This is a genomic window from Halobacillus campisalis, assembly GCF_030345335.1.
Taxonomy (GTDB): Bacteria; Bacillota; Bacilli; order Bacillales; family Halobacillaceae; genus Halobacillus_A; species Halobacillus_A campisalis.
Genome location: NZ_JAPVRC010000002.1, coordinates 461373 through 683366, shown reverse-complemented (window position 1 = coordinate 683366; position 221994 = coordinate 461373). Strand labels below are relative to the sequence as shown.

Annotated in this window: 230 protein-coding genes, 1 tRNA gene, 1 pseudogene, 2 riboswitches and 1 other annotated feature (1 of these 235 cut by a window edge); of the genes and pseudogenes, 73 read left to right on the top strand and 159 right to left on the bottom strand. The window is 40.2% G+C overall.

Features of this window, described 5'->3' with window-relative positions:
• Nucleotides 1-533 precede the first annotated feature (533 nt).
• Entirely contained in the window at nucleotides 534-1433 is a 900-nt protein-coding gene (locus tag O2Q26_RS07500; protein ID WP_289215301.1) for an NAD(P)/FAD-dependent oxidoreductase, read from the bottom strand.
• 166 nt (nucleotides 1434-1599) lie between these two features.
• Nucleotides 1600-2127, bottom strand: a complete 528-nt coding sequence (locus O2Q26_RS07495) for a hypothetical protein (protein WP_289215300.1) — start codon at nucleotides 2125-2127, stop codon at nucleotides 1600-1602.
• A gap of 479 nt (nucleotides 2128-2606) precedes the next feature.
• On the opposite strand from O2Q26_RS07495, the gene O2Q26_RS07490 reads away from it, so the two are divergent.
• Together O2Q26_RS07490 and O2Q26_RS07485 are read left to right on the top strand one after the other, a co-directional pair.
• Nucleotides 2607-2912 (top strand): response regulator, encoded by a 306-nt coding sequence (locus O2Q26_RS07490; RefSeq protein WP_289215299.1) that lies wholly within the window; start codon nucleotides 2607-2609, stop codon nucleotides 2910-2912.
• A gap of 211 nt (nucleotides 2913-3123) precedes the next feature.
• Nucleotides 3124-3276: pseudogene (locus O2Q26_RS07485) on the top strand (M4 family metallopeptidase); the annotation flags it as partial.
• A 46-nt stretch (nucleotides 3277-3322) separates the two neighbouring features.
• Here the strand turns inward: O2Q26_RS07485 and O2Q26_RS07480 are convergent.
• The 6 genes from O2Q26_RS07480 to O2Q26_RS07455 all read right to left on the bottom strand — a co-directional run bounded on the left by O2Q26_RS07480 (nucleotide 3323) and on the right by O2Q26_RS07455 (nucleotide 7021).
• Entirely contained in the window at nucleotides 3323-3964 is a 642-nt protein-coding gene (locus tag O2Q26_RS07480) for a FusB/FusC family EF-G-binding protein (protein ID WP_289215298.1), read from the bottom strand.
• A gap of 16 nt (nucleotides 3965-3980) precedes the next feature.
• Nucleotides 3981-4352, bottom strand: a complete 372-nt coding sequence (locus O2Q26_RS07475) for a VOC family protein (RefSeq protein WP_289215297.1) — start codon at nucleotides 4350-4352, stop codon at nucleotides 3981-3983.
• A gap of 171 nt (nucleotides 4353-4523) precedes the next feature.
• Nucleotides 4524-4943: a DUF1801 domain-containing protein gene (locus O2Q26_RS07470; protein WP_289215296.1), complete on the bottom strand. Its 420-nt coding sequence runs from the start codon at nucleotides 4941-4943 to the stop codon at nucleotides 4524-4526.
• A gap of 88 nt (nucleotides 4944-5031) precedes the next feature.
• Nucleotides 5032-6108, bottom strand: coding sequence for an NAD(P)H-dependent flavin oxidoreductase (locus tag O2Q26_RS07465; protein WP_289215295.1), 1077 nt, complete (start codon nucleotides 6106-6108; stop codon nucleotides 5032-5034).
• A gap of 38 nt (nucleotides 6109-6146) precedes the next feature.
• Nucleotides 6147-6683: a DUF2812 domain-containing protein gene (locus O2Q26_RS07460; protein ID WP_289215294.1), complete on the bottom strand. Its 537-nt coding sequence runs from the start codon at nucleotides 6681-6683 to the stop codon at nucleotides 6147-6149.
• Nucleotides 6680-7021 (bottom strand): PadR family transcriptional regulator, encoded by a 342-nt coding sequence (locus O2Q26_RS07455; RefSeq protein WP_253936035.1) that lies wholly within the window; start codon nucleotides 7019-7021, stop codon nucleotides 6680-6682. Before O2Q26_RS07455 ends, O2Q26_RS07460 begins: the two co-directional genes overlap by 4 nt.
• Nucleotides 7022-7409: 388 nt before the next feature.
• On the opposite strand from O2Q26_RS07455, the gene O2Q26_RS07450 reads away from it, so the two are divergent.
• Nucleotides 7410-8951 carry an AbgT family transporter gene (locus O2Q26_RS07450; protein WP_289215293.1) on the top strand — a complete coding sequence of 514 codons (1542 nt, stop codon included), beginning with the start codon at nucleotides 7410-7412 and terminating at the stop codon, nucleotides 8949-8951.
• Nucleotides 8952-9912: 961 nt separating this feature from the next.
• On the opposite strand, the gene O2Q26_RS07445 is transcribed toward O2Q26_RS07450, so the two are convergent.
• The 4 genes from O2Q26_RS07445 to O2Q26_RS07430 form a co-directional block, all read right to left on the bottom strand.
• A complete protein-coding gene (locus O2Q26_RS07445) occupies nucleotides 9913-11001 on the bottom strand; it encodes an ABC transporter substrate-binding protein (protein WP_289215292.1) in 1089 nt (362 codons plus the stop codon).
• 21 nt (nucleotides 11002-11022) lie between these two features.
• Complete coding sequence (locus tag O2Q26_RS07440) at nucleotides 11023-11736, bottom strand: ABC transporter ATP-binding protein (RefSeq protein ID WP_289215332.1); 714 nt, start codon at nucleotides 11734-11736, stop codon at nucleotides 11023-11025.
• 64 nt (nucleotides 11737-11800) lie between these two features.
• Nucleotides 11801-12622, bottom strand: a complete 822-nt coding sequence (locus O2Q26_RS07435; RefSeq protein ID WP_289215291.1) for an ABC transporter permease — start codon at nucleotides 12620-12622, stop codon at nucleotides 11801-11803.
• 141 nt (nucleotides 12623-12763) lie between these two features.
• Nucleotides 12764-13972, bottom strand: coding sequence for a CHAD domain-containing protein (locus O2Q26_RS07430; RefSeq protein WP_289215290.1), 1209 nt, complete (start codon nucleotides 13970-13972; stop codon nucleotides 12764-12766).
• A 255-nt stretch (nucleotides 13973-14227) separates the two neighbouring features.
• Here O2Q26_RS07430 and O2Q26_RS07425 point away from each other — a divergent pair, with 255 nt between their 5' ends.
• Nucleotides 14228-15478 (top strand): PucR family transcriptional regulator, encoded by a 1251-nt coding sequence (locus O2Q26_RS07425; protein ID WP_289215289.1) that lies wholly within the window; start codon nucleotides 14228-14230, stop codon nucleotides 15476-15478.
• A gap of 106 nt (nucleotides 15479-15584) precedes the next feature.
• Nucleotides 15585-16715, top strand: a complete 1131-nt coding sequence (gene ald / locus O2Q26_RS07420) for an alanine dehydrogenase (protein WP_289215288.1) — start codon at nucleotides 15585-15587, stop codon at nucleotides 16713-16715.
• Between the two features lie 38 nt (nucleotides 16716-16753).
• On the opposite strand, the gene O2Q26_RS07415 is transcribed toward ald, so the two are convergent.
• The 3 genes from O2Q26_RS07415 to cidR form a co-directional block, all read right to left on the bottom strand.
• Complete coding sequence (locus O2Q26_RS07415; RefSeq protein ID WP_289215287.1) at nucleotides 16754-17128, bottom strand: hypothetical protein; 375 nt, start codon at nucleotides 17126-17128, stop codon at nucleotides 16754-16756.
• The gene (locus O2Q26_RS07410; RefSeq protein WP_289215286.1) at nucleotides 17100-17660 is read right to left on the bottom strand and encodes an acyl-CoA thioesterase; all 561 of its coding nucleotides are present in this window, start codon (nucleotides 17658-17660) and stop codon (nucleotides 17100-17102) included. The genes O2Q26_RS07415 and O2Q26_RS07410 overlap by 29 nt, the downstream gene beginning before the upstream one ends.
• Nucleotides 17661-17833: 173 nt before the next feature.
• Nucleotides 17834-18727 (bottom strand): cidABC operon transcriptional activator CidR, encoded by an 894-nt coding sequence (cidR, locus tag O2Q26_RS07405; RefSeq protein WP_289215285.1) that lies wholly within the window; start codon nucleotides 18725-18727, stop codon nucleotides 17834-17836.
• 156 nt (nucleotides 18728-18883) lie between these two features.
• Here cidR and O2Q26_RS07400 point away from each other — a divergent pair, with 156 nt between their 5' ends.
• Nucleotides 18884-20077 (top strand): cytochrome P450 family protein, encoded by a 1194-nt coding sequence (locus tag O2Q26_RS07400; RefSeq protein ID WP_289215284.1) that lies wholly within the window; start codon nucleotides 18884-18886, stop codon nucleotides 20075-20077.
• Nucleotides 20078-20172: 95 nt separating this feature from the next.
• Here O2Q26_RS07400 and O2Q26_RS07395 read toward each other — a convergent pair whose 3' ends face one another.
• The 10 genes from O2Q26_RS07395 to O2Q26_RS07350 all read right to left on the bottom strand — a co-directional run bounded on the left by O2Q26_RS07395 (nucleotide 20173) and on the right by O2Q26_RS07350 (nucleotide 31882).
• Nucleotides 20173-20784: a metallophosphoesterase family protein gene (locus tag O2Q26_RS07395; RefSeq protein WP_289215283.1), complete on the bottom strand. Its 612-nt coding sequence runs from the start codon at nucleotides 20782-20784 to the stop codon at nucleotides 20173-20175.
• 164 nt (nucleotides 20785-20948) lie between these two features.
• Nucleotides 20949-21728: an ABC transporter permease gene (locus tag O2Q26_RS07390; protein WP_289215282.1), complete on the bottom strand. Its 780-nt coding sequence runs from the start codon at nucleotides 21726-21728 to the stop codon at nucleotides 20949-20951.
• Complete coding sequence (locus O2Q26_RS07385) at nucleotides 21718-22689, bottom strand: ATP-binding cassette domain-containing protein (protein ID WP_289215281.1); 972 nt, start codon at nucleotides 22687-22689, stop codon at nucleotides 21718-21720. The genes O2Q26_RS07390 and O2Q26_RS07385 overlap by 11 nt, the downstream gene beginning before the upstream one ends.
• 204 nt (nucleotides 22690-22893) lie before the next feature.
• Nucleotides 22894-24003 (bottom strand): threonine synthase, encoded by a 1110-nt coding sequence (gene thrC, locus O2Q26_RS07380; RefSeq protein ID WP_289215280.1) that lies wholly within the window; start codon nucleotides 24001-24003, stop codon nucleotides 22894-22896.
• 30 nt (nucleotides 24004-24033) lie between these two features.
• Nucleotides 24034-25113 (bottom strand): FUSC family protein, encoded by a 1080-nt coding sequence (locus tag O2Q26_RS07375; RefSeq protein ID WP_289215279.1) that lies wholly within the window; start codon nucleotides 25111-25113, stop codon nucleotides 24034-24036.
• A 1046-nt stretch (nucleotides 25114-26159) separates the two neighbouring features.
• Nucleotides 26160-27380, bottom strand: coding sequence for a hemolysin family protein (locus tag O2Q26_RS07370; RefSeq protein WP_289215278.1), 1221 nt, complete (start codon nucleotides 27378-27380; stop codon nucleotides 26160-26162).
• 157 nt (nucleotides 27381-27537) lie between these two features.
• Nucleotides 27538-28398, bottom strand: a complete 861-nt coding sequence (locus O2Q26_RS07365; protein ID WP_289215277.1) for an AraC family transcriptional regulator — start codon at nucleotides 28396-28398, stop codon at nucleotides 27538-27540.
• Nucleotides 28399-28562: 164 nt separating this feature from the next.
• Nucleotides 28563-29153: a GNAT family N-acetyltransferase gene (locus O2Q26_RS07360; RefSeq protein WP_289215276.1), complete on the bottom strand. Its 591-nt coding sequence runs from the start codon at nucleotides 29151-29153 to the stop codon at nucleotides 28563-28565.
• A 1180-nt stretch (nucleotides 29154-30333) separates the two neighbouring features.
• Nucleotides 30334-31287, bottom strand: coding sequence for an LPXTG cell wall anchor domain-containing protein (locus tag O2Q26_RS07355; RefSeq protein ID WP_289215275.1), 954 nt, complete (start codon nucleotides 31285-31287; stop codon nucleotides 30334-30336).
• A 199-nt stretch (nucleotides 31288-31486) separates the two neighbouring features.
• Nucleotides 31487-31882 (bottom strand): DUF4870 domain-containing protein, encoded by a 396-nt coding sequence (locus O2Q26_RS07350; protein WP_352232220.1) that lies wholly within the window; start codon nucleotides 31880-31882, stop codon nucleotides 31487-31489.
• Nucleotides 31883-32064: 182 nt separating this feature from the next.
• Nucleotides 32065-32109, top strand: a riboswitch (PreQ1 riboswitch).
• Between the two features lie 85 nt (nucleotides 32110-32194).
• Here O2Q26_RS07350 and queC point away from each other — a divergent pair.
• Genes queC through queE form a run of 3 tightly spaced genes read left to right on the top strand, consistent with a single transcriptional unit; the run spans nucleotide 32195 to nucleotide 34048 of the window.
• The gene (gene queC, locus O2Q26_RS07345) at nucleotides 32195-32860 is read left to right on the top strand and encodes a 7-cyano-7-deazaguanine synthase QueC (protein WP_289215274.1); all 666 of its coding nucleotides are present in this window, start codon (nucleotides 32195-32197) and stop codon (nucleotides 32858-32860) included.
• The gene (gene queD / locus O2Q26_RS07340) at nucleotides 32860-33327 is read left to right on the top strand and encodes a 6-carboxytetrahydropterin synthase QueD (RefSeq protein ID WP_289215273.1); all 468 of its coding nucleotides are present in this window, start codon (nucleotides 32860-32862) and stop codon (nucleotides 33325-33327) included. The genes queC and queD overlap by 1 nt, the downstream gene beginning before the upstream one ends.
• Nucleotides 33320-34048: a 7-carboxy-7-deazaguanine synthase QueE gene (queE, locus tag O2Q26_RS07335; protein ID WP_289215272.1), complete on the top strand. Its 729-nt coding sequence runs from the start codon at nucleotides 33320-33322 to the stop codon at nucleotides 34046-34048. The genes queD and queE overlap by 8 nt, the downstream gene beginning before the upstream one ends.
• Nucleotides 34049-34074: 26 nt before the next feature.
• Here the strand turns inward: queE and O2Q26_RS07330 are convergent, their stop codons facing one another.
• Both O2Q26_RS07330 and O2Q26_RS07325 read right to left on the bottom strand, forming a co-directional pair.
• Nucleotides 34075-34242: a YqaE/Pmp3 family membrane protein gene (locus tag O2Q26_RS07330; protein ID WP_253934251.1), complete on the bottom strand. Its 168-nt coding sequence runs from the start codon at nucleotides 34240-34242 to the stop codon at nucleotides 34075-34077.
• Nucleotides 34243-34266: 24 nt separating this feature from the next.
• The gene (locus tag O2Q26_RS07325) at nucleotides 34267-34959 is read right to left on the bottom strand and encodes a phosphatase PAP2 family protein (protein ID WP_289215271.1); all 693 of its coding nucleotides are present in this window, start codon (nucleotides 34957-34959) and stop codon (nucleotides 34267-34269) included.
• 347 nt (nucleotides 34960-35306) lie between these two features.
• Here O2Q26_RS07325 and dppA point away from each other — a divergent pair, with 347 nt between their 5' ends.
• The 9 genes from dppA to O2Q26_RS07280 all read left to right on the top strand — a co-directional run bounded on the left by dppA (nucleotide 35307) and on the right by O2Q26_RS07280 (nucleotide 44981).
• A complete protein-coding gene (dppA, locus tag O2Q26_RS07320) occupies nucleotides 35307-36131 on the top strand; it encodes a D-aminopeptidase DppA (protein WP_289215270.1) in 825 nt (274 codons plus the stop codon).
• 11 nt (nucleotides 36132-36142) lie between these two features.
• The gene (locus O2Q26_RS07315; protein WP_289215269.1) at nucleotides 36143-37075 is read left to right on the top strand and encodes an ABC transporter permease; all 933 of its coding nucleotides are present in this window, start codon (nucleotides 36143-36145) and stop codon (nucleotides 37073-37075) included.
• Between the two features lie 2 nt (nucleotides 37076-37077).
• On the top strand, nucleotides 37078-38031 hold the full coding sequence (locus O2Q26_RS07310; RefSeq protein WP_289215268.1) for an ABC transporter permease: 954 nt from the start codon (nucleotides 37078-37080) through the stop codon (nucleotides 38029-38031).
• A 4-nt stretch (nucleotides 38032-38035) separates the two neighbouring features.
• Nucleotides 38036-39031 (top strand): ABC transporter ATP-binding protein, encoded by a 996-nt coding sequence (locus tag O2Q26_RS07305; protein WP_289215267.1) that lies wholly within the window; start codon nucleotides 38036-38038, stop codon nucleotides 39029-39031.
• Nucleotides 39032-39071: 40 nt separating this feature from the next.
• The gene (locus tag O2Q26_RS07300) at nucleotides 39072-40703 is read left to right on the top strand and encodes a peptide ABC transporter substrate-binding protein (protein WP_289215266.1); all 1632 of its coding nucleotides are present in this window, start codon (nucleotides 39072-39074) and stop codon (nucleotides 40701-40703) included.
• Nucleotides 40704-40960: 257 nt separating this feature from the next.
• Entirely contained in the window at nucleotides 40961-41881 is a 921-nt protein-coding gene (locus O2Q26_RS07295; protein ID WP_289215265.1) for a S66 peptidase family protein, read from the top strand.
• Nucleotides 41882-41902: 21 nt separating this feature from the next.
• Nucleotides 41903-42997: a dipeptide epimerase gene (locus O2Q26_RS07290; protein ID WP_289215264.1), complete on the top strand. Its 1095-nt coding sequence runs from the start codon at nucleotides 41903-41905 to the stop codon at nucleotides 42995-42997.
• A gap of 23 nt (nucleotides 42998-43020) precedes the next feature.
• On the top strand, nucleotides 43021-43962 hold the full coding sequence (locus tag O2Q26_RS07285; protein ID WP_289215263.1) for a C40 family peptidase: 942 nt from the start codon (nucleotides 43021-43023) through the stop codon (nucleotides 43960-43962).
• A 2-nt stretch (nucleotides 43963-43964) separates the two neighbouring features.
• On the top strand, nucleotides 43965-44981 hold the full coding sequence (locus O2Q26_RS07280; protein WP_289215262.1) for an ABC transporter ATP-binding protein: 1017 nt from the start codon (nucleotides 43965-43967) through the stop codon (nucleotides 44979-44981).
• A 71-nt stretch (nucleotides 44982-45052) separates the two neighbouring features.
• On the opposite strand, the gene O2Q26_RS07275 is transcribed toward O2Q26_RS07280, so the two are convergent.
• Together O2Q26_RS07275 and O2Q26_RS07270 are read right to left on the bottom strand one after the other, a co-directional pair.
• On the bottom strand, nucleotides 45053-45673 hold the full coding sequence (locus O2Q26_RS07275) for a YpjP family protein (protein ID WP_289215261.1): 621 nt from the start codon (nucleotides 45671-45673) through the stop codon (nucleotides 45053-45055).
• A gap of 108 nt (nucleotides 45674-45781) precedes the next feature.
• Complete coding sequence (locus O2Q26_RS07270; RefSeq protein ID WP_289215260.1) at nucleotides 45782-46543, bottom strand: ion transporter; 762 nt, start codon at nucleotides 46541-46543, stop codon at nucleotides 45782-45784.
• A gap of 1009 nt (nucleotides 46544-47552) precedes the next feature.
• Here O2Q26_RS07270 and O2Q26_RS07265 point away from each other — a divergent pair.
• Nucleotides 47553-48059, top strand: coding sequence for a peroxiredoxin family protein (locus O2Q26_RS07265; RefSeq protein WP_289215259.1), 507 nt, complete (start codon nucleotides 47553-47555; stop codon nucleotides 48057-48059).
• Between the two features lie 53 nt (nucleotides 48060-48112).
• On the opposite strand, the gene O2Q26_RS07260 is transcribed toward O2Q26_RS07265, so the two are convergent.
• From O2Q26_RS07260 to trpE, 10 genes are all read right to left on the bottom strand, one after another.
• A complete protein-coding gene (locus O2Q26_RS07260; protein ID WP_289215258.1) occupies nucleotides 48113-49369 on the bottom strand; it encodes a YeeE/YedE family protein in 1257 nt (418 codons plus the stop codon).
• A gap of 420 nt (nucleotides 49370-49789) precedes the next feature.
• Nucleotides 49790-50146, bottom strand: coding sequence for a hypothetical protein (locus tag O2Q26_RS07255; RefSeq protein ID WP_289215257.1), 357 nt, complete (start codon nucleotides 50144-50146; stop codon nucleotides 49790-49792).
• A 116-nt stretch (nucleotides 50147-50262) separates the two neighbouring features.
• Nucleotides 50263-50335, bottom strand: a tRNA-Ala gene (locus O2Q26_RS07250).
• Nucleotides 50336-50541: 206 nt separating this feature from the next.
• Nucleotides 50542-51138, bottom strand: a complete 597-nt coding sequence (locus O2Q26_RS07245) for an anthranilate synthase component II (protein ID WP_289215256.1) — start codon at nucleotides 51136-51138, stop codon at nucleotides 50542-50544.
• A gap of 26 nt (nucleotides 51139-51164) precedes the next feature.
• On the bottom strand, nucleotides 51165-51965 hold the full coding sequence (trpA, locus tag O2Q26_RS07240; RefSeq protein ID WP_289215255.1) for a tryptophan synthase subunit alpha: 801 nt from the start codon (nucleotides 51963-51965) through the stop codon (nucleotides 51165-51167).
• A gap of 1 nt (nucleotide 51966) precedes the next feature.
• Nucleotides 51967-53160, bottom strand: coding sequence for a tryptophan synthase subunit beta (gene trpB, locus O2Q26_RS07235; RefSeq protein ID WP_289215254.1), 1194 nt, complete (start codon nucleotides 53158-53160; stop codon nucleotides 51967-51969).
• Entirely contained in the window at nucleotides 53141-53800 is a 660-nt protein-coding gene (locus O2Q26_RS07230) for a phosphoribosylanthranilate isomerase (protein ID WP_289215253.1), read from the bottom strand. The genes trpB and O2Q26_RS07230 overlap by 20 nt, the downstream gene beginning before the upstream one ends.
• Nucleotides 53797-54558 (bottom strand): indole-3-glycerol phosphate synthase TrpC, encoded by a 762-nt coding sequence (trpC, locus tag O2Q26_RS07225; protein ID WP_289215252.1) that lies wholly within the window; start codon nucleotides 54556-54558, stop codon nucleotides 53797-53799. The genes O2Q26_RS07230 and trpC overlap by 4 nt, the downstream gene beginning before the upstream one ends.
• Nucleotides 54551-55573 carry an anthranilate phosphoribosyltransferase gene (gene trpD, locus O2Q26_RS07220; RefSeq protein ID WP_289215251.1) on the bottom strand — a complete coding sequence of 341 codons (1023 nt, stop codon included), beginning with the start codon at nucleotides 55571-55573 and terminating at the stop codon, nucleotides 54551-54553. The genes trpC and trpD overlap by 8 nt, the downstream gene beginning before the upstream one ends.
• Nucleotides 55570-57075 carry an anthranilate synthase component I gene (trpE, locus tag O2Q26_RS07215; RefSeq protein ID WP_289215330.1) on the bottom strand — a complete coding sequence of 502 codons (1506 nt, stop codon included), beginning with the start codon at nucleotides 57073-57075 and terminating at the stop codon, nucleotides 55570-55572. Before trpE ends, trpD begins: the two co-directional genes overlap by 4 nt.
• A 301-nt stretch (nucleotides 57076-57376) precedes the next feature.
• Between trpE and O2Q26_RS07210 the strand changes: the two genes are divergently transcribed.
• The 4 genes from O2Q26_RS07210 (at nucleotide 57377) to O2Q26_RS07195 (ending at nucleotide 60117) form a co-directional block, all read left to right on the top strand.
• The gene (locus O2Q26_RS07210) at nucleotides 57377-57595 is read left to right on the top strand and encodes a PLD nuclease N-terminal domain-containing protein (RefSeq protein ID WP_289215250.1); all 219 of its coding nucleotides are present in this window, start codon (nucleotides 57377-57379) and stop codon (nucleotides 57593-57595) included.
• Nucleotides 57596-57597: 2 nt separating this feature from the next.
• Complete coding sequence (locus tag O2Q26_RS07205) at nucleotides 57598-58518, top strand: ABC transporter ATP-binding protein (protein ID WP_289215249.1); 921 nt, start codon at nucleotides 57598-57600, stop codon at nucleotides 58516-58518.
• Nucleotides 58496-59269, top strand: coding sequence for an ABC transporter permease (locus O2Q26_RS07200; RefSeq protein ID WP_289215248.1), 774 nt, complete (start codon nucleotides 58496-58498; stop codon nucleotides 59267-59269). Before O2Q26_RS07205 ends, O2Q26_RS07200 begins: the two co-directional genes overlap by 23 nt.
• A 77-nt stretch (nucleotides 59270-59346) precedes the next feature.
• Nucleotides 59347-60117 carry an SDR family NAD(P)-dependent oxidoreductase gene (locus O2Q26_RS07195; protein WP_289215247.1) on the top strand — a complete coding sequence of 257 codons (771 nt, stop codon included), beginning with the start codon at nucleotides 59347-59349 and terminating at the stop codon, nucleotides 60115-60117.
• Between the two features lie 851 nt (nucleotides 60118-60968).
• Here the strand turns inward: O2Q26_RS07195 and O2Q26_RS07190 are convergent.
• A complete protein-coding gene (locus O2Q26_RS07190; protein ID WP_289215246.1) occupies nucleotides 60969-61370 on the bottom strand; it encodes a GNAT family N-acetyltransferase in 402 nt (133 codons plus the stop codon).
• Nucleotides 61371-61538: 168 nt separating this feature from the next.
• On the opposite strand from O2Q26_RS07190, the gene O2Q26_RS07185 reads away from it, so the two are divergent.
• Nucleotides 61539-62021 (top strand): hypothetical protein, encoded by a 483-nt coding sequence (locus O2Q26_RS07185; RefSeq protein WP_289215245.1) that lies wholly within the window; start codon nucleotides 61539-61541, stop codon nucleotides 62019-62021.
• Nucleotides 62022-62057: 36 nt separating this feature from the next.
• Here the strand turns inward: O2Q26_RS07185 and O2Q26_RS07180 are convergent, their stop codons facing one another.
• Both O2Q26_RS07180 and O2Q26_RS07175 read right to left on the bottom strand, forming a co-directional pair.
• Complete coding sequence (locus tag O2Q26_RS07180) at nucleotides 62058-62801, bottom strand: PAS domain S-box protein (RefSeq protein ID WP_289215244.1); 744 nt, start codon at nucleotides 62799-62801, stop codon at nucleotides 62058-62060.
• Nucleotides 62802-62901: 100 nt separating this feature from the next.
• The gene (locus O2Q26_RS07175; RefSeq protein ID WP_289215243.1) at nucleotides 62902-63123 is read right to left on the bottom strand and encodes a hypothetical protein; all 222 of its coding nucleotides are present in this window, start codon (nucleotides 63121-63123) and stop codon (nucleotides 62902-62904) included.
• A gap of 180 nt (nucleotides 63124-63303) precedes the next feature.
• Here O2Q26_RS07175 and O2Q26_RS07170 point away from each other — a divergent pair, with 180 nt between their 5' ends.
• Genes O2Q26_RS07170 through O2Q26_RS07160 form a run of 3 tightly spaced genes read left to right on the top strand, consistent with a single transcriptional unit; the run spans nucleotide 63304 to nucleotide 64565 of the window.
• Nucleotides 63304-63894, top strand: coding sequence for a TetR/AcrR family transcriptional regulator (locus tag O2Q26_RS07170; RefSeq protein ID WP_289215242.1), 591 nt, complete (start codon nucleotides 63304-63306; stop codon nucleotides 63892-63894).
• A gap of 3 nt (nucleotides 63895-63897) precedes the next feature.
• Complete coding sequence (locus O2Q26_RS07165) at nucleotides 63898-64248, top strand: DMT family transporter (protein WP_289215241.1); 351 nt, start codon at nucleotides 63898-63900, stop codon at nucleotides 64246-64248.
• A 2-nt stretch (nucleotides 64249-64250) separates the two neighbouring features.
• Entirely contained in the window at nucleotides 64251-64565 is a 315-nt protein-coding gene (locus O2Q26_RS07160; protein WP_253934189.1) for a DMT family transporter, read from the top strand.
• A 152-nt stretch (nucleotides 64566-64717) separates the two neighbouring features.
• On the opposite strand, the gene msrA (O2Q26_RS07155) is transcribed toward O2Q26_RS07160, so the two are convergent.
• From msrA (O2Q26_RS07155) to nadE, 3 genes are all read right to left on the bottom strand, one after another.
• Nucleotides 64718-65392 carry a peptide-methionine (S)-S-oxide reductase MsrA gene (gene msrA, locus O2Q26_RS07155; protein ID WP_289215240.1) on the bottom strand — a complete coding sequence of 225 codons (675 nt, stop codon included), beginning with the start codon at nucleotides 65390-65392 and terminating at the stop codon, nucleotides 64718-64720.
• A gap of 90 nt (nucleotides 65393-65482) precedes the next feature.
• Entirely contained in the window at nucleotides 65483-66043 is a 561-nt protein-coding gene (locus O2Q26_RS07150; protein WP_289215239.1) for a cysteine hydrolase family protein, read from the bottom strand.
• Between the two features lie 6 nt (nucleotides 66044-66049).
• Nucleotides 66050-66799, bottom strand: a complete 750-nt coding sequence (nadE, locus tag O2Q26_RS07145) for an NAD(+) synthase (protein WP_289215329.1) — start codon at nucleotides 66797-66799, stop codon at nucleotides 66050-66052.
• A gap of 405 nt (nucleotides 66800-67204) precedes the next feature.
• Between nadE and bshB2 the strand changes: the two genes are divergently transcribed.
• Complete coding sequence (gene bshB2, locus O2Q26_RS07140; RefSeq protein ID WP_289215238.1) at nucleotides 67205-67882, top strand: bacillithiol biosynthesis deacetylase BshB2; 678 nt, start codon at nucleotides 67205-67207, stop codon at nucleotides 67880-67882.
• 189 nt (nucleotides 67883-68071) lie between these two features.
• Nucleotides 68072-68839, top strand: a complete 768-nt coding sequence (locus O2Q26_RS07135; RefSeq protein ID WP_289215237.1) for a FixH family protein — start codon at nucleotides 68072-68074, stop codon at nucleotides 68837-68839.
• A 118-nt stretch (nucleotides 68840-68957) separates the two neighbouring features.
• On the opposite strand, the gene typA is transcribed toward O2Q26_RS07135, so the two are convergent.
• Entirely contained in the window at nucleotides 68958-70799 is a 1842-nt protein-coding gene (gene typA / locus O2Q26_RS07130; RefSeq protein WP_289215236.1) for a translational GTPase TypA, read from the bottom strand.
• A gap of 209 nt (nucleotides 70800-71008) precedes the next feature.
• Between typA and O2Q26_RS07125 the strand changes: the two genes are divergently transcribed.
• From O2Q26_RS07125 to O2Q26_RS07115, 3 genes are read left to right on the top strand one after another with little or no spacing between them, the layout of a single operon-like run.
• Nucleotides 71009-71809 (top strand): sensor histidine kinase, encoded by an 801-nt coding sequence (locus tag O2Q26_RS07125; protein WP_289215235.1) that lies wholly within the window; start codon nucleotides 71009-71011, stop codon nucleotides 71807-71809.
• Nucleotides 71806-72432, top strand: coding sequence for a response regulator (locus tag O2Q26_RS07120; protein ID WP_289215234.1), 627 nt, complete (start codon nucleotides 71806-71808; stop codon nucleotides 72430-72432). The genes O2Q26_RS07125 and O2Q26_RS07120 overlap by 4 nt, the downstream gene beginning before the upstream one ends.
• Before the next feature lie 15 nt (nucleotides 72433-72447).
• Entirely contained in the window at nucleotides 72448-73389 is a 942-nt protein-coding gene (locus tag O2Q26_RS07115) for an RluA family pseudouridine synthase (protein WP_289215233.1), read from the top strand.
• A 1043-nt stretch (nucleotides 73390-74432) separates the two neighbouring features.
• Here O2Q26_RS07115 and O2Q26_RS07110 read toward each other — a convergent pair.
• A complete protein-coding gene (locus tag O2Q26_RS07110) occupies nucleotides 74433-74732 on the bottom strand; it encodes a 4a-hydroxytetrahydrobiopterin dehydratase (RefSeq protein ID WP_289215232.1) in 300 nt (99 codons plus the stop codon).
• Between the two features lies 1 nt (nucleotide 74733).
• Nucleotides 74734-76530, bottom strand: coding sequence for a M3 family oligoendopeptidase (locus O2Q26_RS07105; RefSeq protein ID WP_289215231.1), 1797 nt, complete (start codon nucleotides 76528-76530; stop codon nucleotides 74734-74736).
• A gap of 495 nt (nucleotides 76531-77025) precedes the next feature.
• On the opposite strand from O2Q26_RS07105, the gene O2Q26_RS07100 reads away from it, so the two are divergent.
• The 3 genes from O2Q26_RS07100 to O2Q26_RS07090 all read left to right on the top strand — a co-directional run bounded on the left by O2Q26_RS07100 (nucleotide 77026) and on the right by O2Q26_RS07090 (nucleotide 79569).
• Nucleotides 77026-77385, top strand: a complete 360-nt coding sequence (locus O2Q26_RS07100) for a PilZ domain-containing protein (RefSeq protein ID WP_289215230.1) — start codon at nucleotides 77026-77028, stop codon at nucleotides 77383-77385.
• 525 nt (nucleotides 77386-77910) lie between these two features.
• The gene (locus tag O2Q26_RS07095) at nucleotides 77911-78852 is read left to right on the top strand and encodes a TIGR03571 family LLM class oxidoreductase (RefSeq protein ID WP_289215229.1); all 942 of its coding nucleotides are present in this window, start codon (nucleotides 77911-77913) and stop codon (nucleotides 78850-78852) included.
• A 15-nt stretch (nucleotides 78853-78867) separates the two neighbouring features.
• Nucleotides 78868-79569, top strand: a complete 702-nt coding sequence (locus tag O2Q26_RS07090) for a DUF5694 domain-containing protein (protein ID WP_289215228.1) — start codon at nucleotides 78868-78870, stop codon at nucleotides 79567-79569.
• A 44-nt stretch (nucleotides 79570-79613) separates the two neighbouring features.
• On the opposite strand, the gene O2Q26_RS07085 is transcribed toward O2Q26_RS07090, so the two are convergent.
• Nucleotides 79614-81242: a BCCT family transporter gene (locus O2Q26_RS07085; protein WP_289215227.1), complete on the bottom strand. Its 1629-nt coding sequence runs from the start codon at nucleotides 81240-81242 to the stop codon at nucleotides 79614-79616.
• A gap of 1078 nt (nucleotides 81243-82320) precedes the next feature.
• Between O2Q26_RS07085 and O2Q26_RS07080 the strand changes: the two genes are divergently transcribed.
• Nucleotides 82321-82593, top strand: a complete 273-nt coding sequence (locus O2Q26_RS07080; protein ID WP_289215226.1) for a hypothetical protein — start codon at nucleotides 82321-82323, stop codon at nucleotides 82591-82593.
• Nucleotides 82594-83031: 438 nt separating this feature from the next.
• On the opposite strand, the gene O2Q26_RS07075 is transcribed toward O2Q26_RS07080, so the two are convergent.
• From O2Q26_RS07075 to O2Q26_RS07015, 13 genes are all read right to left on the bottom strand, one after another.
• Complete coding sequence (locus tag O2Q26_RS07075) at nucleotides 83032-83286, bottom strand: hypothetical protein (RefSeq protein WP_253934174.1); 255 nt, start codon at nucleotides 83284-83286, stop codon at nucleotides 83032-83034.
• Nucleotides 83287-83391: 105 nt separating this feature from the next.
• Nucleotides 83392-83820 (bottom strand): hypothetical protein, encoded by a 429-nt coding sequence (locus O2Q26_RS07070; RefSeq protein ID WP_289215225.1) that lies wholly within the window; start codon nucleotides 83818-83820, stop codon nucleotides 83392-83394.
• Nucleotides 83821-83972: 152 nt separating this feature from the next.
• Nucleotides 83973-84398 carry a GNAT family N-acetyltransferase gene (locus tag O2Q26_RS07065; protein WP_289215224.1) on the bottom strand — a complete coding sequence of 142 codons (426 nt, stop codon included), beginning with the start codon at nucleotides 84396-84398 and terminating at the stop codon, nucleotides 83973-83975.
• 1 nt (nucleotide 84399) lies between these two features.
• Nucleotides 84400-85974: an acyl-CoA synthetase MbcS gene (gene mbcS, locus O2Q26_RS07060; protein WP_289215223.1), complete on the bottom strand. Its 1575-nt coding sequence runs from the start codon at nucleotides 85972-85974 to the stop codon at nucleotides 84400-84402.
• Between the two features lie 390 nt (nucleotides 85975-86364).
• Complete coding sequence (locus tag O2Q26_RS07055; RefSeq protein WP_289215222.1) at nucleotides 86365-87213, bottom strand: YitT family protein; 849 nt, start codon at nucleotides 87211-87213, stop codon at nucleotides 86365-86367.
• 495 nt (nucleotides 87214-87708) lie between these two features.
• Nucleotides 87709-89571, bottom strand: a complete 1863-nt coding sequence (locus O2Q26_RS07050; RefSeq protein ID WP_289215328.1) for an ATP-binding protein — start codon at nucleotides 89569-89571, stop codon at nucleotides 87709-87711.
• Nucleotides 89572-89739: 168 nt separating this feature from the next.
• Nucleotides 89740-90612 carry a DNA-3-methyladenine glycosylase family protein gene (locus tag O2Q26_RS07045; RefSeq protein WP_289215221.1) on the bottom strand — a complete coding sequence of 291 codons (873 nt, stop codon included), beginning with the start codon at nucleotides 90610-90612 and terminating at the stop codon, nucleotides 89740-89742.
• Between the two features lie 73 nt (nucleotides 90613-90685).
• Entirely contained in the window at nucleotides 90686-91459 is a 774-nt protein-coding gene (gene pdaA / locus O2Q26_RS07040; RefSeq protein ID WP_289215220.1) for a delta-lactam-biosynthetic de-N-acetylase, read from the bottom strand.
• A gap of 1091 nt (nucleotides 91460-92550) precedes the next feature.
• Nucleotides 92551-93867, bottom strand: coding sequence for a Na+/H+ antiporter family protein (locus O2Q26_RS07035; protein ID WP_289215219.1), 1317 nt, complete (start codon nucleotides 93865-93867; stop codon nucleotides 92551-92553).
• A 113-nt stretch (nucleotides 93868-93980) separates the two neighbouring features.
• The gene (locus O2Q26_RS07030) at nucleotides 93981-94127 is read right to left on the bottom strand and encodes an SE1561 family protein (protein ID WP_289215218.1); all 147 of its coding nucleotides are present in this window, start codon (nucleotides 94125-94127) and stop codon (nucleotides 93981-93983) included.
• Between the two features lie 136 nt (nucleotides 94128-94263).
• Nucleotides 94264-95058 (bottom strand): YfkD famly protein, encoded by a 795-nt coding sequence (locus tag O2Q26_RS07025; protein ID WP_289215217.1) that lies wholly within the window; start codon nucleotides 95056-95058, stop codon nucleotides 94264-94266.
• A 55-nt stretch (nucleotides 95059-95113) separates the two neighbouring features.
• Complete coding sequence (locus tag O2Q26_RS07020; protein ID WP_289215216.1) at nucleotides 95114-95728, bottom strand: YczE/YyaS/YitT family protein; 615 nt, start codon at nucleotides 95726-95728, stop codon at nucleotides 95114-95116.
• Between the two features lie 95 nt (nucleotides 95729-95823).
• The gene (locus O2Q26_RS07015) at nucleotides 95824-96216 is read right to left on the bottom strand and encodes an OsmC family protein (RefSeq protein ID WP_289215215.1); all 393 of its coding nucleotides are present in this window, start codon (nucleotides 96214-96216) and stop codon (nucleotides 95824-95826) included.
• 149 nt (nucleotides 96217-96365) lie between these two features.
• On the opposite strand from O2Q26_RS07015, the gene O2Q26_RS07010 reads away from it, so the two are divergent.
• The gene (locus O2Q26_RS07010; protein WP_289215214.1) at nucleotides 96366-97535 is read left to right on the top strand and encodes an MFS transporter; all 1170 of its coding nucleotides are present in this window, start codon (nucleotides 96366-96368) and stop codon (nucleotides 97533-97535) included.
• A gap of 49 nt (nucleotides 97536-97584) precedes the next feature.
• Here the strand turns inward: O2Q26_RS07010 and O2Q26_RS07005 are convergent, their stop codons facing one another.
• From O2Q26_RS07005 to O2Q26_RS06990, 4 genes are all read right to left on the bottom strand, one after another.
• The gene (locus tag O2Q26_RS07005) at nucleotides 97585-98664 is read right to left on the bottom strand and encodes a metal ABC transporter solute-binding protein, Zn/Mn family (RefSeq protein WP_289215213.1); all 1080 of its coding nucleotides are present in this window, start codon (nucleotides 98662-98664) and stop codon (nucleotides 97585-97587) included.
• Between the two features lie 128 nt (nucleotides 98665-98792).
• Nucleotides 98793-99203, bottom strand: coding sequence for a Fur family transcriptional regulator (locus O2Q26_RS07000; protein ID WP_289215212.1), 411 nt, complete (start codon nucleotides 99201-99203; stop codon nucleotides 98793-98795).
• The gene (locus O2Q26_RS06995) at nucleotides 99200-100057 is read right to left on the bottom strand and encodes a metal ABC transporter permease (protein WP_289215211.1); all 858 of its coding nucleotides are present in this window, start codon (nucleotides 100055-100057) and stop codon (nucleotides 99200-99202) included. The genes O2Q26_RS07000 and O2Q26_RS06995 overlap by 4 nt, the downstream gene beginning before the upstream one ends.
• Nucleotides 100054-100833: a metal ABC transporter ATP-binding protein gene (locus tag O2Q26_RS06990; RefSeq protein ID WP_289215210.1), complete on the bottom strand. Its 780-nt coding sequence runs from the start codon at nucleotides 100831-100833 to the stop codon at nucleotides 100054-100056. The genes O2Q26_RS06995 and O2Q26_RS06990 overlap by 4 nt, the downstream gene beginning before the upstream one ends.
• 187 nt (nucleotides 100834-101020) lie before the next feature.
• On the opposite strand from O2Q26_RS06990, the gene O2Q26_RS06985 reads away from it, so the two are divergent.
• The gene (locus O2Q26_RS06985; RefSeq protein ID WP_289215209.1) at nucleotides 101021-102013 is read left to right on the top strand and encodes a permease; all 993 of its coding nucleotides are present in this window, start codon (nucleotides 101021-101023) and stop codon (nucleotides 102011-102013) included.
• Nucleotides 102014-102025: 12 nt separating this feature from the next.
• Nucleotides 102026-102919, top strand: a complete 894-nt coding sequence (locus tag O2Q26_RS06980; protein WP_289215208.1) for a TIGR03943 family putative permease subunit — start codon at nucleotides 102026-102028, stop codon at nucleotides 102917-102919.
• A 111-nt stretch (nucleotides 102920-103030) separates the two neighbouring features.
• On the opposite strand, the gene O2Q26_RS06975 is transcribed toward O2Q26_RS06980, so the two are convergent.
• The 6 genes from O2Q26_RS06975 to O2Q26_RS06950 all read right to left on the bottom strand — a co-directional run bounded on the left by O2Q26_RS06975 (nucleotide 103031) and on the right by O2Q26_RS06950 (nucleotide 108494).
• Nucleotides 103031-104224, bottom strand: a complete 1194-nt coding sequence (locus tag O2Q26_RS06975) for an FAD/NAD(P)-binding protein (RefSeq protein ID WP_289215207.1) — start codon at nucleotides 104222-104224, stop codon at nucleotides 103031-103033.
• 133 nt (nucleotides 104225-104357) lie between these two features.
• Nucleotides 104358-105050 (bottom strand): amino acid ABC transporter permease, encoded by a 693-nt coding sequence (locus O2Q26_RS06970; protein ID WP_289215206.1) that lies wholly within the window; start codon nucleotides 105048-105050, stop codon nucleotides 104358-104360.
• 12 nt (nucleotides 105051-105062) lie between these two features.
• Nucleotides 105063-105941, bottom strand: coding sequence for a transporter substrate-binding domain-containing protein (locus O2Q26_RS06965; protein ID WP_289215205.1), 879 nt, complete (start codon nucleotides 105939-105941; stop codon nucleotides 105063-105065).
• Nucleotides 105942-106827: 886 nt separating this feature from the next.
• Nucleotides 106828-107658 carry a YihY/virulence factor BrkB family protein gene (locus O2Q26_RS06960; RefSeq protein ID WP_352232218.1) on the bottom strand — a complete coding sequence of 277 codons (831 nt, stop codon included), beginning with the start codon at nucleotides 107656-107658 and terminating at the stop codon, nucleotides 106828-106830.
• 30 nt (nucleotides 107659-107688) lie between these two features.
• Nucleotides 107689-108018 carry a YtxH domain-containing protein gene (locus tag O2Q26_RS06955; protein ID WP_289215204.1) on the bottom strand — a complete coding sequence of 110 codons (330 nt, stop codon included), beginning with the start codon at nucleotides 108016-108018 and terminating at the stop codon, nucleotides 107689-107691.
• Nucleotides 108018-108494, bottom strand: a complete 477-nt coding sequence (locus O2Q26_RS06950) for a low molecular weight protein-tyrosine-phosphatase (protein ID WP_289215203.1) — start codon at nucleotides 108492-108494, stop codon at nucleotides 108018-108020. The genes O2Q26_RS06955 and O2Q26_RS06950 overlap by 1 nt, the downstream gene beginning before the upstream one ends.
• A gap of 629 nt (nucleotides 108495-109123) precedes the next feature.
• Between O2Q26_RS06950 and O2Q26_RS06945 the strand changes: the two genes are divergently transcribed.
• On the top strand, nucleotides 109124-110503 hold the full coding sequence (locus O2Q26_RS06945; RefSeq protein WP_289215202.1) for an alanine/glycine:cation symporter family protein: 1380 nt from the start codon (nucleotides 109124-109126) through the stop codon (nucleotides 110501-110503).
• 21 nt (nucleotides 110504-110524) lie between these two features.
• On the opposite strand, the gene O2Q26_RS06940 is transcribed toward O2Q26_RS06945, so the two are convergent.
• The 5 genes from O2Q26_RS06940 to O2Q26_RS06920 form a co-directional block, all read right to left on the bottom strand.
• Nucleotides 110525-112360, bottom strand: coding sequence for a putative bifunctional diguanylate cyclase/phosphodiesterase (locus tag O2Q26_RS06940; protein ID WP_289215201.1), 1836 nt, complete (start codon nucleotides 112358-112360; stop codon nucleotides 110525-110527).
• Between the two features lie 263 nt (nucleotides 112361-112623).
• On the bottom strand, nucleotides 112624-113289 hold the full coding sequence (locus O2Q26_RS06935) for an SOS response-associated peptidase (protein ID WP_289215200.1): 666 nt from the start codon (nucleotides 113287-113289) through the stop codon (nucleotides 112624-112626).
• 25 nt (nucleotides 113290-113314) lie between these two features.
• Complete coding sequence (locus O2Q26_RS06930) at nucleotides 113315-113686, bottom strand: DnaJ family domain-containing protein (RefSeq protein WP_289215199.1); 372 nt, start codon at nucleotides 113684-113686, stop codon at nucleotides 113315-113317.
• 18 nt (nucleotides 113687-113704) lie between these two features.
• A complete protein-coding gene (locus O2Q26_RS06925) occupies nucleotides 113705-114343 on the bottom strand; it encodes an MOSC domain-containing protein (protein WP_289215198.1) in 639 nt (212 codons plus the stop codon).
• Nucleotides 114333-115079, bottom strand: coding sequence for a YkgJ family cysteine cluster protein (locus O2Q26_RS06920; protein WP_289215197.1), 747 nt, complete (start codon nucleotides 115077-115079; stop codon nucleotides 114333-114335). Before O2Q26_RS06920 ends, O2Q26_RS06925 begins: the two co-directional genes overlap by 11 nt.
• Nucleotides 115080-115244: 165 nt before the next feature.
• On the opposite strand from O2Q26_RS06920, the gene mreBH reads away from it, so the two are divergent.
• The 5 genes from mreBH (at nucleotide 115245) to O2Q26_RS06895 (ending at nucleotide 118441) form a co-directional block, all read left to right on the top strand.
• Nucleotides 115245-116252 carry a rod-share determining protein MreBH gene (gene mreBH / locus O2Q26_RS06915; protein ID WP_289215196.1) on the top strand — a complete coding sequence of 336 codons (1008 nt, stop codon included), beginning with the start codon at nucleotides 115245-115247 and terminating at the stop codon, nucleotides 116250-116252.
• Between the two features lie 170 nt (nucleotides 116253-116422).
• Nucleotides 116423-116716: a hypothetical protein gene (locus O2Q26_RS06910; RefSeq protein ID WP_289215195.1), complete on the top strand. Its 294-nt coding sequence runs from the start codon at nucleotides 116423-116425 to the stop codon at nucleotides 116714-116716.
• A 17-nt stretch (nucleotides 116717-116733) separates the two neighbouring features.
• Nucleotides 116734-117102, top strand: coding sequence for a DUF1428 family protein (locus O2Q26_RS06905; RefSeq protein ID WP_289215194.1), 369 nt, complete (start codon nucleotides 116734-116736; stop codon nucleotides 117100-117102).
• A gap of 104 nt (nucleotides 117103-117206) precedes the next feature.
• Nucleotides 117207-117497 carry a DUF1428 domain-containing protein gene (locus tag O2Q26_RS06900; protein ID WP_253934140.1) on the top strand — a complete coding sequence of 97 codons (291 nt, stop codon included), beginning with the start codon at nucleotides 117207-117209 and terminating at the stop codon, nucleotides 117495-117497.
• 23 nt (nucleotides 117498-117520) lie between these two features.
• The gene (locus O2Q26_RS06895) at nucleotides 117521-118441 is read left to right on the top strand and encodes a ketopantoate reductase family protein (protein ID WP_289215192.1); all 921 of its coding nucleotides are present in this window, start codon (nucleotides 117521-117523) and stop codon (nucleotides 118439-118441) included.
• Nucleotides 118442-118474: 33 nt separating this feature from the next.
• Here O2Q26_RS06895 and O2Q26_RS06890 read toward each other — a convergent pair whose 3' ends face one another.
• Nucleotides 118475-119050, bottom strand: coding sequence for a M15 family metallopeptidase (locus tag O2Q26_RS06890; RefSeq protein ID WP_390216833.1), 576 nt, complete (start codon nucleotides 119048-119050; stop codon nucleotides 118475-118477).
• 126 nt (nucleotides 119051-119176) lie between these two features.
• Here O2Q26_RS06890 and O2Q26_RS06885 point away from each other — a divergent pair, with 126 nt between their 5' ends.
• From O2Q26_RS06885 to O2Q26_RS06870, 4 genes are all read left to right on the top strand, one after another.
• Nucleotides 119177-119848, top strand: a complete 672-nt coding sequence (locus tag O2Q26_RS06885) for a hypothetical protein (protein WP_289215191.1) — start codon at nucleotides 119177-119179, stop codon at nucleotides 119846-119848.
• Between the two features lie 119 nt (nucleotides 119849-119967).
• Nucleotides 119968-120177 (top strand): hypothetical protein, encoded by a 210-nt coding sequence (locus tag O2Q26_RS06880; RefSeq protein WP_289215190.1) that lies wholly within the window; start codon nucleotides 119968-119970, stop codon nucleotides 120175-120177.
• Nucleotides 120178-120191: 14 nt separating this feature from the next.
• Entirely contained in the window at nucleotides 120192-121184 is a 993-nt protein-coding gene (locus O2Q26_RS06875; RefSeq protein ID WP_289215189.1) for an acrylyl-CoA reductase family protein, read from the top strand.
• Between the two features lie 430 nt (nucleotides 121185-121614).
• Entirely contained in the window at nucleotides 121615-122001 is a 387-nt protein-coding gene (locus O2Q26_RS06870; protein ID WP_289215188.1) for a hypothetical protein, read from the top strand.
• Between the two features lie 498 nt (nucleotides 122002-122499).
• On the opposite strand, the gene O2Q26_RS06865 is transcribed toward O2Q26_RS06870, so the two are convergent.
• Nucleotides 122500-122694, bottom strand: a complete 195-nt coding sequence (locus O2Q26_RS06865; RefSeq protein ID WP_289215187.1) for a YwbE family protein — start codon at nucleotides 122692-122694, stop codon at nucleotides 122500-122502.
• A gap of 207 nt (nucleotides 122695-122901) precedes the next feature.
• Nucleotides 122902-123354, bottom strand: a complete 453-nt coding sequence (locus O2Q26_RS06860; RefSeq protein WP_289215186.1) for a DUF2188 domain-containing protein — start codon at nucleotides 123352-123354, stop codon at nucleotides 122902-122904.
• 256 nt (nucleotides 123355-123610) lie between these two features.
• Between O2Q26_RS06860 and glnA the strand changes: the two genes are divergently transcribed.
• Nucleotides 123611-124921, top strand: coding sequence for a type I glutamate--ammonia ligase (gene glnA, locus O2Q26_RS06855; protein ID WP_289215185.1), 1311 nt, complete (start codon nucleotides 123611-123613; stop codon nucleotides 124919-124921).
• 51 nt (nucleotides 124922-124972) lie between these two features.
• Here glnA and O2Q26_RS06850 read toward each other — a convergent pair whose 3' ends face one another.
• Entirely contained in the window at nucleotides 124973-125251 is a 279-nt protein-coding gene (locus O2Q26_RS06850) for a hypothetical protein (protein WP_289215184.1), read from the bottom strand.
• A gap of 93 nt (nucleotides 125252-125344) precedes the next feature.
• On the opposite strand from O2Q26_RS06850, the gene O2Q26_RS06845 reads away from it, so the two are divergent.
• A complete protein-coding gene (locus O2Q26_RS06845) occupies nucleotides 125345-125497 on the top strand; it encodes a hypothetical protein (RefSeq protein WP_289215183.1) in 153 nt (50 codons plus the stop codon).
• A 34-nt stretch (nucleotides 125498-125531) separates the two neighbouring features.
• Here O2Q26_RS06845 and O2Q26_RS06840 read toward each other — a convergent pair whose 3' ends face one another.
• The 12 genes from O2Q26_RS06840 to O2Q26_RS06785 form a co-directional block, all read right to left on the bottom strand.
• Complete coding sequence (locus tag O2Q26_RS06840) at nucleotides 125532-126107, bottom strand: GNAT family N-acetyltransferase (RefSeq protein WP_289215182.1); 576 nt, start codon at nucleotides 126105-126107, stop codon at nucleotides 125532-125534.
• Between the two features lie 624 nt (nucleotides 126108-126731).
• A complete protein-coding gene (locus O2Q26_RS06835) occupies nucleotides 126732-127706 on the bottom strand; it encodes a quinone oxidoreductase family protein (protein WP_289215181.1) in 975 nt (324 codons plus the stop codon).
• A gap of 16 nt (nucleotides 127707-127722) precedes the next feature.
• Complete coding sequence (locus O2Q26_RS06830; protein ID WP_289215325.1) at nucleotides 127723-128502, bottom strand: enoyl-CoA hydratase/isomerase family protein; 780 nt, start codon at nucleotides 128500-128502, stop codon at nucleotides 127723-127725.
• 29 nt (nucleotides 128503-128531) lie between these two features.
• Nucleotides 128532-130304: an acyl-CoA dehydrogenase FadE gene (locus tag O2Q26_RS06825; RefSeq protein ID WP_289215180.1), complete on the bottom strand. Its 1773-nt coding sequence runs from the start codon at nucleotides 130302-130304 to the stop codon at nucleotides 128532-128534.
• Nucleotides 130305-131039, bottom strand: coding sequence for a 2-phosphosulfolactate phosphatase (locus tag O2Q26_RS06820; protein ID WP_289215179.1), 735 nt, complete (start codon nucleotides 131037-131039; stop codon nucleotides 130305-130307).
• Complete coding sequence (locus O2Q26_RS06815; RefSeq protein WP_289215178.1) at nucleotides 131039-132094, bottom strand: phosphotransferase family protein; 1056 nt, start codon at nucleotides 132092-132094, stop codon at nucleotides 131039-131041. Before O2Q26_RS06815 ends, O2Q26_RS06820 begins: the two co-directional genes overlap by 1 nt.
• Nucleotides 132095-132106: 12 nt before the next feature.
• Nucleotides 132107-132505, bottom strand: a complete 399-nt coding sequence (locus O2Q26_RS06810; protein WP_289215177.1) for an acyl-CoA thioesterase — start codon at nucleotides 132503-132505, stop codon at nucleotides 132107-132109.
• Between the two features lie 11 nt (nucleotides 132506-132516).
• Nucleotides 132517-133389: a 3-hydroxyacyl-CoA dehydrogenase family protein gene (locus O2Q26_RS06805; protein ID WP_289215176.1), complete on the bottom strand. Its 873-nt coding sequence runs from the start codon at nucleotides 133387-133389 to the stop codon at nucleotides 132517-132519.
• Nucleotides 133389-133958, bottom strand: coding sequence for a TetR/AcrR family transcriptional regulator (locus tag O2Q26_RS06800; protein ID WP_289215175.1), 570 nt, complete (start codon nucleotides 133956-133958; stop codon nucleotides 133389-133391). Before O2Q26_RS06800 ends, O2Q26_RS06805 begins: the two co-directional genes overlap by 1 nt.
• A 38-nt stretch (nucleotides 133959-133996) precedes the next feature.
• On the bottom strand, nucleotides 133997-134776 hold the full coding sequence (locus O2Q26_RS06795) for an SDR family oxidoreductase (RefSeq protein WP_289215174.1): 780 nt from the start codon (nucleotides 134774-134776) through the stop codon (nucleotides 133997-133999).
• Nucleotides 134777-134780: 4 nt separating this feature from the next.
• Complete coding sequence (locus tag O2Q26_RS06790) at nucleotides 134781-135995, bottom strand: acyl-CoA dehydrogenase (protein ID WP_289215173.1); 1215 nt, start codon at nucleotides 135993-135995, stop codon at nucleotides 134781-134783.
• Nucleotides 135996-136365: 370 nt separating this feature from the next.
• Nucleotides 136366-137841 carry a catalase gene (locus O2Q26_RS06785; protein ID WP_289215172.1) on the bottom strand — a complete coding sequence of 492 codons (1476 nt, stop codon included), beginning with the start codon at nucleotides 137839-137841 and terminating at the stop codon, nucleotides 136366-136368.
• 278 nt (nucleotides 137842-138119) lie between these two features.
• On the opposite strand from O2Q26_RS06785, the gene O2Q26_RS06780 reads away from it, so the two are divergent.
• Entirely contained in the window at nucleotides 138120-139220 is a 1101-nt protein-coding gene (locus O2Q26_RS06780) for an NADH-dependent flavin oxidoreductase (RefSeq protein WP_289215171.1), read from the top strand.
• A 45-nt stretch (nucleotides 139221-139265) separates the two neighbouring features.
• On the opposite strand, the gene O2Q26_RS06775 is transcribed toward O2Q26_RS06780, so the two are convergent.
• From O2Q26_RS06775 to O2Q26_RS06750, 6 genes are all read right to left on the bottom strand, one after another.
• Nucleotides 139266-139562 (bottom strand): DUF3817 domain-containing protein, encoded by a 297-nt coding sequence (locus O2Q26_RS06775; RefSeq protein ID WP_289215170.1) that lies wholly within the window; start codon nucleotides 139560-139562, stop codon nucleotides 139266-139268.
• A 157-nt stretch (nucleotides 139563-139719) separates the two neighbouring features.
• Nucleotides 139720-140472 (bottom strand): nucleotidyltransferase domain-containing protein, encoded by a 753-nt coding sequence (locus tag O2Q26_RS06770; protein ID WP_289215169.1) that lies wholly within the window; start codon nucleotides 140470-140472, stop codon nucleotides 139720-139722.
• Nucleotides 140473-140975: 503 nt separating this feature from the next.
• Nucleotides 140976-142238, bottom strand: coding sequence for a glutamate-5-semialdehyde dehydrogenase (locus tag O2Q26_RS06765; RefSeq protein ID WP_289215168.1), 1263 nt, complete (start codon nucleotides 142236-142238; stop codon nucleotides 140976-140978).
• A gap of 99 nt (nucleotides 142239-142337) precedes the next feature.
• Nucleotides 142338-143471, bottom strand: a complete 1134-nt coding sequence (gene proB / locus O2Q26_RS06760; protein WP_289215167.1) for a glutamate 5-kinase — start codon at nucleotides 143469-143471, stop codon at nucleotides 142338-142340.
• Nucleotides 143472-143529: 58 nt separating this feature from the next.
• Nucleotides 143530-144372: a pyrroline-5-carboxylate reductase gene (gene proC / locus O2Q26_RS06755; RefSeq protein WP_289215166.1), complete on the bottom strand. Its 843-nt coding sequence runs from the start codon at nucleotides 144370-144372 to the stop codon at nucleotides 143530-143532.
• A gap of 311 nt (nucleotides 144373-144683) precedes the next feature.
• On the bottom strand, nucleotides 144684-145007 hold the full coding sequence (locus O2Q26_RS06750; RefSeq protein WP_289215165.1) for a thioredoxin family protein: 324 nt from the start codon (nucleotides 145005-145007) through the stop codon (nucleotides 144684-144686).
• A gap of 84 nt (nucleotides 145008-145091) precedes the next feature.
• Here O2Q26_RS06750 and O2Q26_RS06745 point away from each other — a divergent pair, with 84 nt between their 5' ends.
• The 5 genes from O2Q26_RS06745 (at nucleotide 145092) to O2Q26_RS06725 (ending at nucleotide 151305) form a co-directional block, all read left to right on the top strand.
• The gene (locus tag O2Q26_RS06745) at nucleotides 145092-145643 is read left to right on the top strand and encodes a hypothetical protein (RefSeq protein ID WP_289215164.1); all 552 of its coding nucleotides are present in this window, start codon (nucleotides 145092-145094) and stop codon (nucleotides 145641-145643) included.
• A gap of 72 nt (nucleotides 145644-145715) precedes the next feature.
• Nucleotides 145716-145929, top strand: a binding site (T-box leader).
• Nucleotides 145930-145966: 37 nt separating this feature from the next.
• Complete coding sequence (argS, locus tag O2Q26_RS06740) at nucleotides 145967-147649, top strand: arginine--tRNA ligase (protein WP_289215163.1); 1683 nt, start codon at nucleotides 145967-145969, stop codon at nucleotides 147647-147649.
• 250 nt (nucleotides 147650-147899) lie between these two features.
• Nucleotides 147900-149375 carry an MDR family MFS transporter gene (locus tag O2Q26_RS06735; RefSeq protein ID WP_289215162.1) on the top strand — a complete coding sequence of 492 codons (1476 nt, stop codon included), beginning with the start codon at nucleotides 147900-147902 and terminating at the stop codon, nucleotides 149373-149375.
• A gap of 74 nt (nucleotides 149376-149449) precedes the next feature.
• Nucleotides 149450-149686: a hypothetical protein gene (locus O2Q26_RS06730; RefSeq protein ID WP_289215161.1), complete on the top strand. Its 237-nt coding sequence runs from the start codon at nucleotides 149450-149452 to the stop codon at nucleotides 149684-149686.
• Nucleotides 149687-150783: 1097 nt separating this feature from the next.
• The gene (locus O2Q26_RS06725; protein WP_390216829.1) at nucleotides 150784-151305 is read left to right on the top strand and encodes a ribonuclease H-like YkuK family protein; all 522 of its coding nucleotides are present in this window, start codon (nucleotides 150784-150786) and stop codon (nucleotides 151303-151305) included.
• Nucleotides 151306-151311: 6 nt separating this feature from the next.
• On the opposite strand, the gene O2Q26_RS06720 is transcribed toward O2Q26_RS06725, so the two are convergent.
• The 4 genes from O2Q26_RS06720 to O2Q26_RS06705 form a co-directional block, all read right to left on the bottom strand.
• Nucleotides 151312-152199, bottom strand: coding sequence for a DMT family transporter (locus O2Q26_RS06720; RefSeq protein WP_289215159.1), 888 nt, complete (start codon nucleotides 152197-152199; stop codon nucleotides 151312-151314).
• A 61-nt stretch (nucleotides 152200-152260) separates the two neighbouring features.
• Nucleotides 152261-152911, bottom strand: coding sequence for a peroxiredoxin-like family protein (locus O2Q26_RS06715; RefSeq protein ID WP_289215158.1), 651 nt, complete (start codon nucleotides 152909-152911; stop codon nucleotides 152261-152263).
• A gap of 68 nt (nucleotides 152912-152979) precedes the next feature.
• A complete protein-coding gene (gene eutH / locus O2Q26_RS06710) occupies nucleotides 152980-154071 on the bottom strand; it encodes an ethanolamine utilization protein EutH (protein WP_289215157.1) in 1092 nt (363 codons plus the stop codon).
• 46 nt (nucleotides 154072-154117) lie between these two features.
• On the bottom strand, nucleotides 154118-154423 hold the full coding sequence (locus tag O2Q26_RS06705) for a hypothetical protein (protein ID WP_289215156.1): 306 nt from the start codon (nucleotides 154421-154423) through the stop codon (nucleotides 154118-154120).
• Nucleotides 154424-154671: 248 nt separating this feature from the next.
• Between O2Q26_RS06705 and O2Q26_RS06700 the strand changes: the two genes are divergently transcribed.
• The 3 genes from O2Q26_RS06700 (at nucleotide 154672) to O2Q26_RS06690 (ending at nucleotide 156892) form a co-directional block, all read left to right on the top strand.
• Entirely contained in the window at nucleotides 154672-155202 is a 531-nt protein-coding gene (locus O2Q26_RS06700; protein WP_289215155.1) for a GNAT family N-acetyltransferase, read from the top strand.
• Nucleotides 155203-155348: 146 nt separating this feature from the next.
• Complete coding sequence (gene sppA / locus O2Q26_RS06695; protein WP_289215154.1) at nucleotides 155349-156341, top strand: signal peptide peptidase SppA; 993 nt, start codon at nucleotides 155349-155351, stop codon at nucleotides 156339-156341.
• A 14-nt stretch (nucleotides 156342-156355) separates the two neighbouring features.
• The gene (locus O2Q26_RS06690; protein WP_289215153.1) at nucleotides 156356-156892 is read left to right on the top strand and encodes an RDD family protein; all 537 of its coding nucleotides are present in this window, start codon (nucleotides 156356-156358) and stop codon (nucleotides 156890-156892) included.
• Nucleotides 156893-156937: 45 nt separating this feature from the next.
• Here the strand turns inward: O2Q26_RS06690 and msrA (O2Q26_RS06685) are convergent, their stop codons facing one another.
• The 5 genes from msrA (O2Q26_RS06685) to O2Q26_RS06665 form a co-directional block, all read right to left on the bottom strand.
• On the bottom strand, nucleotides 156938-157417 hold the full coding sequence (gene msrA / locus O2Q26_RS06685; RefSeq protein ID WP_289215152.1) for a peptide-methionine (S)-S-oxide reductase MsrA: 480 nt from the start codon (nucleotides 157415-157417) through the stop codon (nucleotides 156938-156940).
• A 119-nt stretch (nucleotides 157418-157536) separates the two neighbouring features.
• Nucleotides 157537-157658, bottom strand: a riboswitch (SAM riboswitch).
• An 88-nt stretch (nucleotides 157659-157746) separates the two neighbouring features.
• On the bottom strand, nucleotides 157747-158445 hold the full coding sequence (locus O2Q26_RS06680; protein ID WP_289215151.1) for an AIM24 family protein: 699 nt from the start codon (nucleotides 158443-158445) through the stop codon (nucleotides 157747-157749).
• Nucleotides 158446-158511: 66 nt separating this feature from the next.
• Nucleotides 158512-159045: a chromate transporter gene (locus O2Q26_RS06675; protein ID WP_289215150.1), complete on the bottom strand. Its 534-nt coding sequence runs from the start codon at nucleotides 159043-159045 to the stop codon at nucleotides 158512-158514.
• The gene (locus tag O2Q26_RS06670) at nucleotides 159045-159620 is read right to left on the bottom strand and encodes a chromate transporter (RefSeq protein ID WP_289215149.1); all 576 of its coding nucleotides are present in this window, start codon (nucleotides 159618-159620) and stop codon (nucleotides 159045-159047) included. The genes O2Q26_RS06675 and O2Q26_RS06670 overlap by 1 nt, the downstream gene beginning before the upstream one ends.
• A gap of 24 nt (nucleotides 159621-159644) precedes the next feature.
• On the bottom strand, nucleotides 159645-161255 hold the full coding sequence (locus O2Q26_RS06665) for a gamma-glutamyltransferase family protein (protein ID WP_289215148.1): 1611 nt from the start codon (nucleotides 161253-161255) through the stop codon (nucleotides 159645-159647).
• Between the two features lie 453 nt (nucleotides 161256-161708).
• Between O2Q26_RS06665 and O2Q26_RS06660 the strand changes: the two genes are divergently transcribed.
• Nucleotides 161709-162176 carry an Lrp/AsnC family transcriptional regulator gene (locus O2Q26_RS06660; RefSeq protein ID WP_289215147.1) on the top strand — a complete coding sequence of 156 codons (468 nt, stop codon included), beginning with the start codon at nucleotides 161709-161711 and terminating at the stop codon, nucleotides 162174-162176.
• A gap of 62 nt (nucleotides 162177-162238) precedes the next feature.
• Here O2Q26_RS06660 and O2Q26_RS06655 read toward each other — a convergent pair whose 3' ends face one another.
• The 7 genes from O2Q26_RS06655 to O2Q26_RS06625 all read right to left on the bottom strand — a co-directional run bounded on the left by O2Q26_RS06655 (nucleotide 162239) and on the right by O2Q26_RS06625 (nucleotide 165629).
• Nucleotides 162239-162700 carry an NUDIX hydrolase gene (locus O2Q26_RS06655; RefSeq protein WP_289215146.1) on the bottom strand — a complete coding sequence of 154 codons (462 nt, stop codon included), beginning with the start codon at nucleotides 162698-162700 and terminating at the stop codon, nucleotides 162239-162241.
• A gap of 22 nt (nucleotides 162701-162722) precedes the next feature.
• A complete protein-coding gene (locus tag O2Q26_RS06650) occupies nucleotides 162723-163157 on the bottom strand; it encodes a GNAT family N-acetyltransferase (protein ID WP_289215145.1) in 435 nt (144 codons plus the stop codon).
• 179 nt (nucleotides 163158-163336) lie between these two features.
• Complete coding sequence (locus tag O2Q26_RS06645) at nucleotides 163337-163747, bottom strand: HIT family protein (RefSeq protein ID WP_289215144.1); 411 nt, start codon at nucleotides 163745-163747, stop codon at nucleotides 163337-163339.
• A 15-nt stretch (nucleotides 163748-163762) separates the two neighbouring features.
• Nucleotides 163763-164134: a GNAT family N-acetyltransferase gene (locus O2Q26_RS06640; protein ID WP_289215324.1), complete on the bottom strand. Its 372-nt coding sequence runs from the start codon at nucleotides 164132-164134 to the stop codon at nucleotides 163763-163765.
• Between the two features lie 95 nt (nucleotides 164135-164229).
• On the bottom strand, nucleotides 164230-164793 hold the full coding sequence (locus tag O2Q26_RS06635) for a hypothetical protein (RefSeq protein WP_289215143.1): 564 nt from the start codon (nucleotides 164791-164793) through the stop codon (nucleotides 164230-164232).
• 101 nt (nucleotides 164794-164894) lie between these two features.
• Nucleotides 164895-165176, bottom strand: coding sequence for a hypothetical protein (locus O2Q26_RS06630; protein WP_289215142.1), 282 nt, complete (start codon nucleotides 165174-165176; stop codon nucleotides 164895-164897).
• 183 nt (nucleotides 165177-165359) lie between these two features.
• Nucleotides 165360-165629 carry a hypothetical protein gene (locus O2Q26_RS06625; RefSeq protein ID WP_289215141.1) on the bottom strand — a complete coding sequence of 90 codons (270 nt, stop codon included), beginning with the start codon at nucleotides 165627-165629 and terminating at the stop codon, nucleotides 165360-165362.
• A 164-nt stretch (nucleotides 165630-165793) separates the two neighbouring features.
• On the opposite strand from O2Q26_RS06625, the gene O2Q26_RS06620 reads away from it, so the two are divergent.
• A complete protein-coding gene (locus O2Q26_RS06620; RefSeq protein WP_289215140.1) occupies nucleotides 165794-166756 on the top strand; it encodes a bile acid:sodium symporter family protein in 963 nt (320 codons plus the stop codon).
• Nucleotides 166757-166776: 20 nt separating this feature from the next.
• Here O2Q26_RS06620 and O2Q26_RS06615 read toward each other — a convergent pair whose 3' ends face one another.
• From O2Q26_RS06615 to O2Q26_RS06585, 7 genes are all read right to left on the bottom strand, one after another.
• Entirely contained in the window at nucleotides 166777-167472 is a 696-nt protein-coding gene (locus O2Q26_RS06615) for a YqcI/YcgG family protein (protein ID WP_289215323.1), read from the bottom strand.
• A 132-nt stretch (nucleotides 167473-167604) separates the two neighbouring features.
• Nucleotides 167605-168846, bottom strand: coding sequence for a dicarboxylate/amino acid:cation symporter (locus O2Q26_RS06610; protein WP_289215139.1), 1242 nt, complete (start codon nucleotides 168844-168846; stop codon nucleotides 167605-167607).
• A gap of 263 nt (nucleotides 168847-169109) precedes the next feature.
• Entirely contained in the window at nucleotides 169110-170195 is a 1086-nt protein-coding gene (locus O2Q26_RS06605; RefSeq protein WP_289215138.1) for a sensor histidine kinase, read from the bottom strand.
• On the bottom strand, nucleotides 170185-170868 hold the full coding sequence (locus O2Q26_RS06600) for a response regulator transcription factor (protein WP_289215322.1): 684 nt from the start codon (nucleotides 170866-170868) through the stop codon (nucleotides 170185-170187). The genes O2Q26_RS06605 and O2Q26_RS06600 overlap by 11 nt, the downstream gene beginning before the upstream one ends.
• Nucleotides 170869-170885: 17 nt before the next feature.
• Nucleotides 170886-171452, bottom strand: a complete 567-nt coding sequence (locus O2Q26_RS06595; RefSeq protein WP_289215137.1) for a redoxin domain-containing protein — start codon at nucleotides 171450-171452, stop codon at nucleotides 170886-170888.
• 18 nt (nucleotides 171453-171470) lie between these two features.
• Nucleotides 171471-172217 carry a cytochrome c biogenesis CcdA family protein gene (locus tag O2Q26_RS06590; protein WP_289215136.1) on the bottom strand — a complete coding sequence of 249 codons (747 nt, stop codon included), beginning with the start codon at nucleotides 172215-172217 and terminating at the stop codon, nucleotides 171471-171473.
• Nucleotides 172214-172813, bottom strand: coding sequence for a hypothetical protein (locus tag O2Q26_RS06585; RefSeq protein WP_289215135.1), 600 nt, complete (start codon nucleotides 172811-172813; stop codon nucleotides 172214-172216). The genes O2Q26_RS06590 and O2Q26_RS06585 overlap by 4 nt, the downstream gene beginning before the upstream one ends.
• A 151-nt stretch (nucleotides 172814-172964) precedes the next feature.
• On the opposite strand from O2Q26_RS06585, the gene O2Q26_RS06580 reads away from it, so the two are divergent.
• Complete coding sequence (locus O2Q26_RS06580; RefSeq protein ID WP_289215134.1) at nucleotides 172965-173450, top strand: DinB family protein; 486 nt, start codon at nucleotides 172965-172967, stop codon at nucleotides 173448-173450.
• A gap of 78 nt (nucleotides 173451-173528) precedes the next feature.
• On the opposite strand, the gene hepT is transcribed toward O2Q26_RS06580, so the two are convergent.
• The 8 genes from hepT to O2Q26_RS06540 all read right to left on the bottom strand — a co-directional run bounded on the left by hepT (nucleotide 173529) and on the right by O2Q26_RS06540 (nucleotide 181904).
• Nucleotides 173529-173897, bottom strand: coding sequence for a type VII toxin-antitoxin system HepT family RNase toxin (gene hepT / locus O2Q26_RS06575; protein WP_289215133.1), 369 nt, complete (start codon nucleotides 173895-173897; stop codon nucleotides 173529-173531).
• Nucleotides 173898-173934: 37 nt separating this feature from the next.
• Complete coding sequence (gene mntA, locus O2Q26_RS06570) at nucleotides 173935-174327, bottom strand: type VII toxin-antitoxin system MntA family adenylyltransferase antitoxin (protein WP_289215132.1); 393 nt, start codon at nucleotides 174325-174327, stop codon at nucleotides 173935-173937.
• Nucleotides 174328-174712: 385 nt separating this feature from the next.
• On the bottom strand, nucleotides 174713-175843 hold the full coding sequence (locus tag O2Q26_RS06565) for a glycerate kinase (RefSeq protein ID WP_289215131.1): 1131 nt from the start codon (nucleotides 175841-175843) through the stop codon (nucleotides 174713-174715).
• A 309-nt stretch (nucleotides 175844-176152) separates the two neighbouring features.
• The gene (locus O2Q26_RS06560) at nucleotides 176153-177220 is read right to left on the bottom strand and encodes a C45 family autoproteolytic acyltransferase/hydrolase (RefSeq protein ID WP_289215130.1); all 1068 of its coding nucleotides are present in this window, start codon (nucleotides 177218-177220) and stop codon (nucleotides 176153-176155) included.
• 897 nt (nucleotides 177221-178117) lie between these two features.
• Nucleotides 178118-178855 carry an amino acid ABC transporter ATP-binding protein gene (locus tag O2Q26_RS06555; protein ID WP_289215129.1) on the bottom strand — a complete coding sequence of 246 codons (738 nt, stop codon included), beginning with the start codon at nucleotides 178853-178855 and terminating at the stop codon, nucleotides 178118-178120.
• A 12-nt stretch (nucleotides 178856-178867) separates the two neighbouring features.
• Complete coding sequence (locus O2Q26_RS06550) at nucleotides 178868-179572, bottom strand: amino acid ABC transporter permease (RefSeq protein ID WP_289215321.1); 705 nt, start codon at nucleotides 179570-179572, stop codon at nucleotides 178868-178870.
• Nucleotides 179550-180368 carry an amino acid ABC transporter substrate-binding protein gene (locus O2Q26_RS06545; RefSeq protein ID WP_289215128.1) on the bottom strand — a complete coding sequence of 273 codons (819 nt, stop codon included), beginning with the start codon at nucleotides 180366-180368 and terminating at the stop codon, nucleotides 179550-179552. Before O2Q26_RS06545 ends, O2Q26_RS06550 begins: the two co-directional genes overlap by 23 nt.
• A gap of 159 nt (nucleotides 180369-180527) precedes the next feature.
• The gene (locus O2Q26_RS06540; protein WP_289215127.1) at nucleotides 180528-181904 is read right to left on the bottom strand and encodes a Glu/Leu/Phe/Val family dehydrogenase; all 1377 of its coding nucleotides are present in this window, start codon (nucleotides 181902-181904) and stop codon (nucleotides 180528-180530) included.
• A 268-nt stretch (nucleotides 181905-182172) separates the two neighbouring features.
• Here O2Q26_RS06540 and O2Q26_RS06535 point away from each other — a divergent pair, with 268 nt between their 5' ends.
• Complete coding sequence (locus O2Q26_RS06535; RefSeq protein ID WP_289215126.1) at nucleotides 182173-183234, top strand: NAD(P)/FAD-dependent oxidoreductase; 1062 nt, start codon at nucleotides 182173-182175, stop codon at nucleotides 183232-183234.
• A 351-nt stretch (nucleotides 183235-183585) separates the two neighbouring features.
• Here O2Q26_RS06535 and O2Q26_RS06530 read toward each other — a convergent pair whose 3' ends face one another.
• Entirely contained in the window at nucleotides 183586-184548 is a 963-nt protein-coding gene (locus tag O2Q26_RS06530) for an ATP-grasp domain-containing protein (RefSeq protein ID WP_289215125.1), read from the bottom strand.
• 143 nt (nucleotides 184549-184691) lie between these two features.
• On the opposite strand from O2Q26_RS06530, the gene O2Q26_RS06525 reads away from it, so the two are divergent.
• Nucleotides 184692-185462, top strand: a complete 771-nt coding sequence (locus O2Q26_RS06525; RefSeq protein ID WP_289215124.1) for a TatD family hydrolase — start codon at nucleotides 184692-184694, stop codon at nucleotides 185460-185462.
• A 28-nt stretch (nucleotides 185463-185490) separates the two neighbouring features.
• On the opposite strand, the gene O2Q26_RS06520 is transcribed toward O2Q26_RS06525, so the two are convergent.
• A complete protein-coding gene (locus O2Q26_RS06520; protein WP_289215123.1) occupies nucleotides 185491-185847 on the bottom strand; it encodes a DUF2512 family protein in 357 nt (118 codons plus the stop codon).
• A gap of 81 nt (nucleotides 185848-185928) precedes the next feature.
• Nucleotides 185929-187176, bottom strand: a complete 1248-nt coding sequence (gene cypC, locus O2Q26_RS06515; RefSeq protein ID WP_289215122.1) for a CYP152 family fatty-acid peroxygenase CypC — start codon at nucleotides 187174-187176, stop codon at nucleotides 185929-185931.
• A gap of 185 nt (nucleotides 187177-187361) precedes the next feature.
• On the opposite strand from cypC, the gene O2Q26_RS06510 reads away from it, so the two are divergent.
• Entirely contained in the window at nucleotides 187362-188735 is a 1374-nt protein-coding gene (locus O2Q26_RS06510; protein ID WP_289215121.1) for a DUF2254 domain-containing protein, read from the top strand.
• A 42-nt stretch (nucleotides 188736-188777) separates the two neighbouring features.
• Here O2Q26_RS06510 and O2Q26_RS06505 read toward each other — a convergent pair whose 3' ends face one another.
• On the bottom strand, nucleotides 188778-189407 hold the full coding sequence (locus O2Q26_RS06505) for a flavodoxin family protein (protein WP_289215120.1): 630 nt from the start codon (nucleotides 189405-189407) through the stop codon (nucleotides 188778-188780).
• 165 nt (nucleotides 189408-189572) lie between these two features.
• Between O2Q26_RS06505 and O2Q26_RS06500 the strand changes: the two genes are divergently transcribed.
• Entirely contained in the window at nucleotides 189573-190682 is a 1110-nt protein-coding gene (locus O2Q26_RS06500) for an NADH:flavin oxidoreductase (RefSeq protein ID WP_289215119.1), read from the top strand.
• 1018 nt (nucleotides 190683-191700) lie between these two features.
• Here the strand turns inward: O2Q26_RS06500 and O2Q26_RS06495 are convergent.
• Complete coding sequence (locus O2Q26_RS06495) at nucleotides 191701-192360, bottom strand: VC0807 family protein (protein ID WP_289215118.1); 660 nt, start codon at nucleotides 192358-192360, stop codon at nucleotides 191701-191703.
• A gap of 87 nt (nucleotides 192361-192447) precedes the next feature.
• Here O2Q26_RS06495 and O2Q26_RS06490 point away from each other — a divergent pair, with 87 nt between their 5' ends.
• The 4 genes from O2Q26_RS06490 (at nucleotide 192448) to O2Q26_RS06475 (ending at nucleotide 193637) form a co-directional block, all read left to right on the top strand.
• Nucleotides 192448-192633 carry a hypothetical protein gene (locus O2Q26_RS06490; protein ID WP_289215117.1) on the top strand — a complete coding sequence of 62 codons (186 nt, stop codon included), beginning with the start codon at nucleotides 192448-192450 and terminating at the stop codon, nucleotides 192631-192633.
• Nucleotides 192634-192755: 122 nt separating this feature from the next.
• Nucleotides 192756-193256 carry a sigma-70 family RNA polymerase sigma factor gene (locus O2Q26_RS06485; protein WP_289215116.1) on the top strand — a complete coding sequence of 167 codons (501 nt, stop codon included), beginning with the start codon at nucleotides 192756-192758 and terminating at the stop codon, nucleotides 193254-193256.
• 2 nt (nucleotides 193257-193258) lie between these two features.
• Nucleotides 193259-193411 (top strand): YvrJ family protein, encoded by a 153-nt coding sequence (locus O2Q26_RS06480; protein WP_289215115.1) that lies wholly within the window; start codon nucleotides 193259-193261, stop codon nucleotides 193409-193411.
• Nucleotides 193401-193637 (top strand): helix-turn-helix domain-containing protein, encoded by a 237-nt coding sequence (locus O2Q26_RS06475; RefSeq protein WP_289215114.1) that lies wholly within the window; start codon nucleotides 193401-193403, stop codon nucleotides 193635-193637. Before O2Q26_RS06480 ends, O2Q26_RS06475 begins: the two co-directional genes overlap by 11 nt.
• Before the next feature lie 161 nt (nucleotides 193638-193798).
• Here O2Q26_RS06475 and O2Q26_RS06470 read toward each other — a convergent pair whose 3' ends face one another.
• Complete coding sequence (locus O2Q26_RS06470; RefSeq protein ID WP_289215113.1) at nucleotides 193799-195247, bottom strand: carbon starvation CstA family protein; 1449 nt, start codon at nucleotides 195245-195247, stop codon at nucleotides 193799-193801.
• Nucleotides 195248-195926: 679 nt separating this feature from the next.
• Between O2Q26_RS06470 and O2Q26_RS06465 the strand changes: the two genes are divergently transcribed.
• Nucleotides 195927-196730 carry an alpha/beta fold hydrolase gene (locus tag O2Q26_RS06465; protein ID WP_289215112.1) on the top strand — a complete coding sequence of 268 codons (804 nt, stop codon included), beginning with the start codon at nucleotides 195927-195929 and terminating at the stop codon, nucleotides 196728-196730.
• 25 nt (nucleotides 196731-196755) lie between these two features.
• Nucleotides 196756-197811 (top strand): SDR family oxidoreductase, encoded by a 1056-nt coding sequence (locus tag O2Q26_RS06460; protein WP_289215111.1) that lies wholly within the window; start codon nucleotides 196756-196758, stop codon nucleotides 197809-197811.
• A 41-nt stretch (nucleotides 197812-197852) separates the two neighbouring features.
• Here O2Q26_RS06460 and O2Q26_RS06455 read toward each other — a convergent pair whose 3' ends face one another.
• From O2Q26_RS06455 to O2Q26_RS06345, 23 genes are all read right to left on the bottom strand, one after another.
• Nucleotides 197853-199037: an MFS transporter gene (locus O2Q26_RS06455; protein WP_289215110.1), complete on the bottom strand. Its 1185-nt coding sequence runs from the start codon at nucleotides 199035-199037 to the stop codon at nucleotides 197853-197855.
• 162 nt (nucleotides 199038-199199) lie between these two features.
• A complete protein-coding gene (locus tag O2Q26_RS06450) occupies nucleotides 199200-200189 on the bottom strand; it encodes a metallophosphoesterase (protein ID WP_289215109.1) in 990 nt (329 codons plus the stop codon).
• A gap of 13 nt (nucleotides 200190-200202) precedes the next feature.
• Nucleotides 200203-201993 carry an ABC transporter ATP-binding protein gene (locus tag O2Q26_RS06445; RefSeq protein ID WP_289215108.1) on the bottom strand — a complete coding sequence of 597 codons (1791 nt, stop codon included), beginning with the start codon at nucleotides 201991-201993 and terminating at the stop codon, nucleotides 200203-200205.
• Nucleotides 201994-202014: 21 nt separating this feature from the next.
• The gene (locus O2Q26_RS06440; protein ID WP_289215107.1) at nucleotides 202015-203187 is read right to left on the bottom strand and encodes a nucleotidyltransferase domain-containing protein; all 1173 of its coding nucleotides are present in this window, start codon (nucleotides 203185-203187) and stop codon (nucleotides 202015-202017) included.
• Entirely contained in the window at nucleotides 203156-203590 is a 435-nt protein-coding gene (locus tag O2Q26_RS06435; protein ID WP_289215106.1) for a lasso peptide biosynthesis B2 protein, read from the bottom strand. The genes O2Q26_RS06440 and O2Q26_RS06435 overlap by 32 nt, the downstream gene beginning before the upstream one ends.
• Nucleotides 203591-203664: 74 nt before the next feature.
• Entirely contained in the window at nucleotides 203665-203958 is a 294-nt protein-coding gene (locus O2Q26_RS06430) for a lasso peptide biosynthesis PqqD family chaperone (protein ID WP_289215105.1), read from the bottom strand.
• Complete coding sequence (locus O2Q26_RS06425; RefSeq protein ID WP_289215104.1) at nucleotides 203918-204883, bottom strand: phosphoenolpyruvate carboxykinase (ATP); 966 nt, start codon at nucleotides 204881-204883, stop codon at nucleotides 203918-203920. The genes O2Q26_RS06430 and O2Q26_RS06425 overlap by 41 nt, the downstream gene beginning before the upstream one ends.
• A 62-nt stretch (nucleotides 204884-204945) precedes the next feature.
• Nucleotides 204946-205107, bottom strand: coding sequence for a paeninodin family lasso peptide (locus tag O2Q26_RS06420; RefSeq protein WP_289215103.1), 162 nt, complete (start codon nucleotides 205105-205107; stop codon nucleotides 204946-204948).
• The gene (locus tag O2Q26_RS06415; RefSeq protein ID WP_289215102.1) at nucleotides 205104-207065 is read right to left on the bottom strand and encodes an asparagine synthase-related protein; all 1962 of its coding nucleotides are present in this window, start codon (nucleotides 207063-207065) and stop codon (nucleotides 205104-205106) included. The genes O2Q26_RS06420 and O2Q26_RS06415 overlap by 4 nt, the downstream gene beginning before the upstream one ends.
• Before the next feature lie 169 nt (nucleotides 207066-207234).
• The gene (locus O2Q26_RS06410) at nucleotides 207235-207366 is read right to left on the bottom strand and encodes a paeninodin family lasso peptide (RefSeq protein ID WP_289215101.1); all 132 of its coding nucleotides are present in this window, start codon (nucleotides 207364-207366) and stop codon (nucleotides 207235-207237) included.
• 14 nt (nucleotides 207367-207380) lie between these two features.
• Nucleotides 207381-209321 carry an asparagine synthase-related protein gene (locus tag O2Q26_RS06405; RefSeq protein ID WP_289215100.1) on the bottom strand — a complete coding sequence of 647 codons (1941 nt, stop codon included), beginning with the start codon at nucleotides 209319-209321 and terminating at the stop codon, nucleotides 207381-207383.
• Nucleotides 209322-209603: 282 nt separating this feature from the next.
• Nucleotides 209604-210323: a metallophosphoesterase family protein gene (locus O2Q26_RS06400; protein WP_289215099.1), complete on the bottom strand. Its 720-nt coding sequence runs from the start codon at nucleotides 210321-210323 to the stop codon at nucleotides 209604-209606.
• A gap of 157 nt (nucleotides 210324-210480) precedes the next feature.
• Nucleotides 210481-211461 carry a UDP-glucuronic acid decarboxylase family protein gene (locus O2Q26_RS06395; RefSeq protein WP_289215098.1) on the bottom strand — a complete coding sequence of 327 codons (981 nt, stop codon included), beginning with the start codon at nucleotides 211459-211461 and terminating at the stop codon, nucleotides 210481-210483.
• 223 nt (nucleotides 211462-211684) lie between these two features.
• Entirely contained in the window at nucleotides 211685-212743 is a 1059-nt protein-coding gene (locus O2Q26_RS06390) for a glycosyltransferase (protein WP_289215097.1), read from the bottom strand.
• 66 nt (nucleotides 212744-212809) lie between these two features.
• On the bottom strand, nucleotides 212810-214585 hold the full coding sequence (locus tag O2Q26_RS06385; RefSeq protein ID WP_289215096.1) for an ABC transporter ATP-binding protein: 1776 nt from the start codon (nucleotides 214583-214585) through the stop codon (nucleotides 212810-212812).
• Nucleotides 214586-214609: 24 nt separating this feature from the next.
• Nucleotides 214610-215635, bottom strand: a complete 1026-nt coding sequence (locus O2Q26_RS06380; RefSeq protein ID WP_289215095.1) for a glycosyltransferase — start codon at nucleotides 215633-215635, stop codon at nucleotides 214610-214612.
• Nucleotides 215636-215661: 26 nt separating this feature from the next.
• Entirely contained in the window at nucleotides 215662-216843 is a 1182-nt protein-coding gene (locus tag O2Q26_RS06375) for a glycosyltransferase (RefSeq protein ID WP_289215094.1), read from the bottom strand.
• Between the two features lie 17 nt (nucleotides 216844-216860).
• Nucleotides 216861-218051, bottom strand: coding sequence for a glycosyltransferase (locus O2Q26_RS06370; RefSeq protein WP_289215093.1), 1191 nt, complete (start codon nucleotides 218049-218051; stop codon nucleotides 216861-216863).
• Nucleotides 218052-218214: 163 nt separating this feature from the next.
• Nucleotides 218215-219231: a glycosyltransferase family 2 protein gene (locus O2Q26_RS06365; protein ID WP_289215092.1), complete on the bottom strand. Its 1017-nt coding sequence runs from the start codon at nucleotides 219229-219231 to the stop codon at nucleotides 218215-218217.
• A gap of 14 nt (nucleotides 219232-219245) precedes the next feature.
• The gene (locus O2Q26_RS06360; protein ID WP_289215091.1) at nucleotides 219246-219662 is read right to left on the bottom strand and encodes an FAD synthase family protein; all 417 of its coding nucleotides are present in this window, start codon (nucleotides 219660-219662) and stop codon (nucleotides 219246-219248) included.
• A complete protein-coding gene (locus O2Q26_RS06355) occupies nucleotides 219649-220815 on the bottom strand; it encodes a CDP-glycerol glycerophosphotransferase family protein (RefSeq protein WP_289215090.1) in 1167 nt (388 codons plus the stop codon). Before O2Q26_RS06355 ends, O2Q26_RS06360 begins: the two co-directional genes overlap by 14 nt.
• Nucleotides 220812-221858: a glycosyltransferase family 2 protein gene (locus tag O2Q26_RS06350; protein ID WP_289215089.1), complete on the bottom strand. Its 1047-nt coding sequence runs from the start codon at nucleotides 221856-221858 to the stop codon at nucleotides 220812-220814. Before O2Q26_RS06350 ends, O2Q26_RS06355 begins: the two co-directional genes overlap by 4 nt.
• 12 nt (nucleotides 221859-221870) lie before the next feature.
• Nucleotides 221871-221994, bottom strand: the 3' portion of a protein-coding gene (locus O2Q26_RS06345) for a glycosyltransferase (protein WP_289215088.1). It continues 1055 nt past the right edge of the window; only the last 124 of its 1179 coding nucleotides appear in the window; the start codon falls outside the window, past its right edge — the gene reads right to left on this strand; the stop codon is at nucleotides 221871-221873.

Below are 221994 nucleotides of genomic sequence, written 5' to 3'. Positions count from 1 at the left end.
GAAGCACTTCGTTCAGCGGCGTATGGACTGGACTGAGATGGCGGAGATAAAAATAATTCAAAGAACAGTATAAGGGGGTTCGTTCATCTCATATCGATTGGTGTGGTTGGGAAGCTGCGAGACTCCCTTTGTAAAAGCGGAAGCGCTTCGTTCAGCGGCGTATGGACTGGACTGAGATGGTGGAGATAAAGGAAACACGAAGAACGAAGAGATTCGATGTTGACTTATCGTACAGAAGTAAAGGAAGTCTCAGTAGCCGCTAAGCGCTGGAGCTGGATAGTCCCCCATAAGGTTTATGATTGGAACCACGCCCTAGACTAATATAAGTGTAAGAAGTGGGAGAAGGATGTAGGCGACGATCCCGCAGGGCTTGAAAGCCCGAGGAAGCTCGCCACTTCCCCCACAGGAAAGAGAGTAGCTTCCCAACTACCCCTGACGCTTCATACGGCAACGAACCCAGATTATCTCAAAATAAAGTCTTCCACTATCCTGCTATATTGTTGAAAAAGACTCTTATGAACTGCTTATAATATTTATCTCTGCTTCTTCAATTCCTTTTGAATCCATATCGCAGCTATTGAACCCTCTCCCATAGCTGCAGTAACTAATTCTGAATGAGCAGAGGCGTCTCCGGCTGCCCAGAGATTCTTGACGCTTGTCATTTTAGTTTGAGGATCTACAATTATATGCTTGTTCTTACGAAGTTTCGCCCCTGCCTGGACGGCTAAATCAGTTTTTACTTTATTACCTCCAAAAGCGATAAAGCCTTTTTCAGCATAGATCGTCGACCCGTCTGCTGCTTCTACACCTTTAAAAATACCATCATTCGTTATAATCCTTTTGATTGTTCCATTCTTCACTTTCACTGCTTCCTCTTCCAGATGTTGAAATAATACATGCGATATTTCCCCACCACCGTGATTGAAATAAGTAAGATCATCAGACCAATACAAAAGCGTAGAAGTCATAGAAGCTCCAGCGTCACCCGCCCCAATAATTAACGTAGTTTTTCCTGTTATTTCATACCCGTCGCAATCCGGGCAAACATATATGGAGGATCCCAGGCACTGTTGGATACCGTCGATATCCGGAATATGATCTTTAACTCCTGTAGCAAGTAAAACAGTCGCAGCTGCATACTCTAGTCCACATGCTGTTTTTAAAGAAAAGAAAGCCTTATTTCTCTTAAGTCCGGTCACTTCGCCAAAAAGGAATTCCACACCCGACTCTTTTGCTTGCAAGCGGCCATTATTGCGGAGGGTTGGTCCGCTCACCCCTCCTGGAAACCCGAGAATATTATTATATTTCAAGCATCGGTTCGATCGACCATCGTCTGAATCAATGACTAGAACGGATCGGTTATAGCGGCCAAGCTGAATCGAAGCCTGCAACCCTGCAATTCCACCGCCAATTATAATACAATCATACTTCATGTATACAAACTCCCATTTAATTGTTTCTTTTATTTTTCCAACCTTTTAGGAGTTATATACGATAATGACACAAAACGAAAAACCTCATTACTCCATGCAATGAGGTTTTTCGTTTTGTTATTAATCAACTTCAAACAGAAACTTTTAAAAGGTTACCGTCAGTAACTTATTCCAAAGTTTCTGTGACGTTCCAAATTTTGTCTGATCCATTATATGAATTTAAAGCGATATCAAGATCATGGAACATCCGATGAAGATCTCTTACATCATCAAGCTCTTCTCCATCCATGACGTTATTAGCAAGTCCCTTGATTTTACTTAAATCATTTTGCAGCGGGTCAGACTCTACGTCTGGGGAAAGGTTCTCGATTTCAGATAAAACCTCTTCCGCTTTTGACCGCTGCTCGTCCCAATCTATGCTTGCCGTTCTCCCGTAGCCGGTCGTTTCGTTATAAAAATCATGGGTATCACTGACAAAATCACCAACTTCCACATGATCCTCTCCAACGGTCTCTTGAGTTTCTTCTATTTGATCTGTGGAAGTTTCTTCTTCGTTTGTTTCAGCCGTAGCCGTTTCATTGTCGGATTGTTGTGCAGTGATGTCAGTGACAACAAAATAAATTAATAAACCGACACCTATTAATGCGACGAGAAAAAGTCCCGCCATAATTTTTTTGAAAGATGAATTTAACATTTCATGCTCCTTTTCAATTACATTTGCTAACATTTCATAGAGACTAAATTAGTGCATAGATCTCCTTTATAAGGATAAATTCATACAAAGGTACACTAAAACAGTGATACAAACGTAACACTTAGTAATTTTTTTGTAAAATATCCCTATTATTATAGTTCATAAACACTGAAAAATCACTAGATCACACTTACTTTATTAAGATCATTGTTTTGTATTATAGTGGAAAGAAACCGCTCCAAACGGTAATATATGTATCATACATAAAGATTAGAGGACATGTTCTCTGAAGAACATGTGGGATTATACAGCTTCAAAACAATATTTAACTATTCAATACTATGTTATCAGTCTTAGAATAGCTTTTTGTAGATTACCGTCACTAACTCGTTCGTTATGAAGAATAAAATTGTTGGAATTTGATGATTTTCGTCTAGGTATTTTTTCTTGCGTAATTAAAACAGGAGGCAGAAAATTCTATGATAAGTGTTATGGTAGTTGATGATCATACTGTTTTAAGAGATGAAATTTCCCACGTAATCAATTTGGAAAAAATGGAAGACATCGCAGAAGCGAGTCGTCCTATAGAAGTGAAAGAAAAGCTGACGGAAATTCAACCGGATATTATCATATTGGATATCCATCTCCACGGAGAAAGCGGAATCGAATTAACATCATATATTACACAGTACCACTCAACAAGTAAAGTACTCATCCTCACTGTAGCTGATGACAAACAATATTTACAAAGTGCTCATGATGCGGGGCCTCAGGTTACTTATTAAAAGAAACAACGAGTAAAGAATTGATTTATTGAATTATGAACGTGTATAAAGGGGATTGTGTGCTTCCCCCATCTATGACTAAGGATTTGTTAATACATTATCGCAGCCAAAAACATTCACTATCACCTGAGTCAACTCTTACTCAACGAGAACAAAGAAGTATTAAGAGAATTATCTAAAGGTTTAACTAATAAAGAGATTGCCCGCATCCTACTACCGTGCGCTTACCAAATATTTGACGGCTACCTCTGACTTCAGCATGATGAGGCAGGCTGCGGTTCAATCAGCCATAGACCTGTACGGAATTGATTCGCAGGAAGTGTTTTCCGTACACCAGGCTTATGATGCCATTGGTGTAAAGTAAGATTCCCAATTAGACAGGCTGCTTTCGTATGAATCAGCCTGTCTGTTTATTGGTTAACCATTAAACGATCTACAAACTCATTAAACGGATCGATTTTCGTAAGATGCTGGTTACAAGCCATACTGTCCTGGCAGATATAATTTCCTCTCTTTACAGTATGCTGATCGGATTCTTTAATAGTTGTTGTGAACATCCCCACACGTTCGTACTGACTGCAAATCGAACAAATTCCATTTTGGCCGGATTTAGTAAATGACCCAGCGATACCTTGAAGACCTTCTTCTCCTTGGAACACAATATACTTCCGGTGCGCCCCATGGTCGTCCCATCCTAAATAGGATAACTCTCTACGGTCGACATCAAGCAATAAAGGAAATTTCATCTTTTTAACTTTTGGGAATAATTTTTTTAATGTATTTTCTTTTATTTCCGGAAATGGAAGTACATAATGCTTAAGTCGTGAAAGTACGAGAACAGCATCGGCCTGGTCTTCTATTTTTGTCACTTGTTTTACCATGGTTTCTTGTTCCACTGAAAGCTCTTGAAACGATTGAAGAACCTTTTCTTCAGATAGAGACTTTAACGCTTGGAGCACTGCATTATCTTTGACGGTGGAGTGACCATTGATCAGTTGGTGTGTCTGGCTTTTTATTAAGTTGAACTGGTCATTGCGAATAAATGATTCCAAACTTACCCCTCCCTCTTTATTTATTGAATTCGATCAGGTTCCCATCGGGATCGCTTATGAAAACCTGATGCCACTCTGTTTTATTATCAGGTTTATCGACAAATTCCACGTTATGCTTCTTCAAGTTATCAATAACTGCTTCTATATCCTCCGCCCTTACAGCAAAATGACCATCACGGCTATCAATTTCTGTAGTACCTCTTAGTGTGTTTCCACCTTCATGTACAATCAAATGAATTTGGGTGGAACCTACTTGATACCATGCGCCCGGAAATCCGAAATCTGGTCGTTCCTCACTTTCTTGAAACCCTAAGACATCTCCGTAAAATGTTTTGGCTCTCTTTATATCGCTGACTAATAACGAAACATGATGAATCCCCTCGTACATAAGGCTGTCCCCTTCCATCTATTCAAAAATTTATTACCTCTATTATCCTTGTTGCTTACGTGTTCATCAAGCTATGTGCCTTTTATATTGTTGAAAGAAAAATTTAGTTCCATAAAATAGAAATGCCTGATCAGCCATGCTCATTCGCAAGGCAACCAGGCATCAAACCAATCATTGCGGGTACTCTTCTCTCAAAAAACACATCGACCGGTTGATCAATTTTTTTAGCACTTTAATATCAATATCATCCAATTTATTAATATACACACACGCTTTCCCAGTTGTATGCTTCCCAAAATTGCTCAGCAGCTCGTCTCTTTTGTTATCTCCTGTGGCAAAATAGAGGCTGATCTTAGCTTTTCTCGGTGAAAAACCTGTGAGGGGTGCATCGCCCTCATGACCTGAGTCGTAAATATAATGGTAAGAACCGAAACCAATGATGGTTGGCCCCCACATCTTAGCCTTGTACCCTGTTGTTTCATTGAAAATATCTAATAAAGCATAAGCATCTTCTCGTTTTTTCGGATTTTCAACGCTTTCAATGAATTCTAAGACACTACGATCGTTTTCTTTCGTTTTCAATTCATACACGCTGCCACCTCTTCTCAGAAGATTTAATACTTATTATTGGTACTTCGATTATTCACTTGTAAAGCCTTGCATTACGCTTCTATAAACTCTATAGCTGTTTTATATTATGAAGGGAATGATTCACATGAGTTACGATAGATTCAATCAACTCTTCTGCAGATATATCCCTACTGAGCCTGGGACTCTGCCCCGACCATAAAGACATGTATTCACTTCTATTCTGTTTCGCCGCTTCACTTCTAATTACCTTCGTTAAAGAATTTTGAATAGGATAAGCCGGAAGTTCATTTTCGTATTTTCTCATTTTTCTTATGAATTGATTGTTTATCCCTCTAGCGGGCTTACCACTGAATGACGAGGTCATTACAGTCTCAGCTTCATTCGTTTGCATAATAGCGTCTTTGTGTTGTTTCTTTGCCCCACTTTCTTTAGTAGTGACAAAAGCCGTGCCCATTTGCACGCCTTGAGCACCTAACGACAAAGAAGCTAGAACACCCCTGCCATCCATAATCCCTCCTGCGGCTATCACAGGTATTCTTACATGATCGACAATTTGGGGGACTAGTGACATAGTTCCAATCATCGCTTTATCAAATTCATTTACAAAGGTTCCTCTATGACCGCCCGCTTCGCTTCCTTGAGCCACCACAATATCAACACCTTGTTCTTCATTAATGCAAGCCTCTTCTACCGTTGTCGCGGTCCCGATCACTAGCGTGTTATTCTTTTTCAATTCATGAATGAGTTGTTTTGAAGGAACTCCAAATGTGAAACTGCACACTTTTATGCCATGCTGCAAGACTAGTTCAACCTGTTTTTCAAAATTTCCCCTTGTAGGTGGTTTTACTTCTGCAGCCTCTACACCAAGTTCTTCATGAAATGGTTTTAATATTATATTGGCTTTCTCTACCTCTTCTGCCATGATGGGTGGAGTTTCAGGAATAAATAAATTCACACCGAAAGACTGATCCGTTCGGTCTTTTACTTGAATAACAGCCTTTTCCAGAACTTCAGGTGTCATATATCCTGCACCAATCGTACCTAGTGCTCCACTATTTGATACGGTTGCGGCTAATTCTGGAGTGGTGACACCACCGGCCATACCGGCTTGAATAATCGGATACCTAGTCTCCATCAACTGTGAAGCATTGTTAGTATTCCACAATACGATCTCCTCCTAAAGGAATAATAAACCTTTTGATTCTACTTTCTTAACTTATAAAGTTTATATTGATAACCAAAATAAGGTAATCCAGTGAAAACTAGGACGATGAGAGTCAGGCAAGCTAACACTAAGCTTATAGTTCCAACGACGTCAGCTACCCAGCTTAAATTACTGAGAGATTCAAGGATGAATAATATCGCCATGAATATGAGGGATGGAAAAGCAATATCAGCCATTTTGCGTTTTTCTTTCTCATATTTATCGAAGATGCTTGCTTTATCAGTGTATATAGGCGTCGTGTTCTTCGGCGCACTAAAAATGTGTATGTAATTTCCTGTTGAACAAACATGCTTCCATCCAGCAGCTTCAAAATAAGCGAAGTAATCTTCATCTGGATCGCTTTCATAAGCAACCGAAAAATCAACTGATTCACTTTTCCCTTTTCTAAGCTTGAACCCAAGAAAAGCGAATTTTTCTAAGATCCACCCTTCACTTGCATATTTACTTAATCTTTCCATATCCTTTTCTTCATCGAATGCCAAACCCCCGCTGCCTATATACTTAGTCTTTCTCATGAGCCCATCTCCTTTAATTGAAGTAAAATTTCTTCCCCATGTCTTACCATCTCTCTTTTTCTTTCTATTTCGCTTTCAAGCATTTTCCTGCCTTTTTCAGTAATGACATAGGTTTTTTTCTTTTTTTCTCCTTCTCCATAAAGCTTGATTAAACTTGCAGCGGATAACTTTTTAATCGTCGTATACATGGAAGCCGGTCCGATTTGAATTCGTTTATCAGTCATTTGCTCGACTGTATTCATGATGAGGTATCCATGTTTGGGTTCAACTAACGACAATAAAATATAGTAGGAAGTATCGGTCAACTCCCCATTTTCTAAAGCATCATTTCTTGGCATGTTTTCACCTCTTTATATCATTAAATGATATATCGTTAAATGAATTGTATCGTTTAATGATATATAAGTCAATCGAGTTTATTACTTCAATCTGGCCCCATTCATTTACAGAAGAAAGCATTGATTACCAATCTTCTATAAAAAAATTACTAAGCCCTAGAAACGAATGGAAAGAGAAAGAACTGTAGTGTTAAAACTTTTTGTTTCATTTTTTAAAATTTATTAAATATTTTAATTTTTAGCGCTTTTTCTAAATGTATTTAATTTTCAGCATGATCCGATATAATGTTACACGGGTCAAAGGTCTAAAGGTCATTTTCACGGATGAATTATCAGAAAATTTTTTCATTATATCTTTATATTGTTATTTGAAAGGAGCACGACTAGTATGGATAAAAAACGCAGAGGGCTGTTTCAGCGTTTTCTCGATGGGGTTGAATTTCTAGGGAATAAGCTCCCTCACCCTGTTACATTGTTTGCCGTTTTGGCGCTTGCTGTCATCGCCCTCTCAGCCATCATTTCTGCAACGGGTGTAAGCGTAGAACACCCTGGTGAAGAAGGAGAAATGGTTGAAGTCACTAACTTGTTAAATGCTGAAGGCATTCAGTATATTTTTGAAAGCATGGTCGACAACTTCATAGGATTCGCTCCACTCGGTGTGGTATTGGCTACTATGCTAGGTATCGGGCTTGCCGAGAGAACAGGACTGATCAGCGCCTGCTTAAGAGGATTTGTTCTATCCGTACCTAAGCAATTGGTTACACTTGGATTAGTGTTTGCCGGTATTATGTCCAGCGTGGCTTCTGATGCTGGTTACGTAGTTCTTCCTCCACTTGGCGCCGTGATTTTCGCCGCTCTTGGAAGACATCCGCTGGCTGGTTTAGCGGCTGCGTTCGCCGGGGTTTCAGCAGGGTTCAGTGCGAACCTTTTCCTATCAGCCACCGACCCGATGCTTGGAGAACTGACGATCAACGCAGCCTCTGTCATTGACCCTCAATATGCAGAAGGCATGAATATTGCAATGAACTACTACTTCATTTTTGCATCTGTATTCTTACTTACTTTTGTAGGAGCATGGGTCACGGAAAAAATCGTGGAGCCCCGTTTAGGGAAATACACTGGAGATTACACAGAAGACCTTAAAGGATTGGATTCACTTGAGAAAAAAGGTTTGAAGGCTGCAGGAATTGCTTTACTGATCGGTTTAATTGCTACTGCATTGCTGATCGTTCCTTCTAATGGAATCATGCGTGGAGAAGATGGTTCGATTGTACAATCTCCGTTCATGAGTTCTTTAGTACCAATTATTGCTTTGTTGTTCTTCATTCCCGGCCTTGTTTACGGAAAAGTTACGAAGGTCATTCGCAACGATAAGGACGTTGCAGATCAATTGTCCGATACGATGGCATCCATGGGCATGTTTATTGTCCTAGCTTTCACTGCTGGTCAATTCGTCGCTTACTTTACAGAATCGAACATGGGACTTGTTCTCGGAGTGTTTGGCGCTCAATTTCTTGAGTCGATTAATCTTTCCGGTATTCCTTTGATTATCATGTTTATTTTGGTAGCTGGTTTCATTAATCTCTTCATCGGAAGTGCGTCTGCTAAATGGGCAATGATGGCCCCGGTTTTCGTACCGATCATGATGCAGCTCGGGTACTCTCCTGAGTTGACGCAAATGGCGTATCGAATTGCCGATTCATCTACCAATATCATTACACCTTTGATGACCTATTTTGCAATTATTATTGCATTTGCACAGAAGTATGATAAGAAAATGGGAATCGGAACGTTGATTTCCGTCATGTTCCCTTATTCCATTATTTTCTTAGTGACGTGGACCTTATTCTTGATCGTATGGATGTCAATTGGTTATCTTCCTTTTGATATTCCTAACAACCTAGGCCCTGGATCGCCTATCAGATATTAAATAGTAAAACCAGCTACCCATTTAAGGGGAGCTGGTTTTTTTAATCTGGGACAATTTGCTTTACTTAGTCCTTCTGTATTACTTCGTCGGCATATTAGCATCATGCTGCTTTTTATCGCCTTTTTCTCTCTTTAAAGCATTCAAATCTTCTTTACTTTTGTTTTTAGCTTTTTTACCCATTCTTGCTTCACCTCTCTCGTTGAGAATGGTCTTACTTTATATAGCTTGTCTATTTTCCAAAATGATATGTTAAACGATGCAGTTGATTTTATAAGAGAGATATTCAATGATATGACAGTATTATGGGAGTCGTTTTCGAGATATTAGTTAGAGTTAGGGGCTCCGGGAAACGGTTCGCTTGCGTTATAAACTGTCTCGAAATTGAACATATTCTATTTTCCTTCCTCAAAGTATCTTGCCTAGGTCCAATTCCCACGGCTTACATCACTTCTGTACGATAAGTCTCATCGAATCACGTTCGTTCTTCGGTTTCTTCTTTATCTCAGACAGTCCATACGCCGCTGAACGAAGTACTTCCGCTTTCAAATATGTCGTCTCAGCGTTTCACCTATTTATTGAATTATAGAAATTAAACATAGTCAATCCTTTTTATGAAGGGGGAAAGCGCTCAAAACCTGAGACATAGCAACAATAAATCCTATATGTGTGAAACTATGGTTTCGTTCCTCAAACGATAGTAATGGGGTCTTGGAAATGGTGAGACTCCTGCGGGAATGGATGGACTGGCTAGACCCTCGAGAGCGTTAGCTCGAGGAGGCTGGCCGTCACCCCCGCGGAAAGCGATCTATTCCCAAGACCCCATTTTTTTAAATCAAAATACGAAACCGACCTTCTTTTTAAAGAAGCTTATCTTAAGAATCTTTAGGATTACACAAAAAACAAACAGTAGGAAAAATTCTGTTTGTTTTATGAAGTTAGGAAGCTTTCGCCCTTCTTCAAATTATTCGGTTAGTTCATACTCCCCGATGATTTCCACTGCTTTTTCAGTAACGGACGTATCAATTGATTCATCGAAATCGAATTCCCCGCGGGTTGCTCCATTCTTTTTATACATATCATACTGCTTTTTAATGTCATCAATAAACATTCTTCCATTCGGATCCAGCCCCGTGATTGAAACCTTTTCCCATATAGCAGAATCCTTTAATGCTGTATGTTTTGTCATAATATCAATGATCTCATCTCTTCCTTTATCGTTAAGGAACGCTTCATTATAATCACGTACCCCTTTTAAATAGGCAGCCATAAAACGCAAGGACACATCCTGGTCTTTCTCAATGAACTGCGGAGACCCGAGAACCATGGCGATTTGCGCATTCGGAGCGAAATCCGTAGCGTCGCCTAACCTGGCGTGAATGCCTTGCTCGATCCCTTGAGTAATCAAAGGTTCAATTTGCAGAGCAGCATCAATGGATCCGTTCCCCATAGAAGCAAGCATATTGCCAAAGTCAGACATGAGGACGAACTCCACATCATCTTCGGTCAGTCCTGCATGCTTGAGCATTTCTTGAAAAATATAATCATCTACTGCGTTTCTAGAGGATACGGCGACACGTTTTCCTTTTAAATCCTCATAGTCTTTGATTTCATCTTGCAAATCTTCCCTCACTACAAAAGAGAAATAAGAGCTGCCTTCTATATAATGTCCTTTATCCGCGATGATTTTGACATCGATCCCCTGGGCAATGGCATTAAAAAATGATGAGGTCGAAACACCACCCGCGATATCTACCTCGCCTGCAGCTAATGCGGGAAGCATATCATCACTGTTCGCGAATTGGACGAATTCTACATCAATATTATATTCATCAAAATACCCTTTCTCTTCGGCGATATAAAAACCTGCTCCAGAGGCTGCTCCATCTTCCGCAATATAGACTGACGTATTCTCCTCAAGCGGTGTTAAATCCCTATCGGATGTTTTTTCAATGGCTTTCTCTGTTTCTTCATCTTCTCCGAACGAACACCCACTGACCAAAAAGCATACAAAAAATAAGGGGACGAGTAACAAAAACTTGAACTTCTTCATTGCTATCACCTTTCTTACCTTCTACTCTCTAGAATTTTGCACTTCATTATGGAGGTGGTTCCATATGTCTTTGAAGTGATGAGCCATCGTTGGGTCCGCTCTTACTTGCTCCATGTTTCTTGGCCTGGGCAGATCAACCACTTTTTCGTCGATGATTCTTCCAGGCTGCGAGCTCATCAATAGGATTCGATCACTAAGGAGCAGGGCTTCATCAATACTGTGCGTAATAAAAAGCACGGTTTTTTTCGTTTCTGACCAAATATTTAAAAGCTCTTCTTGAAGGATGAATTTGTTCTGCTCATCTAATGCAGCGAAGGGTTCATCCATCAACAGAATTTCCGGATCGTTGGCGAATGCACGCGCAATGCTCACCCGCTGTTTCATACCTCCAGACAAGTCTTTAGGATAAATTTTGGCGAACTTATCCAGGCCGACTTTAGCGAGATAATAAGACGTACGCTCTTTAATGATATTTTTAGGAAGGTGTCTCATCTTCAGTCCAAAAGCGACGTTCTCTTCCACGGTCAGCCAGGGGATTACACCCTTTTCCTGAAATACCATGGATTGTAGTGGACGGTCCTCCTTATCGCGGGCAATGGTGAACTCTCCAGTACTAGGCGTCTCAAGGTCTGCCAGAATACGGAGAAGTGTTGTTTTCCCACATCCGCTCGGACCGATGAAACACACGAACTCTCCATCCTGCACATCAATTGATACATTTTGCAGAGCGGTCATACTGCTACCCTTTTTATAAAAGACCTTGGTTAAGTCGCGGATCGAAATCTTTGCTGCCACCTCATCACCTCCATGGCAATAGCTTGTTCTGGAATCCCCTTAGAATAAGTGAGAATAAAAATCCAAAGAATGATATAAGCACGAGACCCACGTACATCTCCTGGAGTAAAAATGCTTTATACGACGTCCATATTAAGTAACCTATCCCTGAATTCGCGCCCATCATCTCTGCAGCTACTATCGTTAAAAGGGCTATCGCCTGCCCCATTTGAATACCTTCTAACATAACGGGGAGCGAGCCGGGCAAGGCAATTTTAAAGAAAAAATTCTTTGAGTCTGCTCCATAGTTTTTAGCCACATCCAAATAAATACGATCTATGTTAACAACTCCAGCCACGGTATTGATGATGACAGGAAAAAAAACACTTCCCGCAATCGTGACCACCTTTGAGACTTCTCCTACTCCGAAAATGATGATGATGATAGGAAGAAGGGCAAGAGTTGGAATTGGCATGAGCGCCATGATAAGCGGAGATAAGAAATGACGTATAGGTGAATACAAGCCCATAATTAACCCCAAAATAATGGCAGGAATGACGCCTAATAGAAAGCCTGCGAAAATCCTGTATAAAGATATGCCGATATGGCTGAATAATTCACCGCTTGTGCCCATCATGAGAAATGTTCCAACTATTTTCGTCGGGGGCGGAAAGAACCTCGCATCGATTAAGTCAGTTCTTGATAAAAACTCCCATAGTAATAAGATGAATATAGGCGAAGATATGGTGAGGACTTGTTTGAACCTGTTTCTAATCTGTCTCTTTCTCCAATCTTCTTGTTCAACCGCAATGGGATCATGTATTGGATCAATATGTTTCTCCCTCATTCTTCACCACCTCTTTAACAAAATCATATGTGCCCGTGCCTAGAAGTGTGATAGGTGATTACAGGGTGAGAAAAGAAGAATTGTTTCCAATGAAGTAAAAAGCACAAAAAAAAGCAGTCCCTCATGGAACTGCTCAACCCTTTAACTATGAATTTTTTCTATATTCACTTCGTTCATTCTCTTCTCCAATTCATCCTTGAGCTGTCTTTTCACAGCCTTCACATGCTTTTTCTTGGCATCTATTTTATCTGTATGATTGTCGATTTCATCCAGCCAGTCTTTTAAGTCATTGATATCGCCAAACTGATCCTGAATATCTTCATAGTGGTCTGCTTTTGTCTTATAATCCTCATCATACATTTGATTAAGGTACCGATAAATGTAACGAAGATACTTTGAACTAATTCTTACTGCATGTAAAGAGTCCAGGCTTTTATTAGAGGAAGCCCCTTTTTCTTTGAATACTTCAGAGAATAGCTCTGCCTTTTGGTCAAATGATTTCTCATAATATTCCAATCGCTCGCCTATATTCAGCGGCAGTACATAAGCAGGCAGCTCTGCCTCAATAAAATTGTTCCATTGATCTAAAAATTTATTATTAACAAGCTTAGGAAGTTTCCGATCCAGTTTATCCCGATATTTTACTCTTTTCTTTTCAACACGTTGATGAATTTGAGCGAATACCTCTGCTTTTTTTTCATCATCACTCTCTTCTTCAAGCTTTTTAAATGCCTCGATCAAGACGTCCCTCTCTCTAATTTCACCCAATTGGCTATGGGCTTCTGTCAATGTATCTAGAATTTGATGATTGGACGATACATTTAAGAATTTCAGCAAAGCCTCTATGCGGCGGCCCAATACTCTTGCCTGGTGGACATCCTCTGGATCTTTGAAGTCCAATAAACGCTCCGTATAACTCACATAATCATCTTTAAGTGAATTCAGCTGCGAAGCCCACCTTTGAACCAAACCTTGATTTGCCTCATTCAAACAATCCTCACAGAGGTAATTAGTATTAACTTTGATAAGCGACTTATCTTTACCGCATATTTCGCACACTTCGAATTTTCCATTTAAAACAACTTCATTATTTGATACGTTGATTTCAATCTTTTTCCCTACATCCCAGCCGAGTTCCTGCCTCATTTCAATAGGGACTACAAGACGACCATAACGATCCAATGTCTTAGGATCCTCTGGAGAATTCTCTTTAAATACCTTAAGGCCTTGCCCGCCTTTCAGCGGCTTCATGCTTAGATGCTGATCTTTCAATGAAAGTTCATCTCGAATTTCTTTTGGGATCACTAAACGCCCCATTTTATCCAACTGCCTCATATAAGTTGTAGTCATAAAAGTAACCATCCACCTTTTGGAAGTTCTGTTACCTTTACTCTTCCCTTATAATGAGAAAGTTTAACTGGACTTCCAAAACTTTTTTCAACCATCCTTACTAATTACTTTGACGATACTGCTGGTCAGATAATAAAAAGCAGGAGCGTTCAGTAAATGAACCTCCTTATCCTTCTGAAAGCCATACAATTAAAGTTTTTCAAGTTTGGCAACCATGATAAAATAATATTATCTATGTAATAAAGGAGCACTTGCATGAGTCATTCCCAATTCCAAGCAGACCTTATAGATGAAAAGTTCGATTCTCCGGAAGGATTGGCAGACCGTATAGCACATATTATTGGTTTTCCCATAACCATCGAGGATGCCAATCATCGTATCGTTTCCTATAGTAAACATGAGGAAAATGTAGATGAAGCTAGAAGTGCTACCATTATGAGACGCAAAGTTCCCGAGAAAGTCATCAACAGTTTATGGAAACGCGGAGTAATGTCGAAGCTGTTCGAAAGCGGTGAGCCAATCATTGTCGCTTCGATCAAGGAAATCGGTCTAGGCAACCGTATCGCTGTTTCCGTTCGTAAAAATAGAACGCTTTTAGGCTTCATCTGGGCGCAAGCCGATGAAGTCGAAGTAACAAGCCATCATTTGCAGCAAATTAAAGATGCTGCTAAGCTCGTGAGTCATCAGCTGCTTCATCATCAAGCAAAGAAAAATAAATCTGAAGAAGATAAAAAAGAATTTTTCTGGCAGCTGCTTACGGGCACTCTTCGTGGCCATTCAGAAATCATGCGGCACGCAAAACGTTTTGGTATAAAAATGTCAGGCCAACTGTGTGTTGCAGTATTTGAATTCGATGAATACATGAATCCGACGATAGAGCGCCATGCTTATTACTTAACAGAAACGCTTCAGCAAACGAGAGTCGTCAGTCGTTTATTCGATGAGAACCGGCTGGTATTACTTATCCGTGCCGATGCTTATGAAGATGCCACTCTCCTCTGTAATACTTTCATTCATGACTTCATGACAAAAATGAGTGAAAGGCTTCAAGTAAAAGCAGTCAAAGGATCATTCGGCATTGTATATCAATCCCCCGAAAATATTACGGACAGTTATAAGCAAGCGTTGAAAGTACTGGAATTAAAGGAACAATTTTCAACAGAATTACAAAACACCTCTAATTATCAAGAACTCGGAGTCTTTCAATTTATCAACGAGTTAGCTTCCCTTCGCAGCCGAGAGCAATACCATAACATCTATCTTGAAAGATTATATGATTACGATCGAACCAATAAAAGCGAGTTAGTTTACACGCTGAAAGTTTTTCTGATCCATAACAGTAATGTCCATTCAGCTTCGAAATATATGCATATCCATACAAATACGATGAATTATCGCTTAAAACGAATAAAAGAAATAGGTCAAATCGACCTGAAAGATAATAATCAAAAGACGACATTGTATTTGGATTTACTTATTCACCACATGGAACGAGATGATTTGTGATTTTACACAAATCATCTCGTTCCTTTTTTATATTCTCCCTAAACAAAATTGTAATAGAACAGGATATACTTTCAGTAACTTGATTGAATGAAAGGTGGAAAACAACATGATCATTGGTGTTCCAAAGGAAATCAAAAATAATGAAAACCGAGTTGCTATCACGCCTTCTGGTGTAGTGAATTTAGTGAAAGCGGGGCACACTGTGCTTGTAGAAACTGAAGCTGGACTTGGCAGCAACTTTACGAATGAAGAATATTTGAATTCAGGAGCCACTATAATTGAAAGCGCTTCAAAATTATGGGAAAGTGCTGAAATGGTCATGAAAGTTAAAGAGCCTCTTCCAGCAGAATATGGATATTTCCGCAAAGGATTGATTTTGTTTACATACTTGCATCTGGCTGCTGAACCCGAACTGGCCAAAGCTTTAGTTGAGAAGCAAGTAACAGCCATCGCTTACGAGACCGTCAGCGTAAACAATGCCCTTCCTTTACTAACTCCTATGAGCGAAGTTGCTGGACGAATGGCTTCTCAAATTGGTGCTCAATATTTAGAAAAGTCATTTGGCGGTAAAGGAATCCTCTTGAGTGGAGTACCTGGGGTGACCCGTGGAAAAGTAACGATTATCGGCGGAGGCATCGTGGGAACAAACGCAGCAAAAATTGCGGTCGGTCTAGGTGCACAAGTGACCATCATCGATTTGAATCCTGCTCGCTTGCGTGAATTGGATGATTTGTTCGGAGCAGATGTCCAGACTCTCATGTCTAACCCTTACAACATTTCAGAAGCCGTTAAGCATTCCGACCTCGTCGTAGGTGCAGTGCTGATCCCGGGAGCTAAAGCACCAAAACTTGTCACGGAAGATATGGTGAAATCTATGAATCCCGGGTCTGTGATTGTAGACGTTGCCATCGACCAAGGAGGTAACTTTGAAACGGTAGACCATATTACTACGCATGATCATCCTATTTATGAAAAACACGGTGTCCTTCATTATGCTGTCGCCAATATCCCGGGGGCCGTACCTCGCACAGCGACTATTGCCTTAACGAACGTGACGATTCCTTACGCTTTGCAAATTGCAAACAAAGGCGTCTATAGCGCTGTGGAAGAGAATGAAGCCATTGAAAAAGGTGTAAATGTAATGAGTGGAAAACTTACGTATAAAGCTGTAGCTCATGACCTGGACTATGAATATGTCCCTGTTACTGAAGCGATGAAACAACTTTCCCACTCCTAAAAAGAAAGCAGTACCTGAGTTTACAGGTACTGCTTTCTTCATTTCATAATCGTTGATCCTTGCAGCAGTTCTGGTTTAGCACCGAGAATTAAGAGAAACAACTTGGAATCTCCTACTTTACGATGTCTTTTCATCAAATCTTTTACCTGCTGGATTTCTTCATGGTCTTTTAAATTTTGTACTTCATGTTGATAAAGACTTAGAATCGAATCCCTCACAAACTTCGGTTCATACGCCGGAAGATCTTCGTCTCTTAACAACGCTCCCATATATCCATACTTGATTTGAAGCTGTCTTGTCAGACTGACTACGTGGTGGAGCTGTTCGTATAGACCTTCATGCTCCCCTTTCAATTGTGCTAAATCTTCTTGAGCTCTATAAATTTCATTTAATCCCGCTAACATAGTCGTCATAGTCTACATCTCCTTTTTCCCAAGGTTTCTCCAGCTGGATCATTTTCGTCAATTCCTTACTATGCTTTCTTCGAATTCTACGAGTTTCTGCGCGCTCTTTACCAGACTCATAAAGAAATTTCTCTTCTTCAGTTTCTGGTGAAATTTCAGGAACCTTTATCGGCTTTTTATCTTCATCAAGGGCAACAAATGTCAAGAACGCTGTCGCAGCCATTCGGCGTTCTCCTGAAATCATATCTTCAGCGATTACCTTGCAGAAAATTTCCATAGACTTGCTGCCGGTATAAGATACGAACGATTCCACGCAGACGGAATCTGATTGAGTAATTGGATATAAAAAATCAATCGAATCAGTAGAAGCCGTTACACATTCTTTTACTCTGGAATGACGCCGGGCTGAGAGCGTCGCATTATTATCAAGCTTTTTCATTAACACCCCGCCGAACAACGTGTTGTAATTATTTAAATCATTGATCATCACTTGATCTGTATTCACGATTAAACTTTCGTTTGGTCTTTTAATTTCTGACATCATGCATAGTTCCTTTCTTTCACTGGAATACGTTCTATATAACAAGTGTATAAGCCGTTCTTGTGAAAGTGAAATAGCTATATATCATAGCCAGTATAGATAAAATCTATGGAACTGCTTACAACCATACTTTACAGGCATGATATTGTAATAATCCCCATAAAAAAACACCTCTATGAGGTGCTTCCAATAGTCAGCCGTTCCTGAGTGAATGTCAGCCACTCTTTGGCAGCGTAGGATAAGTAATGATTTTTTCTCCAAATAATCGCCAAATCCCATTCAATCTTTGGTTTTATAACTTTTATTGTTCTTACGTCTTCTTTGAGCAGTTCAGAGACGCTGTAAGGTAAAATCGACAATCCTAGCTTTGCTGTGATCATTTTTCCTATGAAATCCCATTGAGAACTTTCCGACACGACTTTCGGCAAAAAACCCGCCTCCTTACACGCAGCTGTTATCCGGTCATTTAATGCAAAGTCTTTATTAAATAGAATCATTTGTTCATCCTTCAATTCTTCAAGCTTTATCTGTTTCCGGTCTGCAAGTTCATGAGTAGGCGGAACGACAACTCTTAACTCCTCTCTCATAAAAGAAAAGTAATGAAAATCCTCTTCTTCTGTCGGAAGTACCGTAATACCTGCGTCCAGATTCTCCTCACGTATACCCTCTTCAATTTTCTTCGCCCCGTTTTCTACTAGTTGGAAGGTGATATTTGGATAGAGTTGATGAAACTCGCCTAGTATTTTAATAAAGTGGTCAGCATCCATAATTGGCGGTAGACCGATGCGGATATGTCCTTTTTGTAATCCTAGTAAATCATCCAGCTCAGTCTGAAGGTTATTAAATGCTTTATCAATCGTTTGAGCTTGATCTAATATAACCCGTCCGGCGTCAGTAAGAGTGAGCTGCTTCCTCGAACGTTCAAAAAGGTCGACCCCGAGCTCTTCTTCTAAATTCTTTATCATTTTACTGATTGTAGGCTGGGAAATGAATAAATGATCGGCGGCCCTCGTAAAACTGTTAAACTTTGAAACTTCTATAAAATACTTCAGATGTCTAATATCCATGTTTTTCTCCTATTCCATCTTTGTTATCATCTACTTTATCATTTCATTGTGTCCTATTGGAAAGCATTCCTTTAAAATTTGAGAGTTTTTACCTTTTTCTATATACTTTAATCAGATTGACCAGCCAGTCAAAATGAGTACAGGGGGACATTTACATTGGAAACAACCGAAACAGTCTATCATTCCAATTTCAAAGTCGGTGCTTATCCTTTTTATAAACAATTACGAAGTCTTGACCCAATTTTTCCTATGTCACAAACTGGTGAACAGACGTCCTGGATCGTTACAAAGTATGATCATGTCAAAGAATTGCTTAAATCGAAGAGTTTTATTAAGGATCAAAGTAAATTTATGGAGCATTCCTCATCCGAAGAGCCCGATCTCATTACTTCGGTCTTTCAAAATATGATGCTTGACGTAGATCCGCCGGACCACACTAGGCTTCGCAAATTGGTTCAGCCTTATTTTAACCCAAAGAAAATAAAAGAGTTGGAACCTAGAATCAGCGAGATAGCAGATCAACTTTTAGCAGATATAAGTAGAAAAGAAGGAGCTATTGATCTCATCGAAGACTTTGCGTTTCCACTGCCGATCATTGTGATCAGCGAATTGCTTGGTGTTCCAGCTGAAGATCGTAACAAATTCAGAAAATGGTCCCAAACTATTCTGTCTGCCGCCGATAATTTAGAAGCTGACTTCATCCACGATACGGAAGATTTCCTTACTTATTTAAAAAAGCTGTTTGACGAGCGCAAAGAGAATCCGCAAGAGGATTTAATCTCAAGCTTGCTGCAGGCAGAAGAGGAAGGTGATCAACTAAATCGAGAAGAGTTATATTCGATGATTGTGCTCCTTATCATTGCAGGACATGAAACAACTGTAAACCTTATTGGCAATACGATGCTGGCTCTTTTTGAACACCCCGAACAACTTGAGAAATTACAAGCCGATTTGACTTTTACAGATTCCGCCATTGAAGAAGGTCTTCGCTTTTATAGTCCAGTCGACTTTTCGACCGCCCGCTGGGCAGAAGAGGACGTTGACTTCCACGGCAGAACAATTCGGAGGGGAGATCTCGTTCTCGCTTCTTTAAGTTCCGCTAACCGTGACGAAGATAAATTCGAAAATGCGGAGACATTTGATATTACACGAAGCCAGAATCCACATATCGCTTTCGGCTACGGTATCCATTTTTGTCTGGGAGCTCCACTCGCTCGTTTGGAAGGAAACGTTGCGATAAAAAAACTGTTAACCACATTCCCTGACATACGTTTGTATGATTCCCATCCACGCTGGCAACACGTCTTTTTACTGAGAGGTTTAAGTGAGTTAAAAGTTGCAGTTGGTTAAGAAACGAAAGATCCTCCCAGTAAGTTCTTTCCAATAGACCGGACTAGAAAAAGACGCGATATAGATTCATCGCGTCTTCTTCTCTCGGTCTAATCCTATGAGACTGTATATACTTCGTGAGTAGGTAGTTCTAATAGTGTGAGTTTACCTCCATAAACGGCGCCCGTATCAATATCGACTTGATCTTCATAATAGGAAATTTCTCTGACTGGTGTATGACCGTGTACCACGGTTTTTCCTAGTCCGACTTTCGCGGTGTTTCGTGTCCATAGCATAATTTCTTCCTCTTGCTGCTCTACTGGAATGCCAGGTTCTAAGCCTGCATGTACGAAGATGTACTCTTCTGTTTCATAATAAAGCGATAGATTGTCTTTTAACCATTCTTGATGTTCTTTCACTTCTTCGATATTACTGCCATACGATTTGATTGTACTGGACGCTCCATTTATTTTCCAAAGCTCCATGGCTACTTCTTCGTACTTGGCCCTGATGAAAAGATCATCATGGTTTCCCTTTAAGGCTATAGCTCCGTCTTCCTCCACGAGCTGTTTAACCTTTTTCACAACTGCTCTTGAATTAGGACCTCTATCAACATAATCACCAAGCAGTATCAATTGATCTTTCTCAGGTTCATACGAAGCTTTGGCGAGTAAACTCTCGAATTTATCAATTTCTCCATGTATATCTGAAACTACAAGGTAACGCACGGATACATCCTCCTTCTAGACTTGCTGCCTGCACGTAGTACAGCATAAAGCCTTTAGGAACTATATATCTTTTTTTAGAGGTATTGAAACCTTCTTTTACAAAAATCTGTTAAAAATTGGTGTTTGTTGCGCGAATTTAATCTACTTTGCAATATACTGCTCGCCTATCCGCGGGAAACGGCTTTCTTAGCAGAAACAGCAGCAAAGGTTATCGTAATAGAGCAGGCAATTAGAATCGCGAAAACACCCTGCATCAAATCCCAAAAGTGCCATCCATCAATTAAGACTGTTCTCATACTTTCGAAAATATAAGTGGTAGGGTTGATCGTCGCTGCGACTTTCAGCCATTGAGCTTCGATCAGCTCATAAGGTACAAACGTGGTGCTAAGAAAAATAAGCGGGAAAAAGATGAACGTACCCGCCTGGGCCGCCTGGGCATTTTTTGTTCGGAGCGCTACACCAGCTGAGTAACCGGCAAAAGCCAGTCCCCATCCTATTGCAATGAGAATGACGAACAAAATCCCTCCAAAACCGGTTGCTGACTCGAGCCCCAATAAATAAGCGATCCCCAGAATCAGCAATGTCTGGACGAATAACTGAAGCATGCCCGCAATGATGGGCCCGAGGACAATAGCTAATCGTGAGGCCGGGGTTAATAAAAGCCTGGAAAAGAACCCATTTTCGATATCTTTGACAATACCCTGTCCAGCTCCCCCTGCGCCGCCTATTGCAGCGGAAACGATAGAAACTGGAAGAATGAAGGCCAGATAATTGGCGCCTTCAAATGTCGGAAGCTCTGAAATCCCGCTTAAACCTCCTTCGTAAACAAGTAAGAAGAACGCAGAGATCACAAGGTTCGGGATGAAAGAAAAAGGATTTCGAAGGGTAGTCATAATATTCCGCTTCGTAATCAGCCAAGTATCCTTGAATACGTTATTCCCCATCGTTTCCACTCCCTTCGGTTTCTGGCTCGTTGGTTATTTTAAGGAATATATCATCTAATGTAGGAGAAGATAAGTTAGTTGTTTCGATCTCAAGTCCATACTGATCTACCACACGGACCACCTGCAGCAACTGTTTATTCCCCTCGTTCACATAAAGATTCAACCGATCATTTTGAATAATGATATCTGCCATTTCAAGTTCAGTTTCCAAGGCGTTTTTTGCTTTCATTAAGTCTTCTTGCTTGGCAAACGTCAGAGTAATCAAATCATTACCGATTTGCGCTTTTAATTCTTGTGGTGTACCTGATGCTACAATTAGTCCTTTATTGATAATACTGATGCGATCAGCAAGAGAGTCGGCTTCTTCTAAGTACTGAGTCGTTAAAAATATCGTCGTCCCGTTTTCCTTATTCAACCTCTGTAATTCTTTCCAAATGGCAATACGATTAGAAGGATCCAGCCCAGTAGTAGGCTCATCTAAAAATAATATTTTGGGTTCATGGACGAGAGTCAATGCCAAGTCAAGCCTTCTTCTCATCCCCCCGGAATAATTACCGATCCGTCTTGAGGACGATTCTTGAAGCTGAACGATATCTAACAATTTGTCAGATCTTTGTTTAGCCTCCTCCTTCTGATAACCGAAAATGAGTGCCTGCAGTTCTATCATTTCCCGCCCTGTAAGATCGGGATCGACTCCAGTCTCTTGTAAAGCGACACCGATGTGACGCCTGACCTCCCCAGGGTTCTTGCTTACATCGTAACCAGCTACAAAAGCTTCGCCGCCTGTAGGGTTAATTAATGTTGTAAGCATCTGGACGACCGTTGATTTCCCTGCACCGTTCGGGCCAAGGAAAGCAAAGAATTCGCCCTCATTCACTTCAAAGCTTACATCTTTTACAGCTTTGACATCCCCTTTTTTAAAAGTTTTAGCTAAGTGTTTCACTTTAATTGTCCCATTCATATGACGATGTCCCCTTCCTTTTCGGCACAAGTGTCGAAAATCATTCTACATTCAGAATACACGAATAAGCGTTAGATAGCATCCAGTAATCGGCTGCTATCTAACGCCATACTTTAAAATCTTTATTAGATAGTGCTTTTTCATTTATTATGGACAAAATTAAAAAAACTAAAAGCTCCACTGGGAACGAGAGCGCTATCCTTCTTATTTTTTTAAACCTGACCCACATAATGACATAACAACGACATCATCAACAGTTGTAATACTATCTCGGTATTTGTTAAAAGCGGCGTAAGTAGCTGCTGTTGTCGGCTCAACGAAGAAACCTCTTTGAGCCAGTTCCTTTTGCGCAGCATCGATGCCTTCTTCCGGCGCAGTAACGATATTTCCTCCTGTGCTTTTCACAGCAGCTGACACTTGATTTCCACGCGCAGGATCGGCAATCGCAATTCCTTCCGCCTGAGTTCCTTTATTTTTTACCGCTGACACATTGAGGTTATTTCGAATGGCTTTAGCAATAGGGGCGCATCCTTCTGCTTGGACCCCTATTATTTTAGGAATCTTATCAGTTGCTTCAGCTTCCTTCAGGTTTTTAAAACCAATAAATGCACCTAAAAGAAGGGTACCGTTTCCTACGGGAAGTACAACAGTATCCGGCAGCTGAAATCCGAGCTGTTCCCATATTTCAAAAGCGAACGTTTTTGTTCCTTCATAGAAGAAGGGGTTATAGACGTGACTAGCATAAAATTTGTGCTCTGCTTCTACCGCCTTCATGGCTGCCAACGCTGCAGCTTCTCGTGACCCGGAAACCTTATGGATTTGTGCCCCATGAGCTTCTATCTGTCCAAGTTTCTTTTGAGAAGTTGAATCGGGTACGTAAATGTGGCAATTCATATTAGCACGAGCACAATAAGCCGCTATTGAAGTTCCTGCATTCCCGCTGCTGTCAGCGATAACGGAGGTGACTCCCAGCTCCAAAGCTTTTGCTATTAAAACTGCAGCCCCTCTATCTTTAAAGGAACCTGTCGGCATGAGGTAATCCATTTTCATGAGCAAGTTAGGCTCTGTCGAATTAAAAGAAACAAGCGGCGTCATCCCTTCTCCTAACGTCAAGGAAGAGAAATATTCATCCTTGCGAAAAGGGAGGGCTTCTTTATACCTCCAAAGTGAGGCTGAACGAGTTTTGATTTTCTCGAGTGGAAAGCTCGTTTTATAAGGCTTTACATTAAACAAACCTGATTTCGGTCTCCATTGATGTTTGTCGGGTGTATATTCATTAAGGCTTTCGTCTATAAAAAGATAGTCCACGCTCATCGACTCCTCTTCCACAAATATGAATTTCAACTATTCCCTAATGTAGCACCGATCAACAATTTGCTTCTGTGCTTTACACATTTGAGCCAATTCTTCAAGGACATCATGAAAACTAAGCAGTTCATAGATTAAAATAGTTTGTGGAGGAAGATGCTGTCTGTAACGATGATCTTGCTCTACATGTTCTTCTTTCCATTGCCAAAATAATCGGTCCAGCCGTTTTACTTTGTTGAAGTGTTCTTCGTTCATGTGGTGAAGAGGATCCTTTAAGATGTCTACATATGAAAAAGTGACTTCTTTAATAAGCTGACTCTCCTGTTGATCGAATTCCGAAACTTTGGCCTGAACATATTGGAGATTACCTAAATGATAAACAATTTGCTGTAAAGCACCGAGTTTCCTTTGGGCGAATTGGAAAGAACGCATTTCTTCTTTCGTATGCCTATGATACTTCCATTCATCTCTCTGATATTGAGAGAGTTGATATGTCTTTTCCAAGTGACCTGTCAGCTGCCGATAGGATCGTCCAATCTTCCTCGACTTTTCATTCGGCGCACCTCCATCCTCCCTAATAATGCGCTCAAGCAATTGTGCCGCATGATGATATAAGTCATTGATACTTTGGAATATCCGGGGCGAGTAATTAGGTGGTAACAAGAAATAGTTGACTACTGTAGAGACGACAATTCCAATTGATGTGGTGCCGAGCCTAGTCAAAAATGATAAGACATATTGATCTTGAAAATCAGGAATCATTGCAGTAGCTGTAATTGTCGCCACAAGTATACCATCATCCAATTTTAATTTATGGCAGATCGCAATGGTGAGCATAGCGGCTAATGCAAAGGTGACAGCACTTTTACCAAATACCGCATAGCAAGTCGTGGCAAGAAGCGCACCAATTGCGGAAGCTGGAAACCTGACAGCTGCTTTTTTTATAGAGTCTGCAGCTGTATGTTCAATGGTTACAATAGCTGTTATCACTGCAAATACTACTGGTAAATTAAAAAAACCGCATATAAGTGCAGTCAAAAAGACAGAAACTCCAGTTTTGAGAGTTCGGCCTCCTAATAGTTTAGAACTCTTTAATAGATCGCGTAATTTTGACACCTTAATCACTTCCAAATAGCTGTTTTCATGTCTATTGAATCTACATGAACTGAAAATCTAATTCTTACTTAAAATTGTATCATAACTATGGACTGTAATTTATCTAGATCACCATTTATCGAAAAGGGTTATTCAACTAAATGGCAGGATAGTGGAAGATTTGGTTTCGAGACCTTGGGGGAGTGGGTTAGGGCGGCCGGGAATGGCTCGCTTTCCGTGGGAGTGCAGTGAGCTTCCTCAGGCTTCCGCCTTCCAGGATCTCACCAATCACTCTCTTCCCACAGGAGTCTCTCCCATTCCTATAATCACCTACCTTATATTACAGGACGGAACTAAGAAAATGAGAAGCAGAAACGCTCTTGTACTAACTTTCCCGCCCGCCCCTCACTATAGATGTGCTTCTCGAAATCGCTTGAAACAGAAACTTCTTATGCAATATTGGGAGCATTAAACTCCAGTGCTGTGGTTATAACATTTAGTTTTAAAACTTCCTGCACTTTAAGGTAGTTTCAAGCATCCTCGCAAACTAAAGGGTCGTTGGTTATCACTCAAAAGCAGTTGCTTTTTATGTGAAGCACCGCATAAAATGTTTACGTTATCCTCACAAAGGCAAGAAGGTCCGGGAAATTGCGAGACTCCTTTTGTAAAAGCGGAAGCGCTTCGTTCAGCGGCGTATGGACTGGACTGAGCTGGAGGAGATAAAGGAAACACGAAGAACGGAGTGATTCGATGTTGACTTATCGTACAGAAGTGAAGGAAGTCTCAGTAGCCTCTAAGCGCTGGAGTTGGATCGTCCCCCATAAGATTTATGAACTCGTTTACGACTCTAGACTAATTTACGTGTAAGAGATGAGAGAACAGTACAGGGTGAGATCCCGGAGGGCTTTAGCCCGAGGAAGCTCACCGTGCGCACATGGAAAGCGAGTGATTTCCCGGACCTTCTACCTCTATTCATAGTAACGGAAAAGATAAGAGGGAGTGTAAGTTATAATTACACAAAAAATGCAGGGGCACCTTATAAGTTCCCCTGCATCATAAATTATTCATCACTTAATAATTTGGACTTTCCTAATCATTCGGCCTTCGAGGGCCAACACTTTAAATTTCAAGTTCAATCTCTCAATTACTTCTCCTTTTTCAGGGAAATCATTGCATTCTTTTAACAGATAACCAGCAAGCACATCTTCTTCTTCTGGGATTTTACTATCAAACAGAGAATTTAAACGACGCAACGTTATTTTTCCATCACAAATAATTTCATTTTCTGTATGCTTCTCAATCAACGTATCGCTCTCTGAATCCATTTCATCCTCAATTTCAAGACCAATCATAGATTCGATAACATCTTCATGTGATAAAATTCCTTCTGTCCCACCGTATTCATCTAAAACAATAGCCAAATGTTTTTTTTCTTTTGTCATTTTACGGAATACCCATTCGATGGAATGAAATTCGTAAACAATTAATGGATCTTTGTCACAGAATTCTTCGAAGGGTTTATTTGGTTCGGTAGACCAGGAAAGTAAATATTTCGAATGGAACACTGCGCCTATATCATCAATATCTTCGTTATAAATAGGATACCTTGTAAATGGATGTTGAATCACGATGTCCCTGACTTCCTCAAAGGTAGAACCGATGTGGAGTGCTACGACATCAACTCTAGGAGTTTTCAATACATCCTTCACATTTAAATTGTAAAAGTCAAGTACACCCTTTATTCTAAAGGATTCTGCTTCATTAAACATTCCTTCTGAGTCCGCAATATCCACCATTGTCCGAAGCTCTTCTTTGGAAATAGACACATCCTGGTATTCACCTTTGGAAAGAGCTTTCGTAATATTACCTGTCAGCCAGTTAAGCAAAATGGTTACCGGTTTGAAAATAATGACAAAAAATCTGATTACCGGATACACAATCAACGCTATTCTATCAGGAAATGCCGCCGCTACAGACTTAGGAATAACCTCTGAGAATATAATGATGATAATTGTCAGAATCGCCGAAGCAAGACCAACACTAAACCCATACTGTATAGCCAAAGTTGTAACTAAAGTCGGGAGCAGGATATTGGAGATATTGTTCGCGATAAGTATAGTCGTGATGAATTCTCCTGGCTTTGATACTAAGTCCAGGAGTTTTTTTGCCTTTTTATCGTTGTTATTTGCTTTTGACTGCAGCCTCATTTTGTTAGTGGCTGTTAGTGCGGTTTCACTCCCAGAAAAGAAAAATGAAACAAATAATAATAAAATGATCGCAATGATCACAAGCGATTTCCTCCTTCAAATATGCAAACCCAATTTCATATATGTATACACTATAAGTTATTTATAATAAACAAAAAAGGAAAAAGGATGCCCATTGATAAAATTTTAAACAAATAACACGTTCCTGTGAACGGAACGTGTTATTTGTTTAAAAAATTCACTTAACAGGTATCCAAATTTCCGAATAATAATTTGATTGATATGCATCGCCCTCTGAATATACTTCCATTGAAGGGGACGACGCATTCTCATAACCACTCGATGGAAACCATTCACCATAAATCTTCTTCCAAACTTTCTGCATAGCATCAGGCATGGCGCCATGAACTTCAAATATGGCCCACGTTGAAGCTGGGATCTTTAATGATTCTAAATCATCTTCAGGTTCACCCTTATGAGCTGCGGCAATCCAATAGTCCATACTTTTTGCTTCTTTTCCACTTTCAGTGACAATTACACCAAGCAGACCTTTAACTGCTCCATTGTTCAAATCGAAAAGTTTGTCGCTTGTGCCGTCAGTATTTACTTTCCGCCACATCTTCGGTATTCCTTCGAGATTCTCTTCATTCATCATCGAAAAACTTTCTTTAATCCCTGTCACTTGAAACTCTTCTTTATCCACGATTTTGTATTGCATAGGTTCAGCCCCTTTCAGATTGATCTGAATAGCCAGACGATTATAAGATTTCAGCTTCCCTTCGTATGTTCGTGCTTCCTTTGGAGAAATTCCGTGTTGTCTTCGGAAAGCTTTGGAGAATGCCTCAGGAGTTTCATAACCATATTTGGACGCAATATCGATAACTTTATTGTTGTTTTTTGATAAATCGTGGGCGGCAAGTGTCAATCGCCTCCTTCTTAAATATTCACCGACGGACATGTCTGTCAGCAAAGTAAAAGCCCGCTGGAAATGGTACAGTGAAATATTCGATTGCTTCGCAATGTCAGCCAATGAGATATTCTCCAACAAATGCTCTTCCATATAATCAATCGCTTTTTGTAAAGATTCCACCCACGTCATGTTGTTCACTCCCTTACCTTCATAGTAGCAGGTAAACTGCTTACCTTCTGGTCAATTTGTGCTTAGATGAGACAGGTATTTTATCTTTCTCACTTCTTTACACTTAGGACCTGTTAAATTTCTTTGATTAACTTTCTTATGAAAAATTGTTAACCACGTTTAACTTAGTTTTCATTAAAGGTTTTCATTTTTACAGGAGTGGTAGAAGCGTAAATCAATGTATCTCTGAGCTCACTTCCATCTACAGATACATCGTCATTTCTTAAGGTTCCTTCCATCTTAAACCCTAGTCTTTCTGGAATCGCTAAACTTCTTATATTTTTAGCGTCACACCTGACTTCTACGCGCTTTGCGCTCAGTTTATTAAAAGCAAAATTTGCAAGCCCTTCCACCACTTCAGTAGTATAACCATTTCCACTAAAGCGAGTATCTGTCCAATACCCAATTTCGAATTTGGGTACATCCCAGTCCATGCGATGCAATCCTGTAGAACAAACCAACTCACCCGTCTCTTTTAAAAAGGCAAGCATCCTTAAATCATCACGCTGTAAAAATCGAATATGAGCTTCTCTTATATTTATTTCTGTTTCTTCTTCGGTCTGCTCCTTTTGGGCAAAGGGCATCCAGGGAAGAAGTTCTTTCTTAGAGGCACGCATAGCCTGGTAAACTGCTTTTCCATCGCCTGGTCGAGGAATTCTAATAAATAATCGTTCCGTTTCAAATTCTTCGGGTACGTCAATAAGTATCGGGTTCATATGTAAGGAGCTCCTTATCTTTTAATTTTCTATGATTCTATTTTTCTCTCTTGCTCGAATAAATCTATACTTTACGTTCTTTACATCTAATTCTATAATTTTGGATAAGTTCCTTCTATAGATATGAGTGCTAGTATAAAAACTATAAATAAAATGATAAAAAACAACTTCATTCACACTAAAACAAAATATGTTTAACACCATAAATAATAATATAAGTAGCAACCGTTCCACTAAAGCTCCCTTTTGTGAAATACTCAGTTTTGAGATGTTCAGGAAGTTTTCGTTACTAAGAATAGACCATGAAGGTCCGGGAAATCACTCGCTTTCCATGGGCGTACGGTGAGCTTCCTCAGGCTTACGCCCTCCGGGATCTCACCCTGTACTGTTCTCCCATAGGAGTCTCGCAATTTCCCGGACCTACTTGCGTTTGTTAGGATCACGGAAACATCGGAACAGTACTTTAAGTGAAATAAAGCTCCTTTTTAGGTGGAACTGCGCAGATGATTAATTTTTAGAAGCACTCCTTATATTCAATAAAAGGAAGTTCATTACATTTTTATAAAGTGGAATAGCATCGACGATACTTTGAGCTGCCGGAGGTAAAGGAAACACGAAGAACGGAGGGAGTCGATGTTGACTTATCGTTCAGAAGTGAAGGAAGTCTCGTTAAACCGCTAAGCGTCGAACCTCGAATACACGGGTTTGATTGGGAAACGTTGGTACAAGAGTTTTTTTGCTTCTCATTTCTTAGTTCCGTCTCTTAATTTAAGTTAGGTGGTTTTAGGAATGGGCGAGACTCCTGTGGGATGAGAGTGATAGGTGAGATCCCGGAAGGCGACAGCCTGAGGAAGCTCACCGCACTCCCACGGAAAGCAAGTCCATTCCTAAAACCACCTTCCACTCATCATGATGACGGAACAGCAAAGATCCCACAGGAAAGCGAGTAGCTTCCCAACTAACCCTGACTCTCACTAAGGACCCAGACTATCTCGAATTCAAGTCTTCTACTATCCTGCCAGTTTGTTTAAGATCGCTGCACTACTTAGTCTATAAAAAACAACATAGCAAATAGCAGACCAAATCATATATGATTGGTCTGCTATTTAATAAGTTATTTCACAAGCTCTCCACAGAAACGAAGCTGCTTAACTTTATGTGCGTTTCTTCCAAGAACAAACTATTGGTGCTGTGGACGACGTCTGAAAACTAGAAATCCACCGAGACCAGCTAAAGACAATCCGGCAAGTATTATCATCGGCTGATTGGTCGCTGTGTCAGGAAGTTCTCCACCTTCTTCTGACATTTCTTCTTCAGGCATTTCTTCTTCCATCATATTATCTTCTAGAGGAGTGGCTCCATTTACAATGTCCTCAGGTACAGTAATGGTGTCCACACCATTAAAGTTGTCAATCGTCATGTCCATAGACTGAGAAGTGGTTGAGCTTTCGCCTTCCATTTCCATTTCCATATCCATGTCCATCATAAGATGTGTCATGTAGTGGGACTCTTTGTCTATGGTCATTTCATAGCTGACTTCATTTATAGTGATTTGGTTCATCATCTCTTCCATCATGGAACCTTGTTCACCAGACATGTTAGACTCCATCATACCCATGGATGCCTCCATTAGATCTTCTCCATCGCCATCAAAGGTTAATAGATAGCTATCCTCTTTATCTTCAACACTCATATCCTCAGCCAATTCTTCTGCTTGAGCTACTTGATCCCCAGCCATGGCCATTCCTATCATTTCATCCATACTTTCTGATAGTTCCTCCGGCATTTTAATCCATCCTTGCTCAGGATCTTCCTGGAAGAAACCATCCTCTGTCCAGTAGGATTCCAACGTTACATCTTCTTGTCCCATTCCTGAAGTAGTGGAAGTTTGATGCATCGCAAACGGATCCAGGGTGATATCTTGTTCTGCTTCTGTCATAAACATAACTTCTTCTCCCGCAACCGTCATTGTTTGCTCCATTTTTGTCACGCTGGAGTAACTATCAAGCTCCAACATGGCTTCATTCGATTTTTTCAGAACTTCTGCAGGACTCGTATCTTCTGCAGAAACCTGAAGCGGTGCAGTGGCTGCAAATAAAAAGGCTAAAGAGAAGGGGACTACTTTTTTGAACATCCAAACACTCCTTGACATTTTTTTGCAAGGTACAAGTAAATGACTCTACGTATTTTATGTATATCAGAGCTGATAGATCGACGTAAACGACTGCTTCTTGCCTTGCTACTTTACTACTATCCTATTTTTTACAATATAAAACATTTTTCTTATATTTTTATATAATTTTCCATAAAAAAAGTGCGGATGGTACCCGCACTCATACTTTATCAGTCATTTTTCTTAATTGATCTTCCGCCATTTTCCCTGCTATAGGTAAATGATAACGTTCTCCTTGATAAGCCTTCACCATCAAAATAATCCATAAAACAATAGAAAGAGGAGCAAGGATCATGCTGATTAAAATACCAATAATGGGAATGAAGTTTACTATTAGACTTATAACAAAAAGTGCTCCAAAGGTAATCGTGGACTGCATGGCATGAAACCGAATCTTTTCGTTTTCCTTTTCGATGACCAAAAAAATAATTCCTGTGATGAACCCCAAAATATAAGCAAGAAGACCACCAACATTCTCGTCTAAACCAGTGGACGATTTCTTCATCCCAGGACTTGGAGGCATTGTTTTTCTAGGTCCTTCCACCACAGTGTCCATTCCTCCTTCATTTAATATTCAAACTATTCTGTAAATTAATTATACAAATTAAGACTTGTTACGTCAATCTATCTTGATCTTTTTCTTACTAAGTGTATCAGTCTAGAAACCGGATTTTTTCAGACATTCATAAATAGTATGTTATAATATATTTTGTTCAATTTTATAAAGTCTGCCATTCAGCAGGAGAGGTTCTAGCTACACCCTCTATAAAAAACTAAGAATGGTACTGCACCTATTATAAGGTACGGTATATTATGTTTTTTGGGTTACTGGGATTCTCTTTTTCAATTTTGAAAGGGGAATTTTTTTATGGAAAAAAATAAAGCAGTTGTCGTTTTCAGCGGAGGTCAGGATAGTACTACATGTCTCTTCTGGGCTCTTGAACATTATGATGAGGTCGAGGCTGTAACTTTTGATTATAATCAGCGTCACAATCAGGAAATACAAGTCGCAAAAGAAATTGCAGACGAATTGAAAGTTAAGCACCATGTGCTTGATATGTCACTTCTCAGTCAACTAGCACCTAATGCGTTAACTCGTGATGAAATCGAAGTGAAAGACGGAGAAGATGGCGGACTCCCTTCTACTTTCGTACCAGGAAGAAACCTTCTATTTTTATCTTTTGCCACAATACTTGCCAAACAAGTAGGAGCTAAACACGTCATTACAGGCGTATGCGAAACCGACTTCAGCGGCTATCCAGACTGCCGTGATATTTTTATAAAATCGATGAATGTAACTTTGAATTTATCTATGGATGATCAATTTGTCGTTCATACACCGTTAATGTGGCTTGATAAAGCACAAACTTGGGAACTGGCTGATCAGTTAAACGCTTTTGAATATGTACGTGAAAAGACGCTTACATGCTATAACGGGGTGCGCGGCGATGGCTGCGGTGAATGCCCGGCTTGTACACTCCGTCGAAACGGCCTTGAAGCGTATATTGGCCAAAAAGCCGGGGTGAATTCATGATGTTCGGTTTTACAATCGTAGAAAACCTTCAAAAAATAAATGAAGACATCCAAAAACACGAACTGAAGTACCATAATAAACGTGTAATGATCAGTAAAGAGTTTACGTTCGATGCCGCCCACCACCTCCATTGTTATGAGGGGAAATGTAAAAATCTTCACGGTCATACCTATAAAGTGATTTTCGGAATAAGCGGCTATACCGATGAAATCGGACTTGTCATTGATTTTGGAGACGTAAAGCGCATTTGGAAAGATCAAATAGAGATTCACCTCGATCATCGTTATCTTAATGATACTTTGCCGCATATGAATACAACGGCAGAAAATATGGTCGTATGGATTTATGAAAAAATGCAGGAAGCTTTACTAGGAGAGCGTGATGATTATCGCGTGGAATTCGTTAAGCTTTATGAAACACCTACGAGTTATGCCGAAGTAAGACGGGAGTGGATGGAAAATGAATAAATTTCCTGTTCTCGAAATATTCGGGCCTACAATTCAAGGAGAAGGAATGGTAGTTGGTAGAAAAACGATGTTTGTCAGAACTGCCGGCTGCGACTACAGTTGCTCTTGGTGTGATTCTGCTTTTACATGGGACGGGAGCGCCAAAGAAGAAGTCCGCAGAATGACTGCTGAAGAAATCATGAATGAACTTCGTGAAGTAGGCGGTCAAAAATTTGACCACGTGACGATTTCCGGCGGGAACCCAGCATTATTGAAGCCCCTTCATGAATTGATTGCACTACTTCATGAGCAGAACATTCAAATAGCCCTTGAAACTCAAGGAAGCCGCTGGCAGGAGTGGTTTACAGATATCGATGATTTAACGATTTCACCTAAGCCGCCCAGTTCTAAAATGCAGACAAACTGGAAAATCCTCGACGATATTATAATAAAGCAGAAAAACAATGGTCGTCTTGCTCATACGAGTATTAAAGTCGTCATATTTAACGATGAAGACCTTCAATATGCGGAATACGTCCATGCGCGATATCCTGAAGTACCTTTTTTCTTGCAGGTTGGAAATGATGATTTAGAAGAAGTGGAGCCTGACCGTCTGGCCTCTGACCTTCTTTCTAAATATGAGTGGCTGATTGACAAGGTTATGGAATCGACTGCCCTTAACCACGTAAGAGTTCTCCCACAGGTCCATGCCCTTTTGTGGGGAAATAAAAGAGGAGTATAGACAAAAAAAGCTCATTAGGCTGTGGCCTAATGAGCTTTTTGTTTGTCATAGTGGTCTTTGACAACCACTGCTGCATGTATAGCTCCTGGTACGAAAAAGATCATAGTAAGCAATAAATTAAGCAGCGCTTTCGTGAATTGTCCCGTAAATAAAACGGCAATCGGTGGTAGAAATATTGCTACAATATAAAGCATTTGTTTCCTCTCCTTTACACCTCATCAAGTTATTTTTTTCCTGCGTCCTCTCCAAAGCATAATCTCTAAAGCAGCAATACACACAAGCAGCCACGAGAAACCTAACGCCAGCCCACCGAGGATATCCGTCAGATAATGGACATTCAAAAATACCCGGCTCAGTGAAACCGCTAAAATCATTAGGAATAACAAAATATTGACCAGCCACTTAACTGGTTTGCTTAAAGGACTAACAACTATCAAATAAATCATAAAACCGTAAAACACAGTAGACCCCGTTGTATGTCCACTCGGAAAGCTGTATCCTGTTCCATCATATTGCTCGAGCAGCTCAGGACGGTCCCTGCCGAAAAGACTTTTTAACCCAGACGTCAACAGACTAATTCCAATCATACTTACCGCTAAGTAAACGGCAACCCATTTACTATAAGGAATGAAAAATAATAAACTTATGATCATGATTACAGATAATATCGTAATCACAGTAACGGATCCTGCTTCCGTTACCCAGCCCATTGCCGTGTCGATCCAAGTACCATCAGCATTTCCAACTATATCAACTGCTGCGGCATCAACTGCGAACTTTTCTTGTTCTAGAACCTCATCCCCGATTTCAGTAAAACCATAAGCCCCGCCGCCTAAGATTAGAAGGCCAAACACAATGATGAAAATAGAAGTCTTTGAGAGGTCCGAAGTTCTTGTCCCTGAAAATAGCACATTCAGGCCTCCTCACCTATTAAACAAGCTAGAGCCAATATACTTCTAGCTTAAGCTTTTGACTAAAATTCTATTCCCCAATTCCATCTTTCTAAAACGAGATTAAAATTTGCTCTGTTAAATCTCAGTATTGGCTTTTCGATAGCTCCCTTATCTTGAAGATAGGTTTGGTTATTTTTTATTTAATAAATGAGGTTTATGAAAGGAACGAACATATGAAAATAAATTTTAATAGTGAAAGTGTTTTCACGTTATATTGTCTCAATTTTCATTGCCTTTTTTGTAAAATGTTGATAAAATTATTAGAAAATTACTAATTTTACACACAAATAAAAGGAGGACAGTATATGAAGCTTTACGTATCGGTTGATATGGAGGGGATTACGGGATTACCTGATGCCACTTATGTCGACTCTTCTAAACATAATTACGAGCGAGGACGAAAGTTGATGACCGATGAAGTCAACTATGTCATCGAATCAGCCATCGCTAATCAAGCAAGTGAAATACTCGTCAATGATAGTCATTCAAAAATGAACAATTTGCTCGTTGAGGACCTTTACCCAGATGCTCAGCTGATTACCGGAGATGTCAAGCCACTTTCGATGGTGCAGGGACTTGACTCCTCCTGTGACGGGGCTATTTTTCTCGGTTATCATGCTCGGGCCGCTCAGCCTGGAGTTATGTCCCATTCGATGACCTTCGGCGTACGGAACTTTTACATAAATGATGTGGCGGTTGGAGAACTGGGATTGAATGCTTATCTCGCCGGTTACTACGAAGTTCCTATTTTAATGGTAGCAGGAGATGACCGTGTGGCCGATGAGGCTGAACAGCTCATTCCAAACATAGTGACTGCGGTAGTGAAAGAATCAATTTCCAGATCCGCTGTTAAGACCTTGACTCCAAAAAAGGCCGGCGTACTTTTACAAAATAAAACTGAGAAAGCAATACATAACCTGAGCAGTGCTGAACCTTTGACGCCTCCTGCTTCCCCAACTCTACGGATAGAGTTTGCTAACTACGGACAAGCCGAGTGGGCAAGCCTCATGCCTGGAACTAAAATAGAACCAAACTCTACTACCGTAGCTTTCAAAGCTAAAGATATTTTAGAAGCGTACCAAGCAATGCTTGTCATGACTGAACTTGCGATGCGCACCACATTCAACTAGGGGGAGAACGAATGGCAAAATACATAATAAAGCGTTTCGCTTTAATGGTGATCACTGTTTTAATTATCGCCACTCTTACTTTTTTTCTCATGAACTTACTGCCCGGTTCACCTTTGAATGAAGAGCGCTCGACGAACGAAGCTGTTCAGCAAAACTTAGAAGCTCACTTCAATCTAGACGAACCGCTGATTGTCCAATACGTACTTTATCTTAAATCTATTGCGACATTGGATTTTGGTCCTTCAATTAAACAACCGACGGAAACAGTGAATTCCTTATTGAGCAGAGGATTTCCTATTTCAGCAGAGTTGGGCATTTGGACGATACTTACGGCTGTCATCTCGGGTATTGCCTTAGGAGTATTCGCTGCCCTTAAACATAACGGTCTCATCGACTATATCGCCATGACAGTCGCTGTCCTAGGGATATCAGTTCCTAACTTCGTCCTTGCTACTCTGCTGATTCAAGAGCTTGCCGTAAATCGAGACTTTTTCCCTGCGGCTACGTGGAGCTCTCCTGCTCATATGGTTCTTCCCATTCTCGCACTTGCGACGGGCCCTATGGCAATCATTGCCCGTCTCACCCGTTCGAGCATGCTGGAAACATTGACCCAGGATTACATTAAAACCGCACGTGCTAAAGGTCTTTCTCCGGTTAAAGTAATCATTAAGCATGCACTGAGGAATGCTCTGATGCCAGTTGTAACAATTTTAGGAACGCTGATGGCAGGTATTCTCACAGGCACATTCGTTATCGAAAAAATCTTTGCAATTCCTGGAATGGGTAAGTATTTCGTTGACAGCATTAACCAGCGTGATTATCCAGTGATCATGGGAACAACCGTATTTTACAGTGCATTTCTAGTTTTTATGTTATTTCTCGTGGACATCGCTTACGGGCTGCTGGATCCTAGAATCAAATTACACGATGAAGGAGGTGGATAACCATGCTTCCTGCTGCTCGAGAAAAAGAGACTCACCACCACGAGGTTCCTGATGAATGGTTTAAACCGAAAGAAAAAGATGAACAACAGGCTGAAAGTGTGGTTCGCCCCTCTCTCTCTTACTGGCAAGATGCCTGGAGAAGATTAAAGAAGAACAAATTAGCCATGTCCGGCTTTTTCTTTCTTGTATTCCTGGGAATAATGGCCGTATTCGGCCCGATTTTATCTCCACATTCTGTATCTGAGCAAGTACTTTCTAATCAAAACCAATCTCCTTCAGTGACTCACTGGTTCGGCACTGACGATCTTGGACGAGATGTTTTCACGCGGACTTGGTATGGAGCCCGCATTTCCTTATTCGTCGGATTGATGGCAGCCTTCATAGACTTCTTCATCGGAGTTACATACGGAGGAATTTCAGGTTACAAAGGCGGCCGCACTGATAATGTAATGATGCGGATTATCGAAATCTTATATGGGCTTCCTTACTTACTAGTCGTCATCTTACTTTTGGTTGTCATGGGGCCGAGCCTGCTTACGATCATTATTGCGTTAACAGTAACTGGCTGGGTAGGAATGGCAAGAATAGTGAGAGGGCAGGTACTTCAAATCAAACACAATGAATTCGTACTTGCTTCTCAATCTTTTGGAGCCAAAACAAAGAGGATCATTCGTAAAAACTTGCTCCCTAATACGATGGGACCAATCATTGTCCAGATGACACTTACTGTGCCGACTGCCATCTTCGCTGAAGCGTTTCTCAGCTTTCTAGGACTTGGTATACAATCCCCGTTCGCAAGTTGGGGAGTGATGGCAAACGATGCTTTAGGAACCATATTATCTGGACATTGGTGGCGTTTATTCTTCCCTGCTTTTTTCATATCAGCTACTATGTTTGCTTTCAATGTGTTAGGTGACGGACTCCAAGACGCACTAGACCCTAAATTAAGGAGATAATTGAATGGATAAAATTCTCGATATTAAAGACCTCCATGTTTCCTTCGTAACTTATGGAGGGGAGGTACAAGCTGTCCGCGGAGTGAATTTGGAATTGTATAAAGGGGAGACTCTTGCCATCGTGGGTGAATCAGGTTGTGGAAAGAGTGTAACAGCTAACAGCATCATGAAGCTCATCCCTTCACCCCCAGGCAAGATTAAACATGGCTCCATCCACTTTAAAGGAAAAGATATGACGAAGCTTTCCAACAAAGAGGTCAGGAAAATCCGAGGCGTTGATATATCGATGATTTTCCAGGATCCTATGACTGCCTTGAATCCTACCCTCACAATCGGCGACCAGTTGACTGAGGGAATAAAACAGCACCGCAAAATTTCGGCAAAGCAAGCCAATCATCATGCGATCGACATGTTGAAGCTTGTCGGCATTCCTAACCCTGATGAGAGGATGAAGCAGTATCCTCACCAATTCAGTGGTGGAATGAGACAGCGAATTGTCATTGCTATGGCACTGATTTGCGAACCTGAGTTATTGATCGCAGATGAACCGACTACAGCACTCGATGTCACGATTCAAGCTCAAATTTTGCAATTGTTCCAGAAAATCCAGCGCGAAACCGGCGTGTCCATTATCCTTATCACTCATGATTTAGGAATCGTGGCGAAGGTGGCGAATCGAATAGCTGTCATGTATGCAGGAAAAGTCATTGAAACCGGCACGCGTCAGGAAATATTTTACCATCCTAATCATCCCTATACTCAAGGACTGCTGAATTCAGTCCCCCGCCTCGATCAAAAAGGCGAAAGGCTTATACCTATCGATGGTACTCCCCCAGATTTATTTGCTCCTCCAGAGGGGTGTCCGTTTACAGCCAGATGTCCAAAAGCAATGGAAGTGTGTTCCCGTATTTATCCCTTTCAAACAGAGCTGAGTCAAACCCACGCGGTTGAGTGCTGGCTCCAGGATGAAAGGGCTAAAAAATATATAGCTTCATCTTAATCAAAATATCTTCAGTACGTGATGGAAGGGGTAAAGAGAAATGAAAAAGTGGTTAACCGTATTACTAGGAATTTTGCTAGTAGCTGTTCTTGCAGCTTGTACAGCTGATGAAAATGCTGGTGAAGAAGGAGGCAGCGAAGATGGAGAGGAATCCACAAGTGAAGACTCTTCTGTTCTTCGCATGAATAATGGAGCAGAGCCTACCTCACTGGATCCTCCCATCGGGTTTGATGCTGCTTCATGGAACGTATTGAACAACTTGATGGAAGGGATGACCCGATTAAGTCAGGAGCATGAGCCTGAAGAAGCTACTGCAGAAAACATCGAAGTTTCAGAAGATGGAACGGAATATACGTTCACCATAAGGGAGGATGCCAAGTGGTCGAACGGAGACGATGTTACTGCAGAAGACTTTGAATTTGCATGGAAAAGGCTTCTAGACCCTGAAACAGCTTCCGCTGCTGCCTTCCTCGGTTATTTCATTGAAGGTGGAGAAGATTTCAACAACGGAGAGGGGTCCGCTGATGAAGTCATGGTTGAGGCTGTAAATGACAAAGAATTGCACGTCACTCTTACCGCTCCGACAAACTACTTTTTGAACATCATATCAAACCCAGCCTTCTTCCCTATCAATAAAGAAGTGGCGGAAGATAATGAAGAATGGTTCACTGAAGCTGAGAGCTTCGTAGGAAACGGTCCGTTTTCTCTTACAGAATGGGAACATGATAACGAAATGGTGTTAGAAAAAAATGAGGAATACTGGGATGCAGAGACCGTACAATTAGAAGAAGTGCATTTTGCTATGGTCGATGATTCAAATACAGAGTATCAATTATATGACAGTGGCGATCTTGATAACTCTGAAATCCCATCAGATTTAGCAGACGAATTGCTGGAAAGTGATGAAGTGACCATCGAAGATCAGGCAGGAACCCAGTTCTATCGCTTTAATGTAGAAGAAGAACCGTTCCAAAATGAAAAAATCCGTAAAGCATTCGCATTAGCTGTCAACCAAGAAGATATCGTAAGCTATGTAACTAAAATGGGTGAAGAACCAGCAAGAGGCTTTGTGTCACCAGGATTCAAAGATGCCAACGGCAATGATTTCCGTGAAGAAAGTGGTGCCCTTGTTCAATATGACGCTGAAGAAGCTAAACAACTGCTGGAGGAAGGTATGGAGGAAGAAGGATACGATGAACTTCCAGAAGTTACCCTATCCTACAACACTGATGATACCAATAAGAGCATCGCTGAAACCATGCAAGAAATGTACAGTAAAAACTTGGGCGTAGATGTTACTTTAGAAAACACGGAATGGAATGTTTTCCTTGAAGATCAAAAAGCGCTCGAGCACCAATTTTCCCGCAGCTCCTTCCTGGCTGATTATGCTGACCCGATCAACTTTTTAGAAAGCTTTACGACTGACTCAAGTATGAACCGTACAGGTTGGGCTAATGAAGAATATGACAATCTGATCGCTCAAGCCAAAGAAGAGACAGATGAAGAACAGCGTTTCCAGCATATGTACGAAGCTGAACAAATCTTATTCGAAGAAATGCCGATCTTCCCGATTCATTTCTACAATCAAGTGTTCTTACAAAAGGATAACGTGGATGGTATCGTTCGACATCCCGTCGGCTATCTAGAACTGAAGTGGGCTACGAAAGAATAAGCATTTAGAGAAGAGAACCCATACAACTGTATGGGTTTCCCTTCTTTTTATAAGCTGCCTGTAGTTATGGAAGATGGCGGCCCGTCTGCTTTCGATAGAGCGGCAGGTAAGACCTTTCGCTTTCCACGGGTGTTCGCCGAAACTTATCTTGCTTTGCCAAGTAACGGAAGTTCGAACTCTCATATCATATCATTACATAACTCTCTTAAGAACCGTATCAAAGCTTACCATTGCTTATAAGAAAGGAAGTACAAAACATGATTTATCCTAACCGATTACAACCAGGGCAGACTGTAGGAGTAATAGCACCCGCAAGTCCTCCAGATTTAAATCATTTACAGCGAGCGATCCCCTTTTTAAATGAACTGGGTTTACACGTGAAGATCGCTCCCCATGTTTCCTGTACTTATGGATATTTAGCTGGTACTGATGAACAGAGGTTAAACGATTTACATATGATGTTTGCAGATCGCGATGTGGATGCGATTATTTGCGCAGGCGGAGGCTATGGAACAGGAAGAATTGCTGACTCTATAGATTACAAGTTAATCAAAAATCACCCCAAAATTTTCTGGGGGTATAGTGATATTACATACTTACATACAGCGATCCGCCAAAAAACAGGACTTGTCACCTTTCACGGTCCTATGCTTAGTTCTGATATAGGAAAAGATGATTTCGACGACTTTTCAAAATCCATGTTTCATCAACTTTTCCAGCCTGTAACCTTAAACTACACACAGGACATATCACCGCTTCACGTCATTTCAGAAGGTGAATCAGAAGGTAGAGTGGTTGGCGGTAACCTTTCGCTGCTCGTCAATTCCATAGGATCTGATTATGAATTGAATACGAAAAATAAATTGCTGTTTATAGAAGATATTGGAGAAGAACCTTACCGCATTGACTCTTTCTTAAGTCAGCTGCAGTTATCAGGGAAACTCGAAGATGCTGCAGGGATCATTATCGGAGATTTCAAAGATTCGCAGCCCAAAAAACGGAATGAGTCGCTGAGCCTGGAGCAAGTCCTCCATCATTACCTGGCACATTTAGAAAAACCAGTTGTTTCAGGCTTCAAAATCGGCCACTGCCTCCCTCATTTCGCCATCCCTTTAGGGACGAAAGCCAGATTATCAAGTTTCTCAAAAACGTTGGTGATTCAGCCAGGAGTTTCGTAAGTCAGGAAAGGATGAACGACTATGATGATTCAATCGATTGATACATACCCTGTCACCGTCCCATTACACACCCCTTTTAAAACAGCCCTCAGAACGGTCACCGTTGCTGAGTCTCTATACGTCAAAGTGACTTGTACAGATGGAACCGTCGGATGGGGAGAAGCTCCTCCTACTCATGTCATTACTGGGGAAAGCTCTGCGAGTATCAAATATATGGTGGAAAGTATTTTAAAACCCTCTATTTTGGGGAAGACACTATTTGAAAGAGAAAAATTGTTTGAAAGCCTTCATCGTTCAGCGGTTGGAAATACTAGTGCAAAAGCAGCTGTTGACATGGCTTTATATGATTGTTTATCTCAAAAATGCAGCCTCCCCCTCTTTCAATTTTTAGGGGGATACCGCAATGAGCTGGAAACCGATTATACAGTCAGTGTAAATGATGCCGAGCAAATGGCTATTGACGCTGAGCAATACATCAAGAACGGTTTCAATGTTTTGAAGGTTAAGGTAGGAAAAGATGACATCGAAAAAGACATTCAGCGAATTACTGCCATCCGTGAGAAAATAGGAGCTGCTCCTACGATTCGATTGGATGCCAACCAGGGATGGTCGTCTAAAGAGGCTATTCATGCTATTCGAAAAATGGAGCAGCTGGCATTGAATATCGAACTCGTAGAGCAGCCGGTCGCAGCTTATGACATCGACGCCTTAAAACAAGTGACAGATCATACGTCTACTCCAATTATGGCTGATGAAAGTGTCTTTACTCCACAAGATGCAAAAAGAGTGTTAGAGAATAAATGTGCCGACCTGATCAACATCAAGCTTATGAAGGCCGGTGGTATTCATGAAGCTTTGAAAATTAACAAGCTTGCAGAAGCGTACGGAATACCGTGCATGGTAGGAAGTATGATAGAAACAAAGCTTGGAATAACAGCGGCCGCTCATTTTGCAGCCAGTCAAAAAAATATTACGAGATTCGACTTCGACGCGCCTCTCATGCTTTCGAAAGACCCGTTACATGGAGGCGTTCAATATAATGGACGTAATATGACTTTTGGTAGTGAACCGGGTTTAGGGATTAAAGGAATAGATATAGAACAAATGCTTTCGTAACATTAAAAAGGAGGAAATCAATCATGACTCAAGCAGAAGCAACAAGAACGACATGGGTAGTCCAAGTTCCGGTCGCTACCGTATGGACTTCACATGAAGCTCCACGTTCCATTGATTTGCCGGGAATTTCAAATCCAACAAAAATTAAAGATTGGCTCGACAGTCTAACATACGAATCAAGTTTAGCTTTAAGCGATAATAATTTAATACAATCCCAGCTTCTTTACGGTGAAGAAGTGATCGTGGATTACGTTGAAGGAAAATGGGCAAGCGTCGTCATTCCTACTCAACCTTCCAAAAAGGATGACCGCGGTTATCCTGGGTACGTTCCAATTAATCAGCTGAAAGAAGTTCCTGAGCATGAATGGATCGGGCAAGGGGTCGCGGTCGTCAATAAAAACACGACTCTTTTATTAGACGATCAGGGAGAACCAATGTTTGATATCAGTTATTTAACGTCGCTTCCTGCCCTGGCAGAGGAAGGCCAATTCATCAAAGTACGGACTCCTCATGGTACAGGATATGTGTTAGAACTAGATGTTTCGCTTTACCCCTCTAAAGAACATATTCCAAAAGGCGACGGAGCCGCTATTTTAAAAGAAGGTGAGAAGTTCGTTGATTTACCCTACTTCTGGGGCGGCATGAGTTCTTACGGCTACGACTGTTCAGGATTTGCCTACAATATGCATAAAGCGAACGGCTATGAAATACCACGCGATGCCACAGACCAGGCACTATCAGGTATAGAAGTAAATCTAGAAGAAATTGAGCCAGGTGATTTATTGTTTTTTGCCCATGATGAAGGGCAAGGCAGCATACATCACGTAGGTATTTACTATGGAGATGGAAAAATGATTCATTCCCCTAAAACCGGAAAAACCATTGAAATTATCAAATTGAATGGAACCATATACGGCCGTGAGCTATGCAGCGCAAGACGCTACTGGAGAGATACGGAGGAATAGTGATGAAAGAAGAAAAAACTCTGCAAGTCCGTAACTTGAAAAAGCATTTTAATCTAGGAAAAGGCAAAACGCTAAAAGCAGTAGACGGAGTTAGTTTTGACATCTACAAAGGCGAAACTTTCGGACTCGTGGGAGAATCAGGGTGCGGTAAATCTACGACAGGTCGAACGATTATGAACCTGTATAGCAGGACTGAGGGCCAGGTCCTATTCAATGATAAGGATGTCCATCAACTTTCAGAAAAGGAAGACTTTCAGTTAAAAAGACAGCTGCAAATGATTTTTCAGGATCCCTATGCTTCTTTGAACCCAAGATCCACTGTAGCAGATATTATCTCTGAACCTATGGTCGTCCACAAACTCTACAAATCAGAAAAAGAACGTATGGCTAGAGTGTATGAACTTCTTGAAGAAGTCGGACTGAACCGTGATCACGCCAACCGCTACCCCCACGAATTCAGCGGCGGCCAGCGGCAGCGAATCGGTATCGCAAGGGCACTTGCACTTGACCCGGATTTGATTATCGCCGATGAACCTATTTCCGCTCTGGACGTCTCCGTACAAGCCCAGGTGGTTAATCTATTAGAAAGGCTTCAGGAAGAAAAGGGTCTGACCTATCTATTTATTGCCCATGACCTCTCTATGGTACAGCATATTTCCGATCGTATTGGAGTCATGTATTTAGGGCATATGGTCGAACTTACAAGCAGTGAAGAGCTCTACGATAAACCGCTCCACCCTTACACTCAGGCTCTTTTATCAGCGATCCCAATTCCTGATCCGGATATCGAGGACAGCCGTGAACAGGTTATCATCGAAGGCGAAATTCCAAGTCCGATTGACCCGCCGAGCGGATGCGTGTTCAGGACTCGCTGTCCAATGGCAATGAAAGCCTGCTCCGAAATCAAGCCTGTATGGCAGGAAGTAGATCATAATCACTTTGTAGCCTGCCACTTGTATAATGACGATATTGAGGATAAGACGCCGATTAAAAAACAGCCTGACTTACTCACGAAATAGTAAACATCCCCCGCTCCGTCAAATTGACGAAACCGGGGGATTTTATTATGAGTAAAGCAAGTTTTATGAAACTATGACATCCACTTAGGAGGTGTGTTTTTATCCCAGTAAATTTCTCCAATGCTATGATGTTCTTCAAAGCTGTCCTCATTCAGATGATAATGAAAATTGAACCAATACCCTTCTCCCGGCCGAATATCGCGCCTCACATCAAAACGAGCAATTTCTTCTTTTGTACGCCCGTCCAATACTGTAAAGATCTTTTCACCATACCCCGGAGTCAGTTCCTCTGTCACTTCATAATAGGGAACATCCTCCTCCCCCGCCTCGGAGATGATATCCGCTATAACTTCTTCCACCTTAGGGAGGATGTCTCTTTCAAAATCTGCTTCAACTTTATCTATGATTTTCGGGCCCATTTTGGTAACCATTTGGCCTTTCGCCTGTTCTGTTATCGTATGTACATAGTATTCAGTAGAGAAAACCGGTTCTTCGAAAGGTGAAACTTCCTCATCAACCACGTCTGTTTTGTGAGCATCATCGTTTTCTAAATCTACGTGATCAGCATGATCTTTTGAAGCGACTTCTTTATTTTCAGCCGTTTCCATCTCTGCGTAAGCAGGTGGTATATAAATGCCCAGTGTCATAATTGTAATTAAGACAACAAATACTTTTCTTATCCACAGATTCATAGAATTGGACTCCTTCTTCAATACTCTACTTAAATTCTACCATTTTGTGGCGAGAAGTCCATATCCTCACCAAAAATAAAAAGCGGGAGTTATTCCGCTTTTTATCTTTTATTCATTTTCCTTTTTGATCATTCGTTTCAATTCATTCAGCTCATTCATTATTTTTCTTGTATCTTCACTCTCCTGCTCTGAATGCTCGGAAAGTTTCTGAGCATTGTTTACAATTTCACCGACAATCAAGTTTAAAATTATAAACGTCGAAACGATAATGAAGGAAACAAAATAGAGCCATGACCATACAACTTCAGCAAAAATCGGGCGAAATACTCCGCTCGCCCAGCTTTCCAGTGTAAATACTTGGAATAAAGTCAACGCACTTAAACCAATGTTCCCGAAATATTCTGGAGTAATTTCACCAAAGAAGCTCGTACCGATAACTGCATATACATAGAAAATGATTCCCATAAGAATTGTGACTGATCCAATCGCTGGAATTGCCATAAATAATGCAGCCGTCAGTCTTCGTAAAGAAGGTACGACCGATATCGTCCTAAGTACTCGAAGCACTCGAAGAATCCTTAAGACGCCAACCAAATGGGTGTTATACAATACGATACTCCCAAATACAATCACAAAATCAAATACGTTCCAGCCATCTTTAAAAAATTGCTTTCGATAAACGATTAACTTCAGAACAATTTCAACCGTGAAAATTGCCAGGATCAGTAAATCCAATCCTATGAATAAAGATTCGTAACGTTCATATATTGAAACGTCTGTTCCAAATCCGATTTGCACAGCGTTTATTAAAATAACCGCGAGAATAAATCTCGTAAATAACGGGTGTTCCACAAACTTCTTCAGCTTCACTAACTTACCCCCTCTTTCTATCCACAACTATTCAATGACTTCTCAATTTTTCCAGAACATTTTAATTCTACTATTATCATATATAATATATTCATAGTTATTACTTACTTTAATAAAGACCCAACCCATATATTAATAGATAGAGGGGTGTAAAGAAAGGTAAACCCCTTAAAATTAGAAGCATTCCCTGTAAAATTATAAATTGATAGCAATTTTTAAACCTTCAATATGAAGAGAAGCATAATGTATATTGCAACAGAGCGTATCCCTGTTTCCTCATCATCGAGTAGTCCCGTTTTTCTACTAGTCCAATCTCGAATACTGAAAAAAACCCTTCAAATCAGTTATGTAAGCGCAATCTTTTTTGTGAATTTGCTCGCACTAAATTAAAAACAATGGTATAATAAACATGTAGAGAAGAAACAAACCGCTAAACAACTTAGGTGGCTCAACCATCGCGAGTTCGTTTCCAAACGAACAATGACATTTTGACCGATAGAAGGGAACACAACTCCTGTGTAGAGGATGAGAATTGCCCAGATCTGAAGGTCACGTGTCGGAATAAGGGTATATAACCGCCCTGATACGAAGAGTCGACCAATTCCTGTAAGACAATGACCCCTGAAAAGGAAATCAACACATTCCTTGCAGAGGTAGTCAAGATTTAAAGGTCGCTCTAGCATTACTTCCTTCTTTTCATAAGAAATTTATAGAAAAGAGGAGCATCAACACAAATTTGACTTAACCACATGAAGCGGAAACGAATTCTTAGAAAGAATTGTCCTTCTGCGAGTTAATCAAATCAAGACAATGTAGAATCCAGGATGATTCTAACATGGTTGAGTCACCTAAGTTGTTTACCCTCACATCATTCAGTGGTGTGAGTTTTTTTATGACCAATTTTATAAGTGAAGTTCCTGTTGAAAATTGAAAATGTAATATAGCTCACATTTATTTATTACAAAACTAGGGTAAGGTAAGTAATATAATTAAAAAGGAGTGTTTGCTCATGACAAGTTTCAAGTTAAGTCAGCAAGTACCAAATTTCACCTTACCGACTGTGTCCGGAGAAGAATTCAACTTTTCTGAAGTGCTTAAATCAAATAGTGATCAGTGGCACCTTATTATTTATTTCCGCGGCTCCTGGTGTCCCGCCTGTATGAGTGAGTTACAGGAGTTTGAGGAGAGCAAAGGGTATTTTGAAAAACAGCAAATTCACTTAACTACCATAACACACGATGAAAAAGAAGACTTAGAAAAAATGGTCGAAGAGCACGGCTTTACGTTTCCAGTTCTAATTGATGAGAAATTGGAGTTTCTAGAGTCTTATGGTGTTCATTACCATGACGAGACTGCACCTTATGAGGATCACGGTACTCACAGTGACCCCGCTTACTTTTTGACAGATGGACAAGGAAAGTTACTATATCAACAAAGACAAACAAGCCCATTCGGCCGCCCTCATCCCAAAGAACTTAGAAAAATCATTCAATACATCAAGAAGAATCTGAAATAAACAAACACCGCCATGTGAACGATTCACATGGCGGTGTCTCTTCTCTTTATCAGCTAGCAAAAAGAATCTTTTGATTTAGGAACAGATAACCCAAACAACGGTCTTAAATAAAGGGCGAGGAATGTCCCGGCTAATGCTAAAACACCCCAAATGTAACCATGAAGGCTAAAGGATGCTATGCCTCCAAAGTAAGCTCCAATATTACAGCCGAAAGCAAGTCGGGCTCCATACCCCATCAGCAAACCTCCGATAACGGAAGCCGCTACATTTTTCCCATTCAATTTTGAGAATTTGAATAGGCCGCCTGCTGCTGAAGCCAGGAAAGCCCCTAAAATAACGCCTAAGTTCAATACTGTGGTAGAGTCTGCAAAAATGGACGCCTCCAAAACGGCTGCATTCGATCCTTGCCAGTACCCCCAGCTAGCTACATCAAGCCCAAAGAATTGAGCAACTTTAGAACCCCATAGGGCAAAGGCTGAAGTGATACCCCATGGAGCACCTCTCGTCATTAAAGTTAAAGCGTTAAGAACAGCCAATATGATAGCCGCTGCGAATAATGGCCACGATCCGCGGAAGATTCTTTTCCAGCCATTTGTTGTTGGCACAGGAGCCATTTTCGGTGCCTTTTTCTTCTTTTCTACTACTAAAGTAATCCAGGCAATTAACCCGAACAAACCTATGGAAAGCAGCCAGGCCCCGCCATAACCTAGACCTGTAGAGGTCGCTAGAGACACAGGTTCAAATGCGGGCAGATCTTCTGTCCAAAATGGTAAGTGGGCTGCCCCAATGGTAGAGCCAATGATAAAGAATAGCAGCGTAACAAGCATAACAGAGCGACCGCCTCCGACTGCATAAAGCGTACCAGAAGCACATCCTCCCCCGAGCTGCATTCCTACACCAAACATAAATGCCCCAACTAGCAGACTTACTCCTACTGGTGAAACATAGCCTGCCACTTCTCCTCCAAAGAATGAATAACCAAATGCTAAAATCGGAGCAAATAAAGTCACAGCTACGGCTAACATTAACATGTGAGAACGTAAAGCTTGTCCATTCCCGACAGACATCATTCTGCGAAAAGCAGAAGTAAAACCAAATCGAGCATGGAATAGTGTATAACCAAGCAATAGACCAATCACGAGTAGTAATGACTGCACTACATTCTGGGTAATCATAAGATAAATCATTAAAATTGCACCAACGATGAGACCGCCGATAATCAGTGGCATTTGAGGGCTGTTTAAGTCAGCATCTTTTCGCTGTACGGGATCTTTCACTTCATCTATAGGTTGAACTCTTGTAGTTTCCATGCAAACACCCTTTTCCTTATAAAAATAGTCGGATTTATAAACATAGAATAACTAGGATTCTTATTTATGTCAAAGAAGTTGTTTAATAGATCAACCTAACCTTTAAAATTGGATACCCATGAGTATGGGGGAGAACACGGCCGAAGTAATTTACGAATTCACTCGATCTTTTTTAAAACGAACTGCGCGTCTTAATCTTGTCAGGCAGTCTAAACGAATCTCATCTACAATATCTCCTAATAAAGAGCGGTTCTGGCGAATTTTCATCAACTTGAGCGACAACTGTACGAGCTTTCTGTGCACCTTAAAAATCATTAATGGCAATATAAAGATTACTGCCCAATTCATTAAACCAACCATGAATCCAACTTATGTATTTTTATCATGTTAAAGTAAATTACGTTTAAAAGTTCAACATAACTATTCTATTTTAATCTCTCTTAATTCCCTTAAGATTTTCACGTTCGCCTTATAGCGAATTTGCCTTACACGCTCTGGGGTTACATTGATTTCTTTTGCTATCTTACTCAATATCTTTATATCACAATCAACTCCATATATCTTATTCAGTACAAGCTTTTCCCTATCTAAAAGAATATATTGCATAGTCTTGTACACTTTTATAAACATTTTATATTCCTCTGAATTACGATCCTTAAGTAACTCATAAAATGGACATCGATCATAGAGACTTTTCTTGGAAGTATTACCGCCACTTCCTACCATACTCTCATAATAAGCAGCATCATTTTTTGTAATATTGGACAAGTTAACCATACTTATTTACTCCTTTTTAAGTGTTATCATGTTTTGTTAGCTTAGCATGAGAATTAAAATAATCTTCATATAAAAGAAAAACCCCTGCTATGCAGGGGTTTTTCTTTATTCTTTAGTGGAGCATAGCGGGCTCGAACCGCTGACCTCTACACTGCCAGTGTAGCGCTCTCCCAGCTGAGCTAATGCCCCATATAATTTTTCCGACAAAATTTATTATAGCGCTTATAAGTCGTTTATTCAATACTTTTTGAAATTAATTTTGACATTTCAGCCAATAATTCTGACATTTGGTAAGGTTTTTCTAACATTTGATCCAAAACCGACTCATCCCCTCCAGCAAACACAATAAAAGTCTATCTCTCTAAAATTAAGAGAGATAGACTTCTTCCAGTTATTTAGTCTGCGACAACTTCTTCTTTTTCTTCCCTCAGCTGATCCATAAGGTTCTTCAGCAATTGAATGCCGTCGTTTGTTCCGATGGATTCTGGGTGGAACTGGACGCCTTCAATGGGATATTCGAGGTGACGAATGCCCATAATTTCTCCTTCGACGGTGGCAGCGGTGATCTCGAAGGCTTCAGGTACATCCTTTTTATCGACGATTAAGGAATGGTAGCGCATAGCTTCCATAGGGTTATTGAGATTTTTATAGATCGAGCGGTTATCGTGAAAGATTTCTGAGCTTTTGCCGTGCATCAATCGATCGGCTCGGACGACTTTTCCGCCGAATACTTGAGCGATGGCCTGGTGGCCTAAGCATACGCCAAAGATGGGGATCGTCTTTTTATATCGGTCAATGACTTCAAGTGTGATTCCTGTTTCATCAGGAGAACATGGGCCTGGTGAAAGGAATAACAATTCTGGCTGCAGCTCATCGATTTCTTCAAAGGTGACTTCGTCATTTCTTCGCACGATCACTTCTTCGCCAAGGTCGCCTAGATACTGGACGAGATTGTATGTGAATGAATCGTAGTGATCAATCATGTAGATCAACTCTGCTCAGCTCCTCTGGTCTAGATTCATTTTACAAGCTGATGAATCTCTTGATAAAAACGTTCGAGTGCTTCTTCTTCCTGGCCATTTTCAAATGCTTCCAGCTCGCCTTCGATCAGACGAATAATCTTGCTTCCGATGATGACGCCATCGGAGTGCTCTCTTACTAATTGTACATCTTCATTCGTAGAAACGCCAAATCCCACAGCTACCGGCACTTGGCTATGCTCTTTTACCTTTTTAATAAATGATAAGGTTTCTGCAGACATCTGATTGCTGCCACCCGTCACTCCGAGCGTTGAAACACAATACAGGAAACCTTTAGCATGCTCAGCAATTTGTTTGATGCGAGTATCCGAATTAGGTGCTACAAGTGAAATGAACTCGACTCCTTTTTCTTCTGCCAACCCTCTGATTTCTTCACTTTCTTCGTATGGTAAATCAGGAATTAGAACACCTTCTGCTCCATTTTCTTCTAACATTTCGAAAAAGCGATCGTATCCCATTTGAATGACAGGATTATAATACGTGAAAATAACGACCGGAATTTCCACCCCTGCTTCTCGCAGCTTAGGCACTAGTTCAATCGCCTTCGTCAGCGACATGTTCTGTTGCAATGCGCGCTGTGCTGCTCTCTGGATTGTCGGTCCATCAGCTAATGGATCTGAATAGGGTACCCCGAGTTCCAGAATGTCTGCACCAGCCTTCTGCAGCCGCAATGCAAATTGGATCGTCAGTTCAGGAGTCGGGTCTCCAGCTACAACGAACGGGATAAACAAATCTTCTGTTTTCGTCAGCTTCCCTTGAAATGAAGTTTGTGTCAGCATATTATTCCTCCTCCTGAAAATGTTCCATCAGCGTGGCCATGTCTTTGTCGCCACGGCCTGACAAGTTGATCAGGATCGTCTGCTCTGGAGTCATTTCAGCTGCTTCCTTGAATGCTTGTGCCAAAGCGTGTGCCGTTTCAATCGCTGGAATAATACCTTCTTGCTCGGTCAATAGCTGCAATGCACTTAACGCTTCTTTATCAGTAATCGATTCATAGCGCACTTGCTTCGTTTGGAAAAGATGAGCATGCTCCGGTCCGATTCCCGGGTAGTCAAGCCCTGCTGAGATCGAGTACGGCTCTGTAATTTGTCCGTTTACATCCTGCATAAGGTAAGTCATTGACCCGTGGATTACACCTGGAGTTCCTTTTGTCAGTGTAGCAGCATGTTCTGGAGTATCGATTCCTTTACCAGCCGCTTCGACTCCAATCAATTCACATGGATCCTGCAAAAATGGATAGAACATCCCCATTGCATTACTTCCGCCGCCTACACATGCATAAATTCGGTCAGGAAGCTCAGATTCGACTTCTAAAAACTGCTTCTTCGATTCATCCCCGATAACACGCTGAAAATCGCGGACCATGCGTGGGTACGGATGCGGACCTACAACAGATCCTATTAAATAAAAGTGGTCTTCACAATTGGCAACCCAGTAACGAATGGCTTCGTTCGTTGCATCTTTTAACGTTCCATTTCCGCTAGAAACAGAGATGACTTCAGCCCCCAACAACTTCATGCGGAACACATTGAGCTCCTGACGGCGAATATCTTCTTCACCCATGAACACTTTACACTCAAGGCCAAATTTAGCCGCTACAGTAGCTGAGGCTACACCATGCTGACCAGCGCCAGTTTCTGCGATGATTTTCTTTTTACCCATGCGTTTCGCAAGTAATCCCTGGCCGATCGCATTGTTCAGCTTGTGTGCACCAGTATGATTCAAGTCTTCTCGCTTTAAATATATTTTTGCTCCGCCCAGCTGCTTAGATAACTTGTCCGCATAGCTTAGGGAAGTAGGGCGTCCGGCATATTCTTTTAATACATGATGATACTGATCCAGAAAAGCCTGGTCGCTCATAGCTTCGTCTAAAGCTTCTTCTAATTCTTGTAAAGGCCCCATCAACGTTTCTGGAACATATTTACCGCCAAAATCACCAAAACGTCCTTTGATATCAGGAAAAACTTGCTGCATGTCGGTCCACCTCTTTCATAATTGCTTGGATTTTATATAAATCGTTCTGTTCATTCGTTTCAATTCCACTAGATATATCAATGCCTTCTGGGTGTTGTCCAAGAAGCTGTGACACGTTCTCGGGTGTGATCCCTCCAGCAATCAGGCAGGAAACATTTTGTTCATTAGCGACGCGCACATAGTCTTCTACTGTGCTCCAGTCAAAACTGACTCCTGTGCCGCCATATGCGCCTTCTACTTTCGAGTCGATCACATAACCATCCGCTACGCCTTTGTAGATCTCCATCTGTTCTAAGGCACCATCCCGATGATGGACGACTTTCCAAACAGGCAGCCCAACCGCTTCTTTGATTTGCAATATTTTTGAAACGGTCTCGCTGCCGTGAAGCTGAATGACGTCCAATGAAACAAAAGAAAGCACTTCCTCCAGCTGCTCAATCGTCGGATCAACGAATACACCTACAAGCTTTTGTTTCGGCTTTGTACGGCGTACCCATTGGCCCACCCGTTCTGGCCGGACGTAGCGCTTTGTTTTTTTAACAAAAATAAAGCCTAAGTGAGTAGCGTTCGAAGAAGCACTCTTCTCTACATCGCTTGCTGATCGATTGCCGCATAATTTAACGAGAGGCTCACGTATCATACGTTCACTCCGTCCAAGAGATTTGTCACTGCTTGTTTAATATTGTTTTGTCTCATCAGTGACTCTCCCACTAAAACAGCGCCCGCACCATAACCAACGACTTTCTGGATATCCTCAAACGTAAATATTCCGCTTTCAGAGACGAGAAATGCTTCGTCTGGGGCCAACTTCGCCATTTTTTCGGTTTGTTCAAGCTTCGTCTCAAACGTGTGAAGGTTGCGGTTATTCACACCTAATACCTCAGGTGTGAATTCCTTCAACACACCTTCAAGTGTTTCTTCACTATGCACTTCAACGAGCGCTTCCATGCCCGATTCATAGGCTTGCAAATATAACTCATGAAGTTTTTTCGGCTCCATGGCTTCGCCAATCAGCAATATGGCGTCAGCTCCCATTAACTTGCTCTCCTCCACTTGTACGGGATCGATAATAAAATCCTTGCGCATCACAGGAACATCCACGAATTTCTTAATATCCGTTAAAAAGTCGCGATGCCCCTGGAAGAAGTGCTGGTCAGTCAACACTGAAATCGCCTGAACGCCCGCATCAGCATACTGTTTCCCAACCATCACGTGGTTGAAATCATCGCGGATAACTCCTTTCGAAGGAGAGGCTTTTTTCACTTCTGCAATCAACCCGGCAATTTTCTTGGAATTCTTAAGAGATTCAGCAAAAGGAACCTTCTTCACGTCAGCCGCTTCAGGTAAATATAGTCGTTCAATCTCTTGTTGTTTTATCGCTAAAATCGTATCAAGCATACTGACGTCGCTCCTTTTCCTCTTGAATAGAAGTGAAATATTCATAAACCGTACCTGCTTCAATAGCTTGCTGGACTTTTTGAACGCCATCTTTTAAGTCGGCAGCTTTGCCGGCTACATACAATCCAGCTGCAGCATTCATCGTCGCAATGGTCATGGCACTTTCGTTAGCTGTGCCTTGAAGTACCTTCTCTATAATTTGCGCACTATCTGTGCTTGTTGTAATTTGAATATCTTTCAATTGACCTGTATTCAATCCTAAATCTTCTGGCTCAATTGTAAATCGCGTGATATTTCCGTCTTTCAGTTCTACAATGTCCGTGACACCCGACATTGTGATTTCATCCAGCCCATCACGGCCGGTAGCTAATAAGACGTGTTTAGAACCTAATTTATTCAGCGTTTCGGCCATCTTTTCAGCATAGGTCGTATCGTAAATGCCAATGAGCTGACGCTTGGCATTCGCAGGGTTAGACATTGGTCCAAGCAAGTTGAAGACGGTTCGAAAACCAAGTTCCTGACGGGCTGGCCCGGCATGCTTCATCGCCTGATGATAATTTGGGGCGAACATGAATGTCATCCCTTTTTCTGAGATAGCTTTCGCCCCTTCTTCCGGGGTCGTATCAATCGGAATGCCCAGTGTTTCTAATACGTCGGCGCTTCCGCTTTTTGATGATACTTTGCGATTACCGTGCTTAGCGACTTTTACGTCCATGGAAGCAAGGATAATCGATACGGCTGTGGATATATTAAATGTGGAGCTGCCGTCTCCTCCTGTTCCGCACGTATCTACGATCTCATCATTTTCTACTTCCAGCTTTGTCATATTGGCACGCATGGCTCGAACGAACCCGGTCATTTCTTCTACCGTTTCTCCACGGTGACGGATGACGGAAAGGAGACTCATCAGCTGGCCCGTCGTTGCGTTGCCCTGCATAATTTCGTTCATAGCTTCGAATGCAGCTTCTTCTGTCAACGTTTTTCCTTCTACAATCTCACTTAAAATTTGTTTCATTTCGTCTCGACTCCTTCTCTGCTCTTCTCAAATGCTCGCTCAGCTATTTCTATTGTGCGCTTCAATGCGCTCGCTTTATTAATCGTTTCTTGATACTCTGCTTCTGGATCGGAATCGGCTACTACGCCGGCCCCTGCCTGTACGTATACTTGATCGCCTACTTTAGTCATCGTACGAATGGTGATGCAAGAATCGATATTGCCATCAAAGCCTAAATAAACCACGCCTCCTCCATATAAATGACGGGGGGTTGGTTCAAGTTCCCTTAAAATTTGCATAGCTCTGATTTTCGGTGCGCCAGAAAGTGTGCCGGCTGGGTAAGCAGAAATCAAGGCATCGATTGGCGAAACTCCTTCTTTCAATTGCCCTGTCACCTTGCTGATGATGTGCATAACCTTCGAAAACCGGCCGATTGTCATATAATCAAAGACTTTGACGGTCCCATATTCTGCAACTCTTCCCATATCGTTACGTGCTAAATCTACAAGCATCCTGTGTTCTGCCTGTTCTTTTTCGTCAGCTAAAAGCTCTTCAGCTAAGGCATCATCTTCTTCCTGAGTGCTGCCTCGTTTTCTCGTGCCGGCAATGGGGTGGATCTCAAGTTCACCGTCCTGCACTTCTAACAGCCGTTCGGGAGAACTTCCCATCACTTCTACGTCATGAAACCTTAAATAAAACATATAGGGAGACGGATTGACTTTTCTTAGAATTCGATAAAGCTCAAAACCGCTCCGTTCGGTCGTTGCTTGAAACCGCTGGGAAAGCACAGCTTGAAAGATGTCGCCGGCTAATATATATTCTTTAATTTTCTCTACATCATTTTTGAAATCTTCTTTTTCGTAATTACTCTTCAAATCTATGGAATGATCTGAGAGCTCGTCCGTCAACATCAAGTCAGGAAGGAAACTGTTTTCTTTCAGACGCTGGCTTACTTCTTTAACACGCCCGGCTGCTTGTTCATACATTTCCTCCGCATGATTGTCGTCGGTTAATCTAGCAAAAGTCAAAATTGTCGTTTCTTTTGTTTTATGATGGTAGGCAATTAGAGTTTTACAGAACAACAGGTGATAATTGGATAAATCCATATGATCGGGTTCTGCAAACGGTACAGGCTCATAATCGGAAATCGCATCATAAGCGATATATCCAACGGCTCCTCCCTTAAAAGGCAAAGGAACATCTGCCTGTTTTACTTTTAATTTGTCTACCGTCTTTTCAAAGGCGTCCTTGAAATTCGACGCAGTACGGGTTGTTTTTTCCTGAAAATCTTCTATTATAAACGTGCCTTCTTGCTGAGAAATGTCAATCATCGGGTCTAAACCAATAAATGAGAAATTAGACCATGGAGATTCAGGGTCCTGGCTTTCCAGCATATAGACAGCCTCATCGCGCAATGCGTGAAACATGTGGATGGGCGTAAGTGTATCGGTATAAAAGGATTGGGAAATCGGAATCGTGCGGTATTCCTCAGCATCTGTAAGGAATGATTCCTTTGTCGTCATACTCATGGGTGCTCACCTCTCCATAATTTGTTATGGAAAATGAGACGTTGAGGGGTATTCAAATGTGGGATGAAAAAAGGTGGAATTCAATGGCTCAGGCCATCTGACAGCTCCTAACGTCCGTCGGATTCCTAAAGCTCGCTCAGCTCACCCTGTTTCCTCAACTAGACTAATCTCATTCTCTGCTCTTCATGCTTTCAAACAGTGTATAAAATTCTGATAATAATGTCAACTCTTCAATTCATAAAAGCGAAACCAATTGGATATATAGAACGTATAGAAGATGAAGGAGGAAAAATAAATGATTTTATTAACGCAATCTGCACCACAATTTTTCAGCGACAACTTGGCTATCTTAGCTCCGCTCATCATTATTCAGCTGATCCTTGTTATTACGGCTCTTATAAGTTTAGCAAAAGCACAATTCACGAATGGCCCAAAATGGTTATGGGCGCTTATCATTATCTTCTTTAATATTCTCGGACCGATTGCCTATTTCATTTTCGGAAAGGATGACTAAAAGTGCAAGTTGAACAACTCACAAAATCTTTTGGTAAACAAGAAGTCGTACGTAATGTTTCCTTTCATTTAGAGCCGGGACATTGCGTCGCGCTCCTTGGTCCTAATGGTGCTGGAAAAACGACAACCTTAAGGATGCTGGCAGGACTTATACGTCCAACGAGTGGCAGCATCCGATTCTCTGAATTCGAAACGAAAGATATCCGCGAGCAAATCGGATACCTGCCGCAACATCCACAATTCCACACTTGGATGAGTGGTAAAGAGTTCCTCGTCTATGTAGGACGCCTTGCCCGCTTATCTAAGAATATGGCAAATGAGCGAGCTTTAGAATTACTGGAACGAGTAGGTCTAAAAGATGCCGGACATAAAAAGATCGGCCAATACTCCGGGGGGATGAAACAGCGCCTTGGCATCGCCCAGGCCATGATTCATAAGCCTAAGCTGCTGATGCTTGATGAACCTGTTTCTGCATTGGATCCGATCGGGCGTCGTGATGTACTTAATTTAATGGAAGAATTAAAACTGGAAACCACATTATTGTTTTCCACGCATATCTTAAGCGATGCAGAAGAAGCAAGTGATCAGCTGTTATTGATGCATCACGGCGAAATTATTGAATCCGGTTCTTTTACTGAGGTTCGGGGTAAGCATCCGATGAATAAGATTCTGCTTCAACTCGAGAGTCAAGAATTGCAAAGCTATCTTGAGATGCTGCGTGCACTTCCTTTCATAACCGAGGTAACCGTGAAGAAGGAGAGCTTTCATTTAATTGTAGATGATATGGAATCCGCTCGTCACAGCCTGCTTACACTATTTGCTGAAAACAATTGGCCTGTCGTTCATTTCGAATATGGACGTATGTCTCTGGAAGATTTGTTTATGAAGGTGGTGAATCAGCATGCAGTGGATGACCATATTTAATGCACAGTCTCTCGAATCGTGGCGAAATTTCAAGTGGATATGGGTGCCTCTCGTTTTTATTCTTCTCGGGCTGATGGATCCGCTAACTACATATTACTTGCCGCAAATACTCGATTCAGTAGGCGGGCTGCCTGAAGGTGCTACGATTGATATTCCTACTCCCCCTCCCACTGATGTGATCATGATGAGCATCGGCCAGTTCAATATGATTGGAGTTGCTGTTATCGTTCTTATATCCATGGGCGCAATTTCAGGAGAACGAAAAAGCGGTAAAGCTGAGCTGATTCTCGTCAAACCAGTCAACCACATGGCTTATATTACTGCAAAGTGGGCAAGCTTTTCACTTTTGAACCTTACTGCAGTATACGCCGGCCTATTATCAAGCTGGTATTATGTTTCCATACTATTTGAAAACATTCCTTTCACAAATATTATCATCTCCGGGGCTTTTTATAGTTTATGGATCCTTTTTATTACTGCGGTTAATTTTTTCATGAATACGCTCGTTAAAATTCCGGGCCTTGTGGCTTTTTTAACGATTGCAGTAATCATTGTGATGCAAATCTTCAGTCAGATTTTTCAACACATTATTGAGTGGCTTCCGAACTTAATCCCTAACTATATGATAGAGATCATAGAAACTGGAAATGTGCCTTCAGAATTATGGGGGACTTCAGCTGTTACCGTATTACTCATCGTATTTTTACTTATAGGGGCTAGTTATTCACTAAAGACTAAAGAAATGAGTTGATGGGAAATATAGTATGATTGGACTCTTAACTAAAAGGGTATGAAATGGATAATGATGTTGGAAAGGGAGAGATTTGTTTGAAACCTACTGCGTTGATTACCGGTGCTTCTGGAGGTATCGGCTATGAATTCGCCCACTTATTTGCCAAGGCGGGTTATAACCTTATTATCGTCGCTCGTTCAGAGTTGAAGCTTCAACAACTTAAATCAGAATTAGATGGCCATTCAGTCACCATCATTGCAAAAGACTTATCAAGGCCCGGTGCCGCAAAAGAGCTTTACCACCAAGTACGTGATCACGGAAAAACGGTCGAAGTCCTTGTCAATAATGCAGGATTCGGACTCAATGGACCTTTTGAGGACTTACCTTTAAAAGATCAACAAAATATGCTTCAAGTCAACGTACAAGCGTTGACCGAATTAACTCATTACTTTTTGCCCGATATGAAGGAATCGCCACTTTATGATATCCCAAAAGGAATTTTGAACGTGGCCAGTATTGCAGCTTTCCAGCCCGGACCGCGAATGGCGGTCTATTATGCTTCTAAAGCCTATGTGCTGTCATTTTCTGAAGCTTTGGTAGAAGAGTTGAAAGATACTGATCTGACGGTTTCAACCTTATGCCCAGGTCCGACCTCCACCAATTTCTTCAAAAATGCGAAAGCTGAACATACGAAATTGGTCAATCGTACAATGACTGCAAAACAAGTAGCAAATGCCGGTTTCTTAGGATTCATCAAAGGAAAACGTGTGGTCGTTCCTGGAACTATGAATCTTTCCTTATCCTATACAACTAAATTTGTACCAAGGTCACTGGCAGCTAAGCTCGCTCATTATATGGATTCTTAATAATACCGGGTAACCACTTCAGAAAAGATCTCTATTCTTAAAAGCATGGTTTCGTTATTCATTACTTGAAGAAATGAGGTCTTGCAACCCTGCCATATTAAGGAATAATCCTCTCATGGATTAACCTACATTAAAAAATAGGCTTTGTTAAAGTTCCGTGTTGATATTCATATAAGCTCCCTTTAGTGGAAGACTCAGTTTCTAGACATTCTGCCTGTTTCCGCTACAAAAATAGAGCTTGAAGGGCCGGGAAATCACTCGCTTTCCATGGGCGTACGGTGAGCTTCCTCGGGCTAACGCCCTCCGGGATCTCACCATGTACTGTCATCCCATAGGAGTCTCGCAATTTCCCGGCCCTTCTTGCTTTTGTGAGGATAACGGAAACATCATATGCGCTGCTTCACATAATAAATAACGGCTTTTGAATAATAACCAGTGAGACTTTTGTATGCAAAGGTGCTTGATATTACCTTAAAGTGCAGAGGATCTTAGAACTGAAAATGCTATACCTAGACCACTGGAGTTTGATGCTCCTATTAGTATTATCAAAGTCTTTTTCAAGCGATTTCGAGAAGGCACATCTTTAGTGAGGGGCGGCGGGGAATGGGGAGACTCCTGTGGGAAGAGAGTGCTTGGTGAGATCCCACAGGACGGAACGTTCTAGGAAGCTCACTGCACTCCCACGGAAAGCGAGCCATTCCCCGCCGCCCTGACCCACTCACCCAATGTCTCGAAATTAAGTCTTCAACTATCCTGCCATGTTGTTGAATAACTCACTTATCAATATCAACAACCACCTTTAACATAGCCTAAAAATAAAGAGATCAGCCTTTTAAGGCTGATCTCTATTTTCAAGCAAATTCCTCCGCTGCTTTTCTGAACCCGTGAAATGGCCGGAACCCTTTACTTGTGTAGTAACCCTCAGAGGAGTTAGTCGCCAGCATTTCAACTCGAGTACTCGGATAACAGCTATGAGCTTTTTCAATCAACTGCTGGGCAAAGCCTTGTTTCCGGTAATCCTCACGAATAAGGAGCTCTGTAATATAGAGCGTCACTGCCCCATCTGTAATCCCCCTTAGATATCCAATAATCTCCTGATCCATTAATAACACAAGAGCCGGCTCAGAGTTAATCCATGCCTGTAACGTTTCCTCTGAACTATCTATTAATTGAGTCCACCCTTCTTGTTTGTTCATCTCTTGAATCGTGTCAAAATCATGAATGCGGAATGAGCGAATGGAAACTTGTGACATGTTAATTATCCTCCTTTAATTCGTTTTAAGGACCTCTTCCTTACATAACGATTGAACTTGATTTTCGTTTCACTTAAAATATAATTCTTAATCATCTCCCTGACTTTTTTTGAATTATGCTAAAATATGTTCTAGAAGAGATTTATGTAAGGTTTAGGAGTGACTAACTTGAGAATTATAATGACAGCTTTTTCTTTACTTGCCACGCTTACGATCAGTGCCTGCTCATCTGGCGCAGACCTTTCAATCGATTCATTGAAAGAAAATTATCCAGAATCATTCGGAACACCTGTTGAAGACAATTTATCAACTGAGGAGCAAGAAACATTAGGTCTACCTTCTGAACTTCCATTTGAAAGTGAGTCTATCGAGGCTAGTGTGATAGAGAATGAAGCAGAAGTACATTACCAATCTCGTAATGCAGACGAACTAACGGTAACAACGATCTACAATCCCGGAAACGTTCTTCAAGAGACAGAAACAAGAATGACACTGAACTCTGGTTCTATTGCGGGAGTTGACGAAGGGGAAGCTGCTGTATTCGTCGAATGGTTCGATGACGAGGACGGAGTGATCTATCAAATGGCTTATTCACCTATGGAAGAGGAAGACAGATTAGAAAAAGCTATAGACATTGCGAACTCTATATAAAGAATAAACCCGAGAACGGTTCACTCTCGGGTTTATTTATTTAAAATCAGGGCGGAAGCCCGTCTCCAGGAAATACTTCGTTGCCTGCTGCACATTCATAAACGATTTGATATCAGCCAGTTCAACTCCATTTTGGGTGAACTGCATCACTACTTGAGGACGTAACCCAGCCAGAACTACCTCGATTCCTAATAGCTGCAAATTTCTCACTAAATTTTTCAGAAGGACGGCCCACTCTTGATTGATGCTTGATATGCCGGAGAATTGGATAGCTAACCTGCTGATGCTTTGATCGCGGCATTGCTCTGGAACACGTTCTAACAAAATATGTTTTTGCTCTTCTCTCAGAATGGGCTGCAAAGGAAGTAAAGCGTATCCTTTAGCGATCGTCACCACGTTGGCGGTCATGTCTTCGATCATTTGTACAAGCTGCTTCTCACTTTCAGCGGTCTCGGTTAAGTCATAGACTCTTGTCAGTACAAAACTTTTCCCTTCATGTTCGAATGTTTTCGTGTAAATTTGCAAAACCATTTCCTTGCCACGCCATTTATAAGGCAGCCGTTCAACACTTCTCTCTATTTTGTCCTCAATGGTTTTTGCCGTAATCTGTTTTGATTTATCCTCGTGGGGGAACAGTTCTTTTATATTTTCTCCGATGATTCTTTCATTTTGCAGCTCAAAAATCTGAACATAGGCAGGGTTTACATATGTAATCTCATAATTCTGATCGGTGATCACAACACCTTCATCTAATAAGTCCACAGCATGTCTTAATAACATAGCCCCATCCCCTATCGCAATTTTCTTACTATTTATTATGGCGCATGTTGTCAAAAAATCAAGATAAATAAAAAAACACCCTTTCCTAAGAAAAGATGTTTTAAACGCCCTCAAGATCAGATACAGCTTCCTCACTATGTTTTAGAATAATTTCGACATGCCTCAAGTTTCCCATTTGGTCGAAGTCAATGGACAAAGTATCCCCAGGTTTAGCAAATTCTATGAGCCTATCCTTTAGGATCATTATTTCATTACTAAACAAATCCTTTTGAATCAAAATTGCATGGGTGTCCTCGTATCGGTCTAAGACATAGATGTTCAAAGCAACATACACCCCTTTTTAGAAATGGCCTAATTTTCCGACAAAATTCTACTATATATTGAAACTTCCCTTCCTAATCAATTTTAAACATGCTTTCAAAACAAAATTCTAGACAAAAGAAATAATAGCTGTTAAATTGAAACTAACAACCGTTAGTTAGTAAATGTTGAGGTGATAATAATGACAGAACAAAAAATAATAGATGCCGCCTTAGAATGCTTTGCGAACGCTGGCTATCAAAATACAAGTCTCTCTGATATTGCGGATAAAGTTGGCATAAAGAAGCCGTCTTTATATAACCACTTTGCCAGCAAGGAAGCGATCTTTCTTAGAGTTTTAAAGGAAGTGTCACAGAAAGAATTGGCCTACCTTAAAGGCTTCACAGAATATACGGAAAATCGAACGGTTAGAGAAAAATTCCAGGAAATTTTCAAACTTTATGTAGATCATATGTCTTTCTCTACCGAAGGAGCCTTCTTTAAACGTTTTACTTTTTTTCCACCTGAAGAATTTGCGGAGCAAATAAAGCAGGTTTTTGTACGAACTGAAGAAGAAGTGAACACAATTTTAGCAGATATTTTTAAGGAAGGAATAAAAAGAGGAGAAATACGTCCTTTACACTTGAGTGAACTTACCTCCGCTTTTTATACCATAATAGACGGGTTGTTTTTAGAAGAAAATTTTTATGACAGAGATACACTTATTAAACGTCAGAAAGCCAGTTTCAAAATTTTTTGGCTGGGTATTCAAGCGTCAGATCAGGAGGGATAATCCATGGCGTGGATTTATATTTTAGTAGGAGCCGTCTTTGAAGTAGGATGGGCGGTAGGTTTGAAGCTTTCAGAGGGATTCTCAAGACCGCTTATTTCCATTATTACAGTCTTGTTTATATTCATCAGTTTTTACTTCTTCACAAAAGCGTTACGTTTGATCGATATCGGTACAGGCTACGCCATTTTCACAGGTTTAGGCGCAGCTGGTACGGCAGTTATCGGAATGACATTTCTTGGTGATGGAACTGGCGCTGGGAAGGTCTTTTTTATTGTTCTTTTAATTTTCGGAGTGATTGGGTTGAAAATGTCAGATACCCCTGACGAAGTCACCCATTCTGTTCAGGAGGGATAACCATGGCATGGATGTTTTTAGTGTTGGCTGGTATGGGAGAAATGCTCGGAATGTTGTTTCTCAAGCTATCCGATGGTCTGAGTAAACTAAAACCTAGTATCTTCGCCCTGCTTTCAGGTTCTTTAAGTTTTTATTTTTTATCCTTGTCTCTGAAGGACCTTCCAGTAGGTACAGCTTATGGAATTTGGACCGGTATTGGTTCTGCCGGGACAGTGATTCTCGGAATCTTGTTTTTTAAAGAAAAAGTCAATACAAAAAGAATCTTCTTCGTATCTTGTATCATTGCTGGGGTTGTAGGACTAAAACTTGTCTCTTAATTTTATAAAAAGACCCTCTTCCTTGCGTTGCATTGTATCTATTAAAAAAATATACTAATGCACCTGAAGAAACCAGCTATGATGATTCTTCGACTCAACAATATTAGACTTAAAAGTGGTCCACCTCTTTCACATGAAGAAGTGGACCACTTTTATTTTTGAGGCAGATCAAGTTTCCGATCCTCTCCCCAGATTTCATTCAAATAATCATCGCGCCCGGAGTTTCCACGATAATAATCATAACGCCATTCATTTTCTTTATAATAATCCTGATGATATTCTTCGGCTTTGTAAAATTCCTGTGCTTCTTTAATCGGTGTTACAATTTCGTCTTCATATCGACCGGTATTATCTAAGGCGGATTTAGAATTTTCAGCTGCTGTTCTCTGATCCTCAGAGTGATAAAAAATCCCCGTAGTGTATTGGTATCCACGATCAATAAACTGGCCTTCATCATCTGTAGGGTTGATTTGACGCCAGAATACTTCCAAAAGATCCTCATAAGAAATAATCGATGGATCAAAATATACTTGAACCGCTTCGAGGTGGCTCGTTTCTCCACTTGTTACCTCTTCATATGAGGGATTCACTTCTTCTCCACCCGTATACCCCGAAACAACTTCATCCACACCGGCGAGTTTCTCAAAAGGAGGCTCCATACACCAGAAACATCCTCCAGCGAAAGTGGCTACATCATAGTTTTCAGGAATTTCTGTATCCGTCACAGCTTCACTTTCATAGCTTCTTTTCGTAAAATAAGCGTAAGCTTCAGGTATGAGAAAAATGCCAAGAACAACCGTAACGACTGCAACGAGTATCCATTTCATACGCTTCCTCATCTCGTTCACCTCAACGTTGAATTAGCTTTTAATTCATGATACCACGGCTGCTCCTCAAACCCCTACCATATTGTCTGCTCACTGCTCATTGAAAACTTGATCTGCTGTCGTTTCCCCAGTCTCTGTAATGTTCGCAAAGAGGGATCGCTTGATGATCTTCAATGCATTATCATTGTCGTCCGTTTTTTCTGAGGCTACACAGTCTGCAGGTACCCAGAGGTCATAGTCTCTCATATAAGCGTCATTAGCTGTGAAGAGGATGCAGATATCTCCAGCAACTCCTGTAAGGATGAGTTTCTTAACCCCCAGCTGCTCAAGCAGAATACTTAACTGAGTGCCGAAAAACCCTGAATGCTTTGGTTTTATTACAAAGTAGTCTTCGTCGTCCGGTATCATTTCGTCGATTACAGGTTTGCCCGGTCCACTTTTACATTCTTCTATCAGTTCTGGTACATTATCCTGCCATAAGCCAAAGTTGTCGTTTACATAAATGACTGGCATGCCTTTTTCCTTCGCTTCACTCTTTAATGTATTGATAGGTTCTGTAATTTTCTTCGTGTGTTCGAGGAGGTCTTCTCCTCCATCAAAATCCATTTTGTTGATCATATCGATAATAATTAATGCTGTATCTTGAGACATGTTTAATCACTCCTCACTATACTTCGGAGGGCCTGCAGGAATCTGACGTTTGTGCTCACTCGTTGTGTGAAGATTACGAAGAACTCTTTCATCTTCAGGATCAATCGACTCGCCTCGCAAGTAAGCATCAATCGCTTCATAAGTAATGCCCATTTCTTCCTCGTCAGACTGGCCGTCCCAAAGCTCGGCACTAGGCTTTTTATTAATGACTTCATCTGTAACTCCTAAATGGCTTGCCATCTCTCTAACTTCTTCTTTCCTTAGATGAATGAGAGGCACAAGGTCCACTCCTCCATCACCATATTTCGTGAAGTAACCCGTATAATCCTCTGCTGCATTATCAGTACCCACCACTAAATATCCATAATTTTGCGCCACTGCGTATAATGTACTCATTCGAAGACGAGCCTGTAAATTCGCTCCTCTTAGCTGAGCATTTTCTTCGTTCCATTCTCCTTTGTTCTTCAACTCTTCCTCAATACTGGAATAGGTTGCTTTATATGATTCGGTCAGTTCGATACCTATATAGTCAAGGTCAGCATTCTCTACGGTTGCCAGGGCATCAGGCTGATCCTCTACTCCTTTATTGATCGGAAGAAGTACCCCTAATGAATGGTCAGGGAAAGCTCTTTTGATTAAGTAAGAAACCACAGCTGAATCAATACCGCCGCTCACCCCTACTAAAGCTCCATTCGCTCCTGCCTCTTTCACTTTATCTTGCAGCCAGGTTACTAAGTATTCAATGCGTTTTTCCATCATCAAGCTCCTCTCCTCTTTTTGCTTCTTGTCCTTATGTTCCTGTAAAACTATATTAGTAAACGTTATAAAAGAGTATATATGAGTTTATTTTCGGCTATCCACTGAAAAGGACGACGAAGATAAAGGTTCTTATTATGGTAAAAAAGTAAATAAGCTTATATGAGGAGAAAGAGATAGCGCAATTGGAATTAAGCAATAAATTTAACGTGACTTTTAGTATATAAAGAGATAAGTACACATTTTTAAACAATCCCGCCTCTGCCGAAAAAATTGAAATCTGCACATTGACTTATTTGGAGAAAGAAAGGGATCGATAACTTAACCTCTCAAATCAAATAGCTTTAAAAAATATATTTTTTACGTGATAATGAATAAAGAACCAAGGTCAAGGAGTGACTTTTAATGATTGAAAAAGAACAGCACGTACTTGTTATATTCCCTCACCCAGACGATGAAGCGTTCGGAGTATCTGGGACCATTACTTCATATATAAAACAAGGGACTCCCGTTACTTATGCCTGCCTTACCCTTGGGGAGATGGGCCGTAATCTGGGTATGCCTACATTTGCGACTAGAGAAAGCCTGCCAACTATCCGGAAAAAAGAACTTGTGAAAGCGGCCGGGGAGATGGGGCTGACAGATTTACGCATGATGGGGCTGCGTGATAAAACACTGGAATTCGAAGATGACAACCGTATGAAACAGCTCGTGACTGATTTAGTCAACGAACTTAAGCCTTCCCTTGTCATAAGCTTTTATCCTGGTTACGCCGTCCACCCCGATCATGAAGCGACTGCACGTGCCGTTGTCAGTGCTTTAGGAGAAATGGACCCTACTTTCCGCCCGAAATTGCACGCTTTAGCGTTTGCCAATAATACCGAAGAGGAACTAGGTAAGCCTGATGTCATTAATGATATCAAACATGTTCAGCAAGAAAAGCTGAATACGATGCGCGCTCACATCTCTCAAACAGCCCGCATGCTTGAAATGCTGGATGAAGGGATCGAAAAGAACGATCCTGAAGCATTGAAGTGGGTTACATCGGAGCATTTTTACACATATACTTGGGAAGACAGCTGACCTTTAAGGTCGGCTTTTTTTATTGTATAGTTTTGTTCTACTAGACTCGGATGGGCACACTAAAGGAAGTTCGCTGATGTCCGCAGTTTCGTGTAACCGAGCTTTCCTTTAAATAGCCCGGTTGAGTCATATGATTTTTATGTCTACTCATGCTAATCTAGTGTTAGTGACCTTAAAAGGAGTCTTATTATGAAAAAAATATCGTTATTATCCCTATTGTTTTTTCTAACGTTTTTGTCGGCATGTGGTTCGTCTGAAGAAGAGAATTCATCAAATGAAGAAGAAATGTTCCAGCCTGAAGTAGAAGTTAATTTTGAGGAAGAACCTCTTTCGGTTAATGAGCAGACTTCGATTCAAGCGATCGTTACTAGTAATGGTGAACCTGTAAACGATGCTGATTATGTAGAGTTTGAAATTTGGAGTGATGAAGAAGGCGAAGGTAAGTCTGAGACTATTGAAGCTGAACGTTTAGACGAAGGTCAATATGAAATCGACTACACCTTTGATACTTCTGGTACATACCATGTCATTGCCCATACTCAAGCAAGAGATGTCCACACGATGCCACAGGTAGAAGTACAAGTCGGTGAGGCTTTAGAAGAAGAATCTGACGACGAACACAGCCATTCAGAAGACGCTGAACATGATCATGGATCTGGTGAATTTACCGTCCACTTGATGACAGCAGAAAAATTTACTGCAGAAGAATCTTCTGAGTTAGTGACTCACATCCAGCAAAATGACTCTCCTTTCGAAAAAGGTGAAGTCATTTTTGAAATCAGCTCGGATCAATTAGAAAAGCATGAATTCGTCGAAGCTGAAGAAGACGAAGCCGGCGAATATACAGCGGATTATGAGTTTCCTTCTGAAGGAGAATATGTAGTTAATGTTCATTACGAGAAACCCGAAGAAGAAATCCATGGACATAAGGAAGAATCCATTAAAGTAAAAGAGTGATGAAACCTGACCGGTGATGCGGTCAGGTTTCTTTATGTTAATTGCTCATTTTCTACTTGTTCATACAAAATAAAAAACGAGCCTCTCAAAAGAGAGACTCGCTTCTTACTCTTAGCATTTAAAGCTCAGCATTTTGAAGTTTTTTCTTCTTCGCAGCTTTCTCACGCTCGTTTTTATTAAGGTATTTCTTACGAAGTCGGACCGCTTCTGGTGTTACTTCGCAATACTCATCATCATCTAAATACTCGATAGCCTCTTCAAGAGTAAGCTTACGAGTTTTCTTGATAGAGCTTGTAGTGTCTTTGTTAGCAGAGCGCACGTTCGTCAAGTGCTTCTCTTTCGTAATGTTTACAGTAAGATCGTTATCACGATTATGCTCGCCTACGATCATTCCCTCATAAACTTCAGTACCAGGTTCAACAAAGATAATACCTCTGTCTTCAAGGTTCATAATACCATAAGTGGACGCTTTCCCTTTATCTAGAGAAACAAGAACTCCTTGACGACGCCCGCCTACTTGACCTTGAGCTAATGGTGCATATCCATCAAACGTGTGGTTAAGGATTCCATATCCACGCGTCTGAGTCATGAACTCAGTTGAATAACCAATCAGCCCACGAGATGGTACTAGGAATTCAAGACGTACTTGACCGTTTCCATCGTTCACCATGTCCTGCATTTCACCCTTACGAATACCGATAGATTCCATGACAGCACCTTGGTAATCTTCTGGTGTGTCAATTTGAACACGCTCTACTGGCTCGCAAGTGACACCGTCGATTTCTTTGAGGATAACTTTCGGCTTGGAAAGCTGAAGCTCAAATCCTTCACGACGCATATTTTCTACAAGAATAGATAAGTGAAGCTCCCCACGCCCTGATACCGTAAAGGCATCTGGTGAATCCGTAGGTTCTACACGTAAACTTACGTCCGTTTCTAATTGGGTCAACAAACGTTCTTCAATTTGACGGGAAGTAACATACTTACCTTCGCGACCAGCGAAAGGACTGTTGTTCACTAAGAACGTCATTTGAAGAGTTGGTTCGTCGATACGTGGAATTTCCATCGCTTCTTGATTATCTGTCGGGCAAACTGTTTCGCCGACGTTGATATCTTCTAAACCAGCAAGAGCAATGATATCTCCCGCTTGAGCTTCTTCGATTTCAATCCGCTTAAGGCCGATGAAACCAAACAATTTAGAAATACGGAAATTCTTCACAGAACCATCTTTTTTCATAAGAGAAACCTGCTGGCCTACTTTTATGCTTCCACGGAACACACGTCCGACGCCGATACGTCCAAGGTAATCATTATAATCAAGTAATGTTACTTGGAATTGAAGAGACTCTTCTTTCGTATCTAAAGGAGCCGGGATATTGTTCATGATCAGCTTAAAGATAGGATCCATTGTTTCTTTCTGGTCTTCAGGCTCATCACCTGAAGTTCCATTTAAAGCAGAGGCATAAACAACTGGGAAATCAAGCTGTTCATCATCTGCACCTAATTCAATAAATAGATCCAGAACCTCGTCTACTACTTCTTGTGGACGAGCATTCGGGCGATCAATCTTATTTAGAACGACCACTGGAGTCAGTTTCTGTTCAAGAGCTTTTTTCAAAACAAAACGAGTTTGTGGCATACATCCTTCATAGGCATCTACCACTAATAATACGCCATCAACCATCTTGAGGATACGTTCCACTTCGCCGCCAAAATCAGCGTGACCAGGTGTATCCAGAATGTTAATACGTGCGTCGTTATAATTGATCGCGGTATTTTTAGCCAAAATCGTAATTCCGCGTTCTTTTTCCAAATCATTAGAGTCCATTGCTCGTTCATCCACATGTTCGTTATCACGGAAAGTTCCTGAATAGTGGAGCATTTGGTCCACTAACGTAGTTTTTCCGTGGTCAACGTGTGCGATGATTGCGATATTTCGAATATCATTTCTGTGTTGCATGAAGCACACACCTCTTTCAAATTGCAAATTATTCAACCGTTCTATTGTACCATACTTCAAAAGATATTAATACCTAATGTACACTATTTTGTCATATTTTAAACACATCTGTTTTCAATTTCATGATAAAAGTATATAACAATCTTTTTATAAAGACTGATTACTAGTACAATATGAGTGACCTATCAGGCAAGAAGAGAGAGTGAACTATGACATATCAACAAATTAAATGGCTGATCTTTGTCGTACCGGCCCTTGCTATCGGACTTTGGGAATACATTCGTCATGAATGGCTGCTATCCATCATATCCATGGAACTTGGAAATTGGCTTACTCCCTTATTCGTATTAGCCTTCTCCATTCTTATAAATTCCAAACTTTTTCAAATACTAGAGAAAAATCAACGAGAGCTTGAACAAGAGAAAATGAAACAGGCGATTATTAACGAGCGTCAGGAGATTTCAAGAGAGCTGCATGATTCCATATCTCAGTCACTCTTTCTCCTGTCTGTCAAAATCCAACAGCTTCACCATTCTGATCAAAAAAAGATAGTTGAAATTGAATCAACTATTGATAAAATACAGTCTAATGTCCGTCACTCGATCAAACACTTAAGAACGCCAGACCTTCAAGATTGGAATAGTGCTTTACATGACTTGCTTGACCCCATGCGCAGACAACGTCCCGACATAAAATTCCATGTAAATTGGCCATTTCAGAATCAAAACTACACTATGGAAGAAAAAGTTCATTTTTTCTGGATTATCCGTGAGGGGTTGATCAATGTCCTTAAACACGGTGATCAAGTATCCAACGTTACAATTATAGGCACCCCAAATAAAATAGAGCTCATAGATGATGGAACAGACCTAATAGCAGAAGACGCCCAACCCCATTATGGACTGGAAATGATGAAAGACCGTGCAAAATCGATTAACTGGAAGCTCTGCTTAGTCAGGGAAAGAAATCAAACGGTACTAAGATTGGAGAAAGGAGAGAACGCGCGTTGAATCCCTATAAAATCCTAGTTGCCGATGACCACGAAGATGCGAGAGAAGCGATTCGCTCTCTCCTCTCCCCCTTCAATCATTATGAAATTGTCGGAGAGGCAGCCAATGGCCAGCAAGCAATAGACTTGACGGCTCAGCTCCACCCAGATGTTATTTTAATGGATATCCATATGCCGTACATAAACGGCTTTGAAGCTACCAGACATATAAAAAAACACTTCCCTGAAGTGAAGATCATCATTTTGACTGTATCTGAGGAAAGCACTCACCTTTTTACTGCTTTAAAAGAGGGCGCACAGGGCTATTTATTAAAAAGTGTACGTCCTTCCGATTGGAACAGCTACATTGATGCTGTTATAAAAGACGGGGAATTTTCCGAAGAATTAATAGAGCAAACCTTATCCAAACTCACCCAAAAAGAGACAAGTAAACCGCCACTATCCACTCGTGAATCCGAAGTCATGAAACTGGCCGCTTCGGGAGCAACAAACAAGGAAATATCAGAACAGCTATTTATAACGGAGAACACGGTAAAAAACCATTTGAAAAGTGTACTTCGTAAACTGCACATAAAAAATCGAGTAGAGCTTGCACGAATGGCTTATGAAAAGCATTGGCTGTAAGGGAAGGGGAGTTTTATGAAAACGAAAAGACAAGGAGAATGGCTCGAAGTCATTGTCCCTCAAAAGTGGGATGGATTCACGATTGAACGGATTATGAAGAAAGAATGGCTCGTCCCTAGAAAATTGCTGCACAAATTCCGTACAGAACGATCCGTCACTTTAAATAACGAATCGAAACATTGGAAGCAAACCACTGTAAAAACTGGAGATGCCCTGCGGATTCGATTGTTCGAACCCCAGGATCTTGAAGTCACTCCTACCTATATGGAAATAGACGTGATTTATGAGGACGACCACCTGTTAGTCGTTAACAAGCCGGTCGGGATAGATACCCACCCGAACCAGCATGAGCAAGCGAATACGCTCGTCAACGGTGTTGCCTTTTATTTTCAAAGTCACGGGATTGAAGCATCTCCCAAATATGTTCACCGCCTGGACCGGGACACTTCCGGAGCGATCCTATTCGCTAAGCACGACCTGGCTATTGCACGCCTCGGCCAGCAATTGAAGGAAAGAAAAATTAAACGAACATATATTGCCTGGGCTCACGGGAAAGTAAAACCGGCTAAAGGAGAAATCAATCAACCGATCGGGAAAGATCGGCATCATCCGGTCAGACGAAGAGTTTCAAAAAATGGACAAGACGCAATGACTCACTACGAGCGGATCGATTATAGTCCTGAATTCAAAGCTTCTCTCCTTAAGCTTGACCTTAGTACAGGAAGAACGCACCAAATCAGAGTACATTTAAGTCATATGGGTTATCCATTATTAGGAGACGAATTATATGGAGGGAAAAGCGATCCACATTATAAACAGGCCCTTCACGCAGCACGCCTGACATTCACTCATCCATTCACGGAAGAACATATTGAATGCTTAGCTCTTCCTAATGAAAATTCTACTCTGTTTAAGCCTTACCACTTCGAACGTCTCTCCCATTCTTTCGGGAAGTAAATTTCACGGACAAAGCCACCGATGCAACGAAGCGTCTCTTGTTGACTTACAGACGATGAAGGGAATTTTAATTTCATATTAAAATAAATGTAAAGTTTATGAAGGGGTGTTTTTAAACAATATGGCAGGATTGTTTATGACTCGGTTTAGAGGTAATCGGGGTTCGTCACCTTATTAAGAGTCAGGGGTTGTTGGGAAGCTACTCGCTTTCCTGTGGGGGAAGTGGCGAGCTTCCTCGGGCTGAAGCCCTGTGGGATCTCGCCTACATCCTTCTCCCACGGGAGTCTCGCAGCTTCCCAACACCCCCGTACGAAATGGAATGAACGATCCCCCTGGCATTGGAAAAGACTTATTATCTCTCATCTAAGCTGTGTATTCCGGCTCTGGAGCTTAGCCACTAATGAGACTGGCAAGTCAACATCTAGTCATTTTGTTCTGGTTTCCTTTTCTCCGCCAGCTCAGTCCAGTCCATACACCTTCTTTTGAAATGGATAACAATTAATCTTATCAAGAAGATAAAAAGTGATTAACGGCCTGTGACATAGCCTATTAGACAATATACATGCAACCATGAAAAGATCAATTTGTTGTAATGAGGTATTGGAAATGGGGCGACTTGTCGTTGCACTCGAAAAGAGCTGCACTTCACTCAAAGCACTGTCTCAGATGTTTCCGTGATCCTAACAAAAGCAAGAAGGTCCGGGAAATTGCGAGACTCCTGTGGGAAAAGAGTGCTTGGTGAGACCCCGCAGGACGGGACGTCCGAGGAGGCTCACCGCGCTCCCACGGAAAGCGAGTGATTTCCCGGACCTTCAAGCTCTATTTTTGTGGCGGAAACAGTCCGAACATCTTGAAACCGAGTTTTCCACTAAAGGGAGCTTTAGTTTAACAAGATAATTTAACAAACACCCACGCTTGGATATTAGCACCCAAGCGTGGGTGTTTGCTACACATCCTCGCTTAAATTGTAATTAAGCTTTTCTCTCAATTTTTCTACTCAGCATCGAAACTACCTGCCATAACATGGGGTGTTTTAAAAGTCTTTAATCCGTTATAACCTTATATAGTTCATCGTATTTTTCAGCACAACTTAGATCTAAATCAGTAAGTCCCTTAGCATTCCAGGAAGTAAGCTTCATCGTTACCATTTTATAGTCAATGCTGATGAAAGGGTGGTGTTGAATATCCTCTGAATAAGCAGCCACTTGATCAACGAACTCTATTCCCTTTAAGAACTCACCAAACCGATATCGCTTTACGATGAACTTCCCATCTTCAAGCTTCCAGTTATCCAGCTGGTCGACTCTATCCTGCTTTTCTCCTTCAGGTATTCTTTCGGCCATTTTATTCACTCCTTTGTTTTAGAGTACTGCTCAGTTCAATGAATTCCTCGACATCTGCTGTACAGAGCTTCAACGCTTCTTCCCAAAATTCAGTACCCTCTAAGTCTACCCCCAAATGTTTCTTGGCTAAATCCTCGACATTCATAACTCCTGTATCCTGTAACAAAGCAATATATTTCTTTTCGAAAGCATGGCCTTCCTTAGCAGCTTTTGCATAGATTCCTAGACTGAACAAGTAACCGAACGTGTATGGAAAATTGTAAAATGGAACGCCTGTTATATGGAAGTGAAGCTTGGAGGCCCAAAACGTTGGATCATATTCAGAAAGAGAATCCTGATAGGCTTCTTCCTGGGCTTCGACCATTAACTCGTTTAACCTCTCTGTAGACACTTTACCCGCTTTTCGCTCATTATAAAAACGAATTTCGAACAAATAACGGGAATGAATGTTCATAAAAAATGCGACACTTCGCTGAATTTTATCTTCAAGAAGGAGAAGTTTTTCTTTAGGATCGGCAGCACTCTTGACTGCCGCATCAGCTACAATCATTTCAGCAAAAGTCGACGCTGTTTCCGCCACATTCATAGCATAGCTCTGGTTATAAATGGGGAGGTCATTCATAACATGCTGGTGATAGGCGTGTCCCAGCTCATGTGCAAGCGTAGCAATATTTGACAATGTGCCTGAATAAGTCATGAATATCCTTGTTTCCTTGCTGTGAGGAAAACTCGTGCAGAATCCTCCCGGTCGTTTCCCAGGTCGGTCTTCTGCTTCAATCCACCGTTTCTCAAAGGCCTTCCGTGCAAACGACGCCATCAATGGACTGAACCTTTCAAACTGTTCAACAATGAACCTGGCGCCCTCTGTGTATTCCATTTTACGCTCCACGTTTCCTATAGGCGCGTCAACATCATAGATGCTGAGCTTGTCTACCCCTATCCATTCCGCTTTTTCCTTCAAGAACTTTGTATAATACGACTTATACTTTGTAATCGTATCCCACATCGCTTTTAAAATTTTTTCACTCATACGGTTATAAGATAGCGGTTCCTTTAAAGGATTGTCCCACCCTCGATGTTTATAGGTTTGTAAACGGAACCCCGCAAGATGGTTTAAGGTTTCCGTGAACACATCCGATTCTTCCTGCCATGCCAGCTGCCAATTATTGAATACTTCTTTTCTGACTGTACGATCCGAATCACTCAACTTATTAGCAGCCTGCCCCACGGAGAGTTTTTCATCTTTATAAGGTATGTACATTCTACCAACGAGAGTATCGTACAATTGGCCCCAGCCATGGTATCCATCCACAGCCAGATTATTGATGATGGTTTCCTGCTCTAAGTCCAGCTTATCTTTGGCTTTTTCTCGACGTTCATCAAGAACGAATGCAAGTTCGGATAATTCGGGTTCCACCATTAAAGCCTTCCAAGTAGGAGAATCTATTTGGACAAGCTTTTGATCGAATTCTGTTTGGATGTTATTATATTTCGCGCTAAGTTCTGTACGTTTTGAAACCCACATTTGTGCCTGCTTATCCTTCACATTCTGAGCAGATAAACAACTGATGAAAGCACTGAATTCCTTTAATCTTTTAGCTGCCTCCTGAGCGTGGTCGATCACTTCTCTCAGCTCTTTTGTTTGTTCAGGTATTTTCGGAAAAACGAAATTTTGGACGTACTGATGAAGCTCGGACAGTCTTAATTCTATATTTGCAACATAGGTTCTCAGCTCAACTGAATTGCTGCCCCCTGGAAAAATAGCATCTAAATCCCATTGTTGACGGTATTCTTTCATGTCATAGTACTCCTTTCTTTTTTCAATTAGTCTTTAAGCGTAAGCCTATTGGAAGACACTCATTCCCATGGTAAACTTGAGAAAATATGTAGTGATCAAATTGAACCATTACAAATATATCTTTATTATTCATCCTTATTTATTGTATCAGAATATTCCAATAATCATAAAATTTAAAGAGTTTTTTATTTGGTCAGACCAACTCCGGTGCTAACAAATACATAAAGGCTCCCTTATCTTGAATACTCATATTTGAGATGTTCGAGCTGTTTCCTTAACTAAAATTAGTGCTTGAAGTATGGGAAATCGCTCGTTTCCACAGGCGTACTGTAAGCTTCCACGGGCTAAAGCCCTGCGGGATTTCACCATTTATTATCTTCCCATAGGAGTTGAACCCCTAACTCTCACTAATATCTCGGAATCGAGTACCCAACAATCCTGGCATATTACTGAATAACCATTTCATGAAACCAACAAGGAAAGGATGATGGAAATATGCGTTATAACCGCCAGGAAAGCCTCAGGTATACATTAAAAAATTCCCCGCCTGCTAAATTCAAAATTTTTCAAATAGAAGATAACCCTGTACATACGTCAGTTGGCGATGGACATGTATTAAATCTCAGTCCGAATGGCCTGCTGCTTTCCACCAATTTAAAAATGCCTTTTCACAAAAAAGTACGTGTTATCATAATGGCGACTTTTTTGAATACATCAGTAGAGTGGAAAGCTGAAATCGTATGGGGAAAAGAAAAAGGTTCGACTTATCATTACGGATTGACCCTTCTGGATGATCACAGTAAGGAAATCATCCGTATCTTGAAACAATATAAAGCAAATGAGAGTACCAGCTGAGAAGCTGGTACTTTTTTATATGCAAGATTAGCCATTCGCCCATTCACTCTGCCCCTCAGAAAAGTATTCAAAAAATTCAAATCTATGGTTCACATACCATAATTTTAATGATAAACTTAGTTTGTAACATAATTGAAATATAAAAGTCATATAAATGAAACTGTTGTAACATTATGTCGAATATGAACTACTAATAAACCATAGTTTAAGCTGAAAATAATTTGGGAAAACTTTTATCACATCAAGTCACTGATTAGGAAATCATCCATTGAAAGGGGATTTTTTTAATGAGAAACAAAGCAGAATATGATTCTATAGATTTCATATATGGTTTAGGCGGCTCTGCATTTCTTACTGGTCTGCTTTACGTACTGATTTATATTGTATAATACACATACTTAATCACTTAAACCCATTTCCATTTTCTATGGAAATGGGTTTTTTGGTTATTCCTCACTGTAGGGCTTGTATGACTTTTGTTTTACATTTTCCTCCTCTATACTAAAGGGCACGAGGTGAAATATGATGTTAAGAAACCATCAAGGGTATAACCAAATGTTTAAAAAAAATAAATTAAGTTTCGGTTTGACTATCCCTCTGGAAAACCATCATAAACAAGTCCCAACGATGGGTTTCCAAATCGAGAGAGCTCAGCTTGCTGAAGAGCACAATTTCCAAGCATTGTGGCTGCAGGATGTATTACTAGAAGATCCTACTTTTGAAGATCCATCTACTGGACAAATTTTTGATAGTTTCCTGTATGCGGTCTATCTGGCTTCCCATACGTCTTCTATAAAAATAGGCACAGCTGCAACCGTCTTACCTTTACGCCACCCGCTCCGCACTGCCAAGGAAGTGGCCAGTATAGACCGTCTTTTTCCTGAAAGGTTCTTGCTGGGGATTTCCTCAGGGGATCGACGAAAGGATTTCGAAGGGCTCGGAATTCCGATCATGGAACGAAGAGAGTGGTTTAGAGATGCCTTTGAAATGCTTCAGATCGCCCTTTATGAAGAATATCCTAATTACCAATCCAAGTTTGGAAAAATGTATAAATCGAACCTCGTTCCTAAGCCAAGCAAGCAGATCCCAATTCTTATGACCGGCTATTGCCAGCAGACATTAGACTGGGTCGCGGAGCACGGGGACGGCTGGATGTTCTATCCTCAGCGTCCTGAACAACAAAGAGAGACGATTCACCAATACCGTGAAAAAGTTAGCACTTACCACGGAAATGAGTTTCGTCCATTTATCATGCCGCTTCCCTTAGATTTAATGGAAGATCCCCATTATCCCATTGAAAAGATTCCAGCAGGTTACCGCACGGGACGGTTAGGTTTAATTAAAATATTGGAAAAGTATCGTATCGTCGGTGTCAATCATATAATGTTCGGCTTATCTCATAGCACGAGAGAGGTTGAAAACGTCATTGAGGAAATAGGAAACGAAGTCATTCCCCATTTCCAATAGAAAGGAGAGACTTTAATGCAGAAGCCAAGCATTCTTCTAATTGGCACGGTTCATTTAGCCATGGATCCTGATATAGTCAATCATCAAAAAGACCAAATCAAAAAAGTAGTGGATTCTCTCCAAACCTATGAGCCCACTAAAATAGCCGTAGAAAAACCTTTCTTGATTGAAGAAGAGCTGGATAGGAAATATAACGAATTCAAGGATGGAAAGCTTCTCCCTAGCTATGACGAAGTGGAACAGATCGCTTTTCCACTAGCCGCTCATTTTGAGCACCAGAACGTTTATCCTGTGGATGAAGTAGTCGATATGTCAAATCCTTCATTGAACCAGGTGTTCCAATGGGCAAAAGAACATCAGCCTGAGCTTTTTCAAGAAATCGCAGGAGTACAGACACAATTAAAAAGGATCGAAGACCATTCGACATTTATCAAATCCCTTCAAACAATAAACGATGCTTCCTATATAGAAGAGATGCAAAGAGTTTATATGAAGTTGACAAGAGTAGGCGACCGTCAGCACCAAGTCGGAGTGAAGTGGCTTAAGCAATGGCATGAACGTGACTTAGCTATTGCAGCTAATATTTCAAGAATGGCTGGACCTGGTGACAGGATTGTTGTTTTAGTGGGCGGCGATCATCTTCATTTGCTGCGCCGATTTCTCAACGATAGCGGAGATTTTAATATTGAATCCCAATTAGAATATCTACCAAAATAAATAGAAGAGCACGGCCATTTGGCCGTGCTCTTCCTTATTTTTTATTAATCATCATCTTTGTTGCGGTCTTCAAGTACTTCTAAAGCCGACCTTTTTCTCTTTTTACCTTTACGGTTCCAACGTTTGATATGAATCGTTGGCGACTCATAATCATCAGAAGCTCTTATATCATTGTTCGATGCTCTCATAAAGGACCATGACAATAAAAACATGATGAATATTAATGGAAATCCGCCTACGATACTCGCTGTTTGCAACGTCTCAAGTCCGCCAAGGAACATTAAAGTCAACGGCATTAAACATAGAGCAAAAGCCCAGAATAAACGGTTCCATCGAAGAGGTTCGCCTCTTACTTCCTTCTGTACAACAGACGCAAGAATATAAGAAGATGAATCAAAAGTGGTGGCTAAGAAAATAATCGCTAAAATGGTGAAAATAAGAACGATAAACTTAGCCAACGGTAATTGATTGATAATTTCTATAATCGTGGCAGGTGCTCCGTTAGCATTTAGAAAACTGACCACGTCTAATTGACCCGTCAGCTGCATATATAAGCCAAAGTTCCCCATGATTCCAAAGAACAAGACACATCCCAGTGTTCCATAAATCATTGTTCCAAGAACCATTTGCCTAATCGTTCTGCCTCGAGAAATGCGAGCAATGAACAGACCTACAAATGGAGCATAAACAAGCCACCATGCCCAATAGAATACAGTCCATGACTCCGGAAACAAGGTTTCTTCATATCCGCCTATGTTTGCGAAGGGTTCAGTCCAAGTTGCCATTTTGAAGAAGTTATCTAAAATAATGCCTAAAGAGTTAAAAGTCGTTTCACTTAAGAAACGAGTCGGTCCTACTAAAAAGATAAATGCTAAAATAAATATAGATAACCAGAGGTTGATATCACTTAAGAATTTTATCCCTCTTCTTAAACCTGAATAAGCACTGATAGCAAAAATGGTTGTACAAACTACCATAATTGCCGCTTGTAAACCTAGAGTAACCTCTATACCAGTTAAGTCACTCACGCCCGCAGCGATCATCGGTGTACCAAGTGCTAATGTAGTACCTGCTCCTCCCATTAAACCGAACATGAATAAAACATCAATAATTGTGCCAAGCGGTCCGTCTACAGATCGTCCCAGCACGGGTCTTACAGCTTCACTGATTTTAAGTACTGGCTTTTTCCTTACGTAATAGAAATAAGCGATTGGCAGTGCAGGTAGAGTGTATATCGCCCAAGCGATAGGTCCCCAGTGGAAAATACCATACGCTGTGGCCCATTCTATAGCTTCCTTAGATCCACCTTCTTGACCGAACGGTGGACCTTCATAATAATAAGCCCACTCGATGACCGCCCAATACAGAATACTGGAACCGATTCCGGCAGCGAACAGCATCGCGGCCCATGAGAAGGTGTTGAACTCAGGTTTTTCCCCTTCGTCACCTAATTTGATTTGTCCATTTTTACTGAAGGCAACAAAAATAAGAAAAGCGAAAATCAGCAATCCCATGATCATGTACACGACGCCGAAGTTCCCACTAACAAACGTGTTTGCCTGGCTAACTATTTCTTTACCACTTTCCGGGAACAGAATAAGAGGCACCGTTACTCCTAGCAGTAAGATCAGCGCCCCAATAAAAGTACCCCAGTCTATTAACTTTGCATTCAAAACGATCGTCTCCTTTTTATCTCTCTTTATATCTTGTTTAAAGCGTAGCAAAGGTAATAAACAAGCACAAACAGGGTATATCCTTATTAATGCCTGTTAACCACAAAGAATGAGCTGTTACAACACATTTCGATTTCATTCGACATATATCTCCCGATTGCTGTGCATTCATTTTAACTGATAGAAAATTGAAGGAAATCGGTTTGAGTTTCTTCAATTAAAAAATCAAACCTTTCATGTACACTCAATTTTTTCACTTATGTTATTTCTCTTTTTCATTCAGCTTCATACTTACAAATAAACATTAGGTAAAATAGCAATTATCAATATATTTTTGAAGGCTAAAGCGGCTGACATTTCGTTTCAATCATATAGGTATTCTTATAGGTTACGATTATTTTTCAGGTAAAAACGGAGAGGTTACTGATTTAACAGACGCTTTCACGTCGACTTCCTTATTCATTCTTTTGTATGTCTTCCCCTATATCAATAGCATGATACATATCGGCGGATATGATGCAGATTTAAAGAATTTATTATTTCTGAAGGTAGGAAAAAATAAGCCTCTTCTAGCCAATGTATGGAGCCCTATTGAAATATTTATAGCACTAAGCATGGAACAAAGGCTTTGAACTTATCCCCTGTGCTCGACTCTTTCCATACTATTGTTTTTGTTGGATTGGGAGTGTGGCTGGTTTAAATGTAGAAATACTTCCATTAGAATGGAATTTGAAGAAGGTTTAGATAAGAGGGGTTTTTCAGTAAAATAGCTTTACTGTTTTCTACGTTATTTTATTGATCTTTCTCTCCTTTAGATGGGCTCCTGCCATGAGACAGCTCAAAACTCTTCATCAGATATAATGATGAAGTTTGGATTCCTCAAATGAATAGGATTCATTACTATCTTTAGCCTTATCCAGCTATTAGCCGCGACGCTGCCGGAAACTATAATGAGCCAATTAACGATGCGTAACCTTTATCGATTTACGACGGGGAATTTTATATTTGCGATTTGGTTCGGTACAGCCAGGAGTTTATCAGCCTGGATGTTATTGCAAGAAAGGAAGGATCGATATTCATGTTTAAAAAAATCAGAAACGCCTGGTCCCTGTTCAATCCTTTATATCTTCCCTTAATCACCGCATTACCTGTCGGCGGCTGGCTGTTGGTTACAGATATAGATTGGAACGCCACCTATTTAGCCTTATATATTCTTATTATCATGTTCCTAACCTTTTCAGGTGCAGTGGAGATCAGCAGTGAGGAAATGAAGCATCAAATATTGGGATATGTTTATATGACAGCAAGCTTAGTACTGGCTGGAGCCGGCCTTTTTCTTTGGCTCGCGTAATTGAAAAGTATTAGGCGACCTAGTTTGAAGCTTCAGATTCGAGGTAATCATGAAGTTTCCGTGCCGAAAATGATACGACCTTTTTCCGTTTGTAAGAATAACGCAAACCCCTGCTGAGGGGGTTGCGTTAAAAAAAGCTTATTGTGAGGAATTTTTCAGAAAGACGCCTTTTTATTATGCTTACATAAATTTCACGGGGAGAGCGTTTATTCCATTCTTAATGGGGTGGTGGGAATCGACGAGACTTCTGCGGGAGAAGGATCCAGGCGAGATGCCGGAGGGAAATGCCCGTGGAAGCTTGGCAAGGTCCCCCAGGAAAGCGAGTTGTTTCCCCAACACTCCATCTCATACGACAACAAACCCATGTTATATTAAGTTCTCAACAATTCTGCTTCTATAATTACTTATGATAATTCGCTAATAACTCTATACAAATAATTAGATAAAAAATAGAAATGGAAGTATCATGGGAATCATGATGATTATGGTAAATATCAGCCAAGCGCTAGGGTTGTCGCTTGTGAGTTGTTTTCGATAAGACATCCCCCATGCCATCAACAACAACAAGGTCATGATGATACTGCGCAGATGAAAATCGCCGTCCTTATTGTTTGTGAAGATATAAACCCCGCCCTCAATAACGAGAAGAGCTCCGACTGCTGAATTAAATATATGTGTAAATAACCTGTTCATCGTTTCACCTCTCACATATCTTTTAAACAGAACCAAGTATATCAGACTAGATAAACAAATGGGAGCAAAAGAATAACCAGATGAAGTTTGTTTACACTCCTCTGGTTAGAAACGATCGACCACTTGTTTCAGTGAATCTGTTAATTCGAATACAGGTCCATCCTTCTTTAATATTTCCCAATGATTCGGATAAAATAACACCTCTAATAAAGTTCTTCCATTAGATTTCAAAGTAAGACCTCCGTTAACTTCTTCTGGGGAGCCGACCTCCTCTGAAGAAGACTGTGGACTTTCTTTAAGTTCACTTAGTACTTCACGGATTTCTCTCTCTCGCTCTATCTTTTCAGATTGTCTGCCCTCTTCGAATGAGTAGAGCTTTAACTCAAGAGGACGTTCATATTCATCCCATGAGTAAGGAGTTACAGGATCTTTATTGAAAGATATTGGACTGAAAAAATATTGATTATTCACGTAAATGACCCCGAAAACAAGGGCAGCAGCTATTAAAGGAAGGATTAAAAATACTTTCTTCATCTTCTCACCTCTAGTTATTATGACAATATGTATTCTCTATAAATATATACGAGCAACATCTGGAAATAGTTTCACATTATTCCGAAATTAAGTGTATATTTTTAAAAAGCATCAAAGTTTGGGAGGTGATCCAAACTCTGATGCTTTTTTTATCATAAATCTTTATAAAAACCAGTTGCTTTTCCTTCGAACCCTAAACGATGGTAAACAGAATGGGCCGAATCCCTCTCACTGCGATTCCCACTATTCAATGTAATACGATTAGCCCCTTTAGATAATGTCCATTCTTCTGCTTTCCCCATTAAACTCCGGCCAATACCTTTACCTTGAGCATGTTCATCGACTACAAAAGCAATGACTCTTACATGAGTGTCAGATGTGTGATAAGCCAGGCTATAAGTCATACCTATCATCCCTAACAGCTTTTTATCTTTTTCAAAAACAAACGTTTGGTAATAAGGATCGTTTACGATTCGCTTTAAACGGACTTTCATTGCTTCGGAGTCGGAAGGATAACCCAGGATGGTCATCAATTTTGCCAATTCCTCATCATCGCTTATATACGCTTCTCTAATCATATTAGAAAGAGTTCTGTTCCTGCCGGCGCAGTTCAACTCTGCGAATTTTGCCTGAGGTAGTTTTGGGAAGCTTATCTACAAATTCTATCTTTCTTGGATATTTGTAAGGAGCCGTTAGATTTTTTGTATGGTCTTGCAAGTTTTTAACAAGTCCTTCATCTTCGTTATATCCTTCTTGCAAGATGATGAAAGCTTTCACTACATTTCCTCGCACTTCATCCGGGCTGGCGACCACAGCGCATTCCTGTACAGCTGGATGCTTGACGAGTGCATCTTCCACTTCAAAAGGACCTATCGTATAACCAGAACTGATGATAATATCGTCGCTTCGTCCTTCGAACCAATAATAACCATCTTCATCTTTACTCGCCTGATCGCCTGTAATGTAGTACTCTCCTCTTTGAGCCATTTTTGTGCGCTCAGGATCTTTATAATAATTTTTAAATAAGGCAGGGGTATTGGTATGGACAGCAATGTCCCCCACTTCACCAGGCATTACCGGTTCCCCTAACTCATCGATAATCTCCACTGAGTTGCCAGGTGTCGGCCGTCCCATTGATCCGGGACGCACCTCCATATTTTTCAAAAATCCAACTAATAAGGTGTTTTCAGTTTGTCCATATCCATCTCTCACCGTGACACCAAAATAATGTTGAAATCTATCTATTACCTCACGATTAAGAGGTTCTCCTGCCGACACCGCACTATGGAGATGTTTCAATTCATAATCAGATAAGTTATCCACCTTAGACATAAGACGGTATTCTGTCGGAGTACAACAGAGCACATTCACTTCATATTTATCCAAAAGGCTCAAATAAGTTTTAGGTTCAAATTTCCCTTGATAAATAAAGCCAGTGGCACCTGTACCTAGAACAGATAAAAACGGACTCCATACCCACTTTTGCCACCCAGGCCCAGCTGTTGCCCAAACTGTATCTCCATCCTCAATAGCTAGCCAATTATCTGCTGCCGTTTTCAAATGAGCGAATCCCCATCCATGGGTATGAACTACACCTTTTGGATTTCCTGTAGTTCCTGAAGTATAGGATAGAAATGCCATCTCATCACGCGTGGTTGCAGCTGCATTCAAGTGATCAGGTTCCTCCTTCATCAATTCATCCAGATGAAGCCATCCATCTTTATAACCGCCCAAAGAGAAAGCGGTTACATTAGTCATTTCAGCTACATCATCAAACTGCTCTGTAAATGGTTCATAACAAATGACTGCCTTAGCTTCACTATGTGACAAGCGATAAGAAAGGTCTTTAGCTCTAAGCATTTCTGAACTTGGGATTACGACTAAGCCTGATTTCAAGGCTGCTATATAGACAGCATACGCTGAAATGAACCGTGGAAACATAACAAGAATTTTATCACCTCGACTCAGCCCTGCATTTTGAAAGACTCGCCCAATCTGGTTCGCCTGTTTAACCAGGTTTCTATATGTAATTTCTTCCTTTTCACCATTTGCGTCTAACCAAATCAAGGCTTTTCGGCTGGGATCGTCAGCGTATTTCTCGATTTCTTCTGATATATTGTATTTTTCGGGTGCGATCAATTCTTCACGATTCATAGTGGTACCTCCCATTAAATCTTGATAACATGTAAAACCGTTCCTATTATAACAAATTATCTAAATTATTAAAAATTAAACTTCTTGAAATCTCTGGCAAAATATGAGGCATCCATAAACTATATTAAAGGCGTCCAACTCTATGGTTATCACTTAATAAGAACTATTTTCACTTGAAACATCTAAATAAAGCAATCAACCATTGTGCAGGTTAATCGATTCTAATGTAATTCCTTTAGCTCTTTCCCTAGCCGATACTACTCCAAGTAAAAATAACAAATCCTTTATTGCAGGTCTGAGAGCTCATCACCCTGAATTTAACTGAACAGTATATAAAAAAAAGCTGCCCCAAAAGTCTTCTTTAGACTTTTGGGGCAGCTCCTTCTTACATTAAGCTAGACGTTTAAAATTCTGCCCTAGAATTTCATTCATAGAATGAACTGTAATAAAGGCCTTTTCATCCACCGCTAACATATATTTCTTAAGTTTAGAATAATCTTTTCGATTCATGATCGTTGTAATCACTTCTTTATCTTCTTGGTTGAATGCTCCTTTTGCATAGTGGACCGTTGCGCCTCGCCCAAGATTCTTCACGATGTAATCCTGTATTTCTTCACTCTTACGGCTGATAATGACAATTTCTTTGTTGTTATCAAATTGCTGCAAGGTATAGTCGATGACTAACCCGTTCAATATGACACCAAAGAAAGCGTACATACCGACTGTTGGTCCGAAAATGAAAATGGATGAAGTAGCGATTGCTATATCTGAAACCAATACTCCTTTACCCACTTCTATTGAAAAGTATTTATTCAATATCATCGCTATGATGTCTGTTCCGCCAGTAGAGGCCCCTTGATGAAAAACAATTGCCATCCCGGAAGCTGCTATAATTTGTCCAATGATTAACTGAATCAGCAGATCATCACTTAATGCTTCCTGCATAGGAAAGAATGTTTCTAACCCCCATACCATAAAGGACAAAGCGAAACTTGCATATATCGTTTTTGCACCGAATTGGAACCCCAGAAATATAAAACCGACAATAAACAGGACAATGTTCAGCATGATCATGATCGTTCCGAGAGTCAACCCGGGAAATACATTATTCAAAACGATCGATAAACCACTGACTCCTCCTGTAGCTAAGTTGTTAGGTGATAGGAAAAAATGCACATTGACCGCCACTGCAAGCGCACCTACATTCATGAGTAAAAAAGATAGCAATTTTTTAGTCATCTGTGAGCCTCCTTTTATATAAGTATTTTTTAAAGTATTTTTCATATGGGAAAAACAAGTACATACGGGATTATAGAAGGCTTTGAAGCACTTGTAAACAGTTATGATCAAAAAAAAATAATTACTTTTTTGTAAGCGGTTATTAAACAATTATTAAGAAAATTCCGATGGTATTATTAGAAGGTGGTAGTAATCTTCACCTAGGAAAATAGACTCTCTTTTGGTTTATTGTAAATAGCTGTGTTAAACGTTGGTGTAGATTTTTTCATAAGTGAATTATTCAATGGGATGACATGATAGTGCTTCGCATACAAAAGGCTCGCTGGTTATCACTCACAAGTAGTTATTTTTTTATGTGAAGCACCGCATAAGATGTTTCCGTTATCCTCACAAAAGCAGGAAGGTCCGGGAAATTGCGAGATTCCTTTTGTAAAAGCGTAAGCACAAGAGATCTTTGCAAATAAAAAACTAGCAGCTGATCAATCAGCTGCTAGCTCAGGTTCTAAAAGGAAGTCTTACAGTAACGCACGTTCCTTCATTCTTACTGCTTTGATAATTTAACCTGCCATCTAAATCATCGATCATTTTTTTTGTGACCATAATGCCCAGGCCCGTTCCTTTTTCTTTTGTAGTATAAAAAGGCTCGCCTAACTTCGTTAGTTCCTGCTCAGATAACCCATGGCCGTTGTCGATGACAGATATGATAAGCTCGTCATTTTGAAGAACAGCTTCAATTTGAACTTCACCGTCTTCGTCGAGAGCATCCATAGCATTGCTGACAAGGTTGATCAAAATCTGTTTTAAACGTTTAGGTTCACAATAAAACCCATTCAGTTTTGAGTCACAAGTATAATGAATCATCACTTCTTTATTTGAGGTGTCTGGGTCTAGCAGACGACTCACATATGAAATAATAGCATCTAAATTAACGTATTCAAGCTGGACTGAAGATTTAGGCTTTGAAAGCATCATAAAGTCTTGAACGATGGATTCTATGCGATTGACTTCATCCAGGATAATATCATGGTAACTGTCACGAAGGTCTGGATTGACGGCCCCTATTTGCAGGAAGCCCTTGATAGCGGTTAATGGATTCTTAATTTCATGAGCTACACCTGCAGCCATTTGAGTGATCGTAGACAACTGCCTTGACTTTTCTTCAAGAAGTGTCATTTCTTTAATTTTTGTGATCTCTTCGTCGATTCCGACTACGTATTGCTTGCCATCATCTTCGGCTGGGAACCCTTTCATTCTTATCCATTTACTTTCCCCGTCAGGCGTTGTAATCGTGAATTCGACCTGGTGCTCCTTTTGAGTCATTATAAGGGCCGCTTCTTTCACTTGATCAAGGTATTCCTTGTCGATCAAATCAAAAAGACGGGGAGGATCATTTAGAATGATTTCCTTATCCACTCCATAGATCTGAGTAAAGGAGTCACTGAGAAAAACTAACTCCCCTGTTTCAGGAGAACAGACCCAGCATGCTTCTTTGATATGGTTTGTGATGATTGAAAAGCGATTCTCCGACTTTCTCAATCTTTCAAATTGATCCATATACCAGGTAATATCTTTCGCAATGATGGTAATACCTTGCTCACTAGGTACTATAGTCAAGTCCATCATAATACCCTTCTTATGAAGTGTGCCCTGGAATTCGACGGTTTCTTGGGTTTCCATAGCTCTCAGACAATGTTGGAAAAAGTTATTATAATCATCTACAGAAAACAAGTCCCAAAGTTTTTTCCGATAATATTTAGATAAAGGAAGGTCGACCATGTTTTCCATGACTGAATTTGCATAGATTACTTCCCAATTACTGTTCAGCATCGCTAAACCATATGGGAAATTATCTGCCGCTTCAACTAACCGTTCTTTTACTTTTGATGTTCTCGTCGTCTTAGCCTGCGTCTTGAATGTTTCCGTTAAATTGAGTACCGTACATGAGGGTAATGGATTTTTTTTTGTATACTGGTAAGATTTTTGAGAAGGTATTTTTGTTTGGTTAAACAAAGAGGAAAAAATAACCGCTATATCTCCATTCGATAAATGAAGCAATTTACAGGAAAATGTTTTGTTCACATCAGCTATTGGAATGGTCACAGTTAATTCCGCCTCATCCCACTCTGCTAATTGGTGGATGACACGGTAGATTTCACCACGATCATGAATTCGAAATAGAGATAACCAATTGGAAAGATGCAATTCAGCTTCATCTATCATTAGTTCAGAAGATAACCCACTATTTAGTGTAACGGTCTGGTGATGTACGTCTAGAATACACGCCGGAGTACCACTAATCTCCAGAATGGCAAGCATTTCTCCACTATACAGATGGTCGGAATACTTTTCTTTAATCACCAAAATTATGACCTCTTTTCTTTACTATTCAATATTTTCCAATACGGCTTTCATTATAACGTAAACAGGGAAATTTTTGTATATTTTATTACATTTTATTATTTAAAAAGATTGTAGAAATTACGCATGGTAATAGCCTATGAAAGCCCCAAAGGAATTAGTACATTTTTATATGCTATCTATACTTCTCCACAGTGTCAACGACGCATAACTTCGAAAAGGATGCCAACCTTTGCTTAATTGTATCATTTTCTGGTGGTCGGGTTTACTCTCTAAATGGAAGTAGTGCTTCATCGCATTTTGAATTCCGATATCTGCTTTAGGAAATAGATCCTCTCTACCTACACCGAACATCAACCAATTTTCCGCGGTCCAAGGTCCAATCCCCCGAACTCTTGTAAGCTGTTTGATAACATCTTCGTCAGGTAATGAAGCTAGACGCTCTAAGTCAAGTTCGCCAGAAGCAATCAGCTTGGAAGTATCTATTATATACTCTGCTTTCCGTTGACTGAACTGTAATTCACGTAATTGGTCGTAACTTAATTCTGATACCCTCTTAGGACTTGGATAAAACCATACTCCTTTATAACAGTAACCGAATTGCTCTACAAATCGGGTGCTGAGCGTATAGGCAAATTTCATATTCAGCTGCTGATGAATGATTACCTTCATCAAACAATCATATAGATGGAAATCTTTAACGATTGGAGTGCCGAAATGATTTGTAAATAATTCAGCCAGGTTTGTATTTTGAAAGTGCTCATAAACCTCATTCAAGTCTCTATCCCATTGAAAAATAGAATAGATATATTCCAATAAATCTTCTTTGGATTTTTCATCTTCACTGCTTACTTCAAATAGAGGGTGTTTTGTCGTTCCAAGCGCTTGAATACGGACGACATGCGATCCATTCGTTAATTTCACAGGTATCTCAATCCATCTCTCTTCCCGGCTCAGCTTGGTCAAAGGATCGAAAGCCCATCGTGCAAGCGAATAGTCAAAGTCATACCCAGGAATTGATTCAACTTGTTTTTTCCACATGCCGCAACCCGCCCTTCTCTAAATAAAAAGATCTGACTACCATTACAATAGCCAGATCTCTCTCTTATCAAACTTATAGTCCCAGGATGGGAAATGGTGAAATTTTCTTGAGCATCAAGTCATTAAGATTCCCAAATTCATATCCTCGTTTTCTCAGCTCGACGATTAAGCTCTCCAGGGCTTCAGCATTATCTTGAGAAACGGTATGAAGCAGAATAACTGCACCCGGATGAATCTGTTCCATAACATTCTCATAAGCATAATTACTGCCTTTTTGACGGTCCGTTTCCCAATCTACAAAAGCAATGGACCAGAAGGCATGCATATAACCAAGTTCTCTCGCCCATTCTAACGTTGTAGTGTTAAATGTCCCACGTGGAGGACGCAAAAAAGTCATCGTATTTTGATCGGTTATTTTTTGGACAGCTTCGTCTACTCGATCCAGCTCTTGTTTTATTTCCTCTTTTGAAAGTTTAGTGAAATCGGGGTGCGACCAAGAATGATTTCCAATCAAATGGCCCTCTTCATTCATTCTCCGCACTAAATCCGGTGCGCTGTTTATATAATGACCCGTAACAAAAAAAGCGGCTGGCACTTCCTGTTCTTTTAAAACATTTAAAACATCATCAGTATACCCCTGTTCGTATCCATTATCAAAGGTGAAATACACCACTTTATCTCCAGAAGAATCGGCGTAAAAACCATCATACTTTTCAATCATTGGACCGTATCTTCCTACTTCCGGAATTTCACCTCGCTTATTTTTCTCAAATCCCCATCCTTCGGCATTAGCAGCGACAGGGAGGATTAAAACCAATACAATTAATAAATTTGTTACCCTAACCATCATTCTCACCCACTTTTTTTTAGTATGCGTGGGAAAGAGTAAAATATGAAAAAGACGAACAGAAATTTTCCTGTTCGTCTCGCTATATAAAATTGGCTCTATAATTTTCAGAATTAACCTTCACGTAAGCTCCCTTTAGTGGAAGACTCAGTTTCGAGACATTCTGCCTGTTTCCGTTATGATTGACAGCGTTTAGAGCTCCGGGAAATCACTCGCTTTCCGTGGGAGCGCAGTGAGCCTCCTCGAGCTAACGCTCTCCGGGGTCTCACCAAGCACTCTTTTCCCACAGGAGTCTCGCGATTTCCCGGAGCTCTTTGCGATGATGAGCAGCACGGAAACGCCTTTGATATAACATTATTATCTACGAACCGAGAAGAGCTTCTCTTCTTACCTAATAAATCCAAACGATGGAGGTTATTACCACCCATGTCCAAGTAGTTTACAGCATCGACTTAGCATGAAAATACGAACATTAATGTTAAATACTGATGGTGCGTAAGACTCCCTTTGTAAAACCGAAAGCGCTTCGTTCAGCGGCGTATAGACTGGACTGAGCTGGCGGATATAAAGGAAAAAAGAAGAACGAAGGATTCGATAATTCTTTACCGCACAGAAGTGAAGGAAGTCTCCTCGTCGCTATGTGTTGAGTTGAGAAAGGATTGGAATGTTTCCATTTTCTCATCCACCTTGCATTGGACGGCACGTAAACTAACTTAAAATTGTGGAGTTCAAGACATTTTAACCGTTGCATTGGAGTGTTATTCTCCCTCTTTAATTAAAAGTTTTCTTGTTAAGTGGATTTCGAGAACGCATATATCGTGAGGGGCGGCGGGGAATGGGGAGACTCCTGTGGGAAGAGAGTGCTTGGTGAGATCCCGCAGGACGGGACGTCCGTGGAAGCTCACCGCGCTCCCACGGAAAGCGAGTCATTCCCCGCCGCCCTGATCCACTCACCAAATGTCTCGAAATCAAGTCTTCCGCTATCCTGCCATATAGTTGAATAACTATTTATGAAAAATCTACAACGAAGTTTAACATTAACGTTTGTTTTGAAACTTGAAACAGAGACGCAGTATTTAATTTCAAAGTAGCTATAAAATTAACGACGCAGCCCATCCAAAGATAAACAATGGAATATTGTAGTGAATGAAAGTCGGCACACACGTATCCCAGATGTGGTGATGTCTTCCGTCAGCATTTAATCCGGAAGTCGGTCCTAATGTACTGTCAGAGGCCGGCGAGCCCGCGTCCCCAAGTGCTCCAGCTGTACCAATCAATGCAGCCGTAGCCATGGGTGAAAACCCTGCACTGAAACAGATGGGTACAAATAAAGCTGCCAGGATTGGCACTGTAGCAAACGAAGATCCAATCCCCATTGTTACTACAAGTCCCAGCAATAAGAGAACAAACGCGATAAATGCCTGATTATCTCCGATATATTCCGAACTAGCATCTACGAGGGAGGAGACAGATTCTGTCTCCGTTAATACATTGGCGTACCCCCCAGAAATCAACATAACAAATGCGATAGTTCCCATCATGGCAATTCCATCCGTAACTACACGATCTCCCTGCTTGAATGGAATAACTTTAAATACAAACATTAAAATCAAGCCCGCTAAAGCAGCAAGAACAAGATTCTCATAAAAAGCCTGGATGAATAAGGTGACGAATATAGCAATGAGTGTCAAACCGTGTCGCCAATTAAAGCGAACAGACTTTGTCTTTTCCGACGAAGCCGCAAAATTTATTTCATGAGCTGCATCACTTTCTAACGGCTCTCTTTTCCTCCTGTAAGTGTAGAATATGGCAATGAGCAATCCTACAATCATCCCGGATCCTGGAATGAGTAAAGACTGAGCGATTTCTGTAATGCTTATTGAAAGACCGCTTGAGTCCATTGATTCCTGGATCGTCTGATGAAAGATCAAACCGAAACCGACAGGAATCATTACATAAGGAGCTTTCAACCCAAAAGTTAAAGCTGCGGCTACAGCGCGACGATCAAGCTTCATACGATCGAACAGATGAAGCAATGGCGGAATGAGAATAGGAATAAAAGCGATATGCACCGGCACGACGTTTTGGGATAAACTTGCCACTCCTGCGATGACTAGTACGGTCAAAGTCCTCATATCTTTAAGTACTCTGACTAAATAACCCACAAGTATAGTGGTAATTCCTGAATAATTGATTGCTACAGCAAAGGCTCCTAATAATATATAGCTTAGAGCAACGCTAGCCTGTTCCCCCATGCCATCAGTTATTAACTTGAGAGAAGCTATCAAAGATTCCCCATTCATAACTCCCGCTGTAAGTCCGGCAGCGAGAATGGCAATAATCACATTTACACGTAATAAACTTAATATTGTCAGTACGAGAACTGACATAATGACAGCTGCTGCCATAAAAATCTCTCCCCATGTTTCTAATACCTTTTTTACATTAGCGATTTACCATGATAAAGTAGGATTACAAAAAAATCAACCCTCATATACCAGATGAGAGCTAATGCGTAATCTTATATTTTCTTTTCTACATCCTCAAGCATTTTGATGAGCTCATCAATGTCTTCCACGGATGTCTCTTCAGGCTCCATGTCATCTAAGCGTTTAATAAACGCGTTAAGTCTTAGTTTAAGATCACTTAATTTTTCTTGTTGAGTCAAAAGGAAGTCCCCCTTTACAGGTAATCGTACAATCACTTTGCCTATAATAGTACAAAGTCAGCTATGTGTCCATATACAAATTAAAAAACATGCTGTTCCCATTTTTACCAATTTGGGTCCAGCACATTTTCACTAACTATTTTAACTGATACGAAAAGCTTACATGATCCTGAATAGGAATCCAGGCGCCGACTCCTTGACGTGTCACGTTTTTAATATCTATGTTCATTTTGGAACCTTTCAGCTGGATGTACACATCACCAAAAGCTACTTCTCCTTTTTCATTAACTGCTGGAGCATACGCCTTCAACTGTCCCACTTTATTTACAGGGACAGCATACGTATTAGTCTGCTTAGTTCCCCGTCCGAAAGAGCTTTGCAGGGACAAAGGCAGTTTTGACTTCGCACGGGCTTCTAATAATATCAACTTCATCATTTGATCTCCATGACTCGCTTTTGATGTTAGGCCGCCTTTTATATGCTTTTCTTCTTTTTGTTCATAGCTGATTTCTTCCGTTTTCTGACCGCCCTGGTTGTTCAATTCGTTTAAGTTGATTTGCTGGTACTCCCAATTGATGTTTGTTTCCTTAGATTCGTAAGATAAAGGCCATCTGCCAAGAAAGATCTCCCCCCTATAGCCAACGGCGAATGGAGAAGGTTTAATCGAAGTTTGATTAAGCATTTCAATGAGTTCAGGATTTGAAATCCGGACATCTGTGTCGTTTATTAGTTCATTGGTCAACTCTTCGGCTTCCAATATTTCTTGATCTTCTGTTGAATTAGGGTACGTATTATCCTTAGATATATTGAGGACATGACTAGGAATTTCTGATTGACCTTTAATTTCTTTTTCCTCTGCAGCTCCATTTAAGGGATGGATATATAAGAGCATGCCTAAGCATACAAGGAATCCTAAGCATTTTAATCTCATGGTGTGGGCCACCTTTCTTTTTCGTTAGCTTGTGAAAAATGCCCACAACCTATTCTCAAGATGAGGTTAAGCGGTTCATCACTTTTTCTGCCTTTGGATCCAGAAATTGAATAAATGGCCCAATACATACTAAAATAATGATGGTACCAATACCGATTGGACCTCCAAAAATAATAGCGAGCAAAAGCGCAACCCCTTCTGTCAAGGTTTTCGATACAGTCAGGCTTAACCCGAACCTTTTTTGCAAAGCAACCATGAAATTATCAACAGGATTGAGCGAAAATTTCGGCTGCAAATAACATGCAACTCCAACAGCAATAATAAATATTCCACCAACTAATGTAATAATCTGAAATAGCATCTGAGTAAGTTCTAAATCAGCAAATACATTTAACAGCCAAAAATCAATAAACTTACCTAAAATAACAATCGTGATGACTGCCAATAAGTCAGGCTTTTCTTTAGCGATCAAGGCATTCGTTAAAATGAGGATGGCTCCGATGATGATGACCCAATTCCCAACTGTCAAACCGAATGTGTTCGTTAAACCGACATTCATTGCATCCCAGGCGCCCACGCCTAAATCTGCGTTTATCGTCAGAGAGATTCCAAGAGATATAATAACAAGCCCGACCAAGAAGAAAAAAACTTTTATGACGAATGTCTTCACGTGGACACCTCCAGTTAATTTATAGATTAATTTATAGATGAAAAATCACAAAAAAAAAGAGCACCATCCTATTAATTAGGATAGGCTCTTTCATTTTACTTGCTTAATTCAATACACTCAAGTGTTTCTTCCACTTTAATACTATTCACAACGGACTGTACCATTGAACAGTTTTTACTTGAAATTTCCAGGTTTTTAAGAAGCTTATCCTGGTTTAAGCGATATCCCTTAATAACAAAGTGCAAATGGATGCTTTCAATTCGGTTAGCTTCATCAGAATTCCTTTTAACATCCGCCGTCACTTTAATATCTTCATAATTGATCTTTTGTTTGTCTAAAATTTTTCTATAAACACCGATACTGCACCCTGCTACAGAAGCCACCATCAGCTGGTACGGGCGGTAGCCATGAAGTTCATCACCTGAGATATCAAGCTGGCCGTACTCGAAAGACGTTCGAACACCATCTTCTTTAATGTAAAAATCCATTTTCTAACCCCTCCTTCAAACATTTAATATCTTGTATATAACTATAGTAACCGTTTTCCCCCATTAATTAACCTTAAAGCCTTGCTCCCATCTATTTATTTCGTTTAGGATAGTGAAGGATTGACTTAAATCAGGTGGAGGTGCCTCATATGGTATCAAAGAAAACACGTTTTTGGATACTTATTGGCTTAGTCACTATTTCTGGATTTTCACAAGGGATGCTTCTCCCTTTATTAGCCGTTATTCTAGAGCAGAACGGTGTATCCTCTTCTATAAATGGGATTCACGCTACTGCTTTATACATAGGTATTCTTATATCATCTCCATTTATGGAAAAACCATTGCAAAAGTTCGGATATAAACCGGTGATTTTATCCGGTGGAGCGCTCGTCATACTTTCACTCTCTTTATTTCCCGTCTGGCAATCCTTATGGTTTTGGTTCATTTTAAGAATGATGATCGGAATCGGAGATCAAATCCTGCATTTCGGTACGCAAACCTGGATTACTGCTACAGCACACGAACAATCCAGGGGAAAGAGCATCGCTTATTACGGTTTATTTTTCAGTTTAGGTTTTACGCTTGGGCCTTTGATGACGAACCTTCTCTCTATAAATATGCACTTGCCTTTTATTCTATCGGCGCTTATCAGCTTATTAGTGTGGGGGACGATGTGGTTTGTACGGAATGAAATGCCTCCAAATGAGCACACCACCGCTTATGGGACGAGTTCATATAAACGTTTTGCGCTAGCGATTAAACTGGGATGGGTAGCCTTTCTTCCCCCTTTTACGTATGGTTTTCTAGAAGCTACTCTGCATGGGATTTTCCCTATTTACGGAATGAGGATCGGACATGATGTGAACATGCTCTCCTTCATCATCCCATCCTTCGCCGCCGCGAGCCTTCTTTCTCAAATACCTCTCGGAAGTCTTAGTGATCAATATGGCCGAAAGATTATTATAATGTCAGTGGTGACATACGGCATCGCTGCCTTCACTTTTGCAGCGTTATTTGAAGATTCAACCATTGGATTATTTGCAACATTTGCGATTGGCGGTCTATTTGTCGGCTCTCTATTTTCACTTGGGATTTCCTATATGACGGATTTATTACCGGGAGAGTTACTTCCAGCAGGTAATATTTTGTGCGGTATGTCATTCAGCCTTGGTAGTATCAGCGGACCTTTTTTAACAGGCATATTCATTGATTTATTCCCTGGTGTGTCCTTTTTCTATACGATAGTGATTCTTTTATTGATCGTATTGGCAGCTACGGCTTTAAAAACGAGTCCTTCCGCCACACAAAAAACTACGTAATGTACAAAAAAACTGCACCCCTTATTTTGGGCGCAGTTTTTTTTATTCATTACTCCGATAAAGCTTCATCAAGAACTTCCAGATTTCGTTCCATCAGTGTAAAGTAATCTTCTTCGTCTTCAATATCACTTTCAGTCAGAACTGAGAGATTGTGGATTCTTAATGCTTCTGCTCCTATCTCATTTTGAACGACCTCAGAAACTTTCGGAGTGATATTTTGTTCAAAAAGCACGTGATTTAAATCGTGCTCTTGTGATTTACTGATGATTTCTTCTAGATCCTTTTGAGATGGTTCATTAGTCGGACTTAATCCAGAAACGGCAATTTGCTCAATACCATATGCTTGTTCCCAGTACCCATAAGCCGAGTGTGATACAATGATTTCCTTCTTTTCTTTGCTTTCTATCTGCTCATGGAACTCTTTATCCAGTGACTCTAACTCCGTCTTTAACTGTTCAAAGTTCTCATTGAATTGCTCTTTTGAATCCGGTTCAAGCTCGACCAGCATATTTTTCACATTCTCCGCCATTTCAATAGAACGGATAGGGTCCAGCCAAACGTGTGGATCTTCTTCCCCATGGTTGTGGCCCTCGTGATTCTCTTCTCCCGATGAATCTTCCTCATGGGCATGGTCTTCTTCTGAATGGCCTTCTTCCTCATGGTCATGGCTTTCTTCTTCTGAGTGGCCTTCTTCCTCATGGTCATGGCTTTCTTCTTCTGAGTGGCCTTCTTTCTCATGGTCATGGGAATGACCGCTTCCTTCTAAATCAATGCCATTTGCAGCCTCCAGGATTTTTACATCCTCCGAGTCAATTGAATCTGCAATTTTTTCAGCATAAGTTTCTAGCCCGGCACCATTGTAAATAAAGGCATCCGCCTCCGCCATCTCCACCATTTCTTTTGTGGTAGGTTCATACGAATGGGCATCAGTTCCCGGCGGCAGGATGGTATTTACTTCTGCAGCATCCCCGGCAATTTGCTGCGTAAAGAATTGTAATGGGTACACCGTCGTATTTATTTTCAGCTTTTCTTCGTTATCACTTGATGACTCCTCAGAAGTCTGTTCGCTGCAGGCTCCTAAAACTAAGAAAATAATGAGTATAAGTAGTCCAATTTTTGTTCTATTCATCTTTCTCCTCCTTGCTGTTCCGTAATAGATTATATCGTAGTGATTACTTTTTGTAAACTGTAACCATTACTTTTTATAATCAAATAAAATAGAGGTCCATAACCATTGTTATAGACCTCTTTCACACTTTAACTGCAAACAGGACACTTACCGTAAATCTCAAATTTGTGATTTTCAATATCGTACCCTTTTAAATTCTCGTTGATGCTTTCCATAGGGCAAAATTCAATCGACTTCGTTTTGCCACAGTCTGTGCATATAAAATGATGATGGTGGCCCTGTGTATCGCAGCCTAACCGGAAATGCTTTTCCCCGCCGAGCTCGGTAGCTTCCAGAATTTCTTCATCCGTAAGCAGGTAAAGGTTTCTGTAAATCGTGTCATAACTCACACCCGGAAAATCTTCCTGAATTTCTTTCAAGATGGACTTCGCTGCAATATATTGGTCTTGTTTAACGAAAATCTCAAGAATTCTTTCTCTCTGACGAGTCCGCTTATAGCCTTTTTCTTTCAGTTTTTGCAGTGCTGTTTCTAAGTTCATACTGTTTCACCCTTTATATAGAGCTGACTTCTTACCTTTTTATATATGATTGACATAATCAATACTAAGATAGCAATGACGACAATCGTTCCTCCTGGTGGAACACTAAGTTGATATGAAGATATCAAACCAAAAATAACCGAAAACTCTCCAAATGCTATCGAAAGTCCGATCGTCTGTTTAAAGCTGGAAGCTATTCTCAAAGCAGCGGCTACCGGAAGCGTCATCAAAGCGGAAACGAGCAGAATCCCCACAACTTGCATGGAAGAAGCTATTACTAAAGCAACCATAACAATAAATAATAAATGAATCCAGCGTCCGTTCACCCCAGTGATCGAGGCATGTTCTTCATCAAATGATAGTACGAATAATTCCTTATAAAATAATATAACTATTGTAAGTACTGCAATGGTTATGCCTAAAACCGTCCACATGCTTGATCGGCTGACGGCAGTCACGCTTCCAAATAAATAACTGAATAAATCTGTGTTAAATCCATCCGCTAATGAAATAAGGATGACACCAACACCTATCCCGCCTGATAAGATAATAGGAATAGCAAGTTCTTCGTAGTGTTTATAAAGCTTTCTCAACTTTTCAATGAGGATAGCGCCTCCCACGGAAAAGACCATCCCCATATAAATCGGGTTCAACTCATTGATACCGGTCACTCGTTTTTCAAGCAATAGACTGGCTGCGATCCCTGTCAGCGTAATATGCGAAAGAGCGTCAGCAATCAGGGAAAGACGCCTGACAACGATGAAGACACCTAATAGAGGAGCTACAAGACCGATAAGAATTCCTGTAATGGCTGCATTCTGTAAAAAATCGTATTGGATAAAACTCTCAATCATGGACGGATCTCCTCATGATCATGATTATGAGTCAGCTGCTGAACTGAATGACCATAAAGTCGATTGAGGTCTTCATCGTCAAACTCCTTATATTCTTCTGAAGCTCCGTGAAAGTGTATCGTCTTATTCATACATACGACGTGCGTGGCATGTTCGGTAATTGTACCGATATCATGAGTAACCATTAACAATGAAATGCCTTTATCTTGATTGAGCTTTCCTAATAAGTCGTAAAAGGCTGTCACATGCTTAGCATCCACCCCTACGGTCGGTTCATCAAGTATGAGCAGGGAAGGATCGCTTACTAAGGCACGGGCGATAAATACACGCTGCTGCTGGCCTCCTGATAATTCTCCGATATTGGTATTCGCGTATTCTTCCATTTCAACCGTTCTTAAGGCTTCAAGCGCTTTTTCTTTATGCTTGCGATTAAAGAATTTGAATGCACCGATTCGTGAAACCAACCCTGTTTTGACTACCTCCAGAACTGTTGCCGGAAAACCTGAATTAAAGCTATTGGCTTTTTGCGAAACAAAACCAATTTCTTCCCATTGATTAAACTGCTTAATAGGCTTGCCAAAAATTTTCACATCACCTTTATCTGGTTTGACTATCCCTAGCATAAGCTTAATCAATGTTGATTTACCTGAACCATTAGGACCGACAAGACCTAAGAATTGGCCTTGTTCAATGGTAAGGTCGATATTCTCCACCACTGTCTCTCTATCATATTTAAATGAAATATCGTTCATCTCTACTATTTTATTAAAATTCATGAAAGATCCCTCTCGAAATAATAATGATTACGAATAAAATTATAATACGTTCATACATTGAAGTAAATGATATTGATTTTTTCACCTATTGACAAATGAATGTTTTCAGGCAAAATTAATAAAGTCTTTTCAATGCGTAACTATTACGATTACCAACTATACTACATGTACCAGAGGAGGACAAGCATTGTACCAAGAGAACACTTCGAATTACAAGTGGGGTTATATACTACTGTTTTTATTTTTTCTAATTTTTATTTATGGAGACCTGTTCCCTTCCACTTTGATTACTGATATTTCACCTGCAATACTTGATATGAATACGATTTTTCTAAGTATCGTGCTGGAAGCCATCCCCTTTGTATTACTTGGCGTATTTGTCTCCGCGCTCATCCAAACTTTCGTAAAAGAAGAGACGTTAGCTCGATTCATCCCATCACAACCCATCTTAGCTCTTCTTCCCGCAGTCACGATTGGTGCCATTTTTCCTGTCTGTGAATGCGCAATTGTTCCTATTGTCCGCCGCTTAATTCAAAAAGGCATGCCATTGCATGTAGGGATCGTTATCCTGGTATCAGCCCCTATACTTAACCCTATTGTTTTTTTATCAACCTTTTACGCATTTCAAACTGACTTAACCGTAGCCTGGGCAAGAATGGGAATCGCGCTTATCGTTTCTTTGATTATCGGCGGCATCGTTTACTCACGATTTGGAAACAGCTGGCAGTTAAAAGAAGAAAAAGGGCATATTACTCACAGCCCCCATACCTATCGCAACCGCTTATCGGAAACTTTCCATCATGCCAGCGATGAATTTTTTGATATGGGAAAATTCTTGATCATTGGTGCTTTATTAGCAAGTGTGATCCAAACGTTTATGGCAAGAGACTTATTGACAGACGTCGGAAGTGGTTTTCTTGCTGGGCCTGCTGTCATGATGGGACTCGCATACTTCCTTTCTCTGTGTTCAGAGGCCGACGCATTTGTTGCTTCTTCATTCAAAGGTCTATTTTCCACCAGTTCAATCCTGGCATTTCTCGTCTATGGACCTATGACCGATTTAAAAAATACGATATTGATGGCTGCATATTTCCGTAAGCGTTTCGTTCTCTCCTTCATAATCATCGTAACGATCGTCGTCTATACAGTCACTCTATTGTTTGATCTATTTTACTTGTAAGGAGGTATTCTTATGGACAGGAACTCTCATTATTTTGTAAGAAGTGTAATATTATTAGGGTTTGGATTATTCATAATCAAACTGCTTATCTCTGGTGATATCCATAAATTCATCGCCCCCCGGATGATGACTTATATGTATTTCGCGCTGTCTGTCATCGCCGTATTAGGAATGATTCAATTCTTCAGAAGTGGAACTGAAGATGAACAGTCATGTGATTGTGGACATACTCATGACCTTTCAATTTCCAAAGGACGCTCCCTGTTCGTTTATTCACTGTTCATCATACCAATCATTTCTGGGATGATGTTTTCTGACCATGTGCTGGGCAGCTCACAGGCCTTGAATAAAGGCTTTAAATATGAACTGAGATCAAGTTCACCCTCAGAAGAATATGACAAACCCGAATCATCTTCCTCCGAAGATGGAAAAGCATCTGAAGAATCAGATGCTTTATTAGAGGATCCCGCCATACTATCAGTGAGCGATCGTTATCCAGAGCTTCAGAAAGAATTCCAAGAATCTACTTCCTTCACTCTCACGGAAGATAATTATATTGGCTCAATTTCACTTTTAGAAGACCAAGTGGACGACTACGTGGGAAAAGAAGTTAAAATGAATGGATTCGTCTTCCGTGAAGATGGCTTCCCTGAAGACCGGATGGTAGTCGGAAGATTCGGGATCAGCTGCTGCGTGGCGGATGGAGGCATTTATGGACTTTTAGTTCAAGGAGACAGTCAAAATTTAAGCGAATTTAAAAATGATGCGTGGGTGGAGGTTACGGGAATCGTCAAAAAAGTAGAACACAACAATTGGGAACTTCCTTTGATTGAACCCACTTCTATCAAAAAAATTGAAATTCCAGCAGAACCTTATGTTTATGAAGAATTTGAATTCAGTGGTTAAACCCTTTTTAGAAAAAACTTTCAAAATTCTGTTAAGTAAGCACAACCACTGAGAAGTTATAAAGGTTTCTCAGTGGTTTTTTTGTTTCAATCCCTGCAGCCTGCTTAAAAGCTAAGCTTTAATAGAGTTCACATTCAGGTGATACTGTAAAAGTCGCTCCGCTACTTTCTTCGCACCTGATATATTTCTGGATACAGGCCCGATTTCTAATTCAGCCAAAGCGCCGCCTACATGGAGACATGGAGCCCATTGCAAATTTTCGTCGATGACCGGGAAACCACATTCTGCACAGGAGAGACGTTCGCGGCTTATCACTCCGTGCAGCCATTTTTTTTCTGGAAGTTCTGATGTCGATCCTGTAGCTAGCACAATAGACTTGAAATGTTGGTTCTTCCCACTTTCGAATGCCACGTCAACCCCACCACCTCTACCAGCCACTTCTTTTATAGAACTCGAAACAGTTTGAATCTTCCCCTCTTCTTCCATCCGCTTCAATCGCAAAAAGACTTCACGGTTTAGAGAACCCTTAAACCGCGCTTTTTTAATCATATCTCTTCTATCTGAAAAGCTTTTCTGCTTTTCAAATTTAGACAAGTATTTAGGGCCAAGCCACCCAGGATCGCTATCAAAATCATGGACCCTGAATGGATGGCGCTTAATTAAGTGTACTTGACCCGGATACTTCTTACCGAATTTTAAAGCAAGATGAGCAGCTGAAATACCACCACCTATAACCGCTATAGGTGGAGCCGCTTTGAATTTTCCATACTTTTCTTCGTCAAACAAATGCACACACCTTTCCTGGTGCTTGTGCAACTGATTATACCAATTAGGATATAAAGGCTGATCGTTGACTCCCATCGCTAATAATATATATTCACTCTGAATATGATCACCATTTTCAAGCGAAATAAACCACCCTTCTTTATTTCGAATAAGGTCTTCAACTGTCCCTTGATACCATGATTTGGACCAATTTATTTCCTCCATTAGCGAAGTGCTGTGCTCATTGAATAATTGTAAAGAAGGGCGTTTATATCTTCCTTTTAAATGATGTTTTCTATCAGTTTCCTCCGCATACTTCTGTAAGGCAAAAGGATCCGTGCTTAAATGGTGAACTGATGGAGATCTTAAATAATCCATACCAATAGTTCCGGTCAACTTTTCCCAGCGCTGTAAAGGCCTTTCGTGAGGATCTATTATGATGAGGTCTTCATTTCTGATTTTCCCTTTTTTTAATAGATAGTAAGCAGCTGTACAACCATGAAGACCTCCTCCAATAATCGCCCATTTCTTGATTGACATAAACTTCGCCCCTTAAATAGTAATCATTACTTTTTAAAATTATAATCATTCTGTGTTAACTTGTAAACAGTATTCATTACACTTTAACACCAATAAAAAAACCGCCCTCAACAAAAGAGGACGGCAGCACAAACTACAAATACCTATTATATCTTCGTTCCAAATACTCCTGGAGCGCGGAAAATACCATAGTTAAAGGCCAATATATCAATGCAGCCAAAATATACAGCGTCATGGAATCATTCGTCCGACCGGCAACAATCTGTGCTTTATTCAAAATCTCGGGCACTGAAATCATTGCAGCAAGCGAAGTAGCTTTAAGGAGATCAAGAAAAACGTTCGCCAAAGGTGGAATTGCAATTCTCGTGGCCTGAGGCACTATGATTCTTCTCATGCTCTGCCAATAACTGAAGCCAAGCGCTCGGGCAGACTCCCATTGACCATGGGCTACACTGGCCAAAGAAGATCGGTTGATTTCAGCAATATACGCGGCACTGTTTGTACCAAAGCCAATAATCGCTGCTGTAGGCCCCGTCAAAGTAATCCCTAATACGGGCAAACCGAAATACAAGACAAATAAATAGACAAGAATCGGTGTACCTCTCATAAATGAAATATACACCCTTGCCGGCCACCTTAGTAAACGATGGCTCGATCTGCGAGCTAAAGCAAGAAAAAATCCTAATACAAGTCCAATCAGCATCCCTATAATAGCTACTAATATTGTATAAGGTACACCTTGCAATACGAAAGGAAGGTTTTCCCATGCTCGCTCTGGTACAAATAATTTCTCTATGTTAATTTCCCTAATGTCAATTGAGAACATAACTGCTCACCCTTAAATGTCAAGACCTTCAATCTCTTCAGCATCCACATCAGGTTTTTCAGAAGCGTCCTGCCCTCCATAGAATTCTTCTGAGATTTCAGTCAGAGTTCCATCTTCTCTCATCTCGTTAAGCTTTTCATCGACTTTTTCTTTCAGTTCGTCTTCACCTTCAGGCATGACAATTCCAGATTCTTTCGGGTGGAACTGCAGATCTGGATGGATCGTCACCTCTAACTCAGGCAAAGCTTCTAATGCAAGGGATTGCAGGTAATAATCATTGATGATCAAATCTGTACGGCCATTCTCTACATCACGTAAGTAAACATCATTCGTAACATTACCATAAGACTTGATTTCAGCTCCAAAGTGCTCGGCAATCTGTGCATACACTGTAGTTGCGCCTCCACCATGAACTTTGCCTTCTATGTCTTCAAGAGAATCTATACCTGAAAGGTCATCTTCTCGTACTACCATTGTGGAGTAAGAGTGTTTGTAAGGTTCACTGAATGTGAAGCTCTTCTGCCTTTCCTCCGTAATTTCCATATCGTTTATCACCATATCCACACGTCCACTTTCAATTGAAGATAACAAGCCATCTACAGCATATTCTTCAAAAGATAAGTCAAGCTCTAAGCGATCGGCGACTTCTTTCATAATTTCTACATCGTATCCAGTCAGTTCATCTGAATCCTCTGGATAGAAAGATGCTGGATAAAGCGTACCAGATGTACCTACTACCAGCTCGCCCTCCTCTTGAATTTCATCCCATTTTGAGGCCTCAGAGCTGGAATCATCATCTCCTCCTGAAGAATCTTCCTCATTCTCTGAACCGCAAGCTATCAGAACTACGGCAAGCGTAAGTATAAGTATTGATAAAAGCCATTTTTTCACGTTTGTCTTCCACCTTCCTGTTTAAATTTCATACTTAACCAATATAGCAACAGGTCGGCTATAATATCAACCTGAACGCTTTGGTTTTTAACGGTTCTTTTTAAAAGGCTTTGTTAAAGATCCGTGTTGATAATCATATAAGCTCCCTTTAGTGGAAGACTCAGTTTCGAGACTTATGTATGGGAATATGGTGGCTTTAGAAAACGGACCGCTTTCCGTGGGCATGTGGTGAGCTTCCTCAGGCTTCCCCTTCCGGGATCTCACCTACCATGTACATCCCACAGGAGTCTCACCGTTTTCTAAAGCCGCCATCCGATTGGAAGGTGCTCGAAACTATACCAAGTTTAAAAGTAATAGCAATATATTGGAAATATTAGTGAAAAACTTGTATTCCAAGAGTCTATCCTTTCCTCGGAACTTCTTGCCTTTACTAGGATAACGGAGACATTTTTGCGGTGCTTCACTTAAAAAATAACTGCTCTGGAGTGATGCAAGAAAATATTTAAAACTACCTTAAAATGTAGGTTTATAACTAAAATGCTACAGCCATACTACTGAGTTTAATGATCCCACTAATATTAAGTAGTTATTTTTAAAACGATTTCGAGAAGCGCATATATAGGGAGGGGCGGCGGGGAATGGGGAGACTCCTGTGGGAAGAGAGTGCTTGGTGAGATCCCGCAGGACGGGACGTCCGAGGAAGCTCACCGCGCTCCCACGGAAAGCGAGTCATTCCCCGCCACCCTGATCCACTCACCAAATGTCTCGAAACCGAGTCTTCCACTATCCTGCCATATTGTTGCATAACTCACTTATCAATATCAACAACCACCTTTAACATAGCCTTTTTTCAAAAAACAAAATAAGCCACCTCGTAGAGGCTGGCTCAAGTTTGTTGAAACGGATGACGATTCTTGTGTTTTTTATGGATAAGTGCATTGATCTCTCCGCCGATTAATATGACAACACCAGAAAGATAAAACCAGATCATAAGAACAATGACCCCGCCTAAGCTTCCATATGCGGCAGAATAGTTGCCCAAATTCTCTACGTAGAAAGAAAAAAGCAGTGATACTAATTGCCAGCCAACCGTTGCGAATAATGCTCCTAAAGTGATCTCTTTTAATTTCATCGGCTGGTCAGGAGCCATGAAATATAAAAAGGATAAAACGATGAAAAAGATGACAGAGGAGATAACCCAGCGAAGAGTGTCCCAAATTTGAAGAAAATCCTCAGATAAACCGACCATCGAAAAAACGTACACTCCTATTGCGCTTCCTAAGACTGGCAATAAGAAAGCTACGCCAATCACTATGATCATAGCCACCGTCAACAAAATAGAAATCATTCTAGAAACTATAAAAGAGCGCTTTTCACGTGTATGGTGGGCCCGATTGAAAGCTTTGATCAGCGTATTGACACCATTAGAGGCAGCCCATAACGTACCGATAATACTCACAGAAAGAAGCCCACTATTACGTTCACTGAGAATCTGGGTAAGATTCTCAGATATCAGTTCATAGGTATCGGATGGCGCATAACTACTTAAAAAAACAAGGGCACGGTTTTCATCAATATTCAAATAACCAAGAAGCGTAATCAAAAATATCATGAACGGAAAAAGCGACAATAGGAAGAAGTAAGCTAATTGAGCTGCAGATCCAGGAACGTCATTATCACCTATTTGTTTAAACAGCTCTTTTACGAATGTAACCAAGTCTACAATCTCCCCCTCGCCCTCAGATGATTATGAAGCTTCTTTAGAATTGTCTACCGATTCTAATTTATTATTCACCTTCTCGTCCATCTCTCCTATCTTATTCAATGCTTCTTCAGTCTTTTTTAGAAGTACCAATAATTCATCGATTCCTTTATTCAATTTTTGGGAAAATGTTTCATAATTCACCCTTACAGAATGAATGGCCTCAGAAGGCTGATTCACGTAGCTTCGGCAAGAAGTACTTGCCCCTTTTGTTTTTGTTACGACGTAACTGCGCGTCTCTTTATCAAGAAGCATTAACGCCCCTCCTATTACTGCTCCAGCTAAAACACCTTTTAATAAATTACTTTCAGCCATTAAGATTCCTCCTTAAAATTTTTGTTTTTTATATGGTTGACTAACCTTTGACACCCTGAATGAATCAATTCATAAACATAATCGAAGTTTCCTGTGAAATAAGGATCCGGGACATCTTTACTTTCATCACCGTCTACAAAATCCATAAATAGACGAACCTCGACTCCGTTTTTCTCACGTATCGCCTTTAAATCACTTAAGTTCTGTTGATCTAAAGCAATAATATAATCGTATCGGTCCCAATCTGCCGGTTCCACTTGTCTTGCTGTCATTCCACTATAAGAAATATCATGTTCATCAAGTATCTCCCTCGTACCTTTATGCGGAATTTTGCCGATATGCCAATGTCCGATTCCAGCAGAATCCACAAGCACCTTTTCAGACATCCCTTCTTCATCGATGAGTCTCCGAAACACAGCCTCCGCCATGGGAGAACGACAAATATTACCTAAACATACAAATAAAACTCTGATCATCCTTATCCTCCCCCATCATAAACAAATCATTTCAAATAAATTATATCATGAAATGTGGAGGTGGCTCGACAGACACGACCAGTCATAAGTAAGAAACTGGAGACGGATGGTGTTTTCCGTCGCAAGTTTCTTACTTATGACTCGAGTGTCTAGGCACCGGAACTAGACATCATGAAATGTGGAGGTGCCTCGATAGACACGACCAGCATAAGTAAGAAACTGGAGACGGATAGGAGTTTCCGTCCTCGCAATTGGTATTTGGCTGCGCCAATAAGGCACAGGTGCTTGGTGCTTATAATATAAAAAACGATAAAGATATTCTATTATTTTTAACCTAATTCTCTAGTTGTTAAACCGACGTTTTACAACTATATTTGTAAATTAGCTTGACAATTACATATAATTTTCGGAATATTTTATATATATTCATATTATTGAATTCGGCTCTGTTAAATGAGATTGTTAATATTTCTATCGATGTTTAGGTTCAACCTCATTCAGCATGCTATTAAAAAATGAAAAAAGCTGCAGTAATTGATCTGTTTCTTTCTACATGGTAATGGGGTCAGAAAATTACATCCGATGAATAAACACTAAGTTTTACAGAGCTAAAAAAAGAGGGGGATTTTATGGGAGAACTAGGTGTTATACAAAACTTCTTAAGCTCAGCCAGTTCATTTGTATGGGGGCCAGTACTGCTGATTTTACTAGTAGGTACCGGCGTATACTTAACCTTAAGACTGAGCTTCCTGCAGTTCAAAACTTTACCTTACGCTTTGAAACTTGCATTTAAGCCTGGAAAAACACAGAAAAAAGAAGAAGGAGACATCTCACATTACCAGGCGTTGACGACTGCACTAGCAGCAACAATCGGGACTGGTAATATTGCCGGGGTCGCGACAGCCGTCGTTCTTGGGGGACCTGGTGCTGTATTCTGGATGTGGATTACTGCTATTTTCGGAATGGCCACCAAATACGCCGAAGCAATCTTAGCAGTAAAATACCGTGTAACCGGGAAAGATGGCAAAATGTCTGGCGGACCGATGTATTATCTCGAAAGAGGACTCAAACAGAAATGGCTCGCTGTTCTATTTGCATTATTCGGTGCATTCGCAGCTTTCGGAATAGGTAATATGGTCCAGTCCAATACGGTATCGGACGTTATGGACTCAACTTTTAGTGTTAACCCATGGATTACAGGGATACTCTTAACTATCTTTGCGGCGCTCGTCATTTTAGGCGGGATTAAAGGAATCGGAAAGGTTACCGCATTTTTTGTACCTATCATGGCCGTTTTTTATGTTCTTGGAGCACTCATTATTATTTTCTTGAATTTTGATTTAGTACCTGAAGCTTTTGGAATTATATTTACAGATGCCTTTACAGGTGAAGCTGTCGGTGGAGGAATTCTCGGTACTGTTATTCGCTTCGGTGTAGCACGAGGGGTCTTCTCGAATGAGGCCGGTTTGGGTTCTGCACCTATTGCAGCCGCTGCAGCGCGAACTGACTACCCTGGCAGACAGGCACTTGTTTCAATGACCCAGGTTTTTATTGATACAATTATTGTATGTACGATGACAGGGCTTACTATTGTCATGGCTGGTCAATACGGAAATGGCGAGTTGGACGGAGCTGATCTGACGACTAGCGCTTTCCAAGTATTCCTTGGTGATTTAGGGATGTATATCGTTACAATAGGAGTTATATTCTTCGCCTTCTCTACAATTGTCGGCTGGTCCTATTATGGGGAGAAGTGTTTCGGTTACTTAACCGGAGACCGAGGCATTCCTTTTTATAAGGCGATTTTCGTTTTATTCGTGCTCGTTGGAGCCGTTGCCCAGCTTGACACTGTTTGGTTATTCGCTGACGTCATGAACGGTCTTATGGCCTTTCCAAACTTGATTGGTCTTCTGCTTCTATCTGGTGTAGTAGCTGCTGAGACGAATAAGTTTTTGAAAGTAGCGAAGCAAGAAAAAGAGGAAGAAAAAAGAGCACGTTACAACAGTTGATCTTAACTAAACCCGAACCCTTCAGTGAAGGTTCGGGTTTTTATTATGTCTGTATTTTGTACTTTTTGAAAGGAATTCCTTTATTTCATTCGGTGGAAGAGGTTTGCTGAAATAGTAGCCTTGGTAGGATTCACATTGATTCTCCCTTAAAAAAGCGAGCACATTTTCACATTCTACCCCTTCAGCTACAACACCGAGTTTAAATGCATCCGCCATTTGGATGATGGCCTTGACAATTTCGGCATCACTGGGGCCTGTTTTTACACTTTTTATAAATGTTTGATCAATTTTTAAGTTATGAATCGGAAACTGTCTTAAATAACTGAGGGAAGAGTAGCCTGTTCCGAAATCATCTATAGAAAGCGTGACTCCCATGCTTTTCAATTCCTGCATCGTACGGATACATTCAGTAGAATTTTGCATTACACTATTTTCTGTAACTTCGATTTCTAAATAAGATGAAGGCAGTTTATTTTGTTCGAGAACCTTTTTAACTTTATTTGAATAATTCTCTTGCTGGATTTCAGTAGCTGATACATTGACCGCAACTCTCTCTGCAGCAAAACCTTGTTTCAGCCATTCTTTAGTTTGACGGCACGCTTCACCCATCACCCACTCGTCTATCTGAGAAATCATTCCAGCTTCTTCAGCCAGGGGGATGAATTCTCCTGGGGAGATCCATCCATTTTCTGCATGATTCCATCTGACCAACGCCTCAATGCCGTTGATCCCACCAGTCCTAACGTCCACTTTTGGTTGGTAATGAAGTGTTAGTTCGTTATTTAAAATAGCTTTTCGTAAAGAACTTTCTAAAGAAAGCAGGTGATTGTAAGACTGATTCATATCATCTGAATACAAAAGCACATGATCTCTTCCGCGAACTTTACAATATTGCTTAGCTATATCCGCTTGTCCCAAGATTTTTTGAGAAGTTTGACTCCCTTTCCCAGAGGTGGAGACACCTATACTGAGCGTCAGAAAAATTTCTTTTTCTTTCAAGTATATGGGAGGTCTTGCCCGTTCGAGAATCTTGTGACCAAATTCCATGATTCTAGAAAGAGACAATTCCCCCTGGATGATGAAGATGAATTCATCACCTGTGAGCCTATAAAGTTCAATATTAGGTTCCAGACAGTCTTTTAGACGTTCAGAGATTTTCTGGATGACTTGATCACCTGTTACGTACCCGAGTGCATCGTTTACGTATTTGAACCGATCCAAATCACAGTACATGACAGTGACCGGATGATGCTCAGAAGAATTTTCGATTAAATTCTCCAAGTCTGCGTGTAATTTGCGCAGGTTCGGTAAATCGGTTAATGGATCGTGATAAGCCATATGCCTGATCGTTGTTTCAGCTTTTTCATACATTGTGATTTCCACAGTACTTCCGATAATTTCTTTGACTTCCCCTTTTTCACTGATCGGAGAAAGTGTCGTATAAAAGAACCTTCCTTTATAGCGGTGTTTATATGATAAAGATTTCCCTGAGAAAGCTTTTTCATATTGACTTGCATAGAAAAGAGACTGATTATGTCCGAACAACTCCTTCAATGATTTGTTTGCGACATACCGGGTGGTCAGCCCTATTTCATGAGCAAGCTTACCTTCAAACAAGGGATAATAATACTCATTACTCTCTTTATCATATCGCACTTTAAAAACAAGGTTCACCAAGGCATCGATCGTCCTTGAGTAGTCAGCTGTCAATTGATCCAATTTCTTTATTTCTTCTAACTTGTAATCATTGAATCTCTGTAAAGCTCTTCTATAAGAGGGATCTGAGGAGAATTGTAGTAAGGAGTCATACAAATTATTATATTCTGAGGAATGATGCACAGGATCGAATTCAGACATGAAAACAGCCTCCGATTACATACGACTTTTTTGTAATTATACATGATAAAAAAACTTAGTTCTACAATTTACACCAGCCAGCAAACTACTATCACAGCCTTATTTCACCTGTACGGAGTCGATTGGAGCTTGAAAGCACTGCACGATAGAGCAGGGATCCTGCAAGGTCTAGCAAAGGTAAACAAGTTATTTACCAGGTTCCCTTAGTTTATGTTAGGACACCCATTACCTCAGAATCCATCCCCTGCTATATAGTGAATAACTCAACTTAGAGTTCGGATACATTCCGGGCCTTCGTTTTTTACAGAGTTTACGTACGTGCTTACTTCATTTGCTTCTAGTTCTTCCATCGTCAGTTCATTTATAAAATCATGGGCATAGTATGGCTTTAATGTTGAAGGCGCGATCCACTCAGATTGACGACTTTTCGGAAGGATGACGGGCATCCGATCATGGATACTTTCCATGAAGGCATTGGCCTCCCTAGTTAAAATCGTACACGTGAAACGTTCCTCCTCCTGAGTTTTCCATTGGTCCCATAATCCCGCAAAAGCGAATAGCTTTCTATCTGTGGGCTTAATTCTATAAGGCTGTTTTATTTTATCTTTACGTTTCCATTCATAAAAACTATCTGCAATGATCAAGCAACGCTTTTTGGCCATCAGGTTTTTAAAACTAGTTTTTTCGTGAGCTGTTTCACTTCGGGCATTGATCATCTTATAGCCAATTTTGGGATCTTTGGCCCATGATGGAACAAGCCCCCAGTACATATAGCCCGCACGATTCTTCTCTCCATCGTTTATAATCGCCAATACTTTTTGACCTGGAGCAATATTGTACCTTTGTTCGAATTCTGGGATAGGGGAATTCAGTTCGAATTCATTCCTGATATCCTTCTCATCAACGGCAAGTGTAAACCTTCCACACATCTATAAAACCTCCCGCAAGCGTTATTCACCATCCAAATTTACGTTCGATCTTGCTGCTATACTGGCGAAAAGCTTGAGAACTCTGAAGCTTCCTCTTTTCCATCAACATGTTGTACCTCAACTTCTTTTCAGTAAGCTGAACATTCCACCTTGAAGCTTCTTCACACTCTTCGCTCTCTGTTATTAATTCCTCTAATTGTACAATTTCTTTTTTTAGCTGCATTTCTTCCGGAAGCATATTAGCATTTTTTAAAATGCGATAACTATTGCGTAAGTCGTCTGGCACATAAGCTAGATCATCTTTAGGAAGCGGCTTACCTTTCCCTGGTAAATGGTCAAAATCCCCTTGCTTAATGGACTGTTTAATCTTTTCTTCAACTAAATGACTTAAATCCATAAGTCCCCATCCTCTCATTTAGAGTAAACGTCGTTTAAAGGCAAGACGATCTTCTAAAGGGAAAGCTTTTACTTGCAGAATCCTATTGATCTTTTCTTGATTCATCGGATCATTATAGAGAACGTCATTGACGTCTGCTATTGTGACACCCTCAGGTCCAGACGATTTCAAAATGAATTGATCACCAGCCTGAATAAAACCTTCGCGCAGTACTCTTAGGTAAAATCCTGTAAAACCCGTTTCCTTAACTAGTTTAGGAAAACCTTCGATGCCATGAGTGCGAGCTATGATATAGCAAGGTTTCCTCGGCTTGGTTACTTGAAGCTCAGCTTCACCAATAGTAAATATATCCCCTATATTCGTTGTCCGCTCATCAATACCTTCTACTGTTATATTTTCTCCAAAAGAAGGAAATGGAAACCTCTTGTCGTACTCTTTTTCAAAATACTTATAGTGCTGTGCAGGATATAGACAGACAGCCTGATCTACCCCGCCATGATTCTCTTTATCTGCTTGTTCGTCTCCAGTAAAATTCAACTCGTTCAAATAAACTGGTTCAAAGACCGGCTTTTTCCGATAAGCGCTCGTAAGCTCTCCTTTATCAGTATCATACCGTTCAGGTCTCCCCACATTTAAAGATACAAGTTTATACTTCATGCAGCGTCCCCTCTCTCCACTTTTGAACCCAGGCGGGCAAATAATCATAGCTCCAGGCATCACTTGGATAGTCTATAAATAATTCTTCTCCATTTTCATACAACACTTGCACAAGTTCATTTACGGCTCCAAAATAGTAATCATAAAGAAATTCATAGCTGAATGGTTCTTTTGGAAGATGATTTTCTGCACAAACTTGAGGATCGGAATAATTCAAATACGTTCTGCAGGGAATCGGGCGGACCTCATACGCCATACAGGCTTGTGTGGTTGGATCGAGCATCGGACAAGGCATATTCAGCTTCTTGTAATCAAGTTTCGTTGATTCGTCCGTATAATCCATAGATAATGCTTGTTTTAATTTATTTTTTTGGTCTTTGAAGTATCTGTCCCAATGGTCATAAATGGCCTGCTTTCTTTTTTGGGGGAAATTTTTTATAGACTGAAACAACATCTTCGCTTCCATTTCACTAGTAATTATAGGAAAATAACAACAGAAGGCACACCCTTTGAAGCAGCTAGCTTCCATATTTGAAAACTGCTCCATTCTGCCGATTTCCTGGTCCACTTCTGAAAGCAGTCTTTGAAACCCGTTCAGTATCACGTCCTCCGTATCTAGTTCACTATTTAATAACTCGTCAACTATATCGTCAAAAAAACGCGGGTCCAGTTCATAGGATTGATTGATTTTGGTTGATTTTTCAATGATTTCTTGGTGTTTTAAATACCGTTCCATCTGTAAAAACTCCTTTGCTTCTGTTATCCATAGTATACACGCGTGGGGGCATGATCGACCACCAGTTCACAGCACCAAATAATTATTTTTGGTTCGACCCCCACAAAAAAACGATAGTTCAAGAAACTTATATGAGAATCTGTCATAAATTTGGAGGTACGCTACATGTTTTCAACTGCAGAGATAGGAATAGATTTAGGTACAGCTAATATACTTATATATTCAAAGTCTAAGGGAATTCTTTTAAATGAGCCATCTGTTGTTGCTTATAACACAGAAACTAAAAGTGTTGTTGCCGTAGGAAAAGAAGCGAAGGAAATGATAGGTAAGACACCGAGGAATATCATTCCTGTAAGACCGCTGCGAGATGGAGTTATCGCAGATTATGATATGACGGCTCAAATGCTGAAGGAACTTATGAAAAAAGTCAGCAGCAAGTCCGGTGTATCCATGCGTAAACCAACCGTAGTCATCTGTACGCCATCAGGCTCTACCTCTGTTGAACGACGTGCTATCCACAATGCCGTAAAAAGTTATGGCGCTAAACAAGTACACTTGATTGAAGAGCCGATCGCCGCTGCCATAGGGGCAGACCTTCCTGTAGATGAGCCTGTAGCTAACGTCATCATTGATATCGGCGGCGGTACAAGTGAAGTGGCTATCATCTCATTTGGCGGAGTTGTATCTTGCCGTTCGATCCGTATGGGTGGAGATGTTATGGATGAAGAAATCATCCAATATGTCCGTAAATCTTATAACGTATTGATTGGTGAACGAACAGCGGAACAAATCAAAATGGAAATCGGTCATGCCTTGGTAGAACATCCTGAAGAAAAAATGGATGTTCGCGGAAGAGATATGGTAACAGGTCTCCCTAAAACAATCGAGCTTTCTTCCACCGAAATCCAGTCGGCCCTAAAAGAGTCACTTGAGCAATTACTCGAAACTATCAGAGCTACTTTAGAAGACTGCCCGCCGGAATTAAGCGGGGATATCGTCGACCACGGGGTAATTCTTACAGGAGGCGGAGCCCTTTTGAAAGGGATGCAGGAGTGGTTATCCCAGGAAATTTTCGTTCCTGTCCATATGGCACCAAGTCCTCTGGAATCAGTAGCAATCGGAACTGGACGCTCTATTAAGATGATTCAAAAGCTTGAAAAAGCCGCAAAATAAACTCACATTAGTAGACATGAGACCGTCAATCTAATAATATCCAAGTAAGAAAGGCTATCCAAGTATGGTTAGTCTTTTTTGCTATGTTGAAATTAGAGGGTTTTTAGAATAAGATGGCGAATATATAAATATGTAAGCCAAATACAATTTAAAGGAGTTATGATATAAATATGAATAGGACCACTCTTTTAAAATGGATATCAGGAGTTTTAGAGGGATTGCTTGCTATTCCTCTAGCTGGAGGAACTTTTATTGTCAGCATGTCATGGACTCCTTTGCTGTTCATGTTCGCCCTCCATACCATAACCTTGATTTTATCCATTAAAGATTCGAAATTCAGCGCAGGCAGTATTTTAGGGATGATTACGAGCTTTATTGGGGCTATCCCCATTATCGGCTGGATTATGCATACAATTACAGCCCTCGTCTTACTAATCGATGCAGCAATTGAAACAAAGAATTAATATTCTACTTAAACGGGGTGATTATTATATTTGTTTCACTATATATAGTTCGAGTTCATAAAGACGATTTACACCGCTTCACCAAACTAGCTCAAAAAGCAAAACCGCTCATTCGTTCTTACGGCGGGGAACCTTTTTTGTATCAGGAAGATGCACTCACAGGAAGGCACGGCTCTATGGGGCTTCTGAACCTCTTTGAGCTGCAGGATGGAGAAGTGGTTTTTCTAGGAAAAGTGATTTTTCCATCCAAAGAAGACTATACACAAGCTATGGAAGGTATGAAACAAGACGACTTGCTCAAGCACTTATATGAACAACTTGCCGAATTTATTGACATTACTTCACTCATCACCTCCACTTTTTATGATGCTGAGTCGGAAGTGTAAGGCTGATTTATAATACAGTCCACAAAAAAGGAGGGTGTATCGCCATATTTACTATTATCTGTTTTTTCCGAGTGAAAAAAGATCGTGCCCAGAGATTCGTTAAGATGGCTAATAAAACTGGTGATATTCTATTATCTCACGGTACCCTTGAACACACAGTATACTTACCGAACGAACTTACAGGTGAACAAGGGTCTATGGGAATCCTTAACCTATTCGAGTTAGAAGAGGATGAAGATTTAATACTTGGTCAATCTGTGTATAAAGACGAAGACCACTATTATGAAGTGATGAAAAAGACAGGATCGAATGATATGATTCACTATTTGAACGATCACATTAAAGACATTGTAGAGATGAATAAAGTAATAACTTCTAAGTTCAAGTTAGTTTAATTTCTTCGCAGGAGGAATGTTACATGAAAATAGTAGTATTAGGAGCAGGTGCATTAGGCGCTTACTATGGTGCGCGCTGGCAGGAAGCAGGCCATGAAGTAGTCTACCTGGTTCGTGAAGGACGAGCTGAACAATTAAAAGATAACGGCTTGACTATATATAGCGAATTGGGGGATTATCAAGTACCTGATGTACAAATAGCACAGGATCCCGAAGAAGTAGAGGGAGCAGATTTAGTCTTCTTATCTGTTAAAGGCTATCATCTTCATGGAACGATTGAGTGGCTGAAGCAGCTCGTACAACGGGGGGCAAAGATCTTTCCAGTTCTAAATGGGATAGAGCATTTACCTACCCTGCAAAAAGAGCTTGGAGAGGAAGCTGTCATAGGCGGTCTAGCTTATATTATTGCCACATTAGATGACAAAGGTCACGTTATTCATTCTAGTCCATTTCACGACCTCGTATTCGGACCGCTGCACCCCTCTCAGCAAAGTCTCTGCGAAGAGCTAAGCCTCGCTTGTAATCAAGCGAACATGAGCAGCAGACAAAGCCCTCATATTTTAGAAGATATGTGGAGTAAGTACATGTTCATCACGGCTTTCTCAGGGATCACTACGTCTACAAACCTATCGATTGGCGATGTGAAAAAGACTCCTCAAACGTTAGGAATAGCCAAACGAGTGCTGGAAGAGATGAAATCACTGGCAAACGCTCATGAGATTGAAATAACTCAGGAACAAGTCGAAAATGCATTTGAACGTCTCAAAGGCCTTGATCACGAAATGACCTCTTCTATGCATCAAGACCGAAGGAAAGGACTTCCTCTTGAAGTGGAACACCTGCATGGAGGAGCCCTTCGTCTAGGAGACGACCGCGATATTGCCCTCCCTTATATTCAGACGATTCATGCTATGATCAAACCATTTGAAAATGGGGAAATTTAATAAAGCCAGTTGACTTGAAGTCAACTGGCTTTTCTATGATTCACTGATTGGCTCTGCTTTTGGTCTTTTCCCATTCTTTAATTCTTTTATACTCAGCCCAAAATCCATTTGAAAATGAGGATAATCTTTAAAAGACCGCCAATCCCCACCCCAATCAAACCCCAGTCCTTTAGCTATATCGACGACTTCCATCCAATCTGCTTCCCCGTTGTCATTCCCATCACGCTCCATATCCCACACGATTGTTCCCTCCCCATTCATTAAAGCAAAATCTATGGCGAGGCCATAATTGTGGTAGGATTCTCCCCCATCCGCATTCGTCACCACTTCACCTTCTGTTGACCTTCCTTGTTCATAAATTTCTTCTTGCTCTTCTATCGAACGCACTTCTTCCGTAATGACCACTTCTATCCCAATAATTTCCGCTTCATCGATCAGCTGATTCTTCTTTCGTTCTACAGTAGGATGAAGGTCAGAAGGGACCTCTCCCTCCTCTACATAATAAGTATTAGCCCGTCTATCCTGGATTTCTATTAATGTATATAAAAGCGTGCCGCCTGCTGTAGTAATGAACAAAAACCATACCGTCCGATTGAAAAAATTCCTCACCCTGCACGCTCCTTTTAATTTTTATAGTATGCTAATTTTATCACATGAGATAATTTTCAACAGGATTCGATATTCGGATATCAATGATATAATAGTTTTACCTTTTTTAAATCAGGAGGAATAGAAATGGCTGTATTTGCTGACAAAAGTACAAAACAAGTAATCTATGAACTCCTGATGCTCGGACTGGCCGCATTTTCAGTAGCTACAATTTGGCAGCAAAATGAATATGATAGTTATATAGTCTGGGGAACGTGGAGTATCTTTTTCGTTGATTTCATATACAGGTTTTATAAATCCTCTAAAAAATGGGATTTTATAAAGAAAAACCCTTTCATAGTAATAGCTGCGATTCCTTTAGATGCTATTTTCCAATTCGCCAGATTTGCAAGAATCCTGCACTTACTAAGGTTGAAATCTATTACCAAATATTATACGATGCCGTTTATAAAATTTCTGAAAAGACAGCACTTATCCTACGTCATGGGTCTTACTGCCATCATCATTTTCATTTTAATCATTCCTATGAAGAATATAGAAGACAATCTGAACAGTTACTCTGAGACTTTATGGCACTCTCTGAGAGCTCTTACATTTTTCGGAAGGGCAGGCTTTGAACCAGAAACCATTATTGGGCACGTCATTGTAGTTGTTTTCACCATTTTGGGAGTTATATTACATGGCCTGATCCTAAGTATTGCTATTAATTTTATAATGGAAATATCATTCATTAAAAATTTGATCAGTAAGTGGAAAGGCGAAACGAAAGATAAAAAATATCATAATAATGAATCGTAATTAAACCTCTGCTCACAAGCAGAGGTTTTTTAAAATTCCCCGCTTAAAAATTAAATCTAAACTGTTTAAAATGATCCAGAAAAAGGAACACGGTTTATATCTATTATGGAGGTGTTTGTATGACAGACAAAAAAAACAAAGCGAATTACAGCACAGAAGAAATAGAAAAAAAGCTCAAAGAAGAAGAAAAAAGACCTGAGGACCCCGTGCCTGATCAAGATATGAGGAAAGAAGAAAAAGAAGTAGAAAGAGGCCGCACCTCCAAAAATGACTCCTCTACAGAAGAAAAATATGATGAAGATTTAAAAAATAAAAAGTCTAATAAATAATAGGAGTGCTCACAATGTCTAAGTTCCAAGCTTATCAAATCGCCCAATTGGAAAACGGGGATGTAGAAGGAAAAATTGAGAATATCGCAAAAAAAGAACTGCCCGACAGCGAAATATTCATTAAAGTTCATTACTCCAGCGTCAACTACAAAGACGGGATGGTTTCCACACCAAATAATCCACTAGTGAAAAAATATCCAATAATCCCTGGAATTGATCTTTCAGGAGAAGTTGAAGAATCAAACGATCCTCGTTTTAAAAAGGGAGACAAGGTAATTGCCACTAGCTATGAAATCGGAGTAAACCATCATGGAGGTTACAGTGAGTATGCAAGTGTTCCAGCAGAATGGGTTGTCCCCCTCCCTGAAGGTTTGACCCTTGAGGAAGCTATGATCTATGGAACTGCCGGATTCACAGCTGCCCTGTCAGTACATGAGCTGGAGCAGTCAGGACTTAAGTCGGAAAACGGTCCTGTATTAGTCACCGGAGCTACAGGTGGTGTAGGCAGTATGGCTATAGCCTTGCTCGCTAAAAGAGGTTATAACGTAGAAGCAAGCACAGGAAGTCTTGAACACACGGAGTACTTAAAAGAATTAGGAGCTGAAAAAGTCCTTACACGTGAAGATGTGTATGATGGAAAGCTTAAACCGATTGCAAGTGAACGCTGGGCAGCAGCCGTTGATCCAGTTGGGGGCGAACAATTAGCTTCTATTATCAGTCATTTACAGTACAACGGTTCGGTAGCCGTAAGTGGATTGACAGGAGGAACAAAAATTCCAACAGAAGTTTATCCTTTCATTTTACGGGGTACTAGCCTTATTGGTATTGACTCCGTCTATTGCCCAATGGAGAAAAGAAAGAAAATCTGGCATCGATTAGCTAACGATATGAAAACTACTCATTCCTTCGACCAATTGAAATCGGTCATCAATCTGGAAGAAGTACCAAGTACGTTGGAAGCTATTCTACATGGTGAAACACGCGGGCGTACTATAGTAAAGCTATAGTACAGTATCGCTTAATTTAATTAAAACTTTATAAGCAGCAGCCAATACATGTTGACATAAACTTATCTATAGGTTATAGTTTTATATTAGTGCCTTCGCTAAAGGTAAATCGGAAATGAAAGAGTGATGTGTATGAGACTGGCATTCTGCTACGTTTTATCACGACTTAATCACACTGGATCAGCTTCGGAGCTGTAAGGATGCAATAGAGGTAGGGATTGCGTCGTTTAAGTTGATAAAAACTACCATGTAGAACGAACCGCGGCAATATGGGTTCTTTCCCCCTTGCATGTTCTTGCAAGTAATCAACGAAAGAAAAATTCATTAATCCGAATAAAATCTATTCAAGCGGGTCAGACGACGGTCTGGCTCGCTTTTCCATTTTAATCCATGATACGATGAGTGAAAGTACTCTTAAGGAGGTCTTCCATTGACGGACTATTTAAAGAAAATTGAACCTACAGATGTCAGATTCCTCATTGATCTGAGTGAAATTAAAGAAATGGTTCAACTCATGCTTGGGAATTTGAAAGAGCATTTACAAGTGGAACTTGGTTTCGATAAGATTGAAGATTCTTATAATACAACAACAGTTCGCCTGTTAATCAACTTAAAGGAAAATAGTGTTCTTACGAATGAACAGAATATGGAGCTTCTTGATAAAGGATTCACTGCAGGTGATGAACCTTTCAAAAATGGGGATCAGGTACTTTACAATATTTTCGGGCACGACTACTCCATCGTTTCTGTCACTAAAGATGAAGACGGAGATTTCATCACTATAGAAATGCCTTATGAAACATTCAAAAATCGTTAAAGAGCCCTTGCATTAAATATTAATACCGACCTAAGAACACTAAAAAAGCTTGGAGATCCTATGTGACTCTAAGCTTTTTTAGTATTTAGTTTATTCGATTAAAGCTCTCTTTAATCGAAGACTCAGTTTCGAGACTTATGTATGGGGATATGGTGGCTTTAGAAAACGGAGTGCTTGGTGAGATCTCGCAGGACGGGACGTCCGAGGAAGCTCACCGCGCTCCCACCGAAAGCGAGCCATTCCCCGCCGCCCTACCCCACTCACCCATTATCTCGAAACCAAGTCTTCCGCCCCTGACAGTTAACAGAACAGTAAACACTTTGCTACTCTTTAAAAGTTCACATAAAATTTCTCTTCCACCCCCTTTAGACAAATCCAATAACAATACATAATCGAATCCTCCCATAAAAAAATCGAGCAGAAAACCTTTAAGGTTTCCTACTCGATTTTTTCTGTTATTTTATTTATATCGTTCCTGAAATTCAGGTGAACTACTTATTATGAATGGATGTTTTTGACTCTCCCTACCTGGCCATCCTCTAAACGAACTTTAATCCCGTGGGGATGGGTGGGAGATTTAGTCAATAAATCTTTAACAACTCCTCGGGTTAACTGTCCGCTTCTCTGATCTTTCTTCAATACGATATCAACTTCCAATCCCGGTTTGATATCTTTTCTGTTCTCTCCGCTCATCATGTATCCTCCTACTTTCTATTATAGCCATCATATCATGTCCACAAATTGATATGTGTGAACTTTTATAAATAAACATCGTAGAACCTTTCATAAAAGCTACATTAAAACATAACGCTGATTAAAACATAGAAATATCCATAATATTATTTGGTACAACTATCATAAAAAAAGATACCCAAACCACGGGCATCAATTAATATCGTTTCATTCATATGAGGTCTGGTTTTGGATCGTTCCATCTTTTTTATGAATGATCGCTTTCGTCCCTTTATTTTTAGCGATTTCCTTGGCTCTTTCTACAGCATCCTGTTTATTCTTAAATACGTAAGACGCTCTTTTTGCATCTTCTGCCTGTACAGCCCATCCATCTTCATGCGATACAACATGTTCACCTTTATCTAACAATTCAGGTCTAGTTGAACTCGAATCTCCATCGGTGCTTCGTAAACTATTATCCGACATATTCCTCACTTGGTCGATTTCACTTTTGCTCGCACTGTCATACCATTCTTTAGCCTGCTCAGTAGCGATCGGTATAGCCCGTCCTTCATCGTACCCTTCACCTATCATAGCATTAGCGATTTCTATAGCTTTTTTACGAACCGTCTCATCCAGATTTTTCAAAGAGCTAGGGTAATCATTCGTATCCCAAGGCATAAAAAAACACTCCTTAAACTTATTTTTCATCATTTACCTCTATAGACTGCAATTTAAACCAATTTCATTCGTCAAAAATGTTAATTTTTCAACATTAATTAGTTTTAAATATTTTTTTTAGGGAAAAATTTAAGAGATTGTTAGAAATCAACGACATTTTATGTTAGAATTCCTAACATGAGATAATTTAGAGATTTCAGATAATTCATTTTGTACTAAAATCTCAAAAATAAAGAAAAGGTGAGGGTAAATAATTATGGCTTATACGAAGGAGTCAATCAAGCAAGTTGTAAATGAAGAAAAAGTTGAATTCATTCGCTTAGAATTCACAGACATGCTAGGAGACACAAAAAACGTAGAACTACCTATTGAAGAACTAGAAACAGTTCTAGAAAACGAAGCTATGTTTGACAGTTCCTCTATCTCAGGATTTTCAGATATTCAAGAAAGTGACATGTATCTTTACCCCGATCCAGATACATTCCTTATTTTACCTCAGGAGATGGACGAAGATCCTATAGCCCGATTTATTTGTGACATTTACACTCCAGATGGCGAGCCTTTCGAAGGTGACCCGCGTTATATTCTGAAAAGAGCCATGAAAGAAGCTCATGACCTTGGATATACTGTTAATGTTGGACCTGAACCAGAATTCTTCTTATTCAAACTTAATGATGAAGGCTATCCTGTCAGAAAAATGAATGACCGAGCAGGGTATTTCGATGCCTCTCCAAAAGATAAAGGCGACAATGTACGTCGTGATATCGTACGTACACTTAAAAAGATTGGATTTGAAATGGAAGCTTCTCACCACGAAGTAGCTAAAGGGCAGCACGAGATCAATTTCCGCTTTGATGAAATGCTGAAAACCGCTGATAACATCCAAACGTTCAAAAACGTAGTTAAAGATGTTGCAACGAACCATGAATACCATGCGACGTTCATGCCTAAACCGGTAACTGCGGATAATGGTTCAGGTATGCACTGCCACCTTTCCTTATTCCAAGATGGGGATAGCGCATTTTATGACAACGGTACAGAGGATGAGATTTCTCAAACGATGAAACATTTCATGGCGGGAATCCTTCACCATGCCAACGGAATCGCAGCTATTACAAACCCTAACGTCAACTCTTACAAGCGTCTTGTACCAGGATATGAAGCTCCTGTAAGCAGAGCTTGGTCTCACTCAAACCGAAGCTGTATGATTCGCGTACCGACTACTCGTGGTTTGGGTACACGCTTTGAAGTACGTAACCCTGACCCAACAGCTAACCCTTATTTAGCTCTTGCCGTTCTAATTCAAGCTGGACTTGAAGGAATCCGCAACAAGATGGATCCAGGTGAAGCTGAATCACGTAACTTATATGAAGTTACTGACGACAGTGTTCCTACACTACCAACAAACCTTAAGGAAGCTCTATCTGCTCTTAAGAAAGACAAAGTTCTTATGGATGCCCTTGGAGAGCACACTTCAAGAGTATATATTGAAGAGAAAGAAGAAGAATGGACGACGTATTCCCTGCAAGTCAGCCAATGGGAATTAGATCACTATATGAGTAAATAAGCTTCTCCCCTTTTTCCTGTATATATTGCAGGAGAAAGGGGGATTTCTATATTATTCCTCTTTTTTTACTTCATTTTCAATTTCCTCTATTTCAGCATTCAATTCCTCCATTTTACTTTCCAGAGCGGTCATAATAACGAGTTTTGAATCCATTTCCTCTTCGTAATCAAAAGATTGACCTAACAACTCTTTCACTTGCTTTTCCAATTGATAAAGAAGTTCATCACCGTCTGTATTTGCGACTATAGGTTTTTCTGCCTCTAATAGTTTCTGCAGATCAGCTCTAAGTTTTTTATTCTTTTCCTTTAAGGCAGCATTATCCTCTATCACTTCCTGGCGCTCCTTTTCCAACTTAACTAACTTTTCATCTGAAACTCTCTTAGCGATTTATACTATACTATCACTTGAAAGGAGATGGACATATTGAGAAGGAAAAGGGTAAATAAAAGTGGATCGATTAAAAAAGCTTCGTCTGAACCGACGATTATTGAAACACCCCAATATAGAAAAAATCATCCTATAAAACTGGAGGCTGCTGTGGAAAGAAAGGCTAACCTCCCTGGTTGTATCTTTTAAGCATTGCGGTCAAATAAGGGGCGGGTTTCCCCCTTTACCATTCAAGGGGACAACCTCTATTCTGACCATTTGTTTTCCATTCACCAGCAGTCACCCCATATACGACGTGGTCTACATATTGGTCGTACAGCCATTCCGCTTGTCTAATGTTTCCTTCTTGAATAAAACCCAGCCGCTCAGGAATTGAGCGGCTTTTTAAATTCTCTGAAGCTGCCCGTATTTCTACCCGATTCAGCCCTTTTTCATAGATGGCGTAATCTACCATTGCTTTAGTAGCACGAGTCATAATTCCTTTTCCTATAAATCTTTCTCCCAGCCAGTAGCCGATGCTAGTCTTACTATTTTTCCTATCTACAGCATGTATCCCGACCAATCCAGCTACTTGACCTTGATAAAGGATGCAAGTACTGACCCCTGTTCCGTCAGCAAACTTATTCATAACCATTTGGACAAATTCTTTTGTATGTTCGATGGATTCGGTCCCATCCACCCAGGCGAGCCAGGATCGTAAATGGCTGCGAGATTCGTCCATCACTTGATAGATCGCTTCAGCGTCTTCTGGTTCTACTAACTTCAGAGATAGTTCTTCATCAATATAATGCTTAAACATCGTCAAGTCTCCTTTGTTTTAATTCGACACGAGATTATCTTTTCTGAAAAAAAGAATCAGTTAAACTTTCGTGTTGATATAGAAAATGGGGTCTTGGAAATGGCTCGCTTTCCGCGGGGAAGACGGCGCCTCCTCGAGCTAAAGCTCTCCGGAGTCTAGCCTGTCTATCCTTTCCCGCAGGAGTCTCCCCATTTCCAAGACCAATACCCGGATATTAAAAAGGCTCTACTAAGGGCATTAGACCTTATCGAAGAGTGTTATTCCCACCCCTGAATTATATCCCTTATTTAGAAGATAAGAGAGCCCTGATTCTTTCTAAACAATTATGAAAATAAGACTCACAAACTTAATCGGTTGAATGATGTGAGAGAATTATGTTGACCCGTTAATTAATTACATAGGGGTGGTTTTAGGAATGGGCGAGACTCCTGTGGGATGAGAGTGATTGGTGAGATCCCGGAAGGAGGCAGCCTGAGGAAGCTCACCGCACTCCCACGGAAAGCGAGCCCATTCCTAAAACCACTTTCTACTTATCATGATGAAATTGAGTCTTCTGGATACCATACCATTAAATAACTCTCTTACGAATTAAAAACCGCCCCTATTAGAGACGGTTCACTTTGATTAAGGTTTCAATATAAGCTTACCTTTCGTCTTTCTCCCCTGCAATAATTCATGGACATGGGCCGCATCTTCCAAGTCGTATACTCCGCCGATCGTCAGCTTCAATTTACCTTGCTGAACCAGCTGGAGAAGTTCCTGTAAACTACTTTCGAATAAAGCAGGCTTTTTCATAATTTGCGGCAGAAAGAAGCCAATCACTGATAAATTACGATTCATTAAGCCAGATGGATACATTTCAGCTGGTTGACCACTGGCAACTCCGTAAATGACCACTCTGCCAAACGATCTCATACATTTAATCGTTTCATGAAAAATATTACCACCAGCCATTTCTAAAGCGATATCTACGCCTTTACCATCTGTAGCCTCCATAACCTCTTCCCGCCAGTTAGGGTTCGTATAATTCACCAAATGATCAGCTCCAAGCTCCTGAGCGAGGGCCAGCTTTTCCGCTGTACTTGCTGTAGCGATCACTTGACCTGCCCCGAAATGCTTAGCAAGTTGTACAGCTAATGAACCTACTCCTCCGGCAGCCGCATGGATCAACACGGTCTCTCCTTGCTCTATTCTACCCATCGTTTTTAATAAATGGTAAGCTGTTAAACCTTGCAGTGGTATTGCAACCGCTGACTCATCTTCCAATTCGGCCGGCAGTGGGATCAACGTCTTCGCGTCTACTGTTACGTACTCAGCATAGCCTCCTGAACCTATTAATGTCACTACGCGGTCGCCTTCTTGAAACTTACCTACCCCTTCTCCCACTTTCTCAACGACCCCGGAAACCTCAGCTCCAGGAATAAAAGGTAAAGGAGTCGGAATAACATAGGCACCTTGACGTCTTGCTGTGTCAGCGTAATTGACTCCAATCGCTGTGACTTTAACAAGAACCTCTCCCTGTTCTGGTATAGGACGGTCGACGTCAGCTTGCTCCAGTACATCAGGACCGCCATACTCTTTGAATTGAATTGCTTTCATAATTATCTCATCCCTTCTATTTACCTAAGAATTCCGGATTGCGCTTATCCTTAAACGCCTGCACGCCCTCTTTGTGATCCTCAGTGGCCGCCATCATCGTTTGAGTGATACGCTCTTGTTCGAGAATCGATGCCAAATCCGATTGATCAGCCTGATCCACGAGCTTTTTCATCATTCCTATAGCGCGCCCTGGCCCTTTAGCGATTTCTACAGCGTAATTCATGGCACCTTCTTCAAGTTCAGCCAATGGCATCACTCGGTTGATTAATCCCCACTCCATCGCCGTCTCTACAGGGATGGGCTCAGCTCTGAACAATAGCTCTTTGGTGCGGTAAGGTCCGAGGATTTTGCTTAAAAAGTAGTGCCCTCCTCCGTCTGATACAAGCCCTACCTGAGCAAAGCTCAATACGAATTTCGTATCTTCACCAGCAATGATCTGGTCACATGCAAGAGCCAGATTGAACCCTGCGCCTGCCGCATACCCGTGCACGACAGCAATGACTGGTTTAGAAATATCCTTGATTTTTAAAATAAGTTTATTCAATTCTCCAACATGGTCATAGAGCTCACTAGCGCCAGCGCTTCCCATGCTTTTTACATCTCCTCCTGCAGAAAAGGCACGCCCTGCACCTGATAACACAACTACCTTAATTTCATGATTATTTTCCGCTTCTCGCAGCGCTTCGTGCAAACCAAAAATCATCTCATCAGAAAAAGCGTTCAAGCTGTCTGGCCTATTTAATACACAGGAAAGCACGGGACCGTTCAAATTCACCTGTAAATGTTCATTACTCAAAGAATTCAAAATTCAACACTCCTTATTTTTTATGATGTATACTGTTTTTCTTCAATGAGGATATCCGCTATAGTCCTGTTACGCTCAATGGTATCTTCCCACTGATAAGCGCTGAGCAGGAAAGCAATATTTTGTAAACTTTTCAGCCTTTCTTCACCCTTTAATAGATTTGAAAGAAGTAATGTTGCCGATTGGTGGACGGACAGGGAAGCATTTTCTACTACTGTATAGGCCAGTTTAGTTTTAAGCTCAGCATTTGGTTCTGAATTTTGAATAGCTTTCATTGTGCGCAGGACGGTGGACTCCGTTTCGTAAATCGCAATAACCAGGTCGGCAAGATTCATAAGCGTTTCCTGCTCGTTCTGAATAGCGTTTCCATACATTTGATAAGCGGCGCCCGCACAAACCAAATAAAGATCTTTGAATAAATGGACGGCTTCTTGCAATTTTTCTAATGGTCCTTCATTGTTTTTGAATTCACCATTTTTAAGGGAGAACTCGGCTTTCTCCGTGATGGTACGGGCATCAAATTCGCCTTTGCCCGCCTTTTTGAAAAATATACCGGGTATGAGGAGACGGTTAATTTCGTTGGTTCCTTCAAAAATCCGATTGATTCTGGAATCCCTGTAGGCTTGTTCTATCGGATACTCTTTAATGAACCCGGCTCCTCCATGCAGCTGCAGGGATTCATCCGCAATGTAATCAAGAGTTTCTGATCCAGTGATTTTACATATGGCTGATTCAAGAGCATGTTCGTTCATCGCTTGAGCGATTGCTTTATGATCACTGGATTCATAATAGCTGCCTAATACGGATTCAATGTGTCCTGCTGTTCTATAAAGAAGTGATTCGGCGGCATAGATACGAGCGTTCATTTTGGCGAGCTTTTGTTTGCTGGCATTAAATTCTGCAATGGTTTTACCGAATTGCTTTCTTTCGGTCGTATGGTCTATGGCAAGTTTCAAGCAGTACTTAGCCGCTCCATTTGTAGCAAACCCAAGGTTAAAGCGTCCTAGATTGAGTACGTTTAAGGCGATCAGGTGCCCTTTCCCTGCTTCACCTAACAGATTTTCAACAGGTACTTCACAATCTTCGAGAATGACTGAACAAGTGGATGATCCCTTGATCCCCATCTTGTCTTCTTCAGGTCCAATTGATAACCCTTTAAAAGTGCGCTCTACTACAAAAGCCGTGAAATGTACTCCATCTACTTTGGCATATACTATGAAAGTATCTGAGAATGCAGCATTGGTGATATAAATTTTTGTACCGTTTAAAATATAATGGGTACCCTCGCTATTCAAAGTCGCAGTCGTTTTGGCTGATAGAGCATCTGATCCTGCCTCTGGTTCGGTTAAACAATAAGCGCCAATATATTCCCCGCTTGCCAGCTTCGGTAAATATTTTTCTTTTAGTAAAGGTGTTCCAAAATAGGTGATCGGCAGAGTAGCAATACATGTGTGGTTGGAATGAGCCACACTATACCCGCTCGCATTTCCGAGAGCTTCACCTACAATCCCTTTACTGATTTTATCAAGGCCTAGTCCGCCGTATTGTTCAGGAATACTGTGACTAAGCAGACCGAGTTCACCTGCGTGCTTCATTTTTTCTTCTACAAGTTTAAAATTTCCCGATTCTAAATCTTTTCGATATGGGTGGATTTCCCGGGAAATAAATTGCCGAGCGGTGTCGCCGATCATTTTATGTTCGTCTGTTCGGTCTTCTGGAGTGAAAATAGATTCAGGAAGAATTTCATGGATTAAGAAACCTCCTCCTTTAACGATCGTTTCGAGCGGATTCATTTATTCAACCTCCTTAATTTGCCTGCTGTCTTGGTCATATTTACATATTGTATGCAGACTGCCTTCCTGGGCAGCAAACTTAAGCTCTCGCTCATGCATGCCAAAATCGAGCAGAATGTTCCCTATCTTAGTCGATCTAAGCAATTCATACGGAGATAAGGATAATCCATTATAGAACTGCAGAGCGGTTTGGGCTGCATCAGATAAGTTGAATGTTTCTTTTTCTACTAAATAGGATAGAAGGCTGCCTGCTCCATAAAAGTCTTCCATTGTAAAATGCCCGCTCGTACCAGAGCAGACTAATACGATTGTCTGATCACCTTTGTGTTGTTCTACTAAGTGTTTTGCCATTTCTCTATTATTTAACAGTGAAGAAGTATACAGATGTTCCGCTTGACTGGACCGATTGATAGCTACAGTACCATTAGTCGTTGATAGAATCAGATGTTTACCCTTGACTATAGGGTTCAGGTACGTTCTTAAAGGATGATAGAATCCATCGATAGTCCGCCCCTGTTCTTCCCCCGCAAGAATATAAGAATCTTCATCCAATGATCTGGCTTTTTCGCGGGCCTGGGCTTGATCGTAAACAGCGAATACTGACTCGGCTCCATCCTCAAGTGCCGCGGTAATCGTTGTAGTGGCAAACAATATATCGAATACGACAGCCACTTTACCTTTCATCTGCTCTGGTTCAATGTCTTCTTTTTTGAAAATGAGCTGGATATTTCTCATTATAAACCTGCCGTTTCTTCTGCGTGTTCAATTAAGTTATTTACAAAAACATTCATGTCAGCGAACCGCGGATCATTAGTTTGACCTTTTTTATACCGGTAGTAAATCTGCTGGACGATTCCTGCCAGCTTGAAATATGCAAAGGTTACGTAGACGTGGATTTGTTCCATGTCTCGCCCACTTCTTTGTGCGTAACGCTGTATGAATTCATCTCGTGTATAAAATCCATCCTGAATGGTTACTGGCGGTTTGCCCAGTCCTGTTTGAATCAGCCCAGGGTCGTCTTTTTCAATCCAGTAACTCATTGCGGCACCTAAATCGGCTAATGGGTCTCCCACGGTCGTCATTTCCCAGTCGAACAACCCGGTCATTTCCGCCTTTTCATTGAACATCGCATTGTTGAGCTTGTAATCGTAATGGATGATAGAAGCTTCATTTGAATCAGGTACATGATGGGTGAGCCATTTTTTCAGTCGTTCACCGGAGACTACGTCATCCGTACGAGCTTGATCGAATCTCTTAATCCAGCCATGAACTTGACGCTCCATAAAACCTTCAGGCTTGACCATTTGTTCGAGGCCGGTCGCCTTGTAATCTATGGAATGCAGTTCAACCAGCCGATCGACCATCGTGCTGGAAAGCTTTCTTGCGAGATCGGGAACGTCCTTCATCTCATCTGGAAATTCAGTGTCTACTACAAATCCGTGACGCCGCTCCATTATAAAAAATGGTTTACCTAACACTTTCCCTTCGTCAAAAACATAAGGTTCCGGTGCTAGTGGAAATTTATTGTGAAGCGCTTTTAGAACACGATATTCTCTTTCCATATCATGAGCTTTTGGAGCAACAGGTCCTTTTGGAGGACGCCGAAGAACCGCCTCCCAATCTCCTGCCTTTAATTCATAGGTCAAATTGGAATGACCAGCTCCAAATTGACGGACTTGGAGAGGTTCATCCGGAATCTCATCGAAATTCTGTCTTAGGAATTTTTCAATTTTTCTTCCATCAATTTCTTCGCCTTCTCGCACCTTCCGTGTATCCTTTGTCTCTTCCATGAATGAACCTCCTTACTTTGGAGCCAGCTGATGCGATTCCAGCTGCCTCTTCATATCTTCCGACAAAGGCTTGCTCAACTGCTTGTCAAAATCAAACTGAACGATTACAGAAGATCCTCTAGCGACTAAATCTCCCGACTCTTTTTCTAACATATCTTGTTCCAAGTGAAAGCTTGAATTCCCTATTTTAACGACTCTAGTGTTTATAAGTATTTCCTGGCCATAATACACCTGCTTAAGAAAATCGCATTTTATAGAAGCTAAAATGAAGTTCCAGTTTTCATCAACGAGTTTCAGCTCCTCAAAAAACTTAATTCTCGAGTCTTCCATATAGATAAAAAAGTTATTGTTATTTACATGCCCGAGTAAATCCGTTTCACAGAACCTGACTTGTATCACTGTTTCGTGCATTGTTCTTCTCCTCACTTTTTTACGTTAGATTGGTACGTATAAAAACCTTTTCCTGTTTTTCTTCCCAGTTCGCCAGCTTCTACTTTATCGACAAGTGTTTGAGAAGGCTTATCTTTAGGATCACCCGTTTCATTAAACTGTTGCTGCATTACATAATAGCCCACATCTATACCTGATAGGTCCATAAGTTCAAAAGGTCCAATTGGGTGACGAAGTGCTTTTCTCGCAATCTTGTCGATATCCTCAAAGTCTGCATATCCCCCTTCATATAAAGCCATAGCTTCTTTTTGTATGGCGAAGAGAATACGATTAGCGACAAACCCTGAGATTTCTTTTTGAAGCAAAACGGCTGTACGATTCATTCGTTTGCTGACCTCCATAACAACCTGAGCTGTTTCATCGGAGGTGTGCTCTCCTTTAACGACTTCTACGCAGTCCATAACCAGGGGTGGAAAAAAGAAATGCATATTACATACTTTCTCAGGCCGGCTAGTAGCATCAGCTATCAATGAACTTACAATAGTTGATGAATTAGTAGCTAAGACCGCATGTTTAGGAGCTAACTTATCGACTTCAGCTAAAACTTTCCGCTTAATATCCAGTTTTTCTACAACCGCCTCGATGATAAGATCAGCATCTCCTGCAGCCTCTCTTAGATCATTTGTAAAATAAAGATTTTCAAAAGCCTGGTCCCGTTCTTCTATCGTAATTTTATCTTTACCGATCCATTGGTCCATAATTTCTGTCAGTTTCAATCTTGCCTGCCGTAATGATTCATCTTTTACATCTTGAATACTCGTCTTGTATCCAGCCAGGGCACTCAGCATGGCAATTTGATGCCCCATGGCTCCGGCACCGATTACTGTAACGTTCTGCACATTCATTATGATTCCTCCTCAATACCTTGTAAGATCATCGTCATATAGATGTTTGTCAGCTGCTGTTCATCCACCTGACCGTCCGGCTCATACCAGAAATAACTCCAGTTGGCTACACCTAACACCGCATAAGATAGCATGTCAGCTCTTAAGTCAGACCGGAATTCTCCGTGTGACACTCCTCCTTCGATGACGTTCTGAATATTCTTTTGGAACAGATCTCTTTTCGGTAAAATTTCTTTCGTTTTTGCTTCGCTCAAATTTCTGATTTCCCTAAAGAAAACCATGGCACTGTCTGCACCACCTGCGATATTTTTCACCATCATCTCAACCATGGCATGGAGTTTTTCTTTATAAGACATTTCCTCCGCCTCTATGATCCTCTTCTGCTTATTTAGAAGGTCTGAAATGAATGAATCATGAATGTAAACAAGTACATCCTCTTTATTTTTGAAGTAGTAGTAGAACGATCCCTTAGTTATGCCATTGGCTTCGACGATGTCTTGTATAGACGTTTCTCGAAATCCTTTACGGCCGAATAGGGAGATACATGTATCAAGCATTTTTCCCTTCATGGCCTGGCCATCCCTTTCTTCTTTGATTGTCCGAGTACTCAACATGAAGCATGCATGCCGCCGTCTACAACGAGCACATCTCCAGTTACGTAATTAGAAGCGTTCGATGCCAGAAATAAAGCAGCTCCTTTTAAATCTTCTTCACTTCCAAACCTGGCAAGCGGTGTCCGATCCAAAATGAAATCTCCTCCCTGTTCAAGGACGCCTTTGGACATTTTTGTAGGGAAAAATCCTGGAGCCAGAGCGTTTACTTGAATATTGTTCTGACCCCACTTCACTGCTAAATCTTTCGTGAATGTGATTACCGCTCCTTTACTGGCGTTATAGCCGACCGTGTCCATAAACCTGGCATCAGCTCCGCCCAGTCCAGCTACTGAAGCGATGTTAATGATTTTTCCTGAGCGCTGCTTGACCATCACTTCCCCCACCTTTTGCGACATAAGGAAAGTGCCAGTTACATTGACATTCATGACCTTTTGAAAAGCTTCCAGTGGCATCTCCAGCACAGGGGCTCCCCATGTAGCACCACTGTTATTCACTAGAATGTCTATCGTGCCGAATTTCTCTAAAGCTTGATCGACGACTTGCTGCACATCTTCAGGGTTTGTCACATCGCAGGCTAACGACAAAGTGTCGACACCCAGTTGTTCTTTCAGACGTTCTGCAACTTCATCACAAGCTGCTTTTTTTCTGGAACATAAAACTAAGTTTGCTCCCGCTTCTGCCAAACCTTCTGCTATTTGCTCGCCTAGACCTCGTCCCCCTCCAGTCACAATGGCGGTCTTGCCTTTTAAATTGAACAGCTCCATTACATGCATCTATCTATTCCTCCTTATACTTAGATAATTCGAGTTTAGCTATCTGTCTTCTATGAACTTCATCAGGACCATCAGCTAAACGTAGTGTTCTTGAATTCGCCCATTGGGCAGCCAACGTGAAATCATCGCTGACACCCGCTGCTCCATGAGCCTGAATTGCTCGGTCAATCACCCTGAGTGCCATACTCGGTGCTACCACTTTAATCATGGCTATTTCTGATTTAGCAGCCTTATTTCCTACCGTATCCATCATATAAGCTGCTTTCAGTGTAAGCAGTCTCGCTTGCTCAAGTTCAATGCGAGAGTCCGCAATCCACTCCCGGACAACTCCTTGTTCTGCAAGGGGCTTATGAAAAGCCACCCTGCTTTGAACACGCTTACATAATTCTTCAAGCGCTCTTTCCGCAGCACCAATTAGACGCATACAGTGATGAATTCGTCCTGGGCCTAGTCTGCCTTGAGCGATAGCAAACCCTTTTCCTTCTCCTAATAAAATATTAGAAGCAGGAACTCTTACGTTCTCAAAATCGATTTCCCCGTGTCCGTGGGGAGCGTGGTCATATCCGAACACCGGCAGCATCCTTTTTATTGAAACACCTGCTGTATCTAGAGGGACAAGAATCATAGATTGCTGCTCGTGCCTAGCAGCTTCCGGATCCGTCTTCCCCATAAAAATAGCAATCTCACATCTTGGATCACCTGCACCTGAAGACCACCATTTCCGGCCATTTATGACGTATTCATCACCATCTCGCTCAATTCTAGCTTCCACATTGGTCGCATCAGATGAAGCTACGTCTGGTTCAGTCATAGAAAAACACGAGCGGATTTCTCCTTTGAGGAGAGGTTGCAGCCATCTATCTTTTTGTTCATCAGTTCCATAGCGTGTAAGAACCTCCATATTTCCTGTATCTGGTGCGTTACAGTTAAACACCTCCGGAGCCAGCAGTGAACGTCCCATAATTTCGCATAATGGCGCATACTCGCTATTCGTCAGCCCCGCTCCATATGTATCATCAGGCAGAAACAAGTTCCAAAGTCCTTCTTCCTTCGCTTTTGTTTTCAATTCTTCCATAATAGGCGGTACTCCAGCCCATCTTGATTCCTGGGCGTTTAATTGTTCTTCGTATACAATCTCATTCGGGTAAATATATTCTTCCATAAAATCATATAGCTTCTGCTGATATGCCTTCACTTTTTCCGAATAATCAAAATTCATATGAATCCACTCCTATTCTACCGTTAACATACCAAACGGTTAGTATGTACTTTCTATTCTAAATGGATAATTCTGAAAATTCAAGCGTTTAGTGAATGGTTATTCATTTAACTTTCTCATTTTTTCACTTTTCCCTACCGTCATAATTAACAGTTCATGTCTCTTCCCTAACAGGTCGTTCAGTCCGGTCACCTGTTCTCATCCCATAAATGTCGCCGTAAGAAGTAAAATTTTCAACCCGAGCAGATCGCGAAACTTAGACTTGAAGATAAGGAAGACTAATTAAATATCAACATATATTAAATATAGTCTTCAATCAAAAGAAAAAGCCTTACCTTCAAAAGGAAGGTAAAGCTTTTCTAAGCATGGATCACACAGTATTTCCTACGAATTGATCCAGGTTAATATTAGATTTCTCAGCTAGAGTTTTCCCTAGCTCTTCATCTGCCTGATAGAAGTTAGCGATTTGACGACCTACGATATTACGGTCTTCAATTTGATCGAAATCCATCATGACATTACGGATAAGTGCATCTTTCGTCTGTTGGTCATAGCTTCTATAAATACGACCGGCTTGACCAAAGTAGTTCGGTTTATCGATGATTTCGCGCCCAGCTGTGCCATTGATAGGCTGCGGCGGCTCTTCATATCCTTCCACTGGAGCGGGTTCTCCATCTTGACTATTCGGTTCATAGTTCGTATGGCGAACCCCGCTGTCGCGTCCCATGAATCCATCCTGCTGATGATTATTCACTTCAACTTTTGGACGGTTAATCGGCAGCTGCTGATAGTTCGGGCCTACACGATGTCGCTGAGTGTCTGAATAAGAGAATAGGCGTCCCTGAAGGAGCTGGTCTTCAGAAGGCAGCATTCCTGGGACAAGAACACCAGGGTTGAAACCGACCTGTTCCGTTTCTTCGAAGAAATTATCTACGTTTTTGTTTAACGTCATAGTTCCTACATGTTCCCAAGGAATGTCCTCTTCCGGCCAATCTTTAGTTGCATCTAATGGGTTAAAGTCAAAATCATTCAATTCATCCGGGTGCAGGACTTGAACATAAAGATCCCACTCCGGATAGTTCCCATCTTCAATAGCATTATAAAGATCTACTGTAGCATGGTTGAAATCTTTTCCTTGAACTTCCTGAGCTGCATCAGGAGTCAAGTTCTTTATACCCTCTTTCGGCTGCCAGCGCAGCTTGACATAAAACGTTTCTCCTTCAGCATTGTACCATTTGAACGCGTGTACACTTGACCCACGCATATTACGGTACGTTGCAGGGATTCCTTCATCAGTGAATAGGTGTAGCATCATATTCGTTGTCTCTGGAGACAGCGACATGAAGTCCCAGTAACGAGCAGGATCTTGAACGTTAGTTATCGGATCAGGCTTCAGTGAATGGATGACATCGGGAAACTTGATGGAATCACGAATAAAGAATACAGGAAGAGTATTCCCTACAAAGTCATAGTTTCCTTCATCTGTATAGAACTTAACGGAGAAGCCACGAGGATCTCGAGCCGTTTCAGGTGAATGTTTTCCATGAATCACTGTTGAGAAGCGAGTAAATAACGGAGTTTCTTTTCCTTCTTCCTGTAGAAAATCTGCTGTTGTATATTTTTTCATACTGTTTTTCGTAACAAAGACCCCATGGGCTCCTGCTCCGCGTGCATGCACTACTCGTTCAGGTATGCGTTCACGGTCAAAGTGAGCAATTTTTTCAATCATTTGATAGTCTTCGATAAGTATCGGGCCGTTTCTTCCTGCTGTTCTTGAATTTTGATTATCAGAAATAGGTACACCTTGGTTGGTCGTCATACGTTTTTTATTATTTTTTTCAGACATAATACCCTCTCTTTCATAAATTAAAATAGTATTCCCATCAATAGTCAGATGGCTACTATGGGCTTTGTATATGAAATACCCTTGTAAATTATAATTAAAACTATTTTTAAATAATTATTATCTGAAAATCCTTAAAAATTATATAAGAATAATTTCGAACTACGATGTTACAACAATTTTGGCTGCCTTTATAGATAGTAGGGACAAGCAATTTTAAAGACAGCGTCGCAAGCAAATGATAGACTATTCTTGTTCTCAATGATGAAGGAGGAATGGCAATGAATATATTTGATCCATATACATTACCTTCGGGATCAGAATTGAAAAATCGCATCCTGATGGCCCCTATGACAAATTTTCTATCAAATGATGATGGCACAGTTTCTCTTAAGGAACTTGACTATTATGCCCGGCGTGCTGGTGGAGTAGGTGCCGTGATTACGGCATGCGCTAATGTAAACGCACAGGGCAAAGGGTTCGATGGTGAAATCGGAGTAGACCGTGATGAGCTTATTCCCGGCCTGAGGAAATTAGCAGCCAGTATTCATGAGAAGGGTTCGAAAGCCATTTTACAAATTTACCATGGTGGACGTATGTGCCCGCCTCACTTAGTTCCTGACGAAGAAACGGTGAGCGCAAGTGCGGTCGCAGCTGAACGTGAAGATGCCCCGACACCGCGGGAGATGACGTCTGCAGAGATTCAGCAAACCGTTATCGATTTTGGTGAGGCTGCACGTCGTGCGATTGAAGCAGGCTTTGATGGTGTAGAACTCCATGGGGCAAACACCTACCTTCTTCAGCAATTCTTTTCTCCTCATTCTAACCGTCGTACAGATCAATGGGGAGGCAATGTACGCGATCGCATGAATTTTCCAGTCGCGGTTGTTGAATCTGTAAAAAACGCGGTAAATACTCACGCAAATGATCCTTTCATTATAGGATACCGATTATCCCCTGAAGAAAGAGAAGAGCCTGGAATTACTCTAGAAGATACCATGCAGTTTGTCGACGTTTTATCTGAACAAGGATTAGACTACGTTCATGTATCTCTCATGCAGTTTTCTCAATCATCTATAAGAAATGAAAATGACGATTATCCCGTCATAGAACTCATAACGGAAAGAATAGGCCATAAAGTTCCTGTCATGGGCGTAGGCTCCCTTTACTCTGTAGAAGATGTAAAACAATCATTAGAATTCGTCCCCCTCGTCTCATTAGGCAGAGAACTGCTCATCGATCCTGATTGGGTGCAAAAAGCTGAAACAGGCGAACCTGTGCGCACTAAGATGGACCCTGATAAAAAAGACGAAGTCGTCATCCCTGAACCAATGTGGACGAAGATTATGAGTGTACCAAACTGGATCCCCGTTAAAGAATAAATGAAAAACCGCCGTTTTCCTCATAATGGGAATACGGCGATTTCTTTAATAAAACGATTGTTTAATTCGATGATCCAGCCAGAAATTTCCGAACGGGATAAATGCTACGACAAACGCACTGGCCAGCCACAGGAACGACCAGCGGACCTTGTATGTCGTGTACAGCGCTATAAGAGCATAAGCAATAAAAAAGAAACCATGCAGAGCACCGACTACACTCACTACTTCCGGAATTCCAGCAATATATTTTAAAGGCATCGCAATCAAGACTAGGATCAGCAGCGATAGTCCCTCTGCAAAACCCGCCATACGAAAACGATGTAAAGGTTTATTATTCAACATTCCATCCTCCTTACAGTTCAAGGACTATTCTAGCATACTACACTATAAATCAACTGATCTTTGCTCCACTTGTTTACTATTTTCTAAAGTGTCGTGACTGTACGCTCAGCTATCTTAATAGATAGGGTGTTCGGGAGGCTTTCCGTGCTCATTAGTTTTATTTCGTTTCATCAATCATTCTCCTTAGGAAGTCCTCCGTAAAATTAGCTTGGGGGAGTTGCTGCACGATCCAATCAAATTCGCGGTCTAACAGCTGAGCGATTTTCTGTGCCGAATAAGAATGACGAGAAATCGTAAGTTCTTCATATATTTCCTTCAGTTCCTTCTTATGTTCTTCTGATAATGATCGTTCAATTGTCTTCAGTCCAAGCTGAGCCCTCTTTGGACAATATTTATGTAACAATATTCTCGCCGTATTTTCAGCCACATCATTTAATACTTTTACCGACCATAAATCATTACCTCGTCCCGCAGACTTCTTATACTGCAGCAGGAAAAAAGCGGCATCATCAACAGCATCCAGAAATTCCTGCTCACTGAGCCTTAAATGCTGCTCCCCTTTTTCCAACCGGTTTTCAGGATCGTACAGCACTTTTAAGTAATCCTTATGAATCAGTGTCTCGTCCGTGACTGTAAACAAGTCGACATGCAGCAAATCCTCATAGATCGCGATGATCTGTGGTGCAATAATAAAGATGTCATCATAAAAGAGGATTTCTTTATATACCTTGAGATGACGTACTCTATTCTTTAAAAAAGAGGATTCATCATCTACTAAAGCGTACAGATCCACATCTGAATGCTCATCCTCTTCCCCACGCCCCATCGATCCTTTTAAAAACACAGCTTTTACCAGCGGATCTTTCTTCAAACTTTCAGTAATTGCCTTAACCGCTTCTTTTTGTCTCATAATCTTCCCCACTTTTTTAAAGTTTCAGTGTTGTTTATGTAAACTCTCTTTTCTTGAATACTCAGTTTCATCCGATTAAAGGTGCTCGAAACTCCTTTCAACTCCACGGCTCTGGAAAATGATTATCCTGCTATTATTAAGAAAGTGGTTAGTCAGGCGATTTCGAGAAAGCAAATATAAATGAGGGAGCGGCGAGCCATTCCCCGCCACCGTAATCCACTCACCAAATGCCTCGGAATCATGTCTTCCGGATAACCGCTGTATGATTGAAAAACTCTTTTACGAATAATTAACCACGACATTTAGCATAGCTTTTAAAACTAAGATTCTAACATCATATCCTAAAATAAGGATGTTGGAAAGATAAGGAGATAATTTATACAAGTTAGAAAATTGCCAGGCTGAAATAGATACCTGCTTTGCCCAGATATCATCTTTAATCACACCCATGCACACTAAAAAGGAAGGAAAGCAATAAGCTTCCCTTCCTTTAAGTCAAATTGTTATCGAATTTGACCGTTACCCTTCATTAAGAACTTAACAGTTGTCAACGCTGGCAGACCCATAGGTCCACGTGCATGCAGCTTCTGTGTGGAAATACCGATTTCGGCTCCAAAGCCTAGCGCTCCACCATCTGTGAAACGGGTAGATGCATTATGGTAAATAGCTGCTGCATCTACAAGGCTTAAAAACAACTGAGCGGTTTCATCGTTTTCGGTAACAATCGCTTCAGAGTGCTTTGTACCATACGTTTCAATATGGCCAATCGCTTCGTTGACATCACTGACTGTCTTAACAGCGATGTCTGTGCTCAAGTATTCGTTGGCCCAGTCTTCATGACCGGCAGGAACAGCTCCTGGAATGACGCTTACAGCTTTTTCATCACCATGAACATTCATGTTATTGCGCTGCAGAGCTTCAATCAAAGCTTCACTGTTTTTCTCAAGCCATTCTTCATGAACGATCAGTGTCTCAGCTGCATTACATACTGCCGGACGGTCTGTTTTTGCGTTCACTAAAATATTGATCGCTTTTGTAGCATCGGCTTCTTTATCAACATAGATATGGCAGTTCCCTACTCCAGTCTCAAGAACTGGAACTGTGGCATTTTCAACAACAGCTTGAATCAGCTTGCCTCCACCACGCGGAATAAGAACGTCGATGTGTTCTTTCATTGTGAATAATTCATTCGTAGCCGCACGGTCAGTGCTTGCGATAAACTGTACCGCTTCTTTAGGGATCTTCGTTTCAGCTAATCCTTTGTGGATCACATCTACGATTGCCCCATTGGAGTTGATTGCAGAAGATCCGCCTTTTAATACGATCGCGTTCCCTGATTTCAAAGCAAGGCCCGTCGCGTCTACCGTGACATTAGGACGAGCTTCATAAATCATACCAATCACACCAAGTGGTACGGTCACCTTTTCAACTTGCAGGCCATTGTCTAACGTCCAGTCTGTAAGAATGTTTCCTGTTGGATCTTCAAGCTTAGCTACTTCACGTAAACCATTTGCAAAGTCCGCAACACGTTCTTTGGATAGGGATAATCGATCCATGAAAGCTTCAGAATATCCTTTTTCTTTTCCGTTCTCCAAATCTTTCTCGTTCGCCTGTAAAATGGTTTCGTATTCTCTCTCTAGTACGTCTGCTAAATGGTTCAGCGCTTCATTTTTCTCTTTTTCAGAAAGCACCATCAGTTTTTTTGAAGCTTTTTTAGCTTCTATCGCTTGTTCCTCCACGTTCACATTACCTTTTGTTAGTGTCATCCAAGACCTCCTTGAAAATTTGGGACCCACTTTAGTGGGGATAGATACTTTGGAACAGGAAGGCGATCCAGTACGTAACTGGCCCCTTCACCTTAATACTTAAACGCCTACCGGCAGTTTCACTTCTAAGTGGCAGACTAAATCTTTACTTTCAATTGCGGCAAGTTCATATGATTCAAGTTCTGGGTCAGTCAAACCAATCATTTTCTCCAACTGTTTAGAAGAGTAATTCACTACACCTAAACCTACTTCTTCGCCATCTAAATCATAGATACGAACGACAGCTCCTTTTCTAAAACGGCCATTGACGTGATGGACGTTAACCGGATGCAGCCCTTCTTTCATATCAACGATCGTTTGACGAGCACGATGATCGATAGTGACTTCACCTTCTGGACCAGAATTGAAGGCAATCCATTGTTTCTTCGCATTCAAGTTCTCGGTTTCTTTCGTCGGTTCAAAATAAGTTCCGACGGCGTTACGATAAACTGCATCATATACGATATTATCGGTACCTGCTTTCCCTAAGAAGGATGAGATTCCTGAAGCCATAGCAATCTTGAATGCATCGATTTTTGACTTCATTCCTCCTGTACCTACAGCGCTGCCTGGATCTCCAGCGGCTGCTTCAATTTCTGGAGTAATTTCGTGGACTTTATCGAGAAGCTTAGCATCGCTGTCTTTTCTAGGATCTGCGTCATAAAGCCCATCAATATCTGAAAGAATGATAAGTTCATCGGCATCAACGAGACCAGCGACTTTTGCGGATAGTGTGTCATTATCTCCAAATTTTAAACGATCAATAGTTATCGTGTCATTTTCGTTTACTATTGGAATAATGCCACGCTCAAGCAGAACATTGATTGTATTTCGAGCATTGTTGTAACGATGTTCATCAGAAAAGTCGCTTCTGGTAATTAGTATTTGAGAACCCATATACCCATGGGATAGGAATAAGTCAGAGTAGGATTCGATGAGCAACCCTTGGCCAACTGAAGCTGCAGCTTGTTTTTCCGGTAAAGAATCCGGACGCGTCAGACAGCCCAGCTTACGATAACCAGCTGCTACTGCACCAGAGGATACGAGTAACACTTCATGCCCGTCGTCCTTTAGACGCACAACCTCATCTACTAATTTCTCTAGCTTTCGTCGGCTGATTTCTCCGTGAAGACTTGTTAATGAACTACTGCCAATTTTAATAACTACACGTTTCTTGTTCGTGTCGTTAACCAATGTATCACTCCTATTTTCTCTGTTTAGTCTATTACTGCGTTTAGATGGTATCGTCATATTATTTAGATCCGACGAGCATTCCTTCGAGTTCCTTGCTCATTTCCTTCGAACGGCTTGCTGCTCCTTTGATCGCTTCAGAGATTGCTTCTCCTCCACCGGATTGATGAAGAGCTTCAAGGCCCGCCGCTGTTGTTCCGTTTGGTGATGTTACATTTTGTCTTAGTTCAGATGGACTCTCATCACGTTCGAGCATCATTTTTGCTGCTCCTAGAAGGGTCTGAGCTCCAATTTCACGTAAAGTTTCACGATCCATTCCTTCTGCGTTACCAGTTTCTTCGATATGCTCCATAAGGTAGTAGAAATATGCTGGTCCGCTTCCCGCAATACCTGTGAAAACGTCCATTTTATCTTCATCGATTACAAATACCTCACCGATTGCTTTCATTAATTCTTTAGCTACCATAACGTTGTCCATGCCCGTGTAGTGCCCTGGGCAGACTGCTGTAGCTGATTCTCTAAGCATGCTTGATGTGTTTGGCATTACGCGGATGACCTGCTGACCATCATTCAGGCGGTCTTCCATATAAGAAGTAGAGATTCCAGCAAGCACGGAAACGAGTACTTGATCAGAATCAATTCTATATCTTAAGTCTTCAAGAACAGCATCTATATCTTTAGGTTTCATAGCCAAAATGAATTGGTCTACTTCACTATAATTTAAGTCATTTTTCAAAACAGTACGCACACCGTACTTACTTTGAATTTCATTTAAACGATCTTGATTACTTCGATTTGTAACAATGATTTGATGGGCAGGAATACTTCCTGATTCAACCATTCCGGAAATCATAGCTTCTGCCATTGATCCTGCACCTAGAAAAGCAATTGTTTGTTTAATCATTTGGGTGACATCTCTCCCGTTCGCATTTTTTGTTCGCTCAATTCATGACGTTTTTCATAATAACACTAGTAAAAACTGAATCAAGGGTTATTTTGCATGTCATGTCTATATCGTCCAATTAGTGAGTGTAAACGGTTTCTTAGCGAGATATTTCCGCTTCATCGCTTCTCATAGCAAATAATCACTACTCACGCGCCTATACAGAGATTGAATTTCCTGAAAATGCTTAAATTTGATCGGTCGGAATTTTCTAAAAATTGCATCATGATGCGATTTTTGCACAAAAAAAGACCCTCATTCAAAAGAAGGCCTTATTGTATGAAACGACTATATTTATTTAATTGTTGTCTTAGGTCTCCGATTGGTACAAAACGAGCCATTCTTGCAAGTTCTTTACCTTCAGATAGCAAGATGACGACTGGTACCGTAAAGACTGTATATTCTCCCGCTATGTCCTTTATCTCTCTACTATCGACGTGGATCGGGTCGACGTGAGGGAAGTCCTGCAGCAATTCTTCCACCTGGGGAAGCAGAGAATGGCAAACGGAACATCCTGGCTGGGATATATAAACGAGCGACAGAGCTTTTTGACTCACGTGTTTACGCACTTCTTCTATAGAATAAGCTTTTTCCATTGATTTCACCTCTTTCCTATTGTAACAACTATCTCTTCCAGATGATCATTTCATGACTTATACTGAATAAAAGAGGTGATTTACGTGACTATCCTAACTATTGCTCTAATTGGGGCTATGATCTTGATTGTTTTGCTTGTTCTTATAGACTCGGCGAGGAATGGGATTACACCTACCCCCACTACAAATAAAGAAAAAAACGCAGCCCTTCAAATCGCTCAGCCAATGAACCCTTCCACAATCGCTGATTTGGGTGCTGGATTTGGAACGATGGCTTTTTCATTAGCTGAACAATTTCCCGATGCTAAAGTGACTGCTTACGAAACGGCGACCATCCCCTGGCTCTTTTTAAAAATCAGAAAAATAGTTCAGCCGAGAAAGAACGTCATCATTAAGAAGACTGATTTTATGAACGAACAATTATATACGTACGACTTGCTCTATACTTATTTATATCCTAAAGCGATGGATCGTCTTCAGATAAAATTGCAGCACGAACCCACAACCTTAATATCAAACTGTTTTGCTATGCCCGACTGGAACCCATCTTTAATATGGCCGGTTGAATCAAAAGTAACTTACGGATCGATCTACCTTTATAGGAGAAACCCAACATCTTTTCCTCCTATTAGTTAAAGTGGGCAATGACAAGTAAGATATTCCTACTCTTGCATTCCTTTGACCACTCCGCTATAATTTTCTCAATACTTAAATTCTGTGAAAAAGAGAGTAACTGATTAACGGCTTTAAGCGAGTCAGGGACGGTGGGAGCCTGACAGCTGATAATGAGTGAACCGGACTTTGAAGAAGCTAGTCTGAAATGTAAGTAGGACAAAGCCGGGGAAGACCCCCGTTATCAACTTCGAGTGGCTACCCCTGTAGCTATAAGAGTGGCACCGCGAGCAAATACCTCGTCTCTTTTTTGAGACGGGGTTTTTTAATTTTAAGGAGGTTTTTTTATGGAAAAACACGTACTCGCCCTGCAATTATCGCAAATCCTCGGAGAAGAATTCAACCGAGATTGGATATACGAGCACATAGAAATACCTAAGCAGGAAAAAATGGGGGATTTGGCTTTCCCTTGCTTCAAGCTCTCACCAGCCTTACGCAAGCCTCCTCAAGACCTGGCGAGCGAACTTGCACCACAATTGAAGCATGATTTATTTGAGAACGTTCAACCCGTCGGAGGATACATCAACATCTTTCTGAATCAACAGTTCATCACTGAGCATACTCTCAAGCAAATTCTTACCGAGCAAGAGAACTATGGCAAACATACTTTTGGCGAAGGAAAAACAGTCGTTTTCGATCTATCCGCACCAAACATTGCTAAACCCTTCTCTATGGGGCATCTAAGATCTACTGTTATCGGAAATTCGCTAGCCAATTTAGCAGCGAACTACGGATACGAAACCGTTAAAATCAACTATATTGGAGACTATGGGACTCAGTTCGGAAAATTACTGTCCGCTTATAAGAATTGGGGCGACGAAGAAAAGATACGCGCAAACCCATTAGCTGAATTGACAAAGATATATGTGAAATTCCATGAAGAAGCCAAAGAAAACACCCTGTTAATCGATGAAGGGCGTCACTGGTTCAAAAAACTAGAACAGCAAGATGAAGAAGCACTAAGATTATGGAGATGGTTTAAGGAAGTATCATTAGAAGAATTCGAGAAGATCTATCAGCTGCTCGGAATTGAATTCGACCTCACGCGTGGAGAAGCCTATTACAACGATAAGATGGACGCCACTGTCGAATTACTTAAGGAACATCAATTATTAGAGGATTCTGATGGGGCCAAGGTGGTAAGACTGGACGAGGAAGGAATACCTCCATGCCTTATCAAAAAAAGTGATGGAACAACCATTTATGCAACACGTGATTTAACAGCAGCGATCGATCGCTTCAACAGTTATTCATTTGATGAAGCTCTTTATGTAGTAGGTCATGAGCAATCACTGCACTTCGCACAAATCAAGCATGTATTAAACAAGCTCGGGTTCAACTGGGCGCAAAATGTAAAGCATATCTCTTTTGGAATGATGCTGCAGGATGGCAAGAAGATGTCTACGCGCCAAGGGAAAACGATTTTATTAGAAAATGTTTTGAAGGAAGCCATCCAACAGGCAAGTGACAGTATTGAAGAGAAAAACCCCCAACTTAGAAATAAAGAAACTGTGGCCAGACAAGTTGGCGTCGGAGCCGTTATTTTCCACGACTTAAAGCAGGACCGCCGAAACGATGTGGAGTTTTCGATTGAGGATATGCTTAGATTTGAAGGGAACACCGCTCCTTATTTGCAATATTCTTATGTACGCGCCCAATCTATTTTGCAAAAGGGAGGTTTCAAAGTCGACGCAAGCAACCCTTTTCTTTCAGATGAAAAGGCTTGGAGCCTTATTAAACAAATACGTAAATTTCCTGAAGCTACAGCTAAAGCATACAAAGAGTATGATCCCAGCCAAATAGCTAAATACCTGCTCGATTTAGCGAAAACCTTCAATCAATATTATACGCACACAAAAATTTTACAGGGAGAGCAGCAAGATGCGAAATTAACATTAGTTTATGGATTTTCCCTTGTTTTAAAACAAGGTTTATCTTTGTTAGGAATTGAAGCTCCAGAAGAAATGTAGGACCGTGGCAATCGCTCAATGTATTTTGATAAAATGCTGACCTATGTATGGTAAAGGGATACATTCCTATTTATGCGAGTTCACACAAAGCGGGGTCGTTAGGGTTGTTCCAGGGCAACGAGCTTTTCCTTCCAAAAAATCTGCAAGTTGCTTGAAAAGAGTTAAATCAAGTGTGAGCAAATCCTTCATATAATACGTCTGTTTACTATATAATGTTCTATTGTGAACACACAGGAAAAGGAGATTATATATGGACGGAAATACAACAGAAGAGCAATATGAATTTTTAGCAGACGATCCGGATTTCAGCGTAAAGCCGGTCATGTTTTCCCTGATTATCGGTGCGTTTTTTGCTATTTTGAATGAGACTTTATTAAATATAGCTTTGACATCCTTGATGGAGGTTTTTGAAATAAATGCTCCAACTGTCCAATGGATGGTTACAGGGTTCATGCTAATTATGGGAATATTGATTCCCGTGTCCGCATTTTTACTGCAGACTTTTACAACTCGTCAAATGTTTATCGGAACAATGTCCATTTTCACCATAGGAACAGTACTTTGTGCTGTTGCACCCACTTTTTCTTTTTTACTGGCGGGACGTCTGATTCAGGCGGTCGGTACTGGACTGCTGATTCCGATTATTTTCAATACCTTTCTTCTCATCTTTCCGCCTGAACGTCGCGGGTCTGTCATGGGGTTAGTTGGACTGGTCATCATGTTCGCTCCCGCCATTGGCCCGACTTTATCCGGTATAATTGTGGAATACTTAGGATGGAGATTTTTATTCATTACGGTCATTCCTTTTGCTGTCTTTTCTATCCTATTCGGATATAAGTACTTAAGGAATGTAGGAGAAGTGACGAAGCCGAAAATCGATCTGCTATCTCTCCTGCTTTCTACGGTAGGATTTGGAGGAGTTGTACTAGGGTTCAGCTTCGCAGGTGAAGGTGAAGCGGGTTTCCTTGAACTCCAGGTAATCAGCTTTATTATAGCCGGAGTGTTATCTCTCGTTATCTTCACCTTAAGACAATTAAAACTTGATGATCCACTTCTCGATGTGCGTGTTTTCAAGTACCCGATGTATTCTATTGCACTTGTAATGTTCATCATTGTAATGATGTCGATGTTTTCTTCTGAAATCATATTACCGATGTTCATGCAGGGGCCGCTTGCATTAACTGCTGCAACAGCAGGTCTGATCCTGTTGCCCGGAGCGCTTCTAAACGGACTGATGTCACCTGTGATGGGAAAGCTATTTGATAAATTCGGTCCTAGAAGGTTGATTATCCCTGCTGCTTTCGTGTTGACGGTGACCATGTTCTCGCTCAGCCAGGTAGGAACAAATACTCCTATTTACATCATCGTGATCACCTATATGTTCTTGATGCTTTCCGTTTCAGCTATCATGATGCCTGCACAAACAAATGGTTTAAATCAGTTACCGAAGCGTCTTTATCCACATGGAACAGCAATCATGAATACGTTGCAGCCTGTTTCAGGCGCTATCGGTGTTTCCGTCTTCATAAGTATACTAACTTCAAGGGAGGAGAGCTTCCTTCAAAACGCTGAAAACCCAGCTTCTGAAAGTGCAATGACCCAAGCCACCGTGGCTGGGGTAGAACTTGTCTATTTCGTTGCATTTGCTGTAGCACTATTAGGATTTGTCCTCTCCTTGTTCGTAAAGCGGGCACATCCTAGTGATGTAAGTGAAGCTTCTTCTTGATCCATATTTTCGCCTTGAACTGAAATCATGATAAAATTGAGGTAATGAAACCCATTCAAAAGGGGCGCCAAAGTATGTATCCTATTTATTATGCCATCATCATCATCGTTTGTTTGATCGCACTGTTTGGAACGATCAAAGTAGCACGTGACTTGGTAAAGCAAGAAAAAGAAGATGATTCAACGACAGATGAGCTTACGAGCTTAAAAGAAGATCGCCCGGTAAGAGATTCCAGTGTACGATTATTAACTATGATCTACACCATTACATTCATCATTTCGATCATACTGATGTGGATATTTGTATTTTAAGTCCCGTGTTGATATTCATATAATCTCTCTTTAGTGGAACACTCAGTTTCAAGATGTTAGGGCTGTTTCCGTTACGTTTGACAGCGTTTGGAGGTCCGGGAAATCACTCGCTTTCCGTGGGAGCGCGGTGAGCCTCCTCGGACGTCCCGTCCTGCGGGGTCTCACCAAGCACTCTTTTCCCACAGGAGTCTCGCAATTTCCCGGACCTCCTTGCGTTTGTCAGGTTCAAGGAAACATCTGAGACAGTGTTTTGAGTGTAGTACAGATCTTTTCGAGTGGCAACGACAAGTCGCCCCGTTTCCAATATCCCATTGCAACAAATTGATCTTTTCATGGCTAAATGTTCATTTTTAAATAGGCCATGTCACAGGCGTTTAATCGCTTTTGTCTTCTTGGATAAGATTAATTGTAATCCATTTCAAAAGAATGTATAGGGACTGGATTGAGCTGTCGGAGATAAAAGAAACCAGAACAAAATGGCTCGATGTTGACTTGCCAGTCTAGTTAGTCGCTAAGCTCTTTAGCCGAAATACGTAGCTAAGATGAGAGATCAGAAGTTTTCCCAGTGCCAGGGGGTTCGTTCATTCCATATCGTACGGGGTGGTTGGGAAGCTGCGAGACTCCCGTGGGAGAAGGATGTAGACGAGATCCCACAGGGCTGCAAGCCCGAGGAAGCTTGCCACTTCCCCCACAGGAAAGCGAGTAGCTTCCCAACCACCCCTCACTATCAATACGGCAAAGAACCCAGACTAAAGCGAGTCTTCCGCTATCCTGCCATATTGTTGAATAAACATAGCCTTAAACAAAGATAACGAAACCGACCTTTTGCATTAGAAGTAACTGACCTCCCTATACTCCCTTCTCTGATTGCATGCCATGACTACTAAGCAGGTTAAGCATGGCAGACTCCCCAAAAACCAATCGGATTTCCTACGAACGGCTTATCTCTCCTTTTCTTAACGTAACCATCACCTCTTATTCCATTGACTTAATCAAGATACCTTCGACGTCGCTTTTTAATATTGAACATACAGGGAATATTAAGAATACACTATATTAGATGAGTACACTCACTCCACTTGAAAAGAGGACAAATGATGGAACCTATATCCTTTCAGAATGTCTCCCGTTCCCAAATGACGTTTGATGAGGTGTTTTCCCATATTGAATCTTTCATGAAGGAAGATCCATATGGTCATTATAAGTTGATGCTCGGAACCGATTCGCAAATTCACCCCGGTCACACCCTTTTTATTACCGGCATTGTGATTCACAGGGTAGGAAAAGGGGCATGGGCATGCTTCCGAAAGAAAATCGTGCCGCGAACTATGAAAGTTTTACACGAACGAATTTCTTATGAAACGTCTTTGACGGAGGAAATCGCCTCACTATTCACAGAAGAAAAAATCGATCAGTTAGTTGAAGTTATCCTCCCCTATATATACAAAGATGCCAGCTTTACGATGGAAGGCCATATTGATATCGGTGCCGGCGATCGTAACCGCACGCGTCTGTATGTAAATGAAATGATGGCACGTATCGAATCGCTGGGGTTTGAACCTAAAATCAAACCCGATTCTATCACGGCGAGCAGTTATGCCAATAAATACACAAAGTAAGTAGAATTATAAAACTTTTACTTGTTTCGGCTTTCTTGTGGCAAGATAGACTCCTAGGAAAATAATCACCAGTCCGGCCACTAAGTTACTTGTAATTGGTTCTTCCAGCAGCACATATCCCCATATCATTGCAGTAATCGGAATGAGGTAGGTAACTGAAGTCGCAAATTCAGCACTTCCGTTCTTCACCATATAGTAAAATAATAAATGAGCGATTCCCGAGCCGAAGCAGCCTAATCCGATAATCGAAATCCACACTACCGGCTCCCCCAACGTCTCTCCACTCAATTGTGATACCGTCCCTGTAAAAAGCATTCCAATGAAACCTACCACTGCTGCCACGAACAATGAACAGGTAGTTACTAATAATATTGCAGTTCCTTGCAAATATTTTTTAGTGAATTGGGAAGCAAAACCATAAGATATGGTAGCTATAATCATCGTTCCTATCCCGATGAAACTTTCTCTGAACAATTCCAATATGTTAAACTCCATCAAGACTAGAATACCAGCGAAACCTACAGCGATTCCTACCCATTGACGCTTTTTCAGTACGATTGAAAAAAATAAGAACCCGACAAGACCTGTACAAATAGGAGTCAAGGCATTCATAACTGCTGCTGTACTGCTATGTATTTCTGTTTCACTCCAAGCTATAAATCCCCATGGAATCCCTGCATTGAAGATCCCAACAAATACTAAAGACTTCCAGGGAATCGGTCGAACGATCTGCTTCCTTTTCGCCCATAATAAAGGAAGAAGAATCAACGCACCGGCTGAACATCTAAGGAATACTGTTCCCCAAACACCAACAGGATCCAGCAGCCATTTAATAAAAACAAAGGACAAGCCCCAAATTAAACTTAACCCGATTAAAGCACTATACAGTCTCATTCAGCTACCCTACTTTCATTAAAAACACACCCCTCTAATTTAGAAAGGTGTGTCGACCTGCTTACTTCGTTTCTTTCAAGACCTCTAAGACTTCCGAAGGTTCAGCGCGATCTTTGTAATCAGCTTTTGTATATTCATAAACGATTGTTCCTTCCCGGTCGATTACATACGTTGCGGAGACGGGAAGTTCCCAAGTTTCATCTCCATTATGCTCATCCACGTTCAATCCCTTGTCTTTATAAATATCGACGAGGTAATCGGGCAAAGGATATACCAGGTTGAATTCTCGGGCTGTCTTGTTACCTACATCGCTGAGCACATGAAATTGAAGGTCATTCTTCTGTGCGGTTGAAAGAGAATGATCGGGTGTCTCCGGGCTGATTGCAATCAGTTCTCCTCCGGCTGCATGAATGTCGTTTAAAATTTGCTGGTACTCTCTAAGCTCCATATTGCAATAAGGGCACCATCCGCCTCGATAGAACGTCACAATGACCGGGCCGACGCTCAGTTGGTTGGAAAGACTGATAGGGTTGCCGTTAGGATCGGGAAGCGTAAAATCCGGGGCTTTCTCTCCTTTTTCTAGTCCCTCCCCTTCTTTAGAATGTTGTAATTCATCAATAGCTTTTTTCATTTTCTCCTGGACATCCTCAGGGGCTGTCTGCTTGAACTTTTCAATATACTCTTCGTAGCGCTGTTTCATTTCTGTTTTCAATTGAACAACTCCTTATTTGGTATAAAATAAGTATAATAGACTTCTCTCATGTATTGAAAGTAAAGCGATTATTCATCGTCAATTACGTTGGGACTTGTTACGAACCAGGCGAGACCAACGGCTAGTAAACCTGCTGTCAACTTCCCCGCCATTACAGCTCCCACGATTTCCTTTTCAATCCCTGCGACAAAACCAATATGACTCCCAAAAGCAAAGGCGCCGCTCACAGCAAAGGCTGCGTTCATCACTTTTCCCCTTGGGTCCATATTTTTCATAACGGCAAACATAGGCAGGTGGTGCGCTAAAGAAGCGATGATACCCGCTATAGACTCAGATGCAATTCCCAAACGAGAACTGGCCGTTTGCCATAGTTTTTGTCCTTTTTTATTGATAAAAGCTACTAGTGGATAAGCCCCCGCAAGGGTTATTGTGATTCTGCCTACAATGCTGATGCCCTCGTTTAAAGGTGCCATTCCAGGGATTACGATGAAACCTGTCAAAGTCTCTATTATAATAGCTGCTAACCCCGCCATAATAATGAGCTCTATTCCTTTACCGAACTTTGAGAAAATAAAAATAGTTCCTTTAGTAAATTTCCATAAGCCTATCCCAATCCCAATGGACAGGATAACGGAAGGGATCAAATTCCGGACCATCCAAAAAAGCTCATAGCCAGCTAATGCACCACCCACGAGACAACCTGCAGGCACAGTAGTTAAACCGATGAGAATGCCACGGGCGAAATAAGTCTGGTCCTGCTTTTGAATGATTGTGAGGGCGACAGGTATAGTGAATACCAGCGTAGGTCCCATCATCGTTCCTAAAAAAGCCCAGGAAAATGTGGCTGCCCCTTCGCTTTCAGCCAGTGCTTCGGATAATGGATAGGCTCCCATGTCGATAGCCAGCACCATGGAAGCAAACATAGAGGGATCGGCACCAAACCACTCGAAGAATGGGGTGACGATTGGAGAAAGACCCTTTGAAATTACAGGGGCGAGTGAAATGATTCCAACCATAGCTAAAGCTAGCGGCCCCATCATCAAGAAAGCTTCATGGAATTTTTCTCCAAGGCCTAACCGATTTTGTAAAAGGGTATAATCTACTGCTCCAATGACCATAAAAGCCGCCATTAATAATAGAATTGCATCGTTAACCCACATGTCTTCCCTCCTCGTTTACTAAGCTATAATCCATGAAAATATTCTCTTAAAAGCCTATATCCACTAAGTGATTGATTTCATTTAGAAGTTCTGGATGCTTTTCTTTAGATTGATAGCTCAGTGTGCCCGCTTGTTCAGGACTTTCGGGCATGAGGAACCTTCCATCCTCTAAAACGGCAAAACTATAATCCCCCTCAGATCCTTTTGAAAGTTCTCCTTCATTTGAGAAATTATACGTATACACATCCTGGCTCTCCATCTCTTCACTCAATTCTCCTGGTGATTTTTTCTCAATATCCATTCCTTCCACTTTATCCAGGAGGGCTCTTTTGATCTCAGCATCCTGCTTCACACTAGTCAGCCCGTCTGTAGATACCCCCTCTTCTACCTTTTGGATATAAAGCGTGTCTGAAATTTCCTGCTCCTGAAGTGTTACTGAATCTACGCCCTGTCCACAACCACTAATGATCGCAATCAGAGCAGTGCTAAGTATATAATATTTAATAAGTTACCCTTCTTTCTTATCCACAGATTAGTTATAGGTTCATTTAAAAGGGTACCCTTACCATACGTCAAGTGTAAGAAAGGTGGGAGCTTAAGATGATCAAACTGGAGTATTTTACACAATCAGATTTCGATCATTTAATTGGATGGATAGACTCGCCAGAATTTCTACTTCAATGGGCCGGGCCAAACTTTACCTATCCTCTGACGACCGATCAGCTGATGCATTACATTGGAAATGCTAATACAAAGAATGCCCCTGTATTTGTATATAAAGTCGTGGACGAAGCGGTAGATCAAACTATCGGACATATCAGTTTGAAAATAGACCGCCAAAATAAGGCGGGACGTATAGGAAAAGTATTAGTAAGCGAAGAAGCACGCGGAAAAGGAATAGCTGGCGTCATGATTGAGAAGATTTTGTATAAGTGTTTTGCAGAGTTACATTTGCATAAAGTCGGACTTGGAGTGTTTGATTTTAATGAACCAGCTATTCGTGTATATAAAAAAGCTGGATTTAAAGTAGACGGTCTTTTGAGAGATCACCGAAAATATAATAATGAATACTGGGGTTTATATGAGATGAGTATGTTGCATTCGGAATGGAAAGCAAAGAATATATTTTGATGCAATGACCCATATATTTGTATAACTCACATTTCCTCAAAGAAATTTCGACATTTTTCAAAACGTTCGTACCATCTATATATTATTTGCCAGATTTTTGCTACGATTGTTTTTCAGAGTATTTTAATGAGAAAGGATAGATGTTCATGAAGAAACGGCTCATAGCGATCGGTATCGCCGTAGCGTTATTGCTGATCGGTATTTTAAGTCAAAGTATAGGTTTTTTAATGTCAGATACATTCAGTGACTCTTCTCAAGGAATGTTCTCTAATGAAGATGAAGGGCCACAGGAAAAAGTGATGGAAGAGGGTTCTTCTTCTGAACGAATTGCTCGTATTTCAGTAGATGGTACTATTATGAGCGGTCAAGGTGGGAATCTGTTTGAAGGGGAAGGCTACAATCACGAACTTTTCCTCGAACAGCTGGATACGATTAAAGAAGATAGTACAATCAAAGGCGTTCTATTGTACGTAAATTCTCCAGGCGGCGGTGTTTTTGAAAGTGCGGAAATCCATGATAAGCTTCTGGAAATTAAAGAAGAAGGCAAACAGTTATATGTTTCCATGGGTGGGATGGCAGCATCCGGAGGCTACTACATATCAGCGCCGGCTGATCAGATTTTTGCTTCGAATGAAACGTTTACAGGCTCTCTCGGTGTCATCATGCAAAGCATCAACTATGAAGAGCTTGCTAATGAATATGGAGTTAAATTCAACACCATCAAGAGTGGTGAATTTAAAGATATCATGAGTCCTACAAAAGAAATGACTGAAGAAGACCGGGAAATCCTGCAAACACTAGTAGATGAATCTTATCAAGGATTTGTTGATGTAATCAGCGAAGGAAGGGATATGCCGGAGGATGAAGTGATTGATATCGCCGACGGACGTATCTACTCAGGTCAGCAAGCTGTGGAAAATGGTTTGATTGATAATATAGGTTTCGAAGAGGATGCTTTACAAGCATTGAAGGACGAAATGGGAACTAATCCTGAAGTCATTGAATATACGAGTGGAGAAACCATATTCGGTTTTCCTGTAAATGTAGAATCATTCCTGCCCAACAGTGAAGTGAAATGGATCAATGAAATGATCGACAACCGTCAGGGACCAAGAATGATGTATATGTATACTGAGTAAAGGAGGTAATGAATATGGATACAGTAGAACCTACTCAAACGGACAGTCATATCAACCAAGCGGTCTCATCGAACTTGAATGAAATCCAACGTTTACTCTATGCCGGATTTTTACCTCGTTTCTTTGCATACATCATTGATTTGATCGTCATATGGAGCTTGAATTCGATCATTACCAGGCCACTGATTCGTTTAACGAACTTGTCTGAGGCGAAACTTTGGATCGACTTGTTTAGTGTCACTAATATTTTGCAGTCCATTGTTTTTTTCCTCTACTTCATCTTAATGACCTGGTTTTTTAGAGCCACATTAGGGAAAATGGCCCTCGGGCTCTCTGTTGAATCGTTAGTCGGAAATCGCCTTTCTAAAGGGCAAGTCGTCATAAGGGAGCTAGTTGGACGGTATATCAGCATGGCCGTACTTGGGTTACCTTATCTAGTAGTTATTTTTACGAAAAAACATCAGGGAATTCATGACTTATTCGCAGACACATCTGTTATTAAAGATCGAATGAAAAAACTTAATAAGGAAATACAATCACAACAGCACTAAAAAAACCGAGTTCCTATAAAAGGAACTCGGTTTTCATTTTATAAACTAGCTGATTCCACAGGCGAATGATCCGTTCTTTTGTGAATATTTCTGATGGTATTCTTCAGCTTCGTAGAAAGTACCGGCTTCTGTTACTTCTGTAACGATCGGGCGTTTAAATACCCCTTTATTTGTCCACTGTTGAATCTTTTCTTCTGCAATTGCTTTTTCCCCTTCAGTGCCATAGAAGATAGCGGAACGATACTGATGTCCCACATCGATTCCTTGTTTATTCCTTGATGTCGGATCATGACATTCAAAAAAGATATTCACTAATCCTCCATACGTTATCACTTCAGGGTCATACTCAATACGAATCGCTTCTGCATGGCCTGTCGTACCCGTTTTCACTTGTTCATATGACGGATGTGCTGTATGACCGCCTGTATATCCTACTCTTGTATGTGTAATTCCTTCAAATCGTTCAAAAAATGCTTCTACTCCCCAAAAACATCCTGCACCGAATATCGCTGTCGCTTTACCCATTGTCATCTTCCCTTTCCATTAACGCAACTTCCACCTAAGAGAGTTTGACGGTTTTATCAACCAAAAAACCCCTTTTCTTATCCAGTATAAGAAAAGGGGTCGTAATATTCCGTACGATCCTCTCATCTCTTAGAATGTTTGACCATTCTACAGGAATTGGCACCGTTCTCGTCAATCATTAGATTGATTCGATGGTTGCCGGGCATCAAAGGGCCAGTCCCTCCGCCTCTCTGGATAAGAAGTTTCCGTTATTAAATTTAAGTTATTTCATATAATACAATGTTTCGATCTCGAAGTAAAGGCGAATGCATTATTTTTTTGGAAATTTCTTATGAAGACCCATTTCCTGTAGTATAAATCTCTTCAAAAGGCTGGACAATCACGAAGCCTTCACCCTTGAATTCCATTTGGATCGACTCGCCGCTCCCTCTTCCGATGAATGTCTTGAAGCTGATATCAGTCCGGAATTCAGGCTGGAGGTGACCCGACCAGGCAACTGTAGCGTTAGGGTCCGTAATAACAGGAGTGCCCGGACGGACAAGTAAAGTCAGCGGTTCATAATGAGAAGTGATCGCCACCTTTCCCGTACCTTCTAACGTGACGTTGAACAATCCACCTGACATCATACCTGCTACTTTTTTCATTAATTTGATATCCCAATCAATCCCTGGTTCAAAAGCTAATAAATCATTGCCGTTTACAGTGATCGCTTCGTTATCGAGGTCAAAGATTGTGATTTTCTTCCCCTGATCAGCCAAGTACAATCTCCCGTTTCCTGATGCTTTCATCAGTGAACTGCCTTCACCTGAGAAGGCTTTTTTGAACATACGGCCTACCCCATGTTCCAAGATCCCTTCCCGCTCGAACTTGATTCCTCCGTTATAAGAAATCATTGAACCTGCTTTTGCCCACACTTGATCAGTAAGGTTCACTTCTAATATACGAGGCGTTTCCAGTTCAAAGAACTCATTTTCGGTTTCATCCTGTTTTGTTTTTCTAATAAATTCATCGATCGAATAGTTGCTCATCATTTGTCCCCTTTCTACTTAATTCTTATTTATATACGAAAGAATGAAGAAAAAAGTTTCGAATTGTTAACCGCCAAGAAAAAGGGCGCCGTAAGCTAACGAACCAGCAATGACGAATGCCGGATGAACTTTTACCTTTTCCAATAAAACAAAGCTCAATCCAATCAGGAGGATGGTGTGGATAATACCCGTGGAACTATAAGACGTCTGGAAAAATTGATAAGCTATTACACCAAGCAGAATTCCGATAGTCGGTCTTATAAGTGAAGTCATTGTTTTTACTCTTGGGGAGCCCTTAAATTTATTCAACAGGTTAAGCAAAACGATCATCAGAAAAAGGGAAGGGGCCACTGTAGCAGACACGCCAATCGCGGCCCCGAGAATACCAGCTTGTTCATATCCTATAAAGCCTGCCATTTTAGTGGCGATCGGTCCAGGCAAAGCGTTAGCCATAGCTAACATTTCACTGAATTCATTGACCGACATCCAGCCGAACCGCCCGACTACCTCATTTTCAACAAGCGGAATGGATGCCGGCCCTCCTCCATATCCTACAATTCCTGGTATGAAAAAAGCTACAAAAATCTGCCAATAAATCATCAGGATGACTCCTTACTTTTGGATGGACCAGCTGAGTCATTTTGTTTCATCGGACGAACCAACGCAAAAATCAATAAAGCGGCGATCACGAGGCCCGGGTGGATCCCAGCAGTTTCAATTAATAAAAGAGAAGCCGCTCCTAATAATATTGTAAGGATCAGACCCAAGTTCGTATTTGCCTTTTTAAAGAAGTCGTAGGTCAGCACAGCCAGCATGACACCTACTACGGGCACGACCGCTTGAGTCATTCCATTCACCCAGGGCTGATCGCGAAAGCTGTTTAAAAACGTTAGTAATAAGATCATTAAAATGATGGTCGGAATAATCGTCGCTAACACCGCGTTAATCATTCCTAACAAACCCGAAACCCTGTAACCAATATAACCGGCCATTTTTGTTGCGATCGGTCCTGGTAATGAATTACCTAAGGCAAGCACATCCGCAAAATCATCATCTGACATCCATTTATATTTTTTGACCACTTCATTGTGCACAAGAGGTATAGAGGACGGACCTCCTCCATACCCGAATATTCCTACTCTGAAAAAGGCAAGGAAGAGATTCCATTGCTGCATGCTTTATCCTCCTTTCTATTACTATTAGTAAGCGGATATTGTCCCATCAGTCCGGGATTCTGTACCACCGAACAATACCCCTTGTTCATTTCTCCAAATGATCTGGCCTCGGCCAAATGCCCCGGAATCTAATTGGACTTCTATATGGTGGCCTTTTCTTCGTAAAGCTTCTGCGACATGGGTAGGGAATGTAGGCTCTACCCAAACAGTTTTATCTTTCATCCACTGCCAGCGTGGTGAATCAAGCGCAGCCTGCGGGTTCAAGTGGAAGTCGATCGTATTCATTGCTACTTGAAGATGTCCCTGCGGCTGCATAAACCCTCCCATGACACCAAAAGGCCCTAAGGCTTTCCCGTCTTTAGTCAAAAACCCTGGAATGATCGTATGATAGGACCTCTTATTTCCAGCTAGTGCATTTGCATGTTTTTTATCCATAGAAAAGTTATGACCCCGGTTTTGCAATGCGATTCCTGTACCTGGAACTACGAGTCCGGAACCGAAGCCCATGTAATTACTCTGAATGAACGACACCATGTTCCCTTCATTGTCGGCTGCTGCTAAGTAGACCGTTCCGCCTTTGGCAGGTTCCCCAGGTTGAGGTGTGAGAGCTTCATCAGTAATCGTATCTCTTCTTTGTTTTCCATACCCTTCACTTAACAAACTCGCTACAGATACATCCATATGCTCGGGATCCGCAATGAATTCCGCTCCATCAGTGTAAGCTAATTTCATCGCTTCTATTTGCTTATGATAAGTAGAAACCTCTTCTTTAGCACCTATATTAAAACCTTTTAGTATATTCAAGGCTGATAATGCAACTAAACCGTGGCCGTTAGGCGGAATTTCCCAAACCTCATACCCCCGATAATTTACTGAAATAGGCTCTACCCACTCAGGCTGAAAATTTTCCAAATCCTCTTTCCTGATAAAACCTTTATGTTTTCGTGAAAAAGCGTCGATTTTTTCAGCAATTTCACCTCGATAGAAATCTTCCCCTTTTGTTTCAGCAATCCTCCTTAACGTCTGCCCGTGATCGGGGGATTTCCAAACTTCACCTATTTCAGGAGCTCTGCCGTTTGGAGCAAATGTTTCAAACCAGTGAAGGAATTCATCGCCCTTTAAGACTTCTTTAAATTTATGATATCCATCTTTCCAAAACTTACCGAGAATCGGTGTCAGAGGATAACCCTCTTCAGCATAACGAATGGCTGGAGCCAATAGTTCAGTCATTGGCAGCCTTCCGAATCTTCTAGATAACTCAGCCCACGCTCTCGGGACCCCGGGAACCATAACAGGGACGAATCCATATTTAGGGATCTCATCGTATCCTTGAGCTTTCAACTTATCAATAGAGATTGAAGATGGGGAGCGTCCGCTTCCATTCAATCCATAGAGCTTATCCTTCACCCATACGAGAGCAAAGCAATCTCCTCCGATTCCATTAGAGGTCGGTTCAACTACGGTAAGGGCAGCAGCCGTGGCAATCGCAGCATCAATGGCATTCCCCCCTTGTTTTAAAATGTCTAATCCCACCTGAGAAGCCAGTGGCTGAGATGTTGCTACCATTCCATTTTTTGAAATGGTCGTCATTCTTTTAGCTGAAAACGGTTGAAATAAGTAGTCGGATTTTTCCATATGTACAGCTCCTTCACTTGTAAAAAGGTCAATAAAATTAACTTTCATTCTTTTAAAATTATCCATAAAATCATTTGTTAACTATATATAGCATTTACATTAACAATCGTTTATTGTATTGTTGATGATTATAAGGCAATATTAAGAATTTTAAAAGGCTTATCTACAAATTATTCAAAATATTTATATATTTTCTTATCTATTTGGCTCAATTAAATTTCCGGTGTGCTCATATAGACTATAATTGTGGTGGATTGTTTTCGTTATTTTTGCTTAGAGAATGAAGTCATTGAAATAGCTGTCTTTTCGCGAGGAAGAAAGTAAACTTCCTCCGCTTCTATATCTTCTCATCCTAATGACAGAACAGTAGAAATCTTGGGATCAAATTCTATAGAATCAACTCCTGTACATTCAAGCAGGTTAAACAACTACTCTACAAGGTGTGGTGTATTCATGGAAGAACATAAAAATTTAAAAACCGATGAAACAGATAAACGTATTTTAGAATTACTAGTTGATGATGGGAGAATGTCTTACGCTGATATTGGCAAAAAACTTAACCTATCCAGAGTAGCTGTTCGCTCAAGAGTCAATCAACTGATAGATAATGGTATCATCGAGAAATTTACCGCAGTCGTAAACAGTGAGAAAGTTGGAAAAGAAGTATCTGCATTTTTCGAAGTGGACTGCGAACCAAGAGCGCTGGTGGAAGTTGCGGAAAATCTGGCCAACAACCCGTATGTAGCAAGCTGTTATCAAATGACTGGCCCGAGTACACTACATATGCATGTGCTCGTCAGCGATTTTCCGGAATTAGAATCATTTATAAACAAAGAGCTTTATGCACTAGAAGGCATTACGAGGGTAGAAAGCCACATTTTACTTAGACGATTCAAGAGTAGAAGCGGTTTAAAGTTATGAGTACCTCTTCCCATCAAAAAGGCAAGGTCTGCAACAGCAGACCTTGCCTTTTTAGTGAAGTTTCATTTTACGACGTGATTTTTCAAGTAATCTTCAATAATTCTTTTATGGCTCCGTATCATTTTATCGGGAAGGTTATCGGCAGAAATAAATCTGCAATCATAAGCTTCTTCTTGATTTGCTATAAGTTCACCCTCATACGTAGCGGTGTAATAAGCTGTCGTCACTGAATAAAATTCGTCTCCGTTTTCAGCTACCGTATAGTATTCTTTCCCCGAATATATATTAATTAATTTCAATTGATTGATTCGCAGTCGCGTTTCTTCGAAGACTTCTCGTTCAGCCGCTTCTTCTGTCGTTTCACCAAGCTCCATTAGACCGCCGGGCAACCCCCATACTTCTTTAGGAAATGTACGCTGCTGCAATAGAATATCTCCCTGTTCGTTTACAATTACAACGACAGATCCAACAAGAATTAATGGACGCTTTCCCACTAATTTTCTTAGATCTTCTACATATCCCAAATTGATCTTCCTTTCTATTTAACTATAATGACTTTTTCAAAGTATAAAAGTTGACACCTGGTAAGTATTCTTTGAATTCGCCAACCACCTTGTATCCTTTCTCCACGTAAAAATCTCTTGTCCCGGGTTCAAATGTCGTATGCATCGAATAGTCTGCTCCGCGTTTTCTAGCCATTTTTTCAACGGTTTGCAGCAGTTGACTCCTTATCCCATACCCGCGATATTTTTCGTATACCCAGCAATCATTTATTTCAATCCAATTCCAGTACAGTTCAGAAGTGATTCCCCCCATACCTAACTGTTCTTCGTCAGTTACCGTTAAACATATAGGCTGAACAGCAGCATTATTCCTGGGCGAAAGGTAAGGACCTTTGCTCTTCTCAGGTGGACCTGTCTCGTAAATTGGACTAGAGAACTCTTCTTTACATTCCATATCAATTTTTACTTTAAAGTTCACTATGCTTTAGTCACCTCTAATTAAATATGAATTTGCTTAGGTCATGTTTACTAATTGTTCCCCAAAGATATATTAGCATAATTAGGAAATAAATTGAACTTATATCCAATTACCTAAAAGAAAATAAACCTTATCTATTTAGACGAGATAAAGTGATGATAGGTTTGAAAAATGAACAATTATTCATTTTTCAAAGAAGTTCTTTTGTTCTCTGGCTGTTTAATCCAATAACGTATCCCACGCCCTGCGTAAGGCTCGTCTTTAAAGCGAGGAATGACATGCAAATGAGCATGAGGAATAGTCTGGCCTCCAGTTTCACCTGTGTTCCATCCAACGCTGTAACCGTCAGGTGCATACTTTTCATCCAGCCATGCTTTCGCTTTGATCAATAACTCTCTTGAATCCTTCCACTCTTGTTCAGATAATAAAAAGACTTGACTTACATGAGCCTTTGGAATAATTAATCCGCTTCCTTCCAGGATTTTTTGTTCAGATGCTTTTTGTATGTACAAACACGTATCATTTTCAAATATAATATCTTGCTCACCATTTTGTTCTAGTGAGCAAAACATACACTCTTCTTTTCCCATAATCTCTCCTCCTGCCTAAATTTCCTTTTTAAACACAAAGCTTACACGTTCATAGTCCATTTTATCTTCGTAAAACCGATGGGCGTCGCTGCGATGAAGTCCTGAAGATAGAGCGACAGCTTCGTATTCATTTTCCGAGGCCCATTTATGAACAAATGATAAAAGCCGCTCGCCATATCCCATTGATCTTTTGTATTCAGCCGTTACTAAATCACATACCCAAACAAAACGACCATAATATAAGGTGATCATCGGCTTAAAACCAATAACGGCTGCAATTTCCCCCTGATCGTATAAAGCGAACAGTCTGTAGTTATCATTTTCTTTCGCATCTTTGACGATATCCAAATAGTTGAGCAAATCATGCTGAGGACGTAACTGACGCATGATGGGAAATGCCTCTTCAAGTTCATCATCATTATGTAATTCTTTAATATTCAACACATGACCCCCTCTTATCAACTGCCACTAGAGCAGTTTAACTACGATACCAATACATACATAATCAGTAAGAAAAATAACACTATCGCTAATAAAATCCCCAATAGCGCTCCGTAAATATTAGACTTTTTCGTGTATCCCTGCAGATCCCCAAATTCAGCCCCATCTACTTTTTTTACATGGAAGTATAAAGATAAATTGACTACAAGTAAGAAAACTATGTATAGAACTGCCATGATCTGATAGTCTATGTTCACTCTATTAGTTTCTCTCATTATGAAAAAAGCTTGGAAGAACATTAAACCACTTAAAAATAGGTTTACTCCCAAATCAACTTTTTTCTGAACATCCCATTCTTTTCCCAATTTCTCTTTTTCGTAGGCTTCGACTTTTTTAAAAATGGGGACAGGAGATCCGCTGGACTTTTTAATATATCCATAGATAGTCTGCAATAAAAATAAACAGCCCAGAGACAAAAAGAGTACCCGAAAAGTTAAAGGAACTACAGAAACAAACAGAAAATAAGCTGCCATCATGCTGGAGAATAAGATGTTCGTCGTCAGGAATTGCTTTTTTCTCATTAATTTAATTTCAGCATATGACATGGTGATCCCTCCCTTCATCCATTTTGATTGATTCCATAAGTTCATATTTCATATAAATAAAACCCCCTTATTTTACGTAAGGAAGTTTTACTCAGTATATCTTATATAAAACCAATGATAAAGATGAAGAATACAATAAAAGGAAATACAAATGTGAATGTATTAATGGCTTGTAGAATACTTAATCCTCTGCTGACAGAAGCTCGTCTGCGCTGCTGTCTTCTTATGAATTGAAATGATAAAAAAGAAAGAAACGGCACGAAAAAACCTGCTCCGCCGTAGGTGTGAGCAAGGACGCCACTGATTTCCAGCAGTAATATCCCTAATAAAATCATATTAGTAAAAAACAAAAATAACGGAATTATGTATGAACGTTTGATCACTCATATCCCCTTCTTTCTCTATGTTGTGGATTGATTGATTTATGTATACATCGTTTGGTTATGAAAATCTGGTTAACAGAATAGCTCTCCAATTAATAAATTCGTGATTTTGAGATTTTTTAGGGGGCTTCTTTGATGATGAACATATAAAACCAACTCACGAACTTGTGAGTTGGTTTTATATTAATGACCCTGATTATATTTTTGGTATCTTCTTTCATTGATCCACCAAGTGATCAATCCAAAGAATATTCCACCTATAACGGCAATCATTGCTTTTTCAAAGATGATGGCACTAGTTATACCTTCTCCAAAAAACACATCCATCATTAAAGAAAACAGGAAAAATATTAGCCCGTAAGCTAATACTCCGAAGTAAGCCACGTATTTCATTTTTCCCATCTCACGTGTCTGTCTCCAGCGCTCATTCAAAAGTTTTTGTCTCTCGTTCATTTCATCCCCTCCACTTTGAATTTTCTCATGATTACAGCTAAAAATAAATATAAACATCTTAAATCTTAATAACTTCTATCCCTTTTTTTCTATATAAAAAATGATTTATTTTGTCTGAAAATAGCGTATAATCTGACATTATCTTTTATTTGGAGGTCAGTAGTATGAAAACGTTAGACAAAATCAGTAGTTTCGTAGGCAGCACCTTTGCTGTATGGGTATTATCAGCCGCTATATTGGCATTTATATTTCCTGAAGGTTTTACCTGGATTGCACCTTACATAGTTCCATTGCTAGGAATTATCATGTTTGGGATGGGACTTACCCTGACAAAAAGTGACTTCAAAGCGGTTTTTCAAAGGCCCTTAGATGTCGCGGTAGGCGTAGGCGCACAATTTTTGCTAATGCCTCTCCTTGCTTTTTTACTTGTCACTATTCTTCCTGTTTCACCTGAGGTAGCTGTTGGTGTAATATTAGTAGGATGTTGTCCAGGTGGCACAGCATCCAATGTAATGACTTATTTATCGAAAGGGGACACAGCCCTCTCGGTTGCTATAACATCGGTATCAACATTGCTTGCACCTATTTTAACTCCGGCTTTAATGCTCTTATTCGCAAGCCAATGGCTGCCTGTCTCAGCATCAGATATGTTTCTTTCCATTGTAAACGTAGTGTTGCTTCCCATCATCTTAGGGCTGATTGTTAGAGGGATTCTCGGTACAAAAGTAGAAGCGGGAATCAAATCGGTTCCCCTCATATCTGTAATTGCCATAGTCGCTATTGTAGCTGCGGTTATAAGTGCAAATCAGCAGCAAATCGTAGAAACTGGGTTAATCATTTTCGCCATTGTCGTCCTTCATAACCTGCTGGGATATGTTATGGGGTATGGACTTGGAAAAATGTTCGGAATGGATGCCTCAAAGAAAAGAGCTGTGTCTATCGAAGTCGGCATGCAGAATTCCGGACTAGGGGCTTCGTTAGCTGCTGTGCATTTCAGTCCTTTAGCCGCGGTACCAAGTGCTATTTTCAGTGTCTGGCACAATATTTCCGGTCCGCTCATTGCAACGATTTACCGGAAACAGAAAAATAAAGAAAGCTCATCATCCAGTATTCATAAAGCTTCATAAAAAAGAGCTAGGAGATCCTCCTAGCTCTTCCTGTGTTCAAATGGGCACTTTCCATGAATAGGTTCTACATCATCACCTATAAAATATTGCTTCCACTCTCTATGCTCAGGGTCCCCGTAATGGCTGATGTTAGGATGTTTCGGAAGCTGATCCCACTTTTCTACCCGCTCACGAACCTTTTCTCTAGACATGACCCCTCCTTTTGATGTCCCTTCCAGGCCTTCAAATATCCGTCTAGGCTGAAACCCCAAAACAAGGCTTTTTCCTAAATCTCTCGTTTTTCTTTGTTTATACGCAGGGGCATTGCCAAAAGTAAAAAATGGCTCTTCGGCGAATGAAAAAGCCCACAAGTGGTGGTCAGGATCTGTCGGGTAATCTTTTGGCCAAGGTTTAGAATCTTTATTGTGTAAATACTGAAGGATCTCCCAAAAGTACTTTCTATAATAAGATATAGACTTTTCTTCCTTCTCTGGCTCTACAAACAAAAAGAAACCATGGCGGATCATTCGTTTCTGGTTATCGAATAATCTTATGAATGATTCAATCGTTTGCGGAAGATGACTCCAGTCCTCATGAGTTATGTAAGAGTAGCGCAACTCTCCTCTTTTTTCCCCTGACATACCGAAATAACAGGGGAAGGTTTTGTCAGTTACTACATCTCGGAAAGTTTCGTATTCTCTCTTGACCCAGGACGGCACAACTTTGGTGTTGACCATGTCTTCTTTTGTGTACAGATGATTTGAACGTGACAAGTAATCCTCTCCCAATCATGTAATATATTACCTTTTCCCTTGAAGCAGAATTTCAAACAATAAAAAGAGCATACTCCAGGAGTATGCTCTTTTCCATTATACTGGTTCTTCTGTAGGTTTATGCTTTTCATTATCTTTATTCTCAGACTGGTCTATAGCAAGGGCGCAAGCTGCATCCCCTGTAATATTAAGGGCTGTACGTGCCATATCAAGTACCCTGTCAATACCGAGAATTAGCGCTATCCCTTCAACCGGAAGGCTCACTTGGGTGAGCACCATTGCCAGCATGATAAGTCCTACACCTGGCACACCAGCTGTTCCGATACTCGCCAATACTGCCGTCAATACAACCATAACTAGTTGACCGAATGACAAGTCTGTGTTGTATACCTGTGCTATAAACAGGGTTGCTACACCCTGCATAATCGCAGTTCCATCCATATTGATCGTAGCACCTAAAGGCTGTACGAAGCTGCTGACTGGCTTAGAAATATTCAGCCTTTCCTGTGCCGTCTTCATCGATATAGGCAGCGTAGCGGTACTGCTGGAAGTACTGAATGCAACTGTCATAGCCGGGAAGAAATTCTTAACAAAATGGATAGGGTTCATTTTCCCAATGAAGTATATTATCGAACTGTAGAAAATCATCCCATGTAAGAGCAGACCGACAATAACAATGGCCATATAAGCAAACATGGCTCGGACGCCGTCAATTCCCATTTCACCAACTGCAGAAGCCAGCAAACCAAATGCCCCATATGGTGCGAAACGCATAATGAGGTTCACAAGCCACATCATAATTTCGTTACCTTGTTCTAAAAGACTATATACTCCAGAAGTTTTGTTGCCCAGCATAGCTAGAGCCAAACCTATTAATAGTGCAAACGTGATGATTTGAAGCATATTCTCTTCAACCATAGATTGCATAGGATTAGCAGGGATAATATTTGTAAATGTTTCTACTACTCCCGGCGATTCGCTCTCTTGCTCATAATTTGCTCCGGAAGGGTCGATGTTAGCATTACCTGGTTCAAAAACGAAAGCAAGAACTAACGCGATGGTAATGGCTACTGTTGTAGAAACCAGGAAAAAAGCGATTGTTTTTCCGCCGATTCGTCCAAGCTTTTTCGGATCTCCTAATGAAGCTGTACCAAGTGCAATAGATAAAAACACAATCGGAACGACTAGCATTTTTATTAAATTAAGAAATATGGTACCTAATGGATCAAATAAGTAAGTATTCAAAGTATCGAATAAATCCGGTGCTGTTAAATTCAGGGTTAAACCAACAACTAAACCTAAAATCAAACCTATGAATATTTTAACTGTTAAATTCATATATCTGCCTCCTTAACTTGTTATTTTTTGAAGCTCTATACATCTTATATGTCTGACTTAAAGATGATATACGTCTGAAAATTCTGCCAAATCTGCGTGGTCTGTCTTAAAAGTGAAGGGTGCTTTTCTAAATTATCAAACCAAAGCATAAAAGCATATACGACAAAAATCCTGTATTATTACCAATAATATCTATTACCCTAAAATGGAAGGGGACAAACTGAAGATGACATGATAAAAAATAGCGGACTTAGAAAAAATTTCTAAAGTCCACTATTAGTAGGAATAGTCAAATGAAAAATGTGATTGTATCCGTCTGTTTCCAACCAGATTTCACCGCCATGATGCTCAATAATCTCTTTACTTATAGATAATCCTAGACCTGATCCACCAATAACTCTGCTTCGTGAAGGGTCAACTCTATAAAGCCTCTCAAATACTTTTTCTTTGTTTTCTACCGGAATATACTGGCCTTTCCCTGCAATTGATATATAGTAATAACCTTCCTGAAGCTGACCGTTTATTTGAATCAGTGAAGTGTCCTCACTACGATACTCAATCATGTTATTTAAAAGGTTCGTCAACACTTGTTGAATCCCTTCTCTATGAATCATCATTTCTTTTTCTTCCAAGTTTGTATCTATTTGAATTTTCACTCGTTCGAATTCCAATTCAAATAGTCGGATAACCTGGTTCACAAGCTCATCTACTTGAACACTTTCCTTTGAAAACACTCTATCAGTGGAGGATCTGTCCCATTCTTTTACGGTATCTAATTGTTGAACTAAACCAGTCACTCTTTCTGTCTCTTCTGCTAATGACTTATAAATATCTCTATCACCAGCCAGAACACCTTTTTCCAGAGCTTCTAAATATCCACGCAAATTAGACAGGGGAGTTCTTAATTCATGGGACAAATCACTTAACATTTGGTTCCTATTCTTCTCTTGTTCTTGAAGTAATACAATTAAATGATTAAAATGCTGAACTAACTCGCTTATTTCATCATGAGACTTAGGGGAAATCGGCTTAGGGTAATGGCCGGATTTAAATAATTCCATTGCATGAGTCAGTTCTTTAACAGGCCTTAACATCCTCTTCGTAATGACGGCATATAGCACACCACCGAATAAAATTACAATAACACTAACTAATAGAGAGAAAGATAAAAGAGAGGAATTAAAGGAAAACTGAGTTTGACTTCCCATTCCCACTAAATTAGAAGCCAAATAGCAGGCAGTGTCGTAAATGATCAAACCTGTAAATAATACAAGCAGGATGAGAAGTGAAACATTAATAATCGTCAGTTTCATCCATAACCTTGAAGGTAAAAATTTATTAAGCTCCATGAAATTTATACCCCATTCCTCTAACTGTGACAATTCGCACAGGACGGGATGAATCTTCCTCTATCTTTCTACGAAGCTTTTTTATATGAGCATCAATTGTACGGGACATAATATCCGCATCTCCATAAGGGTGGATCTGGTTTACCAGCTGTTCTCTCGTAAAAACTTGGTCAGGATTTTCCATTAAAAAATAAAGCAAGTTAAACTCATAGTTAGTTAATTCAATTAGCTCGCCATTAAGCAGGACTTCACCTTTACGAGGCTTAATCACCAGTCCCTCTACCGCAATTTTTTGGCAGAAGTGACCTGTTCGCCTTAAAACTGCCTCCACATGTGCCACCAGTTCCTCCGGGCTGAATGGTTTCGTCATGTAGTCATCTGCCCCCAGTCTCAGACCGCTAATTTTATCGTCCGTTCTCGCTTTAGCAGAGAGCATAATGAGAGACGGGTCATCTGACTGTCCTTTTTTCACCCATTGACAAAATTCTTCTCCACTGACTTTCGGCAGCATTAAATCCAAAATAATCAAACAAGGAGAATGCTGCTCATAAACATGTTTCGCTTCCTCGCCATCATAGGCCTGAACCACATTATAACTATTTTTTTCTAAATAAATTTTAATAAGATTGGAGATTTTCACGTCATCTTCTACTACTAAAATTTTTGGTTTTATCACGCATTAACCAACTCCTATAATTCTTCTAAGCGTTGCAACATCATATCATAATTCATAGCTCCGAGCATGACCGACTGAATCCTACCCTCTTCATCGATAAACACGGAAGTTGGTACAGGATTCACTTCATATATCGTTGAAACTTCTGAATTTGTGTCCTTTAAGATTTGAAAAGAAAGACCGAATTCCTCAGCGAATTCTTCCACATCACCTACGGAAGACTCAGTTCCAGTTAAATTAACAGCTAAAATTTCTACGTCTTCGTTTTGATAAAATTTCTCCATATCTGGCATTTCAGCACGACATGGAGGACACCATGTAGCCCAGAAGTTCAGCATAACTTTCTTGCCTCGTAAATCAGACAACTTTGTTTCCTCACCATTTAATCGCTCTAATGAAAAATCTGGAGCTTGTTGACCTTGATCTAATCCCGTTTCTGGATCGTTAGTCGCCGGTCCTTCTGCGACCATTTGTGCCTCTTCACCTTCTTTATCACCCGTTTCCTCTTCCGGCTCAGTTAAGTCGTAAACAGCCCAGCCAAACAATGACGTTACGAAAAGGACTACTACCCATTTTTTCATAATTACTCTCCTTTCAGTTTAAAAAATTATGCCTAAGTTAGAAAGCCAAGTGTCTTGAACGAGGTTTAACAGCATTGTAGAAAAGCGAGTCATAAAACCTGTGTACAGTAAAATACCAACAATAACCATTGAAGCTCCACCTAATTTAAGGATCCTCTCACTGTATTTCAAAATGAATTTTGTCGAACCTATAAAAAAAGAAAAGGCTAAAAACGGGATAGCAAACCCGACGACATAAACGATTGTATACAATATTCCCTGGGTGGGATTGGAGGCAGACAGCATTAAAATAGAAGCAAAAATTGGACCAATACAAGGAGTCCACCCAGCTGCGAAACCCATCCCTGCAAATACGGTGCCCAGATAATTAAACGAAGATCTCGGTTTAAAGGTCATTCGTTTCTCTTTCATTAACCAGCGAAAGTTCAGCCATCCTGCTACAAACAAACCCATAATAATAATAAAAATCCCAGCCATTCGTTGTATGAAAAGCCCTGTTTCCCCTGTTAATAAACTTTGAATAAAATTTCCTAAATAAGAAGCACCTATGCCTAAACTAATAAAAATAGTAGACACCCCTATAAGAAAGAAAGCTGAATGAGACAGAATTTTCTTTTTCACCTTTATACTCTGATCTTCCTTAATTTCCTTTACACTCATACCAGTTATGTAAGATAGATAGGCTGGGAATAAAGGAAGGGTGCAAGGAGACAAAAAGGAAATAACTCCAGCACCAAAAGCAAGCCATATTGTCACATCTGTCATGGTAAATCTCTCCTTTTTTCAAATAACAACAGTAAAATAAATAGCAGGGCTATACCTATATAAAACCACGGATCCATTCGGTATCCCATTAGTTCAGGAGAAGGATAGAATAACCCATATATGCCTGTTAAAAGGGCTATAAAGATCACTGTTAAGATAGGAATGTTAACTAGAGTGATTAGAATAATGAACAAAAATGTGAGGGTCAATTCGCTCCAAGCCCCTTCATCATTAAATACGATAGTAAATACTGAAAAACTAAACCAGCTGAATGCTATTAACTGCACATATTCATGAGTATATATACTCCATTTGTTTTTATATAATTTGATAACTGTAATGGCTGCCGTTGCTATGTAAAACTCTAGTGTTCCACTTGGATAAGCAAGAAGTGCTATGGGGTGATCCAATAAAAGCTGCCACTTCGTCAGGAGCTTTGCACCAATGAACAATAAAATCCATGTAGTAAGGAGGGAAACAAACCCTTCAGTTACGTGTTTTTTAACTTCTTTAGTTTGGGCAGATACAAGCCAGAACAAGATTATGGCAGTAATAAAAGCAAGTACCCGTATAGCTAATAAAGGTTGGACAATCATTTTATAATACCTCGTTCCCCGCCAAGTTGTACTCCTAGTCTAAAACTGTTTTGTGAAAATATGATGAACATAAACAAAGTCTATGAAAAGAATTCCTGAAGAACCTATGATAAAATCAAACCATCCTATTATTGGAAAGGATGACTATTTTATGTACGGTATTGAGGAAAAGAGAAATGAAGTTCTTACTTTTATCGATGGATTAAATGATGAAGAAGCAAAGAAGAAACCAGACTCAAGCTCCTGGTCTATACTTGAAGTTTTAGAACATTTGAATTTAATGGAGCAATTAGTGGGCTATCAAATCGGAGAAGCTTTAAAAGACGGCACCCCAAAAGACGTCAATGAAAAGCCGTTGCACAAAACTACTAATCGGGAGTATAAGGTGGACGCTCCAGAAGCAGTTAAACCTAAAGGTGAGTTTCAGTCATTAGAGGAAGCAAGGGACGGCTTAGAGAAAAGCCGTGAAGCTACGCTATTCCTCACTCATAATAAAGACGAAGATACTTTGGAGTTATATGCTTTTCCTCATCCTTCTTTCGGTGATTTGAACCTTAAGCAGTGGGTAGAATTCATTGGATGGCATGAACTCAGACATTTAGATCAAATGAAGGAAATCTATCAAAACATCAAATAAACAAAAAAACAGACTACTATGAACCATACCTTCCTATTGTGTATAACAATGGGAAGGCAGTTCAAGTAAGTCTGCTTTTCAATAATTCAAGATTTGTTTGCCCAATAATGATAAATCCCCTAAATCTTTCTCAATAGTAACTTTTAATTTATTTAAATTTATCTTTTTACAATCTTCTGACGCTAGATGACGGAATCCTTCGATATTTTTGACCTTCACTTTCATAGAATCATTAATTATTCCTTTATCAAATAAAATGTCAAATGAGTCCTTATACGTCTGGGGCACTCCGAAATGGTATTCAGCATTGATATGAATGGACAGATCAATTGCTGCTTTACAAGCACGTTGAATATTAAGTACTATCGAGTCCTGCTTGACAGAGTCCAGTAAGTGATCAGGGTCATCATCATACACAATATAGACCTTCTGAATACATCGCTCCATAGAATTAATCTTACTTACTATCACCTCATCATGCATCTTAGGCCCTTCTTTCATTGATACTATTCGAGATCACAGCCTGCTCCTCATTAGTTAAAGCATACATGCTGTAAGCTCCCATCTGTAATTCCATCCGTAATCGTTCGTCCTCTGAGAAAATGACCGTACCTCTTGAGAATATTTGAGTCCGAAATGTAAATGAAGCATTTCTTATATCTACCAAATGAACTTCCTCTTCGATTACATCCGCTAGCTGCTGCCCCATCAAAAACAACTTATACGCAGAATGTTGCTGATTACTACAAAAAGCTAAATCAATGTCACTCTCACCGCGCTCAGCTCCATTGGAGTAAGATCCGAACATGATAATGAAGGATGGATCCAATTTTTCAACTAAAAAAGCTCTCATATATGGAATGAAATTCCCATGCAAGAAACCACTCCCTTACTAAAATCCAACACTTAAGAAAAAGAGCTGACATCAAGCCAGCTCTTTTCCTACAATGTTTCTACAGCCCTTCACAACTGCATTCTTCATATTATCTTACGTATTCTTCATATCATAAATCATGAGAAATTGACAAAATCAAACTCTACCATTTACTTATAATTAAGGGTTCCTCAATACGACATAAGTTAAACATTTTTTCATAAATAAGCTGAATTTCTTTTACACGAAGGTAAACCACAACACTGTTGTCCTGATAATAGCGCTTATGCCTTGAATGAGAGCTCCTGCTATTCTCATCGTGACACATGATTTTTCAAGAATAACTCAAACACTTATATGGATTAACCCTACCCCACCTAATTATCCGTCACTTCTGTAAAATTGTCCAAATCAAATGAGCCATTTGTCTGCAAGCTTCGAACAAATATTCTTCTCCATTTTCTATACAACTTCCTAAAGATCTAGGTCCAGGAACAATGGAAAAACACCCAGAAAAAATTGTGTTAAGCTCATCCATAGGTCCATCCAGGCTTCCAGATAAAAGAATAACGGGCTTGCCATTTTCTTTAGCTAGCTTTGCAACATACCCCGGCGCTTTACCGTAAAGCGTTTGGACATCACTTTGTCCTTCTCCCGTAATAATCATATCTGACTTTTTCACTGCCTCTTCTAATTGAATAGCATCGGAAACAAGCTCGGCTCCAGAGAACAGCCGGCCGCCCAAAGCTAAAAAAGCGAAACCAAGTCCACCAGCGGCTCCCGCTCCTTCTTCACACGAGAAATTACCACCCAAGGCCTCTTCAACCAATCGGCCAAAATGTTCTAAAGCTTGATCATACTCTTCGACTTGTTTTTCGGTGGCACCTTTTTGTGGACCGTACACATAAGTGGCACCACGAGATCCTGTTAAAGGATTGTCGACATCGCATGCTACACGAATGGTCGTCTCTTTCAATCTAGGGTCTAGAGATGTAAAATCTACGCTGTCTACTTTCATGACATCCTTCCCAAAGCAGCCTGTACTCTGACCATCTGCATCGTATGCACGCATTCCCAAAGCTTGAAAGACTCCCAACCCTCCATCGTTTGAAGAGCTTCCTCCCAAAGCTAGAACCAGCTCCTTATTGCCACGATCAAGAGCATGTAAAATGACTTCCCCGATGCCGTAGGTCGTCGTGTAATCTGGATTTCTTTGTTCTTCGGGTACGAGTGGTAAACCCGCTATTTCAGCACCCTCGATCACAGCTGTTTTATTCCCAATTTCTAAGTATCCAGTTGTTCTTCTTTCTCCAAGCGGCCCCGTGCATCCAAGTTCCACCATATCCCCCTCTATCGCATTTACCATAGCGGAAAGCGTACCTTCTCCTCCATCCGCCATAGGTTTAATCGCGGTTTCAATCAACGGGTCGACAGATTGGAATGCTCTTTCCATAACCTTAGCCGCTGCAGCCGACGACATACTGCCTTTAAATGAGTCCGGCGCGAATAAAACTTTCATAAGAACCTCCCCCTTCATACGTTATACTTCTATTCAAATTGACTATCGCTGCGATTACAATTAGACGGGGTTTTAAGAACAATAGGTTACCATACACGTTTCCTTGTTCATTTGCACAAGTTCAGTTAAGCAGAAAAAAGTCAAAAAATTAAAGTTCCTTAAATATTTTTTATTCGAAGTTTTCCTTTTGGCTGATTACACTTGATTTCTCATAATCGTTCCCAGGTAAATGACCCGCTATCGTATCTATACTTCTACACTACCCTCCACATATCAAAAAAAACGCACTCGTGATGAGTGCGCTTCACATTATTTGCGTCCTGTCCAATAAGCTCCTTCGTCCATATGGACAAAAGGAATATCAGTATCTACTTCACCTGTAATAACTTCGTCTGAAATATCTTCTCCAGCTAACCATTTTTTAAAATCAAACTCTACAGGCTGCTGATCTCCCCCAAGCGCAAACCATGCTTTCAGCTCTTTGGGAAGATATCCAGAAGTGTGGATGGTACCCGCCCAGTTACTATATTGCTTAGAGAAAACTCCTCGATCTGTATCATTCATGAGACGAAACGCATCATAAGCTCCATGTAATCGGCTTCTAGCCTCATTTATAGCATCGAGTCGTTTCATTGAGTCTACGAGATGGTTACGATTCTCTTTTTTCATTTTTTCAAAATGGTTCGTACACACGTTGGACTCTCTCACTTCGACGCCGCGTGGAGAAGCCTCAATGACATAGGTCTGGTTGCTGGGATCAAATACAATATAACTGAAAGAATGACGGTGCGGTATTTCCTTCAGCATATCGACTGCTTCTTTCACGTTAGCACAGGACTCCAGGATCAACCGTCCGATCATACAGCAGATAAAACCGTCTCCTGGTTTTTTACGGTGCATAAAGTTATACCCCATTGTGAGGCCATGTTCGTTCATCCCGTCCATCCTCCCTGTTATACGCTGGGTTGGGCCGGCAATCGCATAACCTCCATCAGTAGGCTGGAAAAATGAATACCTTCCTTCATATGTTTTGGGCATATAATCATAATTTCTTATGAAGTAGCCGTCTCCCGTCATGATGGAGCATCCCGACTTTTTGTAGTCTATGCGGTATCCGCCGAACTCCATCATCACCCGATCCATTGGCCATTCAAGGGCATCGCGCAAGCCTTTAAGTTCTTCCCAGAGTCCGGGTGCAAAGCGTGTAATAGCTTGTTTTACTTCTGACTCCTTTACTATGAACCTTGGTTTACGGACCCTCCACTGTTTTTCCCGATTTTTCACCGTTAGTGAATGTTTCAACTGTTCTCCCTGTATATACCCGAAATCATAATGGGTTCCTCGAAACTGAAGAATCTCGCTATGTACTTGTTTCATGACAAAAACCTCTTTTGCTGTAGGGTGGTTATTGATTTTTTTGGTTCCATAATTTCAGTGTTGATTGTTTCATATTATATGGAAGTTATCTGGTTAGTTTCCGTTCCTTAAAATAGAGATTGAAGGTCCGGGAAATCACTCGCTTTCCATGGGCGTACGGTGAGCTTCCTCGGGCTAACGCCCTGTGGGATCTCACCATGTACTGTCATCCCATCTCTTACACGTAAATTAGTCTAGAACCGTAAATCAGCTCATAAAACTTATGGGGAACTATCCAGCTCCAGCGCTTAGCGGCTACTGAGACTTCCTTCACTTCTGTACGATAAGTCAACATCGAATCACTCCGTTCTTCGTGTTTCCTTTATCTCCGCCAGCTCAGTCCAGTCCATACGCCGCTGAACAAAGCGCTTCCGCTTTTACAATAGGAGTCTCGCAATTTCCCGGCCCTTCTAGCGTTTGTAAGAATGACGGAAAAATGTGATAAACAGCATCACTTGAAAAAAATTCTTATGAGCAAAAAAGTGCAGAAGAACGCTTTTTCTTAGGATTGATTCATCCTACTATGATGGGCCGTTCATTTCATTTCGATTAGGTTGGTTGGGAAACGACTAGACTTTCGCGGGAGAAGGGGCTAGGCTTGATCCCACAGGGCGAAGCCCGAGGAAGCTTGCCAGGTCCCCCGCAGGAAAGCGAGTTGTTTCCCAACCAACCTATATTTCATACGATAACGACCCCCGCAATCTAAAACTGAGTCTTTAAAAATTCTGCTCTATTGTTAAATTACCCCTATATAAAAAATCCACAACTTTTAATAATACAGCTATTTTAATAGAAGAAATTCATTTGATAAAGTAAATAACCTTCTAAAAAAGGCACCTAAGCACAGGTACCTTTGATTTATTGATTAATTAGGTTTAAGAATTTTTTCGTGCGCTCTTCTTTAGGGCGTTCAAATAGATCCACAGGTTCGCCTCGCTCAATAATCTTCCCTTCGTCCATAAAAATAACTTCATCGGCTACTTCTTTAGCGAACTTCATTTCATGAGTTACAACGACCATCGTTCTTCCTTCTTTAGCAAGATCTTTCATAACGAGCAATACCTCTCCCACAAGCTCAGGGTCAAGTGCAGAAGTAGGTTCATCAAATAACATGACTTTAGGGTCTATAGCCATAGCACGCGCAATCCCAACACGCTGCTGCTGGCCACCTGAAAGCTGGTAAGGGAAAACATCTATCTTTTCTTTCAATCCAACTTTTGTTAAAAGCTCGACCGCTCTTTTTTTTGCTTCTGTTTTATTAACTTTTTGTACAGTGACTGGCCCTTCCATCACATTCTGAAGCGCAGTGAAGTGGGGAAACAAATTATACGTCTGAAATACCATCCCAGATTTCTTTCTAAAGCTCCGAATTTCTTTCTTGGATAATTTTTTCCCAAAATCAATCGATTGTTGATCGATGCTGATTAAACCACTTTCAGGCTGCTCAAGCAGGTTCAGACACCTTAGAAGTGTTGTTTTACCGGAGCCGGACGGTCCGATCACTACGACCACTTTTCCTTTTTCCACTTCCAAATCAATATCTTTAAGAACGACCAAGTCACCGAATTGTTTAGATATTTTCTGCGTACTTATCATAAAGAATTCTCCTTACGTTTTAACATAACGGTTTAAACGAGTTTCGATACGGTCTTGAATAAGGGATAATATAAAACAAATCACCCAATAAATCGCTGCCGCTTCGACATAAACTAATAGAGGTGTATACGTAGTCGCAACAATTTCTTGTGCTTTTCTAAACATCTCACTTACTAATATCGTAGAAGCAAGAGAGGTTTCCTTGACTAATCCTATAAATGAATTAGAGAGTGGAGGGATGGAAACCCTTGTTGCCTGAGGCAGAATGACCCTTTTTAAAGATTGAAAATAAGACATCCCTATAGAAGATGAAGCTTCCCACTGCCCTTTTTCAATAGATAATATGGAAGCCCTTATAATCTCAGAAGCATAGGCTCCCGTATTTAATGAAAAGGCAATAATGGCCCCAGTGAATGGCTCGAATTTCAAAAAATCAACCCCAAGATTCCCCAAACCAAAAAACACAATGAATAATTGAACAAGTAATGGAGTACCCCGGATGATAGAAACATAGACCCTGGCTATACCCGCTAAAATTTTTATACCAGAAATACGGAATACAGCAGTAACTACTGCGATGAATAGCCCGATCACAAAAGATATTAAAGTTAGAGGGATAGTATAAGACAAGACTCCTTTTAACAAAGGTATAAAGGAGTCTTGTAAAATAGCTATATTTTCTGAACTGAAAAAACTACTGGACAGATACATCTTCATCAAACCACTCATTAGATATTTCTTCTAGTGTGCCATCTTCTCTCATCTCTTCCAGAGCATCATTGACGGCTTCTACTAGTTCCGGATTGTCCTGACGAAACATCATAGCTGTTTCTGAAGCGTCGTCTTCTTGATCAACAATTTCAACTTGAGAATTATCGCCTTTTTGATTTAAGTAATCCAGTACAGATAAACGATCATTAACAGTTGCATCCACTCGATCGTTGTTTAATAATTCCATAGCAGGAGTAAACCCTTCGACACTCTCTATTTCCGCGCCATATTGTTTAGCAATGTCCGCATAATTACTCGTTAAGGATTGTGCAGATAAGGCTCCTTCTAAGTCATCAAAGCTTTTTATTTCTTCGTTATCACTTTTGGCAACGAGTACTGCTGAGGTATACGTGTATGGTTCAGAGAAGCTGTATTTTTCCTCACGATCCGGCTGAATCCCAACCTGGTTTGCGATCATATCAAAACGCTCACTATTTAAACCGGCAAACATAGAGTCCCATTTGGTCTCTTCAAATTCTACTTCGACATCCATACGCTCGCCAATTTCTTTCGCTACTTCGACATCGTATCCAGTCAGTTCATCGTTATCGTCATGAAAGGTATAGGGCGCATAAGTTCCTTCTGTTCCAACTGTAAGAACACCCTCCTCCTTTATCTGTTCTAGCAAGTTCCCACCTTCTGATGAGGAGGTATCTTCTCCACCTTCAGAATCGCTTGACCCACAAGCAGATAAAACAATGATAAATAATGCCGCAATTGATAGAAATGCATATTTTTTCATAAAATAACTCCTTTCATATTTAATCCATATAAAATACATCGGAATTGTAGACTTATAGAGCATACAAGCTGATGCATTCTACGTCAAGATTATTGTTTGATTTAAAAAAATTTAACCACAAAAAAATGGCTCCCCTTTATCATGGGCAGCCACTTCAATTTAATACAATTTACCTTGACGAAATAATACTGTTGATAATTTCATAACAGAATGAATATAACAATTTTGCCTTAGAGGGAAAGGATCACCGAAAAACTGAGGTAAAATCGTATCCATCGTATGCTGCATCCTATCGAATAAAAGCTCATAAATTTGGTCTTCCTTATAGAACTCCGTTTCTCTTCCCTGTTTCCACTCCAGATAGGATACGATCACACCTCCGGCATTGGCTAGTATATCAGGAATGATCAGTACTCCACGTTCACTGAGGTAATTATCTGCGGTTTCTGTTACAGGAGCATTCGCCCCTTCCACAATAATTTCCGCTTTGATTTTCTCCATATTATCTTCATGAATTTGGTTTTCTAACGCCGCCATGATCAATACATCAACATCAATTTCTAATAAGTCATCTCTTTCCTTAATGGTGGCCTTTATATTATTTTCAGCTAACTCATCTTCTGTGTTTGGGAGATCCCCGTTATGTTCTTTCGCATATTTTGATAGTGCAGGTACATCTAAGCCATCAGAATTGTAAAGCATGACATTGTGATCGCTGATTGCTACAACTTGGTTTTGAAGATAGTTGCACTTGAAAGCTTCATGTGCCGCAACAGAACCCAGGTTCCCAAAACCTTGCACAGCTACTGTCAGTTTTTGATCCGCCTTGCTTAACGCTGTTTCAGCGAACTTATTATCCTGCTCGCTGAGCCACTTTTTTTCCTCACGCAGAAAGTCGTACATCATATATCGGAAAGTAAAGTAAACACCTCTTCCTGTCGCTTCTTTCCGCCCCAGTGAGCCACCATTAATAATACTTTTACCCGTAAAACTGCCCCGGTAAGGCTGCCCGGGATGAATGTTTTTATACTCAGCCATCATCCAATCCATTTCCCGCTCCCCTGTTCCAGCATCTGGAGCCGGAATATCTTTATCGGGACCTAATATATCATTGAAATATTGGACATACTTTTTACATATCAAATTCAGCTCTTTCACACTATACTCTCTCGGGTTTATAATCACCCCGCCCTTACCTCCACCAAAAGGCAATTCGTGTAGTGAGTTTTTAAGGGTCATCAGGCGAGCGAAATTCGAGACCTCACCTTCACTCACTGTTTCATGGAAACGAATCCCGCCTTTGTATGGGCCCAGGGTATCATTATGCTGGACCCTGAAAGATGGAATTCGAACGATTGTTCCATTCTCTAGAGCTACCCTTAAAAATGATTTATGTATATGATTCGGTGTTGATAGGATAGCTACTAAAGATTTAAAGGCCTGCTCTCTCGTTTGGGCCTGCAAATCAGGTAAAAAGCTCTCATCTTCTAATAATGCTGTCAATGATTTTTCTATAACTGTGCTGTTCTTATCCATGGTCATTCCCCTCCGTCGGACTTGTGTCTAAATTCCTATATGATTTCAATCTACCCTTATTAGAACCTTTCAAACGTAATATATGGAAGCGTTGACTGATATAATTGCTAGTATTAGCAGATCAGTAAAAATGTTATACTTTATCTAGTGTTATAGGCGTTTTTTTGGTAGTCTATAAATTGTAATAAGCCAGAAAGCGTTTTCCTTAATTTTGAATGAATGGTATAATCCAGTCGATAAATAAATGCAGGTAAAGGTGGTGCACCTCTTGAAACGATTAGTAATAGCAGGCGGCGGATACGGTGGTCTAAAAATAATTATGAATTTGCTCGAAGACGGCATTCCTAAAGACGTACATATCACCGTTATTGACAGAAATCCTTATCACTCGTTAAAAACAGAATTTTATACGATTGCAGCTGGTACGGAAGCAGATAAGAACGTGCGCATTGAATTTCCTCAGCATGATCAGATCGAGTATAAATTCTATGAAATCAATAAAATCGATATAGAACAGGAACAAGTTTTGATCAAAGACTTCAAGGAAGCCATTCCTTTTGATTATTTAGTAATTGGGCTAGGGTGCGAAGATAATTATCACGGAATAGACGGTGCCCGTGAATTTACTGAGAGTGTCCAATCTTTCAGTAACGCACGGAGTGCTGGTTTTTCCGTAGGTAATTTGCAAGCATATGGAAAAGTGACTGTAGTCGGCGCAGGTTTAAGCGGGATAGAAGTAGCGTCAGAAATCCGCGAAAGCCGTCCAGACCTTAACATACGCCTGTTAGACCGCGGTGAAACCGTTCTACGAGCGTTCGATAAAAAAATCCAGAATTACGTAGAAGATTGGTTTGCAAGCAATGACGTGGAAGTGCTTCACAATGCGAATGTAGGCTATGTGGAAAGAGATGGAGTGTGTAACAACGGAGTGTGTTACCTTAACGATGTCACGATTTGGACGGCAGGAGTGCGCCCTAATTATTTAGTGCGGGAACTCCCTTTTAAGAAGGATGAGCAGGATAAAGTAATTCTAAATGATTACTACCAGGTTCCATCCAAGCAAAATGTGTACGTATTAGGTGATTGTGCTTCCTCTGCTTATTCGCCGAGTGCACAATTGGCTGGTGAGCAAGGAGAGCAAATAGCAAAGATTCTTTCAGATTTGCTCAAAAATAAAGAACCAAGCAAACCGAAAGAAATTAAACTCAAAGGTACATTAGGATCACTAGGGAAATCAGATGGTTTCGGAAACATGATGCAGCAGCCGATGACCGGACGATTACCTCGTTTAGCTAAATCTGGAGTGCTATGGTTGAGTAAACGTCACTAACAGTAGGTCGGCAGCACGTAAACAGGCTGCCCATAGTAAAGCCCAAGTGCTGGAACACTCGGGCTTAGTAGCTTATAGGAATATGTGAACGGCTGACCTGTTAAGCATCATATATGAAAAAGTAACGACCCTATGCTTTAGCGGCGGAAGGGATGGTTACTTTTTTTTATTTTCATTAATGATCGCAAGAACGATTTTTAAAGTCCCAATCAAAACTAAGTTTGATGTGAGAACGACTGTCACAATTTCGTAGTCTGTCAATTCACCACCTCCCCTCTAAGGGAGGTGGTCAACCGCCTTACTGAATGTTACTAGCTACCTCTCTATTTTATCAACAGAACGATTTTAAATCTATCCGGCATTCGTCTGTTTTGCTTTTACTGTCTCCAATTGATTTCCCAAATATCTGGCTAGCTCCAGCATGCCGAAAATAGAAGCTACTCTTTCAGCATCCGTATTATAATTTGTGTTTGTATTCACGTCATACGTATACATTTCACCATTTTTGTCTTGAATGGCTTCTATACCCGCTACCTGAATGTCATTTTGTTGTAAGAATTGCTCATACTTTTTAATGATAGGATCATAATACCCTTCCAGCACTTGGAACTTGGCGCCCGGTGTTGTTTCAGGCTTATCGGTAGGGCAGTACATATCTTCTATTTTGCAAGCATCAGCCGGGCATAGTTCAAACCCTTCAGAAGTATCTACTTTCACTGCATATAAGAATTTCCCGCCTACAAATTCATGCCGCACGATATATGGCTCAGGAGCTTCGATATACTGCTGGACTAACGTAATGCCATCAACCGGTTCATCGAATCCATCTCCATACACATACTCGTCCAAAGCTTCCATGGAATGAAAAAGCTGTACTCCCTGCCCTTTTCCTGCACGGTTATGTTTCGTTATGAAGGAAGGCAAGTCCAGCTTTTTTGCCGCTTCAATAATTTGAGCTTTTCCAATAGAAGCAACTGTTTTTGGTGTGGTGATGTTTAGTTCATTCAACGCCATGTACTGGTTGACTTTACTTACTTCAAGCCGTAAAGCACGGGATCCATTGATAACTGTTCGTCCATGACGCTCTAACCAGGATAGTACAGCTTCTGCATACTCCGGAGCGAAGCGATGATCTCTCGTATGAGAAGAGGCGCTCATCCTATTGTAAAAAACACCCTCAGGAGGGTCCTGAGTCAAATCAATTGTTCCTTCATTCAAATGCCATAGTTCATAAGGCAGTTCCAGTTCTTCTAAACGCTTTGTCAAATGGTCTGTCCATTCATCATTTTCGTGGATCACATAAATTTTCCCCATCTGTCATACCCCTCTCTAAGTTGAAAATCATTAGTTAGAGTATAACATATAAAACCGACTGAACTACTAAGGATTCGCTCATATTGGACAACTTCTTCCGCCTGAGATAATCTACTAGAATAATGGCAGAGAGGTGACCAAAAATGACTCACGCTGTAATAGATGCTCATATCCATCTCGATTGGTATCAGAAAAAGATACAGCGAAACATCATAAACTATCTTAAGAAACACAACGTCACAGGTTTAATAAGTGTATCCAGCGACCTCTGTTCTTCCATGGAAAACCTGCGGCTCGCTGCCAGCCATCCAGCTATCTATCCGGCAGTCGGCTATCACCCCGAACAAAAGCTTCCTTCCGAGGGTGAGTTACATAGCATTTTAAAGTTATTGGATAAGCAGCATAAAAACATTATCGCGATTGGAGAAGTTGGGCTGCCCTATTATACTCGTGAGCACCGCCCAAATTTGCCACTCCAGCATTATGTAAGAACTTTAGAGACTTTCATGCGGAAGGCTGTTGAAATCGATAAACCTCTCATCCTTCACGCTGTTTACGATGATGCTGATTTAGTTTGCGATCTTTTAGAGAAACACGGTATCACAAAAGCACACTTCCATTGGTTTAAGGGTTCACGTACAACGATGAACAGGATGATGAAAAGAGGATATATGATTTCCATTACTCCTGACTGCCTTTTCAAAGAGAAAATCCAGTCCATTATTCAATATTACCCTTTAGAACTGATGATGGTCGAAACTGATGGTCCTTATCCCTTTAAGGAAAATGAAATCACACATCCTCGCATGATTCATGATTCAGTGAAAAAAATCAGTGAAATGAAACAGAAAGATTTAGGAGAGGTGTATCAAACCCTCTTTCAAAACACGAAGGATTTCTATCAACTTCCATAAAACAAGCCCAGGTCACTTCAACCTGAGCTTATCGTGCCGATTCTGCCCACGTGTGGACACCTAATAAATAGCGATGCAGGAAGTACTCTACTGTTCCAATGATCAATGAGAGAATCAGGGCCCCCGCAAAAGTTACGGAAGCTGTTCCGAACATATTGGACAGACCCCATATGATAAAAAAAGAACTGATAACATCCATCCCGACACTTGACCAAAGGTTTCCTTTACGAAGCCATTGTTTTTCCATTGGCACACCAATTACGATCAGTATGGCTGCGACAATAAACGGCTGCCAAATGGCTCCATAATTAACTTGATCAGAAAAGTACATAGCTGCTATCAATAAACTTGGCAATGTGAATATCTTAACTAATGTGCTCGTCAAATGAATACCTTCCTTCCAGGTGTAAAAGATATGGATTAGTATTTCAAAATAATCCTATCGTATTCACATCTGGTCGAGTACTCATTTAAACTCGACTTCCTGGATGCGAAATCCGCTTTTCGGAAATGACGGCATCCGAGATAAACTGTAGCTGAGATCCTGACTTGGAACTTCATACTCTATTTCACGTGTCAAAAACTCTAAGCTTGATTTGATAGCTTCCATCGTGATCCATTCACCTGGACAACGGTGGCCCGTGTAGTGCTCCCCGCCTCCTTGCGGGATGAAATCAAATAGTCCACCCTTCCAGTCCTTAAAACGCTCGGGAGAGAATTGATTAGGTCTTTCCCACAGTCTTCGGTCGTGATCAATTCCGTGAACATCAATTAAGACGAGCGTGTCTTTCTCAAATGAGTACCCGTCCCACATAAAGTCTTTTCGAACACGTGCTCCTAAAAAAGGAACAAATGGAAATAACCTGCGGATTTCCTGAGCGAACCTCTCGATATAATCCCCCTGTGCTTCCTTTACCTTTTCTCTTTCTTCAACATGATCATGAAGCGCCAGTGCACCAAATGCAACATAAGCCGCTACGGCAACCGTAGGACGTATAACATTCAATAATTCCTCTGCTGCAACCTGGGTGCTTAAATGATTTCCTTCTAAATCCCTGTGAAATGCCATTTCATAAATGGCAGACCCCTCTTCAGCTGCAACCTTTCCTTCTCTGATATTTTCAATTAATTCCTTGATCCACTTTTCTGCATTGACTCTCGCTTTCCTGCCTTTTCGATGCCGGCTTCCGACAGCTCCAAAAGCATCAACCATCGCCCAGAGCAGATTCGCCCTTTTCTTAACTTCTCCTTCTTTCAAAGGGACACCAGCCCATTGACAGGCAGCTTGGCACAAAACAATTTTAGCTTCTTCAAGTAGAACGATGTTCTTTTGGTTTTTCCAACCTTCTGCCTGTTTGCGCCATTGTTCGGAAGTCAGCCGCCCAAGTTTGGCCATTTTCTCAGGAGTCATCAATGACATGAATAATAGCTTTCGGTGCTCGTGAGGATCGCCATCCATTCCTTGAATCGCGTTTTCACCGAATAAAGACTTTTCAATTCTCTTTGGTAAAGCCCCTTTTCGCTGGAATTTCTCTTTGTCATAAAAAAGCTTTGCCCCTTCTTCTCCAGTTAAACAAATGACCTTTTCTCCCAATAAACGAGTTTCGAAAATATCCGTATCAAGTTTCGCAAATCTTTTAGGCAAAAACCTGTAGCCTTCACGTAAAACGTTTATACTTTGGTCTAATTTTCTATCCTTCGGAACAGTTTTCATTTAGTTTCTCCCTTCATGGATTACTTGTTATTACCTTTGTTTTCCTATTTTTCAATGCATTAAACAACAGCTTTGAAGACTTTGATTACTAACCCGTTACAGTTCATTTAAATAAACTGTTTCAGCCACGTTAATTGGTGAAACTGTGGTAAGATTTCTAGGAAATGAAAAAGGAGGGGTAGTTTATGAAAGAAAAATTAATCGATAAACTTCCGATATCTATGAGAAAATATTTTCAAATGTCCGACCGCCAACGTAAATATGAGCTGCAGATGACGTTATGGTCCATGCCCCTCATCTATATTGCAGGCTCAATCTTACTAATAATTATAACCATTTTTCTTGACTTGAAATTGAATATTTCCCAGTTTGTCCACCCCTGGTTCAGTGCAGGTGGAGATGCCACTCAAATACTAGTCAGCGCACTGATTGGGGGCATCCTCACTCTGAGCGCCTTTACTTTGAACTCGCTCTTAGTCGTGCTGACTAACTTCAGTGCTCAGTTCTCCCCCCGTATGATGTTCAACTTCATCGCAGATAAAACGACTCAGCATATGCTGGGGATATTTCACGGGAGTTTTATATACGTACTCGTCATCTTTCTGTTTTTAACAAATAATGAAAATGAATTTTATTCAGCTATTCCCATCATGGCGGTGCTTCTGGCTGCATTAACGATCATCATTTTCATTTTTTTCATCAACCATGCATCCAGCTGGATGCAAGTTCACAATTTCACCTATTCTATGAAAAACACGTCTAAATCAACGATCAAGCAGTCCCTTAAATATGAGCTGGAAGAACATAAAGGGGATGAGCCTGGCCCTCTACTCGAGTTTTATTTTAACGATAAAATGACATTTACTATTAACGAGCCAGGGTATCTGCAGATGATCCGCTACAAAGAAATGATCCATGAAGCAGACAAAGACGAAATCATCATACAGCTGCACAAAAAAGTCGGTGATTTTTCTTTAAAACATAATCGTTTGTTTTCCTATTGGGGTCCGGGTCAGCATAACGTCGATACCGAAAAGTATCGTCAGTTTTTTGAAATCGGCCATAAAAAAACAGAAATCCAGGAAATGAAAATGGGAATCATGAAATTAAGTGAAATTGCTGTAAAAGCGATAGGCAACTCTGATCCGCAAACAGCCCTTTCCACCATTCACCATATCGCTGACCTTATTGTTTCTATTGAGGAAGACGTTACGTTCACACCTTATCTTCTTGATTCAAAGAAACAAACGAGGATCATCATGCAGCCAGAAGACTTCGAATACTTTCTTAACAAAGGGTTCGGCTATATTAGACAAGAATCGAAGGGGGATTTGACGCTGCTCACTGAACTGATTGAAGTTCTGACCATGCTTGCCCAATCTCTCTCTGATGATAAACACGATACCCTTTGGAACTTTGGAAGTAATACAATCGACTACATTTCCCAACACTTCCTTTATGATTTGGATAAGAGATATTACCTTGAGACTCTTCAGGAACTAGCGATCTTTACAGGCCATGAAAAGAATTATGTTGATGCAGTAAAAAAACTCCTATAAAAAGAAAAAGGGACACCATGCAAGTTGTGGTGTCCCTTTTAATCATTCTTCCATTACATTTCCCTCTGCAGGGATCGGGTGTTTCTTGAGTATATTCGCTAAGTGCATCGTATTATAGGCAAGCATTTTCACATGAGATTTTGTAAATTCATTGTCCTGACCACCTTCATCCATATAGGATGGACCTGGGCCCGCTTCTCCTACCCAGTAAGTATCGACATTTGGAGGTATTAAAAAACCGAGGTGTGAAAAGGCATATAAGATAGAGGAAGCTACATGTTTCGCTCCATCTTCATTCCCAGTAATAACGACTCCGCCCACTTTATTGTAGTAAATCGCCTGTCCTTTTTCATTCGTTTCACTGCTGCTGCCATTTAACCTTTCAATAGCGACAGTAGCCAGGCTGCTTTTTTCTCCAAGCCATATAGGAGAAGCTAGAATGACGATGTCCGCTTCCTTTACTTTTTCAAAAATCTGCGGCCACTCATCCCCTTCACCAAGATCCTTTGCAATCCCATAAGGAATGTTGTAATCAGCTAGTCTGATCACTTCGCTTTTCACATCTTTTTCATTATAAATATCTATGACCTCTTGAGCCAGCCCTTCAGTATTGGATGGCTCATCTGATTTTTTTAATGATGCATTTAAGAATAACGCTTGTAACGCTGCCATTTGCTCTCCTCCTAGCTGGATAATTATTAGTCCATATACCCAATTGACAATTTTTGCAAACCATACTTTTTTTAGTAGTGCTGATAATTTAAGCATTTACCTTGAAGATAAGATAAAAAAACAGATATGATTCACATAGCAAGCCTTTAAGGAGGGTTCAAGATTATGAACTATCACCATTTATTCTCAGATCTGAAAATTAAACATCGCACATTAGATAACCGCTTTGTAGTCGCTCCTATGACTCGAATCAGCGGAGAAGACGACGGTCGTGCGAATATTACGATGCAGAAATACTATGAGCGCTTTGCGAAAGGTGGGTTCAGCGCCATTATCTCTGAAGGGATCTATACAGATGACCGATTCAGTCAAGGATACAAAAACCAGCCTGGACTTGCGAATGGATCACATACAGAATCCTGGAAACCAGTAGTTGACGCTGTTAAAGATAACGGTGCTGCCTTTATTGCACAGCTTATGCATGCGGGAGGTCAAAGCCAGTACAACGCCTATACTGATGAAACAGCTGCCCCATCAGCCGTTGCACCAAAAGGTGAACAGCTTGAATTCTACGGTGGTAAAGGACCGTTTCAGACACCAAAAGCCATGGATTCTCAAGATATCGAACACGCGAAATACTCTTTTGTTCAGAGTGCGATCCGCGCTAAGAAGTCAGGCTTTGACGGTGTCGAGCTTCACGGTGCCAACGGTTATTTGCTCGACCAATTCTTGACCGACTATTTGAACAATCGGGACGATGAGTACGGCGGTTCATTAGATCATCGCTTACGTATTATCCTGCAGGTCATTGAGGATGTGCGGGAAGCTTTAGGAGAAGATTACATTGTAGGAATTCGTCTTTCCCAAGCTAAAGTAGCAGATGGAGAGCATAAATGGTCTGGCGGTGAGAAAGATGCTGAGGAGATCTTCACAGCCCTCGGCAGCACATCGCTTGATTACATCCACGTGACTGATGCCGATGGTGCCGCTCCATCTTTCGGTGAAGGAACACGAACACTCGCCGCAGCAGCTAAAGAATTCAGCCGACTTCCCGTTATAGCAAACGGAAAGCTCGGAGATCCGGATAAAGCGGAACAGCTGTTGAAACAACAACACACCGACCTTGTCTCTCTGGGTACCAGTGCATTAGCTAACCCAGACTTACCGAACAAAGTGAAATCAGGCATGGAGCTGGAACCATTCGATTTTCAGAAAACCCTTCTGCCTTTAGCGCATATTAAAGACCATGAGATTAATAAGGAACTCGTGAAATAATTATAAATACAGAAAAGCCGCTTATGAAAAGCGGCTTTTCTGACCTCTATTCACTTAGGCTATGTTAAAGGTGGTTGTTGATATTGATAAGTGAGTTATTCAACAATATGGCAGGATAGTGGAAGACTTGATTTCGAGACATTTGGTGAGTGGATCAGGGCGGCGGGGAATGACTCGCTTTCCGTGGGAGCGCGGTGAGCTTCCTCGGACGTCCCGTCCTGTGGGATCTCACCAAGCACTCTCTTCCCACAGGAGTCTCCCCATTCCCCGCCGCCCTTCACTATTTATGTACTTCTCGAAGTCGCTTGAAAACAACATTTTTATGTAATAGTGGGAGCATTAAACTCCAGTTCTCTGGTTATAACATTTTAGTTTTAAAACTTCCTGCACTTTGAGGTAGTTCCAAGCGTTTTATTGCATAAAGAAGTCCCGCTGGTTATCACTCAAGAGTATCAGTTGTTTCCGCCTCCTCACTAAAGCAAGAAGGTCCGGGAAATTGCGAGACTCCTATGGGAGAACAGTACATGGTGAGATCCCGGAGGGCGTTAGCCCGAGGAAGCTCACCGTACGCCCATGGAAAGCGAGTGATTTCCCGGACCTTCAAGTACTATTTTTGTGGCGGAAACAGTCAAAACATCTCGAAACTGAGTGTTCCACTATAGGGAGCTTATATGAATAACAACACGGAACTTTAACAAAGCCTTCACTTAAAAAACGGGAAGCTATTTAAACAGTTTCCTTATGATACGTCCTGAAGCCTTTCCTGCGACTCTTCTCCCTATCCTCTTTCCGATTCTACCTTTCCTCACTGCATCGATATCGTTCCATATCCGGAGCACTTTATAAAGTGAAGACTTGATCCCCAAATCAACCACCCTCTCTTTTTCCATCCATTTTTACAAGTTATCATTTCCCTATTAACCTTTTACGTTCGTGTAACACTTCTATAGGAGATTTCTCAGTAACGACTATAATACCTCGGCGATACTGAAAAAATCATGGACTAACCTATCAAAGGTCAGCTGCTCAGCTTTTCCTCCTTCATATCCTGCTTCACTTTTTCAATCAATTGCGGTGATTCGTTGATGACCTTGCTTATGTAGAAAAATCCAGCCATAATTATAAATGTGAGTCCCCAGTTAATGACTTGACGGAGAATGATGCCTTTATCAAAAGCTTCTACACCGTATTCCGTAATCAGCCACGCTTTCAACGTAGCTGACAGGATATTTTGAAAAGCAAAACCGGCGACAATCCACGAAAAAATCCGATAAATCTTCTTTTGATAAAAAAGACGCTTATTGAATGCTCGATCATCCCCTTGAAGCTCTGTGAAATCAAGGGCAAAATAGAGGGCAATCGGTTTTTTGATGACGATTGTTAGTAAAAACAGTCCAGCAAGGACGTAGGCATATATAACGTTATACCATAGAAGACGGATAGCGTTTCCTGCGAGGACATCGATGAGCGTCCCAACGACCAATGTGGAAATCATATAAAGTCCGAACACATTCACTTTTTTCAAAGCCATAAAACGGTATACCGTGTAAATAATGCCGGGTACTGAGGATAACAGCATGGCGTAGTAGTCGCCTATCGGATCGCGAGTAAGATTCCACACGGCTAAAGGGAAGACTACGTAAAAGATTAAATCGAGCAGGACGAAGTGGTTTTTCATGTTCAAACCTCCCTTCATTTGTAGGCATTATACATTTATTGTAAAGTAACTGAGAGAGGGATAAAAGATTTTTAAAGGAGTTCTACTATGAGAAAGTGGCAAGTATACGTTTATCCAGTTTTGACAGGCGTGTTGAGCGTCTTATTATACTATTTATTGAGGTCTGCCCGCGATTTATCATTTGAGTGGCCGATTCCTATTGTGTTGTTTTTTGGGTTGACCGGCATCCAATTTATCCTTTATCGAAGAGCTTATCGTCGTCAGTTCGAGTGATGATTCTCCCCTTTTCTTAGATAGAAAAGGGTATATTTTTGACAAAAATACGAACACTAGTTCGTAAGTAGGTTGTGAATTATTGTGATCAACCCTTATTCTTTAGTAAGGAGGGTTGGAAAATGAGGAAACAAATTCAAGAGCCGCTTCTATCTTCTTTACAAAATCCAGTATATGCACACGCGGACAACACTGCGGTCCAATCGCCTTCGTCTCAAAACGGAAACGATGTAAACGAGTTGTTTTATCCATGTCAAATCGAGGCGAAATTCGTAAGTTATGTGAATACAGCTTTATGGAGGGCGGCGAAAGATTACCGTAAGAAGTGCTATACCTTAAAAGACCAGTATGTAATGGACGTAGAAAAAATCGAGTTGGCAGACATAACGAAAGAAGAACCTGTCCACTACCAGGATCTATATGAATCCTTAGAGGACAAAATACTCTACCATACCATTAAGCAATTATCTCAAAGACAGCAGTTCATATTATACGAACATGCAGTTGATTTATATACGTTCAAAGAAATTGCGGATGAGCTTTCAGTCTCTCAACAATCTGTTTCAAAGTCCTACCAGCGGGCGGTCATAAAATTAAGAGGAGCATATCAAGGAGGAGATTAGTAATGGGTGTAGATATTTGGATTACAGCCGTCGAAAGTTTCGGGTTTCCTATCGTAGTCGCTTCATTTATTTTATTTAGATTAGACAAGAGCATTCAAAGGCTGGAAGATGTCATGATAGAAATTGTGGAGGATGAGGATAAGGATGAAAAATAGATTGTATGATATTTTATTGCGAGCAAAAGCAAACGATGAAAAAGCAATTACTGAATTGATTGAAAGGTTCGAACCAAAAATCAAAAAACTCGGTTCGACCTTTCCCCCTGCTGAGCGAGATGATCTGGAACAAGAATTACGGATACAGCTAGTACATTCTGTCGAAAAATTCAATATAGAGAAGAACCAGGCCTCTTTTTGGAAACAGTATGAAGACATGAAATAAGCTGCCCTTTTTAAAAACGAGGGCAGCTTTTTTGTTCAAATTTATGGTAGAGGTGAACGTCATTTTCATTAGATAAATTAGAAGACTCTGTTTCGTGATTTTTGATCAATAAAGATAGCCATGAAAAAAAGCCTGCCTTTTAATAGGCAGACTTTCGTAATTCAGCTAGCTTCTGAAGCGACAACCGTACGTCTTTTGCGCACTGTTTTGTATTTGACCAATTGAGCGATGAACCAGCCTAATACAGCCAGCCAGATGATACCTCCGATAATCATGGACACATCATACGGCAAGTTGAAACCTTCCGGCGCGTAGAAAATATACGTACTTACTACAGCCGTCATGAACAAGGCAGGAACACTGCAAATCCAGTGGAATTTTTGTTTTTGCAGCAAATAGATCGCCCCAGTCCAAAGCATAACTGTGGCTACCACCTGGTTCGACCAGCCAACATATCTCCATAAGAAATTATAATCGATAGTTGATAGATAAAAAGCCGGCGTAGCTACTGCAAGTACAATCAGTCCATTTTTCAATTTGCCAGGTGAAGTTTCCTTATTTTTATTTTTCAACAATTCTCCGACCATCATGCGAGACGAACGCAGAGCTGTATCGCCCGTAGTGATAGGAAGAATGATAACACCAAGGATAGCAAGAATTCCTCCGAACGTACCAAGCGTAGTTGAGCTGATTTCATTAACTACACCTGCAGGTCCACCGGCATCAAGAGCAGCTTGCAGTCCGCCAGTGCTTCCAAAGAAAGCCATACCAGCTGCAGCCCAGATCAAGGCAATTACACCTTCCGCAATCATAGCTCCGTAAAAAACTTTACGCCCTTCACTTTCTTTTTTAAGTGTACGTGCAAGGATCGGACTTTGTGTACTATGGAACCCTGAAATCGCCCCGCATGAGATGGTGACCATTAGAAGCGGCCACATTGGCAGCTCTCCAGGATGCATGTTGCTCATCGTCAAATTCGGTACAGAATTTTCAAAGAAGAACAATCCGATGCCGATAGACAGGGCCATGAAAATAAGCACTGCACCTAGAAAAGGATAAACTCTTCCAATGATTTTATGAACGGGGAGCATAGTTGCGATAAGAAAATAAGCGAATATAATGATAAGTGCCGTTATAAAGCTTAATGGAGTTACTTGAGCCATCAGCTCAGCGGGTCCGGCTGTAAAAGCAGCCGCAACTAGAATCATAAGCGCTATAGATAAAAGGTTAATTACCTTTTGTACGTTTTTCCCAAGATATTTCCCGACAATCGTAGGGTATTGTGCGCCTTTATGGCGGACAGACATCATACCGCTGAAGTAATCATGAACCGCACCTGCAAAAATACTACCGATAACAATCCATATAAAAGCGACAGGGCCGTACAAAGCACCCATGACCGCACCAAAAATCGGGCCAAGCCCAGCGATATTTAGAAGTTGAATAAGGCTCGCTCTCCACCAGCTCATTGGTGTGTAGTCAAAGCCATCATTATGTGTGTACGCGGGTGTCGGATTTTCATCATTGATTCCGAAAATTCGTTCAACCACCTTCGCGTAAATTAAGTAACCTGCTAGTAATAGTAAGATGGATGCAACAAAAGTAAGCATCGCTGAGCCTCCTCTCAAAATTGAATGTAACGAGTATTCTATAACGGCTTAACAGCAATAACAACCTTTTATCTGAAAATTATATATTTTTTCTTTTTTCTCTATATTATGAAGCGGTTACACTGGATGAATATAGAAAAAGAGCGGGATTCTATGGAAGAATCCCGCTCTTTTTCAGTATGTAACCTGCCATTCCATTAAAGGATGGTTAAGTTCCCGCAGTCGTTGTGCGATGGAATGGCATTAATTACAAAATAGCATAATGAGATGGAGGAAGCAAGTACGTTCAACGGTATTAAACGCTTCATTAATGGGCTCTTATAAATTTCAGTGTTGATATCCATATAAACAAGCTCCCTTATGTAGAAGACTCAGGAGACAAAGCGGGATGGTAACATGCTTTGTACTAGTTCAGTAAAATAACTCCACGTCACACTATTAACCCCTCAAATAACAAATAAATCCAATAAAAATTCCAATACGCACCAAAATACCCTCTACTTTTCACAAAGTTCACAAATAATTTAAGAATTCACCTATTAAGACTAGCCCCCAACAGTTCTATGCTTTACTATGGGGGGAGGCAGAATAAATCTTCTGCCTTTTTGGAAATGGTTTAACAATATTTTGAACATTCGAACAATGATTATACAGTCAGAAGTAATACAGGAGGGTCCTCGTGTTAGAATATAAAGTTTACAGCAAAGTTAATGGCAACGAAGACTTAGTTCTTCTCCACGGAATTGGCGGAAATTCTAACATTTTCTATAAGCAATTAAAGTATTATCGTGAGCATTTCAATGTCATTACCATCCACTTGCCAGGTCATGGCAACTCCCCAAGCTTAGAAAATTACGGAAAAGACTTCTCTCAAAGTCTTGTGGCAAAAGAAGTTTTAAAAACGCTGGATTTTTTGAAGATTGAAAAAGCTCATTTTGTTGGGATTTCGTTAGGGTCAGTGATTCTTCACTATATCATGAAATTGAATCCTGAACGTGTAGCCAGTGCTGTCTTATCCGGAGCCATTACACGGTTTAATCTTTTTTCTAAGTTCCTTTTACTAGTTGGACGTACGATCAAGTCCATTACACCGCATTTGTGGATTTACTATCTTTTCGCTCATATTATTATGCCAAAAGCGAACCATAAGAAATCAAGGGATATATTTATAAAAGAAGCGAAAAAGATGAAACGTGAAGATTTTATCGGTTGGTTCAACTCGGTCAATAAAGTTGCCCAAAGTTATGACCTGGTCCCAAAGATAGCTGGAAAGATTCCAAAGCTTTATGTCTCAGGAAGTGAAGATCACTTGTTTATAGAAAATCTTCAAAAAGATATTAAGCAGGATTTAAACGCAAAGATGAAAATAATTGAGAAATGCGGGCACGTTTGCAACATTGAGCGATACAAAGAATTCAACAGGATAACGATTGATTTCCTTAAAGGTCATCGCACAGTGAAGCCGACGAAGCAAATTTCTTAATGAAAAGCCGGCAGGAGTGAAGAGATTGAATATTTTCTTAACAGGATCGACGGGTTTTCTCGGCGGTAAACTGATTAACAATTTAATGAAGGATACGGACCACCATGTTCACGTTCTGGTGCGTAACTTGAAAAAGGCTGAACTTCTAGTCAATAGCTTTTCAAGGGAAAATCAGCAGCGTATTCATCTCATCGAAGGAGATATTACAAAGCCACATTGCGGTCTTTCCGATCATACTTTTAATGAACTGAAAGGCCGTATCAGTTGCTTTTATCACTCTGCTGCGCTTGTAAAATTCGATGTTGAGCTTAGTGATGAGTTATTCGCCATCAATTTCGAAGGTACAAAAAATACTCTCGAACTTGCGAAACAACTAGAAGTGAAAAAGTTCTTCTATATCAGCACCGCTTATACAGTTGGAAAAAGGAATAAAGGTGTTGAACAGCTTTATTCACTCGAAGCTGAGTATCATAACCCTTACGAAGCGAGTAAAGTACAGTCCGAACATCTTGCTTTTTCCTATAGCGACGATATGGATGTTTCTATCTTCCGTCCCTCCATTATTGTCGGAGATTCAAAAACTGGAGAAGCGGATTCAGAATTTACCCTTTATGGTTTCATGCGCGCGCTCGATATATTTAAACGACGCGTTGCTCGAAAAAAAGGATCGGACACAGCTAGTTACCGAGTCATTGCTAATCAAGAGGGAACTTCAAATTTTGTCCCCGTAGATTACGTAGCCGATATATTGAGCTTAGCCGTAGAAAAAGCAGAACCTCATACGATTTACAACATTACGAACCCGAATCCACCCAGCAACATTGAGATCCTTCAAATGTTTAAAGAAGCTCTACAGTTTGACCAGCTCGACTTAGTGGATAGTCGAGGTGAATATGAGTTAAGTGAAGAAGAACAACAGCTTAACGGAATGGTTGATATATTTAAAGTCTACCTTTCTGGAAACGTCACGTTTGAAGATAACAATACTCAAAAGCTGATTGAAGGATCTAACACCCCCCACTTGCAAATGTCTCGTGAGACAATGCAGATGATCATCAACGCCTATTTTACAGCCAAGTAAAAAAGCCCGAAAAATCCATTTGAGGATTTTTCGGGCTTTTTTTATGATGCAGCTGCATAGCCTTCTTGACTGGATTTCTTACTATTTAAGAACAGGGAAGCGATCAGCATCAAGACTAAGAAAATCAATACGACACTAAAGCCGCCAGCTTGCCCAAAGACTTCAGAAGCTAAACCTACGATATATCCCGCGATTCCACCGCCGATACCAGAAGCAATATAAATTAAACCTAATGCAGAACCCCCGTTTTTTGATAATTGGGTTCCAAACGCTGTAGCAGTTGGGAATAATGTTGAGAAAAATAGCCCGGCACCTGCGAACAAATACGGAAAACTATCGGCGAACAGGAAGCTGACTCCTACCATGACCACAGAACCTGCTGAGAAAGTAATTAGTATGATGCGTTCATTAATCCAATTTGATAAATAAGCGACAGCAAATCGGCCGATCATGAAGAAAACTGAGAATAATGAAAGAATCATAGCTGACATACTTTCTTTTTCTGAAGTTGACATGCCGCCTAAATCAAGCGACTTCAAATAACTCGGGAAGAAGTTGGTAAATGAAACCTCTGCCGAAACCTGCAGCATGAGAAAGACCATAAGAAAAACAAATTGAGCATCTCTCAACATAGGTATGAAAGCTTTTAAATCAATCTTCTCGGCCCTTCCAGAAGGAAAAGCAACAGACGTAATATAAATGATGACTAAAACTAAACTAGCAGCAATGCCTATATAAAATACTCGCCAAGAAGCGAATTGGAAAAGAAAGTTTAAGATTTGTGGAAATAAAACCATACCAAGTCCATAAACTCCCATCGCATAATTAAACATTTGGCGCTGCTTATTTGGATAAGCGGCAGGAACAATGGCATTAGAAGCTACTCCTAAAGCCCCAAGACCGAAACCTACAATCATGTAGAACCCTAAGAAAAACATAATATTGGGTGCAGCACCTGTCCCAATAAATCCTAGACCCATAATGATGGAACCAATAATCGTCATAGTCCTTAAACCTTTTTTATCCGTGTAATACCCAATCACGACACTTGCTAAAGTGAAACCTAATTGGAATATGAATACTACAAGACCGAACTCGCTCATATCAAGTCCAAGGTCTCCCTCTACTTGATCGAGAACGATTCCTTTCGTATTTGTGACTCCCCCAGAAATAAACTGAGTGAACATAAGAATGATTAAAGCATGTATACTCTTGCCTTTTGACATGGTGTGTACCTCCTGAGTTGATATCGAAAAATAAATCCACTCCGAGAAATACCCCATTATTATTTCAGTAAAACAGTTTAAAACTATGTAAGCGATACCTCAAAAAATTCTTTTATTTTAGAAAACTCAGCAAAATAAACTGCCCTCATTCAAGGGCAGCACTTATTTCTTACTTTTAAATGTGAGGACATTGATTTCCGGTGTATTAAACATCCTAAACTTCAAAAAGGAAATAAAATTACTGCTCCCAAGCCCCCGACTTACATACTGCTTCGTACCATGATAATCCCAAAGCCCGCTTACCCGATCACGCGGCGGCAGTATACCTCCTCCTTTATACCAGGGTTCAGGTACAAAAAGCGCCCCTATAAAAGGTACACGGATTTGACCGCCATGATAATGTCCCGCCACAATCAAATCATAGTCTCTCCATATAAATTGAGGGTTATCGATAAGCTGATCCATTCGAGCATCAACGACTGGGTAATGGTTAAGAGCAATAAGCAAATCGTGATCTGTTTCATTCAATTCAGCAATCTCACTCATTAAGCGTTGCTGGTGATTCCGGTATTGAGTAGTTTTTGCATACTTAGATCTAACCCTGCCATTAGCTACAACCACACCTTTTTCAGGATTCAAAACTGATACTTCAAAAGCATCAAAACGAATACTCGTTTCCCCAAACTCAGCATTGTAAGCTGCTTCTAACAGCTTCACGCCTCTCTCTTCAAGCCCTTCTACAAACTCGTCCTTTACGTAATTACCTTCAGCATCTATAAAATAACTTTCCGGGTCAGCATTTCCCGGGACATAAAGGGCATGTTTTTTATTCTCAATCCCTTCTAGTAAAGTATAGAACGATTCATAATGCCTGCTATCCGTTCCGTTCAGCATGTCGCCGGTAAAAGCAATTACATCGTAATCTACAGAATTAATGGCTTTTATCAACTTTTCCTGCTCGGTTCCAAACACCTTTTCATGAAGGTCCGTAATTTGTAAAATCGACACTCCTTCTAATTCTATAGGGAGGTTTTCTATCGCTACCGTTTGTTCGACGACTTTTATTCTTTGGTTATCCCATATTGTGTAAGTTGTTATAGCTGTTGCTAATATCACAATTCCAAAGATCATTTTTCGCACAACCTTTTTCACGAGTCCCTACTCCCTAGTGTGTTGCTTTTAATTGATTTTGCAACAAATGGCTGAACATACTCCTCTTCTCTTCAGCTAGTTGATTGAAACCGCCTCTTTGAATAACTTTCCCTTCATCTAAAACTACAACTTGATCAGCGCTCCTTATAGTCGAAAGCCTGTGTGCTATGACAATAATCGTCATCTTTCCTTTCAATCGTGCAAGAGCCTCCTGAATATTCGATTCGTTCTCGGTATCAAGAGCACTCGTGGCTTCATCTAAAACAAGAATAGATGGCTTTCTTAAGATAGCTCTTGCTAAAACAAGGCGCTGCCTCTCCCCACCAGACAATTTAATACCTCGATCACCGATCAAGGTATCAAGACCTTGTGGAAGGTCACGGACAAAACTAGCAGCAGACGCAAATTCCAGCGCTTCCCATAGCTCAAATTCCTTTGCTTCAGGAAAAACAATCGTTAAATTCTCCCTGATACTAATATTAAATAAGAAAGGATCTTGTGGGACATAGCTGATAGCCTTACGCAGGGATAATAAATTCTCACTGCTCAAAAGTGTATCATCCAGCAGCACTTCTCCTTCCTCCGGCTGGTTAAGCCCCATCAGTAAGTCAATAAGAGTACTCTTGCCTGCTCCAGAACGACCAACAAAGGCTGTCATTTTATTAGCTGGAATCTCTAGATTAATAGCGTTCAAGGCGTAATCCTCTTGATCTTGATACCGAAACTTAACATTTTTACACTCAATCTTTCGTTCAACTTTCAATGGAGTAACAGTTGAAATACGAGGATCAAATTCTTGCGCTGACTTACACTCTTGCTGAAGACCTTCAACAGCTTTTAAAGAAGGTAAACTAGTGAAAATCTGTTCCAAAGAAGCTTGAATTCCAGCAACTTTAGGCCATAACCTTGAAAAAATAACAATGACCATCATGAGTTGAGCAGCCTGGGCGTTGAACATTGTAAAAGCTAAATAAATAAAAACAGCGATGAGTACAGCTGATGCCGTTTTATAATAAAACTGCGAAGTCGTTTTCATGTGTGTGTATTGAATCTGTTCGTTTTGAATACGTTGAGTGATTTGCTCGTACCAATTCATACGAGAAGCTTCTAATGTATTACTTTTCACGTCTTTAATCCCGTTGATTTGGTCTGTCAAGCCACCAATGTATTCACGTGCTAATTCAAAGTTTCTATTTCCTAACGCCAGTGATCGCTTCAAAAATTTACGGTTAAAAAAGAGGAGAATTCCTCCACATAATAAAACAAAAACTGTAATTGTTGGTGATAGAAAGAATGCCAGACCAATTTGGATGAAAGTGAAAACGAGTGATGCGATAAATTGCAATACAGACTGAGTTCCCATACTCGCCCTTCCTATTTCAGAAGTCAAAATATTAATCAAATCCGACTTCCGATTGCGAATGAAAAACTTCCAATTCGCATTCAAAATAGCTCCATAAGTTGTTATTCTCAAATGACGCAGAAACCCTTGCTGAATCGTAGCATTACGTACCGAAAGTCTCCGATTGATAATGTTTTGCCCAATTACTATCCCCACATAAATTAACAAAATAGCTGGCAAACCAATCGCGCTTGGAATCAATTCTAAAAAACCAAACGTGCTGGCAAACGGCAGACTTCCCGTACCTAAGTCCACGATTCCGCTCATACTTATCATAGGAATAAGAAGGAGAATCCCTACACCTTCCAGAAGTCCGATCCCTGCCATAGCAATCATATTTAAATATAAAATATTACCTGAATAAGAGTGAATTTGTTTTAAAAAATAAAGAACATGCTTCACGGGTTTCCCTCCTTTCCATTGTCATGCCAATTTTCTTGATTTTCTCCACCCCCACAAAAATGGACGTAAGGGAAAGTATAAAAAATGAAGAAATTTGGGTAAAGGCAGCGTCTCTGCATCTTGAGGATACGGATATAAAAAGCTTAGAATAAAACAGATTTTCTGTTGGCCCGTCATAAGAGAAAATAAATGTCTTTTGTGATAAACTGCTATGTCTTTGGGTAATGGTTCTGAATGTAAATTCACCATCGTTTCTAAATAATACACAGCCTGCTGTGCGAGTCTATGAGAGTGTCTTGACCGCTTTACTTCAAGTGGAGGGGTACTATCAAACAGCTCTGTTGATAATTCGAAAGCCTGCAGCCCTACATGAAGATAGCCGTACTTTCCCAAAAACTCCATCTTTCTTCCCCATTGGGTATGTTTTTTCAACAACTGGTGGACATCCAAAAGCCAACGTAACCTGGACCACCCGTGCCTTGCTCCGTGGGATATAAGAAATAGGAAGAGGTCCTTTTCCCCTAACATATAGATAGGCTGTCTGGTTACAGAACTCATTCTTTTCCGCGCCCATAACTCTTGAAAGCCAGGCTCTTTCGCAGGTCCAGGGTTCAAACGCCAGTGCACTTCCACCTTCACTTTAGTCACAGGATGAGTATATGTGATATGGTGATGCCGCCACTTCCAGTCATTTAAAATTGTTTGTATATAATCATCTTTTTGATAACCGAGTTTAGTTAATAACTTTTCTGCCAAAGACAGCTGCTCTATCTGAACTAATACATCTAAATCGTTAGAAGTACGTAGAGATACATCACCGTATAATTCCGATGCAAGAACGGGCCCCTTTAAAAACAGAAGAGGGATTCCCTGGTTCATGAACTGGCAGCTAAGTTGCTGCATTTCACCGCTTAATTGAAGCATTAGAAATATATTCCGCTTATAATCAACCTCCACGGTTCGGAGTACATATTGCGGAATTTCACTAGTGTCGCACCATTGCAACCGTTTATAAAGGTATGGATAAATGCGGTGATGACGCGTTTGTTTTATAAATAAATCCCAGTTCACTTCCTCAAACAAATTTGGATCAATGCCGGCTGCCTGTTCTGGAAAATCACACTTCGCCAATTCAATAATCAATTTAAGCTCGACTGGCAGTTTAGATAGATTCAGAGGTATACTTTTCTCCATGCTGTTTTCCTCCTGCATTTTTAGCGAATTTACCTACTACAGTAAATCTTTCCATGCCTTCTGCACCAGTTATATAATATGGACCACTACGAAGCCATGCATGTGCAATCATTTCCCCATGATCATCTCGTGCTGTGCCAAAATAAATCGTTGAAGACATTCCCCTGCGTTCTATCATTTTCATAGCAGCGAGCGCTTGGACCATACACTGACTCTCCCAAAATGTATACTTACTCATGATTTTTACTGATTGTGAGATTCTCGCTAATTCTTTTCGGTCCATACCCTCAGGGTGTTCTAAACTTTCCTGAAAAGATTCACCTAAACTTGACGCTAATCTCTCAAACGGCACACTTTTTAAATATCGAGCTTTTGCCAGAAATAAATAAGCTTCTGCAAGCATCCTCCTATTTCTCCAATCCATCCGAATCAAAACTCGCAGCCTATTCAATTTGGTACAACCCCTTCATGCGAAGCTCACCCATGCACTTTAATCAGCCCTTCTTCTAAAAGCATCTGCAGAAATTGATTGACTTGCTCCTCACACTCAGTTTGAGAAACTTCGTACTGTGAACGCAGTTCTCTCACTACTTTTTCTAAAGTGACCGGAGACTCTATCAAATCCCATATCACACCGCCCACTTCCCCTAAATTGTAATATTTCCCATTTTCCACACTAAGCATCACTTTTTCATGCCCCATCGAACTAACAATGTTTCCTTCCGTTTGACTAACTATTGGATTCGATAAGACTTGGATGTTCTTCACCATGAGATACAGCCTCCATTCGTAAGGTTGATAGAATCAAACCAGGCAAATCATTCGCAGTAAAATAAGTAACAGGTCTTGTTAATTTATATAAACTTATTTGCTCACATAGTTGAGCACTTAAGCTAAAATGCCAGTTCATCAGCCCCATCTGTTTCACCATAAAGTTTCGGTAGGTGTGATTAAAGAGAGTATGAAGTTTAAGTAAGTTATCGACCTGATGAATGTCGACTTTGTCTGCTTCTCCTTTTTCTATTTCAATAACGCCTGCAAGTGGTAGTCTTTTTGTCACAAATTTCTCTTCTACAGGAATAGCATATTTTGTTTCCCTGTCCACAATTGGACGAAGTCCGACCGAAGTCATATCAAACTCATCAAGACTTTCTTGCCATAACTTCTGTTGTGGATAAGCAGGTGTGACTACCGGAACTCCATTTTCTATAGTAACTGGAATGACATCGTCACTAATTAACTGATGTCCTCGTTTTAAAAAAGCAGACGCCGTCGTGGATTTCCCAGCCCCTGAATGACCGACAAAAGCAAATGCTTTACCGTCGATTTCAACAGCACTTCCATGGAGGGGAAGGATATTTCTTTGGAATAAAATCGCTCCCATGCACGTACCTAGTAGATAAAGACGGATGTGATCTTCCTTTACGTCTTCAAGTGGAGAATAAAAGATTTTACATCCTTGTTCTATCATGAAAATAGCTACTTCCGGTATTTTAAAGAGACAACACTGCGGTTCCACGTCAAAATACTTGTTGCTTTCAGCTATTCTCTCCCAAATCTGAGCTAAATCTTTTGATTCAATGGTTATATCACCCTTTTGTTCAGTACGAATAGGGATAAGTTCTGGAAAAGGAAATTTACTTTCGATAATAAAACCAAAAGCTGTGTACTTATTTGTCATTGAGGTGAGAAGCATCGGTCTGTCCTCCCTAAGAAAAAAATGCCCCTACTTTCAACAAATAGAGGCTTATTTAAATATCAGCTGTCTAAATCACTTAAACAACTTGCGTTTGATCTTCCATCATGAGTTTCATGCTTTCCTTCAGATACATCAAAACAATCTGAATTAGCATTTCCTGGTCCATTCATTGTCATCTCAACATTTAATATATCTAATGAGGGCTTGTTCCATTTCTTCATTGTGCATTCACCTCCTTTCGAGACATATTTTTAATAAACCTTGAAACGATTAAACCGCGCGTCAAAAGTTTAAAGTCTTCCTCAAAAATCATTTCAGGTCTTGGGTTTGTCCCCAGTCTATTTAGTGATTTTTTTAGTTCAGCTAGATTCAACAGATTTGAGAGCTCAGAATCATCGGAAACCTTTTGAACTTCTTCAAGAAATTCTTTCCAATTCCGTTTCATTCGGTGGATTGTATCGGCACCCTGCAAGCCTCGACTGTGATAATTAAGCCTTACATTTTCCGGAAGAATATTTTTAGTCGCTTCTCTAATAAAATAACGTTCCATTCCTTTTTTCACATATAATTCATCAGGTACTGATAAGCAGAACTTGATGACATTAATATCATTAGTAGGGTCTCTGTTCCATAGTCCATAACGTAATGACAAGTTGGTTTCCGCTACACCACTTTTATTCCAAACGTACCCTTTCTCATAATAATCTCTTCTATACTCTGTTAAATCTTTATTAGAGCCGCTATTGTTATCCATTCCAAATGCTAACAATCTATCGTACACGTTAGTTTTTTTCGCTAAATCAGGATGAATAAGTTGAGAGAGAAGATTTCCAGAACCAACAGAATTATTTGTATTAGAAAAAGCTCTTTTGGTCAAAATCGGTAATACATTAGACTTTCCAGTTTTATAGATTCGTGTGTAGTCATTTAGTTCCTTGTTTAGTTTCTTCCATTTTAATTTCATAAAAAGTGACGTATAGTACTCCATATTTAATTGCCAAGATCCCCACGAAATGGAATGGTTTCCTCTCGCTCCATTTAAAAGAACTTTAATATTCTGGGTGTGAGCTTCCTCATTAATTCCTTTAAGCCAAAACGTATTTTCAAAAAATTTATAAGGCATTTCCATTAGATCTAAAAAACCATCTACTTCTGATAAAGGATTTCTACCCTCAAATGAAAGAAAATTGCTATCGATATTACCTACATGATCCATGGTTTCTTTAATTAAAGGCTTTTCATTAGGCATGTAATACTTAGGCGTCCAATCTTCAAATGTTGTTTCTGGGATATAGCTGAAAGTGTGTAATTTCTTGCCTTGATTTTTTAATTCTTTAGCAGCAAAGCTGACAACAGTGCCAGAATCCAGCCCTCCACTTAAGTGTGAACCGACCTCCCCATACGTCCTTATCCGCTCATTTACAGCTCGATTAAAAACTTCATGAAAGGCCTCTATATACTCTTCAGTCGATTTTAATTTCAATGGTTCTACTTTCCCAATAGCTTCATATTTCGATAGAGAGACTTTTCCATTTTGAATAGACACACTATAAGAGGGAGGAACTTGATTGATAGATTGATAGACTGTTGAAGACATGTCCAATGCTTCTACCATAGTAGGAATCGCTAAAAATTCTGCTAACCATTCTTCATTTATATTTTTATTGATATAGGGCAGAGAAAAAAGTGGCTCCATTGTTGTGGAAAAAGCGAATCTAGAGAGGTCAGTGTAAAAATAAAGAGTACGCGCACCTGAAAAATCTCTGGCACCAAACAACTTCTGCTTTTTACCATCCCAAATCATGAAAGAAAAATCTCCTATCAATTGAGTGACAACATCCTCTTCCCATTTATAATAAGCTAAGAGAATCAGTTGGCTGTCTGTAATGAATTTTCCCTCTTCTTGAGAAATATCCAGCTTAGCTAATAGTTCGGCGCGGTTATCAATAATCGCATCTGCCGTAATGGAAAGCTTCCGTTCATAATCATAATAAGGAAGAGTTTCATTGACTGATTCAGGAGTGATCCATTGATTATGACAACAAAGAAATACATGATGATTAGTCCATTTCTGTACACTATCTGTCTGATATTTCTTATAACTCCCCATCAATTTATTCATGTAATTTATTGAGACTTTCTGGCTATCGAAGTTAATGATTCCGGATATAGCGCTCATTCACTCTCACCCCTAGACAAATATAATCATTATATTTTTCACAAAAACAATACACTGTTGTTTTTATTGTTTTCATAAAAGATATAATAAGTTCTCCATACGATTGTATAGAGAACTTCTAAAACCTTTGCTCAGATGACCATTTACATATTCCACTCTGTCTACGGCATTAACTAAACGTTAAATCGCCTCTAGGTGTCCCTGCTGGAAAATCATTATCAGTATAGTCACCTTCAGTTCCTAGCATCGTCTTATTTACATCTAAAACTTCTACTAAAGGATTTTGCCATTCTTTTTTCATAATCTCACCCCCTCTCAATGAAAACTTTTAATATGACGGTAGACAATTAGACTACGCATAAGTAGTCTATAATCCGCATTAGTTGCAAAGGCAGGATTGGGCTTCTCTTTTAATTTCAAGGAAGCTTTCTTTATTACGTCCATGTTTATATACTTCTGCATCTCAGGATCTTTACTCAACTCTTGAACTTCTTCTGCAAAACATTCCCAGTGTGGAATCATTCGGTGCACCCAATCCACACCTTGGACACCTCTAGTCTTCTGATTCAGCCTTATTTCATCAGGTAATAATTTTTCAGTGGACCTTCGTACAAGTGAACGATCTACGCCCGACTGAATAAATTGCTCTTCTGGTAAAGCTAAACAAAATTGTACTACTCTTAGATCATTAGTAGGATCCCGCTTCCATAGGGAGTACCGTAAAGAAAGCTTGGCGGTCAACGTATTTCCTGTACTCCAAGGAAACATATCCTCAAACAATGATCTCCTTTCTTCATATATAGTAGATGCTTTGAGCCACCCGGTATCATCTATTCCGTGGCCAGTAAGCTTTTGCAAAACTCCATTCTTTTTTTCAAATTCAGGGTTAACCAACATGGGAAAACGAATGGAAGGTTCACTTGATAATAGTTTGCTGATAGTGGGAAAAGCGATTTTAGCGATACTAGGCAGTCTCCCAAATCTGGCACCGCCCACTTTTTGACTATAATTGTGAAGCTCATGGGTTAACCGCAGCCATTTCATTTTTTTTAATAACGTGGCGTAATAGTCTAAAGCTGATCCCCAGGAGATAGTGAAGTTTCCTCTATCCCCATTTAGTAATACGCCTATATTTTCCTGGTGCGCTTTTTCAAACATCCCTTTTAACCAAAAAGAATTCTCCACAAATTTATAAGGCATTTCCATCGCTTCTAAAAACTCATCCATTTCTGAATAAGAATCTTTACCTTCAAAGTCCAGATAATGCGGTATTATCCCACCTACGTGCTTTACCGTTAAATTTATATTTGGACTCTCGTCAGCTATCAACTGCTTGGGGGTAAAATCTTCAAAATCCTTAGGGGGGATGTAACTAAAAGTGTGCAATAACTTATTCTCACGTTGTAACGTATTTGAAGCGAAACCTACTACCGCTCCTGAATCTAATCCCCCACTTAATTGGGCCCCTATATTTCTATGGGTGCGCAGTCTGGAATCGACGGCTTTTTGAAAAACTTCTTGAAAAGCTTCCACGTAGTCCTGATTGGATTTATATTTAATCTGCTTTCCAGGCTTTAATGAACAATATTTGTGAAAATAAATTTCACCTTGGCGGATAGTTATGCTGTGAGATGGTGGTATTTGTTGAATAGTTTTATAGGGAGTGAGCACAGCGTCTACTGAATCAATCATTCCAGAAATAGTTAAGTACTCAGCTAACCATTGTTCATCTAATTTTTTTTCAATATAAGGTAAAGTAAAAAATGGATGTATTATTGTAGAAAAAATAAATCTATGGGTATCCTTAAAATAATAAAGTGTACGGCTGCCAGAGAAATCTCTCGCACCAAAAAGTTTTTGTTCTCGCTCATCCCAAATCATGAAAGCGAAATCTCCAATTAAGTGTTTAGGAGATTCTTCCCCCCATTTGTGATAAGCAAGTAAAATCAGCTTACTGTCCGGCATCTTCAGTCTAAGTGTTTTACTAACACCAAGCGCATCGAACAACTCCTGGCGGTTATCAATGATTGCATCAGCTGTTATCGCTAAATTTCTCTCAGGATCATAATAAGGTAATTTCTCTCCTACAGACTCAGGGGTAATCCACTGGGCATGACATCCCAGGAAAATATTATCCTGGTCCCATGTCTGCACATCATCTGCCGGGAACTTTTGCAGAGCATTCATCATTCCATTTCTATGGACTTGGGAAGAGGGTTCTTTATTAAAGTTATAAATACCAACTATGGCTCCCATAATAACATCTCCAATAAGTTAAAATTCTTTATAACGAACGATTATGTAAAATAAATACTGCTCATATTAAAGCAGTCTATTTAAAAGTTTTTATTCTATATAAAGAACATACTATAATTTTATAAAGAACACAATACTTTATTTTTATTTTTTTCCACTTATTACTACATAAAAATATGAACAATTTCACTTAAATGATGAAGTGCAAAAAATTATAAAGAGACAGAAAAATTAAAGGGGAAGCCTTCTCAAAATAAGGCCTCCCCTTTTCCATTATTAATATTAAACAGAAGCATCCATTAATAACTTGCTTAATAAATTTTTATTCGGGTAGTCTGAGCTCTTCACTCCCTCTACCAGTTGCTCCAAGTCATAATTCGTCCGGACAATAGAAGTTTGCACCCCGCCATCCTCAATATCAACGATAGCGTAAGAAGGCTGTGCTAAACCATCAAAAGGCAGTCCGACACTGCCGGTGTTAATTACAATCTTCCCGCCGATATGCCGGATATAAGGCTTATGAATATGGCCATAAATATAAATGTCAGCTACTTCATTGGCCATTAAGCGTTCATTCATGCCTTCATCCGTTTCTGTAGGTAATACGACTTCAAATAAATCTTTCGGGGTTGCGTGAAACGCATGAATGTTAACCCCTTCGTACTCTTCATTTATTTCTTCTGGTAAATCCCTCAAATAGTTTACCGATTCACTGGTCATATTTGAGAATGACCAATCCTTTTCTTCGTTCATCCCTTTAATGGATTCCTCTGGAACTTCGCCGTCTTGAACTCCTCTTACAATCCATTCATCAGCATTTCCTTTGATCACCTGTGCATCCAATTTACGTACCATATCGACTGACCTTTGAGGGTCAATACCTCTGTATGAGATGTCTCCCAATACGAAGAGTTGATCTATGTTGCGTTTCTCAATATCTTTTAATACAGAGTCCAGGGCTTGGGCATTTCCGTGAATATCTGAAATAAATGCTAGTCTCATAAAAATCTCCTTTTGTTCTACTTTGTCTAATTTATTCCCTCCTATCTATTGTTGAAACTTTTTTCAATTAATATGTGAATAAGCTTTTATTGCTAAACGGGCTCTAACATCCTTCGTTTTCTATGAAGCTCAGTTTCAAGGATATTTAAAATTCAAATTATAATATGAATTTATGCAGGACTACTCCTTTGTCTTTGGATAACTTATCCTCAAAGTATTTAATCGTTTCTTTTAATCCCTCTTCCAGAAAAACATTTGGTGTCCAGCCTAATTTAGTTTTAGCTTCATTTATATTTGGTTTTCTTTGTTTAGGATCATCCAGAGGTAAAGGATTAAATTGTAATTGTGATGAGGACTCAGTAATCTGAATAACTTTATCTGCTAACTCAAGAATTGTGAATTCTTGAGGGTTTCCTAAATTTATTGGACCTTGCAAGTTATCAGTATTCATCATCTTCATCATTCCATTAACTAAATCATCGACAAAACAAAAGGAGCGGGTTTGGTCTCCGTTTCCATAGATAGATATTCCTTCGCCTTTTAGAGCTTGAACAATAAAGTTGCTGATTACACGGCCATCTTCAGGGTGCATATTGGGTCCATAAGTATTAAAAATCCTAATAACTTTAATATCCACACCATATTGTCTAAAATAGTCAAAAAATAAAGTTTCCGCACACCTCTTCCCTTCATCGTAGCAGCTTCTAACACCTATAGGATTAACGTTCCCCCAATATTCTTCTACTTGAGGATGAACTGCCGGATCTCCATATACTTCAGATGTAGATGCTTGTAAAACCTTTGCATTTGTTTTTTTAGCTAATTCAAGTACATTCATAGCTCCTAGGACGCTTGTTCGAATAGTCCGCACTGGATCATATTGGTAATGAACAGGGCTGGCCGGACATGCCAAATTATATATTTCATCAACTTCCACCTCGATTGGTATGGTTACATCATGAAATATAAACTTAAAGTTAGGATGGTCAAGAAGGGCATTGATATTCTCAATTGAACCCGTTAATAAATTATCTAGACAAGTAACTTTATTACCTTCTGCTAATAATTCCCTGCACAAATGAGAACCAATGAAACCGGCTCCCCCAGTAACCAGAACTTTTTTTTCAGTTTTAGCCAAATTAACCCCCACCTTTTAAATTGATTTTGTAGTCATATTTTGTAGTTACTCTTAAATCAAATTCCGCGAAAAAACTATAGGGTTTCAGGTTAACTAAAAAAACCATGTAGTTGCCTACACGGTTCTTAAAAAGGAAATATAATTTATGTCTAAATTACAGATACCTTTGAGAGCATTCCTTTTATGATTTTCTTGGGCAGTATGTCTAAATAAACTTTCTGTCCTAACTTTTCCTTGATTGTTCATACTTTATTAAAAAGGTTAGAAGTTGATTCAAATGTAATAAACATAACCCTGAATATATTCTCATGTAAACGTTAGTCTTAATACTTTGACCAGTTTGCTTACAATAGATATTGGGAGAATTTCCAAATGTCAGTTGTTTCAAGAGCGGTTTATATACTTTTGAATCTGATAAACTATTAAAAACTTCTTTAATAAATCTCAAATCACCCTTTGTTTTAACTTTATGAGAGATACTATTTCTAAACAACAGGTAAAATAAAATAGGTGGTATATTACTTATACTACTAAAATTCCCCTGACTCTTTGCGTAATCTATGAAATACTCAACTAAACGTGTGTATCGTTTAGATAGCTGAGGTCTTGGGGTGCTAGTTATCGAATGGTTACTTCTTTGAAAATAGTTATAAAATGACCTGTTAACAGTACAAATAGTGTTCACATGGCACAAGTAATACAAATTAAATAATAAATCGTCAGCAAATACTTCGGAATGCTTCTCAAACTTGATTAAGTGTTTATTAATGATTGATCGCTTATACAGCTTATTCCAAACGATATCTCCATGAGCATATTTGAGGAAATATTCATAATAATAGTTTGATAAACCGAGTTTCTGAACATTAATTACCTCATCTTTAATATTCAACCAATTAAAAGTAGTGGATTGCTCATAAACACAATCATAATTACACACTACCAAATCACTATTACTATCCTCTGCCTTATTATACATAACCTCGAACATGTTGGGTTCAATCCAATCATCAGGATCTACAAAACCTATATATTCTCCAGTGGATATCTGGATTCCTGCGTTTCTAGCAGTACACACTCCACCATTTTCTTTGTGTATCACTTTTATTCTCGAATCTTCCCTTTTAAATTCTTCAGCAATTTCCCCGCTTTTATCTTTCGACCCATCATTAATCAATATAATTTCCACATCGCTCAGTGTTTGATCAATCACCGACCTTAGACATTTACGCAAGTATTTCTCCACATTATATAAAGGTATTATTATGCTGACTTTTGACATGCTCCAATATCCTCCTAAATTTAAAGTATTAAGAAACTAACCTATTGATGTTACACACTTATTGGTTTAAATGATAAGAGAATGACTTTTTGTATTTTTTTCTTCTACTAATTTTCCATTATTAAATTCGAACACGATATCACAGTTTTTAATTGTGCTTAACCTATGAGCAATAATAATTAATGTCATATCACCTTTTAAACTATCAATCGCTTTCATAATCTCTTTTTCGGTTCCATTATCTAATGCAGAGGTCGCTTCATCTAGAAATAAAATCTCGGGATTGTGATAGAGAGCTCTGGCTATACCGATTCTTTGTCTTTGTCCCCCCGAAAGCCTTACCCCGTTTTCACCTACTTGAGTATTAAGTTGCTCCGGAAGACTTTTCACGAATTGTTTTAAATGAGCTTGTTCTAGAGCCCTCCACACTTCTTTATCATCAATGCTTTCTTCCTCAACTCCAAATGCAATATTTCCTCTAATAGTGTCATCTGATAAGTAAATGGATTGCGGAATGTAACCTATTCTCTGCTGCCATAACCTTTTTTGATCAGTCAATTTCTTTCCATCTATCGTTACTTGACCTTGCTCGGGTTTTAACAAACCTAGAATTATATCAACTAATGTAGTTTTCCCAGCACCTGACTCCCCCACAAAAGCTACTGATGTTCCAATAGGAATGTTTAGTGTTACGTCTTTGACAGATAAAATATCTTGACCTGGATAGCGGTAAGTGACATTTTTTAATTGTATGGAATCTTTAAATGCTTTTTCTTCTTTATTAATTATTCCACTCTGAGTGTCCAGCGATATTGAGTGTTCATCTTTCTCTGAAAAAAGATCTTCATAGATTACTGACAAAGCAGGCTGACTATATCTTATGGTAGTAATCATTGCTACTACACGGGTGATAGATGGCATCAAACGAAAGGCAGCCATAGCAAAAAGGGCCATCGTTGATATTAATTCTGTAGTATTTTTCCCTTGTATAACAATAATCACCATAGTAATAAGAACAACAGAAACTAATAACGTTTCTATGAACAATCGAGGAACTTGTTCTAGTAATTTCATATAGCGGCTATTGTTCGCCTTTATCTGACTTTGGCCTGTATAGGCTTTTATGAAAAAATTTTCTTTTCCAGATACTTTCACAACTTTACTGGCACCCAGCCCTTGATTGACCCATTTAATCATTGTGCCGCTTACTTTTTGTTGTTCTTTACCTAAAGAAGATATTTTTTTTCTAAACAGTTTAAAGAAAATAAAAACACTTCCACCTAATAAAGTGAAAGCGGTAAGAGTTGCTATGGGTGAGGTTAAAAGTAATAAAATCAAGATACACGTAATCACTAGTAATTCTGTGAATAACTGAAACCCAGCTAATATGATCCCCTGAAAAACTTTCGGAACTTCTGAATTAACATTTCGTAACAAATCAGCAGTGTTTCGTTGTAAATGAAACGTATATGGTTTCTTTAAATATTCCTGAAACAGTTGGCTCGATAATTTAACCTGTTGATTTAAAATTATTCTAAATTGTGAGTACTGAAATAGTAAAAGATATAGATTTTTTATAACAAATACGAATAGTAAAACACCCACAGCCAATATGATAAAAGAATTGTATGTTTGGAGATTAAACAACTCAGAAACATATGAAAATACAGCTTGATCGTGAATTTGTTCTGGATTAGTTGCTATGGTTACAAATGGGACAATTAATCCTATCCCCACTGTTTCAAAGATGGCAGCCACTATCATCATAGCAAATAAAATTAAGAACTTTCTTTTTTCTTTTTTATCAAACAGCATTAATAATTTTCTAAATGACGTTATCATTCAAATCCGCCCTTTATTTAAAATTCATCTTATAAAATGTATTAATTTATATTTATACTGAACTACTCTTATGATCAGTATTTCATTCCCAAACCTGCAAATTAATTTTAATAGTTTCAGAAAAAGCGATGGAGACTGATAACAAGCGATATCTTTAATAAATTCTTCATCCTTTATTATAGTAGAAAGTATTTTTAGTTGTTGTTTAATAGGAAGTGAACTATTTACTAACTCTTGGATGAAGTTAAAGGTGACACCAGCGTAATGACTCCTTACGTTCTCAACATATTGCTCTGAACTACTATATTCATTACACATCTTGATCAATAGACTCCTATTGTCACTAATATAATCATATAAGTCTGCCCTGAACACTTGTGTTAAAGAATTATTTCTTCGAATAAAATAATTGTATAAGGGTTCATCTACGTATACTAAACGGTTTATAAACGGAAGAATTTTAAAATTCAGCCGCACATCTTCACTATGGCTTTTATGTTCTTCAAATTTAACATTGTACAAATCAAAAATAGATCTTTTATATAGCTTATTTACACTAGATGATAAACTAACGGTTTTGTTATTGAGTATTAAAGGAATGATTTGATTTTTTATATCTTTTTGAGATAAAACCTTCTCCTTACCTTCATAAATCGATGATTTTGATTCAGTGCCAGTGAATAGGTTTTGTGTTTTTATTCTGCAAACAGTCATTTCAGCCTCATTTTCGCAGGCCACACTGTACATCATTTCATACATAGAGGGTTCAATCGTATCGTCAGGGTCAACAAAAGCTATATAGTCTCCTTTTGCCACTTTTAACCCTTCATTTCTAGCATTAGATACTCCTGCATTCTTTTGGTGTATTACTTTGATACGATTATCCCGCTCGGAAAAACTATCACATATTTCGCCACACCTATCTTCTGAGCCATCATTTATGAGGATCAGCTCAAAATCTGTAAATGATTGGGCTAATATTGAATTTAGACAAGCTGGAAGATAGCGTTCTACATTGTAAATAGGAACTATTACGCTAATACACGGCACTCTCACTTCCTCCTTATCTAACGTGATCAAATAATCAATTCTTCAGTTTCTAATTTAGAGTTCTCTATGAGTAAGTTATTTGACAGTTTATGGCGTAGATCTTTATTAATAATTAATTTTCTAACTGATTCATATATTTCTTCTTCTGCTATCTCTGTAATTAAACCTGTTCTTTCGTGAATTAACTGCTCATTTACTCCATTTACACGTGTTGCAACTATTGGTTTATTTAATGCCTTAGCTTCCAATAAAGTAATACAGTACCCTTCATATCTAGACGGTTGAACGTAAATATCACATTGATTCATATAAGGATAAGGATTAGGGTCAGCACCTAATAAAATAAAATTGCTTTCAACACTAAAATCTTTAATGAGTGTTTCATAGTCTTCTCTACTTTTTCCCTCTCCTAACACATACCACTTGATATGGTGCCCCTCTCTGACCAACCTTGACAATACCTTTATGGACAGATCATGACCTTTCTCAGGAGAAAGTCTCCCTACTGTTAATATTCTCGTACCATTGAAATTATCTTGAAATCCAACTCCATTTTTACTTTGTTGTCTTACGATCTGATGTGAAACTGTATTATGCTGGACCTTCAGCTTGTCATTTAATGAAGGAACTTGCTCCAGCAGCTTGCTTCTTGCTTCCTTTGATACAATATATAGCGCATCGAATTTTTTGTATGATTTTTCAGCAAATCTTTGATTAAAACCTATCTTACTTACATCAAAATGTATCCATTGAACTTTCTTTGCTGCTGTAACTTTTTCCAAAATAAAATAGCTTATGAAGTCCATTGGACCTGCATAAGCTATCGCAGTATCATATTTATAGTTTATTTGTGGAAGGTTTCGAACTAAATATTTTAGGAAGATCGATTTATTGTTACACATTTTTGACAGCATATAAAAGGTGTTAAATCTAATAAATTCTAAATACTTTTTTTGTTTAATTAATGTTAAAGATGACTGTAAAGGAGGATTATTAATTAATGGTTTGATTTCAGAAAAGTTATCTAAATACCTGGTATGAACATGTTTAGGAATATTCTCTAAAAATCCACCTTTCCTCTCCAACATTAAAATGGAAATGTCGTACTTATCTTTTGGCATAGTTGCGATCATATTAAGCAGAGCTTTTTCAGTTCCTCCAATATTCATATTGATAATCATGAAAAGTATCTTTTCTTTCTCCTTCATTTACTTCTTCACCTACCTTAGCTTATAAGGTCATAAAACTTTTCAACTTCCTCTATATTGCCCTTTTTCTCTGTTTTCAAATAATCAATAATTTCTTCTTTAAGGCTTTGGTTATTGAGCAGCTTCATAATACCCTGAAAGACACTCTCTCCATTCATACCTACTACTAATCCATTTTTCCCGTTAATCATTTGGTTATATACTGCATCAAATTCCGTTGTAACTACGGGTGTATTTAAAATCCTTGCTTCAGCTATTGCTAAACCAAACCCTTCGAATTTTGAAGTTTGAACATATATATCCGCTTCGTTAATTAGCGGATAAGGGTTTGATTTTACTCCTAATAAAATAAAATGCTTACTTAGATCTCGCCTTTTAATTTCTTCTTCGATTTCTTTTTTTAGAGGACCCTTACCTAATACAAACCACTTGAAATTTATTCTATAATCTTTCAACCTCTGACATGCATCTAAAGCAATATCGTAACCTTTTTGATGAGCAAGTCTCCCAATGGTCAAAATTCTAACTCCATTAAATTCATCTTTAAACCCTATTTCTATTTTTGCCATATCACCTATTAATTCAGGGTGGTTTATATCATAAAGCACTTCTAATTTAGACGAATATTCCGGAAAAGTAACTTTAAAAACATCTCTAGCAGATTCTGAAACTGCAACAATCTTACTGTATTTATCATAAAAACTTTTTTGAAAACGTTTATCTTTATTATTCAATTTATAACTAACATTCACCCATGCGAATTTCATTTTTGCCTTAACCTTCTCTGCAACATAAAACGTTGGCACTCCTTGAGCGTAACTAATAGCAATATCGTATTCTTTAGGGTTTTTTTCGATAACTTTAGACACAGATTGCCAATAAATCCTTGCTTTTTCTGAATTAGAATAGTTCTTCAAACGAATCCTAGTAGAAAATTTCGTTCTCGAATAAAGCATATCACCGTTTTTTCTTTGTATAGATTTTTTAATAGATTGTTTAAAGTTTCCTTTCAGAAAAGTGGTATAACTTAATGGAGGGAGAACGTTTACTTCTTCAGGTAACAACTTTTCTAAAGGTTTATCATGAGAAAAAAGCATAACGTCTACAGAAAACCTATCAAAATCGATCAATGAAAGTAGACTTACTAAACTTTTTTCTGCTCCAGCTACATCTAATGAATCTATTACAAACAGTAAACTTGTTTTCACTATGTCACTCCTTTCCAAATGTTACCCGATATATTTTATAATGTAATTATCAATATCCTTAGCAATCCGCCTATATTTAATGCGTTTTATTTTTCGAAAATTCAGAATAACAATATCTTTATTGATAAACGCCTTTTCTTCTATTTGAAGATATTCCTGAATTTTAACTCACCCTCTTTATAAGACTAGCTTTAAATACCCCTAGTATACTGTTCCTTTTCAACTTGTACTGCAAATTCAAAAAACCAGGGAAAAAGCTTATCAATAAAAATAAATATTTATATTTCATTGGTAGTGCACAATACAGCAGGATATTCTTACAATGAGGCTTAGCATAATTTTGAATAATATTTAAATATTCATTTCTCTCCCTCTTTTTATCTACTTGATTTAAAACCAAAAAACTATTATCTACTGTCCAGTATACAAAAGATGATAAGTATTCATTTGATAATTGAGGGTATCTTTCTTTCATAAAATTAATTATCTCTTCCCACCCTTTAAAACTATCTAATCTATTTGAATTATATTTCTTTGTCAAAATGCTATTTTGCCGTTTTACGTATATATAGCCTGAATAATCAATAAAAGAAATTCTCTTAGCCTTTTCGAATAATTTATAAGTAGTAGCCATATCTTCATGGATCCGACCTTCGGGAAAATTTACACCTTCAAAAAGATCTCTCTTGAATAACTTATTACATAAAGAAAATCTATAAAGTTCTCCTTTAAACAATTCTTTCATAGCTTCCTCATTAGATAATTCAACAATATATCCTCCTTTTTGAATAGGATACATTAATTTTCCATCTATCTCCCTGCCTAATCGACATATTGAAATATCACATTCTGAATCAATGCATAACCTATAAAGTTTCTTATACATCTCTTTTTCTACTCTGTCATCACTATCTACAAATCCTATATATTCACCTTGTGCAAAACGAACGCCAGTATTTCTAGCAGAACTTACACCCTTGAATTTTTCATGGATAACCTTCACTCTGATATCATTTTTGGAAAACTCATCACAAATTTCCCCGCTTCCATCTGTTGATCCATCATTTACTACAATTACTTCAAAATCAGTAAAGGTTTGAGCAAGAATACTATTCAAGCACTTCCTCAAATATGGTTCGACATTATAGACTGGAACAATAATACTTATAGCAGGATTCAATATAACCCCTCACTTTATAATTCAATTTTCTCCTTAACCAAAGTTGAAGAGACACCCTTCGTATAAGGAAAGTAGACAATATCCACTCCAACTTGGTTAAACTCTTTTTCAACCTCCATAAACAATTCATCACCCTTCCAGTCGTCACCCACAAACATTACATTAAAATTCAACACTTCCCATGCTGCTAACTTGTCTCGGTTTATTTGGGGTACAACTTGATCGACGAACTTTATTCCGTTAACAATCTCTCTCCTATCAACAAAAGGAATCACAGGCTGTTTGTTTTTGTATTGCTGAACAAGCTCATCAGTACTTACGCCTACAATTAAATAGTCACACTGCTCTTTTGCTTTCTTAAGGATGTTTAGGTGGCCTACATGAAATAAATCAAAAACTCCGGTCGTGTATCCAATTTTATACGGCTTCATAAATTTGTCCTCCCTTCTCACTAAAACAAACATGATGTAAATGCTGAACAACCTTCTCTGAAGCGTTACCGTTTTCACCTGTTCCTACTTGGTTAAAAAAGCTTTGCAGTTCTCCCTTATAGTCTTCTTCATTAAATTCAATAATTCTTTTTGATAACTCACTGTTTGAGGCAGCTAGAATGAAGGGGAGCTCGTTCACATCAAAATATAGCTTTCTCTCCTTGTTTAAATATTCTTTTATGTCTGGGACATATAAGAAACACGGGCGTTTAGTTGTAGTGAAATCAAACATGAGTGAAGAATAGTCAGTAATTAATACATCTGATAATATAAGCAATTCTTGTACGTCATTGTATGGGGTAACATCAATAACATTTCCTTCTGTTATACGATTTTTACTAGACAATAAGTGAGGATGAAATTTAACGAGAACTGTCCACTCTCCTGCGAATCGTTGTTGTAATGTCTTTTTTAGCTGTGTGTAATTTAGGTCGTAAGCGGTTAGGTCATTGTTTTTTCTGAAGGTAGGAGCGTATAAAACCACCTTCGATTCTGGCGGGATATTTAACTTATCGCGAATGCTTTCAATGTGCTGGCGGTAAAAAAAGATATCATTTCTAGGTGTTCCTTGTTCAAGAATTTCCCCCTTGTACCAAAAAGCTCTTCGGAATATTTGAGTACTGTACTGACAGCCGGATAGGAGCAAGTCTATCTTTTTAGAATCTCGCCGAGCCATCTTCACATAATTCTCAGGCAGTATTTCTATTGCATCCTTTTCGATGTGCTTCAGTCGTAAAGAGCTATGCCATGTTTGGATGTAGTATTGATTTTTCCTTTTTACAAATAAATCTGTTGTCCTAAAATTAGTGATGATTACTTTTGAAGTACACAGCTCATAAAAATACTTGAGCGACATGACTTTTACCTTTTTAATTTGAGGATCTAATTTATGATCGTTTGGTTTATTAAAGGCCCATATTATTTCAAACTTTCCTTTAGGTATGTTATTGAGAATATACTCTGTTATATATTTGGGATTGCAGCCGTATTGACTTCCGTAATAGCTAAACATGAAAATTTTATTTTTCTTTATAGGAAGGCAGTTGAATAAATGAATAATTATTAATTGAACATACCCTTTTAATTGATTCATTGTGTCTGTGCCACCTTCCTATTAATTTTCTCTAACTTTAATGGCCTGGAAGAAACTTTAAGTTTCCTTACAACTTTTCGTCCACTGAGATAAAGCATGTTCAAATAAGGATTTTTATAAAACAAACGCAGCTGAAGGTTCAGCTGCTTATCTTTTTCAGTCGCTTTGTTCAATTGAGAGAAGTGGTCATGAATGTACTTCTGAATATTCTTTCGATGTTGACCTTTTTTATCTTCCTTTCTATTCATAAACAATAGGTTGTAATGGATCAGGGATGTTTTTAGTAAGCTTTTATAAGATTCTTGAATGAGTGCTTCATATTCTTTTTCAATAAATGCGTGTCTTTCTTTCAATCCTTTAATGATATCCAGATTTCGATTTGTATAATTTGCGACGATACTATCTTCACGCTGGAAGTAGTTATAGAGTGGTTCGTTGAGAATGATGAACCTGTTTACTCGATGCATAACTTGATGGGCCCAGAACACGTCTTCAAACAATACGCCTTTTTTAAACGGAATATCTTTTAACAGCTTTGTTCTGTATAGTTTCCCCCAGGCGAAATTTTTTACGGTTTCGTTTTTTACTAACTCTTTCATCAAATTTTCGTTATTTAAGAGAATCAAGTCGCCGTTTTTGGTATAGTATCTTTGATCAAACAGCATATAGGTTTTGTGGGCATAATAAAAAGCTGATTGAACGACATCAGCTTTAAACGCGAGTATAGCGTGCATCATATGATCAATAGCTTTTGGTTCAAGCCAGTCATCGCTGTCTACAAACATGGTGAATTCGCCTGTTGCATGCTTCATCCCATAATTTCTTGCGTCGGACAGTCCCCCATTTTCTTTATGGAAAGTCTTTACCCTTGTATCTTTTCTAGCAAATCCATCAGCTATCTCACCACAGCAATCCGGGGAGCCGTCATCTATCAGGATTACCTCTATTTTTTGGTAGGTTTGCTGAAGAATACTGTTGATGCAGCGGTGGAGATATTTTTCCACTTTATATATAGGTACGATCACGCTAACCGTTTCACCCACTCCTTTCACCTCCTATGCCATTTGATATAGTTTTTCTAGTTCATTGTAATTTTGATACTCCTGGCTCGTACAGTTCTGTTCCAATTGTTTTCTTAATGAATCGTCTTGATGGAGTTCCTCTATCCCATTAGCGATT

Bases quoted from the DNA above. Each gene is read 5' to 3' on its own strand.
- O2Q26_RS07500 (WP_289215301.1), bottom strand. From the start codon at position 1,433: ATGAAGTATGATTGTATTATAATTGGCGGTGGAATTGCAGGGTTGCAG.
- O2Q26_RS07495 (WP_289215300.1), bottom strand. From the start codon at position 2,127: ATGTTAAATTCATCTTTCAAAAAAATTATGGCGGGACTTTTTCTCGTC.
- O2Q26_RS07490 (WP_289215299.1), top strand. From the start codon at position 2,607: ATGATAAGTGTTATGGTAGTTGATGATCATACTGTTTTAAGAGATGAA.
- O2Q26_RS07475 (WP_289215297.1), bottom strand. From the start codon at position 4,352: ATGTACGAGGGGATTCATCATGTTTCGTTATTAGTCAGCGATATAAAG.
- O2Q26_RS07460 (WP_289215294.1), bottom strand. From the start codon at position 6,683: ATGAGAAAGACTAAGTATATAGGCAGCGGGGGTTTGGCATTCGATGAA.
- O2Q26_RS07455 (WP_253936035.1), bottom strand. From the start codon at position 7,021: ATGCCAAGAAATGATGCTTTAGAAAATGGGGAGTTGACCGATACTTCC.
- O2Q26_RS07450 (WP_289215293.1), top strand. From the start codon at position 7,410: ATGGATAAAAAACGCAGAGGGCTGTTTCAGCGTTTTCTCGATGGGGTT.
- O2Q26_RS07445 (WP_289215292.1), bottom strand. From the start codon at position 11,001: ATGAAGAAGTTCAAGTTTTTGTTACTCGTCCCCTTATTTTTTGTATGC.
- O2Q26_RS07440 (WP_289215332.1), bottom strand. From the start codon at position 11,736: ATGACCGCTCTGCAAAATGTATCAATTGATGTGCAGGATGGAGAGTTC.
- O2Q26_RS07435 (WP_289215291.1), bottom strand. From the start codon at position 12,622: ATGAGGGAGAAACATATTGATCCAATACATGATCCCATTGCGGTTGAA.
- O2Q26_RS07430 (WP_289215290.1), bottom strand. From the start codon at position 13,972: ATGACTACAACTTATATGAGGCAGTTGGATAAAATGGGGCGTTTAGTG.
- O2Q26_RS07425 (WP_289215289.1), top strand. From the start codon at position 14,228: ATGAGTCATTCCCAATTCCAAGCAGACCTTATAGATGAAAAGTTCGAT.
- ald (WP_289215288.1), top strand. From the start codon at position 15,585: ATGATCATTGGTGTTCCAAAGGAAATCAAAAATAATGAAAACCGAGTT.
- O2Q26_RS07415 (WP_289215287.1), bottom strand. From the start codon at position 17,128: ATGACGACTATGTTAGCGGGATTAAATGAAATTTATAGAGCTCAAGAA.
- O2Q26_RS07410 (WP_289215286.1), bottom strand. From the start codon at position 17,660: ATGTCAGAAATTAAAAGACCAAACGAAAGTTTAATCGTGAATACAGAT.
- cidR (WP_289215285.1), bottom strand. From the start codon at position 18,727: ATGGATATTAGACATCTGAAGTATTTTATAGAAGTTTCAAAGTTTAAC.
- O2Q26_RS07390 (WP_289215282.1), bottom strand. From the start codon at position 21,728: ATGGGGAATAACGTATTCAAGGATACTTGGCTGATTACGAAGCGGAAT.
- O2Q26_RS07385 (WP_289215281.1), bottom strand. From the start codon at position 22,689: ATGAATGGGACAATTAAAGTGAAACACTTAGCTAAAACTTTTAAAAAA.
- thrC (WP_289215280.1), bottom strand. From the start codon at position 24,003: ATGAGCGTGGACTATCTTTTTATAGACGAAAGCCTTAATGAATATACA.
- O2Q26_RS07365 (WP_289215277.1), bottom strand. From the start codon at position 28,398: ATGACGTGGGTGGAATCTTTACAAAAAGCGATTGATTATATGGAAGAG.
- O2Q26_RS07360 (WP_289215276.1), bottom strand. From the start codon at position 29,153: ATGAACCCGATACTTATTGACGTACCCGAAGAATTTGAAACGGAACGA.
- O2Q26_RS07355 (WP_289215275.1), bottom strand. From the start codon at position 31,287: ATGTTCAAAAAAGTAGTCCCCTTCTCTTTAGCCTTTTTATTTGCAGCC.
- O2Q26_RS07350 (WP_352232220.1), bottom strand. From the start codon at position 31,882: ATGGACACTGTGGTGGAAGGACCTAGAAAAACAATGCCTCCAAGTCCT.
- queC (WP_289215274.1), top strand. From the start codon at position 32,195: ATGGAAAAAAATAAAGCAGTTGTCGTTTTCAGCGGAGGTCAGGATAGT.
- queD (WP_289215273.1), top strand. From the start codon at position 32,860: ATGTTCGGTTTTACAATCGTAGAAAACCTTCAAAAAATAAATGAAGAC.
- queE (WP_289215272.1), top strand. From the start codon at position 33,320: ATGAATAAATTTCCTGTTCTCGAAATATTCGGGCCTACAATTCAAGGA.
- O2Q26_RS07330 (WP_253934251.1), bottom strand. From the start codon at position 34,242: ATGCTTTATATTGTAGCAATATTTCTACCACCGATTGCCGTTTTATTT.
- dppA (WP_289215270.1), top strand. From the start codon at position 35,307: ATGAAGCTTTACGTATCGGTTGATATGGAGGGGATTACGGGATTACCT.
- O2Q26_RS07315 (WP_289215269.1), top strand. From the start codon at position 36,143: ATGGCAAAATACATAATAAAGCGTTTCGCTTTAATGGTGATCACTGTT.
- O2Q26_RS07310 (WP_289215268.1), top strand. From the start codon at position 37,078: ATGCTTCCTGCTGCTCGAGAAAAAGAGACTCACCACCACGAGGTTCCT.
- O2Q26_RS07305 (WP_289215267.1), top strand. From the start codon at position 38,036: ATGGATAAAATTCTCGATATTAAAGACCTCCATGTTTCCTTCGTAACT.
- O2Q26_RS07300 (WP_289215266.1), top strand. From the start codon at position 39,072: ATGAAAAAGTGGTTAACCGTATTACTAGGAATTTTGCTAGTAGCTGTT.
- O2Q26_RS07295 (WP_289215265.1), top strand. From the start codon at position 40,961: ATGATTTATCCTAACCGATTACAACCAGGGCAGACTGTAGGAGTAATA.
- O2Q26_RS07290 (WP_289215264.1), top strand. From the start codon at position 41,903: ATGATGATTCAATCGATTGATACATACCCTGTCACCGTCCCATTACAC.
- O2Q26_RS07285 (WP_289215263.1), top strand. From the start codon at position 43,021: ATGACTCAAGCAGAAGCAACAAGAACGACATGGGTAGTCCAAGTTCCG.
- O2Q26_RS07280 (WP_289215262.1), top strand. From the start codon at position 43,965: ATGAAAGAAGAAAAAACTCTGCAAGTCCGTAACTTGAAAAAGCATTTT.
- O2Q26_RS07275 (WP_289215261.1), bottom strand. From the start codon at position 45,673: ATGAATCTGTGGATAAGAAAAGTATTTGTTGTCTTAATTACAATTATG.
- O2Q26_RS07265 (WP_289215259.1), top strand. From the start codon at position 47,553: ATGACAAGTTTCAAGTTAAGTCAGCAAGTACCAAATTTCACCTTACCG.
- O2Q26_RS07260 (WP_289215258.1), bottom strand. From the start codon at position 49,369: ATGGAAACTACAAGAGTTCAACCTATAGATGAAGTGAAAGATCCCGTA.
- O2Q26_RS07255 (WP_289215257.1), bottom strand. From the start codon at position 50,146: ATGGTTAACTTGTCCAATATTACAAAAAATGATGCTGCTTATTATGAG.
- trpA (WP_289215255.1), bottom strand. From the start codon at position 51,965: ATGCTGACACAAACTTCATTTCAAGGGAAGCTGACGAAAACAGAAGAT.
- trpB (WP_289215254.1), bottom strand. From the start codon at position 53,160: ATGCAGCAAGTTTTTCCTGATATCAAAGGACGTTTTGGTGATTTTGGC.
- O2Q26_RS07230 (WP_289215253.1), bottom strand. From the start codon at position 53,800: ATGATACGTGAGCCTCTCGTTAAATTATGCGGCAATCGATCAGCAAGC.
- trpC (WP_289215252.1), bottom strand. From the start codon at position 54,558: ATGCTTGATACGATTTTAGCGATAAAACAACAAGAGATTGAACGACTA.
- trpD (WP_289215251.1), bottom strand. From the start codon at position 55,573: ATGAAACAAATTTTAAGTGAGATTGTAGAAGGAAAAACGTTGACAGAA.
- trpE (WP_289215330.1), bottom strand. From the start codon at position 57,075: ATGACGACAAAGGAATCATTCCTTACAGATGCTGAGGAATACCGCACG.
- O2Q26_RS07210 (WP_289215250.1), top strand. From the start codon at position 57,377: ATGATTTTATTAACGCAATCTGCACCACAATTTTTCAGCGACAACTTG.
- O2Q26_RS07200 (WP_289215248.1), top strand. From the start codon at position 58,496: ATGCAGTGGATGACCATATTTAATGCACAGTCTCTCGAATCGTGGCGA.
- O2Q26_RS07190 (WP_289215246.1), bottom strand. From the start codon at position 61,370: ATGTCACAAGTTTCCATTCGCTCATTCCGCATTCATGATTTTGACACG.
- O2Q26_RS07180 (WP_289215244.1), bottom strand. From the start codon at position 62,801: ATGTTATTAAGACATGCTGTGGACTTATTAGATGAAGGTGTTGTGATC.
- O2Q26_RS07170 (WP_289215242.1), top strand. From the start codon at position 63,304: ATGACAGAACAAAAAATAATAGATGCCGCCTTAGAATGCTTTGCGAAC.
- O2Q26_RS07165 (WP_289215241.1), top strand. From the start codon at position 63,898: ATGGCGTGGATTTATATTTTAGTAGGAGCCGTCTTTGAAGTAGGATGG.
- O2Q26_RS07160 (WP_253934189.1), top strand. From the start codon at position 64,251: ATGGCATGGATGTTTTTAGTGTTGGCTGGTATGGGAGAAATGCTCGGA.
- msrA (WP_289215240.1), bottom strand. From the start codon at position 65,392: ATGAAATGGATACTCGTTGCAGTCGTTACGGTTGTTCTTGGCATTTTT.
- O2Q26_RS07150 (WP_289215239.1), bottom strand. From the start codon at position 66,043: ATGTCTCAAGATACAGCATTAATTATTATCGATATGATCAACAAAATG.
- nadE (WP_289215329.1), bottom strand. From the start codon at position 66,799: ATGGAAAAACGCATTGAATACTTAGTAACCTGGCTGCAAGATAAAGTG.
- bshB2 (WP_289215238.1), top strand. From the start codon at position 67,205: ATGATTGAAAAAGAACAGCACGTACTTGTTATATTCCCTCACCCAGAC.
- O2Q26_RS07135 (WP_289215237.1), top strand. From the start codon at position 68,072: ATGAAAAAAATATCGTTATTATCCCTATTGTTTTTTCTAACGTTTTTG.
- typA (WP_289215236.1), bottom strand. From the start codon at position 70,799: ATGCAACACAGAAATGATATTCGAAATATCGCAATCATCGCACACGTT.
- O2Q26_RS07125 (WP_289215235.1), top strand. From the start codon at position 71,009: ATGACATATCAACAAATTAAATGGCTGATCTTTGTCGTACCGGCCCTT.
- O2Q26_RS07115 (WP_289215233.1), top strand. From the start codon at position 72,448: ATGAAAACGAAAAGACAAGGAGAATGGCTCGAAGTCATTGTCCCTCAA.
- O2Q26_RS07110 (WP_289215232.1), bottom strand. From the start codon at position 74,732: ATGGCCGAAAGAATACCTGAAGGAGAAAAGCAGGATAGAGTCGACCAG.
- O2Q26_RS07105 (WP_289215231.1), bottom strand. From the start codon at position 76,530: ATGAAAGAATACCGTCAACAATGGGATTTAGATGCTATTTTTCCAGGG.
- O2Q26_RS07100 (WP_289215230.1), top strand. From the start codon at position 77,026: ATGCGTTATAACCGCCAGGAAAGCCTCAGGTATACATTAAAAAATTCC.
- O2Q26_RS07095 (WP_289215229.1), top strand. From the start codon at position 77,911: ATGTTAAGAAACCATCAAGGGTATAACCAAATGTTTAAAAAAAATAAA.
- O2Q26_RS07090 (WP_289215228.1), top strand. From the start codon at position 78,868: ATGCAGAAGCCAAGCATTCTTCTAATTGGCACGGTTCATTTAGCCATG.
- O2Q26_RS07080 (WP_289215226.1), top strand. From the start codon at position 82,321: ATGTTTAAAAAAATCAGAAACGCCTGGTCCCTGTTCAATCCTTTATAT.
- O2Q26_RS07075 (WP_253934174.1), bottom strand. From the start codon at position 83,286: ATGAACAGGTTATTTACACATATATTTAATTCAGCAGTCGGAGCTCTT.
- O2Q26_RS07070 (WP_289215225.1), bottom strand. From the start codon at position 83,820: ATGAAGAAAGTATTTTTAATCCTTCCTTTAATAGCTGCTGCCCTTGTT.
- O2Q26_RS07065 (WP_289215224.1), bottom strand. From the start codon at position 84,398: ATGATTAGAGAAGCGTATATAAGCGATGATGAGGAATTGGCAAAATTG.
- mbcS (WP_289215223.1), bottom strand. From the start codon at position 85,974: ATGAATCGTGAAGAATTGATCGCACCCGAAAAATACAATATATCAGAA.
- O2Q26_RS07055 (WP_289215222.1), bottom strand. From the start codon at position 87,213: ATGACTAAAAAATTGCTATCTTTTTTACTCATGAATGTAGGTGCGCTT.
- O2Q26_RS07045 (WP_289215221.1), bottom strand. From the start codon at position 90,612: ATGTGGAAAAAACAAGTTGAATCAATTCCTGGGTATGACTTTGACTAT.
- pdaA (WP_289215220.1), bottom strand. From the start codon at position 91,459: ATGGTTAGGGTAACAAATTTATTAATTGTATTGGTTTTAATCCTCCCT.
- O2Q26_RS07035 (WP_289215219.1), bottom strand. From the start codon at position 93,867: ATGGCAGCAGCTGTCATTATGTCAGTTCTCGTACTGACAATATTAAGT.
- O2Q26_RS07025 (WP_289215217.1), bottom strand. From the start codon at position 95,058: ATGAGATTAAAATGCTTAGGATTCCTTGTATGCTTAGGCATGCTCTTA.
- O2Q26_RS07015 (WP_289215215.1), bottom strand. From the start codon at position 96,216: ATGGATTTTTACATTAAAGAAGATGGTGTTCGAACGTCTTTCGAGTAC.
- O2Q26_RS07010 (WP_289215214.1), top strand. From the start codon at position 96,366: ATGGTATCAAAGAAAACACGTTTTTGGATACTTATTGGCTTAGTCACT.
- O2Q26_RS07005 (WP_289215213.1), bottom strand. From the start codon at position 98,664: ATGAATAGAACAAAAATTGGACTACTTATACTCATTATTTTCTTAGTT.
- O2Q26_RS07000 (WP_289215212.1), bottom strand. From the start codon at position 99,203: ATGAACTTAGAAACAGCACTGCAAAAACTGAAAGAAAAAGGCTATAAG.
- O2Q26_RS06995 (WP_289215211.1), bottom strand. From the start codon at position 100,057: ATGATTGAGAGTTTTATCCAATACGATTTTTTACAGAATGCAGCCATT.
- O2Q26_RS06990 (WP_289215210.1), bottom strand. From the start codon at position 100,833: ATGAATTTTAATAAAATAGTAGAGATGAACGATATTTCATTTAAATAT.
- O2Q26_RS06980 (WP_289215208.1), top strand. From the start codon at position 102,026: ATGGACAGGAACTCTCATTATTTTGTAAGAAGTGTAATATTATTAGGG.
- O2Q26_RS06975 (WP_289215207.1), bottom strand. From the start codon at position 104,224: ATGTCAATCAAGAAATGGGCGATTATTGGAGGAGGTCTTCATGGTTGT.
- O2Q26_RS06970 (WP_289215206.1), bottom strand. From the start codon at position 105,050: ATGTTCTCAATTGACATTAGGGAAATTAACATAGAGAAATTATTTGTA.
- O2Q26_RS06955 (WP_289215204.1), bottom strand. From the start codon at position 108,018: ATGGCTGAAAGTAATTTATTAAAAGGTGTTTTAGCTGGAGCAGTAATA.
- O2Q26_RS06950 (WP_289215203.1), bottom strand. From the start codon at position 108,494: ATGATCAGAGTTTTATTTGTATGTTTAGGTAATATTTGTCGTTCTCCC.
- O2Q26_RS06945 (WP_289215202.1), top strand. From the start codon at position 109,124: ATGGGAGAACTAGGTGTTATACAAAACTTCTTAAGCTCAGCCAGTTCA.
- O2Q26_RS06940 (WP_289215201.1), bottom strand. From the start codon at position 112,360: ATGTCTGAATTCGATCCTGTGCATCATTCCTCAGAATATAATAATTTG.
- O2Q26_RS06935 (WP_289215200.1), bottom strand. From the start codon at position 113,289: ATGTGTGGAAGGTTTACACTTGCCGTTGATGAGAAGGATATCAGGAAT.
- O2Q26_RS06930 (WP_289215199.1), bottom strand. From the start codon at position 113,686: ATGGATTTAAGTCATTTAGTTGAAGAAAAGATTAAACAGTCCATTAAG.
- O2Q26_RS06925 (WP_289215198.1), bottom strand. From the start codon at position 114,343: ATGAAGTATAAACTTGTATCTTTAAATGTGGGGAGACCTGAACGGTAT.
- O2Q26_RS06920 (WP_289215197.1), bottom strand. From the start codon at position 115,079: ATGGAACGGTATTTAAAACACCAAGAAATCATTGAAAAATCAACCAAA.
- mreBH (WP_289215196.1), top strand. From the start codon at position 115,245: ATGTTTTCAACTGCAGAGATAGGAATAGATTTAGGTACAGCTAATATA.
- O2Q26_RS06910 (WP_289215195.1), top strand. From the start codon at position 116,423: ATGAATAGGACCACTCTTTTAAAATGGATATCAGGAGTTTTAGAGGGA.
- O2Q26_RS06900 (WP_253934140.1), top strand. From the start codon at position 117,207: ATGGCTAATAAAACTGGTGATATTCTATTATCTCACGGTACCCTTGAA.
- O2Q26_RS06895 (WP_289215192.1), top strand. From the start codon at position 117,521: ATGAAAATAGTAGTATTAGGAGCAGGTGCATTAGGCGCTTACTATGGT.
- O2Q26_RS06885 (WP_289215191.1), top strand. From the start codon at position 119,177: ATGGCTGTATTTGCTGACAAAAGTACAAAACAAGTAATCTATGAACTC.
- O2Q26_RS06880 (WP_289215190.1), top strand. From the start codon at position 119,968: ATGACAGACAAAAAAAACAAAGCGAATTACAGCACAGAAGAAATAGAA.
- O2Q26_RS06875 (WP_289215189.1), top strand. From the start codon at position 120,192: ATGTCTAAGTTCCAAGCTTATCAAATCGCCCAATTGGAAAACGGGGAT.
- O2Q26_RS06865 (WP_289215187.1), bottom strand. From the start codon at position 122,694: ATGAGCGGAGAGAACAGAAAAGATATCAAACCGGGATTGGAAGTTGAT.
- O2Q26_RS06860 (WP_289215186.1), bottom strand. From the start codon at position 123,354: ATGCCTTGGGATACGAATGATTACCCTAGCTCTTTGAAAAATCTGGAT.
- glnA (WP_289215185.1), top strand. From the start codon at position 123,611: ATGGCTTATACGAAGGAGTCAATCAAGCAAGTTGTAAATGAAGAAAAA.
- O2Q26_RS06840 (WP_289215182.1), bottom strand. From the start codon at position 126,107: ATGTTTAAGCATTATATTGATGAAGAACTATCTCTGAAGTTAGTAGAA.
- O2Q26_RS06835 (WP_289215181.1), bottom strand. From the start codon at position 127,706: ATGAAAGCAATTCAATTCAAAGAGTATGGCGGTCCTGATGTACTGGAG.
- O2Q26_RS06825 (WP_289215180.1), bottom strand. From the start codon at position 130,304: ATGAATCCGCTCGAAACGATCGTTAAAGGAGGAGGTTTCTTAATCCAT.
- O2Q26_RS06820 (WP_289215179.1), bottom strand. From the start codon at position 131,039: ATGAGAAATATCCAGCTCATTTTCAAAAAAGAAGACATTGAACCAGAG.
- O2Q26_RS06815 (WP_289215178.1), bottom strand. From the start codon at position 132,094: ATGGAAGAGACAAAGGATACACGGAAGGTGCGAGAAGGCGAAGAAATT.
- O2Q26_RS06810 (WP_289215177.1), bottom strand. From the start codon at position 132,505: ATGCACGAAACAGTGATACAAGTCAGGTTCTGTGAAACGGATTTACTC.
- O2Q26_RS06805 (WP_289215176.1), bottom strand. From the start codon at position 133,389: ATGAATGTGCAGAACGTTACAGTAATCGGTGCCGGAGCCATGGGGCAT.
- O2Q26_RS06800 (WP_289215175.1), bottom strand. From the start codon at position 133,958: ATGAAGGGAAAAATGCTTGATACATGTATCTCCCTATTCGGCCGTAAA.
- O2Q26_RS06795 (WP_289215174.1), bottom strand. From the start codon at position 134,776: ATGCATGTAATGGAGCTGTTCAATTTAAAAGGCAAGACCGCCATTGTG.
- O2Q26_RS06790 (WP_289215173.1), bottom strand. From the start codon at position 135,995: ATGAATTTTGATTATTCGGAAAAAGTGAAGGCATATCAGCAGAAGCTA.
- O2Q26_RS06785 (WP_289215172.1), bottom strand. From the start codon at position 137,841: ATGTCTGAAAAAAATAATAAAAAACGTATGACGACCAACCAAGGTGTA.
- O2Q26_RS06780 (WP_289215171.1), top strand. From the start codon at position 138,120: ATGAATATATTTGATCCATATACATTACCTTCGGGATCAGAATTGAAA.
- O2Q26_RS06775 (WP_289215170.1), bottom strand. From the start codon at position 139,562: ATGTTGAATAATAAACCTTTACATCGTTTTCGTATGGCGGGTTTTGCA.
- O2Q26_RS06770 (WP_289215169.1), bottom strand. From the start codon at position 140,472: ATGAGACAAAAAGAAGCGGTTAAGGCAATTACTGAAAGTTTGAAGAAA.
- O2Q26_RS06765 (WP_289215168.1), bottom strand. From the start codon at position 142,238: ATGACACTAACAAAAGGTAATGTGAACGTGGAGGAACAAGCGATAGAA.
- proC (WP_289215166.1), bottom strand. From the start codon at position 144,372: ATGATTAAACAAACAATTGCTTTTCTAGGTGCAGGATCAATGGCAGAA.
- O2Q26_RS06750 (WP_289215165.1), bottom strand. From the start codon at position 145,007: ATGGAAAAAGCTTATTCTATAGAAGAAGTGCGTAAACACGTGAGTCAA.
- argS (WP_289215163.1), top strand. From the start codon at position 145,967: ATGGAAAAACACGTACTCGCCCTGCAATTATCGCAAATCCTCGGAGAA.
- O2Q26_RS06735 (WP_289215162.1), top strand. From the start codon at position 147,900: ATGGACGGAAATACAACAGAAGAGCAATATGAATTTTTAGCAGACGAT.
- O2Q26_RS06730 (WP_289215161.1), top strand. From the start codon at position 149,450: ATGTATCCTATTTATTATGCCATCATCATCATCGTTTGTTTGATCGCA.
- O2Q26_RS06725 (WP_390216829.1), top strand. From the start codon at position 150,784: ATGGAACCTATATCCTTTCAGAATGTCTCCCGTTCCCAAATGACGTTT.
- O2Q26_RS06720 (WP_289215159.1), bottom strand. From the start codon at position 152,199: ATGAGACTGTATAGTGCTTTAATCGGGTTAAGTTTAATTTGGGGCTTG.
- eutH (WP_289215157.1), bottom strand. From the start codon at position 154,071: ATGTGGGTTAACGATGCAATTCTATTATTAATGGCGGCTTTTATGGTC.
- O2Q26_RS06700 (WP_289215155.1), top strand. From the start codon at position 154,672: ATGATCAAACTGGAGTATTTTACACAATCAGATTTCGATCATTTAATT.
- sppA (WP_289215154.1), top strand. From the start codon at position 155,349: ATGAAGAAACGGCTCATAGCGATCGGTATCGCCGTAGCGTTATTGCTG.
- O2Q26_RS06690 (WP_289215153.1), top strand. From the start codon at position 156,356: ATGGATACAGTAGAACCTACTCAAACGGACAGTCATATCAACCAAGCG.
- msrA (WP_289215152.1), bottom strand. From the start codon at position 157,417: ATGGGTAAAGCGACAGCGATATTCGGTGCAGGATGTTTTTGGGGAGTA.
- O2Q26_RS06680 (WP_289215151.1), bottom strand. From the start codon at position 158,445: ATGAGCAACTATTCGATCGATGAATTTATTAGAAAAACAAAACAGGAT.
- O2Q26_RS06675 (WP_289215150.1), bottom strand. From the start codon at position 159,045: ATGATTTATTGGCAGATTTTTGTAGCTTTTTTCATACCAGGAATTGTA.
- O2Q26_RS06670 (WP_289215149.1), bottom strand. From the start codon at position 159,620: ATGCAGCAATGGAATCTCTTCCTTGCCTTTTTCAGAGTAGGAATATTC.
- O2Q26_RS06665 (WP_289215148.1), bottom strand. From the start codon at position 161,255: ATGGAAAAATCCGACTACTTATTTCAACCGTTTTCAGCTAAAAGAATG.
- O2Q26_RS06660 (WP_289215147.1), top strand. From the start codon at position 161,709: ATGGAAGAACATAAAAATTTAAAAACCGATGAAACAGATAAACGTATT.
- O2Q26_RS06645 (WP_289215144.1), bottom strand. From the start codon at position 163,747: ATGGGAAAAGAAGAGTGTATGTTTTGCTCACTAGAACAAAATGGTGAG.
- O2Q26_RS06640 (WP_289215324.1), bottom strand. From the start codon at position 164,134: ATGCGTCAGTTACGTCCTCAGCATGATTTGCTCAACTATTTGGATATC.
- O2Q26_RS06635 (WP_289215143.1), bottom strand. From the start codon at position 164,793: ATGTCATATGCTGAAATTAAATTAATGAGAAAAAAGCAATTCCTGACG.
- O2Q26_RS06625 (WP_289215141.1), bottom strand. From the start codon at position 165,629: ATGAACGAGAGACAAAAACTTTTGAATGAGCGCTGGAGACAGACACGT.
- O2Q26_RS06620 (WP_289215140.1), top strand. From the start codon at position 165,794: ATGAAAACGTTAGACAAAATCAGTAGTTTCGTAGGCAGCACCTTTGCT.
- O2Q26_RS06615 (WP_289215323.1), bottom strand. From the start codon at position 167,472: ATGGTCAACACCAAAGTTGTGCCGTCCTGGGTCAAGAGAGAATACGAA.
- O2Q26_RS06610 (WP_289215139.1), bottom strand. From the start codon at position 168,846: ATGAATTTAACAGTTAAAATATTCATAGGTTTGATTTTAGGTTTAGTT.
- O2Q26_RS06605 (WP_289215138.1), bottom strand. From the start codon at position 170,195: ATGGAGCTTAATAAATTTTTACCTTCAAGGTTATGGATGAAACTGACG.
- O2Q26_RS06595 (WP_289215137.1), bottom strand. From the start codon at position 171,452: ATGAAAAAATGGGTAGTAGTCCTTTTCGTAACGTCATTGTTTGGCTGG.
- O2Q26_RS06590 (WP_289215136.1), bottom strand. From the start codon at position 172,217: ATGACAGATGTGACAATATGGCTTGCTTTTGGTGCTGGAGTTATTTCC.
- O2Q26_RS06585 (WP_289215135.1), bottom strand. From the start codon at position 172,813: ATGATTGTCCAACCTTTATTAGCTATACGGGTACTTGCTTTTATTACT.
- O2Q26_RS06580 (WP_289215134.1), top strand. From the start codon at position 172,965: ATGTACGGTATTGAGGAAAAGAGAAATGAAGTTCTTACTTTTATCGAT.
- hepT (WP_289215133.1), bottom strand. From the start codon at position 173,897: ATGGAGCGATGTATTCAGAAGGTCTATATTGTGTATGATGATGACCCT.
- O2Q26_RS06565 (WP_289215131.1), bottom strand. From the start codon at position 175,843: ATGAAAGTTTTATTCGCGCCGGACTCATTTAAAGGCAGTATGTCGTCG.
- O2Q26_RS06560 (WP_289215130.1), bottom strand. From the start codon at position 177,220: ATGAAACAAGTACATAGCGAGATTCTTCAGTTTCGAGGAACCCATTAT.
- O2Q26_RS06555 (WP_289215129.1), bottom strand. From the start codon at position 178,855: ATGATAAGTACGCAGAAAATATCTAAACAATTCGGTGACTTGGTCGTT.
- O2Q26_RS06550 (WP_289215321.1), bottom strand. From the start codon at position 179,572: ATGAAGATGTATCTGTCCAGTAGTTTTTTCAGTTCAGAAAATATAGCT.
- O2Q26_RS06545 (WP_289215128.1), bottom strand. From the start codon at position 180,368: ATGAAAAAATATGCATTTCTATCAATTGCGGCATTATTTATCATTGTT.
- O2Q26_RS06540 (WP_289215127.1), bottom strand. From the start codon at position 181,904: ATGGATAAGAACAGCACAGTTATAGAAAAATCATTGACAGCATTATTA.
- O2Q26_RS06530 (WP_289215125.1), bottom strand. From the start codon at position 184,548: ATGGGGAAAATTTATGTGATCCACGAAAATGATGAATGGACAGACCAT.
- O2Q26_RS06525 (WP_289215124.1), top strand. From the start codon at position 184,692: ATGACTCACGCTGTAATAGATGCTCATATCCATCTCGATTGGTATCAG.
- cypC (WP_289215122.1), bottom strand. From the start codon at position 187,176: ATGAAAACTGTTCCGAAGGATAGAAAATTAGACCAAAGTATAAACGTT.
- O2Q26_RS06510 (WP_289215121.1), top strand. From the start codon at position 187,362: ATGAAAGAAAAATTAATCGATAAACTTCCGATATCTATGAGAAAATAT.
- O2Q26_RS06505 (WP_289215120.1), bottom strand. From the start codon at position 189,407: ATGGCAGCGTTACAAGCGTTATTCTTAAATGCATCATTAAAAAAATCA.
- O2Q26_RS06500 (WP_289215119.1), top strand. From the start codon at position 189,573: ATGAACTATCACCATTTATTCTCAGATCTGAAAATTAAACATCGCACA.
- O2Q26_RS06495 (WP_289215118.1), bottom strand. From the start codon at position 192,360: ATGAAAAACCACTTCGTCCTGCTCGATTTAATCTTTTACGTAGTCTTC.
- O2Q26_RS06490 (WP_289215117.1), top strand. From the start codon at position 192,448: ATGAGAAAGTGGCAAGTATACGTTTATCCAGTTTTGACAGGCGTGTTG.
- O2Q26_RS06485 (WP_289215116.1), top strand. From the start codon at position 192,756: ATGAGGAAACAAATTCAAGAGCCGCTTCTATCTTCTTTACAAAATCCA.
- O2Q26_RS06480 (WP_289215115.1), top strand. From the start codon at position 193,259: ATGGGTGTAGATATTTGGATTACAGCCGTCGAAAGTTTCGGGTTTCCT.
- O2Q26_RS06475 (WP_289215114.1), top strand. From the start codon at position 193,401: ATGAAAAATAGATTGTATGATATTTTATTGCGAGCAAAAGCAAACGAT.
- O2Q26_RS06470 (WP_289215113.1), bottom strand. From the start codon at position 195,247: ATGCTTACTTTTGTTGCATCCATCTTACTATTACTAGCAGGTTACTTA.
- O2Q26_RS06455 (WP_289215110.1), bottom strand. From the start codon at position 199,037: ATGTCAAAAGGCAAGAGTATACATGCTTTAATCATTCTTATGTTCACT.
- O2Q26_RS06440 (WP_289215107.1), bottom strand. From the start codon at position 203,187: ATGGAGAAAAGTATACCTCTGAATCTATCTAAACTGCCAGTCGAGCTT.
- O2Q26_RS06435 (WP_289215106.1), bottom strand. From the start codon at position 203,590: ATGCTTGCAGAAGCTTATTTATTTCTGGCAAAAGCTCGATATTTAAAA.
- O2Q26_RS06430 (WP_289215105.1), bottom strand. From the start codon at position 203,958: ATGGTGAAGAACATCCAAGTCTTATCGAATCCAATAGTTAGTCAAACG.
- O2Q26_RS06425 (WP_289215104.1), bottom strand. From the start codon at position 204,883: ATGCTTCTCACCTCAATGACAAATAAGTACACAGCTTTTGGTTTTATT.
- O2Q26_RS06420 (WP_289215103.1), bottom strand. From the start codon at position 205,107: ATGAAGAAATGGAACAAGCCCTCATTAGATATATTAAATGTTGAGATG.
- O2Q26_RS06415 (WP_289215102.1), bottom strand. From the start codon at position 207,065: ATGAGCGCTATATCCGGAATCATTAACTTCGATAGCCAGAAAGTCTCA.
- O2Q26_RS06410 (WP_289215101.1), bottom strand. From the start codon at position 207,366: ATGAAAAAAGAATGGCAAAATCCTTTAGTAGAAGTTTTAGATGTAAAT.
- O2Q26_RS06405 (WP_289215100.1), bottom strand. From the start codon at position 209,321: ATGGGAGCCATAGTTGGTATTTATAACTTTAATAAAGAACCCTCTTCC.
- O2Q26_RS06400 (WP_289215099.1), bottom strand. From the start codon at position 210,323: ATGAGACTAGCATTTATTTCAGATATTCACGGAAATGCCCAAGCCCTG.
- O2Q26_RS06390 (WP_289215097.1), bottom strand. From the start codon at position 212,743: ATGTCAAAAGTCAGCATAATAATACCTTTATATAATGTGGAGAAATAC.
- O2Q26_RS06385 (WP_289215096.1), bottom strand. From the start codon at position 214,585: ATGATAACGTCATTTAGAAAATTATTAATGCTGTTTGATAAAAAAGAA.
- O2Q26_RS06375 (WP_289215094.1), bottom strand. From the start codon at position 216,843: ATGAAGGAGAAAGAAAAGATACTTTTCATGATTATCAATATGAATATT.
- O2Q26_RS06360 (WP_289215091.1), bottom strand. From the start codon at position 219,662: ATGAAGCCGTATAAAATTGGATACACGACCGGAGTTTTTGATTTATTT.
- O2Q26_RS06355 (WP_289215090.1), bottom strand. From the start codon at position 220,815: ATGAATCAATTAAAAGGGTATGTTCAATTAATAATTATTCATTTATTC.